Source organism: Ferrovibrio sp. GW821-FHT12D07, from assembly GCF_058807275.1.
In genome coordinates this window covers 111,943-308,420 of the sequence record NZ_JBXAQN010000003.1, presented here as the reverse complement: position 1 = coordinate 308,420, position 196,478 = coordinate 111,943, and the positions used below count along the sequence as shown (strand labels likewise).

Genomic DNA, 196,478 nt, shown 5'->3' with positions numbered 1-196,478 from the left:
ATGAAGGTCTGCGCTTCGCCATCCGCGAAGGCGGCCGCACCGTCGGTGCAGGCGTCGTCGCCAAGGTCATCGCGTAAGTACGCCGAGCGAACCAGGATAGAGAGACATGGATAGCCAGAATATCCGCATTCGCCTCAAGGCGTTTGATCATCGCGTGCTCGACCAGAGCACCAGCGAGATCGTCAGCACGGCCAAGCGCACTGGTGCGCGCGTGCGTGGTCCGATCCCGCTGCCGACCCATATCGAGCGGTTCACGGTGAACCGTTCGCCGCACGTCGACAAGAAGTCGCGCGAGCAGTTCGAGATTCGCACTCACAAGCGTCTTCTCGACATCGTCGACCCGACCCCGCAGACGGTGGACGCGCTCATGAAGCTCGACCTCGCCGCCGGCGTGGATGTCGAGATCAAGCTGTAAGGGAACGGAACCCATGCGGACCGGATTGGTTGCACGCAAGCTGGGCATGACCCGGCTGTTCACGGACGACGGCACGCACGTGCCGGTGACCGTGCTGAAGGTGGACAACTGCCAGGTTGTGGCGCAGCGCACTGAGGAGAAGGACGGTTACACCGCTCTTCAGCTCGGTATCGAAGCCGCCAAGCCGAAGAATGTGTCCAAGGCCCTGCGCGGTCACTTCGCCAAGGCGAATGTCGAACCGAAGCGCAAGGTTGTTGAATTCCGCGTCCCGGCCGAAGGCCTGGTCGAGGTTGGCGCCGAGCTGTCGGTTGAGCATTTCCTCGTTGGTCAGTTCGTCGACGTGACGGGCACGACCATCGGTAAGGGCTTTGCCGGTGTCATGAAGCGGCACAACTTCCGCGGCCTGGAAGCCAGCCACGGCGTGTCGGTCAGCCATCGTAGTCATGGTTCGACTGGTCAGCGCCAGGATCCGGGCAAGGTCTTCAAGGGTAAGAAGATGGCCGGCCATATGGGCGATCGTCAGCGCACGCAGCAGAACCTGCAGATCGTGCGTACCGACGCGACCCGCGGCCTGATCATGGTCAAGGGCAGCATCCCGGGCTCTGAGGGACAGTATGTGATGATCCGTGACGCGGTGAAGAAGCCGGCCGCCAAGGATCTGCCCATGCCGGCCGCTCTGAAGTCCGCCGAGAAGTAAGGTAGATAACCATGGCCGATAAAATCGAAATCGCCGTGACGACGCTGGAGAACAAGGACTCGGGCAAGCTTACGCTGTCCGCGGACGTGTTCGGCCTGCCGCCGCGCGCCGACCTTCTGCAGCGCTATGTGATCTGGCAGCTTGCCAAGCGTCAGCAGGGCACGCACAAGACCAAGACCTATGGTGAAGTTGCCGGTTCGACCCGCAAGATCATCAAGCAGAAGGGCACCGGTGGCGCCCGTCACGGTGGCATCCGCGCTCCGCAGTTCCGCGGCGGCGGTAAGGCTTTCGGCCCCGTGCCGCGCAGCCATGCCATCGATCTGCCGAAGAAGGTCCGCAAGCTTGCGCTGAAGACCGCTCTGTCGACCAAGCTGGCCGAAGGCAAGCTGAAGATCGTCGACAGCGCCGTTCTGAAGGCTGGCAAGACCAAGGAACTGGCCGGCAAGTTCAAGGGCCTGGGCCTGGACAATGCGCTGGTCATCGACGGCAACACGCTGGATGTGAACTTCGCCCGCGCCGTGCGCATGCTGCGTCATGTCGACGTGCTGCCGGAGCAGGGCGCCAATGTGTACGACATCCTGCGCCGCGACACCCTGGTCCTGACCAAGGCTGCGGTTGAGGCTCTGGAGGCTCGTCTGAAATGAGCAACGTGAACCACTACGATGTGATCCTTTCGCCGGTGATCACCGAAAAGGCGACCCGTACTTCCGAGTACAACCAGGTCACCTTCAAGGTGCCGCTGTCGGCCACCAAGCCTGAGATCAAGGCCGCCATCGAGGCGCTGTTCAAGGTCAAGGTGAAGGCCGTCAACACCCTGCGCGTTAAGGGCAAGGTCAAGATGTTTCGTGGCGAGCTGGGCCAGCGCTCAGATTGGAAGAAGGCGATGGTCACCCTCGCCGACGGCCACAAGATCGACGTGACGACGGGGATCTAAACCATGGCGTTGAAGAATTATAAGCCGGTTACGCCGTCCACCCGCCAGCTGGTCCTGATCGACCGCTCGCAGCTCTTCAAGGGTCGTCCGGTCAAGGAACTGACCGAAGGCCTGAAGAAGACCGGTGGCCGCAATCATTTCGGTCGTATCACGACCCGTCATATCGGTGGTGGCCACAAGCGCCGTTACCGCATGATCGACTTCAAGCGCCGCAAGTTCGATATCGGCGGCACGGTCGAGCGGATCGAGTATGACCCGAACCGCACCGCGTTCATCGCGCTGATCAAGTACGATGACAGCGAGCTGAACTACATCATCGCCCCGCAGCGCCTGAAGGTTGGCGACCGCGTGGTGTCGGGCGAGAAGGCCGACATCAAGCCGGGCAATGCGATGCCGCTGAAGTCGATCCCGGTCGGCACCATCATCCACAATGTGGAGATGAAGCCGGGCAAGGGCGGCCAGATGGCTCGTTCGGCGGGCAGCTTTGTCCAGCTGGTCGGCAAGGATCAGGGCATGGCCCTGGTTCGCCTGACCTCGGGCGAGCAGCGCCTGGTGCAGGCCGAGTGCATGGCCACGATCGGTGCGGTGTCCAACCCGGACAACCAGAACACCAATCTGGGCAAGGCCGGCCGCAAGCGCTGGATGGGCATTCGCCCGACCGTGCGCGGCGTTGCCATGAACCCGATCGACCATCCGCATGGCGGTGGTGAAGGTCGTACCTCGGGCGGTCGCCATCCGGTGACCCCGTGGGGCAAGAACACCAAGGGTAAGCGTACCCGTAACAACAAGCGGACGCAGAAAATGATCCTGCGCCGCCGCCCGTCGGGCAAGCATAGCTGATCGGGCTAGGAGGTAGATCGTGACACGTTCTGTCTGGAAAGGCCCGTTCGTCGACGGGTATCTGCTGAAGAAGGCCGACAAGGTTCAGTCTTCGGGCCGCAAGGAGGTCATCAAGACCTGGTCGCGCCGCTCGACGATCATGCCGCAGTTCGTCGGCCTGACCTTTGGCGTCCACAACGGCAACAAGTTCATCCCGGTGAACGTGACCGAGGAAATGGTGGGTCATAAGTTCGGCGAGTTCTCGCCGACCCGCACCTTCCCCGGCCACACCGCGGGCGACAAGAAGGCGAAGAAGTAACCATGAGCAAGCAGGCACGCGAATCCCGCCTCGGCGAGACCGAGGCCATGGCAATCGGGCGCAACATCCGTGTTAGCCCGCGCAAGCTTGGTGTGGTTGCCGGCCTGATCCGCGGCAAGCGGGTCGAGGCGGCTCTGTCCGAGCTGAGCTTCTCCAAGCGTCGTATCGCTCAGGACGTCAAGAAGGTCCTGCAGTCGGCGATCGCCAATGCCGAGAACAACCACCAGCTCGACGTCGACCGTCTGGTCGTGTCGGAAGCCAGCGTGGGCAAGGGCCTGGTCATGCGTCGCTTCCATGCTCGTGCGCGCGGTCGCGGCGCCGGCATCCAGAAGCCGTTCAGCCACCTGACCATCGTGGTGCGTGAGCGCGAAGAAGAGAAGAAGGCGCCGGCCAAGAAGGCCAAGGCGACTTCCGAAAAGGCTGATGCAGCCCCCGCCAAGAAGGCCAAGTCGGCCCCGAAGGCGAAGAAGGCTGAAGCGCAGGAGCAGGCGTAATGGGTCAGAAAGTCAATCCGATCGGGCTTCGCCTCGGCATCAACCGCACGTGGGATTCCCGCTGGTATTCCAGCGACAAGGAATATGCCGGTCTGCTGCATGAGGATCTGAAGATCCGCAAGTATCTCGAGCAGCGCCTGGCTCAGGCCGGTGTTGCCCGTATCGTCATTGAGCGTCCGGCGAAGAAGGCCCGCATCACCATTCACTCGGCTCGTCCGGGCGTGGTGATCGGCAAGAAGGGCGCCGATATCGAGAAGCTGCGTTCCGACCTGGCCAAGATGACCAAGTCTGAAGTGCATCTGAACATCGTCGAGATCCGCAAGCCGGAGCTGGACGCCAAGCTGGTTGCCGAGAATATCGGCCAGCAGCTGGAACGTCGCGTGGCGTTCCGCCGTGCCATGAAGCGCGCCGTGCAGTCGGCGATGCGTCTGGGCGCCGGCGGCATCCGCATCACCTGCAGCGGCCGTCTCGGCGGCGCCGAAATCGCGCGCGTCGAGTGGTATCGCGAAGGTCGCGTGCCGTTGCACACGCTGCGCGCCGACGTCGATTTCGCCCGCGCCACTGCCAAGACTGCCTATGGCAGCTGCGGTGTGAAGGTGTGGGTGTTCAAGGGTGAAATCATGGCCCATGACCCGATGGCGCAGGACAAGCGTATGGCTGAGCAGACCCAGGGTCACCAGGGTCATCAGGGCCGCCAGGGTTGAGCCGGGAGTAACGAGACATGTTGCAACCCAAGCGTACTAAGTTCCGCAAGGCCTTTAAGGGCCGTATCAAGGGCGTCGCCAAAGGCGGCACCGATCTGAATTTCGGTGCCTTCGGTCTGAAGGCTCTGGAGCCGGCGCGCGTTACCGCCCGCCAGATCGAGGCCTGCCGTCGTGCGATCACCCGTCACATCAAGCGTCAGGGCCGCATGTGGATCCGCGTGTTCCCCGACCTGCCGGTTTCGAAGAAGCCTGCCGAAGTCCGCATGGGCAAAGGCAAGGGCGCGCCGGAATTGTGGGTGTGCCGCGTCAAGCCCGGCCGCATCATGTTCGAACTGGACGGCATCCCGGCGGTTCTCGCCAAGGAAGCTTTCCTGCTTGGCGCCGCCAAGCTGCCGATCAAGACCAAGGTCGTCACTCGTATTGGTGAGGGAGCGTAAGCCATGAAGGGTAACGAACTGGTCGGCAAGACCAAGGATGAGCTGGCCACCAAGCTCGTCGATCTGAAGAAGGAGCAGTTCAATCTGCGCTTCCAGAAGGCGACCGGCCAGCTTGAGAACACCGCGCGCGTCACCCAGGTGCGTCGCGACATCGCCCGTGTGCGGACGGCCCTGACGGCCACCGCCAAGAAGGCGTAAGGAGAGAAGAGATGCCGAAGCGCGTACTGCAGGGCGTCGTGGTGAGCAACAAGGGCAACAAGACTGTCGTCGTGAAGGTTGAACGACGCATCATGGATCCCGTTTACAAGAAGTTCATCCGTCGTTCGAAGAATTACCATGCCCATGACGAGAACAATTCTCGGAAAGAGGGCGAGGTTGTGTGGATTCAGGAATCGAAGCCGATCTCCAAGCTTAAGCGCTGGGTTATCGTCGAAAACGCTTCCTGATCCGCATCAAGATATTTAGCGAGGTACAGGTCCAATGATCCAGGTGGAAACCAATCTCGACGTCGCCGATAATTCGGGCGCGCGCCGAGTCCAGTGCATCAAGGTGCTGGGCGGTTCGAAGCGCAAGACGGCGCAGGTCGGCGACGTTATCGTCGTCTCCGTGAAAGACGCCATTCCGCGCGGCAAGGTGAAGAAGGGTGACGTGCATCGCGCCGTCATCGTCCGCACCGCCAAGGAAATCCGTCGTCCCGATGGCAGCGCCATTCGTTTCGACCGGAACGCCGCAGTGCTGATCAACAAGCAGGAAGAGCCGATCGGCACCCGCATCTTCGGCCCGGTGACGCGCGAGCTGCGCTCCAAGGGCCACATGAAAATCATTTCGCTGGCGCCGGAGGTTCTGTAAGCCATGGCCGAAGCTATGAAGATCAAGAAGGGCGACAAGGTCGTCGTGATCACCGGTCGCTCCAAGGGCGTGACCGGTGAGGTGCTGAACGTCAGCCGCGAAAGCAATCGCGTGACTGTCGCCGGCGCCAATAAGGTGACCAAGCATGTCAAGCCGAGCCGTACTGCGGCCGGCGGCATCGAGCAGCGTGAAGCCCCGCTGCATGTTTCCAACGTGATGCTCGCCGACCCTAAGGACGGCAAGCCGACTCGCGTTGGTGTGAAAATCCTCGAAGATGGCCGCAAGGTGCGCGTTGCAAAGCGCTCCGGCGAAGTCATCGATCGCTGATGGAGGCTGACATGGCCAATCCGCGTATGAAAGACATCTACGAAACCCAGGTGCGCAAGCAGCTGATGGAAAAGTTCGGCTACAAGAACGCCATGGAAGTGCCGAAGATCGACAAGATCGTCGTCAACATGGGCGTGGGCGAAGCCGCGCAGGACTCCAAGAAGCTGACGGCCGCTGCCGCTGAAATGGCCGCCATCACCGGCCAGAAGCCGGTGCTGACCAAATCGCGCAAGGCAATCGCGAACTTCAAGCTCCGCGAAAACCAGGGCGTCGGCTGCAAGGTCACGCTGCGTCGCGAACACATGTACGAGTTCCTGGACCGTCTGATCAACATCGCGCTGCCGCGCGTCCGCGACTTCCGCGGCGTGAATGGCAAGAGCTTTGACGGTCGCGGCAACTATGCGCTCGGCCTCAAGGAACAGATCATTTTCCCTGAGATCGATTACGACAAGGTCGCTGATGTCCGCGGTATGGACATCATCATCTGCACCACGGCGAAGACGGATGAGGAAGCCAAGGCTCTGCTGGCCGCTTTCCGCATGCCGTTCCAGAACTGAGCCGAGAAGGGACGCCCGATATGGCAAAGACGAGTTCTGTTGAGAAAAACGAGCGCCGCCGCAGGCTGTCGGTCCAGTTCGCCGCCAAGCGCGCGAAGCTGAAGGCGACGATCAAGAACAAGAGCATCACTCCGGAAGAGCGTTTCGAGGCGGCCCTGAAGCTGGCCGAACTGCCGCGCAACTCCGCGAAGATCCGTGTGCGCAACCGTTGCGAACTGACCGGCCGTCCGCGCGCCGTTTATCGCAAGCTGAAGTTGTCGCGCAACATGCTGCGTGAGCTGGCCTCGAATGGCCAGATCCCCGGCATGGTCAAGTCGAGCTGGTAAGGAGAGCAAGAGATGGCTCTGACCGATCCCCTGGGCGATATGCTGGCCCGTATCCGTAACGGCCAGCAGGCGGGTAAGGCGACAATCGCTTCCCCGGCTTCGAAGCTGCGTATGAACGTGCTCGAAGTGCTGAAGAAGGAAGGCTACATCCGCGGCTATGAGCTGCAGGAAGAAGCCAACAAGCGCAATCTCCGTATCGAACTCAAGTATTATGAGGGCGAGCCGGTGATCAAGACCATCGACCGTGTGTCGAAGCCTGGTCGTCGCGTTTATTCCGGTATCAAGGACCTCACCAAGGTTCGCGGCGGTCTCGGGATTTCGATCCTGTCGACCCCGCGTGGCGTGATGTCCGACGCTGAGGCTCGCGCTGCCAATGTTGGCGGCGAAGTCCTCTGCCGCGTGTTCTAAGGAGTCGATCATGTCGCGTATCGGCAAGCATCCGGTTCCGGTGCCTCAGGGCGTCCAGGTCCAGTTGGCCGGGCAGACCCTGACCGCCAAGGGCCCGAAGGGTGAGCTCAAGCTCACCATCGTCGAGGATCTCGACGTCACGCTCGTTGACGGCAAGATCACCGTCAAGCCGCGCCAGGTGAACCGCCGCTCGCGCTCCATGTGGGGCATGCAGCGGACCCTGGTCAGCAATCTGGTCAAAGGCGTCAAGGACGGCTTCAACCAGGAACTCGAAATCAACGGCGTCGGTCTGCGTGCGGCTTTGCAGGGTAAGAACCTGCAGCTGAACATGGGCTTCAGCCACGAGGTTATCTATCCCATTCCGGCCGGCATCGAGATCAAGGTGGAAAAGCCCACTTCGATCAAGATTTCGGGCGCGGACCGACAGCTCGTTGGCAAGGTCGCGGCGGACATCCGCTCGGTCAAGCCGCCGGAGCCCTATAAGGGCAAGGGCATCAAGTATGCCAACGAGACTATCCTCCGCAAGGAAGGCAAGAAGAAGTAAGGATCGCGACGATGAGCAACAAGACTCGCATGAACGATCTGGCTGCCCGCCGCAAGGCGCGCAACCGGACTCGTATCGTCAAGGCGGCCCATGGCCGTCCGCGCCTGAGCGTGCATCGCTCGTCGCGTTACATCTACGCCCAGGTCATCGACGACGTGAAGGGCGTGACCGTTGTGTCGGCCTCTTCGCTGGAGTCCGGTCTGCGTGGCTCGCTGAAGACCGGTGCCGATACGGCTGCCGCTTCGCAGGTGGGCAAGCTGATCGCCGAGCGCGCCAAGGCCGCCGGCGTCACCGAGGTGACCTTCGACCGCGGTGCGTACCTCTATCATGGGCGCATCAAGGCGCTCGCCGAGGCTGCGCGCGAAGCCGGTCTGAGTTTCTAAGAAAGGTTCGGGTATCATGGCTGCTACTCAACGGGGTGAACGAGGCGACCGCGACCGCGGCGACCGCGGTGGTGATCGCGATCGCGGCGAAGGCGATATCGTCGACAAGCTGGTCAGCATTAACCGCGTCGCCAAGGTGGTGAAGGGCGGCCGTCGCTTCGGTTTCGCCGCTCTCGTCGTCGTCGGCGACCAGAAGGGCCGCGTCGGTTATGGTTCGGGCAAGGCCCGTGAAGTGCCGGAAGCGATCCGCAAGGCCACCGAGCATGCGAAGCGCAATATGATCCGCGTCACGCTGCGCGAAGGCCGCACGCTGCATCACGACATCGAAGGCCGTCATGGCGCCGGTAAGGTCGTGCTGCGTTCGGCTCCTCCGGGTACCGGCATCATCGCCGGCGGTCCGATGCGCGCCGTGTTCGAGACCCTGGGTGTCGCTGACGTGGTGACCAAGTCGCTCGGCAGTTCCAACCCGCATAACATGGTCAAGGCGACTTTCGAGGCGCTGAAGCAGCTCAACGCGCCGCGTCACATTGCGTCGAAGCGCGGCAAGAAGGTGGCCGACATCCTCGGCCGCAAGTCTGAGACCGAGGAGTAAGTCATATGGCTCCGGCAAAGAAGAAGGCCGCCAAGGCGGCCGGCAAGACGGTCAAGGTTACTTGGATCCGTTCGGCCAACAAGCGCACTGCCGATCAGCAGGGCACTCTGGTTGGTCTCGGTCTGCGCAAGCTGCATCAGACCCGCGAGCTCGAGGATACGCCCTCGGTGCGCGGCATGATTGCCAAGGTGCAGCACCTGCTCCAGGTCGAAGGCTAAAGGATTAAGCGGTCGGTTCCATCAGGGCCGACCCGAGCGGAAGGGTTAGAAACATGCGTCTCAATCAGATTGCCGACAACGAGGGCGCCCGCAAGAATCGCATGCGCGTCGGTCGCGGCATCGGTTCCGGCAAGGGCAAGACCTCGGGCCGCGGCGTCAAGGGTCAGAAGGCCCGTACCGGCGTCAGCATCAAGGGCTTCGAAGGCGGTCAGACCCCGATCTATCGTCGTCTGCCGAAGCGCGGCTTCAATCCGCTGAACCCGGTTCACTTCGAGACCGTGAACATCGGCCGCCTGCAGTCGGCCATCGAGAAGAAGAAGCTCGATGCCACGCAGCCGATCGACGAAGCGGTGCTGAAGAAGGCTGGCCTGTGCTCGCGCAAGTCGGGCGGCGTGCGCCTGCTGGGCACCGGCGAGTTGAAGGCCAAGATCACTATCACCGTCAGCGGCGCTTCGGCGACGGCCAAGGCGGCGGTGGAGAAGGCCGGCGGCAGCATCACGGTGCTGATCGCTCCGAAGGCGGAAGCCGAGCCGAAGGCCGAGAAGAAGGCCAAGGGCAAGAAGAAGTAAGTCAGACCTTTTCAGGTCCGGAGGCGGGGCTCAAAAGCCCCGCCGTCCGTCTCAGGTTCACGCGGTCGGATTTTTAGGGTTCTCGCACATGGCATCGGCAGCGGAACGCATGGCTGGCAGCCTCAATCTTGGGGCCTTCAGCAAAGCGACCGAACTGAAGAAGCGCATCTGGTTCACGATCGGCGCGCTGATCGTCTACCGGCTTGGCACCTATATTCCGCTGCCGGGCATCGACCCGCAGATCATGTCCGACATTTTCCGTCAGCAGGCCGGGGGCATCCTCGGGATGTTCAACGTCTTCGCCGGCGGCGCGCTTGAGCGCATGACCATCTTCGCGCTCAACATCATGCCGTACATTTCGGCTTCCATCATCGTGCAGTTGCTGACGGCGATCATGCCGCAGCTCGAAGCGCTGAAGAAGGAAGGCGAGGCGGGGCGCAAGAAGCTCAACCAGTATACCCGCTATGGCACTGTTGCTCTGGCGATCGTCCAGGCCTATGGCATCGCGGTCGGCCTTGAAGGCATGACCGGCAGCCGCGGTGGCGCAGTGCTCGATCCGGGCATGTTCTTCCGCCTGGTCACGGTCGTGACGCTCACTGGCGGCACGCTGTTCCTGATGTGGCTGGGCGAGCAGATCACCCAGCGCGGCATCGGACAGGGCACGTCGCTAATCATCTTCGCCGGCATTGTCGCCGAGCTGCCGCGCGCCATGGCCGCGACGCTCGAGCTGGGCCGCACCGGCGCGCTCAGCACCTTCTTCATCCTGTTCCTGATGATCCTGATCGTCGGCGTGATCACCTTTATCGTGTTCATGGAGCGCGCGCAGCGCCGCATCCTGGTGCAGTACCCCAAGCGTCAGCAGGGCGCCCGCATGTTTGGCGGTGAGAGCTCGCATCTGCCGCTGAAGCTCAATACCTCGGGCGTCATTCCGCCGATCTTCGCGTCTTCGCTGCTGCTGATGCCGGCGACCGTCGCGCAGTTCAGCGCCGGTGCCGGCGCGCCTGGCTGGATCACCACCGTGACCACGCTGCTTGGCCATGGTCAGCCGCTCTATATGGCGACCTACGTCGCCCTGATCGTGTTCTTCTGCTTCTTCTATACTTCTGTCGTATTCAATCCGACGGAAACTGCAGATAACCTGAAGAAGTACGGCGGCTTCGTGCCCGGCATCCGTCCGGGCCAGCGTACCGCCGAGTATTTCGACTACGTGCTGACTCGTTTGACGGTGGTTGGCGCCGCCTATATCTCCGCGGTCTGTCTGCTTCCGGAATTCCTGATCTCGCAGTATTCGGTGCCGTTCTATTTCGGCGGTACCTCGCTGCTGATCGTGGTCAGCGTGACCATGGATACCGTCGCGCAGATCCAGTCGCATCTGCTCGCACACCAGTATGAGGGCCTCATCAAGAAGGCCAAGCTGAGGGGGGCGCGGAAATGAGGTTGATCCTGCTCGGACCGCCGGGCGCCGGTAAAGGCACCCAGGCCCAGCGTCTGATGGCCAAGCATGGCCTGGTCCAGCTTTCGACCGGCGACATGCTGCGCGCTGCGGTGAAGTCCGGCTCGGCCATCGGCCTCAAGGCCAAGGCGATCATGGACAGCGGTGCCCTGGTCTCGGACGAGATCGTGGTGGGCATCATCGCCGACCGGATCGACCAGCCGGATTGCCGCAAGGGCTTTATCCTGGATGGCTTCCCGCGCACCACCAAGCAGGCGGAAGCGCTGGACAAGATGCTGGCCGAGCGCAAGCTCCGCCTGGATGCCGTCATTGAAATGAAGGTCAATGACTCCATTCTGGTTGAGCGAATCACTGGCCGATTCACCTGTGCCAAGTGCGGCGCCGGCTATCATGACAAATTCCAGCCGACCAAGCAGCCCGGTGTATGCGACCGCTGTGGCTCGACCGAGTTCACCCGCCGGGCGGACGACAAGGCCGAGACCGTGGTCCCCCGGCTGAAGGCCTACCACGAACAGACCGCTCCCTTGCTCCCGTATTACGACGGGCGGGGTATTCTGAAGCGGGTCGATGGAATGGCCGAAATTGACGATGTTACCCGTCAGATTGAGGCGGTTTTAGCATCGCTCTGACCGCACTTAAGTAGTTGACTGAGTAGGAAGAGTTTCTATAATCGCGCCCCTTGGGCAAGGGGCGCGAGCAGGATAAGAGGCAGCGGATCCCGACGTAAGTCATTGACTTCGTTGGGTTTGTCTCGTGTCTGAATGTCGCCCAAGTGATCGTTCCGGTAAGGCCGGAATGAGTGATTCGAGGAGAAAAAGCGTGGCGCGTATTGCTGGCGTGAACATTCCGACCAACAAGCGGGTCGAGATCGCATTGACCTACATCTACGGCATCGGCCGGGTGAAGGCGAAAGAAATCTGCGAGAAGGTGGGGCTCCCGACGGAGCGCCGCGTCAATCAGCTGACTGATGCTGAGGTGCTGCAGATTCGCGAGACGATCGACCGTGATTACAAGGTTGAAGGTGACCTCCGTCGTGAGATCGCGATGGACATCAAGCGTCTGATGGACCTCGGCTGCTATCGCGGCCTGCGTCACCGCAAGGGCCTTCCGGTCCGCGGTCAGCGTACCCATACCAACGCCCGTACCCGCAAGGGCAAGGCTGTCGCTATCGCCGGCAAGAAGAAAGCCGCGCGATAAATCGTTAGCCCCCGTTTTCGAAGGACTACAGGATCCCCATGGTCAAGGACAAGGCCGCGCGCCCCCGGCGCAAGGAAAAGAAGAATATCACCTCTGCCGTTGCGCATGTGAATGCTTCGTTCAACAACACGATGATCACCATCACCGACGCGCAGGGCAACACTATTGCCTGGTCGTCGGCTGGCAGTCAGGGCTTCAAGGGCTCGCGCAAGTCGACCCCGTATGCCGCGCAGGTCGCGGCCGACGTGGCCGGCCGTCGCGCTGCCGAGCATGGCGTGCGCACCCTCGAGGTCGAGGTGAAGGGCCCGGGTTCGGGTCGCGAATCTGCGCTGCGCGCTCTGCAGGCCGTCGGTTTCGTCATCACCAGCATCCGCGACGTGACGCCGATCCCGCACAACGGCTGCCGTCCGCCGAAGCGCCGCCGCATTTAAACGGTCCGCGCCGGATTTAGGTCCGGCGCAGAAAAGAACAACGCGGCCGGCCGCCTCTTTCAGGGCGGCTGTAGTCGCAACCGAGGTGGTCTAGGCGGAGTTCCGCTCCCGCCGCAACCGAACGAGGTTAAGGTGATCCAGAAGAATTGGACCGATCTGATTAAGCCGAACAAGCTGGTTATCGAGCCGGGCGCCGTGCCGGGCCGGACCGCGACCATTGTTGCCGAACCGCTGGAGCGCGGCTTCGGTCTGACCCTGGGCAACGCGCTGCGTCGCGTGCTGCTGTCGTCGCTGCAGGGTGCTGCCGTCACGTCCATCAAGATCGACGGCGTGCTGCATGAATTCTCGTCGATCCCCGGCGTGCGTGAAGACGTCACCGACATCGTGCTGAACATCAAGTCGATGGCGCTGAAGATGCACGGCGAAGGCCCGAAGCGCATGCACCTGAACGCCCAGGGTCCGTGCGAAGTGACCGCCAAGATGATCGAGACCGGTCATGACATCGAAGTGATGGACCCGAGCCACGTGCTGTGCACGCTGGATGCCGGCGCCACCATCCGCATGGAACTGACCGTCGAGACCGGCAAGGGCTACGTGCCCGCGTCGGCCAACCGTCCGGAAGATGCGCCGATCGGCCTGATCCCGGTCGACGCGCTCTACAGCCCGGTTCGCAAGGTCTCCTACAAGGTCGAGAACACCCGTGAGGGCCAGATTCTCGACTATGACAAGCTGACCATGCAGATGGAAACCAACGGCGCGATCAAGCCGGAAGATGCCGTGGCCTATGCCGCCCGCATCCTGCAGGACCAGCTGCAGCTCTTCATCAACTTCGAAGAGCCGAAGGCTGAGAGCCGCGAGAAGGTCGCCAGCGAGCCGGAATTCAATCCGAACCTGCTGCGCCGCGTCGACGAGCTCGAGCTCTCGGTGCGTTCGGCCAACTGCCTCAAGAACGACAACATCGTCTACATCGGTGATCTGATCCAGAAGACCGAAGCAGAGATGCTGCGTACGCCGAACTTCGGCCGCAAGTCGCTGAACGAGATCAAGGAAGTTCTGGCTCAGATGGGTCTGCATCTCGGTATGCATGTCCCCAACTGGCCGCCGGAGAATATCGAGGAACTGGCGAAGAAGCTTCAGGATCAATACTGATCCTGTCCGCCTGACGAAGATCGAGGAGAGTCCCTATGCGTCACCGCAATGCCGGCCGCAAACTGAACAAGTCCAGCGCCCATCGCCGTGCGATGTTTGGCAACATGGCTGCGTCGCTGATCAAGCATGAGCAGATCACTACCACGCTGCCCAAGGCCAAAGAGCTGAAGCCGCTGATCGACAAGCTGATCACGCTCGGCAAGCGCGGCGATCTGCATGCCCGTCGCCAGGCCCTGTCCTTCCTGCCGGAGAAGGCAGCGGTGGACAAGCTGTTCTCGACCCTGAACGAGCGTTATGCCTCGCGCAGTGGCGGTTACAGCCGCGTGCTGAAGGCCGGCTTCCGCTATGGCGATGCCGCGCCGCTCGCCGTTGTTGAACTGGTTGATCGCGATGTTTCCGCCAAGGGTCAGGATTCAGGCCCGGTGCAGGAAGCCGCCGAGGCTGAAGCCGCCGCCTGAGGCGCTTCGATCACCTGATATGAAAATGGCGGGCCCTAGTGCCCGCCATTTTTTTTGCCCGCGCTTCGGGACGATGGGTCAGGAGCGCAGTTCCTGCGAGATTTCTTCTTCCGAGATGGCGGCGAAGATCACGCCGATCAGCAACATCTCGACGCGGTTCTGGCCCAACGGCAGGACCAGTGAATGATGGTCGACATACTGTTCGTCGACCACACCCTTGCGACGGATGAGGGCGGGCTTGCGGGTTTGCAGCACCTGCACATAGGTTTCGCGCGCGAGCGCGGCGAGTTCCTGCCAGGGGTGATCTTCGAGATATTTCCCGGTCATGTCGAAGCCCTGACGATGGGCGACATCGCTGCCGAACAGGCGATAGCGGAAACGGATCGGATCCATTTCCACATCGATCAGGATCAGACTTCCGAGGATAAAACGCAGCTCCAGGGGATCGATGGCGTCGCGGCCAGGATGTGTGCCCCCGGCGCGCTTGCTGTCCCAGTAGGTATAAAGCTGCTGCAGAAGCGGCTGTTCCAGGTTCATGCCGCCAGCATCCAGCGAGGGAATGAAGACGGGGTTAATTCTTGCTGGGCCTGACCCATTGAAAACCTTTCGGAAACATCCTTATTTAAACACGGTCATGACGCGCGCAGCCATCCTTCGAATTCTGACCATTTCTCTCATGGCACTGCTGGCCCTGCTGCCGGCGGCCCGTTCCGGTGCGCAACCGGCCGGTACGCAACCGCAGCCGCGTGTCCCGGCCAGCCGGGCCGAAATCCAGTTCAGTTTCGCCCCCCTGGTGCAGCGCGCCGCGCCGGCCGTGGTGAATGTCTACACCCGTCGGGTGGAGCGGGTGCGGCGCTCTCCTCTGATGGACGACCCGTTCTTCCGCCGTTTTTTCGGCGACCAGATGCAGGGCAACCAGCCGCGCGAAAGGGTCGCGCAATCCCTGGGCTCGGGTGTGATCGTCGAGGCCGAAGGGATCATTGTGACCAACAACCACGTGATCGACGGCGCGACCGAAATCGTGGTGGCGCTCAGCGACCGCCGTGAATTCGAGGCACGCGTGATCGCCGCCGATCCGCGCTCCGATCTGGCCGTGCTGCGCATCGATGTGCAGGGGGAGACGCTGCCGTATCTGGAGTTCAGCGATTCCGATGAGTTGCTGGTGGGCGATCTGGTCGTCGCCATCGGCAATCCTTTCGGTGTCGGCCAGACCGTGACGCAGGGCATCGTCTCGGCTGTTGGCCGGGCCATCTCGGACGACCTCACGGCACAGTCCTTTATCCAGACCGATGCCGCGATCAATCCGGGCAATTCCGGCGGCGCGCTGCTTACGCTCGACGGCAGGATTGCCGGCATCAATACCGCGATCTTTTCCCAATCGGGCGGTTCGGTTGGCATCGGCTTTGCCATTCCGGCGAACCTCGTGTCTTCCACGGTCGCCAGCGCCATGGCGGGGAAGGGCATTCGTCGTCCCTGGTTCGGGGCCAGCGGTGAAACGGTCACGTCCGAGATTGCACAAGGGCTTGGTCTGTCCCGTCCCAATGGCGTGTTGATCGGCGAGGTCTATCGCGGCGGCCCATCAGATCGTGCCGGCCTGCGCGCCGGCGACGTCGTGCTGGCGATCGATGGCCGCGAAGTCAACGATCCGCAAGCGCTGCGCTTCCGCATTGCCACTCGCAAGCTGGGTGATACGGCGCGCGTCGATATTTCCCGTCGCGGGCAGCGCCAAAGCCTGCAGATAGCCCTGGCCGAGGCGCCGGAAAATCCACCGCGCGACAGGACGCAGCTGACCGGCAATCAGCCACTGGCGGGCGCCACCGTGGCCAATCTTTCACCGGCCTTCGCCGAGGAGATCGGCATCGATACCCTGGAACGCGGCGTGATTGTGGCTGACGTCGCGCCGGGTTCACCGGCTAACCGTCTGCGGGTGCGCGTGGGCGATGTCGTCGTCAAGATCAACAATCAGGATGTGGCCGATGTGCGCGGCCTGCAGGGGCTTCTGCGCGGCGGCAGCCAATGGACTGTTGTTCTCCGGCGTGGCAAGCAATTACTGTCGGTCACGGTGCGGGCATGACCAAGAAAACCGGTGGTACTGCAGAGACGCTGTTCAGTGCGGCAGGTATGGAAAAGCCGCCAGCCGGTCCGTTGGCTGATCGCCTGCGCCCGCGGACGCTGGACGATATTATCGGTCAGAATCATCTGCTGAAGGGCGAAGGACCGCTCGCCCGCATGGTGCAGGCGAAGAAGCTGGCCAGCCTTATCCTCTGGGGCCCGCCGGGCACTGGCAAGACCTCGATCGCGCGCCTGTTGGCGGATGCCACCGAGTTAGAATTTGCACCACTCTCGGCCGTCTTCTCCGGTGTCGCCGACCTGCGCAAGATCTTTGAGGCCGCGCGGGAGCGTCGGGCACAGGGCAAGCGTACGCTGCTGTTCGTCGATGAAATCCATCGCTTCAATCGCGCCCAGCAGGACGGCTTCCTGCCTTATGTGGAAGACGGAACTGTGGTGCTGGTTGGTGCGACAACCGAGAATCCCAGCTTCGCCCTGAACTCGGCACTGCTGTCGCGCGCTTCGGTCGTGGTGCTGCATCGTCTGGATGATGCGGCGCTGGAGGCTTTGCTCGCCCGTGCTGAAGTCATTGAGGAGCGTCCGCTGCCGCTGACGACCGAGGCTCGCGCCGCATTACGCGCCATGGCTGATGGAGATGGCCGCTATCTGCTGAACATGGCCGAGCAGATTTACACTCTGCCGGCCGATGTTGAACCGCTTGATCCGGCGCGATTGGCCGAGACATTGCAGAAGCGTGCGCCGATCTATGACAAGACCCAGGACGAGCATTACAATCTGATCTCGGCGCTGCATAAGTCGCTGCGCGGATCCGATGTCGATGCGGCGCTCTACTGGATGGCACGCATGCTGGCCGGCGGGGAGGACCCGCTCTATATCACGCGACGCCTGGTGCGGTTCGCGGCCGAGGATATCGGTCTTGCCGATCCCAATGCGCTGCTGCAGGCTTTGGCGGCCAAGGACATGTACGACTTCCTCGGATCACCGGAAGGTGAACTCGGCCTGGTGCAGGCTGTGATCTATCTGGCCACCGCGCCAAAGTCGAATGCCGCCTACAAGGCGGAGAAGGCGGCCAAGCGTGCCGCGCGCGAGCATGGCTCGCTGATGCCGCCGATGCATATCCTGAACGCGCCGAACAAGATGATGAAAGAGCTGGGCTACAGCGCCGGCTACAACTACGACCACGATGCCGAGGACGGCTTTTCGGGCCAGAACTACTTCCCCTCGGATATGGACCGCCAGAACTTCTATCGACCGGTGGAGCGGGGATTTGAGCGGGAAATCCAGAAAAGGCTGGACTACTGGCAGAAGCTGCGGGCCCGCCGGCAGGGGGAAGACGGTCAATCCTGAGGGCGTTAACCAAGACGCAACCGCTGACCGCTAGGCTGAACTGGTGTATTTTGGGACTATGGCGTCCGCAATCGGCAAATTCCTGGACAGGTTCTCCGTGCTTCAGAAGCTCGGCATATACGGTGGTGCGGCTCTCGGCCTGCTGATCCTCAGCGGGGTGGTGAACTATGCCGTCAATGCGCCGAAGGAAAAGGCTTTCTATGTACCCGGCCAGGTTCCCAGCCGTGACGACTGCTTCTACGGCAAGCTGGCGCAATTCAAGAATGTAACCCGCCAGATCATCTTCCAGGCCGCGCAGGAATGCGAGATCGAGGTTCAATCGGTCGAAGGCCATGAACAGCGCCGTCAGGAATGGGTCGCCCGTCAGGCTGCCCGGGCGCAGCAGAAGCCTGCCGACCCTGTTGTCCAGCCGCAGCCGGAAGAGCCACAGGAAAAGGATCGCCTGCGCCGTGTCTGGCGCTGAGCGTTTTTCGTCTTTCAGTCAGAGTCATCAATCCATGTCCCAGGTCATCACCCGCACCGTCAGCGACGGCGAAGCCGACTTACGGCTCGATCGCTGGTTCAAGCGTCACTATCCCTGGCTTGGCCACGCCAAGCTGGAGAAGCTGCTGCGTACCGGTCAGGTGCGTGTTGATGGTGGTCGCGCCAAGGCGGCGACCCGCCTGGAGATCGGGCAGACCATCCGTATTCCGCCACTGGGTGAACCGCCGCAAGTTGACGAGCGTCCGCGTGAGCCGCGGCCGGCCCGGGCGACACCGGCACGCATTGCCGAACTCGAAGCTGCAGTCCTGCACAAGGATGATGCCGTCATTGTCATCAACAAGCCGCCGGGACTGGCGACCCAGGGCGGCACCGGACAGACCGAACATCTCGATGGCCTGCTGGGCTTCCTGAAATTCGGCAATGCCGAGCGTCCGCGTCTGGTGCATCGCCTGGACAAGGACACATCCGGCGTCATCCTGCTGGCGCGCACGGCTTCGGCTGCCGCCAAGCTTGCCGGTGCGTTGAAGGCGCGCGAAGCGCACAAGCTTTACTGGGCGCTGGTCATGGGGGTGCCCGAAATCCGCCAGGGCAAGATCAGCATGCCGTTGTCCAAGCTGCCGGGCGCTGCTGGCGAGAAGATGGCGGCCGACGAAGAGGATGGCAAGAATGCCGTCACGCTTTATCGCACCATCGATACCGCTGGCCGTCGTGCCTCGTGGCTCGCCATGGCGCCGCTCACCGGCCGCACGCATCAGCTGCGCGTGCATGCTGCGCTGATGGGCCGGCCAATTGTCGGCGACGGCAAATATGGCGGTGCCGAGGCGCATCTCACCGGTGGTGTCAGCCGTAAGCTGCATCTGCATGCTCGCGGCATCCGGCTGGCGCATCCCGATGGCGGTATCCTTGAAGTGCGGGCACCGTTGTCGGAGCATATGCGGGCGACCTGGGACTTTCTCGGTCTGGAGATCGAGAAAAGCGCCGACGCATGGCTGGAATAGACCAGCCGCTGCTGCCAGACCATCTGCGACAGCGGGCGCACCCGCTGCGTCCCGACCTTGCTGCCGAAGTTCATGCCCGCCCGCCACTGCCCTTGGCAGCGCCCGGTCGTGTCCTGCATCTGGGCATGATGCTCAAGGGGCAAGATGAAGCTGCGGCCGAGCATGCACATCTTGTTGCGCTCTGCCGGGCTGTGAAGGCGGCTGAACCCGAAGCTGGCGTGCGCCATGTTGCTGTCCCGTTGCCCGAAGACGGGCACCTGATATGGGAAAAGCGCACCGAATTCTCGACCTATACACTGTACCTGCACCGCGCTGCGGGAGCTGCCATGGCAGCCAGCCGCTTACCGCTGCCGGCGGACTGGCTGGCGCAACTGCCTGGCCGGCTGATGATCGCAGCCGATGTGACAGTGCTGGCCGGCAGTGAACAGGCACCCGATGCCACCATGCTGGAAACGCTGTTTGACGGACCGACGTTGGCTGCCAGCGGCCTGGCCGGCGGGCAGGCGACGGTATGGACGGATTTTCATCTGGGCGTCGACGATGCCGTGCGCTTTTTGCTGCATGATCGAGGCCTGACGCCGGCACAATGCGGGCGCATCGTGATGCGGCTGCTGGATATCGAAACCTATCGCATGATGGCGCTGCTGGCCTTGCCGCTGGCGCAGCAGGTGGCGCCGCGCATCACCATGCTGGAGCAGGAGCTGGCCAAGTTATCGGGTCGCATGGTCGATGTTGCGCATGAAAGCGAGCAGACGCTGTTGCGCGAAATTGCCGGTCTGGCTGCCGAGGTCGAGACTCTGGCGGTGGAGACGCCGTACCGGTTCGGCGCAGCTCGGGCCTATCATGCTCTGGTCGAACGCCGCGTCGCCGAACTACGCGAGATCCGCATCGAGGGGCAGCCGACCATCAGTGAGTTCATGGAACGTCGGCTTTCACCGGCCATGCGTACCTGCATCACCATGGCCGAACGCATTGAGGGCCTGTCGCGGCGGGCGACCCGCATCGCCAACCTGCTGCGCACCCGCGTCGATGTGGCGCTGGAGCGGCAGAATGTCGAGCTGCTCGATGCGATGAACCGCCGTTCGCGTCTGCAGCTGCGCCTGCAGGAAACAGTCGAGGGCTTGTCGGTTGCCGCGATCACCTATTACACGGTTGGGCTGGTCGGTTATGCCGCGCAGGCCCTGCATGCGGTAGGATTGCCGGTCGACAAGGAGATCGCCATCGGTATCTCCATCCCGGTCGTTGCCTTGGTCGTCTGGTGGGGATTGCGACGCTTTCGCCGTTCGCTCCAGAAAGCCGGGCTGCACTAGGCGCGTTTTTTTCAGCGCAGCGCGGTCTTGATCGTCTCGGCCAGATAATCCGCCACGGCACGCACACGCGGCGCCTTGCGCAAGTCGCGATGAATCACCAACCACAGCTCGCGCGTCACCGGCGGCTTGCCGCTTTCGGCAACCAGCTCTGGATATTGCCGGGCGATATAATCAGGCAGCAGCACGGCGCAGGCGCCGGCGCGCGCCGCCGCCACCATCGGGATCATGCTGTTGCTGCGCAGAACCGGGCGCAGGCCCGGCTGTTTGGCCAGCCACTGCATTTCCGGCAGGTCGGGCAGGCTTTCGTCGAAGGCGGCCACGGCCGTGCTGTCCGCAATATTGGCGTGGCGATACAGGCGATAGGGCACCGCACCAAGCCGGCTGGCGTAGAGCTCGCCGGTCTTCGGCCGCGCCCAGCGGATGGCGATGTCGGCTTCGCGCCGTGCCAGGCTGAGCGAACGATGATCGACCAGTATTTCCAGTTCCAGCCGCGGCCAACGCCGACGCATCTCCGCCAGGTAGGGCGCAATGGTGTGGCTGGCAACGCCTTCGGTCGTGGTGATCCGCACCAGCCCTTCGACCTGCTCGCCGCGCTGCGCCTCGGCCAGGCGACCCAGCCGGAGCAGTGGCGCCTCGATCTGTTCGGCGGCCTGCAGCACCGGGGCGGCAAGGGGAGTCGGGCGGTAGCCGCGTGCCCGTCGTTCGAACAGCTGGAAGCCCAATGTCTCTTCCAGGATCGCGATCCGCCGCGCCACCGTGGCGTGGTTCACCTTCAGCACCCGGGCCGTGGCCGAGAGACTGCCATGACGCGCCAGTTCCAGGGCGTAGCGCAGGTCGTTCCAGTCCGGCTGGATGCCCATCTGGGCATCTGTGCGTTTTTGCATAGGCATCGCGCGATCTTATGGAATTTGCACAAGGCCCGCCATGGCCTAAATCAGGGCATATAGTCCTCAATCGGAGTGTGCGTGATGACCCGTCCCAAAACCCTGCTCGAAATGGCCGGCGCTGCCGGCGTGCCGTTCCAGTGGGACAAGGCTGCCCTGGTGGTGGTGGATGCCCAGAATGAATATCTGGCCGATGGCGGCCTGCCGCTCACTGGCGTCGAGGCCGCCGTGGCCGAGATCGGCCGTCTGCTGGCCGCCGCCCGCGCCAGCGGTGCGCCGGTGATTCATGTGCGTCATCATGGCCGGCCGGGCGGAGCGTTGTTCAATCCCGAAGGTCCGAAGGCAGAGTTCATCGCGACCGTGCGACCGCTGGATGGCGAGACCATCGTCACCAAGGGTCTGCCCAACAGCTTTGCCAAGACCAATCTGGACGAAGTGCTGAAGGGGCTGGGCCGTCCGGATGTGATCATCGCCGGTTTCCAGAGCCATATGTGCATCAGTGCCACGGCGCGCAGCGCGCTGGATCATGGCTACCGGGCTGCCGTCGTCGCCTCGGCCTGCGCCGATCGCGATCTGCCCGATCCGACCGGCAGCGGTGCGATCTTGGCCACCGAGATGCATCGCATCACCATGGCGGCGCTCAACGATCGCTTTGCGGTGGTGCTGAAAGACGCCAGCGCTATTTCGGCGCAGGCAGCGGCGTAGCATTCACGCCGCTGCGCGGCACGGGGTTCATTGTGGGCACCGGCGCCTGCACGGCGTTCGGTGTTTCCGACGGCCGCGTCCGCGTGCGGCGGTCCGTCGGCAGGGTGTCCCAGATCTGGTTGGCCTCAGCCACGCTCAGCTTCTGATCGCCCGGCCGGCAGGCCCGGCTGCGATAGAGCACGCGGCGATCGGTATAGAAGCACCAGATGGCTTCGGTCAGCTGTGCACGCTGCAGCAGCTGGGCTTCTTCCGTATTGATCCAGCGACTGCCGGTCGGACAGGCCTGCGCTTCGAAGACCTGGCCGGTGCTGTCGCTATAGCACAGCGCATAGACACCTTCTCCCACGCGCGCCGGGTTACTGTCATAAGGCGTGATGGTACCGATGGCTGCACCGCCGCCAGGCGGAACATTGGCTTGCGGCGCGTTGCCGATGCCGCCACGCGTGGCGGGCTGATAGGTGCGGGGCTGTACTGGGGTGATCTCCGGCGCACCGCGACCCGCCACCGGTGTGCGTGAATTGGAGGCCTGGAACTGGCGCTCGGCGACGTCGCTGCCGACAGGACTGTAGCCCGGTGCACAGCGGCCGGTCTGGCTGATGTAGAGCAGGCCGGCCTCGGCATTGAAGCAAGGCGTGACAGGGCGATCGCTGGGAGTGCTGGCACTGTCTGATGCGCGCGGACGGTCGCTGCCGCCGCCCATGCCGCGATACAGGCTGCGATTCAGGTCGCGCACGCTGTTCTCCATGCCGCTACAGCCGATCAGGCCGAGGGCGAGAAGCAACAGCGCGAGACCGCGACCGCCGCGCATGATGGGATCAGCCGCGGCCGCGATAGGCGGCGACGCCCTGGTCGGGCAGCCACAGGCCGGCCGGCGGCTTGCCGGTCTGGTAGAAGACATCGATCGGCATGCCGCCGCGCGGATACCAGTAGCCGCCGATGCGTAGCCAGCGCGGCTGCATCGCTGCGACCAGGCGTTTGGCGATGCCGACGGTGCAATCCTCATGGAAGGCACCGTGATTGCGGAAGCTGTTGAGGAACAGCTTCAGCGATTTCGATTCAACAATCTGCCGGTTCGGCACGTAATCGATCACCAGATGCGCGAAGTCGGGCTGGCCGGTCATCGGGCAGAGGCTGGTGAACTCCGGCTGCGTGAAGCGGATCAGATAGGTCACACCCGGCTGCGGATTGGGCACGGTCTCCAGGACCGCATCTTCCGGGCGCGCCGGCTGGGCGGCCATCTTGCCAAGCTGGGTCAGGCCGGCGACCGAAGAGGCGCGGCGGGTGGCGGAGCGGGATTTCGTCGGCTTTGTCATGCTATCTATCTGCCACAACAACGCCTTGATTGCATCCCCGTGCCGCCATGATCGGCCAACAGTGTGACACCCGTACCGACCGAGGCATCCGGGTGGATGTACCGTCGGTGTCTACGCCCCCGAAGGAGGCACCCATGACCCGCTTTAAAACCCTCGCCACCGCCCTGACCGTTGCCGGCGCCCTGTCGTTCGGTGCTGCCGGCGCCTATGCCCAGGCCACCCCGGCGCAGCCCGCGACTCCGGCCCAGCCCAGCGTGAGCGGCCCGGCCGCACCGACGGCGCCGTCGGTCAAGAAGGCCGAGGATCACAAGGCCGACCAGCACAAGGATGCGAAGAAGGCCGAGCTCAAGTCTGACCTGAAGAAGGAAGACCAGCGCAAGGCCGACCTGAAAAAGGACCAGCTGAAGCAGGATCAGGCCCGTACCGACCAGAAATCCCGTGATGCCAGGAAAGCCGTCAACTGAGGCGCAGTGACGGTTTATTGGGGCTCCCGTCTTCGGACGGGGGCCTTTTTTTGTTGGTTTTCAGCCCCAGAAGCCGTCCCGAGTTGAGCCCGGCAGCCGGGCATGCGAGTCTGGGGCATGGATTCCTCCAAAGACATTTCAGGCCCCGATTTCGTGCCGCCCAGGCTGGTGCTGTTCGACTGCGACGGCACCATGGTCGACAGCCAGCATCACATCGTATCCGCGATGCATTCCGCCTTCGCCGCCAACGGTCTGATCGTGCCTGAAGCCGATACCGTGCGCCGCACCGTCGGTCTGCCGCTGGATGCCGCGATTGAAAGCCTGCTGCCCTATGGCGCCGGTTCGTTGACGGCCGTCGTCGATGCCTACAAGCAGGCTGCCATTGCCCAGCGCCTGGTGCCCGACCATCACGAACCGCTGTTTCCCGGTCTGGTCGATGCCATGGACCGGCTGGAGGCGGCCGGCTACCTGCTTGGCATCGCCACCGGCAAGGCGCGCCGTGGCCTCGACTTCACACTCAAGACCCACGGCCTGACCGGCCGCTTCGTCACGCTGCAGACCAATGACGTCGTGGCGGCCGGCAAGCCGGCACCCGACATGGTGCTGCAAGCCATGGCCGAGACCGGCGCGGATCGCGGCTCGACCATTGTGGTGGGCGACACTACGTATGACATGGAGATGGCCCGCAATGCCGGGGTGAGGGCGATCGGCGTCGCCTGGGGCTATCACGATGAAGATGTGCTCTGGAATGCCGGGGCGCAGAAAGTCATAAGAAACTTCGAGGAACTTCCTGATCTGGTGATCGAACTGATGGCCTGATCGTTACTGTCTTTGACGGGAGGTGCCGCATGCGCGTGCTGAAATGGATTGGCGTCGTTCTGGTGCTGCTGGTGGTCGCTGCCGTGGTCGCGGCGCTGACCGTGGATGTGAACCGCTTCAAGCCGCAGATCGTGGCAGCCGTCGAAGAAGCCACCGGTCGCAAACTCGATATTGCCGAAGACATGAAACTCAGTCTCTGGCCGCTGGGCATTGGTGTGAAGCGCGTCAGTTTCGCCAATGCAAGCTGGGGCAGCCGGCCGCAGATGGCCACCATCGGCGAGTTCACCGCACAGGTCGATCTGATTGCCCTGATCCGCAGCCAGGTGAAGGTCGACAGCCTTGTGCTGAATGACGTTGATCTGCTGCTTGAGAAGGACCGCCAGGGCCGGGCCAACTGGGATTTCGCCGGCCAGAAGCCGGCCCCCGCGCAGCAGCCGCAGGCACCTGCCGGGCAGAAGTCTGGCGGGGGCAGCATTCCCGCCATCGAGAATGTCTCGCTCAAGAATGTGAAGCTGGCCTATCACGATGCGCAGAGCGGCTCGAAGACCGATGTCAATCTCAGCGAGTTTTCGATCAAGCAGGCCAGCGGCAACATGCTGGCGACCAAGCTGGTCGCCGTGATCAACGGCAACGAGATCAAGGCCGATGGCACGCTGGGCAGCCTGGATGACCTGATAGCGCCCAGCCGGCCCTGGCCGGTGAAGCTCAATGTCACCGTGCCCAACGCAAAGCTCGCCGTCGATGGCAGTATTGCCCAGCCGATGCAGGGCAAGGGCATCGCATTAAAGGTTTCGGCCGAGGCCCCTGATCTTGCCAAGTTGGCGGCGGCTTTCGGTGCCAGCGCGCCGGCGGTGCCGCTGACCTTCCAGTCCGAAGTGAAGGATCTCGGTCCGCAGCGCTATGCGCTCAACAACATCAACGCCAGGATCGCGGACAGCGATCTCACCGGTACGGCCGAGCTCAACCTGGCCGGCGCAAAGCCGGCGGTGAAGGCCGATCTCGCTTCCAAGAGCATGGATGTGAACCAGTTGCTGCCCAAGGATGCCGCCAAACCTGCCGGCAGTGCCGGCGGGAGTGGCGGCGCGAAAGCGCCTGCCGGCGACGGCCGCCTGTTCAACAACGATCCGCTGCCGCTTGATGGTCTGAACGCCGCCGATGCGCAGATAACCTACAAGGCCGAGCATCTGAAGGCGCCGGCCTTCGACGCGCAGGGCGTGGCGCTGGCGCTCACGCTGAAAGATGGCGTGTTGAACGTGAGGCCGGCTGTCGCATCACTCGCGCAGGGCAACCTCAACGGCGACATCACATTCAATGGCAAGTCCAAGGCCTTGAATGCAAAGCTCGATGGCAAAGGCATCGTGTTGAGCGAATACCTGCAGAAGGCCGGTATCACCGATATCGTGCGGCGTGGTGCGCCGACCGATCTGGCGCTGGATGTCACCAGCCAAGGCGCCAGCATGCGGCAGCTCATGGCCGGCCTGAACGGCAAACTGGTCCTGAAAGTGGGTGAGGGCGAGCTGAAGGAGGAATACATCCGTGACTTCCTGCCCGGGATGGCGCGCGCCGTCGCGGCGCTGGATCGAGCCTCCGCCAAGACCAAGTTGCATTGCGTGGTCACCGGTCTCGACATCAAGGCCGGCGTGCTGACGCCCAAGGCGATGCTGGCCGAAACTGGCAGCATGACCATGACCGGCGACGGCACCGTCAACCTGGGTGCCGAGCAGTTGAACCTGCGTCTGGTGCCGTCCTCGCGCGACAGCGGGCTGGCCGCCGCGCTGCCGCCGGTGATGGTGCGCGGCAAGCTGACCGATCCCAGCTTCACGCCCGATCCTGCTGCCCTGGCCAAGAACGTGCTGGGCGCGGCCGCCGGCATGGCCGCCCTGGGTCCGCTGGCGCTGCTGTCGCCGGCGCTGGGTTCAGGAGGCGATGATGCCGCGACGGCTTGCGCCAAGGCTGTGGCGTTGGCCGAGGGGCGTCCGGTGCCGGCCTCGGCGGCAAAGTCTGGTACGCAGCCGGCCGAGCAGCCGAAATCGGATAATCCCGTCGATAATCTGAAGCGGGGCCTGGGCAATCTGTTCAGCCGTTGATGAGCTGTGGTGTCGTCGCTATAAGCCGCAGGCATGAAGCGGTTCTATAAAGAGGCGACGGCGCAGGCCGAAGCGGATGGCACGGCCACCGTGCGGCTGGACGGCCGCATGCTGAAAACGCCGGCCAAGGTCGAGATGCGTCTGCCGACACTGGCGCTGGCCGAGGCGATCGCCGCCGAATGGCAGGCTCAGGAGGGCGAGATCAAACCCTCGACCATGCCGCTGATGCAGCTGGCCGCCACCGCCATCGACCGCGTGGCCGTCGACCGCAGCTTCGCCACCGATGACATCCTGCGCTACAGCGGCACCGACCTGCTGGCCTATCGCGCGGATCAGCCTGCCGCACTTGCCGAAAAGCAGGCCGCTGTCTGGCAGCCGCTGCTGGACTGGTTCCGCGAACGCTTTGATGTGCAGATCGCGGTCACCAGCGGCATCATGGCGGTTGACCAGCCGCCGGAGCTAAGGCCTCGCCTGCAACGGGTCTGTGAAGGCTGCGATCAATACCAGCTGACCGCGCTGCATGCGGCCACCACCAATACCGGCTCGGTGGTGCTGGGCCTGGCCCTGCTGGAAGGACGAGTCGACGCTGCCGCAGCCACCGAAGCCGGTCTTCTGGACGAACTGCACCAGGTCGAACGCTGGGGCGAAGATGCGGAAGCTGCCAAACGTCGCGCCGGACTGGCTGCCGACCTCGAGGCGACCACCCGATTTCTCGCTTTACTGCAGGTCGCCTCTTAGTGCTATTCCCTCCGGTTGTGCCTAATCCACAGGCACAACCTTTTCTGGGCGGGGCTGCGAATCGCTTGTTATAGTCACTCGCGATCACGGGGACTTGATGTCGGCCTTCAGGGGGGCCCGACATATGGCAGGAACAGATACGCCGAAGCGGCAGCGGCCCAAAATGGGCTATGGCGAGCTTCTGGCCATCATTGCGGATCACGAAAAGTACCGCCAGCGCCTGCCCGGGGGGCGGCGGGCGATCCTGCATTATCGCGACCTGTCCCATCTCTCGATGGCCGGCGTTGATCTCGCCGGGGCTGATTTCACGGGCTGCAATCTGCAGGCGGTCAACATGGCCGACACGAACCTGAGCAGTGCCGTGCTGTTCGGCGCCGATCTGCGGGGCGCCAGCCTTCAGAATGCGCGTCTGGATCATGCCGACTTGCGCGGTGCATCGCTGCGTGGTGCCGATCTCACTGGTGCGAAGCTGCAGGAAGCCGATCTCTGCGACGGCATGGTCGCCCAGCGCGATCCCGTCGGCGGCACGCATCTGGTCAAGCCCGATCATGACGCGGTTGATCTTGGCGGCGCGAAGCTGGTGGCGGCCGATCTCACCGGCGCGAACATGACCGGCGTGACGGCAGGGCGAACCGACTTCAGCGATGCGGTTCTGATCAACTGTGTGCTGTCGCGCGCCAATCTCTCGGCGGCCAAACTTTCCGGCGCCAATCTCTCAGGCGCTGATCTGACTGGCGCCAATCTGAAAGACGCTGAACTGCGCGGCGCGGTTCTGGTCGGCGTGCGGCTGGAAAAGACGCAGCTTGCCGGTGCCGATCTGCGCGGGATTCTGGACGACACGCCGCACGGCCGTTCGATTGCCGAACTCGATGTCAGTATCGACGAAGCATTTCGCCTGTATCGCCTGTGGGTCGAGACCGACGGTCTCAAGGGACGGCTGTTCGATTTCAGCGGCTACGATCTGCGCAGCATCGGCCCGCGCCCCGGTCTGGTGCTCACCGGCGCGATGCTGGAAGGGGCGGTGCTGCAGGGCCTCAACCTGGAGCGCGCCTCGCTGCAGGGCGCGCGCCTGGTCGATGCCGACCTGCGCGACTGCAATCTCGCCAGTGCCGATCTGCGTGGTGCGAACCTGAGCGGCGCCATGCTGGTGCGCGCCGACCTGCGTGATGCAGACCTCAGCCCTCTGATGGTTGGCCTGGTGAAATCCTTTCCCGCCAATCTGACGCGCAGCCTGTTGCGCAGCGCCGATCTGCGGGGGGCTCGGTTGCGGCAGGCCTGGCTGGATGATGCCGATATGTCGCGCGCCCTGCTGGACGGCGCTGATCTGGCCGAGGCCCGACTGCCCCAACGTTAAGCCTGATCTGCGGTAATTCCGGTTCAGTCTGATATATCAGCAGCGATAAATTCCTTTTATCGCAAGGGTTTCCATTCTTCTATTGCACTGCAGCGCCGACTATTTTGCCGCTCCCCGCGATGTGCTATTGCCGTGTCACGGCCATGTCATAAGGCGCCCCATTCGAGACAGCGCCAAATCGGGGAGTTGCATGCAGGACATCATCCGGCAGTTGGAAGAGAAACGCGCACAGGCGCGGCAGGGCGGCGGGGCGAAACGCATCGAAGCCCAGCATGCCAAGGGCAAGCTGACCGCCCGTGAGCGCATCGAACTCCTGCTCGATCCCGGCTCCTTCGAGGAGTGGGACATGTTCGTCGAGCATGACTGCACCGATTTCGGCATGGATGGCCAGAAGGTGGCCGGCGACGGCGTCGTCACCGGCTATGGCACCATCAACGGTCGCGCGACCTTCGTCTTCAGCCAGGACTTCACCGTCTTCGGCGGTTCGCTCTCGGCCAGCCATGCCGGCAAGATCTGCAAGATCATGGACACCGCCATGAAGGTGGGCCTGCCGGTGATCGGGTTGAATGATTCCGGCGGCGCACGCATCCAGGAAGGCGTCGACAGCCTTGCCGGTTATGCCGAGGTGTTCCAGCGCAACGCGCTGGCCTCCGGCGTCGTGCCGCAGATTTCCGTCATCATGGGGCCCTGCGCCGGCGGCGCGGTCTATTCGCCTGCGATGACCGACTTCATCTTTATGGTGAAGGATAGCAGCTACATGTTCGTCACCGGTCCCGATGTGGTGAAGACCGTGACGCAGGAGGTGGTGACCCAGGAGCAGCTTGGCGGTGCGGTGACGCATACCACCAAGTCCTCGGTGGCCGACAATGCCTATGAGAATGACGTCGAGGCGCTGGCGCAGACGCGCCGCATGTTCGACTTCCTGCCGCTGAACAATCGTGAGAAGGCCCCGGTTCGCGAGACCTGGGATCCGATCAACCGCCAGGAGGCCTCGCTCGATACGCTGGTCCCGCCCAATCCGAACAAGCCCTACGATATGAAGGAGCTGATCGAGAAGGTGGTGGACGAGGGCGACTTCTTCGAGGTGCAGCCCAATTACGCCAAGAACATCATCATCGGTTTCGCCCGCATCGGCGGCCAGACCGTCGGCATCGTCGCCAACCAGCCGATGGTGCTGGCCGGCTGCCTGGATATCGACAGTTCGCGCAAGGGCGCGCGGTTTGTGCGCTTTTGCGACTGCTACGACATCCCGATCGTCACCTTCGTCGACGTGCCCGGCTTCCTGCCCGGCACCAGCCAGGAATATGGCGGCATCATCAAGCATGGCGCCAAGCTGCTGTTCGCCTATGCCGAGGCGACCACGCCGAAGGTCACGGTGATCACACGCAAGGCCTATGGCGGCGCGTATGACGTGATGGCCTCCAAGCATCTGCGCGGCGACGTCAACTATGCCTGGCCCTCGGCCGAGATCGCCGTGATGGGCCCCAAGGGCGCCGTCGAGATCATCTTCCGTGCCGAAATGAATGACCCGGCCAAGATCGCCGAACGTACGGAAGAATATCGCCAGAAATTCGCCAATCCCTTCGTCGCCGGCCATCGCGGCTTCATCGACGATGTGATCATGCCGCATAACACGCGCTACAGGATCGCCCGCTCGCTCGCCATGCTGCGCGAGAAGAAGCTGGAGAACCCCTGGAAAAAGCACGACAACATTCCGTTGTAAGGGTAGCGCGTATCATGGCCGAGAAACTGTTCAAGAAAATCCTGATCGCCAATCGCGGTGAAATCGCCTGCCGCGTGATCAAGACCTGCCGCAGGCTGGGAATCAAGACCGTGGCGGTCTATTCCGATGCCGACGACGGCGCGCTGCATATGCGCATGGCCGACGAGGCTGTGCATATCGGCCCGGCGGCTGCCGCCGAGAGCTATCTGGTGATCGAGAAGATCGTGGCCGCCTGCAAGCAGACCGGCGCGCAGGCCGTGCATCCGGGCTATGGTTTCCTGTCGGAGAACCGCAAGTTCGCCGCGGCCCTGAAAGAGGCCGGCATCGCCTTCATCGGCCCCAATCCGGATGCGATCTACGCCATGGGCGACAAGATCGAGTCCAAGAAGCTGGCCCAGAAGGCCGGCGTCTCGACGGTTCCCGGTTATCTCGGCGCGATTGCATCGACAGAGGAAGCCATGAAGATCGCCACCGAGATCGGCTTCCCGGTGATGATCAAGGCCTCGGCTGGCGGCGGCGGCAAGGGCATGCGCATCGCGCGCTCTGCCGACGAAGTGGCGCAGGGGTTCTCGTCTGCCACCAATGAGGCCAAGAACTCGTTCGGCGATGACCGCGTCTTTATCGAGAAATACATCGAGCAGCCGCGCCATATCGAAATCCAGGTGCTGGGCGACAAGCATGGCAACGTGATCTATCTGGGCGAGCGTGAATGCTCGATCCAGCGCCGCCACCAAAAGGTGGTCGAAGAGGCCCCGAGCCCGTTCCTCGACGAGAAGACCCGCAAGGCGATGGGCGAGCAGGCCGTCGCGCTCTCTAAGACCGTGAACTACGACAGCGCCGGCACGGTCGAATTCATCGTCGGTCCGGACCGCAGCTTCTACTTCCTGGAAATGAACACCCGCCTGCAGGTGGAGCATCCGGTCACCGAACTGATCACCGGGATCGACCTGGTCGAACAGATGATCCGTGTTGCAGCCAACGAGACGCTCAGCATCAAGCAGAGCGATGTGAAGCTGAACGGCTGGGCCGTGGAAGTGCGCATCTATGCTGAAGACCCGGTGCGCGGCTTCCTGCCCAGTACCGGTCGCCTGGCGCGTTGGCGCACCGCACCGGAATCCGATGTCATCCGCAACGACACCGGTGTGGTCGAGGGCAGCGAGATCAGCATGTTCTACGATCCGATGATCTCCAAGCTCTGCAGCTTCGGCAAAGATCGCGCGGAAGCCATCTCGACCTTGTCGGCCGCGCTCGACGAGACCTGGATTGCCGGCATTGGCCATAACGTCAACTTCCTCTCGGCCGTGCTGGATCATCCGCGCTTCCGTGAAGGCCGGCTGTCGACCAACTTCATTGCCGAGGAATGGCCTAACGGCTTCAGCGGCACCGAGCTGCCGGATGATCGCCGGAACACGGCGCTGGCCGTGGCTACGCTTTTGCATATCCGCAACGAACTGCGCGCCCGTCATCTTGGCGGCAAGCTGGGCTTGCCCGAATGGGTGCCGGATGCCCAGTGGATCGCGGTGCTGAACAAGACTGAATACAAGATCGACGTCACGGATGCCGAGGGCGGCTGCGATGTGAAGATCGGCCAGGGAAGCAAAGCTGGGGGTAAAGCCTTGAAGGTCCGCAGCGACTGGAAGCCGGGCCAGGCCTTCTTCCGCGGCACCGTGAATGGCCAGACCGTGGTGGCGCGCGTCTCGGCACGGCCCGATGGCGTGCGGGTCGTGCATGGCGGCGCCGAGCTGGATGTGGCGGTGCGTACACCGCGTGCGGCCGAGCTGGCGCGTCTGATGCCGGAAAAGCTGCCGCCCGACATGTCGAAGTATCTGCTCTGCCCGATGCCGGGTTTGGTGGTCTCGATTGCTGTGGCCGAAGGCGAAGCGGTCAAGGCCGGGCAAGCGCTGGCCGTGGTCGAGGCTATGAAGATGGAAAACGTGCTGCGCGCTGAGCGCGATGGCACCGTGAAGAAGGTCAACGCCAAGAAGGGCGACAGCCTGGCGGTTGACCAGGTCATTCTCGAATTCGCGTAAAACAGGAGCCGATGATGTCTGCTGCCACGATCAACACCACGCTGCTCAATCATGTAATGCCGGGCTTCTATAATTCTGGCATGCGCGCCTGGCGTATTGCGCTCGCCATGGTCGCCGGTTCGGCGCTGCTGGCGCTGTCGGCCAAGGTGCAGGTGCCGTTCTGGCCGGTGCCGATGACCCTGCAGACTCTGGCCATCCTGGTGATCGGCATGAGCTTCGGCAGCCGTCTGGGCACCGCCACCGTGCTGCTCTATCTGGCTGAAGGCTTCGTCGGCCTCCCGGTTTTTGCCAGCGCCGCTGCCGGCCCGGCCTATTTCATGGGGCCGACCGCTGGCTATCTCGTCGGCTTCGTGGTGTCGGTCTGGCTGATCGGCTGGCTGGCCGAGCGCGGCTGGGACCGCTCGTTGCTGCGCGGCGCGGTCGCGATGACGGTGGGCCATGCTGTGATCCTGGCCTTCGGCGTCGCCTGGCTGTCGACGCTGGTTGGCGTGGAGCGTGCACTGGCCGTTGGTTTGTATCCCTTCTGGGCTGCGACAGCGGTGAAGACTGCTTTGGGCGTCGCCATCATGCAGGCCGCCTGGAAGCTGGCGCTGAAGCGTCGCAGCCAGGACTGATCGTCCCGTGAAGCTCTACCGCTATCTCACCGGCAAGGATGATGCTGCCTTCTGCCATCGCATCACGGCCGCGTTGAACAACGGCTGGGAACTGTATGGCGGGCCGACGCTGACCTATGATCCAGAACGCAAGATCGTGGTTGCCGGTCAGGCCATCATCAAGACCAAGCCCGGCGAGTACACGCCAGAGCTCAAACTGTCCGAGCAATAGATCACATTTGAATTGGAAAAGCCCGCCATGTGCGGGCTTTTTCATGTCTGGCCATCAATAGGCAGGTGCAGGCATGGACTGCGTTTTTGCCGGGGATGGCATTGACCGCAAGGTGGGGGATATTTCCTTGTCGAGGACCGCCTGGATGCTGCGATAGATCAGTGCGCCGATATCGTTCTGGTACAGCCAGAGACTGTTCGCCTGACCGCGGAAATTCGGTTCACCGCCCATCGCGCCGTCGGGCCGGTAGCCTGAGCCCAGGCCAAGCCCGAAAATCTGCGGCAGCGGCTTGCCGTCGGCCCGCAGCACGCGGCCCTCGGCATCCACCGCCGCCAGCCCGCGTTCGGCCTGCAACGGCAGCCGCCGTCCGCGATGATCAAAGACCGGCAGCGCTCCCGCACTGTAGCCGAAAGCGGGGATCACCACGGCCGCATCTTCCAGAATGCGCTGCAGGTCTTCCGCCGGCACTGTCTCCAGTTGCTGCATGGCCACGCGGCTTTCCGGGATTGCGCCCGGCTTACCGGCGATCTGCCGCCACAGGTCGCGTCCGTTGCCGCGCAGGCCGCCCAGACGATGCACACGGTTGGTGCGCGGGCAGATATCCCCCGCTGTCACCGGATAGTCGTCTGCCTCGGCGGCTGCCTGGTCGGGATAGAAGACCGGCGAGCGACGGCGCGCCAGGATCAGGATCTGCTGATCATTCAGCTGACCGGCATCGAGCAGATGCGTCAGGGCCCATGCCGCCGAATAGGCGCTGTGCGAACCGCCGAGAATGACGATCCGGCCGCTTTCCGCCGTATCCAGTACGCGGGCGATCTCGGCCAGCCCCTCGGCGGTCAGCAGGCGGTCGGACGGGATCATGTGATGCAGGCGGCAGTCGGCCAGCCGCAGGCCCGGCCGCAGCTCTTCCCAGAGCTGCCGGCTCCATTGCTGGCGACCACCCAGCGCCATCACGGCGGTGCGTGCCGCCACATGGCTTTCACGGCCCAGATCGTCCTGCAGTGTCACCTCCATCGTGCCATCGCGTTGCAGGTGCAGCGCCAGAGCCCGGGTGCGGTGGCGGATGTCGCAGCCCGGATGCTCGGCAAAGGCCTGCTTCATCGCCAGGCCGATACGGCGCATGAACCGGTCGACCAAGGCGAGCGGCGGAAAGCTGTGGCGATAGGCTTCCATCTCGCGCGCCACCGGATCGGTGCGCATGCGCCGGAGTGCCGCGATCGCCAGCGGCGCTTCCAGGCATTCCAGATAGGCCGCGCCGAGAGAGTCTGAATTGATGGCATAGCGGCCCAGCGTGCCGCCGAGATGATCCTGCCGGTCGATCAGGCTGACGCCTTGCGACAGCCAGGCCCGCAGGTTACCGGTCTGTGCCGCCCAGACCAGCGGTCCCATGCCGCCGGGGCCGCCGCCAATGATGATGGATGCCTGCATGTGGTTTGTCATGGCGTCACCCCAGAACCTGGTGGAACAGGTCGACAATGCGCCGGATTACCGTGTCGTCCACCGAGCGCGAGGTCGGCAGGTTGAGGCCGGTCTTCGACAGCGCCAGGCTGGTCGGGCAGGGACGGGCATATTTCTCATACGGCGGCAATACCGACAGGGGATGGAAGAAAGGCCGCATCTCGATCTCGGCGGCCTGCGCCGCGGCCAGCAGCTCGGCGCGCCGGTCTTGGGGCACCTGCAGGCAGGTCAGCCACACCACCGGCTGGCAATGGGACGAGAGCTGGGGCGGGAAGCTGACGCCGGGGATGCCGTCCAGCGCCTCGCGATAGCGCTCGGCCAGTTTGCGGTTGCGCGCCAGAATATGGTCGATGCGCCAGAGCTGCGACTGGCCGATGGCCGCCTGCAGGTTGGTCATGCGGTAGTTGTAGCCGACGCGTTCATGCCAGTAGGACGCGCCCGGTGTCATGCCGTGGTCACGTAGCTCGCGCAGCGTTTTGGCCAGCGTATCGGAGGCTGTAACGCAGATGCCGCCTTCGCCGGTGGTGACAATCTTGTTGGCATAGAAGGAGAAGCAGGAGATATCGCCGAACTGGCCGACGCTGCAGTTGTCGTAGGCCGCGCCATGGGCTTCAGCGCAATCTTCGATCACATAGATGCCGCGGCTGCGGGCAAAGGCCGCGATCGGCCCGATCTCCGCGGGGCGGCCATAGAGGTGGACGGGGATGACGGCCTTGGTCCGCGGGGTGCAGGCCAGCGCGAATTCGGCAACGCCCATGCTCCAGCTCTGCGGATCGATATCGACAATCACTGGCGTGGCGCCGCAGTAGAGCACGGCATTGATGGTGGCGGCGAAGGTCAGGTCGGGGACGATCACCTCGTCACCCGGCCCGACGCCAAGAGCAACCAGCGCCAGATGCAGCGCAACGGTGCCGTTGGAGACAGCCACGCCATGCTGCAGGCCGACGAAACCCGAAAACTCTTCTTCCAGCTTGCCGATGTACGGCCCCTTGCTCGAAATCCAGGACGAGATGAAAGCGTCGAGGATGGAGCGGAATTCGTGATGTGTCAGATCGGGTTTGGCCACCTGGATATACTGCCGGCTGCGGTCGATATTGATGCCGGTCAACTGGCCGTTCACGCCGAGGATGGGTTGAAGGATATCCTCATCCACGGTGACGTCATTGCGCATTCGGTTGCCGTCGATGGGCACGGCGCTGCTCATGGCAAGGTGGCGTTCCAGAGTCGGATCGCTGATTGCGCTGCCATCCAGGATGGCCCGGCGGATGTCATCGAGTGAAACGCGACCGACCGGTCTTTCGTCATCCTCCACGATCAGACAGGTGCCCAACCCATTGTCCAGGCACTTCTCGACCGCGGTGAAGATGCTCTCCGACCGATGGCAGACGAACGCACGATGACTCTGCTCTTCTTCCGTCTCCAACAAGGGCATGTCACCCTCCTCAGATGAAGAAAAACCAACATCGCCAGCCGTTTTTTACTGAAGGTTTGACCGGAACCGGTCGGGCCGCACGTGACGGCAGATGGCGTCTTGTTTTTTTAATGTCGCAAGGATCGATGCGATGGTTGCGACACTCGCTTTCCTAGCAGCGAGAGCGTCTATCCGATGGGTTGTGGCGTCATGTGAATCCTCAAGGGTTCGTGCAGCAGATAACGGCGCTGCGTGAACAAGATCAGCGTCATGGGGGCGGTTTGGCCAGTGATTAGGCGGTGGCACGACTGTAGAGAAATCCCGTTTCGTCTGTCTCCGATAGAAACCCATGGTTTGATCGCGATTCTTTGTCCCACGCCGGGATGTGGCGACACTTTTTGATCACTGGTGTGATGGTGCCATTGTCGGCATCTTTTTACGGTTCTCACTCATTGATCAGGTCTGCGATGACATGTCTGTGGCTGACACTGGCCGATCCGGAGCCCGCGACCAACGGGCAGTACCTCTATTCAGGCGGCCTGATTCGCGCGCTGGCGAAAACCGGCGCCACCTTGTCGGTGATCGGACTGTCCCGCCCGGAATCTGCACCGCGCGTTGACAGTCGCCATCTGGCCTGGCATCTGGCCAGTGATGCGCCGGCGTCGAAATGGGCCGGACTGCTGTCCATGCAGCCCCAGATCACCACCCGCTGCCATACCGCCGGCCTGCGCTGCCATCTGGCTACAGCCCTTTCAGGCCGGCAGTGGGACACCATCGTCTTCGACAGCATTTCCATGGGCTGGGCGCTGGATGCCGTGTTGCGCTACCGCAAACGGCAGATGCGACCGGCCACCTTGGTTTATCTGTCGCACAATCACGAGCGGACAGCGGCTCGACATATCGTCGGCATCGATCCCGGCGCGTTGACAGCGCTGCTGAAGCGGTTGGACGCCGCCAAGGTCGAGGCTCTGGAACGCCGGCTGGTACAGGAAGCCGATCTGGTATCGGCCAACACACCCGAAGACGCAGCACTGTTTGCGGCTGAACGGCCGGGCCGTCCGGTGATCGTGCTGCCGCCCGGCTATGGCGGTACCCCCTGTGCGCAGCGCCGGATCGACGGCACGGTGCCGCGCCGGGCTGTGGTGGTCGGCAGTTTCGACTGGCTGCCCAAGCGCGCCAGCCTGGAGGCTTTCCTCACTGTGGCCGCGTCTGCGTTTGACAAGGCCGGCGTGGAGCTACAGGTCGTGGGGCAGGGTGAGGTGTCTTATCTGGCTACCCTGCGTCAGCGTTTCCCAACGGTTGTTTTCACCGGTGCGGTGCCCGATGTGGTGCCCTATATGCGGCAGGCGCGCATGGCGCTGGTCCCCGACCAGCTCGGCGGCTTCAAGCTCAAGGCACTGGATTATGTCTTCAACCGCCTCCCGGTCTTTGCCATGCAGGGTGCAGTGCCCGGTGTGCCGCTGCAGCAGGGCAGCGGTATCCGGAATTTCGAAACCCATGCGTCGCTGGCGCAGGGCGTGATCGACATGATGGATGATCTGGATGCGCTGAATGCCCAGCAGGAGGCCGCCTATGCGGCCTGCGAGGCCGCCTTTGCCTGGCCACAGATCGGCCGCCATCTGGCGCTCGGCATCGCGGCAGCCGGCTGGCGCGGTCGCCGGCCCGGAGACCGGCGACCGCTGGTTGCAACACCTGGCCAGGTTGCTAATTAATCGGGCGGCTGGCTAGAGCGCGCTCAGCCGGTCGGCGATCTTGGGCAGGGTGGCCGGCGATTCATCCGGCGGCAGGAAGATGAAGTTGTAGATGTAGCGCCCGAAGCGCTCGCGCTGTTGCAATGGTGCGGTCAGGTCGGGCAGGTTGTCGGGCCGCTGCATTTCGGCCGGCGAAAAGGTCTTGATCGGGCGCAGGTCGCCCTGATGGATGTAATAGCCCTTGTAATCGAGCCGGTCGAAATACTGCCGTGCTGTGGTCAGACCGCCGGGCGACAGCCGTTCATCCACTTCCACCAGCATGCGCGGGCGGCAACGCCGGATGGTCTCGACGGCGCCATCGAGCACCGCCTGTTCATGGCCTTCCACATCGATCTTGATGAAGCCGACCTTGCCGTCATAGACGTTGTCGAGCCGGTCCATCGGCACGCTGATCGCCTGATGACCGGGATAGGTGGCCGATGCCTGGTCCGAGATGGTCGAGCAGCCGGTGACAACCACGCCATCCACCACCGGCATGTAAAGTTCGGCCGTCCCAGTGCTGCGCGACAGCGCCATGGTCCGTACATCCACCTTGCTGGTGAATTTCTCGCGCAGCGTCTCTGCCAGCGCCGGCATCGGCTCGAAGGCGATCACCTGCTTTGAATATTTCCGCATGAAATGCACATAGCTGCCGTCATTGGCGCCGACATCGATGGAATCGCGGTCGGGCCGGCAGAGGAATTCCAGCAGGTGCAGTTCTACCTCGCCATAGCGGCCGTAGAACTGTTCTTCACGCCAGTTCAGTACGGCCTGCGGGCAGAGTGCACGCAACGCCCGCTTGCTGTCCTGTAACCAGGTCTGCCCTGCTGTCTCGGCCTGCATGACGGTCTCCATTCGCTGATCGGTCGGAAAAGCTTATGGGCAATCGGTCCGGAGCGGCGTGATCAAGCGGTGTCGCGTCTTCGCCGGTGGTGGTCGCCCGGACCTCCGGGCGACCATTGGTTATCGGATCAAAGATCGCTGTCGCGGCGACGCTGCTGGTGATCCTGCTGGCGACGGACGTCCTGCTGCCGTTGGACCTCCTGCTGCTGTACCTGCTGCCGCTGGGCGTCCTGCCTCTGGGTTTCCTGGTGCTGGCGCTGCTGCATTTGCCGCTGCTGGTCCTGTTGCTGTACCTGCTGGCGCTGCGTCTCCTGACGCTGACGATCCTGCTGTTGCTGTTGCACCTGCTGTCGCTGCTGCTCCTGACGCTGCATGTGCTGGCGCTGCGCATCCCGCTGCTGTTGTGCGGCCTGCTGACGCTGCTGGCGGGCCGCATCCTGTGCACCGGACTGCTGCTGGATGCGTTGCTGCTGCGTCTGCTGGTCCGGGCGCTGGCGTTCTTCGCGTTGCGGGCGCTGTTCCTGTCGCTGCGGCTGCACCTGCTGCCCCGGATTCTGCAGGGGCTGCGGGTCCTGTCGGCGACCATTCTCCGGCCGGGCATTTTCCGGACGCTGCGCTTGGTCGCGCGATATCGCACGCGGCGTGGCCGCGGTCGTGTTCGCTGGATTGTCGCGCCCGGCCTCGCGGTTGCGCTGCTGGCCGTCCGGACGGCTCACCTGCTGACGGTTGACGGCAGGTTGCTGCTGCGGGCGGTCATCGCGCCGCAGTTCAGCCGGGTTGATGCGCGGCCCCGGCGCGGCTTGGCGCTGTGGGGCATTGCCCTCGTTGCGGATACCCATGCGTTGCGCCGTCTGCGGCGACATGCCGGCGGTGGCCATGGTCGGCTCGATGCGGGCACGGCGGTCCACGCGCGCGGTGTCGATCTGGCGGTGGTCAACCTTCTGCAGGTCGCGCTGCACCGGTTGTGAGTTGCGCATGGTGTTCGACGACACCACCGTGGCGCTGTTGCGGTTTGCAAAGCGGTTCACCGTAGTGTTGTTCACGTTCGTCACATTGGTCACCCTGGTGATATTGGTGACATGGGTGACGTTGACGTTGCGAATGTAGGTCCGGCTGACGCGATAGGGCGGATAATACGGTTCACGCCAGCCCAGCGGCACCCAGCCGACATTGCGGCCGATCGACACGCTCAGCGAGACGCCGCTGCCGCTGCCGAAGAAGGCCACCAGCGCCGGAGCATAGACCGGCCGGTAGTGATGGTGGTGGTGACGATGCGGGTGACCCGGGCTCCAGGCCCAGCGATCATGCACCATCACCCATCGGCCGTAATGGAAGGGCGCGAAGCCCCAGGGCTCGTCAGCAACCCAGGTCCAGCCCCAGGGCGGTACATAGGCCCAGTGACCATGACGATAGGGCACCCAGCCGGCTTCCACCGGCGGATACCAGACGCTGCCGTATTCGGGCACGCTCGACCAACTGCCATAGGTCGCCAGGTCCTGCGCGCCGGTCATGCCCTGTACCTGTGTGGGGACGGCAGCAGGCGCGGCGACGGGCACAGCAGCCTGCTGCTGCGGTCGCGCGACTGGCTGTTTGGCCTGCGTCGGCATCTTGTCTTCGGCCAGCACCGACTGCACGAAACGGTCGGCCTGCAATGGTGCAAGCGCAGTCTTCACCGGTTCGTCGCCATCGATGGGACCGCTGAGCTGTGCGGTCTGGCCGGCGGGCACGGTCTGGTTCAGGCCGCGACCGCTCAGCCGGGCGCTGCCGGTGATGGCGGTGACGCTGCCGGGCCTGTCGTCATCGCCGGCCGTGATGGCATAGCGGCCCGGCTGGGTGATCTGCACAGAGCCGCGCGGCGTCTGGACGGAATAGACATCGTCCGGCGCCAGGTCGGTAACCTCCAGATAGGCATTGCCCTGCGGCAGGCTGGCCTCGAAGCGGGTGTCATCCAATGCGGTGACGTTCAGTTCGCTGCCGCTGTCCATCACCAGACGGTTGGCGCTGCCCAGATACAGTTCGGCGCGCGCGCCCGGTTCGGTCCATAGCGCGTTGCCTGCGGTGAGGGGATAGTTCAGCGTTGCCGGGCCCCACTGGTCTTCGTCGGCGGTGTGGAAGGACACGGTGCCTGTCATCTTTGCGATACGGCCGACACGGGCCGGCGGGTCGCCGGCATCGCTCTGCGCGGTGATCGGCGGGCCGGGCCATGCCTTGGTGTCGCCTGATTGCTGGGGTGCCGGTTGCTGAGCCGATTGGGCGAAGGCGGTGGCCAGCGGCGTGAGGGCGGTGCTGGCGACGAGGCTGGTGATGGCACAGACGGTCAGCGTGCGTCGCGCGATCTGGCCGGCGACAGTGAACCCTCGGTGGACGGGCATGCCTTGCTCCTGGGAAGCGGCCGGCGACTCCTCGTCGACCTGCACCCCAAGTTCACGAACCGCTCATGGCGGCTTTGTGTCAAAACCCGCGCGGATTGGCGGCGGAGGCTGTGATTATTCGAGGGCTTGTTTTGATGAGTGCCGCCCATACATCAACGGAAAGAGTTCCACCGCGGCGCAATACTGTGGGCTGACGCTGGCTTAAATTGGTCAGCGTTGGTCGAAATTGGCCAAAGTTGGCTCGAATTGGCTGAAATTGGCTTCGGATTGGATGCGATTGGCACCGGGTTGGCGCCGTTTGGCCGCTTTAACCCGACTGCAGATACTGGATGGCAGCGTCGCGCTCGAACAGATAAAGCAGCGTCAGCAAGGCTTTACCACGCTCACTGGCCAGTTTCGGGTCGCGTTCCAGGATCAGTTTCGCATCGTCGCGTGCCGCCGCCAGCAAATCCCCGTGGGCGGCGAGATCGGCGACGCGGAATTCCGGCAGGCCGCTTTGCCGCGTGCCCAGCACTTCGCCGGCGCCGCGCAAGCGCAGATCTTCCTCAGCGATGCGGAAGCCGTCGTCGGTCTCGCGGATGATCTTGAGCCGCGCCTTGGCGGTTTCGCCCAGTGGGCCGGAGTAGACGAGCAGGCAGGCGCCCGGCTTGCCACCGCGCCCGACGCGGCCACGCAACTGATGCAACTGCGCCAGGCCGAAGCGTTCGGCATGCTCGATGATGATCAGCGTGGCATCCGGCACATCGACGCCGACCTCGATCACCGTGGTGGCGACCAGCAGTTTGGAGCGACCGGCGGCAAAGGCCTCCATCGCCGCGTCTTTCTCGGTGGGTGTCATCTTGCCATGAACGAGCCCGATGCTGCCCTCGCCAAGCTCTGGCTCCAGCGCTATTTTAAGCGCCGAATGGCGCTCGGCGGCGGCGGCGAGATCGAGTTGTTCGTTTTCCTCCACCAGCGGGCAGACCCAGTAGACGCGTTCGCCGGCGGCGATCTTGCGCTTGGCGGCGGCGACCACATCCTGATAGCGGTCGGCGGCAATCGTACGCGTGTCGACCGGCGTACGGCCCGGCGGCTTTTCGGTCAGCAGCGAAATGTCCATGTCGCCATAGGCGGTCAGCGACAGCGTGCGCGGGATCGGCGTCGCCGTCATCACCAGCACATCGACGCCCCCCTTGTCGCGCTGTCCCTTGGCCGCAAGTCCCAGGCGCTGGCTGACGCCGAAACGATGCTGCTCGTCGATCACGGCAAGTGCCAGATCATTGAACACCACGTCGTCCTGGAACAGTGCATGCGTGCCGACCAGGATATCGATTTCGCCGCTGGCCAGGCGCTCCAGCAGAGCCGCGCGCGGCTTGCCCTTGTCGCGCCCGGTGAGCAGCGCCAGGGTCAGGCCAAGTTGCTCGGCATAGGGCCGCAGCGTTTCGGCATGCTGGCGCGCCAGGATTTCGGTCGGCGCCATCAGCGCGGCCTGTGCCTTCGCTTCCACCGCCAGCAGCATGGCGTTCAGCGCCACCATCGTCTTGCCGCTGCCGACATCGCCCTGAAGAAGCCGCAGCATGCGCTTCTCCGATGCCATGTCGCCAGCGATCTCGGCATTGGCAAGCTTCTGTGCATTGGTCAGCGGCCAGGGCAGCAGCTTTTCCAGCTTATCCCGCAGGCTGCCATCACCGATCAGCGGCCGGCCCGACAGCCGCTTCAGCCGTCGCCGGATCAGCAGCAGGGCAAGCTGATTGGACAGCAGCTCGTCGAAGGCCAGACGCTGTCGCGCCTGCGTGAAGGGCGCCAGGTCGTCGGCGCCTTCAGGACGGTGTGCCGTCAGCAGCGCCTCGCGCCAGCCCGGCCAGCCTTCACGTTTCTGATACGCCGGATCGAGCCATTCCGGCAGATCCATCACACGGCTGAGCGCACCATCGATGATCTTGCCCAGTGTACGCGGCATCACACCGGCGGTGAGCGGATAGACCGGCTCAACGGCGGCCATCTGTTCGAGTTCTTCCTCGGTACCGAAGCGGTCGGGATGCGTCATCTGCACCTGGCTGTCGAACAGCTCGACCATACCGCTGACCACACGCGTCTCGCCCTCGGGCAGACTGCGCTTGAGGAAGTCTTCGCGGCCGTTGAAGAAGACCAGCGTCAGCCGGCCGCTGCCGTCATGGCCGACCACCTTGTAGGGCAGCCGCGGCGTGCGCGGTGGTAGGTGCTTGTCGATGGTGAGGCGGATGGTCGCGATGCGGCCCGGCTCGGCCTCAGCGATGGCGGGGCGGTAGCGCCGGTCGATCAGGCCGCTGGGGAGGTGCCACCACAGATCCACCACGCGGCCGCCGCCGACCAGCTTTTCCACCAGTGGGGCAAGCTTGGGGCCGCAGCCTTTCAGGCTGGTGATCGGCGCGAAGGCGGGAAACAGCGATTCCGGACGCATGGGGTGGGAATTTTCTCGGGAAACCTTGAGAATCTACAGCTTCGCGTACTATATCCTGCCCACGTTCCGGAAACACCCCCACAGGGCAGGTCATGGCCGAGGATATCGAAATTCGCCGCAAGCGCCTGCTGCACCGCAGCCTCTATACCGGCATGAAGGAAGTCGACATCCTGCTGGGCAGCTTCGCGCGCCGGCATCTGCCGACCTTTACCGATGTCGAACTCGACCAGTACGAGGCCCTGCTGGAGAATTACGACGATCCCCAGATCTATGCCTGGGCCATTGGCCGCGATCCAGTGCCCAAGCATCTGGATACCGGCGTGATGAAGCTGCTGAAAGCTTACAAGCTGCCGCTTTGATATGAGTTTTGTGCTTCCAGATATCCTGAGCCGGAAAGGCCGCTGGGCCTTGGCCGGCGCGCCGGAGGGGCAGGATGCGCGCCTGCTGGTTGCCCTTGCCGCGCGGCAGAAGGGGCAGGGCGTGCTGCATGTCTGCCGCGATGACGCGCGCATGGCGACCCTGGAAGCGGCCCTGAAATTCTTTGCGCCCGATCTGCCGGTGCTGGTGCTGCCGGCCTGGGACTGCCAGCCCTATGATCGTGTCTCGCCCAATGCCGAGATCGCCGCCCGGCGCATGGACACGCTCAACCGGCTGGCGGGTGAGCGTCCGGATCTGCCCTGGCTGGTGCTGACCACGGTGAACGCGGCGCTGCAGCGCCTGCCGCAGCCAGGCTGGTTTGCTGGCACCGGTTTCCATGCGGCCAAGGGCAGTCGCATCAAGCCGGAAAGCCTGATCGAGTATCTCAGTCGCAACGGCTACAGTCGCGTCTCGACGGTAAACGAGCCTGGCGAATATGCCGTGCGCGGCGGCCTGGTCGACCTGTTCCCGCCGGGCAGCGAGGCGCCATATCGCCTCGACTTCTTCGGCGACGAGGTCGAGAACATCCGTCGTTTCGATCCGGCCAACCAGCGCACCATCGACACGGTGACCGACCTGTCGCTGACTGCCATGAGCGAAGTGCCGCTCGACCCGGACTCCATCGCGCGCTTCCGCGGCGGCTATCGCGAGTTGTTCGGGACGATCACCAAGGAAGACCCGTTATACGAAGCGGTGTCGGCCGGCCGCCGCCAGATCGGCATGGAGCACTGGCTGCCGCTGTTCTTCGAGCAGCTTGCCACCGTATTCGACTATATCCCGCAGGCGACGGTGACGCTGGATCATCTGACCGGTGATGCGGTTGACGAACGCTTCAAGGCGATTGCCGATCACTATGACGCCCGTCGCGCCGCGATGAAGCGTGGACTGGAAGAGGGCGGCGCGCCCTACAAGCCGCTGCCGCCGGACAGGCTGTACCTGACCGCAGGTGAATGGACCGCACGGCTAGAGCGGCGTGCCGTTGGTACGCTGTATCCCTTCGATGCCGTTGGCGGCCCGGATGTGGCCGTGGTCGATCTGGGCGGCCGGCCGGGCCGTGACTTCGCACCGGAACGCACGCAGGCGGCGCAGGCTGCCGAAAAGAAGGCGGCGGTCGTCAGCGTCTACGATGCACTGGGCGGCCATCTGGCCAAGCAGGTGACGCAGGGCAAGCGCGTGCTGTTCGCCACATTCTCCATCGGCGCGCGCGACCGTCTGGCGCTGGTGCTGAAGGATCATGGCCTGCCGACACCGCAGCCGATCGAACAGGCCAGCGAGATTGAAGGTTTGGCCAGAAGCGTTCCGGCCATCGCTGTGTTGCCGCTGGAGCATGGTTTCGAGGCGAAGGACATCTGCGTCGTCGCCGAGCAGGACATTCTGGGCGACCGACTGGTGCGGCCGCGCCAGAAAAAGCGCCGGGCCGAGAATTTCATCGCCGAAGCCAGTGCGCTGCAGCCGGGTGATTATGTCGTACATATCGATCACGGCATCGGCCAGTACAAGGATCTGGTGACGCTGGATGTGGCCGGTGCGCCGCATGACTGCCTGCTGCTGCATTACGACGGCGGCGACCGGCTGTATCTGCCGGTCGAGAATATCGAGATGCTGTCGCGCTACGGGTCACCTGACGCGGAGGTGACGCTCGACAAGCTGGGTGGCGTCGGTTGGCAGAACCGCAAGGCGCGCATGAAGCAGCGTCTGAAGGACATGGCCGGCGAACTGATGAAGGTGGCGGCCGAGCGCGAGCTGCGGCAGGGCGAGCGGGTGCTGCCGCCAGACGGACTGTACGAGGAATTCTGCGCGCGCTTTCCTTATGAGGAAACCGAGGACCAGGATCGTGCCATCGGCGAGGTACTGGACGATCTGGCCAGTGGCAAGCCGATGGACCGTCTGATCTGCGGCGATGTCGGTTTTGGCAAGACGGAAGTGGCGATTCGCGCCGCCTTTGCCGCCGCCATGTCGGGCCAGCAGGTGGCACTGGTCTGTCCGACCACGCTGCTATGCCGCCAGCATTACCGCACCTTCTTCCAGCGCTTCCGTGGCCTGCCGCTGCGGATCGAACAGCTATCGCGCATGGTTTCAGCCAAGTCAGCTGCTGATACTAAAAAGGGCCTGACTGACGGGACGGTCGATATCGTCATTGGTACGCATGCCCTGTTATCCAAGAGCATCGACTTCAAGCGGCTGGGCCTGCTGATCATCGACGAAGAGCAGCATTTCGGCGTCAAGCACAAGGAGCGCCTGAAGCAGCTCAAGGCCGAAGTTCATGTGCTGACCATGTCAGCGACGCCGATCCCGCGTACGCTGCAGCTTGCCCTGTCTGGCGTGCGCGAGCTCAGCCTGATCGCCACGCCACCTGTCGATCGCCTGGCTGTGCGCACCTTCGTGACGCCTTTCGATCCGGTGGTGATCCGCGAGGCGCTGTTGCGTGAGCATTTCCGTGGCGGCCAGAGTTTCTTCGTCTGCCCGCGTATCGAATTCCTCGATACCGCGATGGCCTTCATCCGTGACCATGTGCCGGAACTGAAGGCCGTGGTCGCGCATGGACAACTACCGCCGACCGAGCTGGACGATGTGATGAACGCCTTCTACGACCGGCGCTACGATGTGCTGGTGGCGACCAATATCGTGGAAAGCGGCCTCGACATTCCATCCGCGAATACATTGGTCGTTTATCGTGCCGACCTGTTCGGGCTGGCGCAGATGTACCAGTTGCGCGGCCGTGTCGGCCGTTCGAAACTACGCGCCTATTCCTATTTCACCTATCAGGGCGGCCGGCTGCTCAGCACCTCGGCCGAGCAGCGCCTGCGTGTGTTGCAAAGCCTGGATACGCTGGGTGCCGGCTTCACACTGGCCTCGCACGACCTGGACCTACGCGGCGCCGGCAACCTGCTGGGCGAGGAGCAGTCGGGTCATATCCGCGAAGTTGGCTTCGAGCTGTATCAGGAAATGCTGCAGGAGGCGATTGTGGCCGCCCGGGCGACGGCGCGTGGCGAGAAGGGCGGCTCAGGCGAGAAATGGTCGCCGCAGATCCAGATCGGTACAGCTGTACTGATCCCGGAAAGCTATATCGCCGATCTGAACCTGCGCATGCAGCTCTATCGCCGCGTGGCCGATCTGGAGAACCGTGCAGATATCGATAGCTTTGCCGCCGAGCTGATTGACCGTTTCGGGCCGCTGCCCGAGGAAGTCCATCACCTGCTCGATATCGTGGCGATCAAGAAGAACTGCCACGATGCCAATATCCTGAAGATCGAGGCGGGCCCGAAGGGCGCGACGCTGACTTTCCGCGACAACCTGTTTGTCGATCCAGCCGGCCTGGTGCTGTTCATCCAGTCCGAACGTGGCAAGGCCAAGCTGCGGCCCGACCACAAGGTGGTGCTGATGCATGACTGGCCGGAGCCGGAAGATCGCCTGAAGGGGGTGTTGCATATCGCGTCCCGGCTAGCCGAGATCGCAGGCAAGGCGAAGAAGAAAGTCGCCTAAGAAATCGCCTAAGAAATCGCCTAAGAAATCGGTTGTCCGAGCGGACGTTCCGACTTATAGGGCGGAAAGCTCTGGCCGGCACCGATATAGGCAACGCTGCCATCGGGACCGAACAGCGGCACAGCCACCACTTCCAGCAGCCAGTCGTATCCCAGTGTGCGCGCTTTCACATGAGCATAGATTGGCATGGCGGCATGATGGACCATGGTCGCCCCCTTGAGCAGGAAGGGCCGCCAGGCGGGATCGGGATGCTCGTCCAGCCATTTGCCGGTCAACTCATGGCCCAGGCGCTCGACGATATCGGTGCCGACCAGGCGATAGCGGAAGCGCAGCGGATCGGCATGCACTTCCAGCAGTGACAACGAGCCGAGCAGGAAGCGCAGGCGCAGCGGATCGAGGAATTCCTTGCCAAGTGACTGGCCAGATTCACGGGCGTCGAACCACAGTTGCAGGAACTGCCGCACATTGGAGTCCTGTACACTGTCGGCATCGGCGACGAAACCGAGGCTCGGCGTGCCTTGCGGTGTTGTGGTGGAACTCTCGACGTTCATGCTCAGCCTTCGGCGGCCTGTGCCGGCTCTTGCGGCTCGGCGGCAACCTTGTCGATGACCTGCAACAGGGCCTCGGCCGGCTGGGCGCCGGACACACCGTATTTGCGTTCGAAGATGAAGAAGGGCACACCGGTGATGCCCATTTCGCGCGCCATCAGGTCTTCGGACTGGATCACATCGGCATCGCGGCCTTCATCCAGAAGCTGCTTCACCAGCGCGCTATCCATGCCCTCGGCGGCGGCGGCATCGGCCAGCACCTGATGGTCGCCGATATCACGGCCATCGAGGAAATAGAGGCGGAAGAGACGCTCTTTCAGTTCGTTCTGGACGCCCGACGCCAGCGACCAGCGCAGCACGCTATGGGCGGCCAGCGTGTTGGGCGTACGCTTGATGCCGTCGAAATTGAAGGCAATGCCTTCCTTGGCGCCTTCGCCGGACACGCGGGCATAGATTTCCTTGGCCCGGGCCGGGCCGCCGAATTTGGTCTCGACGTATGTCTTACGGTCGATGCCTTCGCGCGGCATGTCCGGGTTGAGCTGGAAGGGCCGCCAGCCGATCTCGAATTCCATGTCCGGCCGCTTGGCCAGGGCCTGTTCGAGGCGGCGCTTGCCGATGAAGCACCAGGGGCAGATGACGTCGGATACGATTTCGATGCGCATGGCCCAACGGTAGCGCAGGCCTGCCGGCCAGACCAGTCCCCGGAGCCCGGGAGCCTTGACCGGGTGGCGGGGACAACCCAGCATCCAAGTCTAGGAAAAGAACGGAGGATTTGATGAGCCAGGGAACCAGCCTGACGGGCAAGGTGGCGGTTGTGACAGGGGCCAGCAGCGGGCTGGGCGAGCGGTTTGCCGAACTTCTGAGCGGGGCCGGGGCGACCGTGGTGCTGGCAGCGCGGCGGACCGAGCGGCTTTCGACCCTGGCAGAGCGGCTGGGGAAAGCAGGCGGCAAGGCCGTCACGGTGAAGCTGGATGTGAATGACCATGCGAATATCCAGGCGGCCTTTGCCGAGGTCGCCGACAAATTTGGCGGCGTCGACATCCTGATCAACAACTCCGGTGTCAGCAGCCAGGGCAAGATTGTCGATGTCACACCCGAAGATTTCGACTTCGCCATGAATACCAATGCCAAAGGCGCCTTCTTTGTGGCGCAGGCGGCGGCCAGGGACATGATCGCCAAGAAGAAGGCTGGCCGGATCATCAACATCGCTTCGGTTGCCGGCCTGAAGGTGCTGAGCCAGCTTTCGGTCTACTGTATGTCGAAGGCGGCCGTGGTTCATATGACCAAGGCGATGGCGCTGGAATGGGGCCGCTACGGGATCAACGTGAACGCGATCTGCCCTGGTTATATTGAGACCGAGATCAACCGCGAACACTGGCAGACGCCGGGCGGGCAGAAGCTGATCGAGATGCTGCCCCGCCGTCGGGTCGGCGACGTCAAGGACCTGGACGGTCTGATCATGCTGCTGGCCTCCGACGAAGCGCGCTTTATCAATGGCGCGATCATTGCCGCCGATGACGGTCTGACTGTAACCTGAGGCCAGACGACATGAGGGCCGCGTGAGCATATCGCCGGAGACGGAAAAGCCGAAAATCCTGGTGCTGTTCGCGCATCCGTACCCGCATCTGTCGCGCGCCAACCGCGCCATGGCCGATGCGGCCCGGGAGCTGCCGCATGTCACGCTTCACGACCTCTACGAGACCTATCCCGATTTCCATATCGACGTGAAACGGGAGCAGGCGCTGCTGACCGACCATGATGTGGTGGTGATGCAGCATCCGTTCTACTGGTATTCCTGTCCGTCGCTGCTGAAGGAATGGATGGACTCCGTGCTTGAATACGGCTGGGCCTATGGCACCGGCGGCGATGCGTTGCGCGGCAAGGAACTGGTGCAGGCGGTATCCACCGGCGGCCCGGATGAGGCCTACCAGGCTGGCGGCTATAACGGCGTCACCATGGCCGAGTTGCTGCGACCCTTCGAGCGCTCGGCCACGCTCTGTGGCATGACCTATCGCGAGCCATTTCTGCTGCAGGGCGTGCGTCTGAAGAAGCAGATCGAGGTCGAGGCCCATGCCGTGGCCTATCGCGACTGGCTCAACGCCTATCCGCATCCCAAGGCCGCCGCAGTCTGCCAGCAGCCGGCCGTGCCGGCCATCGACCGTTAGGCCCCGCCATGGATGGCTTGCTGTTCAATGCGGTGATCTACCTGGCGGCAGCGGTGATCACCGTGCCGATCGCCAAGCGTTTCGGGCTCGGTTCCGTGTTGGGTTACCTGATCGCGGGCATGATCGTCGGTCCCTGGGGTTTGAAGCTGATCACCGATGTCGAAGCGATCCTGCATTTTTCCGAGTTCGGTGTGGTGCTGCTGCTGTTCGTGATCGGTCTGGAACTCAATCCGCGCCGGCTGTGGCAGATGCGCTGGCCCATTCTCGGTCTTGGCGGCGGGCAGGTGGTTGGCAGCACGCTGGCGCTCAGCGGACTGTTCATCCTGCTCGGTTGGTCCTGGCAGGTGGCGCTGGCGGCTGGCCTCGGCCTGTCGTTGTCTTCCACAGCCATCGCATTGCAGCCGCTGACCGAGCGCAACCTGCTCGGCACGCCGGGTGGGCGTTCGGCTTTCTCGATCCTGCTGTTCCAGGATATCGCCGTGATCCCGATGCTGGCGCTGCTGCCATTGCTGGCTGTTGCGCCGGCGGTGAGCGGCCAGAGCGAAGGCTGGGTCGGCGCCCTGAAGGCCATCGCCGCCATCGGCATTATCGTCTTCGGTGGCCGCTATCTGACCCGGCCGCTGTTCCGCATCATCGCCGAGACGGGACTGCGTGAGATCTTTACGGCAACGGCGCTGCTGATCGTGGTCGGTATCGCGCTGATGATGCAGCTGGCCGGTCTGTCCATGGCGCTGGGTGCCTTCCTGGCCGGCGTGCTGCTGGCGGAGTCCGAATATCGGCACGAACTGGAAAGCGACATCGAGCCATTCAAGGGATTGCTGCTCGGTTTGTTTTTCACAGCCGTCGGCATGTCGGTCGATTTCGGACTTTTGGTGTCGAAGCCCGGCACCGTGCTGGGCATGGTGCTGGCGCTGCTGCTGATGAAGGGCGTGGTGCTGTTCGTGATCGGGCGGGCCAACCGGCTGCCCTGGAGCCAGACGGCGCTGTTCACCTTCCTGCTGGCGCAAGGCGGCGAATTCGCCTTCGTGATGTTCGGGGCGGCCTCCGGTTTCGGGATCATGGACGCCGAGACGGTGGCGTTGCTGACCGTTGTGGTGGCGCTGTCGATGGCCAGCGCGCCGCTGCTGGTGGTGTTCAATGACAGGATGATCGAGCCGCGCTTTGTGACCTTCGACGACCGGCCGCATGACGTGCCCGAAGACGAGGGCAATCCGGTGATCATCGCCGGTTTCGGCCGTTTCGGCCAGATCGTGGTGCGTCTGCTTTATGCCAACCGCATCGGTGTCACGGTTCTGGATCACGATCCGGAAATCATCGATACGCTGCGGCGTTTCGACTTCAAGGTCTTTTACGGCGATGCCACGCGGCTTGACCTGCTGGAGGCGGCGGGTGCGGCCAAGGCCAAGGTGCTGGTGGTGGCGGTCGACAGTCAGGAGGCTTCCCTGCAACTGGTCGATCTGGCCAAGCAGCATTTCCCCAACCTGAAGATCGTGGCGCGTGCCCGTGACCTGCCGCATGCCATGGAACTGATGAACCGTGAAGTTCCGGTGATCGAACGCGAGACCTTCCGGTCGGCGCTGCATATCGGCGAAGAGACGCTGAAGGCGCTGGGTCAGTCGGCTTATGCAGCGCGACAGAAGACACTGACCTTCAAGACCCATAACGAACAGCTGCTGCTGCAGCTGCACGCCTATTGGGAAGACGACATGGAGAAGCGGATTTCGCTGCAGCGGCAGGCGCGGGCCCGGCTGCAGCAGAATCTGGAAGCCGACGAAAAGGCCCAGGAGGCCGCGCGCGGCCTCGGCTGGGACCAGGACTGATCTTTAAGCGATATCCATCCGGCGCAGCATCTGCTGGCTTTCGGTGATCACCGTACTGGGACCGAAGGTCATGCGGCCGCTGAACATGCTGGAGAGCTTGTCCATCAGAGTGCTGTAGCGGTTCCAGCTGGCCTGACGCTCGCCGTCATTTTTGCCGGCGTCCCATTCCTTGATATAGGCGCCGCCGATCTGCTGCATGGCCAGATGATCATTCTGTGCCGCGATGTCGCGATAGGTCTGGGCAAAGGCCGGCGATTCCTCTAACAGCTTGGTGATCTCGGCAGCCTTGGGGTGATTACCATCGATCAGGATGCGGCCGCCGGCGCCCACGTTCAGTTCGAGAGGGATGTTCGGATCAATGCCGGCATTGGCCAGACGCTGGTGCAGCTGGTCGGCAAATTCTGCCGTGCGCTTCTGCATCGTGGCGGCAAGTTTATCCAGTCGCACGCTCTTGGCCTTGTCGTCATAGGCGCTGCCGAACAGGGACTTGGCCAGCTGGTCCGGGGTTGGCGCGACACCGTTGGGGGGCGAGGTTTCCTGGGGTTTACCCTGCTTTTCCTTGAGGAAATCCGAGAATTTGGCCGCAATCATCGTGGCCGGCGTATTGCTGGCAACGGTCTGGTGGGCGCTCATGGCGTCGCCGAACGGGCTCTTGGCGGCGGTGGCTGCGATACTCATGGTGATCCCCATCGGTTCAACTCTGATGGGGTAACTGCAAGCCAGGTGCCAGCTTTCAGCCGGTCGCGAGCCTCTTGCGCTGGACCTTGCCATTGGCGGTGCGGGGCAGGCTGGCAATGACGCGCCATTCGCGCGGGCATTTATAGGCAGCGAGCCGGGCCTCGGCATATCGGGCGAGTTCGGCCGGGTCAGGGGTCTGGCCTTCGCGAGGTACGATGAAGGCGGCGATCACCGAGACATCGGCGCGGACCTTCAGTTCAGTGACGGCGATTTCGGCTACGGCCGGATGATCGGCCAGTGCCAGCTCCACTTCCACCGGTGAAACGCGGTAGCCCATGGCATTCATCACGTCGTCGTTGCGGCCGTGATGCCAGAGATAGCCGTCGGCATCCAGGCTGGCGAGGTCACCACCACAGAACCAGTCGCCGCGATAGACCAGCGCTTCTTCCTCCGGCCGGTGCCAGTAGCCGAGCATCAGCGACGGCTCGGAGCGATGTACAGCCAGAAGCCCGGTTTCGCCCATGGGCAATGGCGTCGGATCATCGCTGTCGGCCGACAGGATGGCGACGCGGCGCCCGGCCTGCGGCTTGCCGGGACTGCCGGGCTTGATGGTCATACCCGGACCGGTGGAGATATAGGTTGAGATTTCCGACATCCCGAGCGCCTCGTAGAGCGGCTTGCCGGTGCGGGTCTGCCATTCCTCCAGCAGTGGCGGCGGCAGGGCTTCGCCGGCAGTGGCGCCATGCCGCAAGGCCGATAGGTCATGCGCAGCGAGGTCACAGTATTTCAGAATCTGGCGATACAGCGACGGCACAGCCGCGAAGATGGTGGCGCGATGACGTTCCAGCAGCCTTGGCCAGACCTGGATGTCGCGGGGGCCATTGTAGAGCACGGTGGTGGCGCCGACGGCCCAGGGATCGACCAGGCCGACGCCCAGCGTGTAGGTCCAGTTGAAGGCGCCGGCATGCAGCATCACGTCGCTGTCCTGCAGGCCGAGCCAGCCATGATGCATGGGGCGGCGACCCCAGGCGGCGCGATGGGCATGCAGCACGCCTTTGGGCTTGCCCGTCGTGCCCGAGGTGTAGATCAGATAGGCCGGATCGTCGGCTGCGGTCTCGGCATAGTCGCTCAACGGCGCAAAAGCTTTCAGCGAAGCGAGTCTGGCCGGATCGAGCAGGATGACGTCGGATGGCAGCCTCAGGCCATCGGCGAGATCGGCACTGGCCGCGACGACAGCAGCGCCGGAATTCTCCAGTAGATAGTCGGCTTCGGCTGCTGTGAGTTGCGCGCTGGACGGCAGCGCCACATACCCGGCCGCCATGGTGGCGAAATAGGTCAGCGCGTAATCGGCATCGTTGGCCATGCGGATCATGATGCGGCTGCCGGCGGGCAGGCCCAGCGATTGCAGCCCGGCCGCCAGCCGGCGCACAGCCAGATCGGCCTCGGCGAAGGTGAGGCGGGTCTCGCCGGACTCTCCCACGAGGATCATCGCCGTCTTGTCGCCGCGCCGTCGGGCATTCTCGGCCAGGCAGTAGTGCGCGATGTTGAACCGTGTCGGGACAGGCTCCCTGGTCATGCGGTCTGCCCCGGTTTGGCATCGGGGGTGCGCAGGTAGAAGAGCAGGGCGGAGAGGAGGATCGCGCCCTGGATTCCGAAGATGATCCGATAATCAGTTTCGGTCGGCACCTGGCCCTTCGGGGCCAGTCGTCCCATCAGGAAGCCGGTCAGAATCTGCTGGAAGGCGCCACCGCCCATGGTGCCGATATTCAGTGTGGTGATGGCGCGGCCAGCCAGCGCGGCGGGAAACACCGAACTGGCATGGGCAAAGATCATGACGATGCAGCCGTTCATCACGCCCATGAAGGTGAACAGGGCCGTGATGACAAAGACGCTGAGACCGGGCACGGCCACGATGACGGCGAGGCAGACAAGCTGCGCGCCAAGCCCGACAGCCAGCAGCCATTTGCGGGTATTGAACACGCGATCCAGCGGACCCCAGATGAAATAGCCGCCGGCTGCGCCCAGTGCCATGAAGACCAGCACATTGCCACGCGCCTTGGCGTCCATGCCATGCACGTCATGCAAATAGGGACCACCCCACAGGCCGAGGATGGTGATGAAGGTGGCGTAGGCGCAAAAAATGATGGCGAAGAGATACGGGAAAGCCGGATGGCGGATGATCGCGCTGATGCCGCGCAAGGCCTGTCCCAGCGTTTCACCGGACGGTTTCACCTTTTCCGGTGCGGGATGATCCTTGATCGCCCAGAGTGACAACAGGATCAGTGCCACGGTGATCGCGGCAGTGAGATAGAAGGCCGAGCGCCAGCCGTAAGCGGCCGTGAACCAGGCCAGTGGTGCGGTGGAGGCCACGACGCCGAGATTGCCCACAGCGATCAGGATGCCGGACATGGTGGCGAAGCGATCGGCCGGGAACCATCGGGAGAACAGCACCATCGGTCCAGTGAGTAGGGCTGCACAGCCGAACCCCAGCACCACGCGCGCCAGGCTAAGTTCGGTCAGATTGCGGCCATGGGCAAAAGCAATCGCGCCGATGAAGGCGATGCACAGCGTCGCAATGATGGTGCGGCGCGGGCCCCAGCGGTCCAGCGCGATGCCGACCGGTAGCTGACTGACCGAGAAGGTCAGGAAGAAGGCGCCGGTCAGGATGCCCAGGTCCTCCGGCGTCAGCAGTAGCTCGGTCATCAGATCGGGTCCGATGACGGCATTGGCCGAACGGTAGAACTGGCTGATGGTGTAACTCAGGCAGGCGCACAGCAGGATGCGCCAGGCGACGGGCATTGGGGCCTCTTGATCCGAATCTCGGGCGGCGGTTGATCCGAGTTTAAATCATTTCGGGCTGCAGGGTAGCTGCAGAGTCAGCCGGTTGGCAGACCGATAGCGGCACCGGCATGGCTGATCATGCGGGTGGCGGCCTCGAACTGCATGAGGTCCTCGCCGATCAGGACCGGTCCGGCGTAATCGGCGCGGACCTCGGCCAGCAGGCTGGCCCGGTCGAACTCGACCGGGACGAAGTGGTTGAGGATCAGGCAATGCGCCCGGGCCTGCGCCGCGACCTTGCCCACCTCGGTCGACAGCGTGTGGTAGCTGGCGACATTGGCGACGGTTTCCGGTGTACGGACGCCGGGCAGCAGCAGCATCTCCCGGTGTATGAAGCATTCATGCACGATGGCATCGGCATCCCGGGCGGCCTCGATCAGTTCCGGACAGAAAGCCGTGTCACCGCTGAAGGCCACCTTGTGCTTGCCGTTCATGAAGACATAGCCGAAGGCGGCTTTGACCGGCTGGTGCCGGACAGCCACGGCTGTCACGGTCAGATCGCCATCCCGGATGATTGCGCCGGGTTCGACTTCAGTGATGTCGAGTTCCAGCGCCGTGGTGGAAGGGCGTTTCTCATGGGCGATGCGCTGGTCGAGCTCGGGCTTCCACAGGGCCATCAGGCCGTTCAGGTATTGCCGGGTGCCGGCCGGGCCATAGATGCGCTGGGGCCGGTCGCGGCCCTGATGCCAGCTGGAGATGATCAGCTGGAACAGGTCGATGATATGGTCGGAGTGCAGGTGGGTCAGCAGCACGGCGTCGATCTGCTTGCCGGATGTACCGGCGGCGATCAGTCGCTGGGTGACGCCTGACCCGCAGTCGATCAGGAAGCGGCGCTCGCCCCAGGTCAGCAGGCTGGAGGGCCCATAACGGCTGGTCGAAACCTGCGGACAGCCAGTGCCGAGCAGGGTGACGCGCATGGATCAGCGCAGGCGCAGGATCGGCACTGGCGCACCGGCCTTCAGGGCCGGGGCCAGCGGTGGCCGCACGATCAGGCAGTCGGCCTGGCTCAGCAGGCGCAGCATCGAGCTGTCCTGCCGGGTGAAGCTGCTGGCGACCAGGCGGCCGTCCTCCTGCTTCAGCGTTGCGCGCAGGTAGTCCTCGCGCTTGTCATTTTCGTTTAAATCTGTCCCGTTAACAGCTGTTTCAAAACGGATTTCCCAATTCAGGCCCAACATGCCCCGCAGGGCTGGCAGCAGGAAATTATAGCCACAGACGATGGCGGAAACCGGGTTGCCCGGGAGGCCGAGCAAGGGCACCGTACCGCGGCCGCCCAGGTCAGCCCGACCGAACATCAGCGGTTTGCCGGGCCGCATGGCGATCTTCCAGAAGTCGATGCCGGTGCCGTCGCCACCCAGGATTTTATGGATCAGGTCGTGCTCACCGACACTGGCGCCGCCGAGCGTCAGCAGCAGGTCGCAGCCGGCAGCAGCAGCAGCCTTGGCGCGCAGGTCGGCTTCGGTGTCTCGGGCGATACCCAGATCAATGGCGCTGCCGCCATGCATGTCGATCAGGGCGCAGAGTGCGATGTTGTTGGAACTGACGATCTGGTTCGGGCCGATCGGCTCGCCGGGGCGGGCCAGTTCGTCGCCGGTCGCCAGCACGGCGATGCGCGGTTTGCGGCGGACGGCGAGCCAGGGCACGTTCATGGCGGCGGCGACGCCGATATCGGCCGGGCTGAGCTGTGTGCCGGCTTTGAGCAGGATTTGCCCTTCGGCGAAATCCAGACCGGCCTTGCGGATCCACTGGCCGGGCTTGGGCGCTTCACGGACGGTGAGGCGGCCGTCGCTGCCCAGATCGGCGTCTTCCTGGATCACGATGGCATCGGCACCATCGGGGATCGGCGCACCTGTGAAGATGCGGACGCATTCGCCAGGACCGACGCGGCCCTCATGGCGACCGCCGGCAGCGGCGGCGCCGACGGGCTTCAGGATCGCAGGAATGGTGGCGAGGTCAGCCTGACGACAGGCCCAACCATCCATGGCGCTGACATCGAAGGGTGGCTGGGTGCGGCGGGCGGCGACGTCTTCGGCCAGCACGCGGCCGGCAGCGGCGGTGAGGGCGACGGTTTCCGGCGGCATGACCGGCAGGGCGGCAACGATACGGGCGCGGGCTTCGGTGACCGCCAGCATGACTCAGGCCGCGTTGAAGTCGCCGGACTTACCGCCGGATTTGTGCAGGAGCTTCACATCGGTGATCTGCATGCCGCGATCCACCGCCTTGGCCATGTCATAGACGGTGAGCGCTGCGACGCTGGCAGCAGTGAGGGCTTCCATCTCGACGCCGGTGCGGCCTTTCAGCTTGCAGGTGGCGACGATATCGATGGCATTCCCTTTGGTGTCGGGCGTCAGCTCCACCGTCACCTGGCTGAGCGCCAGCGGGTGGCAGAGCGGGATCAGGTCAGACGTTTTTTTGGCGGCCATGATGCCGGCGATGCGCGCCGTGGCCAGCACGTCGCCTTTGGCGGCCTGGCCCGACAGGATAAGGTCCAGCGTCGCTTTCTGCATCAGCACGCGCGCACTGGCCTTGGCCACGCGCTCAGTCTCGGCCTTGGTCGACACATCGACCATATGGGCCTCACCGGCAGCATTCAGATGGGTCAGCTTGTCGCTCACGCCGCTAGCTCCTTGCCAGTCAGCAGCAGTCGCGTGGCGGATTCCACATCAGGTTGCCGCATCAGGCTTTCACCGACCAGGAAGCAGCGCGCGCCGCATTGTGCCATGCGGTCAAGATCGGTTTTGGTGTAGAGGCCCGATTCCGCCACCAGCATCTTGCCGGCCGGCACGCGGGCAGCCAGCGCTTCGGTGTTAGCGATGTCGATTTCGAGCGTCTTCAGGTTGCGGTTGTTCACGCCGAGCAGCGGGCTCTTCAGCTTCAGTGCGCGCTCCATTTCTTCGGCGTCGTGCACTTCCACGAGAACGTCGAGGCCGTAATCGCCAGCAACCGCTTCGAGTTCCGTAGCCTGCGCATCACTCAGTGCCGCCATGATGATCAGGATGCAATCCGCGCCCATCGCGCGCGCCTCGACCACCTGATAGGGATCGAGCATGAAATCCTTGCGCAGGATTGGCAGGTCGACGGCGGCGCGCACCTGACGCAGGTAATCGTCGCTGCCCTGGAAATACGGCACGTCAGTGAGTACCGACAGGCAGGTCGCGCCGCCAGCGGCATAGGCGCGGGCCAGCGCCGGCGGGTCGAAATCGGCACGGATCAGGCCCTTGGAGGGCGAAGCTTTCTTGATCTCGGCGATCAGGGCGTAGCGACCGGCATCGGCCGTGGCTTGCAGCGCGCGGGCAAAGCCGCGCGGAGCCTTGGTCGCTCGCGCTTGCTGTTCCAGCTGCGGCAGCGGCACGGCTTTCTTGCTGGTGGCGATATGCACCAGCTTATCGGCATTGATCTTGGTCAGCACATCGCTCATGACGACTTCTTCTCATCCGCGTCCGGATCGGCCGGCGGAGGTTCATGGGTGATTTCAATCAGGCGGGCCAATGCTGCGCGGGCCTTGCCGCTGTCGATAGCCTGGGCCGCCTGGGCGACGCCCTCGCGCAGGTCTTTCGCCTTGTCGGCGATCATCAGTGCGGCAGCAGCGTTCATCAGCACAATATCGCGGAATGCACCGGGCGTCCCATTCAGAACGCCACGCAACGCCACGGCATTGGCGGTTGGCTCGTCGCCCTTCAGGTCGTCCATACGCGCGCGCGGCAGGCCGGCATCTTCCGGCGTGATCTCGAAATGGCGCAGCTTGCCGCCAGCCATTTCCGACACATAGGTCGGGCCGGTGGTGGTGATCTCGTCGAGGCCATCGGAGCCATGCACGACCCAGACTTTTTCCGCGCCGACCTTGCCCATCACCTCAGCCAGCGGCTGCACCCACTGGCGATCGAACACGCCGATCAACTGGCGCTTCACCAGGGCCGGGTTGCTCAAGGGGCCGAGGAGGTTGAAAATGGTGCGCGTGCCGAGTTCAACGCGGGTCGGGCCGACATGGCGCATCGCACCGTGATGGCGCGGGGCCATCAGGAAGCCGACACCGGCCTCGGCAATGGCTTTCTCGATCAGGCGGAAGTCGCAGTCGATATTGACGCCCAGGGCGGTCAGCACATCGGCCGCACCAGTCTTGGACGACACGGCGCGGTTGCCATGCTTGGCCACCGGCACACCACAGCCAGCCAGCACGAAGGCCGAGCAGGTCGAGACATTCCAGGTGCCCTTGACGTCGCCGCCGGTGCCGACAATGTCGATGGCGTCGGCTGGCGCCTTCACGCCATGGACCTTGGCGCGCATGGTCAGTGCACCACCGGTGATCTCTTCCACGGTTTCGCCGCGCACGCGCAGCGCCATCAGGAAAGCGCCCATCTGCGACGGTGTGGCGTTGCCCGACATCATGACATCAAAGGCCAGGCGCGCATCGTCGACGCTGAGCCGTGCGCCGCCGGCCACCAGACCCAGCAGCCGTTTGAAATCCGTAATATCCCCGCTCATGCCGCCTGTCCGCGCTCCGCAATCGTCTTCACCGGCAGGCCGCAATAGCGCACAAAATTACCCAGCATCGCAAGGCCGTGCTCGGACGCGATGCTCTCGGGATGGAACTGCACGCCATGGATCGGCAGGTCATGGTGGCTAAGCCCCATGATCACGCCGTCTTCCGCGCGGGCTGTCACCTTCAGACTGTTCGGCAGGCTCGCCGGGTCGACCGTCAGGGAGTGATAGCGCGTGGCCAGGAAATCCTGGGGCAGGCCAGTAAAGATACTTTCGCCAGTATGGTTGATGCGGCTCATCTTGCCGTGCAGGGGCTTGGGCGCCCGCACCACCTTGCCGCCGAAGGCCTGACCGATGGCCTGATGGCCGAGGCAGACCCCGAAGAGCGGCAGGCGGGTCTCGGCTGCCTTGTCGATCATGGCCAGACAAATACCGGCCCGGTCGGGGTCGCAGGGACCGGGGGACAGCACCACGCCGGCGGGCTTGAGCGCCAGGATCGCCTCGGGCGTGGTTTCATCGTTACGGAAGACCTTCACATCGGCGCCGATCTGGCCGAAGTAATGCACAAGGTTCCAGGTGAAGCTGTCGTAGTTGTCGATCAGGACGAGCATGGGCCGATTTCCTCTGGACCGGCAGCCTAACATGACGATGCTGCATCGCGCCACGGCCTGACACCCGTAATGCTAGTACACTAAAGAAGGTTTTCATTGGGAATCATGGGCTTGCGGGGACGGTAAAAACCCAGAACAATCGGGCCCTCTGAAGAATCGGAAGGAAAGTGCCATGGCTGATATGCAGCCGCTCAAGCAGCAGAGGGGCGGAATTCGCCAGCGCCTCTATATGGCCGTCGGTGCCATCGCCTCTTTCGCCCTGATTTCGGCGGCCGCGGGCTGGTTTGCCCTGTCCCGTCTGGACAGCGCCATCACCACAGTGACGGATGAAGGCGTGACCTCGGTTGTGGCAGCGTTGGCGCTGGCCGAGCGTGTCGCGGACCTGGCCGGTGCAGCTCCCGATCTGGTTTCGGCCAGCACGGAGGCCGAGATCACAGCCACGGCCGCTGACATTAAGACCCGTGAATCCGAGATTCGATCGGTGCTCGATCTGGTGTCATTCCGGGTCACCGGTGCGCGGCTGGAAGAAATCAAGAAGGAGACGGATGGCCTGCTGGCCAATATCGGTCGTCTGCAGCAGCTGGTCAGCGCCCGCATCCGGATCACGGTTCAGCGCGAGGCCGAAACACAGGAACTGGCGAAGGCCCATGCCAATTTCCTGCAATTCGCAAATCCCCTGATCGATGATGCCGTGACCGACCTGGCCGGCAGCATGTCGACCGTGACACGAAGTGGTGATCTCAGCCGCATCGAACGGTCGCTGACCCGCATGGCCAACAACGATGTGATGCTGGTGCAGGCCACAGCCACGCTGATCGGTGAAGTCAACAATGCCGTTGGTCAACTGGCAGTCGGTGCACAGGCCGGTACGCGTGCCGAGCTGGAAGCGTCGGCGAAGCGCTTCGTCACGACATCGGAGCGTGTCGCCAAAGCGCTGGTGGTGGTCGAGAAGATCAACCCGCATCCTGAACTCAGCAAGGCGACCAAGACAGTCCTTGGTTACGGCGATGATGGCTCGGGCCTGTTCAGTTTCCGGGAGCAGGAGCTGGACTCTCTCGAGTATGCCCGCTCGACCCTGAAAACCAGTCGTGATGCGGCCAAACGCCTGGGTGATGTGACGCAAAAGGTTGTCGATGATGCCAATCTGGAAGTTGCTGAAGCAACCAATAGTGCCAAGAACAGCAGCCGCACCGGCAAGATGATCCTCATCGCCGTGGCGCTCGCCAGTCTGGGCGCAGCCTTCTTGGTTGGCTGGCTCTACATCAGCCGCCAGGTTGCCGATCCACTGACGGCATTGACCGGTGTGATGGATCGCCTGTCCAACCGCGAATGGGCCACTGAAGTGCCGGCCCGTACGCGCGGCGATGAAATCGGCGCCATGGCGCGTGCCGTGCAGGTGTTCAAGGAAAACGGCCTGCAGAACGAAGAGCTGCAGCAGGAAGTCGAGCGTAACCGCCAGAGCGCCGAAGAACAGCGTCAAGCGCAGGAACAGTTGCTGGACCGCGCGGTTGGCGAGGTCGTCGGTGCGGCTGCCGGCGGCGACCTCACAGCCCGCATCGACACCAGTCAGTTGGATGGCATGATGGCCCGGCTGGGCGAGCGCATGAACGGCATGCTGGAGACGGTGGAAAATGTGTTCGGCAATCTGGGCGATGCACTGGGCGCCATGGCAGACGGCGACTTCACGCATCGTATTGCCGCGAACTATCAGGGAGTCTACGACCGTCTGAAACAGGACGCCAATCGTACCGCGCAGCAGCTGGCTGAAACGGTCGGCCGCGTCACCGGCGCCGCCTCGACGGTGCGCGATGCAGCCACCGAAATTTCCAGCGGCAGTAACGACCTGGCGCAACGCACCGAACAACAGGCTGCCAGTCTTGAAGAAACGGCGGCATCGATGCACCAGATCACCGCCACGGTGAAGCAGAATGCCGATAATGCCGAGGCCGCCAACGGTCTGGCCGCCACCGCACGCAACACGGCTGAAAAGGGCGGCAGCGTCGTGCAGCAGGCAGTCGAGGCGGTCAGCCGGATCGAGGGCAGTGCCCAGAAGATCAGTGACATTGTCGGCCTGATCGACGAGATCGCCTTCCAGACCAACCTTCTGGCCCTGAACGCCAGCGTCGAGGCGGCCCGCGCCGGCGAGGCCGGCAAGGGCTTTGCGGTGGTGGCGCAGGAGGTGCGGGCCCTGGCGCAGCGATCGGCCGATGCTTCCCATGAGATCAAGAGCCTGATTCAGGCCAGCACCGGTGAGGTGCGGGAAGGGGCCCGGCTGGTCAAGCAGACCGGCGAAACCCTTGCCGACATTGTCACGGCAGTGAAAAAAGTCGCCGATATTGTGGGGGAAATATCCTCGGCCAGTCGTGAGCAGGCCGTCGGCCTGGAAGAGGTGAACACGGCGGTCTCGAATATGGACGAGATGACCCAGCGCAATGGTGCCCTGGTGGAGCAGACCACGGCCTCGGCCACGGCCATGGCCCGGCAGGCCCAGGAATTGGCTGATTTAGTGGGTCAATTCCGGGTTTAGGGGGACAATTTAACTATTGAACCCGCCGGCTGGCGCGTTATACCCATCACCATCTTTCACTGATGGAGGTCGACATGGCCACGGATGCCATTCGGGTCGCGATTTTGGGTGCCAGCGGGTATACGGGTGCGGAGCTGCTTCGCATCATCCTGCGTCATCCGCGCATCCGTGTGGTGGCCCTGACCGCAGACCGCAAGGCCGGCGAGGGGATCGATACGGTCTTCCCGCAATTCACCGGCCTCAATCTGCCGAAGCTGATCACCATCAAGGAGGTCGACTGGAGCGGCGTGGATGCCGTCTTCTGCGCCTTGCCGCACGGCACCACGCAGGAGGTGATCGCCGGCCTGCCGACGCACCTGAAGATCATCGATCTGTCGGCTGACTTCCGGCTTCGGAATCTGGACGAATACGCCAAGTGGTACGGCCACGAACATCTGGCGCCGAAGCTGCAGAATGAGGCCGTCTATGGCCTGACCGAGATGTATCGCGACAAGGTTGCCAAGGCACGGCTGGTGGCCAATCCGGGTTGCTATCCGACCTCGGCACAGTTGCCGCTGATGCCGCTGCTGGAAGCCGGTCAGATTGATGCCGATGATATTGTGATCGACGCCAAGTCGGGTGTTTCTGGCGCCGGCCGCGCACTCAAGGAAGGCTCGCTGTATTGCGAAGCTGCCGAGGGTACGCATGCCTATGGCATTGGCTCTCACCGGCATGGCCCTGAGATCGAGCAGATTCTGGCGGACGCCTCCGGTCAGCCGATGGTGGTGAACTTCACGCCGCATCTGATGCCGATGAATCGCGGCATGCTGGCCAGCATCTATGTGAAGACCAAGCCGGGTGTCAGCGTCGACGACCTGCGCACCACGCTGCTGAAGCGGTATGCCGAGGAACCCTTCGTGCAGATTCTGCCGCAGGGTGTCTCGCCGCAGACCCGCCATGTACGCGGCACCAATGCCTGCCACATCGGCATCTTTGCCGATCGCATCAAGGGGCGGGCGATGATCTTCTCGGCCATCGACAACCTGATGAAGGGTGCCAGTGGCCAGGCGGTGCAGAACTTCAACGTGATGTATGGCCTGCCGGAGACCACCGGCCTGGATCAGATCGCCCTGTTCCCCTGAGAAACTGATTGTGAGTCTGGTTCTGCCGTTCGGCGACAAGCATCCGGTCATTGCACCGGATGCTTTTGTTGCGCCGAACGCAGCGGTTATCGGTGATACCCAGGTCGGCGCGCGCAGTTCGATCTGGTTTGGCGTCACCCTGCGTGGTGACGTGAACAGCATCCGCATTGGCAGCGATACGAACATCCAGGACGGCAGCGTGGTGCATGTGACTCGGGCGAAGTTCGCCACGGTGATCGGTTCCAGCGTTACCATCGGTCACATGGCGCTGATCCATGGCTGCACCCTGGAAGACCGCTGTTTTGTCGGCATGCAGGCCACGGTGATGGATGCCTGTGTAATCGAAACCGATGGCATGCTGGCCGCTGGCGCCCTGCTGACACCCGGCAAGCGGGTTGCTGCCGGTGAACTCTGGGCCGGGAGACCGGCCAAACTGATGCGCCGTCTGGACGCGGACGAACTGCGAAATATCGCGGAAACGGCGGCACATTATGCCCGGCTGGGTAGTGCGTATCGCGAGCAGCTGGCGGCCAGCCGTTAAGATATTGTTGAAATCCGGCCTGTAAGGTTCCACGTATACAGAAACAATAATCCGGCCTGCGCCGGTTCTGTGGATGGAAACATGACCATCGGCGTTAAGACCCAGGCTCCGTGGCCCGATGATCTTTACGATCAGATCAAGTCGCATGGCGAGTTCCTGTCCGGCCGCCTGGGCAAGCTGACCCGCGGCAAGCAGCTGACATTGGTTGGGGCCGATCTGACGGGGATCAAGCTCGTCGGCATGAACCTGCAACGCACAATCTTCCGCAGTTGCCGTTTCTACTGCGCCGACCTGCGCAATTCCGACTTCAGCCAGGCCGTTCTGACCGGCTGCGACTTCTCTGGCGCCGATCTGACCAATGCGCGCTTCATCTGGGCGAATTTGCGTGGCGCTGACCTCTCGCGAGCCATTCTGAAGGGGACGCGCTTCGAGAATGCCGATATGCGGCCGATGACCGATCCGCCCGTTCCGCCTCATGGCAAGGGCGGCGCAGTATCATTAAGCGACACCACGCTGCATAACACCAATCTCAGTCAGGCCAAGCTGCTGGGGGCATCTTTCGTGGGTGCGATCCTGGATGGCTGCATTCTGGATAATGCCGACCTCGAAGGGGCTGACTTTTCCTATTCAACGCTCAGCAACGTGCAGTTCAAGAATGCCAAGCTGCATGATGCGAATTTCAAGCTGGCGGATTTCCCGCCCGAAATCCTGAACCAGCTGCAGGGCAGCGGCGCCAGGATTCCGAAGGAAATTCCGGTCGATGTGATCGAACAGGTGTTACGGGATCATCAGGCCTGGATCGATACCGATGGCCAGGTTGGCCGTCGCGCCATTCTGTCGGGCTGGTATTTGTCACGCGCCCATCTGGTGCATGCCAACCTGAACGGTGCGGACCTGCGGCAGGCCAATCTGTCGAATGCCAATCTGCATGGTGCCCGCCTGATCTGTTCGGATTTGCGTGAAGCCAATATGATGTATGCGAACCTGACGGATGCCGATCTGCGTGGCGCGCTGACGGAAGGGTCGCGCGGGTTGCCAGTCGTATTGAACGAGAAGAAGACCTGACCGTCAGCGACGGGCAGTGGAAGAGCGGCCGAGAGGTGATTTCTTCGGCTCGTTGGCCGTAAGGCCTTTCACGGCGCGCAGGATGCGGCGCCAGACCAGCATGCCGGCAAAATTGTTGTTCAGCGTCATTTCGGTCAGTTGCCGGTTGGCATGCGATTCCGCACGGCGCGGGCCATGGTCGGCGATCAGGTCGCGCGCAGCGCGCCAGATTTCAGCATCGGAACTCATGGGTGCAGACTGACGGCAAATCGTTAGCAGGGTCTTAAAGTATATCGCGGACTTTGTGGACGGCGACCCCGAGATTGTCGAGCAGGTCCCTTTGCAGCTTTTCCGTGGTTCCACGCACACCCTGGGCGAGAACCACATACATCGCGTCGATGTGAATGCTGATCACTTCCAGCTGCGCTTCGTTGGGCAATGCCAAGCCGGTAATGAAGTCCTTGAGCGATTTCGCCAGATGGCCGAGCAGGGGGTATCCGAAGATACCGCCCATGCCTTTGATATCGAAAGCCAGCTCGGAAATCGTGGACAAGATGAAAATCCGGGATAGCGGATCACTCTCGGCGGCTTTCACCTGAATCCGCATCTCGCGCAGCTTTTCCAGCACATCATTAGAGAAGGAATCTGCAGAAGCGCTGATGGCGCTCTCGATCCGGCTGCGCACATCGTCGGTCAGCACAATATCGACACCGGTTGTATGGTTAACCGCGCGCTGACGCAGTTCCTGCGGCGCCTTGATAATCTGCGCTTTGTTGGCCTTGCTCATAGCGGCAGTGAGTCCCCCGTCATACTGGCTTGAATAGCATAGCCAATATACCCGTCGGACGGGCAGGGTGGTTATATCGCCCTGCCCATACCCTTGTACACTGCCCGGAGGGTTAAGAGCCGATAACCCCACCATCCTGTTTGGTGATGACCACGATGGATGGACGTGGCGGCATGTCGGGCCGGAAGTCGGGCCAGCGTGTTGCTGGATCTTCAAAAGTCGAGCCCTTGCCGCTGATGGTGAATTTCTCAGCACCATCAGTCGCCGGATGCTGCACGGCGACAAAGAAAGTGCGGCCATCTGGCGTGAAGCAGGGACCGCACATCTCGGCACCCACCGGGACGCGGAAGAACATCTTTGACAGACCGCGGTTGGGGCCTTCGGTTTCGACGGCCCAGATGCCATCGGCCGTGCCGCTGGCCTTCTCCCAAGCTTCGCCCTGGTCGGTCGAAATCCAGAGCCGGCCCTGATTGTCGAAAGCGCAGTTGTCGGGGCAGGAGAACCAACCGTCCTTCGATGTTGCCGGATGAAATTTGCCGGCGACCTTTTCATCTGCCGGATTACCGCCCTGCAGCAGCAGCGACCAACTCGCCTTCGGAGCGGCATGATCGCCGTTGATGGCGGTCATTTCCAGGACCTGTCCCCATTCGTTGACGGCGCGCGGATTGGAGGCGTCGCGCTGTTCCGCCGTACGGCGATTGTTATTGGTCAGCATGACATAGACCTTGCCGGTCGCCGGATTGGCATCGATATCCTCCGGACGATCCATCTTAGTGGCCCCCAGCAGATCGCTGGCACGGCGTGCCTCAATCAGCACATCGGCCTGGCTGTTGAAGCCGTTGGTCGCCGTCAGCGGACCCTGACCATGGACCAGCGGCAGCCAGTCGATCGAACCATCTGCATTGTAGCGGGCCACATGCAGGACGCCCTCATCGAGGATGCCAAGATTGGCCTGCCGGTCGGCGGCGTTGTAGCGCCGGCTGGATACGAATTTGTAGACATATTCGAAACGTTCGTCGTCGCCCGAATAGACCACCACACGGCCGTCACCGTTGATCACCACAGCAGCCCCTTCATGCTTGAAGCGGCCAAGCGCCGTCCGCTTCTTGGGCACGAATTGCGGATTGTGGGGATCGATCTCAACCAGCCAACCGAAGCGGTTGGCCTCATTCGGTTCCTTGTTGACGTCGAAGCGCTCGTGATACTGGCCCCAGTTATACCAGTTGTCCGGCACACCATAGCGCTTGTGGTTGCGCTCTTCCGGATGATTGGGATCGAGCTTGCCCCAGAAATAGCCGTGGATATTTTCTTCCGCGGTCAGCACGGTGCCCCAGGGAGTCATGCCACCGGCGCAATTGTTGAACATGCCGAGTACGCGACGACCGGTCGCATCGGCCTTGGTGCGCATGCGGACATGGCCCGCGGCCGGGCCGGTCATTTCCATCGGGGTCGAGACATCAATACGACGCGCATAGCGGCTGCCAGCCGTAACGCCCCATTTGCCGTCGGTATTCTTCTCGATCTCGATGATGCTGGCGCCATGGGCGGCCATCTCGACGGCCACTAGGTCCGGTGTCATGTCCCTGAACAGCTTGTCCTTGGCTTCCTGCCGGCCGACGCCGGGGAACATGACTTCTTCGTTGGTGTATTCGTGGTTCACGAACAGCAGGCCACGCGTGGAGCTGTCGCTGCCCAGCGGCAGCGGAAGAAAACCGATGAAGTCGTTGTTGTAACCGAACTGCTTCGACTGGGCGGCTGCAGTCTGCTGGCGTACATTGAATGCCGGTGCATCCGGCGTCACAGCATCACCCCAACGGATCAGGATGTCAGCGTCATAGCCCGGCGCGACATGATGTGTGCGATCCACGCCATGGCTGATCTCGGTGAAGGTGAAGCGGCTGGCCACGGTGGGCGCGGTCTGGGCCAGCGCGGTCAGTGGCGACAGGCTCTGGCCGACCGTCAGTCCGGCTGCACTGGCCAATAGACCTTTCAGGATATCGCGACGGCCGTAACGGTGGAGGACAATCTCCCCCAGGGTTGGATTGGGGCTTTCGTTGATGCCAATATCCTGAGACGCTTCATAGGCTTCGCTCCGGCTGAGGCCGGCGGGGCGGTCGTGGGGCATGGTCTTCTCCTGGAATCGGGCTGTACATCCCGTCTGGAACACCTAGCTTGCCTCTGTGACGGGTTGATGAACCTTGCTGCGGCGCAACCGTGACGACAATTGAATCGGGGTAATTCGACTAAAGTCAGGGGGGCGGTTTACGGACGTCAGACACGGACAGCTTGCATGTACATGCAGAGGTAACGCTAAGATAAAACCAACATAAAAAAAGCGAACAAACGATCAGGCCGGAAAGGCAACCGGAGTCAAAATGGCTCTGTGGCGGGAGGAAGTATGCTGGGATTAGCCAATCTACCGACCGGATTACGCGTCGGTCTGGCCATTGTTCTGCTCGCCGTAACGACTCTGGGTTGGATTTGGGTCGGCAGCCAATCAATAACCATTATCGTTTCCGCCGTGGTTGTATTCATCCTGGGCAGTCTGCTGATCCTGTCTCTGGCTGGCGGCAGCGCAAAGGCTGCCGACATTCTCGGAAACTGGCCGGCTTCGGCCTCCCGGATATCGGAAGCCCCGGGTAGCCTGCGCCAGCCGCTACAGCAGCTGGCCCGCAGCTGGACCGACGAAACCGGCCGTCGTGAAGCCCTTGAGCGTCAGATGGCGATACTGCAGACGGAGCTTGAGCAGCTCCGCCGCAACGACAGCGCTGTGCTGGGTGAGATGGCCGAACTCTGCGCCGCCATCGGCAACGGTGTGCTCAGCCGGCGGGTTTCCTCGCATGACGACGAGGAATCCGCTCATGTGCTAGCCGAGAAGTTCAATCATATGGCGACCACCCTGGATGCGGTGGTGGGTGACCTCAAGCGCCTGTTCGGCCGCATGGCCGAAGGTGATTTATCTGTCGGCATGGACAGCGACTATGCCGGCGATTTCGGCGTCATCAGCCAGGGTTCGACACAGGTAGCCGAACGGCTGGGTGGCGTGATCGGCACCATCGTGCAGGCGGCCAATTCGATTTCCAGCGCCTCCGTGCAGCTCAACCGTGAAGCCAAGGGGCTGGCGGACAGCGCAGAATCGCAATCTGAAAGCCTGGATCGCACGGCGGCCGAGGCAGCCTCCATGAGCGAGGCAGCGAAAGCCAACGAGGCGGCGGCGAAACGTGCCAGCCAACGTGCCGAGCAGGCGCGGGCAGCCGCGCAGAATGGCGTGACGGTCGTCCGACGCTCGGTCGATGCGATGAACGAGATGGCGGAGATGTCGCAGCGCATTTCCGAGATCACCTCGCTGATCAACGAGATTGCTTTCCAGACCAACCTGCTGGCGCTGAATGCCTCGGTGGAAGCCGCGCGTGCGGGTGAGGCGGGCAAGGGCTTTGCTGTGGTGGCACAGGAAGTGCGCGCCCTGGCGCAGCGCTCGGCCAATGCCTCGAAGGATATTGGTGCAATCATCAAGCAGTCCGACGACAAGGTGAAAACCGGCGTCAACCTGGTGACCGAGACCGGCAAGGTGCTGAACGGCATCGTCGAGGCCATCGATTCAATGGGCGAACAGCTCGATGAGATCGAGCAGGCCAGTACGGACCAGTCGAGTCGCGTGAATGGCGTGACTGGGGCCATTAGCGAGATCAATGCCGCAACGCGCGGATATCTGGCCGTCGTACAGCGTACCGGCAAGGCCATCCAGGATATCGACCTGCAGGTCGCCAATCTGGCCACCCAGATCGCTTTCGTCACCACGACGGTTGACCGGCCGCTGCTGGTTACGGCGCAGGATGGTGCGGCCCGGATCAGCGATGTCTTTGAAGACGCGATCCGTCGCGGTGAGATCGGCATGGAAGATCTGTTCGATGAAACCTATGCGCCGATCAAGGGCACCAATCCGCAGCAGTTCATGACCCGCTTCGTCAAATTCACGGACTCGATCCTGCCCAAAATCCAGGAGTCCCTGCTGGATTCAAATCCGGCAATCACCTTCTGCGTCAGTATCGACCGCAACGGTTTCATTCCGACGCATAACCTGAAGTATTCGCAGCCGCAGGGTGCCGATCCGGTCTGGAACACGGCCAACTCGCGCAATCGTCGCCTGTTCAACGATCCAGTCGGGCTGGCCTGTGGCCGCAACACCAAGTCTTACCTGCTGCAATGCTATCGCCGCGACATGGGTGGCGGTGTGTTCGTGCTGATGAAGGATATGTCGGCACCGATTACGGTACAGGGGCGCCACTGGGGTGGCTTCCGCATCGGGTACAAGACCAACTAGGCACAAAAAAGGCCGCCTGATGGCGGCCTTTTCTATTGAATGGTACAACCGTCAGATACGCTCGATCACCATGGCAATGCCCTGGCCGACACCGATGCACATTGTACACAAGCCATAGCGGCCGCCGGTACGCTCCAGCTGATTGATCGCCGTTGTGATCAGGCGGGCGCCGCTCATGCCCAGCGGGTGACCGATGGCGATGGCGCCGCCGTTCGGGTTCACATAGGTGGCATCGTCCGGCACCTGCAATTGGCGCAGCACGGCCAGCGCCTGGGCAGCGAAGGCTTCGTTCAGCTCGATCACATCCATATCGCGGATGGTCAGGCCGGCTTTGGCCAGCACTTTCTCGGTCGCGGGCACCGGGCCGATGCCCATGATGCGCGGCGGCACGCCAGCCGCGGCGGTCGCAATGATGCGGCCGCGCGGCGTGAGGCCGTGCTTCTTGGCGCCGGCTTCGGACGCAATGATCAGCGCCGCAGCGCCATCATTGACGCCCGAGGCGTTGCCGGCTGTCACCGTACCGCCCTGGCGGAAGGGCGTCGGCAGCTTGCCCAGCGCTTCCAGCGAAGTATCGCGCGGATGCTCGTCACGGTCGACGACCACCGGATCGCCCTTGCGGCTGGGGATAGTCACTGAGGTGATCTCGGCTTCGAACAGACCCATTTTGATCGCATTCAGCGCGCGTTGCTGACTGCGCAGTGCGAAAGCGTCCTGATCGGTGCGGCTGATCTGATACTGCTCGGCGACGTTCTCGGCCGTCTCCGGCATGGAGTCGACGCCGTATTTCTGCTTCATCAATTTATTGACGAAGCGCCAGCCGATCGTGGTGTCGTGGATGTCAGCGGTGCGCGAGAAGGCGCTTTCGGCCTTGCCCATCACGAAGGGAGCGCGGCTCATGCTTTCCACGCCGCCGGTGATGATCAGGTCGGCTTCGCCGGTCTTGATCGCGCGGGCACCGGCACTGGCAGCTTCCAGACCCGAACCGCACAACCGGTTCACGGTCGCGCCGGGTACCTTCTCCGGCAGGCCGGCGAGCAGCAACGCCATGCGGGCGACGTTGCGGTTGTCTTCACCCGCCTGGTTGGCGCAGCCATAGATCACGTCGTCGATGGCTTCCCAGTCGACGGCGGGATTGCGCTGCATCAATGCCTTGATGGGGACTGCACCCAGATCGTCTGCACGCACGGCAGACAGCGCGCCGCTATAACGGCCCACGGGTGTACGGATGGCATCACAAATAAAAGCCTCGGTCATATGTCTCTCCCTAAGGTCTCTCGGCCGAGTTGAATTCACGCCCCCGGATCAGACCTGAATCAGATCAGACTGGCGGCGTGCGGGAGATGATGGCGGAGTAAAGTGCGGAGTCAACATTTCCCCCCGAACAGACCGCGATCACCGTGCGGTTAGCGCACGGGACTTTGCCGTTCAGAATACTGGCCAGTGCTGCGGCACCGCCGGGTTCCACTACCAACTTGAAGTAATGGAAGGCTGTTGCCATCGCGGTTTCGACTTCGGCATCCGTGGCGGAAACGGCGCCGGCCAGTGTGGTCTTCATCACGCCGAAGGTGATATCGCCAGGATGGGGTGCCATCAGGGCGTCGCAGAACGTGTTGCCCTTGCCAGCATGGCTGACGATCTTGCCAGCCTTGAGCGAGAGGTCGATATCGTCGAACTGGTCAGGTTCGGCACAGAAGACATCCGTCCCCGGCAGGCGGTCCTTGATCGCCAGTGCAATGCCCGAAATCAGGCCGCCACCGGACGCCGGCGCAATCACCGCATCAGGTTTGATGTCGCGTTCGGCACACTGGGTAGCGATCTCCAGTCCGATCGTGCCCTGACCGCACATGATGTAAGGATCGTTGAAGGGCGGTACCAGCGTCATGCCGCGTTCGTCGCGATAACGCATGCCGATGGCTTCGCGGTCTTCCTTGTAGCGGTCATACAGCACGACCTCGGCGCCATAAGCGCGGGTGTTGTCGATCTTGATCTTCGGTGCATCGCTCGGCATCACGATCACGGCCGGCGTGTTACAGATCTTAGCGGCCCAGGCACAGGCCTGGGCATGATTCCCGGACGAGAAAGCGACGATGCCACGCTTGCGTTCGTCGGCATTGAGGCGGCTGATGCGGTTATAGGCGCCGCGGAATTTAAACGAGCCGCTGACCTGCAGGGGCTCGGCCTTGATCAGCAGGCGGCCACCCAGCTTCTCGTTCAGGAACTGGCTTTCGAGTAGTGGCGTGCGCACGGTGATGCCGCGCAACTGGCGGGCCGCATCCTCGACATCGGCAACGGTGGGCAGGACAGGCAGCTTGGCAGGCGCGTTCATCAGGTTTCTCCGGCAGGCAGATATGCAGCCGGCTTCCGAAAACCCGACTGCGGAATGACGGGCAGTATAGAACCTGACCGCGCCCGGTTACAGGCCTGCCAGGAAGCTGTCGAGGGCGGCTTCCGCCTCCGGCTCATCCAGCATGGGGATATGGCCGACGCCGGGGACAGTTACCGCGATCATACCGGCATGCTCGCGTTTCATGCGGATAAAGGTATCGGCGGTCAAAACATCGGATAGAGCGCCACGCAGGGCCAGTACCGGCAGATGCCGCAGGCCGCGGAACAGCGGCCACAGGTCGGGCAGGGGCCGTTTGGCCTGCTCCTTCAGGGCGACCGAGATATTGAGATCGTAATCCAGCCGCAGGCCGCCGCGCTGTTCGTCCTCGGTGAAGCTGGTGCGGGCGATCCGCAGCCAGCCTTCATCGTTGAGGTTGGGATAGGCCGTGGCATAGGCCTGACGCCAGGATGTGGCGCCGGTTTCGTAATCCGGTACGAAGACGCCGCGGCCGACATATTCGGCAATGCGCTGCCGACCGGCTTCGCTGACCTCAGGGCCGATGTCGTTGATGATGGCGCCGGCCAGAACGGAGGGCATGACCGCTGTCATCGCCATGGCCAGAATACCGCCCAGCGACGTACCCAGTACGATTACCTTCGGGATACGGGCAGCTGCCAGCAGATGCTGGATGTCGCTTATATAGATGGCGGCTTCGTAGTTGCGCGGATTGGGGTCAAAGGCTGAGCGGCCGCGGCCGCGATAATCCAGACAGACAATCCGCCGCACACCGGCATGACGCAGGGCGAAGTCATGAAAGTCTTTCGAGTTACGGGTCAGGCCGGTCAGGCAGAGCAGTGGGGTACGTCGACTGGTGTGATCGCCATACTCGCGGTAACTCAGCCGCAGGTCGTCCTGGGCATGAAAGCCATGCTCGACGTAATCCCGGATCGTCATCCGGTCAGTCCCAGCACGGCAGGAACATCGCTCAGGTTGCGAAGCGTGACGTCTGGTGGATTGGGCAGGCGTTCGGCAGGCTGACCGCTGCGATTGATCCAGATGGTGAAGAAGCCGGCGCGCTTGCTGGCATGGATATCCCAGCCATTGCTGCTGTGGAAGGCAATCGCGGATGCCGGCAAATCCAGGCGATCTATGGCCAACTTGTAAATACGAGGATCAGGCTTGTAAATGCCGATCTCTTCGACAGATAGCTGATGATCAATCAGACTGGCAATTCCGGATGACCTGCAGGCAGAATCCAGCATAGCCGGCGCACCATTCGACAGGATGCCGGTGACGAGGCCCGCGTCTTTCAGTTTGCGCAGCATAGCCGGCGCTTCAGGATAGCAGGCCAGATTGTAGTAAAGATCAAGCAGACGTTTGCGCAGGTCGGCATTGTGTGACAGTCCGGCCTCGTCCAGCGCGTAATCGAGCGCATCGGATGTCACCTGCCAGAAATCGGCATGGGCGCCCCCCATCAGGCTGCGCAGCCAACTGTAGTTGAGTTGCTTGGCGCGCCAGGTATCGGCCAGCACCTGCCATTGCGGGCCGATCTCGGCTGAGAGGGTACGGGCAGCCGCGCTGACGTCGAACAGAGTGCCATAGGCATCAAAAAGACAGGCTCTGACGGCTGGCGTGCCCACCATGGATCAGCAGTTCGCAGCGTTGCAGGCTTGGCGCAGCGTGCCGCGCATATCGGTCTGGATACGATCAACCGGCATGGCGATGCCACCCATCAGGGCGCGGTAAACCTGCACGCTTTCGAGAACGCGCTGCACGTAGTTGCGCGTCTCGGTGAAGGGGATCAGTTCGATCCAGTCAATCACATCGACATGCGGCTGACGCGGATCGCCCCAGTCCTGAATCCACTTCCGCGCACGGCCTTCGCCGGCATTGTAGCTGGCCAGGGCGAGCACATAGTTGTTGTCCCATTTCTGCAGCAGGCCCTTCAGATAGGTGGAGCCAAGCTGCACGTTGTAGCCGGCATCGTTGGTCAGGCGGCCCTGATCGAAGCCGAGCTTCAGATCCTTGGCGACATCCTTGGCGGTTGCAGGCATGAGCTGCATCAGGCCACGCGCACCCACCGGCGAGACGGCGAACTGGTTGAACTCGCTTTCTTGTCGCGAAAGGCCCAGTACCAGTGCGGTTTCCGGATCATTGATCCGCAACATCGGTTCGACCAGCGGGAAAGCCTCGCGTACCAGAATGACCCCCTGCCGCGCCGAGCGCTTGCTGGAGGCGACGGCCAGATCGACCCGACGCAGGTTGCGCGCCAGCTGGGCCACCAGCTTGTGCTCTTCCGGGCTGTCGGCTGTATTGACCAGACGAATGATGAAGGGGCGCAGGCGTTCTTCCTGATCCAGCTCGACCAGAATCTGCGCGGCCCGTACCACTTCACGGCGCTGGAACAGGCGCGTTGCTTCCGGCGTCGGGCGGATCGGGTCTTGCAGGTCGAGCGGTGCCTTCGGGTCCAGTTCCTGAGCGGCCAGCTGGCCATAGAAGGTGGTGCTGTTGCGCGCAGCCTGCGCATACCAGCTGCGCGCCTGTTCAGCATTGCCCAGGGCAGCATGAGTGCGGGCAAGCCAGTAGGCCGCCCGCGACTGGCTGACCGGAAAGCGCACGCTGTCCTGCAGGGCGGTGAAATGCTTCAGGGCCGCTTGTGGCTCCTGCAGCAGGCGGAGTGCGATCCAGCCTGCCATCCATTCGGCATCCGCCATCGCGCTGCCGGCCTTCAGCCCGTGGCCGGCGGCCAGACGATAGGCTTCGGAGATGCGGCCTTCCGCGATTGCCTTGCGGGCGCGGAAGTGGCGTTCGACCCACCATTTCTCGGCACGGCCAAGATCGTCAGGGGCGTTGTAGAGAAGAGCCTCGACGCCGTCGTTCATGCCGCGCTTGCGCTGCCAGCGCAGGCGGTCGTAGTTCAGGCCGCCGTCATCGCGCAGATGTGATGGCAGACCGGCCACCAGCGTTTCGGCGCCAGCGACATTGTTGGCCAGTGCGATGCGGGTTTCGGCCAGACGACGGCCGTCCTGGTCCAGGCGCGGGATCATGCGGCGGGCGGCCTCAATGTTGCCATCCCAGAGCAGGCGGTCGGTGCGGGCGGCGTTGTCGGCCGGCGTGAAACGGTCGCCGAATTCGGCCCACAGCACCTTCTCGTCGCGCTGCGACAGATTCCCGTCGACCCAGGCGCGCCGCATGATCGGGAAGGCATCCTTGTCACGGCCCAGCCGCAGCAGGGTCTCGCCGAGGCGCAGCAGGCCAAGGCCGGTCTCCGGCGGATGCGCATCGAACCAGGCCAGGATGCGGCCATCGCCGATCGAGCCGTCGATGGCTTCTTCGGCGCGGCGCAGCAGCGCCTCACGGGCCGGCCAGTCGGGCTTGGTGTCAATGAAGGTGGTGATCTCATCGAAGCTGGCGCCGCTGTTGGCGGTCTGTAGCCAGAGCCAGCGGACCAACTGGGCGATCAGGGGATTCTTGGCGGTGGCTGCGATCCGGCGGGCCGAATCAAACCGCCCGGCGCCGGCTTCCTGGATCGCCTTCTGGCCGAGCTGGCGGTCTTCGGCCGAGAGGATGATGTTGTCGGCGGGCAGCTTGGTCTGCTCGGGCCGGGCTGGCGGGGTGCCTTTGCGCGGCTTTTCGCCCGGGACGGGGACGCTGGATGTGGAAGCCAGATCGGGCGCATGTTTGGCCGGCTGCTTGGCGACGGCAGGAAACAGGCTCAGACAGGCCAGCAGGACAGCGCCGCCGGCTAGCCGGCGCCCCCAGAGACCAAGACAATCGATACAATGCAGTGGCACGGCGAATCTTTCGCAAATCCAAAGGGATGATAGCAGGCGGCGCGCCCTGGCAAAAGCACGGCTTGCCCTTGATGGGGCCTGCCGGCGCGGGTAAGGTCGCGGCTACTCCGTTTCGTAACGTGCAAAGGTAAAGGAACCATCATGTTCAAGGGCTCGTTCGTCGCACTGATTACCCCGTTCCGTAAGGGGAAAGTCGACGAGAAAGCGTTCGGCGATTTCGTCGAATGGCAGATCGCCCAGGGCACCCATGGCCTGGTTCCGGTCGGCACTACCGGTGAATCGCCGACACTGAGCCATGACGAACACAAGCGCGTGGTGGAAATCTGCATCGAAGCGGCTCATGGCCGTGTGCCGGTGATGGCTGGCGCCGGTTCGAACTCGACCGATGAAGCGATCGAGCTGACCAGGCATGCCGAAGAGGCCGGTGCCGATGCCGCGCTGATCGTGACGCCGTACTACAACAAGCCGACCCAGGCTGGGCTGTACGCGCATTACAAGGCGATCCACGACGCCACCGACATTCCGATCTTCATCTACAACATCCCACCGCGCTGCATCATCGACATGTCGGTCGAAACGATGGCCGCGCTGTCCAAGTTGAAGCGTATCGTCGGCGTGAAGGATGCCACCGGCGATCTGGTGCGGCCGCTCAAGCAGCGCATCGCGTCGGGCGCCAAGTTCTGCCAGCTCGATGGCGACGACGCGACTGCGCCGGGTTTCAACACCCATGGCGGCAGCGGCTGCATCTCGGTGACTGGCAACATCGCGCCCAAGCTGGTGGCGCAGATGCAGGAAGCGAGCCTTGCCGGTGACCATGCCAAGGCGCTGGCGATCCAGGAAAAGCTGATGCCGCTGCATTCGGTGCTGTTCACCGAGGCCAGCCCCGGCCCGGTGAAGTATGCCGCCGAGCTGCTGGGCATCTGCACGGCTGAAGTGCGTCTGCCGCTGGTGCAGCCGACCAAGGAGACCCAGGCCAAGGTGAAGGCCGTGGTCAAGGCGCTTGGTCTCGTCGGTCCGAAGGCCAAGGGAAGCAAGTCCGTGTCCAAGGCCAAGACCGGCAAGAAAAAGAAGAAGTAAGTATTCATGGTCCAGCAATCGCGCACGGTCGCTGAAAACCGTCGTGCGCGCTACGATTTTCATCTGGACGAAACCTATGATGCCGGCGTGGTTCTGGTCGGCTCTGAGGTGAAAAGCCTGCGCGACGGTCGTGCCAGCATCCAGGATGCTTACGCGACCGAGCAGGGCGGAGAGATATGGCTGATCAACTCGCATATCCCCGAGTATCACGGCGCCAACCGGTTCAACCATGAGCCTCGGCGGCAGCGCAAACTTCTGCTGAACCGCAAGGAAATCGGTAAACTGATCGGGAGCCTGAAGCGCGGGGGCGTGACACTCGTGCCGCTCACCATATTTTTCAACGAGCGCGGTCGGGCCAAGGTGAAGATCGCGCTGGCGCGCGGCAAGAAGTTGCACGACAAGCGCGAGACGGAAAAGAAGCGCGACTGGGATCGTGAGAAGCATCGGCTGCTGCGCAGCCGATAGCTAGATACGGAGGCGGCGATGAGCGATGAGTACAAGCCCGGATTGCTCGGCCAGATCAAAGACAAGCTGATAGCCTCCAAACAGCAATGGGCCAAGGACGGCCGGCTGCTGACCGGCGAGACCAGCAGTCCGGACAAGCGCCGCCTGCCACCGGGCCAGCGTCTGGTGCGCGACTGGCCAGTGCTGGACCTGGGTGTACAGCCGAATATCCAGCTGGATCGCTGGCAGCTTTCGGTCGGCGGCTTGGTCGCCAAGCCGCTCAAATTGAACTGGAACGATTTTCTCGACCTGCCGCAGACGGATACCGTATCCGATATCCATTGCGTCACGGCCTGGTCGCGCTACGACAACCGCTGGAGCGGCGTGCTCGCGCGGGATTTCCTCAAGGCCGTGCAGCCGCGCAAGGACGCCAGGCACATCGTGTTTCAGTCCTATGACGGCTATGCCACCAATGTGACCCTGGAAATGTTCTCGGCCCCGGATGTGCTGCTGGCGCATTCCTGGGAGGGGCAGCCGCTGACGCGCGAGCATGGCGGGCCGGTGCGCATCATTATGCCGCAATATTATTTCTGGAAATCGGCGAAGTGGGTTAAGCATATCGCGTTCCTGGATCAGGACGCGCCGGGCTACTGGGAAGTGCGCGGCTATCACAATACCGGCGATCCGTGGAAAGAAGATCGCTACGGCTGAGAGGCTGCAGTTCGGGGGGCGTAGATGGATCAGCAACGTGGACTGATATACGGCGAACAGCCCGGCATGCGCTTTGCGCTCATTCTCGACGGCGCTGGCGGTGCCCGCGAAGTCGGCTGGGATGAAGTGCGGCGCTGGCGGCCGGCGCAGGGCATTCTCTGGGTGCATCTGGAACGCGATCATGACGTGGCGGCACGCTGGTTGCGCAACGAAAGTGGCCTCGACGCGGTGGTCTGCGATGCGCTGCTGGCCGATGAATCGCGGCCGCGCATCCAGGAAACCGCCAACGGCCTGATCGCCGTGCTGCGCGGCGTCAATCGCGATCCGAACGAGAATACACTCGACCTGGTGCCGATGCATCTCTGGGCCGATGAAACCCGGATGATCTCGTTGCGCGACAGGGACCACTATCTGCATGCGCTGCGTGATATCCGTGAATCCTTCAGCGACGGGCAGGGGCCTCTGCATATCGGTCATCTGCTGACCAAGATTACCCGCCGCATCATGAAGTACATCGAGCCAGTGCTGGAGCAGCTGGAGGATGAGGTCGACGAGTTCGACCACCAGATCGAGGAATGCGATGTTCGCGTGGCGCGCGGCGACCTCAGCAATATGCGCCGCCGGGTGATTTCACTGCGTCGCTATATGGCGCCGCAGCGCGAGGCGATGTTCCGCCTGCAGGGTGCCAGCGTAAGCTGGATCATGCCACGTGACCGTCAGCGCTTACGCGAACTGACCGATAAGGTGCTGCGCAGCGTGGAAACGCTGGATGCGCTGCGTGACCGCCTGACCATCCTGCATGAAGACCTGACCACGGTGATGAGCGAGCAGATCGCCCAGACCACCAACCGCCTGACGGCGCTGACCGCCATCCTGCTGCCACCGAGCCTGCTGGCCGGCCTGCTGGGCGTGAATGTCGCCGGCATACCCTTTGCGGATCAGCCCTGGGCCTTCGGCGCGCTTTGCGCTGCCACGGTTACACTGATCGGCCTGGAAGTCTGGCTGCTGCGCAAGATGCGCTGGTTCTAGGCGTCACGGCGACCAGATTATCTCCGGATCGAGTGGATAGATAGGCCGCGGCACCTGTCGCCAGGGCACATTCTTCAGCACCGGCGTGGTCAGGCCTGGCACGTCCACCTCGATGATGCGGTCATCGGGATAGAACTGGTCGAAGCCGGCGCGGAAATGGCCGCGTGATTTCACCACCAGACTGCGCAGGCTGGCGATGTCGATCCCGAAGGTCTCGAAAAACATCGGGTCCAGCGCCTGGTGCCGGTTGGTCATCACCACGACCTGAATGCCGTCGACAGCGACGACAGCTGCAGGCCCCATGTTTAGGGTGCGACCGGCGGCCATGCCGCGCCGGCCTACGAATATCCCCTTGCTGAGTGCGACTACACGGCCTTTGGCCGTGAAGGGTTCGGAGAAGGTGGTGGTTTCGTCGCGGTTGAAGCGCACTTCGAATTCGGCACCGACACCCAGCCTGTGCGCTTCGGCCGCCAGCGGCGGGTCGTAGACGGGACCGATGGCGCAGCCGGTGACGCCGGCCTTGTGGAAAGCGGCGAGAATATAGGTCGTGTTGCCACGGCCGCCGCCGCCGGGATTGTCGGCCACATCGGCAAACAGCAGGGACGGTTTCGCGGCGTCACGGCTGCAGGCCAGCGCCATCTCGGTGCAGCGCTCGAGGCTGATGAGGTTAGTGGTGAACCGGTGCCGCTGGCTCCAGGCATAGGCCGCGACATCACGGGCAACAGTTTCGGCCACCTTGATATCGGTAGCGGTCGCGATCACCGACATGCCGTTCTTCGGTGTATCGCCTAGCGAGAAGCCCGAGGATACCGATACATCGATCACACCGTTGCCCAGTTTGGACTGGCCATAGGCGATCACATCGGCATAGGGACCGGATTTGGTGTTCTGGCTAGTCGATGGCGGAATGAAGGGCAGCTTGACGAAAGCGGCCTTGGGTTTCAGGCCCTGCAGCATGGCATGCAGGTGCCGGGCGCAGTCGGCGCCGCGATCCGGCATGTCGGTATGCGGGTTCTCGCGATAGGCGACCAGGATATCGGCCTGTTCGACCATGATGGTGTTGACGTTGGCATGCAGGTCGAGCGTGGCCACGATCGGCACATCGGGACCGACGATTTCACGTATGGCGCGAAACACGGTGCCGTCAGGATCGATATCGACGGTTGCGATGGCCGCGCCATGCTGGGACAGGAACACGCCGTCCACCGGGCCGGCATCCCGCAACAATTGGCACATGCGGGCAACCGTTTCCTCGAAGAAAGCCTGGTCAACCGGGCCAGAAGCGCCAACGGCAGCCATCACCAGCGGCACACGCTCCCAGTCGCCCAGCCGGTCCATCTCGCCGGTAAAGCCGGTCAGCGTGGTGGGGCTGCGGGGATTGGCGCTGGTCAGGTCGGCCAGCAGGGCATCGCTCTCCAGCAACACGGCGGCCTCGAACTCGGCACGTGTTGCCACCGGGGCATGGCCATTGCTCTCGAGCATGAAACCACCAATAGCAATACGATGTTTGCGCGACATGGGGCTATGTCATCCTGTTAATTGACACTGTCGTGAATTGCAGTCTGTTATAGATTCAACGCGACGCCAAGAACCAGAAGGATATCGAAATGCTTCCAATATCCCGCCGTCACTTTCTCGGAGGCACCTTCGCCATGCTGGCGGTTGCCAGCGTTCCGTTCCGTGTCACGGCGCAAGGCGCGCCTGCACTGGTGATTGGCACCAAGCTGGAACTCAACACACTCGATCCGCATTTCTTCAACGGCTTCCCGCAGGCTTCTTCCCATTCGCTGATCTTTGATGCCCTGCTGGGGATCGACAGCGAGCTCAGACTGATTCCGGGCCTGGCGACCGCCTGGCGCAATATCGATAACCTGACCTGGGAATTCGATTTGCGGCCGAATGTGAAATTCCATGATGGTTCGGATTTCACGGCCGATGACGTGATCGCCACGCTGGAGCGCGTGCCGAAGGTGCCGAACAGCCCGAATCCTTTCACGCAGTTCACCCGCCAGATCGTGAAAAGCGAAAAGCTGGGCGATCACAAGATTCGCTTCCGTACCGACACGCCGGCGCCGACGCTGCCCTCTGATCTGGCGCGCGTCTTTATCATTTCAAAGAAGCATGTTGCGGCCAGCACCGGTGATTTCAATGCGGGAGCCAGCGGGGCTGCCATCGGCACCGGTCCGTACAAGGTGGTGGAGTGGACCAACAGCCAGCTACTGGTACTGAACCGCAACGATGGTTACTGGGGCGAGAAACAGCCCTGGGCGCGGGTGACCGAAAAAACCATCAAGGGTGATGCCGGGCGGATCGCCGCCCTGCTGTCGGGCGATGTGGATGCCATCGACGAGGTGCCGACACTCGATATTCCGCGCATCAAGCAGGACAAGCGCTTCACCATCAGCAGTGGAGCCTCGGCCACGGTGCAGTATATCGCCATGGATGCCGTGCGCGATGTCAGCCCCTTCATTTCGGCCAAAGACGGCCAGCCGGCATTGCTGGGTAATCCACTGAAAGACAAACGCGTGCGCAAGGCGCTGTCGCTAGCGATCAATCGCCAGCTGATTGTGGACCGTATCCTGGATGGTTCGGCCACGCCGGCCTCACAATTCCTGCCGTCGCGTTTCGATGGCACCAGCACCAGGCTGAAGGTCGATTCCTTCAATCTCGACAGGGCCAAAGCCCTGCTGAAGGAAGCGGGTTATGCCAACGGCTTCAAGATTACCCTGCATGCCACGGGCGACCGTTATCCCAAAGACAAGGATATCGCCCAAGCCGTCGGGCAGGCGTGGACGCGGCTTGGTCTGCAGGTCAGCGTCGAGGCGTTGCCCGGCACGGTCTTCTTCAGCCAGGCCACCAAGCAGGAATACTCGGTCTTCATGGCCCAGTATGGCACGGATGAAGCGTCGATCGGCCCGCGCGCCCTGGTGCACACACCAGGCGGCATCTACGGCACGGCGAACCGGACCAAGTTTTCCCATACCGACATTGATGCTGCCATCGAGAAGGCGCAGGCGGAAATGGATCCGGTCAAGCGCAAGCCGCTGGTGCAGGCTGCCATCGACATCACGATGGAAGAGCAGGCAATCATCCCGGTCTTCCATCCGAATGCGGAGATGGCCAGCAAGGCCAATATCGGCATCACGCCACGACCCGAACGGCGCTTCAATGCGCTGATGATGAAGCCGAAGGCTTAATCAGCCGGTAACCGCGACGATCTTGTCGAAGACGTCGTGAAACATCCGCTCGGTCAGACGACCGGTATTGGTGTTGTAGCGGGAGCAGTGATAGCTGGAGAACAGTGTCACGCCGTTGGCCAGCTTGTGCTGCGCGTTGTGGCCGAAGGGTGCTGCAGCGCGCTTCACCTTTAGCGTATCCAGCGTGGCGACATGGGCAATCTGGCCCAGCGCCAGGATGGCCTTGAGGTTGGTCAGTGCCGCAATCTCGCCGGTCAGGAAATTGGCGCGGCAGATCTTGGTTTCGGCGGGTGTCGGCTTGTTCTCGGGCGGCACGCATTTCACTGCATTGGTGATATGGCTGCGCACCAGCTGCAGGCCGTCCTTCGGATCGGCTTTGAATACGCCCTTCGCGAAACCGTACTTGATCAGCGTGCTGTACAGCAGGTCGCCGGCATAATCGCCGGTGAACGGCCGGCCGGTACGATTGGCGCCTTTCAGGCCGGGCGCCAGGCCGACGATCAGCAGGGCCGGCTGCGGATCGCCCCAGGGCGGCACCGGACCGTTGAAGAAATCCGGATAGGCGACGCGATTGGCGTTGCGAAAATCGGCCAGGCGAGGGCAGAGCGGGCAGTCATGGCCCGGCAGGGCGGGGGCAGTGGTCATAATCGCGGTGTATAGCGATTGGGCGTTCAGATCAACGGAGATGCCAGTCTAGCGCAGATGCTTGCGCGGATCGGCTGTGTCGATTTCGTCGAAATCATCCATCGCCTGCGCCGGGCTGGACGGGGCAGTATTCCCGCCCGCATTGCCCTGGCCGCTGCGCAGCGTGGCATGCACGCCGGCGGTGCGGGAATGGTCGCGGGTGGCCTGATCGCGCATGATCTTGGGCATAAGGTCCTGCAGCTCGATGAAGGTATCGGCCTGTCGGCGTAGTTCGTCGGCCACCATGGGGGGCTGGGTCTTGGTCGAACTGACGACGCTGACGCGAACGCCCTTGCGCTGCACGGCTTCCACCAGCCGACGGAAATCGCCATCGCCGGAGAACAGCACCACATGGTCGATATGCGGGGCCATTTCCATCACGTCGATGGCCAGTTCGATATCCATGTTGCCCTTCACCTTCCGGCGGCCCATGGCATCGGTGTATTCCTTGGCCGGCTTGGTCACCATGGTGAAGCCGTTGTAGTCGAGCCAGTCGATCAGCGGCCGCAACGGGGAATATTCCTGATCTTCCACCAGTGCCGTATAGTAAAAGGCACGGACGAGATGTGACTCCTTGCGGAAGCTGTCCAGCAGGCGGCGGTAATCGATTTCGAAACCCAGGCTGCGTGCTGCGGAATACAGGTTCGCACCATCGATGAAGAGCGCGACGCGCTCCTGCGTATAGAACTTCATGGCTATCCCTTTGCTCAATGACTTTGAAAGCAATGACACTTAAAATTCTTATGCCATCTTTCTTAGTCGTTACGGCATTCATGGCAAGGGAATTCGCATCGTGAATGGCGGGATTTACATTGCGCTGGGCGCCAACCTGCCGGGTCCCTGTGGCGAGCCTCGCGCAACGCTGGAAACAGCGCTGCGGATGCTCGCGGCCGAGAATGTCGTCGTGCTGAATCGCTCCTCCTGGTGGCGGTCGGCTCCGCTACCGGCATCGGATCAGCCCGATTTCATCAATGGCGTGGCCGAAATCGGCACCACGCTGTCGGCGCATGACCTGCTGCAGCAGCTTCACCGGATCGAAACGATCTGCGGACGGGTCCGTCAGCAACGGTGGGAGGCCCGGACACTCGATCTTGACCTGATCGATTACCGGGGGGAAATCGCCCCCGGTGAGGTCCCGCCCGGAACTCCGGTTTTGCCCCATCCGCGGCTGCAGAACCGGCTGTTCGTGCTGCTGCCGCTGCAGGAAATCGCGCCGGACTGGCATCATCCGGTCAGCGGGCAGGGTCTGTCAGGGCTCATTCAGACGGCGGAACCGTTGAATATCAATAAGTTATAAGGAATTTCTTGGGGATCGAGCAGGTTTTCTGCTTGAATAGGGGCCTTGCATCCTCGCGGGATCGCCCTTAATAAGCGCCTTCCGCCGTAATTCACTGTTTTGCCCAAGGGTAGACCATGGCTCGCGTCACCGTCGAAGATTGCGTCATCAAGATCCCGAACCGCTTCGAGCTGGTTCTGCTGGCCGCCCAGCGCGCCCGCGCCATCGGCACCGGCGCCTCGCTGACCGTGGATCGCGACAACGACAAGAACCCGGTCGTCGCGCTGCGTGAAATCGCCGACGAGACCGTGGATATCGAGGGTCTGCGCCAGCGTATGATCGGCGATATGCAGGACAGCCCGGAAGTCGACGAGCCGGAAGAAGACAATATGGCCAACCTGATGCAGTCCGGTGAATGGGCCGGCGTGCAGCAGGACAACGAGGACCTCGGCGAAGGCATGGGGATCGATGAGGTCGACGGCGACGATGCTGACGAGGCCGAGGAAGCTGAGCCAGCCGCTGCTCCTGAGGCTGACGAAACCTGAGCCTCTGACCGGCCTGCAGGGCTGGTCTGATCATAAAACCTACAGTTTGTGATGCGGCGGGCTTGTTCCCGCCGCATTTTCGTTCAGAATTAGTCTTTAGGTTCAACCGTTTGCCAGAGGTGAAACGGACTAAAGACCATGCGCCCGCGAGTCATGCGCCAAGTTGAGCTGGTAGAAAAGGTTCTTGCCTACGATCCCGATGCGGACGAGGACCTGCTGAATCGCGCCTATGTATTCTCGATGAAGGCCCATGGCGCCCAGAAGCGGGCCTCTGGCGATCCCTATTTCTCCCATCCGGTCGAGGTGGCCGGCATCCTGGCCGGCATGAAGCTGGACAGTACGGCCATCGCTACCGGCCTGCTGCACGACACCCTCGAAGACACTGTCGCCACGCCCGAGGAAATCGAGAAGAATTTCGGCGGCGACGTGCTGCGTCTGGTCGATGGCGTGACCAAGCTGTCGCGCATCGAGCTGCAATCCGATCGCGCACGCCAGGCCGAGAATTTCCGCAAGTTGCTGCTGGCGATGTCGAACGACATCCGCGTGCTATTGGTCAAGCTGGCCGACCGACTGCACAACATGCGCACGCTGCATTTCATCAAGACGCCCGAGAAGCGTCGACGCATCGCCAAGGAGACCATGGAAATCTTCGTTCCGCTCGCCGATCGCATCGGCATGATGGAGCTGAAGGAAGAACTGGAAGACCTGGCTTTCGCTGAATTGAATGGCGATGCCCGCGCCTCGATTATTGCACGCCTGGACCAGTTGCGCAGCGAGGGCGGCAGTCTCGTCGACCGTATCGCCGACAAGCTGAAGCGGACACTGGCTGAGAACGGTGTCGATGCCTGGGTCTCGGGTCGTGAAAAGCGCTCCTTCTCGATTTGGGAGAAGATGCAGCGCAAGAACATCGCCTTTGAGCAGCTCTCTGACATCATGGCTTTCCGCATCGTCGTGCGTGACGAGGCGGCCTGCTATCACGCGCTCGGGGTGGTGCATCAGACCTGGCCGTCGGTACCCGGCCGCTTCAAGGACTACCTGTCGACGCCGAAGCAGAATGGCTATCGCAGTCTGCACACCACGGTGATCGGACCCGAGAACAAGCGCATCGAAGTGCAGATCCGCACCCAGGAAATGCATGACATCGCCGATCTGGGCGTGGCCGCGCACTGGACCTACAAGCAGAACGGCCATGGCAATGCCGCCGCACCGGAAGCCGAGGCGCGCCAGTATCGCTGGTTGCGCGAACTGCTGGAAATCCTGGAGCAGACTGCCGATCCGGAGGAGTTCCTGGAGCATACCAAGCTCAACATGTTCCAGGATCAGGTCTTCTGCTTCACGCCGAAGGGCGATCTGATAGCCTTGCCGCGCGACGCCACCGTGGTCGATTTTGCCTATGCCGTGCATTCCGACGTGGGCGATACAGCTGTCGGCGCCAAGGTCAACGGCCGCGTCGTGCCGCTGCGGACGGTGCTGCGCAACGGTGACCAGGTCGACATCTTGCGTTCCAAGGTGCCGGCGCCCAATCCGACCTGGCTGAACTTCGTCAAGTCCGGCCGCGCCAAGTCCTGCATCAACCGCTTCATCCGCCAGCAGCAGCGCGGCCAGTACCAGGAGCTGGGCAAGGCTATCCTGGTCAAGAAGTTCAAGGAACAGGATGCCTCGGTCAGCGACAAGGTGCTCGATCCGGTTGTGAAGGTGCTGAAGCTGCGCAATGCCGACGACGTTTATGCCGGCGTGGGCGAGGGCAACATCACCGCCCGTCAGGTGCTGAACATTGTCTTCCCCGGCCAGAAGGAAGACGAGGCCGATAAGGCTGCGCCGCAGTTGCGTGCGCACAAGCCGGCAGACAAGGCCGGTGTAGGCGGCATCTCGATCCGCGGCCTGATCCCCGGCATGGCCATGCATTTCGCCGGCTGCTGTCATCCGCTGCCGGGCGATCGCATCGTCGGCATCGTCACCACTGGCAAAGGCGTTACCATCCATACCATCGACTGCGATGCGCTGGAGCAGTTCGCCGAACAGCCCGAACGCTGGCTTGATCTGGCCTGGGATGCGGCTGATGGCACACAGGGCCATGTCGGCCGCGTCAGCCTGGTGATCAACAACGAGCCGGGCGCGCTCAGCGCGGTGACCACCATCATCGCCAAGCACAAGGGCAATATCACCAACCTGAAGATCACCAACCGTAGTCAGGATTTCTTCGAGATGTTCGTGGATATCGAGGTCCGCGACGTGAAGCACCTGACCAATATCATTGCCGCCCTGCGCGCCACGCCGGTCATCAGTTCGGTCGAACGCGCCAAAGGCTGAGAATAGCAGGAACAGAGAAGAGAACGATGAACCGCGACGACGTTTTGCAGCATTACCGTGACTCCGGCGCCTTGCTGGAAGGCCATTTCCTCCTGACCTCCGGCCTGCACAGCCCGGTCTACATGCAGTCCGCCCGCGTGATGATGTATCCCGAACGCGCCGCAGCGTTGTGCAAGGCGCTGGCCGACAACATCCGCGCCAAACTCGGCCCCAAGCCGGTCGATCTGGTCTGCTCACCCGCCATGGGCGGCGTGGTGGTCGGCTACGAACTCGCGCGCCAGCTTGGCGTGCCGGCGATCTTCACCGAACGCGTGGATGGCAAGTTTTCCCTGCGCCGCGGCTTCGATATTCCCAAGGGCGCCCGCGTGCTGATGGCCGAGGATGTGGTTACCACCGGCAAATCGAGCCGCGAATGCATCGACTGCATTGCCGATCATGGCGGTGTCACTGTTGGCGCATCCTGCATTGTCGATCGCTCGGATGGCGAGGTCGATCTCGGCGTGCCGTTGTTTGCGCTCTGCGGCTACAAGGTCATGGCCTATCGTGAGGATGAACTGCCGCCGGAGCTGCAGAAGATTCCAGCGATCAAGCCTGGCTCGCGCGGCCTGAAGTAGGAGAGACCGATGGCGGTGCGCCCCCTGCGTCTTGGCGTGAACATCGACCACGTTGCCACTATCCGCAATGCGCGTGGCGGCAAGCATCCCGATCCGGTGCGCGCTGCCAAGATGGCTGCCGGCGCCGGCGCCGACGGCATTACCGCGCATCTGCGCGAGGATCGCCGTCATATCTCGGATGGCGATATCGACCGGCTGATGGCGGAAATCAGCCTGCCGCTCAATCTGGAGATGGCGGCGACTGAAGAAATGCTGACCATCGCGCTGCGTCATCGGCCGCATGCCGTCTGCATCGTGCCGGAGCGTCGCGAGGAGCGGACCACCGAGGGCGGCCTTGATGCCGTGGGCCAGCATAATCATCTCGCGCCGATGATCCGCCAGCTGTCGACGGCGGGCAGCCGCGTGTCGCTGTTCATCGAGCCGTCGGTTCAGCAGCTCGACGCCGCCAAGGCGCTCGGCGCGCCGGTGGTGGAGTTGCATACCGGCCGCTATTGCGAAGTCACCGCTGCCGAGCAGCAGGCCGAGCTGGAGCGCATCCGCAAGGCCGCAGCCCATGCCGAGACCATCGGCCTTGAATGCCACGCCGGCCATGGCTTGACCTTCGAGAATGTTGCGCCGGTTGCTGCTATCCCCACCATTGTAGAACTCAATATCGGCCATTTCCTGATCGGCGAGGCGATCTTCGGCGGTCTGGATGGCGCGATCCGTCGCATGCGCACGCTGATGAATGACGCGCGCGGCCTGAACGCGAAATCGGCATGATCATCGGCCTGGGCTCGGACCTGATCGATATCCGTCGCATCGAGCAGACGATCGCGCGCTTCGGCGACCGTTTTCTGGAGCGCATTTTCACTCCCGTGGAACGTGCGCGCTCGGATCGCCGGGCGATGACCCGGATCGACTCCTACGCCAAGCGGTTCGCTGCCAAGGAGGCCTGCGCCAAGGCGCTGGGCACCGGTCTGCGCAAGGGCGTGTTCTGGCGCGACATGGGTGTGATCAATATGCCGGGCGGCAAGCCGACCATGGCGCTCACGGGCGGCGCGCTGGCCCGTCTGCAGAGCATGCTGCCCGAGGGCCATGAGGCCGTGATCGAGGTCTCGCTGACCGATGAGCCGCCGCTCGCCCAGGCTATTGTCATTATCTCCGCGCGCCCCAAATTACCTGATTTTCCGGGATCGCCGGCGGGAACTTGACTTTGACTGGGCCTTGGCCGCTTGATGCAGCGCCGATGGGTCTAAAATCGGCCATAAGGGATTGATTTATATGGATCAGGAGCAGGCAGTGGCGAAGATGAAGTCGCGGGCTGGCGATATCTGGGAAAGCCTCCGCACGCTGGTCTTTGCCGTGCTGATCGCGGTCGGCATCCGCACCGTCGCCTATGAGCCGTTCCATATCCCGTCTGAGTCCATGCTGCCGACCCTGCTGGTCGGCGACTATGTCTTTGTCTCCAAATATGCCTATGGCTACAGCAAGTATTCCCTGCTGTTCAGCCCGCCCCTTTTCGAGGGTCGAATCCTGGGCTCGGAGCCAAAGCGGGGCGATGTCGTGGTCTTCCGCTGGCCGCGCGATCCTTCGATCGACTACATCAAGCGTCTGGTCGGACTGCCGGGTGACCGGCTGCAGATGCGTGATGGCGCGCTCTACATCAACGGCGAGGCGATCAAGCGCCGCCGGGTCGAGGATTTTGAACGCCACGACCGGTTTGGCAATGTGATCGACCGCGAACGCCAGTGGGAAGAGACCCTGCCCAACGGCGTCGTTTACCGTACGCTCGATATCAACATGTACAGCAGCAGCGACAATACCGGCATTTATACCGTGCCGCCGGGTCACTACTTCATGATGGGCGATAACCGCGACAATTCGCTCGACAGCCGTATCGGGTTGGAATCCGGCGGCGTCGGTTATGTGCCGGCGGATCACCTGATCGGGCGTGCCGATGTGCGCTGGATTTCCATCGACCAGAACGCGTCGCTGCTCAAGCCCTGGACCTGGTTCAGCGCGTTGCGCTGGAACCGCATGTTCACTGGTATCGAGTGAGCCCATCGCGCGTGAACGCCGAGACCCGCAAACCCGCCCTCGAACAGCTGCAGAAGCTTCTCGGCCACAAGTTCGCCGATACGAAGCTGCTGGAAGAGGCGCTGGTGCATCCCTCGGCCAATCCGCGTCGCAGCCGCGCCAAATCCGCCCGCCAGAAAGAGAAGACCGGCGCTGCGGCTGAACCGGCGCCATCCACCCAGCGTGACTACAACCGCCTGGAATTCATCGGCGACCGTGTCCTGGGCCTGATCGTGGCGACGCTGCTGGCTGAACGCTTTCCGCAGGCCGAAGCTGGCGAGCTGGCACTGCGCTACAATTCCCTGGTCAAGCAGGAAAGCTTGGCTCGCTTCGCCCAGTCACTGGCGCTGGGCGACTATATCCAGCTCTCGCGGTCAGAGCGTGATTCCGGCGGCGCCGGCAAACCGGCCATTCTGGCCGATGCCTGCGAGGCCGTGGTTGCCGCGCTCTATCTCGATGGCGGTCTGCCGGCCGCCGAGCGCTTCGTGCGCCGCTACATGGAGCCGATGGTCACCGAGGTGACCGGCGGCGACAAGGATCCGAAAACGGCGCTGCAGGAATGGGCCGCGGCCCGTGGCATGGCGGCGCCGCGTTATGAAATCGTCAGCCAGGAAGGTCCGCCGCATGAGCCGCGCTTCACCGTGTCGGTGAAGCTGGGCAGCGGCAACCTGGCCAAGGGACAGGGCGGCTCGAAACGGGCCGCCGAACAGGAAGCGGCCGGGCATCTGCTCGGGCAGCTGTCAGCCGGGAAAGCATGACTGAAGAAACTGGAGTTGAAGCGGCGAATACCCAATGCGGGTATGTCGCCATCGTCGGCGCGCCGAATGCAGGCAAGTCCACCTTGTTGAACCAGATGGTCGGGGCCAAGGTCTCGATCGTCTCGAAGAAGGTGCAGACGACACGTGCGCGTATCACCGCCATTGGCATGGAAGGGCGGGCGCAGGTCATCTATCTCGACACGCCTGGTATTTTTGTCCCCAAGCGGCGGCTCGACCGCGCCATGGTCAGTGCCGCCTGGAGCGGTATTGACGAGGCCAATGCCGTGCTGCTGTTGATCGATGCCGAACGCGGTTTCGACGATGAGAGCCGCGCCATCATCGAGGCATTGAAAGATCGCAACCGCAGGGGTGTGCTGCTGGCGCTGAACAAGGTCGATGCCATTCCGCGCGAAAAGCTGCTGGGCCTGGCCCAGACCCTGAGCGAGGCCTATCCCTTTGAGCAGGTCTTCATGATCTCGGCGCTGAAGGGTAGCGGCGTCGAAGACGTGCGCCGTGCCCTGGCCAAGCTCATGCCGGTGGGGCCGTGGCTCTATCCCGAAGACCAGCTGGCCGATGTGCCGATGCGTTTCTTGGCCGCCGAGATCACGCGCGAGCAGGTCTATCGTTCGCTGCATGACGAACTGCCCTATGCGATCACGGTCGAGACCGAGAACTGGAAAGACCAGAAAGACGGCTCCGCGCGGATCGATCAGGTGATTTTCGTCGAACGCGACAGCCAGAAGAAAATTGTACTGGGCGATGGCGGCCAGATGGTCAAGCGCATCGGATCCTATGCCCGCAAGGAGATGGAGGAGCAATTCGAGCGCCGCATCCATCTCTTCCTGTTCGTCAAGGTCCGCGAGGACTGGGGCGATGACCCCGAGCGCTACGAAGCCATGGGGCTGGATTTCCCCAAGGGCAAAAGTTAAGAGCGGCTGCTCCGGCTCAGATGCCGATCAGCAGCATGATGACTGGCATGGTGATGAAAGCCAGAACCGTGCCGATGGTGACGATGGCGGCCGCGAGCGGCGCATCGCCTCCCATCTGTCTTGCAAGAATGTAGCTTGCGCTGGCTGTTGGCATGGTGCCCCAGAGCACCAGAATTTTGGTCTCCAGTACGCCAAGGCTCCAGAGACGGCTCAGCCCGAACAGCACTGCCGGATAGACCAGCAGCTTGAGCGCGCAGGACAGCGCCACGGCGCGACCGCCCATGCGGATCGCCTGCCATTGCAGGCCGGCGCCCACGGTCAGCAGGCCCATCGGTGCCGCCATGCTGCCCAGCATCTTGAACACCGGCGCGATACCCGCCGGGAAAGTGATGTCGAGCGCATTCATGGCGATGCCGAGCAGGCAAGCGATGATCAGCGGGTTCTTGGCCAGGAACAGCAACTGCGACCGTAAGCTGGTGCCCTGGCCATGTGCGCCATAGCGCGCCAGCGTCAGCACGCAGAGAAAGTTCAGCAGCGGAATGGCCAGCGCGATGGCGACGCCAAATAGCGTGACGCCGGCGCCGCCTTCCAGCGCAGCGACCGCGCCCAGGCCGACAAAGGTATTGAAGCGCATGGCCCCCTGGAAGACGGAGGTGAAGCCGGGGCCGTCGACACGGGCGAGAGGGCGCAGCAGATAGACCAGCACGGCCTGCAGCAGGATGCCGGCCAACAGTGCGCCCAGCATGCTGGTTGGGTCGAGACCGCCCAGCCGGGCGCTGCTCAGGTTGTCGACCAGCAGCGCGGGGAAGAAGACGTAATAGGTGACCTTGTCGGCCAGCGGCCAGAAGGCATCGCCGGGAAAGCCGACGCGCTTCATCCCGCCGCCGATCGCGATGAGCAGGAAGATCGGAACGATGGCGAGGATGACGGTCAGCATGAGAGACTCGGGCGAGGAACTGCTTGTCCGGAGTCTAGCGGATGATCTCTGCCGGCACTAATGCTGGGCGAGGATGATCAGCAGTTCCATGGCGCGGTTGGCAAAACCGAAACCCAGATAGAGGGCAAGGCCGCGCAGGGCAGCATCCTGCAGGGTGACAGCCTGCGCCTGCCATGTGCCAGCGGATGGGGCGTAGTGTCGCTGCGGCATCGAGAACCGGTTGCGGACCGGTTCGGCGGATACGGTGATGGTGGGCATGTCGATCACGGCCGGCAGATTGCGGCGCATGGGCTCGGCTGCCAGATACTCGGCGACGCGTGTGCGGCCGGGGCCATAGATGCGACGCCAGCGGAAAGCTTCGGCTTCGGCATTGTCGGCGCTGTCCAACGACGCGCGCGGAATCCAGCTGTCCGCCAGCTTTGTCAGCACGACGTATCGCGGGATGACGATCTCAGTCTGCACGCCCATGACGGGAACTTCTCAAACCATTCTTAATAAACGTTAAACTGCGTTAAACTTTTACGTGACCGGTGAACGATTTCTCTGGAACTGGAAGGAGATAGGGCGGTTTTCCTTGATGGAGCACCATCATGGTTAAAACACAAATTGGCAGAAAATGGTGGCATTGGGCCTTGGGACTCGTCGGCGTCCTGACGCTCGCCGTGGTGGTAGCGATGCTGCTGTTCGACTGGGACTGGCTGCGCAATCCGGCGCAGGGCTTCATCACGGCAGCTACCGGACGCAGCACCAAGATCAACGGGCGTCTGGTCGGCGAATGGTCGCTGACGCCGCGCTTCGTGATCGAGGACTTCCACATGGCCAATGCCGATTGGGCGAGAGAGCCTGAACTGGTCAGCTTCGAACGCGCCGAGGTGGTGATCGATCTACGCGAACTGCTGCGCGGCCGGACCGTGTTGAAGGAAATCCGGCTGGTGAAGCCGCAGCTGGCGCTGGAGCGCCGCGAGGACGGCGAGGGCAACTGGACCTTCGGCATCAAGGCGGCCAAGGATGTCGCTGCCCCTGAGGAACGCGCGGAGATGCCGCTGATCGGCCGCCTGCGCATTGAAGATGGCCGGTTCAAGTATCATGACGAGAAAGCCGGCGTGGATATCGACGCCGAGATCACCACTGTGGTCGGTGCCAACAACGACAACCGGGACCGGGTGCGTCTGGGTGGCCGCGGCAGCATGCATGGCGAACCGTTCCGGCTGCGCATGATCGGCGGGTCGCTGCTGTCGTTGCGCGAGAATGAAGAGCCCTATCCGCTGACGATTGAGATGGAGGTTGGCCAGACCAAGGGGCGTGTGTCCGGGACGCTGGCCGATCCGATCAAGTTCGAAGGCCTAAATCTGGAAATCGCACTCAGCGGTCCTGATCTGGGCAAGCTGCAGATCATTACTGGTGTGCCGCTGCCGATGACACCGCCTTATGACCTGAAGGGACGCTTGCATCGCGATGGTTCGATCTGGCGCATCGAGAACATGGCCGGCCGGGTCGGCAACAGCGATCTGGGCGGCATGGTGAAAGTCGATACCGGCCGAGAGCGGCTGTATCTGGAAGCCGACTTGCGGTCGAAGGTTCTGGATTACCGCGACATCGGGCCGCTGATCGGCCTGCGACCCGAAGAAGAACGCGCGCCCAATGTGGCGGCTGCCACCATGAGCGAAAAGCAGGCTGCCGCAGCCAAGGCGAAGCAGCCGGCCAAGCCGGTCGCCAAAGGACCGCCGCCAAAAGTACTGCCCGATGCACCGCTAGCGGTTGAGCAGATCCGCGAGGTCGACGCCAAGGTGAAATTCCGCGGCGACAAGGTGAATGCTCCTAACATGCCATTGAGTGGCGTGGAGCTTGACCTGGTGCTGGAGAATAGCGTGCTGCATCTGCGGCCACTGAAACTGGGGGTGGCCGGTGGCTTGGTCGATGCCGATATTCGCATTGATGCGCGCAACAATACCGTGCTGACGCAGTATGACATCAAGCTGAACAAGTTCCGGCTCGAGGATTTCTTGAACAATGCCGGTCTAAAGAATGCCGGCAGCGGCCAGATCGACGGTCGTATCCGTCTCACCGGCTATGGCGATACCGTGCAGAAGTCGCTCGGCAGCGCCAATGGCGATTTGCGCATCACCATGAATGGCGGCTCGCTGTCCAATCTGGCCATGGAGCTGATCGGCCTGGATGTGGCCGAGGCCGCTGCGTTCTGGGCCGGTGGCGACAAGCAGATTCCGCTGCGCTGCTTCGCTGCTGATTTCAATGTGCAGGAAGGCATCATGGCGCCGCGCACCTTTGTGCTGGACACCACCGACACCACGGTGACCAGCGAAGGCAGCATCAGCCTGCGCGAAGAGTTGCTCGGCCTGACCTTGAAGGCGCATCCCAAGGATCCCAGTCTGCTGTCGGCGCGCACGCCGATCACCGTGCGGGGCGCTTTCAGCCGCCCCAGCATCGGTATCGAGGCGGGACCGCTTGCCGCACGCACGGCCGGCGCCATTGCGCTCGGCGTGCTGCTGACGCCGCTAGCCTCAATCCTGGCTTTCATCGAGCCGGGTCTCGAACGCGACAGCGACTGTGCCGCGCTGCTGCTGCAGGTGCAGACGGGCAAGCCGGGATGAATACCCGTCTGCTCAGTATCGGCCGCCTGTTCTTCGGCGCGGGCAGGGCTATGATCAACAGCCTGTCCTTCGAACTGGCCGGCCACATCGCCTATACCGGCCTGCTGGCGATCTTTCCCTTCCTGATCTTCCTGGCGTCGCTCGCCGGTTTCCTCGGCAACGTTGCCGGCAGTATGGCTTCTGTCCAGACTATGCTGCATCTGTTGCCATCGGATGTGGCCAAGACACTGGAGCCGGTGATCCACGAGGTGCTGGACACCCGCGACGGCGGCCTGCTCACACTCGGTCTGCTCGGCGCGCTCTGGGTCGCATCCAGCGGGATAGATGCGCTGCGTATCGCGCTCAACACCGCCTACGACATCAATGAGGAGCGGCCCTGGTGGCTGATCAAGCTGGGCAGCATCGGCGCCATCATCGTGGGCGGATTCGCCTTCCTGATGCTATCGGTGCTGGTCGTGCTGGGTCCGGTGATCTGGAAGGCGCTGCTCTGGGCCTTCCCGCTGGGCGAGGCCGACAAATGGGCCTTCAGCCTGTTCCGCTACACCCTGGCCGGGCTGGTGCTGCTGGCCGGCCTGCTGGCGCTGCATCGCTGGTTGCCGGGCAAAAGCATCCCGATACGCTGCCTGCTGCCGGGCGTGGCGGCGACTGCGGTGCTGTGGATGGCGTCGGCCAGCCTGTTCTCGGTCTATGTGGCCAAACTCGGCAGCTACAGCGCCACCTATGGCAGCCTGGGCGGGGTGATCGTCACCCTGGTCTTCTTCTACGTCTCGGCGGTCCTGTTCATTTTTGGCGGCGAACTGAACGCGGCCCTGCTGCGCCGCAGCCAGAAAAAAGCCGCATCCCCGCCAGCCGAGGCTCTGGCCGAGCGCTGAGCCGCTGGTTATGCTCCGTTCCCTGTATTTATGCCTCGAGGGACGGACCAGCATATGGCAACCAAAAAGAAGAAGGCCGCGCCGGCGGCCAAGCGCAAGGGCGGGAAAGCCGACAAATCCAATCTGCCGAGCCGGCATGTCACCGTCGGTCCCGATCGGGCGCCGCATCGCAGCTATTATTACGCGATGGGCCTGACCGAGAAGGAAATCAAGCAGCCCTTCGTCGGCGTCGTCACCACCTGGAACGAGGCCGCGCCCTGCAATATCACGCTGGCGCGCCAGGCCCAGTGGGTGAAGAAGGGTGTGAAGGCCAACGGCGGCACGCCGCGCGAATTCACCACCATCACCGTCACCGACGGCATCGCCATGGGCCACCAGGGCATGAAGTCGTCGCTGGCCAGCCGCGAAGCCATCGCGGATTCCACCGAACTCACCGTGCGCGGCCATTGCTATGACGCGCTGGTCGGCCTCGCCGGCTGCGACAAGTCGCTGCCCGGCCTGATGATGGCCATGGTGCGCCTGAACGTGCCGTCGATCTTCATGTATGGCGGCTCGATCCTGCCCGGCAAGTTCCGCGGCAGGGACGTCACCGTGGTCGACGTGTTCGAAGCTGTCGGCCAGCATTCGGCCGGCAAGATGAACGCCCGCGACCTGCATGAGCTGGAATGCGTGGCCTGTCCCTCGGCTGGCAGCTGTGGCGGCCAGTTCACCGCCAACACCATGGCCTGCGTGTCTGAAGCCATCGGCCTGGCCATTCCGGGCTCGGCCGGCGCGCCGGCGCCGTATGAGACCCGCGATCAATATGCCGAAGCCTCGGGCAAGCAGGTGATGGAGCTGATCAAGCTGGGTATCCGCCCGCGCGACATCGTCACCCGCAAGTCGCTGGAGAATGCTGCCCGCGTCGTCGCTGCCACCGGTGGCTCGACCAATGGCGCACTGCATCTGCCGGCGATTGCGCATGAGGCCGGCATCCGCTTCGACCTCGACGATGTGGCCAAGATCTTCAAGTCGACGCCCTATATCGCCGACCTCAAGCCGGGTGGGCGCTACGTCGCCAAGGACATGTACGAGATCGGCGGCGTCAGCGTCGTGCTGAAGGAACTGATGAAGGGCGGCTACCTGCATGGCGACTGCCTGACCGTCACCGGCAAGACGCTGGAGCAGAACCTGAAGGGCGTGACCTTCCCGAAGAACCAGGATGTGGTGCGTCCGATCACCAACCCGATCACGCCGACCGGTGGCGTCGTCGGCCTGAAGGGCAACCTCGCGCCGCGCGGCGCCATCGTGAAGGTGGCAGGCATGGCGCGGCTGAAGCATGTTGGTCCGGCGCGCGTCTTTGACTCTGAGGAAGACGCATTCGAAGCCGTGCAGAAGAAAAAGTACAAGGAAGGCGACGTCATCGTCATCCGCTACGAAGGCCCCAAGGGCGGCCCGGGCATGCGCGAGATGCTGTCCACCACCTCGGCCATCTATGGCCAGGGCATGGGCGAGAAGGTGGCGCTGATCACCGACGGTCGCTTCTCGGGCGGCACGCGCGGCTTCTGCGTCGGCCATGTCGGCCCGGAAGCGGCCGTGGCCGGCCCGATCGGTCTGATCAAGAATGGCGACATCATCACCATCGACGCGGTGAAGGGTGTGCTGAGCGTCAACGTCACCGCGGCCGAGTTCGCCCGGCGCAAGAAGAAGTGGAAGCCGCGCAAGACCGACTACCAGTCGGGCGCGCTGTGGAAATACGCACAGACCGTGGGCGACGCGCATGACGGCGCGGTCACCCAGCCGGGCGGCAAGGCGGAAACCCACGAATACGCCGACATCTAAATCGACCACCTACAGAAGGGCGCCCATCCGGCGCCCTTCTTCGTTTCAGTGCGAAAAACAAACAGGCCCCATGACCTATCGCATCGCCATTGCCGGCTTCCAGCACGAGACCAACACCTTTGCGCCCGAGAAGGCCGAATTGCACAAGTTCATCGAGGGCGAGGGCTGGCCGCCGCTGACCGAGGGCAAGGCGATCTTCGAGGTCTTCGAGCCGATGAATATTCCTATCGGCGGCTTCATCCATGCGGCCAAGCCAAAGAAATGGGTGCTGCACCCGATCGTCTGGGCCTCCGCGCAGCCGTCGTCTTATGTCACCACCGAAGCCTTCGAGTATGTGGCGAAGAAAATCCTCGATGGCGTGGCTGCCCTGAAAGGCAAGATCGATGCGGTCTATCTCGACCTGCATGGCGCCATGGTCACTGAAGCCCATGAGGACGGCGAGGGCGAGTTGTTGCGCCGCCTGCGTGCGCTGGTTGGCCCGGATATGCCGATCGGCGTCAGCCTTGACCTGCATGTCAACATCACGCCCGAGATGGTGGCTTTGGCCGACGTGCTGATCGCCTACCGCACATACCCCCATCTCGACATGGCGGTGACCGGCGCGCGCGTCGCCCGCCACCTGGAAAAACTCTTAAGCGGCGAACGGAAAAAGCAGGCGAAGGCCTTCCGCCAGTTGCCGTTCCTGATTCCGCTGACCGCGCAATGCACCTTCATCGAACCGTGTAAAAGCCTGTACGACACGCTGTCCGAGATGGAACGCGGCGCGGTCTCGTCGCTCAGCTTCGCGCCCGGTTTCCATCCGGCCGACATCCATCACTGCGGACCCACGGTCATCGCCTATGCCGACAGCCAGGCCGAAGCCGACAAGGCCGCCGATACGCTGACGCGCCTGATCACCGAACGCGAGGCCGAGTTCAAACTGAATCTGCTCACGCCCGACGCGGCCATTGAGGAGGCACGGCGGCAGATCCAGGCCGGCGCACGCAAATCCATCGTGCTGGCCGACGTGCAGGACAACGCCGGCACCGGCGCGACCTCGGATACCACCGGACTTCTCGAAGCCCTGATCCGCCAGCATGTGCCGGACGCGACACTCGGCCTGCTGTTTGACCCCGAGACCGCCAAGATCGCGCATCAGGCGGGCGAGGGCAGCGAGATCGAGATCGCGGTCGGCGGCAAGCGCTTCGACGGCTCGAAGCCTTATCGCAACCGCTTCAAGGTCGCCGGCCTGGGCAACGGCAAGTTCCTCTGCACCGGGCCGTTCTACAAGGGCACGAAGATGGCGCTCGGCCCGATGGCGCGGCTGCAATGCAATGGCGTCGACCTCATCATCAATTCGGTGCGCGTCCAGGCCGCCGACAAGGAGATGTACCGGCACCTGAATATCGAGCCGGGCCAGCGCCAGATCGTGGGCGTGAAAAGCACCGTGCATTTCCGCGGCGACTTCACCGACATCGCTCACGATATCCTGAACGTGGAGAGTCCCGGCGCCTTCGTCGAACGGGCAGAGACCCTGCCATACAAGCGTTTACGTAAGGGTATCCGGCTGAGTCCCAAAGGTCGGGCCCACTCCGGGTAATCAAAATACGGTCCTTTTAGGACTTGCTCCTTCCGCGTGTCGTTCCATACTCTGCGGCGGGAAAATACCCGGCATGGCTGGTGGGACGGCCATGCACGGGTGGCATCAGGGGGAAGACCATCGTGCAACATCCGGCGCGCCTTATGGGCGCATGCATTCTCGTGCTGGCCATGCTTGGCGCCTGCGCCAACCGGCAGGCGCGGGTAATCGAAGTCAAGCAGGCGCATGACGAGCAGATGAACTGCCAGCAGCTGCGCAGCGAGATTTCGGCGACCAATCGCCTGATCGGCAGCTACGGCACCGACACCACGCAGCAATCGGATCGCAACCGCCAGGCGGCGCTGGGCGCTGTTCTCATGCCGGTGGCGCTGATGAACCTGGATACCGGCAGCGCGTCGCAGAACGAGGTCGCCGCCTATAACAACCGCATCATCCACCTGCAGGGCATCGCCAAGATAAAGGGCTGCACCAATGAATAGCCGTCTCACCAAAATCCTCCGTCGCACACGCCCCGTCGTCGCACTGGGCGCGCTGCTGCTGCTGGCCGGCTGCGCGCAGCCGGCCCGCGTCTCGCAGATGGCCGCGCCCAACATGCTGACCCCGGTGGTCGCGGCCAATCCGGAACTGGCCGAAGGCGTGACCATTGCGGCCGTCACCGGCGGCAAGGGCACGAACCCGATGTGGACCTCACAGGTCGACAATCCCGAATTCCAGGAAGCGCTGGAGCGCTCGCTGGAATTCAACGGCATCCTGGCGCCCAGCGCGGCGAAGGCGCGCTATGCCGTGTCGGCCGAACTGATCGACCTGAAGCAGCCGCTCATGGGCTTTGCCATGACGGTGACGCCGCGCGTGCGCTACCGCCTGGTCGACACCGCGAGCGCGAAGGAGCTGCTCAACGAGGAACTCACCACGCCCTACACGGCCGACTTCAGCAGCTCGCTGGTGGGCGTCGAGCGCCTGCGGCTGGCCAACGAGGGCGCGATCCGCGAAAGCATCAAGCGCTTCCTCTATCGCCTGGGCGAAACCTGGATCGCCATGACCGGCAAGCCGGCCAGCATGCCGGCGGCACCTCCGGCCAGTGCGCCGGCCGGCGGCGCTCCGGCGGCTGCCGGGAAGCCGATGTCCTGACCGGAAGGGCCTGATCTGACCTTTGACCGGATGGCGCCTGCATACGCAGGGATGCCGTCCGGTCGCGCTTAAATCTGCTTATCCGTCCTTATTCGACGCTTATCCGGCGTTATCGGACCCTTATCCGACGTTAGCGGAGGCTTATCCAGCCTTGTCCGCGCTTATTCCTTCCTGTTCGTTTTGCTTCGTTTGCGTTCGTTTTGGTTCGTTTGCCTTCGTTTCGCTTCCCGCGCGTTCGTTTGGCTTCGTTCTGGTTCATTCCGGTTCGTTTCGGTTCACTGGGGTTCGTTACGGTCGGCTGCGGTCCATTGGAGTCCGTTAGCGCCCGGTAGAGCCCACTGGAGCCCGTTACGGCCCGTTGCGGTTCGCCGCATGCCTTCGTATTCAGGCCTGCCCGCATGAGAACATTTAGGAAACTAAAGCCGGATTTCAAGCGGGGCGGCAGGTGGACCTTCGCAATAAATCCGAGGGTGACGATCCCTGACGGCCGGCTATCATTGGACTCATAAGAAAAGCGTCTGAGGAAGCGTCATGACCAGTGCCCCCGGTGACACCGCCAGCGATAGCCCGCGTGCGGCCCCCTATGTGAAGGCAGCCGAACTATTCACCGCCGATGAACTGCGCTCGCTCAGCCAGCGCTCCGACCTGATCGGTGCGGCTTTGGTGCTGCACGCCTGGGCGCTGATCCTGGCGTCCATGGCCGTCTTCGCGGCCTTTCCCAATCCGCTCACCTTCGCCCTGGCCGTGGTGGTGATCGGCGGGCGGCAGCTCGGCCTGGCCATCCTGATGCACGATGCTGCCCATGGCCTGCTGTTCAAGACGCGGCGGTGGAACGAGTTCGCCGGGCAGTGGCTCTGCGCCTGGCCAGTGGTGACCGACCTCAATCTCTACCGGCCCTATCACCTCAAGCATCATCGCTTCACGCAACAGGCCGAGGACCCGGATCTGGTGCTCTCGGCGCCGTTCCCGATCAGCCGTGAGAGTCTCAAGCGCAAGGTGTGGCGCGACATCACCGGGCGCACCGCCTACACGCGGCGCAAGGAGCAGGTGATGCTCACCTGGGGCAACGAAAAGGGGTTGTCGTGGCGCGAGCGCTGGGGGCGACTGAGCCAAGGCGGGCTGGTAGGCGGCGTGGCCGCGAACCTCGTGCTGTTCGCGCTGCTGAGTGCCGCCGGTTACTGGTGGCTCTATCCGGTGCTATGGCTGCTGCCGCTCGCGACCTGGTATCAGCTGATCAGCCGCATCCGCAATATCGCCGAACATGCCGTGGTCCCCGACAATGACGATCCGCTGCGCAACACGCGCACGACCCACGCCGGCTGGCTGCTGCGCACAGTGCTCGCGCCATACTGGGTGAACTATCATCTGGAGCATCATCTGGCGCTGAGCGTGCCCTGCTGGAAATTGCCGGCAGCGCACCGCATGCTGGTGGCGAAAGGCCTGCGCGACCGGATGGAAGTGCGCAACAGTTACGCCGAGGTGCTGAAGATGGCGGCGTCAGCGACGGTGGATGGACCGAAGAACGGGGCAGGCGGGCCGAAGGCGGCGCATATTTAAATGAGAAACGGCAAAATTGAAGGCTCTATTTTCGAGCCTTGTTTGATGTTCGGAACGACGGTTTAAGTAGAAAAATCTTATGCTTTTATGAAGTGGGGGCAAAAATTCTCTGCAAATTTTCTCATACATTTCCGTCATTCGTCGCACAGTTTATTCAAACTGGTAGGGTTCTGCGGCGGCGTTTCCGCGAAGAGACTATAACAGATATGATGATGGCCAGCCTTCTCACCATCGGGGGAAGAAGGATATTGGTTGATTTTCCAGACGAACCGTTCACTGGCGCGGATATGCAGTGGAATTTTGTCAACTCGGATGGAACATTCTTTCGTATTTATATTCAAGCGAAACAACTTTACGGTTTGGGCAATATTTGGAAGCGGCATAGTTATAAAGGGCTGTTTCATAAGATTGGCGCGACGTATCAAATCAATACACTTTGCGCCAATGCGCGTAATGAAGGCAGCGGCACCTACCCATTATACGCTTTTTATAATCCGATCCGATCATGTGACTTAGCTTCCACCGCAGGTGCGCCGGGGGTGAGTGGAGTAAACTTAATTGATGGGTATTTTATGGAAGCACTGGCGACGTATGGCGGGTTCAAGCCACGATATAAAAGTTTGGGTATTTTAAATTATTTCTTTTTTCATTTATCTGATTTGTTTTGCCCGCCTACAATCAAAAAAATCGGCCCCATGGCTTGGTCGCCAAGCTCGTCCATTTCCTATCTTGTCCCGACTCAAGGTGGGTTAGGTATTGAGATGCTACCGACTCCTGTGGAGATTCGGGAGCGCCTTTCCCGACAAAGAGAGCGCTTAATTCTTTTGGTTAATGACCTTCCGCTTAGCATAAAGAGTAAATTTGACTTGCCTAAAGTGCCTAGTGTTTCTGACAAAATACCGAATGATATTCGGTATGCTATCGCGAAAATGCGTGACGAGAGATATCTAGCGGACAGAGAGCCCTTGCCATATTGGCGGCTGATATTTCTTTCTGGCGAATAAGATCTGCGGGGACGATATAAACAATCACCGTTTCTCCGGCGGAATCCCCTTCACCTTCTCTGACAGCGCCCTGATCTCCGGCAGCTCCTGCGACAGCAGCACGCGCTTGTCCGACGGCGGGCGCTTCGCCACCGACAGCCCTGGCCGCCATTCCGTCGCGGGCCGGATCGGGCGCGGGGCGAAGCCGCCGCCGCAATTGGGGCAGACATTCTGCAGTTCCTTCTCCACGCAGCCGGCGCAGAAGGTGCACTCGTAGGTGCAGATGCAGGCATCCGTCGCGTTGGGCGGTAGGTCCTTGTCACAGAATTCGCAGTTCGGTCGCAGCTGAAGCGCCATGATGCTCTCCTTACCGGTGTGTATCCGCAGGCGGCCGCTCCGGCAGCCAGGTGCCGCTCCAGTCGCCCAGCGCGGCAATCACGGGCAGCAGCGCCTTGCCCTTGTCGGTGAGACTATACGCGCCATAGGCCTTGTCACCGGGAATGCGCGTGGCGGTCATGATGCCCTGCTGGGTCAGGATGCGCAGGCGATCCGAGAGCAGGGCGCTGGATACGCCCAGGCTGGCCTTGAATTCGTTGAAGCGGCACCGGCCGGCAAGGGCGTCGCGGATGATCAGCAGCGACCATTTCGGGCCGATGAGATCGAGCGCGCGCTGCACCGGGCAGTCCGCTGCGTCGTCAGGGGTGATTGGTGTTGGCGTCATGGCTTCGAACCGCAGTCTTGCCGGATGCTCGCGCAGGCCGGCGATAGAGTGGCCCGGAATACAGAGGGACTGCATTCCGGGCCGGACGCATCCTGCCGGCCCCCCGCAACGGAAGTCGGCAGGCGGCGACAGTTTATTCAGGCACGGCGATGCCCGAGCCGCCGAGTTCGGCCGGGAAGTCCTTGAGCTTGGGCAGCCCGTCCTTCATCGGCAGCACGGTCTCTGAATAGTTCACATGCACGCCGGCCTGGAACTTCACGCTGGGCAGCGTGGCGGCATAGACATCGGTGAGGCCGAAGGTCGGGTGGCCGGTCATTACATGACCGCCGCAGACCTTGCAGAACTGGCGCTCGCTGGTCGGGTTCTTGGCGAAGGTGGCGAGGAATTCCTTGCCCTTGGTCACCTTGACGGAGTCAGGCTTCCACAGCGTGAAGGCATTCACCGGGCCGGCAGACCAGGAACGGCAGGATTCGCAATGGCAATAGCCCATGGCTTCCGGTGCGCCGGTGGCTTCAATATGCACGGCTCCGCAAAAACACTGACCGGTATGTGTGTTGGTCATTGACAGTCTCACTCGGTAACGGGGTGGTGTTGCGGGGGGAATTCATGGTTCGGTGCTCAGCTCTCGATGCCGGCGAGCACGGTCTCGAAGGCGCCCAGCACCACGGCCTTGCGCTCGAGCGCCCAGCCCACGAAGCTGCCGCCTTCCAGCGTGCTGAGCAGCACCAGCGCCACCTGCGGCGGCGTGATATCGGCCTTGAGCGAGCCGCCGGTGCGGCCGTCTTCCAGTACGCCGCGCAGCCAGGCGAGGTGCACCTCGAAGAAATCATGGATATGCGGATGCATGGTGTCGGGCAGCGCCGAGCGTTCGGCCGCCAGCGCGCCGCAATAGGGCAGCATGCCCTTTTCGAAACCGGCGAGAAAAAGCTGGGCATAGGCGCGCAGGCGGTCGCCGGCCCGGCCATGCCGGTCGCGGATGCCGGCCAGCTCGGCCTTGAAGCGCACCATGTATTCCTCGGTCAAGGTGACGACCAGGGCTTCCTTGCTGGGGAAGTAATAATGGATGCTGGCCTTGGTGATGCTCAGGCGCTCGGCCAGGTCGGCATAGCTGAAGGCGGCATAGCCCCGGGTGCGGATCAGGGTTTCCGCTTCACGAAGAATCATATGGCGCGTATGCGAGGTCATAAATCTGTACTTACCAACTGGTAGGTAAGTTTGTCGATCCATACCCCGGTCACATGGCTGTGAGACCGGATTATCCTTTATTTACAAGATGTTTATGCCAGAACGGCAGCGGACTGCCCGGCTGCCCGGGCCGTTTTCTCCCGTATTCTGCCGCTCCGTACCCTGCGGCTGCCCGGCGCGAGGACGGACGACTCAAGGGGTCTGCGGCCGGGGCAGACGTCTTCACCCGGGTGGCAGGCCCACCTGCACGGCCTGCGCCGGCACCGGCATCGGGACGACCATCAGGACGGTCATCGGGACAGATGTTGCTCACTGAACAGCGCGTCGGGGATCGGAAACGCGCGCATCGTTTTCGCCGCGACAGCACCATCGATGCCGTTGCCATCCATCTTTGCAACGAACCCATGCCGCGTTGCGGTGTTGAACCTGCAGCAGGCTGTTCTATGTGAGACAGACGCAGAACCGTTCAGGGGAAGGTGTTTCCTATGGCTACGCTTGACCACGGCACGCTTGACCACGGCACGCTTGACCAAGGCATTGTCGCGCGCAGGTCTGACCTCCGTCATCCCGGTATGAAGCTGCCGGGTCCCGATCACCCGATGGTGATCGCGCCGTTCAAGGGCCGCGTGCGCGTCATATTCAACAGCAAGGTGGTGGCCGACAGCAAAGCCGCGATGCGCCTGCAGGAAGCCAGCTATGCGCCGGTCTATTATGTGCCGCGCGATGACGCCGACTGGAGCGTCTATCATCCGAGCGAGACGCAGACGCATTGTCCCTACAAGGGCCAGGCTGCGTATTTCACGCTGGATGTCGACGGCAAGCGCGCGCCTGATGCGGCCTGGTCCTATGAGAATGCCTATCCGGCCGCGGCGACGATCGCCGGCTACCTGGCCTTCTATCCCGATCGCGTCGACCGCATCGAAGTGATTGCAGACTGATCGTCTGCGACTTCACCCCTGACTCTCTCCCATGCAAGGAGTCCGTCACCGATGAAGCTATACATCGCCCCAACATCTCCCTTCGCCCGCAAGACCCGTGTGGCCATCCACCAGCTTGGTCTGGAGCGGCATGTGCAGGAGAGCATCGTCGATCCATGGACCAGCACGGCGCTGCGCCAGATCAATCCCTTGTCGAAAGTGCCGACCCTGGAATGCGACGACGGCACGGTGCTGATCGAGTCCGATGTGATCTGCGAGTATCTGGATCACACGGCGCAGACGCTGGGTCGCGACGGTGCCCCGTTGTTTCCGCCGGCAGGCGAGGCGCGCTGGACCGCCCTGCGCCGGCAGGCGGTGGCCGATGGCCTCTGCGTTGCCGCGGCGCGGCTCTATGCCGACGAACAGCGGCCGGCTGGTGAACGCTCGCCTGCCGTGATGCAGCGCCAGCGCCAGGCGATTGCCGCAGCGCTCACGCATCTGCAGCGCGATGCCTCCTGGCTCGATCCCAAACTGCAGGATATCGGCGCCATAGCGGTGGCCTGTGCACTGGCCTATTTCGGTTTCCGCTGGCCCGACAGCACCGGCTGGCGCTCGGCGCATGCCTCGCTCGCCGCCTGGTTCGATGCTGTCGACACTCTGCCGGCGATGCGCAAGACCGGCTATCACCAGCCGGAGGCCGACATCCATCTGTTTCGCCGCGCAGGCTACTAAAGCGTCTTGATCTGGAAGATCGCGGCGATCTTGGTCTTGAGCTGGTCGACCGAGAAGGGCTTGACGATATAGCCATCGACGCGATGCGTGCGCGCGGCCTTCACCAGTTCGATGCCGGCATGACCGGTCAGCATCAGGAAGGGAATGGCGGGCCGGACGTTGCGCGACAGACGCAGCAGGTCGATGCCGGTCATCTGCGGCATGTCCCAGTCTGAAATGATCAGGTCGAGTGACTGGCTGCTGTCGACGATCTTCATCGCCTCCAGGCCATTGGTTGCCGGGATGATGGTCTTCACGCCGATGCGGTTGAGGCAGGAGATGGCAAGCTGGCGCGTGAAGGATTCATCTTCGGCCAGCAGCACCACGAGGTCCGCGAAACCCAGGATCGGAGGCTTGTCGTCCGGCATGACCGGCTCAGGCGGCGATCTGGCAGGTGACCGGCGTATGGTCCGAAGCCTTTTCCCGACCGCGCGGCTCAGAGTCGATCTCGCAGGATTCCAGCCGGTCGGCCAGTTGCGGCGACAGCAGGAAGTGGTCGATGCGCAGGCCGTTATTCTTCGGCCAGGCGCCGGCCTGATAGTCCCAGAAGCTGTACTCGACCGTGCCGGGATGCAGCGCGCGCCAGGCTTCGGTGAGGCCGAGATTGGTGAGACGGCGCCAGGCGCGACGGCTGTCGATGTAGCACAGCGCATCCTCGGCCCAGCCGGCCGGATCGTACACATCGGCATCGGCGGGACAGATGTTGTAGTCGCCCGCCATCAGGAATGGCATGTCGCCGTTGAGCAGGTCGGCGGCACGGCGGGCGAGGCGGTCCATCCAGCGCAGCTTGTACTCGTATTTCTCGCCCGGGCGCGGATTGCCGTTGGGCAGATACAGGCCGCAGATCGTCACGCCCTGAATGTCGGCTTCGATGTAGCGCGCCTGTTCATCGGCATCGTCGCCCATCAGGCGCGTGCGCACGGCGTCAGGTTTGGCCAGGCTGAGCAGGGCCACGCCGTTGTAGCTTTTCTGGCCATGGGTATGGACGTGATAGCCCAGCGCCTCGAATTCCATGCGCGGGAAATCCGGGTCCTGGCATTTGATTTCCTGGAACAGCAGCACATCGGGCTTGTTGGCCGTCGTCCATGCCACGACGTTGGGCAGACGGGCCTTGATCGAATTGACATTCCAGGTGGTGATTCTCATGGCCGCAGTATCGGTCAGGGCGGCGGTCCGGGCCAGTGCCCCGCAGGGTTAGCCGGATCAGACCGAGAAGGAATTGCCGCAGCCGCAGCTGCTGGCGGCCAGCGGATTGCGGATCTGGAAGCCGGCCCCGTTCAGGTCCTCGACGAAATCGATTTCCGAACCCTTGAGGTAATCCAGCGACACGGTGTCGATCAGCAGCTTCGCGCCATCGCGGCTGATGACGACATCATCGGCGGTGGGGGTTTCGTCCAGGCTGAAGCTGTACTGGAAGCCGGAGCAGCCGCCGCCCGATACGCTGATGCGGAGCCCCAGACCGGCATTGCCCTCGGCTTCCGCCACCTTGAGGATGCGGCGCGCCGCCGAGGCCGACAGCGTGACGCCGGGCTGTTCCGCGCCGATGGGGGCGGAAACAGTGGAAGAGGCGGTCTGGGTTGCGGTGTCGGTCATGTTCGCTTAACGCTTGATTTACCAATAATTTGCCACATTCGGAAGGCAATTTAGGGACTTAGGCGCGGAAGTCAATTTCGGCTCCGATTCGCCCGCTATCGCATTGGCCTGCGTACATTGCGACAGGGCAGTCATATGGTTAGTTTCCGCTCCGATTCAGCGTTTTTGAGAAAAGCCTTGCCGAAATGAACGTTTTTGCCGAATTCCGCCAGTCGGTGATCGAGGCCGTCCAGAGCCTCGGACTGCCAGGAATCGCTTCTGGCGACCTGCCGTTGAAAGCCGTGACCGTCGAGCCGCCGCGCGATCCGGCCCATGGCGACCTGGCGACCAATGTGGCGATGGTGGTGGCCAAGCCCGCCGGCATGACGCCGCGCGCGCTGGCCGACAAGCTGAAGCCGCTGCTGGAAGCACTGCCGGCCGTGGATGCGGTCGAGATCGCCGGCCCGGGCTTTATCAACCTGCGCCTCAAGCCGTCGCACTGGCAGGCCCAGGTCGGCGTCATCCTCAAGGCCGGCCTCGATTACGGCGACTCTAAGCTGGGCAACGAAGCCAAGGTGAATGTCGAGTATGTCTCGGCCAATCCGACCGGCCCGATGCATGTCGGCCATTGCCGCGGCGCGGTGTTCGGCGATGCGCTGGCCGCACTGCTGGACAAGGCGGGCTACGACGTCACCCGCGAATACTACATCAACGATGCCGGCGCGCAGGTGGATGTGCTGGCGCGGTCGGCACATCTGCGCTACCGCGAGGCGCTGGGCGAAACCATCGCCATTCCCGAAGGCCTGTATCCGGGCGACTACCTGAAGCCGCTGGGCGCCAACCTTGCCAGCAAATATGGCGACACCTTCCAGACCGCCGATGAAGCCGACTGGCTGTCGCTGTTCCGGAAAGAGGCGACCGACGCGATGATGGACATGATCCGCGAGGACCTCGCGGCACTGAATATCCATCACGCGACATTCACGTCGGAAAAGGCGCTGCACGAGAGCGGCGCAGTGCAGCAGGCCTTTGATCGCCTGAAGCAGCGCGACCTGATTTATACCGGCGTGCTGGAGCCGCCGAAGGGCAAGTTGCCCGAAGATTACGAGACGCGGCCGCAGGAACTGTTCAAGTCGTCGGAATACGGCGACGACACCGATCGTCCGCTGAAGAAATCGGATGGCAGCTGGACCTATTTCGGCGCCGACATCGCTTATCATGACGACAAGTTCCGCCGTGGCTTCAACCAGATGATCGACGTCTGGGGCGCCGATCATGGCGGCTACGTCAAAAGAATGAAGGCTGCCGTCAAGGCCATGTCGAATGACGAGGCCGATCTGGACGTCAAGCTGGTGCAGATGGTCAACCTGCTGGATGGCGGCGAACCGGTGAAGATGTCCAAGCGTGCTGGCACGTTTGTGACCTTGCGCGACGTGGTGGACGAGGTCGGCAAGGATGTCGTGCGCTTCATCATGCTGACGCGCAAGAACGACGCCCCGCTGGAATTCGATTTCAAGAAGGTGACCGAACAGTCGAAGGACAACCCGGTCTTCTATGTGCAATACGCCCATGCGCGCATCTGCTCGGTGCTGCGCAACGCGAAGAACGAAGTGTCGGCCGTCGATACCGCCGATGCTGCGCTGGCCAAGGCTGATTTCACCAGGCTGTCGCATCCGGCCGAACTGGCGCTGGTCAAGCAGCTGGCTGCCTGGCCGCGTCTGGTGGAATCCGCCGCCGAGGCGCATGAGCCGCATCGCGTCGCCTTCTTCCTGCAGGAGGTCGCAGCCGGTTTCCATGGCCTGTGGAATGTCGGCCGCGATGATACCTCCGTCCGTTTCCTGTTGCCTGATGATGTCGATCTGACCCGGGCGCGGCTTGCGCTGCTGCGCGCCGTGGCCCTGGTGATCGCGTCGGGTCTGTCCGTGATGGGCGTGACGCCTGTCGAAGAGATGAGGTGAGACCATGAGCGACTTTCGTGGAGACCGCAGCGCCCGTCCGGTGCCTGGCGAAGACGCCCCGATGCGCAGCCCCAAGCGCCTGATCACCGCCGGCATTGCATTGGGCGCTGTTGTCGCCTTCGGTATCGGCATCTGGTTCGCCTACGATCAGGGCGTGAAGCGCGGTGCGTCCGGCGCGCCGCCTCTGATCCGTGCTGACCAGGGCCCGACCAAGGTTGCACCCGAAAATCCGGGCGGCATGCAGGTGCCGAACCAGGACAAGCAGATTTACGAGCGCCTGCCGGGCTCGCAGACGGCGACCGGCAACCAGACCGAAAAGCTGCTGCCGCCGCCCGAGCGTCCGTCTGCAACACCGACGCAGCCCAATACCAGCGTGACCGTGCCGACGCGTCCTGCGCCGAGTTCCGTGCCCAACCAGTCATCCGGGCTGCCGAACCGCACCGATGCGCCGAGCCCCACGCCGGTGCCGCAGGCCCAGCCGGGCCAGCCGCAGCCGGTGACACCGCAGACACAGGCTCCGGCCCAAACGCAGACGCAGCCCGCACCGCGCACGACTGCCGCACCGACGCCGGCGCCCGCTGCGCCTGCTGCAACCACGCCGACCGTAACGGCGACGCCGGGTGGCGCGGCCCGCATCCAGCTCGCCTCGCTGAAGGATCAGGCGGCGGCGACTGCGACGTGGAATGCGCTGCAGAAGAAATTCCCCGCCGAACTGGGCGGCCTGCAGCCGTCCTATGAAAAGGTGGAAATCGCCGACAAGGGCACGTTCATCCGCCTGCAGGCAGGTCCGCTGAAGGATCGCGCCACCGCACAGGCTGCCTGCACCGCGCTGTCGGCTAAGAACCAGGGCTGCATCGTTGTCGGACGTTAATCAGGTTGAGTGGGGCGCCTATGCCCCGGTGGTGGTCGGCTGCGCCGGCCATCAACTGACGGCGGAAGAGCGCGTACTGTTTGGCGTGCGCAAGCCGCTGGGCCTGATCCTGTTCGCGCGCAACATCGACAATCCGGCACAGGTGAAGGCGCTGATCAGCGATTTCCGTGGCGTGGTCGGCAATGCCTATGCACCGGTGCTGATCGACCAGGAAGGCGGCCGCGTGGCACGCCTGAAGCCGCCGCACTGGCCGGTATTCCCGCGCGGTAGCGTCTTCGGGCAGCTTTATGCGCAGGATCCGCAGCTTGCCGAAGAGGCGGCCTATCTGAATTACCGCTGGATCGGCAGCATCCTGGCCGAGCTCGGCATCGACGTGGATTGCGCGCCGGTCGCCGACGTGCCGGTAGAGGGCGCACATGACGTGATCGGCGATCGCGCCTATGGCCGCGACGCCAAGGTGGTGACGGCGATTTCCGAAGCGGTCATGCGCGGCCTGGCCGATGCCGGCGTGCTGCCCATCATCAAGCATATTCCCGGTCATGGCCGCTCGCATACCGACAGCCATCTCGATCTGCCAGTCGTGGAGACGGCGAAGACTATATTGGAAATGAGCGACTTCCTGCCCTTCGTCGGGTTGAAACATGCGCCCTGGGCGATGACCGCGCATATCGTCTACAGCGCACTGGATGCTGACCAGCCGGCGACGCTCTCATCCAAGGTGATCGCCGAGATCATCCGTGGCCATATCGGCTTCGACGGCGTGCTGATCTCCGACGACCTGACCATGAAGGCGCTCAAGGGTACGCCGGCCGAAACCGGCGTCGCCTCGCTGAAGGCTGGCTGCGACCTGGTGCTCCACTGCTCGGGTAACCTGCCGGAGATGCAGGCGCTGTTCGCGGCGCTGCCGGCGATGACCCCGCGTGCCGCCGCCCGTGTGAAGGCAGCCCGTATTGCGCTGCCGGCGCCGAAGGCCTTCACGGCCGAGGAGAAGGCGCGGTACGAAAGCCTGATGGAGCAGGTGCCGGCGTAATGAGCGACGGCATTCTCCAGACGCTCTATATCGCTTCGACCTGGATACTGCCGGCGCTGCTGGCCATCACCCTGCACGAGGCCGCCCATGGCTTTGCCGCCTGGCGGCTGGGCGACGACACGGCGCAACGGGCAGGGCGGCTCAGCCTCAATCCGCTGCGGCATGTCGACCCGGTGGGGACCATCGTCGTCCCGGCGGTGATGTTGCTGTTCCGGGCACCCTTCCTGTTCGGCTGGGCCAAGCCGGTGCCGGTGAACTTCATGGCTCTGCCGTCGCCGCGCCGCGACATGGCCCTGGTGGCCGCCGCCGGACCCGGCATCAATCTGGCTCAGGCCTATCTCGCCATGCTGCTGTTCCACCTGTTACCCGAGCGTGGCGGCGAGAACGTGATATGGGTGGCCGAAAATCTGAATAATGCTATTAGTATCAATCTCATATTGTGCATATTTAACATGATACCTTTACCCCCGCTGGATGGGGGCCGGGTGGCGGTTGGATTGCTGCCCCTGGCACTGGCGCGTCCCTTGGCCCGGATGGAGCGCTATGGCATGGTTCTGCTGCTGATTCTGTTGATGATCGTCCCTCTGGCGGCGCAGCAATTCGGCAGCGACTGGAACCCGCTTTTTGAGCTGATCACGCCGATTGTCATCGGCCTGCGGGACATCCTGCTTGCGTTGTCCGGGCACGGCGGCTAACACCGCCGCCCAGTTTGATTTTTTGTCCTCCGGGACCCAAGGATTCGTGCCTGTGACAGAAGCTGCCGACACTCCTGCGCCCGTACAGGCTCCCGAAACCGGGGCACCTGCCGGCGATGCCTTCGATGCCGGCCAGCGCGATGGCCTGGTGGACGGCCTGCGCATCGGCGAACAGCTCGTCCTGACCCTGGACGCCTTTGAAGGCCCACTCGATGTCCTGCTGGCGTTGGCCCGCGAGCAGAAGGTCGACCTGCGCAAGATTTCGATCCTGGCGCTGGCCGAGCAGTATCTGAAATTCATCGCCGAGCTGCGCAAAGTGCGCATCGAGGTCGCCGCCGACTATCTGGTCATGGCCGCCTGGCTGGCCTACCTGAAGTCGCGCCTGCTGCTGCCTGAACCTGAGAAGGAAGGCGAGCCGTCCGGCGCCGACATGGCCGCCCGCCTGGCTTTCCAGCTGCAGAAGCTGGAAGCGATGCGCAAGGCCGTCGAGGACCTGACCCGACGCGACCAGGTCGGCCTGGCGATGTTCCTGCGCGGCAAGCCCGAGGGCGTGCGCGTGATCCGCAAGTCGATCTACAACGCCACGCTTTATGAACTGCTGAAGGCCTATGCCGAGTTCCGCGCCTCCAAGGGCTCGAGCGAAGTGCTGACCATGAAGATGGCGCGCCGCCGCATCGTGTCGGTGGAAGAGGCGCTGGCGCGCCTGCGCAACATGATCGGCCAGATCCCGGACTGGGCCACGCTGCAGTCCTTCCTGCCGGTCGATTCAGAAGACCCGTTCACCGTGAAGTCGGCGCTGGCCTCCACCTTCAACGCCAGTCTCGAAATGGCCAAACAGGGCCTGATCGAGCTGAGGCAGGTGCAGACCTTCGGCCCCATCTATATCCGTCGCGGCCAGGGCAACATGCCCGCGGTCGAGACCGCCAATCCGGAAGAGTAAGACGTATGCAGTCCGAGACCGCTTTGCCGACCGATGACCGGCTGGAAGAAGAAACCACGCTGATGGCTGCCGCCTTCAACGATGAAGACGATATCGTATTGCAGGCTGCCGGTGCCGCGCCCAAGCGCGATGACGAAGACGAAGACGAGGATGACGACGACTTCGACGACGATGACGATGATTCGGACGACGAAGACGGCGACGACGATGATGACGATTCCGATGATGACGAAGAGTCGGATGACGACGAAGATGAAGACGAGGATGATGAGGACGACGAGGATGAATCCGATGAGGATGAGTCCGGTGAAACCGCGTCCTCCGATGCGGCCGAAGCCGTAGCGCCGAAGAAGCCGCGCGCGCCGCGCAAGAAGGCCGTGAAGGAAGAGGGTGAGGACGAAGACGAAGACGAAGACGCCGGTCCGGAAATGACGGATGAGGAGCGCGAAGCGGCCTTCGCCAGTGCCATTCGCATCGCCGAAGCCCTGCTGTTTGCCGCCGCCGAGCCGCTGGACGAAGCGACGCTGCGCAAGCGTCTGCCCAAGGGCACCCGTGTGCCGGCCGTGCTGGCCGCCCTGCAGGACGTTTACCGCCCGCGCGGCGTGGTGCTGAACAAGGTCGCCGACCGCTGGGCCTTCATGACCTCGCCCGACCTGCAGCACATGCTGGAAGAACATCGCCAGGTGCAGCGCAAGCTGTCGCGCGCCGCGATGGAGACCCTGGCCATCATCGCCTATCACCAGCCCTGCACGCGCGCCGAGATCGAAGACATTCGTGGCGTCGGCCTCAGCAAGGGTACGCTGGACCTGCTGATGGAAATCGAGTGGGTGAAGGTGCGCGGCCGCCGTCGTGTGCCCGGCCGTCCGGTCACCTATGGCATCACCGATGAGTTCCTGCTGCATTTCGGCCTGGAAAACGCCGATGCGCTGCCGGGCATCGAGGAACTGCGTGCATCCGGCCTGCTGGAAGCCCTGCCGGCATCCGGCGGCATTCCGATGCCGGGCGAGAGCCTGGATGAAGCTGGCGAGGACCCGCTGGACGACGGCGACGATGGCCGCGAATACCTCGAGCCGCTGGTGGACGAGGAAGCCGACGACGCGAAGAACAAGGCTGCCAAGTCCGACGATGCGTGATCGCCCGCAAGGCGGAGATCGCGCAGATGGCCTCGACCTGATCGGGGTCAGTCACGATTACGGCAAACGCCGCGCGGTCAGCGACATCAGTTTCAACGTGGCGCCGGGTGAAATCCTCGGCCTGCTCGGACCCTCGGGCTGCGGCAAGTCGACCACGCTGCGCCTGGCCGCAGGCCTGGAGGATTTGCAGATCGGCGAAATCCGCATCGGCGGCCGCACGGTCGCCGGCCGCAGCATCAACATCCCGACCGAACACCGCCATGTCGGCATGGTCTTCCAGGATCATGCGCTGTTCCCGCATCTGAGTGTGGCGCAGAATATCGCCTTCGGCCTTGGTCATCTGGATGCCGCCGAGCGTGCCGCGCGGGTCACGCTCTGGGCCGGGCGACTGGGACTGTCCCAGCATCTGGATACCTATCCGCATCGCCTGTCGGGCGGCGAGCAGCAGCGGGTGGCGCTGGCCCGCGCCATGGCACCCGAACCGAGCGTGATGCTGCTGGACGAACCATTCTCCAGCCTCGACAGCCGCCTGCGCGACCAGATCCGCGACGAGACCGTCATGGTTCTGAAACAGGCCGGCACGGCGACGTTGCTGGTGACGCATGATCCGGAAGAGGCCATGCGCATGGGCGATCGCATCGCCATCATGCATGCCGGCCACATCGAGCAGCTGGATACGCCAGCCAAGGTCTATGCGACGCCGGCCACGCCATTTACGGCGCGTTTTCTGAGCGAGACCAACGAAGTCCCGGTGAAAGTGGCCGGCGGCAGCGTCGAGACGCCGTTCGGCCGTCTGCCGGCGCCGGCAAAGCTGGGAGACGGCAGTGCCGCCATGCTGATGTTCCGGCCCGAGGCGCTGCAAGAGCGCGACAGTGGCGGTATCGCCTTCACGGTCGAGCGCGCCACGGCCCTGGGTGCCTATCGCCGGCTGGAAATCAGCGGCAGCGGCGGGCTGCGTCTGGCCGCCCGTTTGCCGGCCGGGCCATTGCCGTCGGCCGGCACCGTCCTACATTTCGGCCTGAACCCGGATTTCTGCTTTGTTTTTCCGGCCGCTTAGGGCGGCTTCCGGACACGAAGTTCGGGGGCGGAAGATTGCCTTGGACGCGCCAACTCTGCCATAGTGCAGCGCTGCGGTGCCTACCCTGGAAGACTGCCTGGGCCGGCCCGCGTTGGAGGAGATAAGGGTATGGGTAGCTTCAGTTTCTGGCACTGGCTGATTGTCCTGCTGGTGATCCTGATCATCTTTGGCGCCGGCAAGCTGCCGCGGGTCGCCGGCGATCTGGCTTCGGGCATCAAGAATTTCCGCAAGGGCATGAAGGAAGAGGGCGCCGACGACAAGGCCGACGCCCAGGCGCCTGTCATCAACCAGCAGACCCCGCCGAACGGCAACACGCCCAGTGGCGTGTCTGGCGGTACGCCGGCCGACAAGACCGCGCAGCGCTGAGCAATGGCGGTCGGCACAAGTCCGGCTGCAACAACGGTACGGATGGCGTAGGCGGCGATGTTCGACATTGCCTGGTCGGAACTGGGTGTGATCGCGGTGGTGGCGCTTGTCGTCATCGGCCCGAAAGACTTGCCCAAAGTGCTGCGCACGGTGGGTCAGTGGACCTCGAAGGCGCGCTCGATGGCGCGCGAGTTCCAGAGCGGCATCGACGACATGGTGCGCGAGGCCGAACTCGACGAACTGCGCAAGGCCGCCAAGTCGGTCAGTGATTTCTCGATCGAGAACGAGGTCAAGAAAACCTTCGATCCGGATGGCTCCCTGGAAAAGCAGTTCCAGGAGCATAACCAGGCCATCATGGATGCCACCGCTGATTTGAAGGGCGATGCGACCTCGGCCGACAGCGTGACCAAGATTGATGATCCGGGTCCGGACGCCAAGCCGGTCGAGCCGGCTCCGGCCGCGCCTGTCACCGACAAGACCGAGACCAAAGCGTGAGCGAGACTGCGAAACCCGAAGATGAGGTTGAAGCCTCCCGCATGCCGCTGCTCGATCACCTGATCGAGCTGCGCAACCGCCTGATGTGGGCGATCGGCGCGATCTTCATTGCTTTCGGCGTCTGCTATTTCTTCGCGCCGCAAATCTATTCCCTGCTGATGCATCCGCTGATCGAGGCGGCGGGCACCGAAGGCCGGCGCATGATCTTCACCGCGCCGCAGGAAGCCTTCTTCACCTATATCCGGCTCGCCTTCTGGGCCGCGATGCTGGTCAGCTTCCCGGTGATCGCGGTTCAGGTCTGGATTTTCGTTGCGCCGGGTCTCTACAAGCACGAGAAAAGCGCCTTCATGCCGTTTCTCGTGGCTACGCCGGTGCTGTTCGCCATCGGCGGCAGCTTTGTCTACTACTTCATCATGCCGCTGGCGCTGAAGTTCTTCATCGGCTTCGAAAGTCCGGGCGGCGACGGCAGCATTCCAATCCAGCTTGAAACCAAGGTCAGCGAGTATCTTTCGCTGGTGATGACGCTGATCTTCGCCTTCGGCATGGCCTTCGAGCTGCCGGTGCTGCTGACCCTGCTGGGCAAGGTCGGGATCGCTACCTCGGCGGGCCTGGCCGCCAAGCGACGGTATGCGATCGTCGGCATGTTTGTCTTCGCGGCGATCGTGACGCCGCCGGATGTGATTAGCCAGGTCGGCCTCGCCATTCCGCTGATCCTGCTCTACGAAATCTCCATCATCTCGGTGCGCATGATCGAAAAGGATCGCGCCAAGCGCGAAGCCGCAGAGAAGGCAGCCGCCGAACAGGCCGAACAGGAAGAGAAGAAGGACGAGCCGGCGAAGACCGAATATACGCCGCCGGCCCCCTGAAGGTAACGCGTCATGCATGACATCAAACTGATCCGGGACAATCCGGAATCTTTCGACCGCGCTATCGCACGCCGCGGCGTCGCGCCGCAGGCGACTGCTCTGATTGAGATGGACCGCAAGCGCCGGGCAGCCCAGACCGAGTTCGATGAGCTGCAGGGCAAGCGCAACACGCTGTCCAAGGAAATCGGCGTTGCCAAGGGCAAGAAGGATGAGGCCCGCGCCAATGAGCTGATGGCTGAGGTGGCTGCGCTCAAGGAACGTCTGAGCCTGCTGGAAGTCGAGCAGAAGGCCCATGAGGAAGCGCTGACCGATGCGCTGTCGCGCATTCCCAATCTGCCGGCCGATGACGTGCCGGACGGGCTGGACGAGAAGGGCAATGTCGAGCTGCGCCGCACCGGTGCGCCGAAGACCTACAGCTTCAAGCCGCAGGAGCATTTCGACCTTGGCGAGGGGCTTGGCTACATGGATTTCGCCGCTGGCGTGAAGCTGGCGGGCGCGCGTTTCACGGTGCTGCGCTCGCAACTCGCCAGGCTGGAGCGGGCGCTCGGGCAGTTCATGCTCGACCTGCACACCACTGAATTCGGTTATACCGAAATGCAGCCGCCATTGATGGTGAATGACGCCTCGGCTTTTGGCACCGGCCAATTGCCCAAGTTCGGCGATGACCTGTTCCGCACCACGACCGGCTACTGGTTGATCCCGACAGCGGAAGTGCCGCTGACCAATCTGGCCCGCGACCTGATCATCGACGAGAACGAGCTGCCCTGGCGCTTCACCGCGCTGACCGCCTGCTTCCGGTCTGAGGCCGGCGCGGCTGGCCGCGACACGCGCGGCATGATCCGCCAGCACCAGTTCAACAAGGTGGAGCTGGTCAGCATCGTCACGGCCGACAAGTCGGTCGAGGAACACGAGCGCATGACCCAGGCCGCCGAGGCGGTGCTGAAGAAACTCGATCTTTCGTTCCGCACCATGCTGCTCTGCGCCGGCGACATGGGCGGCGGCGCCCGCAAGACCTACGATCTGGAGGTCTGGCTGCCGGGGCAGAACCAGTATCGCGAGATTTCCTCCTGCTCGAATTGCGGAGACTGGCAGGCGCGCCGCATGAACGCGCGCAGCCGCGCGCCGGGTGAAAAGCAGACCCGTTTCGTGCATACGCTGAACGGCTCGGGCCTTGCCGTCGGCCGGGCCATGATCGCGGTGATGGAAAACTATCAGCAGGAAGATGGCAGCATTGCCGTTCCAGATGTACTGAAGCCTTACATGGGCGGTCTGACCAAAATCGAAAAGGCTGCCAAGTAATGCGTATTCTGGTGTCCAATGATGACGGCATTCATGCGCCGGGCCTGAAAATCCTGGAGAAGATCGCCAAGACGCTGTCGAAAGATGTCTGGGTTGTCGCCCCTGAATACGAACAGTCGGGCGCGTCGCATTCGCTGACGCTGACCCAGCCGCTGCGTCTGCGCAAGATCAACGCGCGCAAGTACGCCGTGCGCGGCACGCCGACCGACTGCGTCATGATGGCGATGCACCAGATTTTCAAGGACAAGAAGCCCGACCTGCTGCTCTCCGGCGTCAATCGCGGCGCCAATCTGGGCGAGGACGTGACCTATTCGGGTACTGTCGCCGTCGCCATGGAAGGGTCGCTGCTGGGTGTGCCGTCGATCGCCATGAGTCAGTGCTTCCAGCATGGTCATCCGGTGAAGTGGGGCACGGCCGAGGCGCATGCCCCCAAGCTGATCAAGAAGCTGGTCAAGGCCGGCTGGCCCAAGGACACGCTGATCAACATCAACTTCCCCGACGTGGTGGCGGATTCCGTGACTGGTGTTGAGGTCGTGACGCAGGGCAAGCGCGAGCTGACCGATCTGCTGCTGGATGCCCGCGTCGATGCGCGCGGCGTGCCGTATTACTGGGTTGGGTTCCGTCGCCAGAAAAACAAGTCCAAGCGTCATACCGATCTGGGCGCGACCGAAAACGGCGCGATCTCAGTGACGCCGCTGCAGCTTGACCTCACTCATGCTGCCAGCATGAAAGCGCTGAAGGCGGCTTTGAAGTAATCGTGGACACCCGCGTCATCCAGTTGCTGATGGAACTGCGTAAGCAGGGCATTGCTGATACGCGCGTGCTGGCCGCCATGGAGCGCGTGCCGCGCGAGCAGTTCGTGGCCGAACAGTTTCTCAAGCACGCCTATGACAACATCGCCCTGCCGATCACCCAGGGGCAGACCATCAGCCAGCCCTATGTGGTCGCCTATATGACCGAGGCGCTGCAGCTGACCGATCGCATGAAGGTGTTGGAGATCGGCACCGGCTCGGGCTATCAGACCGCAGTGCTGACCCGGCTGTGCCGGCGCGTCTACACCATCGAACGCTACCGCTCATTGTTGACCGTAGCCGAGCAGCGCCTGAATACTCTGAACATCACCAATGTCACGACCAGGCTGGGCGATGGCAACAAGGGTTGGCCTGAGCAGGCACCGTTCGACCGCATTCTGGTGACCGCTGCCGCCGACCAGCGACCGGAAGCTCTGATTGCCCAACTTTCGCCGCAGGGCGGCATCATGGTCGCGCCGGTGGCCGTGAACGCCACCGAACAGGACGTGATCCGCTATACCCGCGAGGGTGAAACGGTGCGCGAGGAGCGGCTGCTGCCAGTGCGTTTTGTGCCGCTGCTGCCCGGGATCGCGCGGGAAGCCGCGACTCAGGGCTAACCAGCCTATGAAAACCGGCGAATTGCCTGAGATTGTGGCAGGCCGGGAAGGGCCTTAGACTCACGCCCGATGGTACGGATTCGCATATTTGCCCTGATTGGCCTGTTCGGTCTGGCTGCCTGCGCCACGCAGGAGCCGGCCCCGGTCAGCTATGGCCATCGCGGTGGCGCCCAGTCGGGCATCGTCAGCCGTAATCCGCCCATGCCGACGACAGGCCGTGGTGTGCCCCAGGCGGCACCGCAGGGTGCGGTGACCATGACGCCACTGGATGGCAGTGCGCCATCGCCATCACAACAGGCTCAACCTCAATCCCAGATGCAGGGCGGCGGCGAAGTCGTCACAGTGCAGCCCGGCGAGACGCTCTATGCCCTGTCGCGCCGCACCAACCGTCCGGTGCGCGCCATCATCGACGACAACGGCCTGCAGCCGCCGTACACGCTCAATCCGGGCCAGCGCATCCGTCTGCCCGGCGGCCAGTTCCATACCGTGCAGCGCGGCGAAACGCTTTACAGCATCTCGCGCAGTTTCGGCGCCGATCTTTCGGTGATGGCGCAGGCGAATGACATACCGGCACCCTATACGATCAGTGTCGGCCAGAGCCTGCGCATTCCACCGCGCACCGGTTATGCCGTGACATCGGCTGCTGCGCCGGCACCCGAAAGCCCGACGGCACCGCAGATGCCGGCACCGCGCGGCTTCCAGGCTGAAAGCCTGCCGCCACCATCAGCGACCAGCACACTGCCGCCGGTCGAGCAGCAACCCTCCACCGAACCGCAACCGTCGGCGCCGCTGCCGGAAGCTACGGTGCCGGGCCGCAGCGCGCCCGTACCGCCGGCTGAAACCGCGCAGCCGCAGGTCGCTGCCGCCCCGACACCGCCGCCCACCGCTGATCCACAGCAGGATACCGTGCTGCCGCCGCGCTCGGGCCGCACTTTCTCATGGCCGGTGCGCGGCCGGGTGCTGGCCGGCTTCGGCCCGACACCAGACGGCCTGCATAATGACGGCATCAACATCGCCGCGCGTGCGGGTGCGCCGGTGATCGCGGCCGAGAATGGTGTTGTGGTTTATGCGGGATCGGAGCTGAAAGGTTTCGGTAACCTGCTGCTGGTGCGACATGCCGATGGCTGGATGACGGCGTATGCCCATCTCGACAAGGCGCTGGTCAAGAAGGGCCAAAAAGTCACCAAGGGCCAGGCGATCGGCACCGTGGGCAACACCGGTGGCGTAATGCAGCCGCAGCTGCATTTCGAAATCCGCCGCGGCACCCAGGCCGTCGACCCGGCGAAATTCCTCTCGGTCGCTTAAACTTTACTTCGGCGCTGTCAGCGTCTTGCCCAGACGGCCGGCCAGATCCTGGATGAACTGCCAGGCAACACGGCCCGAGCGCGCACCGCGCGTCATCGACCATTCCACGGCCTCGGCGCGCAACTGCTTCTGGTCGATCTTCAGATCATAGGCCTTGCAGTAGCCATCCAGCATCGCGAAGAAATCTTCCTGGCTGCACGAATGGAAACCGAGCCAGAGGCCAAAGCGGTCCGACAGCGAGACTTTCTCTTCCACGGCTTCATGCGGATTGATCGCAGTCGACTTCTCGTTCTCCATCATGTCGCGCGGCAGCAGATGCCGGCGGTTCGAGGTGGCATAGAGGATCACGTTGTCCGGGCGGCCTTCGATGCCGCCATCCAGCACGGCCTTCAGCGACTTGTAATGCTGGTCTTCCGCATCGAAGGACAGGTCGTCGCAGAACAGCACATAGCGGCGCTTCGAGCCGCGCAGCAGGGTCAATAATGCGGGCAGGGTGGGGATGTCTTCGCGATGAATCTCCACCAGCGCCAGAGCATGGGCCTTCTTGCCGTTGATCGCGCCGAGCACCGCCTTGACCAGCGATGACTTACCCATGCCGCGCGCACCCCAGAGCAGCGCGTTGTTGGCAGGCAGGCCCTTGGCAAAGCGCTGGGTGTTGTCGAGCAGGATGTCGCGCACCCGTTCCACGCCCTGCAGCAGCTGGATCGGCACCGCGTTGACTCGCTCGACCGGGGCAAGCCAACCCGGGGCGGGATCGGCATGCCAGATGAAGGCGTCGGCCGCCATCTCGTCGAACGCCGGGGCCGATGCTGGGGCCAGACGCTCCAGTGCCGAAGCGATGCGCACCAGTGCGCCAGCCACGTCGGGCGGGGCGGTATCCTTGCGGAAAGCGGTGGCCTTGGTCCCGGGTTTCGGGGTCGATTTTTTGGGCATGCTTATTACATCGCAATACAAGTGGTGTGATCCGCCATTCTGCGGATGCATAGGCTTCCGCGCAACCGGTAGGCATGGGCCAACCGGTAGCGGGACCGGCCGGTTTCCGCCATAATCCTGGCCCTGAAAAAACACCAGTCCACAGGCTTTCCAAGGAGGACCGTATGTATCCCGAAGTGCAGCTTTATATCGATGGCGCCTGGGGCAAGGGCGCGAGCGGCAAGTCGCAGCCCGTGCTGAATCCGGCCACCGGCGAAGAGATCGGCAAGGTCGCCCATGCCGATAAGTCCGACCTCGACCGCGCGCTGGCCGCCGCCGACAAGGGCTTCCGGGAATGGAAGAAGGTTTCGCCTTACGACCGTTACAAGGTTCTGCGCAAGGCTGCCGACATCATCCGCAGTCGCGCCGACGATATCGGCAAGATCATGTCGATGGAGCAGGGCAAGCCCTTCATCGAAGCCAAGGGTGAGACGCTGCTGGCCGGCGACATCATGGACTGGTTCGCCGAAGAAGCGCGCCGCACCTATGGCCGCATCGTGCCGGCACGCGCCGAGGGCGTGTACCAGCTGGTGGTGAAGGAACCGGTGGGCCCCGTTGCCGCCTTCACACCGTGGAATTTCCCGATCAACCAGGCTGTGCGCAAATGCTCGGCGGCGCTCGCTGCCGGCTGCTCGATCATCCTGAAGGGCCCGGAAGAGACCCCGGCCGCCTGCGCCGCGCTGGTGCAGGCCTATGTCGATGCCGGCGTGCCGAAGGGCGCGATTCAGCTCGTCTACGGCGTGCCGTCGGAAATTTCGGAATATCTGATCCCGCATCCGGTGATCCGCAAGATCACCTTCACCGGCTCGACCCCGGTGGGCAAGCATCTCGCCATGCTGGCGGGCCAGCATATGAAGCGCATCACCATGGAGCTCGGCGGTCATGCCCCGGCCATCGTGTTCGATGACGCCGATGTCGATACGGCCGTGAAGGTGCTGTCAGCCAACAAGTTCCGCAATGCTGGCCAGGTCTGCGTGTCGCCGACCCGCTTCCTGGTGCATGAGTCGGTCTACGGCAAGTTTGTCGAAGGCTTCACCAGCTTCGCCAAATCGCTGAAGGTTGGCGACGGCATGGACAAGGATACCCGCATGGGTCCGCTGGCCAATGACCGTCGTGTGCAGGCCATGGAAATGTTTGTTGCCGACGCGGTGTCGAAAGGCGCCAAGATCGAGACCGGCGGCAAGCGTATCGGCAACAAGGGCAACTTCTTCGAGCCCACCGTGCTGACCAACGTCAACAACGACATGCGCATCATGAACGAAGAACCCTTCGGCCCGCTGGCACCGATCGTGCCCTTCTCGAGTTTCGATGCAGTGGTGGAAGAGGCGAACCGTCTGCCTTTCGGTCTGGCGGCCTATGCCTATACCAAGTCGGCCAAGACGGCTGCGGCCATCGGTGCGGCCTTCGAAGCAGGCATGGTGTCGATCAACCATCACGGCCTGGCGCTGCCGGAAGTGCCGTTCGGTGGCATCAAGGATTCAGGCTACGGTTCGGAAGGCGGCTCGGAAGCCATCGAGTCCTACCTGAATACCAAGTTCATCACGCAGGTCGGCCTGTAAGCGCCGCTCGGATATAACCGGACGGTTGATTCAACCATTCTCCAGACTGTGAAATGGAGGGCTTATATGCCCTCCATTTTTTCTTTCGCCCGACTCATGCAGTTCTGTATCCTGATCGCGACGGGTTCCGTCCTGAGGAGCAATGAAGAAAGCAGCATTTGTCGGATTATTGGCCTGGGGCATGGCGTCATGGGCGCATGCCGGCGAGCCACTCACGCTGACCACCACGGAATTTCCGCCTTATATGTCGGCTGCCATTCCCGAAGACGGCGTGCTGGTGGCGCTGACCCGCGCGGCGTTGCGGCGGTCAGGTAGCGATGTGAAGGTGCAGTTCATGCCCTGGGCCCGCGCGCTCAGCGAGGCACGTTCGGGCAATGTCGACGGTCTGATCGGCGCCTGGCACAGCCGCGAGCGCGAGAACTATCTGGCCTTTCCCGATCCGCTGCTGAACACCGAAATCGGTTTCTTCGCCCGCCGCGATAAGACGCCGAAGTATTCTGCCCTGACCGATCTCAAGGGCCTGAAGATCGGAACGGTTCGCGGCTATGCCAATCCGCCTGCCTTTCTGGCCGCCAATCTGGACAGCGAGGAGGAGGGCGACGATTTCGCCAATCTCCGGAAGCTGGAAGGAGGGCGTATCGATCTGGTGCTGATTGACCGCTCGGTGGCCGAATACCTAATCGCGGAACGGCTGCCGGCGGCGCGGCCGCGGCTGCAGTGGCTGGAACCGGCGGTCACCAAAACCCCGATCTACACGACGTTCAGCAAGACGAAACCGGGCCATGAACAGGCAGCCCGCATGCTGAATCAAGGATTGCAGAAGATGCGGCAATCTGGTGAATTTTCCGCGATCCTGCTACGGTTCAGGATTTCGTCCTGATCAGTTTCCGGGACGATTTTTGGCCTTTTTATTTTACTAATCATTTACAGATGGGCTCCATCCTCTTCCTGCTTGGAAAGAGAACCTCCGATGAGCAGCGCGCCGGTCATTACCTATAATGGATCTGTCGACGACAATATCATTGTCCTCGATCGTCATGACACGATTGCCGGTTACGCCGAGACCTATGGCAACCAGCTTGCCGACTGGTACGAGCAAGACAAGATCATCGTACTGCCATACTGGCCTCTGGCCGTCGATCTGGATTATCTGCAGCAGGTTCAGTTGCCCGCGGAAGTGGCGAAGATCGGCTCCATCAACAGGATTGACGGTCCGTTGTTCAAGCGCCGCCCCGACGGCACTTTCATTGGCGCCAACCCGCTGCTCTTGCTGAAGATGGATATGATTGAACGCATCTACCTGCGTGATCAGATCAGTCAGATGTTCTCGATCATCCGGCACGATATCATGTCGCTGTTTCCGCATTATCGTATGAACGAACTCAACATCACGTCCCGCATGAGCGCGACCCGTGATCGCGACATGCATATCGACACCTTCGACCGGTCCATAGGTGGGCACCGGCTGAAATTCTTCATCAACATCGACCATGAACCGCGCCTCTGGCACACGTCATACACGATGCTCCGCACGCTGGAGCTTTATCATAACCGCCTGGGCGACATGCCGATTGGCATAGATCGCAACGACCTGGGCATCGTTCTGAATGACCGGCTGCGCGAAGAAATTCCGTTCCACAAGATTGCGTATCCGACCCTGTCCTGCGTCATCGCCAACGGCGAAACGGTGTTTCATCAGGTTGTCTATGGCAACCGCATGGTCGCCGGCGAGTATGAGGTGGATATCAATACCATGATCCGGCCGGAGAATTTCATTGCCGCACGCCTGCCCAAAGCGATGGCTGAATACGGATACGGCGCTAAAGCTGGCTGATCGCCATGCCGGCGAATGCGGCACCGCCGAGTAGCCAGCCCAGACCGACGTGAAAGCGGAAGACCGCAACCAGCGCCAGCGCTGACAATACCGCCATCCAGGGCTCAAGACTGGACAGTACCGGCAACCGCCAGTCCATAGACCCAAGAGACACAGTCTGCATGTCGCGGAACAGCACATGCATAGCGAACCAGACAGCCAGATTCAGGATCACACCGACGACAGCCGCCGTAATGGCGGCCAGCCCATGGGCAAAGGCCTGTACATGGCGCGCGCGTTCCACATAGGGGGCGCCCAGGAATATCCAGAGGAAGCAGGGCACGAAGGTGACCCATGTCGCCAGCAGACCGCCGAACAACCCGCCCAGGAGTGGATCAAGGCCGCTTTCACGGAATCCGGCAACGTAGCCGACGAAGGTCAGCACCAGAATCAACGGCCCGGGTGTCGTCTCGGCCAGTCCCAGACCGTGCAGCATTTCCTCCGGGCCAAGCCAACGATAGACCTCGACTGCCTGCTGTCCCACATAGGCCAACACCGCATAGGCACCGCCGAAGGTGACGACTGCCATCTCGCTGAAGAAGATACCGATGCGACTGAAGACGTGATCGGGACCGAATGCGGCATGCAGCCATAACAGCGGCCCGGCCCAGAGCAGGCCAAAAATCAGCAGGATGGTCAGGCTGCGACGCCAGCTCGGCGGCACGCTGGGCAGCACGTCGCCATCGTGGATCACCGATGCGGCGATCCATGACGGCTTATGACGGCCGACCAGCCAGCCGATCAGCCCCGCACCCAGAACAATCAGGGGGAAGGGAATCTGAAGTACAAAAATGCCAATAAAGGCTGCGGCACTCAGGCCCAGCAGGAAGCGTGTCTTGATGGCGCGTTTCGCAATGCGCTGCACGGCCTCGAAGACAATGCCCAGCACGGCAGCCTGCAGCCCGAAGAACAGACCACTAATCACCGGGATTTCACGCCACAGCACATAGATGGTGCTGAGAGCCAGCATGACGGCGAGGCCAGGTAGGATGAACAGCAGGCCGGCGACCAGACCGCCTTTCCAGCGATGCAGCAGCCAGCCGATATAGGTGGCGGTTTGCTGTGCCTCCGGTCCCGGCAGCAGCATGCAGAAATTCAGCGCATGCAGGAATTGTGGTTCACTGACCCATTTTTTTTCGTCCACCACGATGCGATGCATCATGGCAATCTGCCCGGCCGGACCGCCAAAACTCAGCAGGCCGATCTTGGCCCAGATTCGAGAGGCTTCGGCAAAGGTGGGAGTGGAATTCTGTGGTGTCGTGTCCATGGTTTTTTCTAGCCTGTTACACGGACGGAGGCCAGTTATGGCTTTCGCTGCGGGCACTGGCGCACCATGCATACAGCGCATCGTACAGTAGCATGCCGCGCTCCAGCATGACGTCATCGTTCAGTAACATGACGGAAAGACCCAAGGATATTGCAAGCAGCCCGGAAGCTTGCGGGGCAAGATCCGGCCGGCCGGTATCGGCGGCCCGCACGATGGTCGCCAGATGCATCAACGCCGGGTCATCAACCAGATCATGGCGCGCGATAAAGGTATCGAAACTGCACAGGTCCCCGTCATGACTGTAAGTGGCGCCTGGAATGTCGTAGGGCGTGGCCTGCCATTCCTTGGCGCGGGCAAAGACCTGATCGGCCGGCACATAGAGAAAGCGCGCATCGGCATCAATGAAGCGGCGGACCAGCCAGGGACAGGCGATGCGGTCGATTTTGGGACGTTCGCGGGTGATCCAGCGGCCAGGCTCAGTCGGTGGCTTGGACTGTAATGGCCCACCGGCTTCGCGCCAGCCTTCGATGCCATCAACGAGATAGCGGGCCTGGAAACCGCGTCGCAGCAACTCGGTCGTGGCATTCTGGCTGACTTCATGGCCATGCACGCAGGCAACGACGATGCCTGTATCGCGTGGCAGATCATACGCCCATTGCGACAACGCCTCCGGCCGCCGCCGGCGGGCGCCGCGAATGGTGCTGCCCGCCTCGACATAGCGCTCTTCACGCCGGACATCGAGCAGATGGGGGAAGCGCCCCGCCGCATGCTCATGCGCCAGTTCAGCAATCGAAATGGAGGGAGGGGGATTTGTATCCATGATGCTACTCCTGCCACACAGATTCTGCGTGGCGACAAGTAGCGGCACTTGGATACCGAGTATCTGGGATACCGGAGTATCTGAACCGGGGAGACCGCGTTATCCCCGTGACCGGAGACTTATCGCTGTCTAGTCGGAAAGGCAAGATCAATTCTCAGGCCAATGAAACCTTGCCGCCGGGATGGCGCTGCAGGGCGCCGGCCAGTTCCTTTTCGGTCAGCACCATCTGCACAGCGGCCGTACCCAGGCCGCTCAGCCGCACCAGATCGTCGATCAGCACCGGCGTGGGCGAAAGCAGACGGTCAAGTTCGGCATGCGCATGATTGAGATCGCTGTCGCTGACAGGTGCTGGCCTGGTGACAGGTAAGGGCGCCACGGACATGCGTTGCTGCGGTGCCAGTATGGCAAGGATATCGTCGATGCGTTCAACCAGCGCGGCACCATTGCGGATCAGATCGTTGCTGCCGTGGCAGCGTGGATCGAGCGGCGAGCCGGGCACCGCCATCACCTCGCGGCCTTGCTCGGCTGCCATGCGGGCCGTGATCAGCGAACCGGACTTCAACGCCGCCTCGATTACCAGCACGCCCTGCGATGCGCCGCTGATCAGCCGGTTGCGGCGGGGAAAGTTCTGCGCCAGCGGCGGCGTGCCGGGCGGCATCTCGGCGAAGATCACGCCGCGTTCGGCAATCTGTGCATGCAACTTGGCATTCTCGGATGGAAAGGCGATGTCGATGCCGGTGCCGATGAAGGCAGCCGTGATACCATCGACGGCCAATGCGCCTTCATGGGCGGCCCTGTCGATACCGCGTGCCAGACCGGAGAGAATGGCGAAGCCTTCACGGCAAAGCTGGGACGCCATATCGCGGGTGAAGCGTTGGCCAATGGCGGAGGCGTTACGGGCTCCTACGATCGCAAGGCCGGGCTGGGTCAGGCGAAGTGGGTCGCCTTTGACCGCCAGCAGCGGCGGTGCGTCTTCCAGTTGCATCAGGCCGACAGGATAGCCGGGTTCACCCCAGGCCAGCAGGGATGCATTGCAGGCCTTCAGGGCTTTCAGTTCGTCGGCGACAATTTTCTCATCCGCAAGCTTGATGGCGCGTTTGCTGCCGCCAAGCGTCGTGGCACGCTGCGCCATATCGGGCAGCTTTTCGATGGCTTTGGCAGCGCTGCCGTAATAGCGGAGTATGTTGTGGAAGGTAATCGGCCCCAGATGCGCACTGCGGATCAGCCGCAGCCAGTCGCGCTTCTCAGATTCACTGAGCGGGCGGGCCGCCATCATCGGGTTTCTTCTTGCCGATCTTCGGTTCTTCGCCCTTGAGCAGGCGGGCGATATTCTGGTGATGGCGGATGAAGACAAAGATCGCCATGGCGAAGCCCATCACGCCGGCCTCGGGGCTGACATAGAACCAAGCGACCACTGGCGTAATCACAGCTGTGAGCAATGCCGACAGTGAGGAAAGCTTGGTGATGCCGGCAATTACGAGCCAGGAGAGGCAGGCGAAGACACCCACGGGCCAGGCCACGCCCAGCATCACACCCAGATAGGTGGCGACGCCCTTGCCGCCGTTGAAACGCAGCCAGACCGGAAACAGATGACCGATGAAGGAGGCGAAGGCCGTCACTAGCATCACGTCGGGACCGTAGTAAGCACCAAACAGTGCGGCAGCGGTGCCCTTGCCGCCATCGAGTAGCAGGGTAGCGGCCGCGAGGTCCTTGCGGCCGGTGCGCAGCACATTGGTCGCGCCGATATTGCCCGAACCGATGCTGCGGATGTCGCCCAGCCCGCTGATCCTGGTCAGCACCAGACCGAAGGGAATTGATCCAAGCATGTAACCGAACACCGCAGCGGCGATGTAGTAGGGCAGACCAAAGGTCCAGAAAGCCTCGTCCATGGGATCAGCTCTCGCGCTTGCGCTGGAAGACAGTCTCGCCGGCGACGACGGTGCGGAGCGCATGGCCCTGCACGCGACGGCCGTCATAGGGCGAGTTCTTGGCCTTGGAGCGGAATTTCTTTTCGTCCACGCGCCAGGGCGTGTCGGGATCGAAGAGCAGCAGATCGGCCGGTGCGCCGGGCGACAGGCGACCGCTGTCCAGCTTCAGCAGTTTGGCCGGATTGCAGGTGAGGCAGGCCAGCAGCTTGAGCAGCGGCACCGAACCGTTGTGGAACAGCCCCAGGCTGAGGGCCAACAACGTCTCCAGCCCGATCATGCCGAATTCGGCCTGGGCGAAGGGCAGCCGCTTGCTTTCCGGATCCTGCGGTGCATGCGCAGACGAGATCACGTCGATGGTGCCGTCGGCGATAGCGTCGACCACGGCCTTGCGGTCGGTCTCGACGCGCAGCGGCGGCTTCACCTTGGCGAAGGTGCGATAGTCGCCGACATCGAATTCGTTCAGCGAGAAGTTATGCGGCGCGGCGCCAGCGGTGATCTTCACGCCGCGCGCTTTGGCGCGACGTACTGCATCCAGGGATTCCTGCGTCGACAGATGCGATGCATGCAGGCGGCCGTTGGTCATTTCCAGCAGGCGGATATCGCGTTCCAGCATGATGGTCTCGGCCATGGCCGGCATGCCTGCAAGCCCAAGTCGCGCCGCCACTTCACCTTCGTTCATGACGCCGCCCTTGGCCAGTGACGGATCTTCGCAATGCTGCATCAACAGCAGATCGAAGGTGGTGGCGTAGGACAGGGCGCGACGCATCAGTCGGGCCGAGGAGATCGATTTCTCGCCATCGGTGAAGGCGACAGCGCCGGCCTGCGACAGCAGGCCGAGTTCGGTCAATTCCTCGCCCTTGGTGCCCTTGGTGATGGCCGCGGCCGGCAGGATACGCACCACGGCAGTATCCGCGCCGCGACGGGCGATGAATTCCACCAACGCCACTTCGTCGATCACCGGGTCAGTATTGGGCATCGCCACCATGGTGGTGACGCCGCCAGCTGCCGCTGCGCGTGCACCTGTCGCAATCGTTTCCTGGTGCTCGGCACCAGGCTCGCGCAGCCAGACATGCATGTCGATCAGGCCGGGTGCGAGGCAATGGCCCTGACAGTCGATCTGCTCGGTGTCGCCGGCAAAATTACCGCTGGCGAGCTTGGGGCCGAGATCGACGATCCTGTCGCCTTCGGTTAGCAGGGCGCCCTTGACGTCGAGGCCCGTGGCCGGGTCGAGCAGGCGCGCGTTGGTGTAGAGTTTGCGGCGACGTGACATGAGGTTTCTTTACGAGCCGGCAGGCGTGCTGTGACGCCAGTTCGGCAGATGCTGGGCCAGCAGCTCCAGGCAGGCCATGCGGACGGCGACGCCCATCTCGACCTGTTCATGGATCACGCTGCGATGAATATCGTCAGCAACTTCAGTGTCGATCTCGATGCCGCGGTTCATCGGACCTGGATGCATGATCAAGGCATCCGGCTTGGCAAACGCCAGCTTCTCGTGATCGAGACCGTAGAAGTGGAAGTATTCCCGCGTGGAGGGCACAAAGGAGCCGTGGAAACGCTCCATCTGCAGACGCAGCATCATCACGATGTCGACGTCGGTCAGGCCCTTGCGCATGTCGTGGAATATCTCGACACCCAAGCGGTCGGCATAGGCCGGCAGCAGGGTGGGCGGCGCGATCAGGCGCACGCGGGCACCCATCGTGTTCAGCAGATGGATATTCGAGCGCGCCACGCGGCTGTGCAGGATGTCGCCGCAGATGGCGACCGACAGGCCCTCCAGCCGGCCCTTGCGGCGGCGGATGGTCAGTGCGTCCAGCAAAGCCTGGGTCGGGTGTTCATGGCTGCCGTCGCCGCCGTTGATGACGCTGCAGCCGACTTTTTGGGCCAGCAGGGCTACCGCACCGGAATCCTGGTGCCGCACGACCAGCAGGTCCGGGTGCATGGCATTCAGGGTGATGGCCGTGTCGATCAGGGTTTCGCCCTTTTTGACCGAGGAGGTGGCCACCGACATGTTGATGACGTCGCCGCCGAGTCGCTTGCCCGCCAGCTCGAAGGAGGTCCGGGTCCGGGTCGAGTTTTCGAAGAACAGATTGATGATGGTCCGCCCCCGAAGGGAGGACTGCTTCTTCTCGACTGCCCGGTTCAGGTCGACATAATGGTCGGAATGATCCAGCAGAATCTGGATGTCCTGGGCGGAAAGCCCTTCAATTCCAAGGAGATGGCGATGAGGAAAGGTGGCCGACGGCCGGGGGCCGGATTGATCGGCGGGAGAGGCGGCGCGACTGGCTGACATTGACGAATCACCATACAGAAATCGCCCTCGAAGGGCAATGAAACCATTAACCAATTTATGCTCTGCTGGCGACCATGATGCAGGATTATCGTCAGAATCAGATCGAGCAGGTCTCCGGGGATTCAACCGCCAGCCAGGCGGTCCGGCTCCTGCAGGTGCTGAACGGTCGCGCCACCGAGGTGCAGGTCGTGACGACCCGCATGTACGAGATGGCGACCCTGCTGTCCTTCGCCGATTACGCCGACGGCTTCCGTCGTGTGCAGGAATTCCTGTCCTTCTGCGATGTGATCGAGAGCAAGCTGGACGATATGCCGCCGGCGACGCGCGAGCCGATCCTGTATGAAGTGACCGCCGTGAAGGTGCGCGCCTTCCATGCACTGCTGAAGGCCATGGGCGCCTATCTGCTGGCGCTGGAAAAGCGCGGCGCGATCAATTTCTTTGCCCAGGCCGTCTTCCTGATGCAGCAGGACGTGCTGATGGAATTCAGCCAGCATGGCCTGACCGACGTGCCGGAGCAGCTGGTGCCGGATGCGATGCCTGAACTCTGCAAGGAAATCCTGGACCGGCTGAAGCGGCTGCTGGAACGCTGCATCGACGTTCCCGACTTCCGTTTCGAAACGTGAGCGCCGGAGCGGCGCGCGTCATGGATGCCGCTATCCTGCAACAGTTGCAGACCGGACTTGAAGCGCACAAGCGCAGCGATCTGCCGGCGGCCGAACGCCTGTATCGTGCCGTGTTGGCCGCCGCGCCCGATACGCTCGATGCCTATAATCTTCTGGGCCGTCTGCTGGTGCAAAGTGGTCGCGCCGCCGAGGCACCGCCACTGCTGCGCCATGCGATCGACCGTGCGCCAGGACAGCTTGGCCTGTGGCTCAGCTACACCGAAACGCTGCTGGCAGCGGGCGATATTGCCGCGGCACGCGACTCTGCCGATACCGCGCGACGCCTGGCACCCAAGGATGCCGACGCCCTGTTCGCGTGGTCAGAGGTCCAGCGCCTGACATCCGCCTGGCGCGATGCCGCAAGCGGCTACAGGGAACTGCTCGCCATCCAGCCGGCCCATGCCGGTGCATGGCTCAATCTTGCGACCTGCCTGCAGGCGATGAAGGATATGCCGGGCGCGCGACAGGCTGCCGAACGCGCGGTGCAGCTGGCCCCACAAGCACCGGAATGTCACAACAATCTTGGCAATCTGGTCGCCATGGCGGGCGAGCATGAGGCCGCGATCCACAGTTTCGACCGTGCACTGGCGCTGCGGCCGAACTATCCGCCGGCCATGATCAACAAAGGTGCATCGCTGCGCGAACTGGAGCGCATCCCGGAAGCCCTGCCGTTGCTGGAACAAGCGGTGACCGCCAGCCATGGTCATCCTGAATCTTATGCGGCGCTCGCGCTCGCCCACCACACCGCCAGCAACCTTGATGCAGCATTGCATTTCTATCGTGAGGCGTTGTCACGTCGCGCGGAAGACCCCGAGACACAATGGAACTTTGCACTGGCCGCACTGGCGACCGGCAATTTCCCCACGGGTTGGCCGGCCTATCGCTGGCGCTGGCGCAAGGCCGAACCACCGCTGCCGCGGCGTGCCTGGCCATGGCCGGTCTGGCCCGGCGGCACGTTGGCTGGAAAGTCGCTGCTGGTCTGGGGCGAGCAGGGGCTGGGCGACCGCCTGCTGTTCCTGCAATACCTGCCAGCCCTGCTAAAGACCGGTGCACAAGTCACCATCGAGACCGATCCGCGCCTGATCCCGCTATTGCAGCGTCGCTTCCCGCGTGTGGAATTCGTGGCTGAAAGCGAGGACGCATCGCCCGACCTTCTGCAGCGTCGCTTCGATGCGCATCTGCCGCTGGGCAATCTGGCTGATGGTCCGCCGCCGGGCATTCCGGTGCTGCAGGCCGATGCCGCGCGCGTAGCCGAACGGGCGGAACAGTATCGCGGTGACAGCGGGGATCGCCTGATCGGGCTGTCCTGGCGCAGTGCAAACCCGGCGCTGGGGGCGGCCAAGTCACTCGGGCCGGCCGACCTGGCGCCACTGGCGGCCATGAAGGATTGCCGCTTCGTTTGCCTGCAATATGGCGTCACCGACGATGAGCATGCCGCACTGCGTGGCCTGTTCGGCACGCGCTACATCCATGATCCGGCCGTGGATGCCCGCAACGACCTGACGGCGCTGGCTGACCAGATCGCAGCACTGGATGCGGTCTTCACGGTTTCCAATGTCACGGCGCATATCGCCGGATCACTTGGACGCCCGGTGCAGGTGTTGGCGCCGCGCGGGAAAAGCCTGTTTTTCTACCTGATGGCCGGCGTCGATCATACGCCGTGGTATCCCTCCATGCGGATTTCACGCCTGAAGAACGGGGAAGGGCCCGAAACCGCGCTGCAGAATGCCATCAGAGGGCTGGAATCGCTGGCAAAATAGCGCCTGCGGTGTTAGCAAAAGGCCCGCCGCTGGCATGTGCCGCGCCCAGACCCTACCTTTAAGCCCATGACGCGCAAAAGCTATTACATCACCACACCGATCTACTATGTGAACGACAAGCCGCATATCGGGCATGCCTATACGTCGTTGGCCTGCGACGTGCTGGCGCGCTTTAAGCGGCTGGACGGTTTCGATGTCATGTTCCTGACCGGCACCGACGAGCATGGGCAGAAGGTGGAGAAGTCGGCCGAGGTCGCCGGCACCGATCCGCAGAGTTTCTGCGACAAGGTGAGCCAGAGCTTCCGCGATCTCGCCAAGACGATGAATTTCTCCAATGACGACTTCATCCGCACGACTGAGCCGCGACATGTGACCGCCGTGCAGGCGCTGTGGCAGAAACTGGTCGCCACCGGAAATATCTATCTCGGCAAATATGCCGGCTGGTATGCCGTGCGTGACGAAGCCTTCTACCAGGAAGATGAACTGACGGATGGTCCGAACGGCCAGAAGCTCGCGCCGTCTGGCGCGCCGGTCGAATGGGTGGAAGAGCCGTCGTATTTCTTCAAGCTGTCGGCTTGGACCGACCGCCTGCTGAAATTCTACGAAGACAATCCCGGCTTCATCCTGCCGACCAGCCGCCGCAATGAAGTGATCAGCTTCGTGAAGGGTGGCCTGAAGGACCTATCGGTATCGCGCACCACCTTCAAATGGGGCATTCCGGTACCCGGCGACGAAGCCCATATCATGTATGTGTGGCTGGATGCGCTGACCAACTACATCACGGCGGCCGGCTACCCGAATATCGAAGGCGAGAAGTATACGCGTTACTGGCCGGCCGATGTGCATATGGTCGGCAAGGACATCCTGCGTTTCCATGCCGTCTACTGGCCAGCCTTCCTGATGGCTGCCGACCTGGCCGTGCAGAAGCGCGTCTTCGCCCATGGCTGGTGGACCAACGAAGGCCAGAAGATTTCCAAGTCGCTTGGCAACGTAATCGACCCGCTGCAGCTGATCGAGGAATATGGCCTCGACCAGACCCGTTATTTCCTGATGCGTGAAGTGCCGTTTGGCAATGATGGTGATTTCCGCCGCGCCGCCATCATGAACCGCATCAATTCGGAACTGGCCAATGGCTTTGGCAATCTGGCGCAGCGTACGCTGTCTTTCTGCGCCAAGAATACCAATGCCTCGGTGCCGACGCCGGGTCCGCTGAATGAAGCCGACGAGGCCCTGCTTGCCCAGGCCGATAGTCTGATCGAGCAGCTGCGCACATCGCTGGACGAGCAGGCTATCCATATCGGCATGCAGCAGTGGTTCGACCTGGTCGACGCCGCCAACAAATATATCGACGTGGAAGCGCCATGGACGCTGCGCAAGACCGATCCGGCCCGCATGCAGACGGTTCTGTGGACTCTGCTAGAGGCAATCCGTCAGCTCGCCATCCTGGCCCAGCCCTTCATGCCGCAGTCTTCGGCCAGGATGCTGGATCAGCTTGGCGTATCGGAAGCCGCACGCAGCTTCGCGCATCTGGGCGAGGCCGGCCGTCTGCGTGCCGGTACCCCGCTGCCCACGCCGCAGGGTGTGTTCCCGCGTCATGTGGAAGCCGCCAAAGAAGGAGCCTGAGATGGCGCTTCTGATCGACAGTCATTGCCATCTGGACTTTCCGGATTTCGCCGAAGAGCGGGATGCCATCATCACTCGGGCACGTCAGGCCGGCGTCGGCCTGATGCTGACGATCTCGACACGGCTTGATCAGTTCGATCGCGTGCTGGCCGTAGCGGAAGCTTATCCGGATGTTTATTGCACGGTCGGCATCCATCCGCATGAAGCCGACGATCATGTGGATGTGGCCGCCGCGAAGCTGATCGAATTGGCCCGGCATCCCAAGGTGGTCGGCATCGGCGAGACCGGCCTGGATTACTTCTACGAGCACAGTGATCGTGAAGCCCAAAAAACCTGCTTTCTGGCCCATATCGTGGCCGCGCGGGAAACCGGCCTGCCGGTGGTGATCCATACCCGCGATGCGGATGAGGATACCGCCGCGATCCTGGATGCCGAAATGGCCAAGGGCAAATTCAAGGGCCTGCTGCATTGCTTCTCGTCCGGCCATGCACTCGCCGAACAGGCCGTGAAGCATGACATGATGGTGTCCTTTTCGGGAATCCTGACATTCAACAAGGCGCGAGGCGTTCAGGACTCCGCCCAGGCGCTGCCGATGCAGAACCTGCTGGTGGAAACCGATGCACCATATCTGGCGCCGGTTCCTCTGCGCGGTAAACGGAACGAGCCTTCCTTCGTGGCGCATACGGCTGCCTTCCTTGCCAAGCTGAAGGGCGTCAGCGTGTCTGAAATCACCGATACGACCACAGCGAATTTCCTGCGCATGTTCGACAAGGTGCCGCGCGACGCCGTCAGCGATCGCCGCGCCGCCTGAGATCAGCATGCGCGCTATCATCCTCGGTTGCGGGACTTCCACCGGCGTGCCGCGTATTGACGGCGCCTGGGGCGACTGCGATCCGGCCGAGCCGAAGAACCGGCGCAGCCGCGGCTCCATTGTGGTAGAGCAGGGCAGTACCCGGCTTCTGATCGATACCAGTCCTGATCTGCGCAGCCAGTTCCTCGCCAACAACCTGACCTCGGTAACGGCGGTGGCCTGGACCCACGACCACGCCGACCAGACTCATGGCATGGATGATCTGCGGATCATGGCCTATACGTCGGGCCAACGCGTGATCGGCTACGCTGACGACTTCACGATGAAACGGCTAAAATCAAAGTTCGGTTACTGCTTCGAGGCTGTCAGCGACGGCTACCCACCGATTGTCGAGCCGCGCCTGATCGATGGACCATTCACAATCGGCGCCATTGATGTGCAGCCCTTCATCCAGAACCACGGGAAGATTCACTCTCTGGGTTTCCGCTTCGGCGATCTGGCCTATTCGAACGATGTCGTTGGCCTGGACGACAAAGCCTTTGAGATTCTGGCCGGCGTAAAGGTCTGGATTGTAGATGCACTACGTTACAAACCGCATCCCACGCATAGCCATCTGGCCCAGACGTTGGAATGGATCGCTCGCCTCCAGCCGCAGCGGGCGATCCTGACCAACCTGAATTTCGAGCTCGATTACAATCGTCTCTGTTCGGAAATTCCACCTGGTGTCGAACCGGCCTATGACGGCATGGTGATCGAATGCTGAGCGTGGTGACGCCCTCGCTGAAATCCATCTGGGCTGTTTCGCAGCGTGGCGCCGTCGGCATGGCCAATCAGGCACTCGGCCTTGCTGAGGCGCTGTTCAATGGCGGCGGGTTCGCTTTACCGCAAAGTTTCGAGCTGGATTATCGCTGGCCCCATACCTGGTCGCCGATGCATCCGCTTTTCGCCAGCCTGAAGGCTGCGACACCGGAGACTGCCGCTGCTTTCGCAGATCAGCCCTGGCCGGACGTGCTGATTACCTGTGGCCGCAAGTCGGCGCTCTGGGCATTGGCGGTCAAGAAGGCCAGCCATGGCCGAACCGTGCTGATTCATGTGCAGGATCCCAAGACTGACCCGCGGCACTGGGATTTGCTGATTGTTCCCGAGCATGATCGCGTGCGAGGTCCCAACGTCATGCTGTCAAAAGGTGCGCTGCATCGCGTGACCCGCATGAAGCTGGACAGCGGCGCCGAAGCCATCCGTCGCGAATACCAGTATCTGCCGCGACCACTGGTCGCCGTGCTGGTTGGCGGCAATAACCGCTACTACACGCTCGATGATGAATGGATGCAGGAGTTCGTCGCGCAATTGCGCAACATGGCCGAGCGATCCGGCTGCGGACTGCTAACCAGCGTGTCGCGTCGCACAGGTGAGAGCGAGACCAATATCCTGCGTGGTGGTCTGGCCAGCCTGCCGGCAGCGCTGTGGGACGGGAAGGGACCGAACCCGTATTTCGGCTTCCTTGGCCTGGCCGATACCATCGTGGTGACCTGTGACAGCGTCTCGATGATTTCGGAGGCCTGCTCGACCGGCAAGCCGGTGCTGGTGGCCCGTCTGCCGGGGCGTTCCAAGCGGTTTGACGCCTTTTTCGAGAGCCTGCTCAGCCAAGGCCTGATCCAGTGGTTCGACGGGCGGCTGATGCAGTGGGAAAACCGCAGGTTGGATGACATGGACCATATCGCCAGTGACGTGCGGACCCGCTTGGGCTGGCGCTAAATTCCTGCATCAATTTGGCGATATAATATAACATTCCCTCCGCTAAACCCTTTATCTTGCGAGCGGTTCTCATTATTAATAGGCCGCCTCACAGATGCAGACCGCGCGAAGACGCGGTGAACCCGGAGTAATTCTGATGAACCATGATCTTTCCTTCATGGCGCTGGTCCTTAATGCTGACCCGATCGTGCAGATCGTGATGGCGATCCTGGTGCTGAGCTCGATCACCTGCTGGGCTATCGTGGTTGAGAAGCTGGTCAGTTTTTCCAAGGCCCGCCGTGCGGCCCGGTCGTTTGAAGCCGCTGTGAAGGCCGATGTCCTGCTGGCCAAGCCAGGCGAGGGCATCCAGGGATCGATCCTGGCCGCTGCGGCGCGCGAGAAGCGCGACGGCATCGATCCGGGCGAAAGCCGTTACGAATACCGGGTGCGTCTGGAAATGGTCATGCGTCAGGCCATGGCCCATCAGCTGCGCAAGCTTGAGCCCGGCCTGCCGTTTCTCGCCACCGTCGGTTCCGCCGCGCCCTTCGTCGGCCTGTTCGGCACCGTCTGGGGCATCATGAACAGCTTCACGGCTATTGCAGGCTCCAATGACACCAGCCTGGCCGTGGTTGCGCCGGGCATCGCGGAAGCGCTGTTCGCCACCGCGCTGGGCCTTGTCGCCGCCATTCCGGCCGTCGTGCTGTACAACAAGTTCAGCACCGACCTCGGTCGCCTCGCAGCACGCTTCAACACTGCCATCAATGAGGCCGCACGCCAGTTCTCGCGCGCCTCCGGTTCGTCGCATGTGGTGCGTCCGCATGCCGAGGCCGGTCAGTAAGGACGAACGCCATGGCCATTTCACCCATCGGCAGCGGCGGCAGCGACTACAGCAACGACGGCTTCGACGGCTACAAGCCGATGTCGGATATCAACGTGACGCCGTTCGTCGACGTCATGCTGGTGCTGTTGATCATCTTCATGGTTGCCGCGCCCCTCATGATGGTCGGCGTGCCGCTGCAACTGCCCAAAACCACCGCCGCCAAGGTAACGCCGCCGCGCGAGCCACTGGTCGTCAGTATCGACAGGGACGGCAAACTGTTCATCCGCAAGGATCCGGTGGATGAGGCCGACTTGATTCCGCGCCTGCAAGCCCTGCGCGGCAGTGAACCGGAGACGGTCATCTACGTGCGCGGCGACAAGACGCTGGAATACGGCAAGATCATGGATTTGATGAGCCTGGTCGGCAAAGCCGGCTTCGGCAAGATCTCGCTGGTTGCCGAAGGTGCCACGCAGGCGGCTGCACCAGCGAAATGAGCGTGATGCGCACCAAGGTCTCATCCTGGACGATTTCGGTTGCGGCGCATCTGATCGCCGTCGCGCTGCTGTTCTTCGGCCTGCCTTATTTCCAGAAGCCGATCATGGCCGAAGAGAAGTTCCAGGGCATTGAGGTGTTGCTGCTGGCCAGCGCGCCACCGGTGCAAGCGACGCCGCAGCCGATGGTGCAGCCACCACCGCCTCCGCCTCCACCGCCGGAAAAAGAACCCGATATCATCACGTCGAACAGCACCGAGCCTGATCTCGAACCTGTACCGCCGCCCAAACCCAAGCCGGTGGTGACCCGTCCGCCCAAACCGCAGCCGCCCAAGCAGGAACCACCGAAGCCGGTGGTGGAGACCCCACCGGCTGCAGCCCCTGCCGAGCAGGCTGCGCCGCAGGTGGCCGCGGCACCCGTCGCGCCGCCGGCGCCAGCCATCTCTGCGCCGCGCCTGCCGTCCAATCCGGATGCGGAAGCCAACTACTATGCGATCCTGCTGGCGACACTGGAGAAGCATAAGGAATATCCGCGCCGCGCCCAGTTGCGCCGCATGGAAGGGGTGGCTCATCTGCGCTTCACCATCGATGACCAGGGGCGTGTGACACGCCACAAGATCGAGCGCAGTTCAGGCTATGATGCACTGGACGAGGCTGTCGAACGGATGATCGCCAAGGCATCACCGCTGCCGCCGATACCCGCTAACCTGAATAAAAGTACTCTGGATGTGGTTGTGCCCATCCAGTTCTTCTTGAAATGAACTGACTTTCAGTCTGGGGAAGACCAATGACGCGACTGATCGCGACCTTTGCCATCCTGCTGGCCCTTTTCAGCGTGCCTGCCGGTGCGGCGGAAGCCGACAAGGCCAAAACCGCCGCCATCAAGACCTATGGCGACATCGCGCAGGCGATGTATGAAGACTCGCTGATCGCCGCCCGCAACTTGCAAAAGGCTGTGGCGGCGCTGGCCACCAAGCCGTCGGATGAAGCAATGAAGGCGGCACGCCAGGCCTGGATTGCCTCCCGCGTGCCTTACCAGCAGTCGGAAGTTCTCCGCTTCGGCAATCCGGTGGTGGATGAATGGGAAGGCAAGGTGAATGCCTGGCCACTGGACGAAGGCCTGATCGACTATGTAGATGCTGGCAAGTATGGCGAAGAGTCGGATGAGAACCCGGCCTATACCGCCAATGTTATTGCCAACAAGCGCATCAAGTTCGGTGGAAAAACGCTGGACGCGCGCGTGATCGACTGGAAGCTGCTGCGAAAACTGCATGAAGTCGGCGGTGTTGAGGCAAATGTCGCTACCGGTTATCACGCCATAGAATTCCTGCTCTGGGGCCAGGACCTCAACGGCACCGGTCCCGGCACCGGCAACCGGCCCTGGACCGACTATGCCAAGCAGGGCTGCACCAACGGCAATTGCGACCGGCGCGGTCAGTATCTGACCGTCGTCACCCAGATGCTGGTCGACGATCTGGCCTTCATGGTGAAGCAGTGGGCACCCGGCGCGGCTGCACGCAAGGTGTTGACCGCCAAGGGCGTCGATACCGGGATCAGTGCCATGCTGACCGGTTTGGGCAGCCTGTCTTACGGCGAACTGGCCGGTGAGCGCATGAAACTCGGGTTGCTGTTGCATGATCCCGAGGAAGAACATGATTGCTTCTCGGATAACACGCATAATTCGCATTACTATAACGTCGTCGGCATGCTGGCGATCTATGGCGGCGAATACACCCGTACCAACGGCACGCAGATCAAAGGCCCGGCGCTGACCCAACTGGTGCGCGTCGCTGCACCCGACATCGATGCCGAGATGCGCGCCAAGCTGAAAGCGACGCTGGATGCCGTTGCCGCGATCAAGCAGCGCGCCGAAACCAAGGAATCCTATGACCAGATGCTTGCCGACGGGAATGCCGAGGGCAACGCTGTGATCCAGGCCGCCATTGATCGCCTGACTGACCAGACCAAGACGCTGGAGCGTGCGGTTGCGGCACTCAAGCTGAAGGTGACCTTTGAAGGTTCCGACAGCCTTGATGCGCCCGACAAGGTCGGCAAGAAATAATCACTCCGGCAGCGCCGGGGTGCATGACCATGTTGTGTGACGATGCCTGCACCCCGTTACCTGATCCTTGCGCTTTGCCTGTTGGTCGCGACCGGCGCACGGGCGGCTGACGATCGCTTGCCGGGCGGTGCGTCGACCAGCCGCAAGCGGGCCGATGCCGCAGCCTTTTCGCATCCTGTCGCAACCATGCCGGTCGAACGGCAGCTCGATTTCCGTGTCGGCGACGGCATCTTCCGCAAGCTCTGGGCCTCGTCACCCAGTTCCACCACCTCATCCGACGGTCTGGGGCCGCTGTTCAATGCCCGTAGCTGCCAGTCCTGCCACCTGAATGACGGCCGTGGCCGTCCGCCGGCCAAAGGCGAACAGCCCGTCTCGCTGATTCTGCGTCTCAGCATTCCGGCACAGAGTGATATCGATCATGCGCTGCTGGCTCAGCTGAAGCGTGGCGTGACGCCGGAGCCAACCTACGGCACGCAGCTCCAGACTTTTTCAGTTCAGGGCCTGCTGGCCGAGGGACGCATCGCTATCAGCTATGCGGATATGCCGGTGCGTTTCACCGATGGCACCGTGGTCACCCTGCGCAAACCGCAATATCGCATCATGGACACCAATTACGGTCCGCTGCATCCGCAGACCATGGTTTCACCACGCGTGTCGGTTCCGCTGATCGGCCTAGGCCTGCTGGAGCTGATCCCGGAAGCGGACATCCTTAAACGTGCCGATCCCGAAGATCTCGATGGTGACGGCATCGCCGGCACTCCCAATCAGGTCTGGAGTCAGGCCGAGGGCAGGGTGATGCTGGGGCGCTTCGGCTGGAAGGCCGGCATGGCGACCATCGCTGACCAGGTGGCCGAAGCCTTTGCCAACGATCTCGGCCTGTCGGCACCGCTGCGTCGCGGGGCCTCGCATGGAGAATGCACGGCGGCGCAACGCGACTGCCTGCGCCTGCCAACCGGCGACGATCCGCGCGAGGGCGTCGAGGTGCCGGCAAAGATGTTTGATCTCACGGTCTTCTATGCACAGCATCTGGCTGTCCCTGCGCGTCGGCAGGCTGGCCAGCCGGCGGTGCGGCGTGGGCAGGGGCTGTTTGCAGCTGCGGGCTGCGAGAGCTGCCACGCCGAACGCTTCACGACCGGGGAGAATGCTGCGCGGCCAGAACTCTCCGGCCAGATCATTTTTCCGTATAGCGACCAGTTGCTGCATGACATGGGCGAGGGGCTGGCTGACAATCGTCCGGAAGGACTGGCTAGCGGCCGTCACTGGCGCACGCCGCCGCTCTGGGGCATCGGTCTGACCAGAACAGTCAGCGGCCATGACAACCTGTTGCATGACGGTCGTGCCCGCGGTGTGCTGGAGGCGATCCTCTGGCATGACGGCGAAGCAGCGGCGGCAAAACGTCGCGTCCTGCAGATGAACCGTAGCGAACGTGACGATCTGCTGGCTTTTATCAGTTCCCTGTAATCCTTGGAGTCTGCCATGCGTCTCTCTGGCCTGATCCTGTGCCTCATCGTTGGTCTCCTCAGCCTACCCGGCCATGCCGTGGAGCCGGAGGCCTACAAGGCCCTGAATCGCGCCGCGGTCGAGACGCATATCCAGCCACGCTATGATGCGCTGGTGACGGCGACCGCCGATCTGGATACAGCCGCGAAGGCCTTCTGCACTGTTCCTTCGACGGTAAAACTGCCTGACCTGCAGTCTGCTTTCGGCCGCACCATGGATGCCTGGCAGGATATCCAGCATGTGCGCTTCGGGCCAATCGACTGGTTCTTCCGCAGCCAGCGGTTCGCCTTCTGGCCTGACCAGCGCAACACCATCACCAAGCAGATGTCCGAGATGCTGGCCAAGCATGCTGCTGGCGCCGTCGATGTCGACACCATGGCCAAGGGCAGTGTGGCGACGCAGGGCCTGCCGGCGCTGGAACGCCTGATCTTCGGTGAAGACGCCAACAAATTGACTGCGGGGAATGAATCCGCCTATCGCTGCCGTTATGTGCAGGCGATCGCCACCAACCTGTCGCATATCGCACAGGAGACGCGCAGTGCCTGGCGCGAGGGCGGCGACAAGGCCTTTGCGAAATCGGTGACTGACACCGGCAAGCCGGATGCGCCCTATCGTGACGAGCAGGAAGCGGCGCTCGAACTGTTCAAGAGCCTCTATACCGCCGTCGAACTCTCGGCCGATCACAAGCTGGCGCGCCCGCTCGGCGCCTCGGTCAACGACGCCCGGCCGCGCGTGGCAGAGTCCTGGCGCAGCCAGCGTTCACTGCGCAATGTGCAACGCAATCTGGAAGCGGCGCAGAACCTCTATCAGTCTGCTTTCTCGCCGGCCGTGACCGACAAGCCGCTGGATGCCGCCATCCGTGACGCCTTCTCTAAATCCCTGAATGCCGCGTCGGCCCTGAAAGTGCCGCTGGAAACTGCCGTGCAGGATAAGGCGGCCCGGCCACAGGCCGAAAAGCTGGCGGCCGAAGTGCTGGCGCTGAAGAAGCTGCTGCTGGAGAAATTGCCACCGGCACTGGATATCCCCGTCGGCTTTAACGCGCTGGATGGCGACTGAGATGATTATTACCCGTCGCACGGCGCTCCCCCTGTTGGGGACCGTGGCCCTGCTGCCGGCCGGTCTGCGGGCGGCTGCGCCGGATCGTCTGTATCTCAATGCTTATGGCGAAAAAGGCGGATTCGGCTTCGCAGCTTTCGATTCCAATGGCACGATCCGATATCAACGGCCGTTGCCGCAGCGCGGCCACAGCTTTGCCCGCAGTCCCGATGGCCGCATCGCCGTGGCGTTTTCGCGCCGTCCCGGCGACTTCGCCTTTGCCTTCGATCCGCAGAGCGGCAATGAAGGGCGCATGATCCCGGCGGCCCGCGACCGCAGCTTCTGCGGCCATGGCGCCATCACGTCTGACGGCCGGTTGCTGTTCGCCACCGAGGTGATTGCTTCGACAGGCGAGGGCGTGCTGGGTATCTATGCGGCGCGCGAAAACTGGAACCGCGTCGGCGAGTATCGTACCCACGGCCTCGATCCCCATGAAATACGACTGATGCCCGATGGCCAGACCCTGGTCGTGGCCAATGGCGGCATCCTGATGCGCGCCGATCTGCCGCGCCTGAAACTGAACATCGCCGACATGGACCCGTCGCTGGTCTATCTCGATGGTCGCGATGGCCGCGTGATCAGCCAGATCAGGCCTGAGAAAGAACTGCATCAGCTCAGCATCCGGCATATCGCCATCGACCGGCAGGGCCGTGTAGCCATCGCCATGCAGTATGAGGGCCCGGAAGAGGACGATGTACCGCTGGTAGCCCTGCATGATGCATCAGCCGGTGCAAAAACCCTGCGCTATCTCGCCATGCCCGAGGAACAGCGCGCCGCGCTGCAGCAGTATTGTGGCTCGGCCGCCATGGATGACAGCGGCCGCTATCTTGCGGTCAGCAGTCCACGCGGCAACCGTGTGCTGGTCTGGGATATGCACCGGGAAGAACTGGTGCAGGTGGGCGAGGCACGCGACGTTTGCGGCATCGCGCCGCAGGCCGGGTCCGGCTTCTTCGCCTCAAACGGCCTGGGACGCCTGTTCAAACTGCGAACGGGCGGCCAAATCGAGGATCTGGCCGCCCGCAGCGGGATTCAGTGGGACAACCACATGGTGGTTGTCGCCTGACGTCTTAGTTCAGGCCGATCGTCGTCAGGTCCTGGAACCAGTGCTGGGCCTGAATGAAGCTTTTCACCTTGGGATGCATGGCATGCGGATTGGTGTCATGCACAACCCAGAGGTAATGCACCTCGTCGACATAAATCTCATGCAGCTTGGCCATGATGGCATCCTGCTTTGAGATGTCAGCCGTGGCGCGCGCCTCGTCGACGAGCGCGTCCACCTTGGGGTTATCATAGAAGCCCCAGTTCACGCCGTTCGGCGAGGTGTACTTGCTGTAGAGGAAGCGGACGAAGGCGTAGAAGGGGTCCGAGGTTACATAAGCCAGGTTGATCGCCGTGATACCCTGGTTGATGTCGGACTTCGCGCCGCTGCGCCAATGGGTGTACAGGGTTTCCAGTTCGACAACCTTGAATTCGAGCTGGATGCCGACTTCGCCCAGCGCCTGCTGCACGTATTCATTCATCGGCAGCGACAGCATCTGGCCGGTGCCGCCGGTCGCGATCACCACCGTGGCCTTCAGTGGCTTTTCCTTGGAGTAACCAGCTTCAGCCATCAGCTTCTTGGCGGTCGTCGGGTCATACTTGATGTCGAAGCTGGGCTTGCCGAACCACGGGCTGGTCGGATCGACCTGGCCCTTGGCCGGCATGGCCAGACCATTCAGCAGCGCGACGACCTCATCGCGATTGATCGCCAGGTTGGCGGCCTTGCGTACGCGGATATCGGTCCAGGGCGAACCGGGCAGTAAGCTGAAGTGATAAGGCCAGACATGCGGCGTGACATTCTGCACGATCTTCATGTTGGCTTTCTTGAGCTGCGGTACCGCATCCGGCGCCGGAGTCTCGATGATATCGACCTGGCCCGACAGCAGCGCGGCAGTGCGCGCCGAGGCTTCCGGGATCGGCACCAGGACGATCTTGTCGGCCTTGGCGATGCGGGTCTTGTCCCAGTAGTTCGGATTCTTGGTCAGTTCGGCCTGCTCGCGCGGCACCAGCTTGCTGAGCATGAATGGACCGGTACCCGACGGGGTGGAGGCGAACTTGTCCCAGTCCTTGCCGACCTTTTCATACTGGGCTGGGCTGGAAATCAGGAACCACGAGAGCTGCCAGAGGAACAGGGCGTCTTGCGCCTTGGTGGTGATCTCTACGGTGTAGTCGTCGATCTTGCGCCAGCTCGCGACCGAAGGAATACGCGGGCGCACCTGCGAGGCCTGCTTGACATCATAATGTGGCGACTTGTCGTTCAGCACCTTTTCCAGGTTCCAGACCACGGCGTCGGCCGTGAACTCCGAGCCGTCGTGGAACTTCACGCCCTTGCGTAGAGTGAACACCCACTTCTTCGGATCGGCCGGATCGACCTTCCAGCTTTCGGCCAGCCCCGGGACCAGCTTGCCCGGCCGGTCGGCGATGTTCAGTTCAACCGCGACCAAGGGGTCGTAGATGGTATGGCCGGTGAACTGGTAGCCGCCCGCGCCATTGTTCGGCTGGCCGGCGGTAAGCGGAATATCGGCCATCGAGATGCCATAGCGGATGACGCTCTGCGCATGGGCGGCCACCGTTGTCAGGGCAGTACCGGCCAGCAGGGTCAGAGCCAGGGCGGCGGCGGTCACAGTGCGGCGCCAGGACGCCTGCGGAGGGATTTGGGGGAGGCTCATAGAGCGGCTCATGTCGGTATCTCCAGAAATGGTCGCCGCAGTGGATGCCGGGCAACGGCGGAGAAATTGCAAAGAGCGCGCCATACGGAGAAAGCGGCATATACACGGGGTTATGCGAGGACGCCTTGTGAGCCTGCCCAACCGACGTGCAGCAGGCGGCATCGAAAGCAGCGGTTCTGGTTGAACCTATAGCGGTACCATTCCGGCGATGATCGTTCTGACGATAACTGATGTCCTGATCTGGAAGCGAGCGATCCGTAACCGGCCGGACCAAAGGGCTGTATAGAAATATATTTGATTATAATGGCTTAGCTCGCATCTTTTATTTTCCATAATATACATTATCCGATAAACAGATAAAGATTAGGAAGTCAGTTTCGCTGCCCCGTCCGAGGCAAACCGGTAGCACTACGAGGCTAGAGAATTGCCTATCCTACCCGTTTATCAGCGTCGCCACTTCCGACGTTATGGATGTGAGGCAACATGCGAGACGATCAGGTCGAACGGGTGCAACAATCCTTCCGCATCATCCAGCAGCACCGCACGGATTTTGCCGGATTGTTTTACCAGAATCTGTTTGCTGCCGATCCCTCATCCGAGGTGCTGTTTCGCTCGGTGGACATGCCGGCCCAGCAGACCAAGCTGATGGCCACCCTGGAGGTCATTGTCGCCAATCTGTATGACCTGCCTAAAATCACGCAGGCCATTCTGGAACTGGGCGCCCGCCACACGACCTATGGCGTTACCAAGCTCCACTATGATCGCGCCGGCGATGCTTTGCTGCAGACCATCGAAGAGACCTTGGGGCCGGATTTTGACGATGAAATCCGGCAGAGCTGGCAAAATGCCTATGACCTTGTGTCTTTCATGATGCGCTCAAGCAGCCGGATTTAACGTGTATATAAGACTCTTGGAAGCTAAACCCGATCTTATATATAATAATATCTCTATAATATATTGATATTATTGAATATACTACATAATTCCCACATCCAAAGGACGTGATCGCTGGCGCTTGTCGATCCGGACAGGTGCGCCCTCTTGCTGATCAGTTCCACGTGATTGTCATCCGGCTCTGGTAGCGAGGGGCATGATCGAGTAAAGCCCATCCCAAAATCCATCGCCTCTCCAGGAGTCTCCAAGAATGAAGCACGTGGCGTATTCCGGCCGACTGGTCATCCTCGGTTTCGGCAGCATCGGCCAGGGCGTCCTGCCCCTGATCCTGCGTCATATCGACATGCCGACCGACAAGATCACCATCGTGACCGCGGAAGAGCGCGGCCATGATGTCGCCAACGAATACAAGATCAAGTTCGAGAAGATCGCCCTCACCCGCGACAATTACCGCACGGTACTGCAGCCCCTGCTGACCAAGGGCGACTACCTGCTGAACCTGTCGGTTGATGTTTCGTCCGTCGCGCTGATCGAACTGGCCCAGGAACTGGGCGCCATGTATCTCGACACCTGCATCGAGCCTTGGGCAGGCGGTTACACCGATCCGTCCAAGTCACCCTCGCAGCGGTCGAACTATGCCCTGCGTGACTCTGCTCGCGCGCTGATCTCCAAATACAAGAACGGCCCAACCGCTGTACTGACCCATGGCGCCAATCCTGGCTTGGTCTCCCACTTCGTCAAGGAAGCGCTGCTGCATATCGCGCGCGACACCGGCGTCAGCACGACTGTACCCAAGGATCGTGCTGGTTGGAGTGCCCTCGCCCAGACGCTGAACGTCAAGGTCATCCATATCGCCGAGCGCGATACCCAGGTGGCTGAGCACCAGCCCAAGGAACGCGACGAATTCGTCAATACCTGGTCGATCGACGGCTTCGTCGGCGAAGGCTGCCAGCCGGCCGAACTCGGCTGGGGCAGCCATGAGAAGCAGATGCCGGCCGACGGCCGCCGTCACGACTTCGGTTGTGATTCCGCCATCTACCTGCTGCGTCCCGGCGCCGGCACGCGCGTGCGCACCTGGACCCCGCTGGAAGGTCCCTTCCACGGCTTCCTGGTCACGCATAACGAGTCCATCTCGATCTCTGATTATTACACCGTGAAGCAAGGCGACAAAGTCGCCTATCGTCCGACGGTGCATTATGCCTATCACCCCTGCGACGACGCCGTGCTCTCTGTACATGAAGTTGCCGGCAAGAACTGGGAGATGCAGTCGCGTAAGCGCCTGATGATGGACGAGATCACCAGCGGCATGGACGAGCTGGGCGTACTGCTGATGGGACACAAGAAGGGCGCTTACTGGTATGGCTCTCGCCTCACCATCGAGGATGCCCGCAAGTTGGTGCCACATAACAACGCCACTAGCCTGCAGGTGACCGTTGCTGTGCTCGCCGGCCTGATCTGGGCCATCGAAAATCCGACCGCCGGCCTGGTCGAGGCCGATGAACTGGATCACGCCCGCATCATGGAAATCTGCCTGCCCTATCTGGGCGAGATGGCCGGTGCGTACAGCGACTGGACCCCGCTGCAGGATCGCGAAAAGCTGTTCCCCGAAGAGGTGGACCGCGATGATCCGTGGCAGTTCAAGAATTTCCGCGTCATCTGAAACGCGATACTTTCAAACGGGTCCGTCAGCAATGACGGGCCCGTTTCGATTCAAGGTTCTTCAGATCTATCCTTGATCGAGCACACTCCGCAGCTTCTGCGCCAGTTCCTGCAAACGGTACGGCTTCCCCAGAAAAGCATCGCCTGGTTCCAGTTGCGTGGCGTTAGGCATGCTCGAACCCAGGAATCCTGACGTGAACAGGACCTTTAAATCCGGACGCAGTGCGAGCGCCGTCTGCGCCAGCTCCTGACCCGTCATGCCGCCCGGCATGACGATATCAGTGAACAGCAGATTGATGGCCTCGCCATTCTTGAGATGCGCCAGTGCCGTGGCAGGCGTATCGGCCTCCAGGACCTTATAGCCGAGATTGGTCAGCTGTCGGACCGCGATCTGGCGCACGTTGGTGTTATCATCGACCACCAGAATGGTCTCACCGCCGGGCGGGATTTGCGTCCCGGCGTCCTGCTGCGCCGGCGCCTGATCCTTCACATTCTTTGCCGGTGGCAAATAAATGCGGACAACCGTCCCTCGCCCGACTTCGCTGTATATTTTGATGTGACCACCCGATTGCTTCACAAACCCGAACACCATGCTGAGGCCCAGGCCGGTCCCTTGCCCGACGGGCTTGGTGGTGAAGAAGGGATCGAAGACCCGCGCCAAGCTTTCAGGCGGAATGCCGCTGCCTGTGTCGGACACAGCCAGGACAACATAATCGCCGGGAATCACTTCCGGGTGGAGTGCCGTATAGCCTTCATCCAGCGCGCTTTTCTGCGTCGTGAATGTCAGTCGGCCGCCCTCCGGCATTGCATCCCGGGCATTCGTGGCAAGATTGGCGATGGCCGAGCCGAACAATGCCGGGTCGATCATCACTTCCGGAAGGTTGGACTTGGGATCGAACGTGATTTCGATATGCTCGCCTAAAGTCCGGCGCAGCAGCTTTATCATGTCGACGACGAGTTCATTCATGTCGCAACGACGCGGCTGCAATGGCTGCTTGCGGGAAAACGCCAACAGCTGCTTTGTCAGTTCTGCGCCTTGCAGAGCGGCATCCAGAGCTGTCTGCGCGTATTCCCCGGCTTCACCGTCATTTTTCAAATGGTCTTCCAGCAAATCCAGGTTTCCGACCACGACAGCCAGCAGGTTGTTGAAATCATGCGCCAGACCACCGGTCAGCTGTCCGATTGCCTCCATTTTCTGGGATTGCCGTAGCTGCTGCTCCAGTTTGCTGCGCTCTGTAATGTCGCGGGCAATCACCAGGATGCGGGTGTGATCACCGATCTGTATCCGGGACGATGCGATTTCGATAAGCGTTTCCTGATCTCCCGCCGCAAGATGCAAATCAGAGACGCGGTGAAACGCTGCAGTCAGCAATTGATCGATATTGGCCTGAACTTCGGGTGAATCCTCCCTGGCGAGGAAGCTTGTGAACTGGTTTCCCAGGATGTCGGAGCGCGGATGCCCCAGCAGGATTTCTGTCTCGCGGTTGGCTTCCAGAATTACACCAGCTGTATCAAGCACAAGAATTCCATCCTGCGCCTGCTCCATGAACAGGCGGTATTTTTCTTCCGACGCCTGCACCTGCCCTTCCAGGCCGCGGGCGTAGTCATCCAACCGGTCATTGGCAATCGCAAGGCTTGTATGAGACTGCGCCAGCTGAGCGTAAAGCCTGGTGTTTTCCAGCAGGAGTATGATCAGGACGAAACTGGCTGCCAGCAATCCGTAAATCCGGCCGGCATAGAAGCCCAGATCGAACCGCGCGGCATTTAACAGGGCACTGAGCGTGACATCGCAGAACCAGGCGAACATCACCACCATCAGCCATGTATCAAGGATCGAATGCGGGCGTGAACGCCACAAGAGAAGCAAGGCAATCAGGCTGAGGCCGATATCGACCGAAACGACACCGACCAGAGCCGGCGCCATGACATTGCCTCGCATGATGGCTGGCAGGGCAGCATGCCCCATCGTTGTCAGCAGAAGCAGGGCCGTGACGATCACTGCAACCACGGCAATGCTTGCCAGAATGGCATTGCGACTTGATGGCGCAGATATGAAATCCGCGTCGCGCTTTCTCAACAAGGCATAGGCGATAACAGCCAGCGGAAAGCCGCCATGCCAGAACATGTACAGCCAGGCCGTCGTCTGCCCGCCACCGAGCAGCCCGCCCGGTGCGAAAAGGCCGGGGAAGCTCAGGGTATGCAGGACGACCATGAGAGAGGTGAAAAGATACCCGCTGGCCAGAACCAGCAGCGCCCGTGACCGGATGATGCTGAATTGTCCGAACAGCAGCACGGCCGTGATCAGATCATTGACCAGCAGGGCGGACTGGTAGATCGGGATGAAGGCATCCAACCGGGCCAGCGGCATCTTTGCGAAAGGTGCCGCGGCGACAAAGACCAGAATGGAAACGGCAACGACGGCCAGCGCAAGGCGCTGTTCTGCCCGTCCGGCGGACGCCATGGAAAGAAAGACTTTATCCGCAGCCATTTCGCTCTCACTTGGCGAAAATGTGAACTTATGCGCGTCCTAACATTGAGCATTTCAGGTAAAGGTTCAACCGGAAATGCCTGTGTATTGCCTATGCCTGCCGGTTCAACGCATCCTGTCGGCCCCCCAAGGATATAGCCATGACGACATCCCAAGACCTTTCCAGCCTGGCCGAGTTGCTGCGCATCATGGCGCAACTGCGCAACCCCGATGGCGGCTGTCCCTGGGACCTGGAGCAGACTTTCGCGACCATCGCGCCTTATACAATCGAGGAAGCCTACGAGGTCGAGGATGCCATCGCGCGCAACGACCTGCCCGGCCTGAAAGATGAACTGGGCGACCTGCTGCTGCAGGTGGTGTTTCATGCCCGCATGGCTGAAGAGGCCGGCCACTTCGCCTTCCCCGATGTCGCCGCCGGCATCGCCGACAAGATGATTCGCCGCCATCCCCATGTCTTCGGCAATGTCGAAGCCGATCACGCGGATGCGGTGAGCAGCAACTGGGAAAACATCAAGGCAGCCGAACGGGCGGCCAAGACCCAGAGCGCCATCGAGGACGGTCTTTCGCCAGTTCTGGCCGGCGTGACCCCAGGATTGCCCGCGCTGCTGCGTGCCGTGAAGCTGCAGAACCGTGCAGCGCGCGTCGGCTTCGACTGGCCCGACAAACGTCCGGTACTCGACAAGATCAGGGAAGAGCTCCAGGAGCTTCAAGACGAGATCGAAGGCGGCACGCCAGAGGCCATGGCCGAGGAATTCGGTGACTTTCTCTTCGTCGTCGCCAATCTCGCCCGGCACCTGAAACTCGATCCCGAAGCATGCCTGCGTGCAGCGAACCGGAAATTCGAACGCCGCTTCAGTCAGATGGAATCCATTCTCAAGACAGAACATAAGGATTTGGACAGCAGCGATCTTGCCACCATGGATGCTGCCTGGAACGAAGCTAAACAGCGCGAAAAGCGCTAGCACGTATCCAGCCACGATATGGCCCCGGAATAGCCTTCCGAGCGTCCCGCGAGCGCCACACTTCGCTCCGATATCCTGCAATGCACTATTAGCCGAATCAAAAGCTTGTAGCTGCCGCAGGAGACTTTTCTGCATCTGCGGCGGGAACTAGCAGACCTGCGTTCCGGTTTTAATCAGGTCATTCACCAGCGTCAGGAGGATATCGCCATGCGCAAGATCGCCGTCGCCGCCATTTCCGCCCTCGCCCTGCTTGCCGCCGCGCCGCCGGCAGCCGTCTACGCCGCTTCAAGCGGCACCTGGGATCAGATCGAAGGTAACTGGAACCAGTTCGCTGGCAAAGCCAAGCAGCGCTGGGGCAAGCTGACCGAAGATGACGTCACAGTGATCAACGGCAAACGTCAGGAACTGGTCGGCAAGATTCAGGAGCGTTACGGCATCGCCAAGAAGGAAGCCGAAAAGCAGGTCGACGAATGGGAGAAGACCCAGTCCGTCCGCAACTGACCTGCACGCCACCAGGCAAGAAAGGATTTCACCATGGGTGACAGCACCAAACGCGAAGCCAACCTGAAGGCTGCCCTGCCTTCTTGGGATCGTGTCGAAGGCAACTGGAAACAGTTCGCCGGCAGGGCCCGTGAGCGCTGGGGCGAGCTGACCGATGACGACCTCGATGTCATTGCCGGCCGCCAGCAGCAGCTCGTCGGCAAGATCCAGGAACGCTATGGCATCCTGACAGATCAGGCCGAGCGTCAGATCGCAGACTGGCTCAACGAAGTTTCCAAGCCCCAGACCAAAAGCAAGCATTGAGGAGTATTGATCATGGCAACCCGTACACGCCGGCGTAGCGCCGCAACAGCCGATGGTGACATTGACGTCCTCCGCGATCAGGTCGCGGATGTCGGAAGTCAGCTCGGTGCCCTCCTTGAACGCGCCAAGAAGGACGGCACAGCTCTCGCCGAGGCCGAGATCGTTGCCCTGCAGGCAAAGCTGCAGGAAGTGACCGGTGACCTCAAGGATCGTGGTCGCGAAGCCTTGGACAAGCTTGAAGAGACCGTGCAGGAACATCCGGGCGGCAGTCTTCTGGCAGCTTTCGCGGCCGGTGCCCTGCTGGCCATCCTGCTGCGTAAATAATGGCTTCGCCACTTGCAGCCATACTGCCGGGCCTGTTGATGAGCGGCATTCAGGCGGCAGCCTCGAAACGGCAGCGACAGCGCATGGCTGTCGTGGCCGTATTGGGGATCATTGCCTGTGCGGCTCTGTTCGCAGCCTTCGTGCTGTTCGGTTGGGCACTGTTCCTGAACTACGGCCTGAGCATGACGCCACATGGCGCTGCTGCGGCCGCCGGCGGCACACTGATTGGCGTGATCGTGGTAATCGGGATTCTGGCCGCGCTGGCCTGGACCTATTGGCCCCGTCACAGCTTCCAGGGTGATATCGACAAGATTCGCGCCGAGATCGAGCCGTTCGCCCGTAAACACCCTCTAGCTTCAGTGGGTGTGGCTGCCGGCCTGGGCGTGGTGCTGAGTTCCCTGCTGCGAAAGTAGCGAAACGAGTCGTCAGCATGAAAAAAAGAAAAAGGCGCAGATTTCAGTCTGCGCCTTTTTGCTGTTCGGAGTTCTGAAAGATCAGAACGGAATCTCGTCATCCATGTCGTCACGACGGGCCGGCGCGCCACCGCCGCTGGAACGGCCACCGCCGCCACCCGAGCCGCCGCCACTCCCGTAATCGTCACCACCGCCGCTGCTGAAGCCTCCGCCTGCGCCACCACCGCCTTCACGGCCGTCCAGCATGGTCAATTCGCCGCGGAAGCGCTGCAGCACCACCTCGGTGGAATATTTCTCGGCGCCATCCTTGTCGGTCCACTTGCGGGTCTGCAGCGAGCCCTCGATATAGAGCTTCGAGCCCTTCTTTAGGTACTGCTTGGCGACCTTGACCAGATTCTCGTTGAAAATGACCACCCGGTGCCATTCGGTGCGCTCCTTGCGCTCGCCCGAGGCCTTGTCCCGCCAAGTTTCGGAGGTCGCAACCGACAGCTGGGCGATCTCCTCACCCGACTGCATGCTGCGGATTTCGGGGTCGCGCCCTAGGTTACCAACCAGGATTACTTTGTTGACGCTGCCAGCCATTGTTTAACCCCTATCCGTTCTTGAACTAGTCCTATAATATACAAGGCGGGTATAGTGAACAACTGTCCCGTAAAGCGCAATAATCGGCACCCCCAGATACCGGCGTTTATCCATGCAGAAGTTCATATCCGTACGCGGCGCCCGCGAGCATAATCTCCGTAATGTCGACGTCGACATCCCCCGCGACAAGCTGGTTGTCCTGACCGGCCTGTCCGGCTCGGGCAAGTCCTCGCTGGCTTTCGACACCATTTATGCCGAGGGCCAGCGCCGCTACGTCGAATCGCTCTCGGCTTATGCTCGCCAGTTCCTGGAGCTGATGCAGAAGCCCGATGTGGACCATATCGACGGTCTCAGCCCCGCAATCTCCATCGAGCAGAAAACTACCTCGAAGAACCCGCGTTCGACGGTCGGTACTGTCACCGAAATCTACGATTACCTGCGTCTGCTCTATGCCCGCGTCGGCGTGCCCTACTCACCCGCCACTGGCCTGCCCATCGAAAGCCAGACGGTCAGTCAGATGGTCGACCGTGTGCTCGGGATGCCCGAAGGTACCCGCCTACTGCTGCTGGCCCCGATCGTGCGCGGCCGCAAGGGCGAGTACCGCAAAGAGCTGCAGGACCTGCAGAAGCGCGGCTTTCAGCGTGTGAAGGTCGACGGCAAGCTGTACGAGATCGGCGAAGTCCCGGCGCTTAACAAGAAGCTGAAGCACGATATCGAGGTCGTGGTCGATCGCGTGGTGGTGCGCAGCGACATCCAGAGTCGCCTGGCTGATTCCATCGAGACCGCGCTGAACCTGGCCGACGGCATCGCCTTTGCCGAAAATGCCGACAAGGACGAACGCACGATCTTCTCGGCCAAGTTCGCCTGCCCGGTTTCGGGCTTCACCATCGAGGAAATCGAACCGCGGCTGTTCTCCTTCAACAGCCCGCATGGCGCCTGTCCGGTCTGCGACGGTCTCGGATCGAAGATGTATTTCGATGCTGCCATGGTGGTGCCGGAAGAAGGCATCTCCTTACGTGAAGGCGCCATCGTGCCGTGGTCACGCGCCGCGACGCCCTCGCCCTATTATCTGCAGACGCTGGAAGGTCTGGCCAAGTTCTACAAGTTCTCGCTGGCGACCAAGTGGAAGGACCTGCCGATCAAGACCCGTAAGGCCATCCTGCAAGGCTCAGGCGAGGATGTCGTGCCGATCACCTATGACGACGGCATGCGGACTTATACAGTGAAGCGGCCGTTCGAAGGCGTGCTGCCCAATCTGGAGCGTCGCTGGCGCGAGACCGAATCCGACACCATCCGCGAGGAACTGTCGCGTTATCAATCCGCCACCTCCTGCGAAGCCTGTAACGGCTATCGTCTCAAGCCTGAAGCGCTGGCCGTGAAAGTCGGCGCCAAGAACATCGGCGAGGTCTGCGAGTTTTCGATCCTGGAAGCGCGCCAATGGTTCCTCGATCTGACCAAGAAACTGAAGCCCAAGGAAAAGGACATCGCGTCCCGAATCCTGAAGGAGATCAACGATCGCCTCGGATTCCTGGTCAATGTTGGCCTCGACTACCTCTCGATGTCGCGGTCGTCCGGCACGCTGTCGGGCGGTGAAAGCCAGCGCATCCGCCTGGCGTCCCAGATCGGCTCAGGCCTGACCGGTGTGCTGTATGTGCTGGATGAACCTTCCATCGGCCTGCATCAGCGCGACAACGCCAAGCTGCTGGAGACGCTGGTTCATCTGCGCGACATCGGCAACACCGTATTGGTGGTCGAGCATGATGAAGAAGCCATCCGTCAGGCCGATTACGTAATCGACATGGGGCCGGCGGCCGGCGTGCATGGCGGTGAAATCATCGCCCAGGGCACACCTGAAGACATCATGACGTCCAAGAAATCAGTCACCGGCCAGTATCTAACCGGCGCCAAATCGGTCGCCGTGCCGAAGGTGCGTCGCAAGCGTGTTCTGAACAAGCAGATCAAGGTGATCGGCGCCAAGGCCAACAACCTGCAGAACATCAACGTCGATTTCCCGCTGGGCATCTTCACCTGCGTCACCGGCGTATCGGGCGGCGGCAAGTCGACCCTGACCATCGAGACGCTGTTCAAGGCGATCTCACGCAAGCTGAACAACAGCCGCGAGCTGCCGGGTGCCCATGAACGCATCGAGGGTCTGGAATGGCTCGACAAGATCGTCGACATCGACCAGTCGCCGATCGGCCGCACGCCGCGCTCGAATCCAGCCACCTATACTGGTGCCTTCGGTCCGATCCGCGACTGGTTCGCCGGCCTGCCGGAAGCCAAGACGCGTGGGTATGCCCCGGGCCGCTTCTCGTTCAACGTCAAGGGCGGTCGATGCGAGGCCTGTCAGGGCGATGGTTTGATTAAGATCGAGATGCACTTCCTGCCTGACGTCTACGTGCAGTGCGATGTCTGCAAGGGCAAGCGCTACAACCGCGAGACGCTCGAAATCCATTATCGCGACAAGTCGATTGCCGATGTGCTCGACATGACGGTGGAAGACGGGGCCCAGTTCTTCAAGGCCGTTCCCACCATCCGCGAGAAGCTGGAAACGCTGGAAAAGGTCGGCTTGGGCTATATCAAGATCGGGCAATCAGCAACGACGCTCTCTGGCGGCGAGGCACAGCGCGTCAAGCTGGCCAAGGAACTGTCCAAGCGCGCCACCGGCCGCACGCTCTACATTCTGGATGAACCGACCACGGGCCTGCATTTCGAGGATGTACGCAAACTGCTTGAAGTGCTGCATACCCTGGTCGATTCCGGCAACACCATGATCGTCATCGAGCACAATCTCGAAGTCATCAAGACGGCCGACTGGATCGTCGATATGGGCCCCGAAGGCGGCAGCGGCGGCGGTCGCGTCGTGGCCCAGGGAACGCCCGAAGATGTAGCCAAGGTCAAGGAAAGCTATACAGGCCAGTATCTGAAAGAGTATCTCAAACCGGCGGCGCAGCGCGCCACACCGAACCAGAAGAAATCAAGCCGCGCCGCGGCGGAATAACGAAGCCAAGGGGAAGTCGAATCCATGATTACGCGTAAGGCCCTCACCCTGTCCGACGTTCAGGCGATTGCCGCCGGTGCCGAAGCCGAGGCAAACCAGAACAACTGGAAAGTCAGCATCGCCATCGTCGATGATGGCGGCCATCTGCTGCATTTCCAGCGCCTCGATGGCGCGCCGACCCAGTCGACCTATATCAGTCAGGGTAAGGCCAAGGCTGCCGCCTTCTCGCGCAAGCCGACCAAGAACCTGGAAGACGTGATTGCCAACGGCCGCACGGCCTTCCTGACGGCCGCTGCAGTGAGCGACATGGTGCTGCTCGAAGGCGGCGAGCCGATCATCGTGGACGGCGTCTGCATTGGCGCCGTCGGCGTCTCGGGCGTGAAATCCAGCGAGGATTCCCAGATCGCCCTGGCCGGCATCGCCAAGCTGGTCTGATCCATCTCCCATGACAGGCGGCCGCCAGAAGAAGGTCCCGAAGAAGATCACACCGGACTATCTGGAAAAGGCCGCCCTGTTCTATCTGGAACGGTACAGCAGTTCGGTGGAAAATCTCCGCCGAACGCTGGATCGCAAAATACGGCGCTCCATCGCCGAACATGGTGCACCGACAGAAACCGAAGCCGTGGGCTGGGTTACCGCCCTGATCACCAAGCTGCAGCGCAATCACCTGCTGGATGATCGCAAATATGCCGAAAGCCGGGTCCGACGCCTGTATGCTGAAGGCAAGTCACTCGGCCGGATCAAGCAGACGCTGGCCGTGAAGGGTGTGGGAAAAGAGGATGTTGCAGCCGCGCTCGAGCGCTTGCAGGACGAAACCGATACGCCAGTTTCCGATCTGCCTGCAGCCGCGGCCTTTGCCCGCAAGCGCAAGCTGGGACCCTATCGTGCCGACCCCGAGGAACGCCGAGCGATGAAGCAGAAAGATCTCGGCGCTCTGGCGCGCCGCGGCTTCAGCCAAGCGATCGCCATGAAGATTTTAAGCGCTGCCGACGTGCCGGCGCTGGAGGACCTTTTGCATGACGCAGATTAAGCCCGTTCATATCATTGGCGGCGGTCTCGCCGGTTCGGAAGCAGCCTGGCAGGTATCCCGTATGGGTGTGCCGGTGGTGCTGCACGAGATGCGGCCGCACCGTAAGACCGATGCGCACCAGACCGACAATCTGGCCGAGTTGGTCTGTTCGAATTCTTTCCGCTCCGACGATGTCGAAGGCAATGCCGTCGGCCTGCTGCATGAAGAGCTGCGGCGCTGCAATTCGCTGATCATGCGCGCGGCCGAAGTGGCCAAGGTGCCGGCTGGCGGTGCGCTGGCTGTCGACCGTGATGTCTTCTCGGGCGAAGTGCAAACAGCCATCGCCGCCGAACCGCTGATCAAGCTGGAACGCGGCGAGGTTGCCGGCCTGCCGCCAGAGGACTGGGACAACGTGATTGTGGCGACTGGCCCCCTCACCTCGCCGGCGCTGGCTGAAGCAGTCGGTCAGCTCAGCGGCCTGCAGAGCCTCGCCTTTTTCGATGCCATTGCACCGATCATCCATAAAGACAGTATCGACATGGACAAGGCCTGGTTCCAGTCACGCTATGACAAGGTCGGTCCGGCCGGTGATGGTGCCGATTACATCAACTGTCCTTTCGAGAAGCCAAACTATCTCGAATTCCATGCCGCATTGCTGGCGGCTGAGAAAACGGAGTTCAAGGACTGGGAAAAGAGCACGCCCTATTTCGAGGGTTGCCTGCCGATTGAGGTGATGGCCGAGCGCGGTCCGCGCACACTGACCTTCGGACCGATGAAACCAGTCGGCCTGACTGATCCGAGAACCGGTCGCAAACCCTATGCCGTCGTGCAATTGCGCCAGGATAACAAGCTGGGCACGCTCTACAACATGGTAGGCTTCCAGACCAAGATGAAGCATGGTGAGCAGACACGCATTTTCCGTTTGATCCCCGGTCTGGAGAATGCGCAATTTGCCCGGCTGGGCGGCATTCATCGCAACACTTTCCTGAATTCACCCAAACTGCTGGATACCCAGTTGCGCATGAAGGCGATGCCGCGCCTGCGTTTCGCCGGTCAGGTGACGGGCGTTGAAGGCTATGTTGAAAGCACAGCTATCGGACTGATTGCCGGCCGCATGGCTGCCGCGCAGCGTCTGGGCAGCGAACAGACGCCGCCGCCAGCGACCACAGCACTTGGCGCCCTGCACAACCACATTACCGGCGGCGCTGATGCCAAGCATTTCCAGCCGATGAACGTGAACTTTGGCCTGTTCCCGCCGCCGGGAGAAGAAGTGCACAAGAGCGAGCGAAAGCGCGCCCTGAGCCGCCGGGCGCTCAACGATCTGGGCCTCTGGCTCAAGGACCATGCAGCCGCGGCAGCCTAAATCCGCCCGCGCAAGGATGCCCAGAGCAGTGCCAGCTGCTTCTTCAACGGTGTAACACGCGGTTCGGCAATCACCGGGTCGTAACCACTTCCTTGCAACGCCTTCAGATGCAGACTAGCCAGTGTTGCAGGCAGCAATGCCGGCAAGGCTGCGCGTGGTGCCTTTGCATTTTTTGCTGACTGCAGCCGCTGCCTGGCCTCGACGGCCAACTCGGCCAGCACGGCCGGCAGTTTGGCGCTGCAATCGGTCTGATGCAGCTCGTCCGGCGACAGGCCATGCGCACCCAGCAAGCTGGCGGGAAGCAGGACGCGTTGTTGTGCGATCAAGTATGGCGCCGCGCGCAACAGACCGATGAGCGCATAGGCGGTGCCGGCATCTCGTATCAGCGCATCATCGGCCCTGCTCTCCAGCAGCTGCAGCGCCAGCCGCATCAGAGGCGCGGATGTCAGTTCGGCATAAGACAACAGCGCTGCCATATCGGCCGGCGGCTGCTCTTCCATGTCCTGCTCGCGTGCATCAATGAGGGCATTCACCTGTTCGATGTCCAGGTCACGGCAATGGGCATGCAAGGCCAGGACAACCGGATGCTGACGCGGCGTGCCGGCACGAATACCGTCCCAGGCCTCGCGCCACCATTGCAGACGAATCTGGCCGATCATCGGCTGGCTCACGGCTTCCCGTGCCCGCGCGATCTCGGCATTGAACGCGTAGAGCGCGAACAGGCCGGCGCGCCGATCATCCGGTGCGAACAGGGCCGTCAGCCAGCGATCGGGATCGTATCGCTTCAGCTCGCGGGCGCAGTGGTCGTCTGGCGATTCGATCATGTGGAAATGGTGGTTTTATGGTACGGTTCGGCCAGCGAATCAGGGGAATGTTGCACGCAGATCAGCGTCATCGATTCGCCCCTTCCCAGCCCCGTCTCCGGGGCGCCCATCCGCGGACCGCATCAAGCAACGCCTGAACAAGAACAACAAGGACCAGCATCATGGCAAAGATTTTGGAAAACCTCTACAAGGCGCTCGGCGCCGGCGTCGTCCTGGCGCTGGTCGTCTTCCTCCTTGTCCATCGCAACAGCGTTGACGCGGCCTTCGCCAGCTTCTTCGTCCGTTGGCTGCATGTGCTCTCAGGCATCCTGTGGATCGGCCTGCTCTGGTACTTCAACTTCGTCCAGATTCCGACCATGCCGAAGATCCCGGCCGAACTGAAGCCCGCCGTGGGCAAGTTCATCGCGCCGGAAGCCCTGTTCTGGTTCCGCTGGGCCGCTGTGGCCACGGTGGTCACCGGTCTGGTCCTGTCGATCCTGAACGGCTATGGCCACCAGGCCTTCGCCATGCAGGAAGGCAGCCGCACCATTGGCATCGGCATGTATCTCGGTCTGTTCATGGCGGCCAATGTCTGGTTCATCATCTGGCCGAACCAGAAGAAGGCGCTGGGCATTGTCCCGACCGACGATGCCTCTAAGGCCAAGGCAGCCCGCATGGCCATGCTGGGCTCGCGCACCAACTTCGTGCTGTCGATCCCCATGCTGTATTGCATGGTCGCCCAGCAGAATGGCGGCGCCTGGTAAGCCGACGCTCCAGCCAAACGAACGAGGGCGGCCAGTGATGGCCGCCCTTTTTCTTTGTCCTGATGTCTGAGGCCTAGACCGGGATCAGGGCAGCCGCCACGCGACGGCTCTCGCCCATCAGTAGGTTGTATGTGCGACAGGCGGCACCGGTATCCAGCGTCTCTATCACCGGGCCACGGGCACGGACTTGGGCGCGCAGCCCCTTGTCGATGAAGACCATACTGGGTCCGCAGCCAAGCAGCAGGATTTCCACCTCGGCCCCGGCCGCAAAGACCGGCTCCAGCGAGGCGAGTGTCATATTCCTGATATCGGTAATACCCCAGGGCAGGGTCTGCCCCGGAAAGACCAGCACGGATTCCGTCCAGTGCTTACCCGAGATGCGAAAGCCGCCATCGCCATAGGCGTTGATCACCTGGCGATCGACCGGGATACGCGGCAGCAGATCCATGGCTGCCCCCGCCGCTTACGGCCGCTGCGCGGCCGTCTTGGCCTCGGGCTGCTCCGCCGGCTGACCGCGACGCAGGCGGTTCTCGCCCAGGAACAGCAAGATTGGCGCGGCGATGAAGATCGAGGACGAGGTCGCCAACACGATGCCGAACAGCAGCACCAAGGCGAATTCGCGTACCGCCTCACCGCCGAACAGTGCCAGCGGAATGGTCGAGAGGAACACCGTCAGCGAGGTATTGACCGTGCGGTTTAGCGTCTCGTTGATGCTCTTGTCGATCAGGGCACGCAGCGGCAGCGTCTTATACTTGCGCAGGTTCTCACGGACGCGGTCATAGACCACCACCTTGTCGTTCACCGAGAAACCCATCACGGTCAGCACGGCAGCGATGGCAACCAGATTGAACTGGATGTCGGTGACAACATAGAATCCAATGGTCTTGGTGACGTCGAGCACCAGTGTGGCAATGGCACCAATGCCGAATTGCCACTCAAAGCGGAACCAAATGTAGATCAGCATAGCGACCAGGGCCAGGCCCATGGCGAGCATGCCATCCCGGAACAGACCTTCGGACACAGAGGCGCCAACGGCTTCGACACGGCGGATTTCAGTACCAGGATAAGCCTGGGTCAGGGCGCCGCGCACTTTGTCGGCCGCGACCTGCGCCGCAGCATCCTCATTGCCCTGCCGCTCCAGACGGATCAGCACATCATTCGGGCCACCGAACTGCTGCAAGGCAGAATGGCCGAGGTTCAGGTTACTGATCAGGCCGCGCAGTGCCGGGAAATCGGCTGGCTGCTGCAGGCGGGCTTCAATGACGATGCCGCCTTTGAAATCGATGCCATAGTTTAGGCCGGGATAGAAAAACAGCACGACCGAGATCACGGATAGGAAAGCTGACACCGCCAGACCGATGACGCGGCCCTTCATGAAGGGGTAGTTGGTGTTGTCCGGAATAAGACGAAGCTTGTACATGGGGCGCCTCCTTACACCGGCAGCAGCGTCGGGCGACGCTGACGCAGCCAGGTCACCATCATCAGGCGGACCAAAACGGTGGCTGTAAACATCGATGTGAGAATGCCGATCGAGATGGTAACGGCAAAACCCTTTACCGTGCCGGATCCCAACGAGTACAGCAGCGCCATCTTGATCAGTGTCGTGACGTTTGCATCAAAAATGGTACTGAAGGCACGGCTGAAACCGGCCGACATCGCCGCCATCGGCGACTTGCCCAGCTTGGTCTCCTCCCGGATGCGCTCATTGATCAGCACGTTGGCGTCGACCGACATGCCCAGCGTCAGCAGCAAGCCGGCGATACCCGGCAAGGTCAGCGTCGCCTGCAGCAGCGACATCGCTGCGAGAGTCATGATCAAGTTAACCAGTAGGGCCACGTCGGCAAACAGGCCGAACAGGCCGTAAGCCAGCACCATGTAAATCACGACCAGGGCCGCGGCGACGGCAATTGAGATCAGGCCGGCGCGGATGGAATCTTCACCCAGGTCCGGACCGACGGTGCGTTCTTCGACGACCTTCAGCGGCGCAGGCAGTGCACCGGCGCGTAGCAGCACGGCCAGGTCATTGGCTTCGGTCACGGTGAAGTTGCCGCTGATCTGACCCGAGCCGCCCAGAATGGGCTCGCGGATCACTGGCGCACTCAACACCTTGTTGTCCAGCACGATGGCGAAGGGCTGGCCCACGGACTGCTGGGTGACTTCAGCAAAACGTTTGCCACCCGTAGTATCAAAACGGAAGGACACGATGGGCTGGCCACCGCGCTGGTCATAACCCGGCTGCGCATCCACCAGGTTGTCACCGGACACTTCTACCTTGCGACGGACGACGTAGCGTTCGCCACGGCCCTTGTCGCTTTCCAGCACTTCCGAGCCCGGTGGCGGCGCATTGGGATCAGCGCCGGTATCGACCATGCGGAACGTCATCTTGGCGGTCTTACCAACCAGTTCCTTCAGACGCTGCGGATCACTTACGCCCGGCAGCTGCAGGAGGATACGGCTGTCGCCCTGACGCTGGATAGTCGGCTCGGAAACGCCGGTCTGATCGATGCGGCGGCGCACGATCTCGATGGATTGAGAAACGGCATTACGGGCGCGCTCCTGCAGTGCGACCTCGGAAAGAGTCATGCGGATCTGGCCATCTGGCGTGGTCGCGATCTGCAGATCGGTCTGGGTCGCACCGAAGCCGAGACCTGCGGTGCTCTGGACAGCGTTGCCCAGCTTGGTCAGCAGCTGGCGGGCCTGTTCGGTCTGCGATGGGTCGCGCAGACGAACCAGAACGCCATTACTGCCAGAAACACCGAGATTGGTATAACCGATGCGGGCCTGACGTAGCTCGTTGCGTGCGCCTTCAACAACGGCTTCCAAACGTTCACGCAGAACGGCGCTGGTATCCACTTCCAGCAGCAGATGGGCGCCACCACGCAGATCGAGACCGAGACTGATCTGCCGCTTGGGCAGCCAGTTCGGCCAGGTCGCCACAGTGGCAGCCGGGAAGAAGCTTGGGATGCTGAAAATCACACTGGCCAGACAGGCCAGAGCGATCAGCACAATCTTCCAGGGCGCGAAGTACATCATTGCCGTTACACCAGATCGTATCGTTCAAAGAACAAACGGCGCCGGATCATGCGGCGCCGTTCGCAACAGTCAGGAGATCAGCCAGCCTTGGCTTCGCTCTTGTCCTCGGCATCGCTGTCGCTGCCCTTCGAACGGACTTCGCCGATCGTGCCCTTGAGGACCTTCACCTTGACGCCCTCGGCGATCTCGACCTGGACCAGGCCGTCTTCCTGCACCTTCAGCACCTTGCCGATGATACCGCCGGCGGTGGTCACCACGTCGCCGCGGCGAACGGCTTCGATCATGGCCTTGTGCTCTTTCATCTTCTTCTGCTGCGGACGGATCAGCAGGAAGTAGAAGACGACGAAGATAAGGACCAGCGGCAGCAGCGAGGTCAGCATGTCGGTGGTGCCACCGGCCGCCTGCGCATAGGCCTCAGAAATCAGCATGAAACGCTCCCTGTCGTATATGTGCAGCCTGGCGGCAGACATGCCGCCGGCGAGAGACGCGGACTATAGCCGGGGACGCTCCAAAAGCAAGTATCGCGCCCCCTTTCCCAAACCTTTCAGATAGACAAAAGTCCAGATATATCAACTGCCTGCGGTGTCAGGTCGCAGTGGTCGGGATAGCCGAAAGGCACGCGCCATCCTATAATTCATGCAGCACAGTTGGGAGCGGTTGGACCATGCATATCCTGCGGATCGAGGGCATGACCTGCGATGCCTGCAAACGGGCAATAAGCAATGCCATCGGCCTGGCGGCCCCGGGTGTGGCCTTCGAGGTGGACTTGCGGCGCCATCAGGTGAGGTTCAAGGATTTGCCGGCCGATCGGCAGGCTGTGGTGCGCAATGCGATCCGTGATGCGGGTTATGGCATTGTTGAAAGCGACAAGATTTGATGCAGTTTTCGCGGTTCAGTGATGGAGACTGCGCAGCCACCCCAGTGCAGCCGTGCGATCCGAAAACAGACAATGCGTCGACTGTGGAAAGATCGCATTGATTGCCTTGATCACAAAAACAAAGAACGGATCGGTACTTACATAGGCCACGCGTTGCGGGGTGTGATCGCGGCTGCTCCAGTTGGCCATTTTCGCAATGGCCTTCACCGCGCTCCAATCGATCGTGCCATGGAATGCCGTCACATCGATCAAAGTCTGCATCCTGGTCTTGATCCAGCCCCGCTCATATCCCTTCTGCAGGCCGATATAGAGCTGGTCACCATTCGGGGCCCCGACCAGATCGATGGTCAAAATGCCATCCTTGGCACAGATATCGACAAAATCTGCCTTCTCGCCCAGACGGACAGCCGTCTCGCGTTCGGTCGAATGCTGATGCACCACCTGCCCCCACGCCTGTTTAGCCACCCATGACCAGTGGAAGCCCAGAAGGTTAATTTTTGCCTTAGACGGATAGGTAGTAGCGGGAACGTGACAGAAACCTGAGGTGTTACCTCGTGAACGCGGTGTGACCCATGTGGCATCGCCGGGACATCCCGCACTGCAGCGGAACGGTTCTGGCCGGTCCCGGTTAGGCTTGCATCTTCTCCCCGCCCGATCAGCGAGGTCACCATGATCAAGCAGACTGACCGTAGTAACCCGCCCCAGGACCGTGAGGGTCCTTCCAACGCCCGCCGAGCGGCCGACGCGCGCTGGTGGCGCGATGAGGTGGGCATCATGGTTGAGCACGAAGTCTGGCATCTGCCCCAACTCGCCGAGGAGCAGCTGGAAGCCTGACTAGTGGCCAGATGAAAAGAGAAATGGTCGGACTGGCGGGATTTGAACCCACGACCCCTTGTCCCCCAGACAAGTGCGCTACCAGACTGCGCTACAGTCCGACCGGGCTTTGCAGGGCGGCCGGGTAAGCAGGCGGCGCTGCGAAGCGGCGCGCACTATAGCCACCGCCTCCGTCACGCGCAACCGCGCGAAACCCTTGGAAAAAGCGCAAATTCAGCGGTTTTGCCGCGCCACGATATCGGCGTGGATAGACTCCAGGTCCTTCAGGCAGGTCTTCAACGCCTGTTTCATGTTGCCCATGTCGCTCAGAAGATCAAAGGGCATCCCGATCTGGCGGGTATCTCCGGCTTTCCTTGCCGGCACGGCTTCAGCCTCTGGAGCTTTCTTTTCACTCTGAGCCCGCGCGCGCACGGCCTTGGCCAGCCCGCCTTCTCGCAGCAGCTTTTGCACACCCTTGATGGTGTAGCCCTGTTCATGCAGCAGGGCCCGGATTTCGCTTAGAAGCGCGATGTCCTCAACGCGGTAATAGCGACGGCCGCCATTGCGCTTCACCGGACGAATCTGATGAAATTTCTTTTCCCAGAAGCGCAGCACATGCTGCGGCAAATCCAGCTTGTCAGCCACTTCGCCGATAGTGCGAAAGGCAGCGCCAGTCTTGCTTTTTATGGTCTTGTCCTGCAGCTCAGGCTGATCGGCCATGCCTCGGATTCACCAAGAATAATATAGAGTTATGAGCCAGTCTTAGTCTGCTGCGTTACCGCATGCATGCCGGCATTGATCTTTTCCTTCAGCACATGGCTGGCGCGGAATACCAACACTTTGCGCGGATCGATCGGTACTTCCTGGCCGGTCTTGGGATTACGCCCCATGCGGCCGCCCTTGGAGCGAACCTGGAAGGTGCCAAAGGACGAGATTTTGACCATATGGTCGGCGATCAAGCTGTCGATGATCTCGTTCAGAACGGTTTCGACCAGCTGTGCAGACTCACTGCGGGAGAGACCCACCTCCTGGTAGATCGCTTCGCTCAGTTGCGCCCGGGTCAGGGTATTCTCGCTCATCGCCAACGCCCCTTATTATTAAATTTTATAGCAGGCACGCTAACTTAAGGAAAAGCAGGCGTCAACAAGACCTTAGCCGGAGGAAGCGGCGAATCGGGGGCTGTAGGGCCATTCCACCCCTGCGGGGGCTAATTACCAGCGAACCAGAGCGCTGCCCCAGGTGAAACCACCGCCCATGGCCTCCAGAAGCAGGACATCGCCCTTCTTGATGCGACCGTCCTTGACTGCCTCGGCCAGCGCCAGCGGCACTGAAGCCGCCGAGGTATTGCCATGCCGGTCGACCGTCAGGACGACCTTGTCGGTGCTCAGTCCCAGCTTGCGGGCCGTACCGTCAATGATGCGCTTGTTGGCCTGATGCGGCACCAGCCAGTCGATCTGTTCGGCCTTCATGTCGACTGCGGTGAGTGTTTCCTTCACGACATCGGCGAGATTGACGACGGCATGACGGAAAACTTCCTTGCCCAGCATGCGCAGATGACCTGTGGTCTGTGTGCTGGACGGACCGCCATCGACATACAGCAGGTCATGATGCCGACCATCGGAATGCAGGTGCGTGGTCAGCACGCCACGGTCAGTGTTCTGACCGGCACCTTCTTCGGCCTTCAGCACGATGGCACCGGCGCCATCGGCAAACAGCACGCAGGTTGTGCGGTCAGTCCAGTCAATGATCCGCGAAAACGTTTCGGCGCCGATCACCACGGCGGTCTTGGCCTGACCGGCCTTGATGAAATTATCCGCCGTCGCCAATGCGTAGATGAAGCCTGAACAAACCGCCTGCACATCAAAAGCAAAGCCGCGTGTCATGCCGAGCTCAGCCTGCACACGACACGCTGTCGCCGGGAAAGTTTCATCCGGCGTCGCCGTCGCCAGCACGATGAGATCGATATCCTGCGCCGTGATGCCGGCGTTCTGAAGTGCGTCCTGTGTCGCCTTCAGGGCCAGATCGGATGTCTTCTGGCCCTCAGCGGCGATATGGCGCTGCCGGATGCCGGTGCGCTCGATAATCCATTCATCGGTGGTGTCGACCATCTTGGAGAGGTCGGCATTGGTCAAAATCCGCTCAGGCAGGTAACTGCCCACACCCGCCACAACTGAGCGAATCATAATGCCCTCGCACTCGACACTTGTTGTTCGTTCACAGCGGTCTGCGCCGCCAAAGATTCAGCGAAGGCACCCGAGAAATCCGCCTTGATGCGCTCGATCAGGCGATCCTGCGCCATGTCGATGGCAACTTCCAGTGCTGCGGCAAAGCCAACATCGTCGGTGCCGCCATGGCTTTTCACTGCAATGCCGTTCAGGCCCAGCAACACGCCACCGTTGTAAAAGCGAGGATCCATGCGATCCCGCAGCATAGATAGGCCCGATCGGGCCAGCAGGTAACCCAGCTTGGTCAGCCAAGAGCGCTGGAAAGCCGACTTCAACAGGCCCGACATCAGCTTCGCCGTGCCCTCAGCGGTTTTCAGCGCGATGTTGCCCGTAAAACCGTCGGTGACAATGACATCGGTTTCGCCCTTCGTGATGTCATCACCTTCGACAAAGCCGACGAATTCGAATGGCGGGTTGGCCACGTTGCGCAACAGTTCGGCGGCGCCGCGCACTTCCTCATGACCCTTCAGTTCTTCAACACCCACATTCAGCAGGCCGACGCGCGGGCGATGCCGTCCCAGCGCCGAATGCGCCAGATTGGCGCCCATGACAGCGAACTGCACCAGATTGCGCGCATCGCATTCAACATTGGCGCCGAGGTCGAGAACAACAGTCTCGCCCTTCATGGTCGGTAGAAAAGAAGCAATCGCCGGCCGCTCGATCCCCGGCAATGTGCGCAGCACGAATTTCGCCATCGCCATCAGCGCGCCAGTATTACCGGCAGAAACGATGGCCTGGGCTTCGCCACTGGCGACTGTATCAATCGCAAGACGCATGCTGGTGTTGCGGCCACGGCGAAGTGCCTGGCTCGGCTTGTCTTCACTCCCCACCTTCTCGGCGGTGTGGCGAAGCTCGCAGCGATCCTTCAGGGCAGGATATTGACGCAATAGCGGTTCGATCCGTGCGGCATCGCCGAACAGAATGAACTTCACCAGCGGAAAACGCGGCAGGATTGCTGCGGTGCCCTTGATGACCATATCGGGGGCGTGATCCCCCCCCATGGCATCAAGCGCGATGGTAAAGGCCGCGGTCACACCGTTGCCCTTAACCGTTCAAGCATCAGCTCAGGCAGCAGCCGTCTTGGCCACCACTTCACGGCCATCGTAATGGCCGCAGGCGCCGCAGACATGATGCGGGCGCTTCAGTTCGCCGCAATTCGAGCATTCCAGATGGGCGCTCGGCGCCAAGGCGTGATGGGAACGACCCATATCGCGCTTCGACTTGGACTTCTTCTTCTTCGGAACAGCCATGACACAGTCTCTCTCAATAATTCGCGCGAGGCGGTCGCCATCCGCGTTAACTGACCGCCCCAGAATCCCCGCCTATATACTCTCGGCGCGCCCGGGGACCAAGCCCTTTCGCCTCAATCCTTTTTCAACTTCGCCAGGATCGCAAAGGGGCTGACTTTCGCCTCTTCCTCCGCATCCGGCTGATACCCCGACGGCAGGCCGGCTTCGGCCTTGCGCGGATAAGGATCCAAGCCCAATGCCAGCTCCTCCGCCACCACGGCACCGACGTCTATCGCGTCGCCCTCAATGGCATCGGCCGGGTCCTCGGCGTCCGGATCCAGCCATTCGGCCTCGTCCTCCCCCAGGTCTTCAGCCGGTTTCAGGCTGCTTGCCGGGGCAAACAGCCGCTCAAACCCTTCTTCGACACGCTGCAGCACCGTTTCGAGCGATGCAATGCAGGTCTGCTCGACCCGGGCGTCGAGCCGGCCCTTGACCCGAAAATGGCCGTTCAGCGCCGGATCGTGTAAAACCTGCACCTCGGCACTCAATTCCAGCACCGCCGGAATTTGCAGTCGGCGCGCCAGAGCCACCCGCTCGGTTTCACTGGCCTGCAACCGTACCGTCAGTCCCTGCGGACCAACCCGGTCGAGTTCGACGATATGGCTGAATTCATTGCCAATTCCGTCTTTCGCCACGGTACACCCTCTTCCGGCCCGAGCGACTCAGGCCTGGCAGTCAAGGCGGCGGAACATAAGTGCAAGTCGACGGTCGGTCAACTATCCTGCAAGATACTGAAATTATTAACTAAATGTCTGGAAATGCCAATTCCCCGGCCAGGATGCTGGTATCCGTCATGCCGAGTAGCGCCTGATCCGCCCGGCGCAGGTAATCCGCCATGGCATCCGCCGCTCCGTCAGGGGCCTGGACGGTGCCATAGAGATTGCGCCGCAGCGCCTCTGCCAAGGCATGGGGTACCGTTGCGACCAGACCGGCCTCATAGGCTTCAACCCGGCCATAGAAGGCCTGACCCATCTTCTTGATCCGCTTGCCCACCCCGAGGTCACCTACACCGATTTCCCGGAGGTTGCTGTCCATGTCGGCGAACAGCAGATCGAACAGCCGCTGGCTCAACCCCTGGGCCCCGGGGCCATCAATACGCTTCAGCCGGCGCATGGTCAGAAAGGCATGCAGCACAATCATATCGAAACGGCCATCCAGAGTGTCCGGTACGGCATGCTCCAGGTAGAAAGCCGGCTGCCGGGCCTGGGCCACGATCTGGCGATATAGCGCCACGGCGGCATCGTCGGCGGGGCTTCCCTTGAAAAGTGAAATAAGACGATTAAGCATCTGCACTCGTTTTATAAAATGCGCCTTGCAATGGCGGTCGTTTGCGTTTCAGGGCGGCTGAAGATAATATGCGACCCGCGTTATAGCGAGTCTTCAGCGATGTCGATGCATCTCTTCAGAACGGCCCAGATCAACGCTTTTCTGGCTGTCTTGTTGCTCTTGGCTACCGCGGCCTGTACGCCGCGACAGGATTACCGCGGCAGTTTGCTGGATGAAGACAAGCTGAAGCTGGTCCAGGTCGGACAGAGCACAGAGCCTCAGGTAGGTGCTCTGCTCGGTTCGCCGTCGACGATCTCGACATTCCCCGACTGGGGCATGACCTATTACTACATCTCCAGCGAGACCGAGACTGTGGCCTTTCTTGCACCCGAACTGATCGATCAGCAAGTTGTGGCTATCTCTTTCGACAAGGACAACAAGGTCAAAGAGATCAAGCGTTATGGTCTGAAGGATGGCAAGCAGATTGCCTTCGTTGACCGCGAGACGCCAACACGTGGCAAGGAACTCACCTTCCTTGAACAAATCTTCGGTAACCTCGGCCGCTTCAATTCCAGCGGCGCCGCTCCCAGCCTTCCGTCGGGCCGCTAATCGCGCTTGCTGACGCTGGCTTCCGCAAAGGTTGCCATGCCTGTGTGACAGGCGACTGCGGCTTTCAGCACACCGAGCGCCACAGCAGCGCCTGACCCCTCACCGAGACGCATCCCCAGATCCAGCAGCGGCGCCATGCGCAATCTGTCCAGCAGACGACGATGGCCTGGCTCTGCCGATACATGACCAGCAAGGCAATTGGCTAATGCGTCTTCACTGAGGCACGCCAGTACACCGGCAGCAGCACCGACAACGAAACCATCCAGCAACACCGGAACACCACGCAGGCGTGCTGCCAGCAATGCACCAAAGAGCGCTGCGATTTCACGGCCGCCCAGTCGTCGCAAAGCTTCAAGCGGGTCTTGCGATTCTTTCCCGTGCTGCCTCAGTGCTGCATCGACAATTGATATTTTCGCGGTCAGCACCGCACCCGCAACGCCGGTGCCTGGCCCCACCCATGATGATGCATCTCCACCATACAAGGCTGCGGTCAGGGCTGCGGCTGCCGTGGTGTTCCCAATACCCATTTCGCCCAGAATCAGCAGATCGGAATCGGCTGCAACAGCTGCGACGCCACGATTGATGGCATCCAGGCATTCCGGCGCGTCCATGGCTGCAGCCATCGTGAAATCAGCCGTCGGCCGGTCGAGATCGAGGGCAATCACTGAAAGCTCGGCGCCATGTAACCGCGCAAGCTGATTGATGGCGGCACCGCCGCGTTCAAAATTAGCAACCATCTGCATTGTGACCTCTGCCGGATAGGCCGAGACGCCACGCGTCACCACGCCATGGTTGCCGGCGAAGACGACAATGCGAACATGGTCCAGCTGCGGCAGTGAGCGGCGCTGCCAGCCAGCCAGGTGGAACACGCAATCCTCCAGCCGCGCTAGGGCTGCAGCCGGCTTGGTCAGGACCTCATCCCGACCGCGCGCGGCAGCAATGGCGGAGGCATCAGGCTTGGGCAAGGTCTGAAGCGCGGCACGGATAGCGTCAAAATCCCGGTATGCGTCAGTCATCGTTTTATCAGACCTGCCCAGCTTCGCGTCCTCGCATCTGCGTGCTATAAGCCACCCCAGACCTCATCGCAATGCATCATGTCTGATCAAGAACCCGCCACTCAGCAACCCCGCAGCCGTCAGCGCTGGTTCGGCGATCTCCGTCTTGCCCTGATGCTGCTGACCCGCCTGCCCCTGCCCCACACAGCAGAGCCTGTCCTTGGCAACGTGGCCCGCGCGGCCTGGGTATTTCCGGTTGTCGGCATTCTGGTCGGGCTGGGCGGTGGCGTGATCTTCCTGCTCGCCAACAGGATCGGTCTGGGGATATCGAGTTCGGCTGTGCTGGCCCTGGCCTGGCAGGTCATCATGACCGGTGCCCTGCACGAAGACGGCCTGGCCGATACGGCAGATGGTTTCGGCGGCGGCCGGGACCGCGAGCACAAGCTGGCCATCATGCGCGACAGCCGCATTGGCACCTACGGCGTCGTCGCCCTGCTGCTGGCCTTCGGCCTGCGCTTTACCGCCTTGCAGGAACTTGCCAGCAACCTGCTGTCGGTGACCGATGAAATGGACGAGACAGTCAGCCATACCGGCGCGATCATCATTGCGCTGGTAATTTCCGGTGCCGTATCGCGCGCGGCCATGGGGCTGGTCTGGTATCTGCTGCCGCCGGCACGCAGCGACGGTCTTGCAGCCGGCAGTGGGATGGTGCCGCTGGCATCCGCCATCATCAGCATCCTGTTCTCAGCTGTCCTGGCCATCATCCTGCTGCCGGGCTTCACCTTCGCCTATGTGCTGGGCGCGGCCGCCCTGCTGGCACTGGGCATGGCCCTGTTGGCCTGGCGCCAGATCGGTGGGCATACCGGCGATGTCCTGGGTGCCACGCAACAGGTGACCGAGATTGCCGTGCTGCTGACCATTGGCGCCGTTATGGTCGCTGTCTGACGCAAAAGAAAAGGGCCGGGTTGCCCCGGCCCTTTCCGCATCAATCAGTCGCAGGTCTTAGCTGTGCGCCAGAATGGCGAGCAGCAGAAGCGCTACGATGTTGGTGATCTTGATCAGCGGGTTCACAGCCGGACCGGCCGTGTCCTTGTAGGGGTCGCCGACGGTGTCGCCGGTCACGGCTGCCTTATGGGCATCCGAACCCTTACCACCATGATGGCCCTCTTCGATGTATTTCTTGGCGTTGTCCCAGGCACCGCCGCCCGCCGTCATCGAGATGGCGACGAAGATACCCGTGACGATCACACCCAGCAGCATGGCGCCGACAGCGGCAAAAGCCGCAGCCTGACCGGCAATCGCGTTGATGATGAAATACAGCACGATCGGGCTGAGCACCGGCAGCAGGCTGGGAATGATCATTTCCTTGATCGCCGCCTTGGTCAGCAAGTCGACAGCCTTGGAGTAATCAGGCTTCGCCGTACCTTCCATGATGCCCGGGATTTCCTTGAACTGACGCCGCACTTCCACGACGACCGAACCGGCCGCACGGCCGACCGCCGTCATGCCCATGGCGCCGAACAGATACGGCAGCAGACCGCCGATCAGCAGGCCAACCACGACATACGGGTTGCTCAGGGAGAAATCGATCGTCACACCCTTGAAGAAGTGCTTCAAATCCTCGGTGTAGCAAGCGAACAGCACCAGCGAGCCGAAGCCGGCCGAACCGATGGCATAGCCCTTGGTCACGGCCTTGGTGGTGTTGCCGACCGCATCGAGCGCGTCAGTGGTCTTGCGCACGTCCTTGGGCAGGTCCGACATTTCGGCAATACCGCCGGCATTGTCGGTGACCGGACCATAGGCATCGAGCGCCACCACGATACCGGCAAGCGCCAGCATGGTGGTCACAGCGATGGCGATGCCGAACAGGCCTGCCAGCATGTGCGTGGAGATGATGCCGATGACGATGAAAATCGCCGGCAGCGCCGTGGCCTCCATCGAGACCGCCAAGCCCTGGATCACGTTGGTGCCGTGACCCGTGGTCGAAGCCTGCGCCACGCTCTTCACCGGACGATAGTTCGTGCCGGTGTAGTATTCGGTGGCCCAGACGATGGCAGCCGTCACCAGAAGACCGATGATGCCGCACCAGAACAGGCTCATGCCTGTGAAGGTGGCGGTACCGGCCGTCATCTTGGTGTTCATGCCCAGCATGTAGTCGGTGATCGGCCACAGCGCGATCGCCGACAGGATGCCCGTCACGATCAGGCCCTTATACAGCGCGCCCATGATGTTCTGGCTGCTGCCCAGGCGGACAAAGTAGGTGCCAATCACCGAGGTGATGATGCAGGCACCAGCGATCACCAGCGGATAAGCCATCACCTTCGCCATCATGGCTGCATCGGCGGCGAAGTAGATCGACGCCAGCACCATGGTCGCAACGATGGTCACCGCATAGGTTTCGAAGAGGTCGGCCGCCATGCCGGCGCAGTCGCCGACGTTGTCGCCCACGTTGTCGGCGATCACCGCCGGGTTGCGCGGATCATCTTCCGGGATGCCAGCTTCCACCTTGCCGACGAGGTCGGCGCCCACATCCGCACCCTTGGTGAAGATGCCGCCGCCGAGGCGGGCGAAAATCGAGATCAGCGACGAACCGAAGCCCAGGGCTACCAGCGCATCGACCATTTCACGGATCGGCGCGCCCATCTTCAGCAGCACAACGTAGTAGATCGCGACGCCGAGCAGCGCGAGACCGACCACCAGCATGCCGGTGACAGCGCCCGACTTGAAGGCGATGCTCAGCGCATGCTCCATGCCCTTGCGTGCACCTTCCGCGGTACGGACGTTGGCGCGAACAGACACGTTCATGCCGATATAGCCGGCAGCACCCGACAGCACCGCACCGATGATGAAGCCGATGGCGACTTTCAGGCCGAGCGTGAAAGCGAGAATGACCGCAACCACGATGCCAACGATGCCGATAGTGCGATACTGGCGATTCAGATAGGCAGAAGCGCCTTCCTGGATCGCCGCAGCAATTTCCTGCATGCGAGCATTGCCCGCAGATTCAGCCAGCACCGAACGAGACGTCCAGATACCGTACAACAGCGCCAAACCGCCACAGGCGATGGCGAACCACAACTCCGTCATGAGCGTTTCCCTTCGTTCCTCAGATTATTTAATCGAGACGAACCCGACCGGGCATCGCTGCCCGTACGGGTTACACGACTGCTACCATTATTGGCCCCAGACTCGGACGCGGGGCGGAACCGGAATCGTTATGCCAGAGATGCGCTTATGGCGCAATAAGACTTATTTTTCCGAAACTTATGCGGGTGATGCGGCCCGTCGACGACGCAGCAGCAGCCAAGTGGCCGCCATCCCTGCCATCAGGATGAAGGGCAGGCCCGAGAGGGGCACGAAGTCCCAACCCCAGTGATAGAGCATCTTGCCTGATCCCAGCGAGGCCAAGGCCACGGTGCCAAAGACCAGGAAGTCATTTACCGCCTGGGTCTTGTTCCGCTCCGCCGGCCGGTAAACTTCAGTCAGCAGCGCTGTGCCGCCGATATACATGAAGTTCCAGCCGATCCCGACCAGCAGTAAGGCCAACTGGAAATTCAGGACCTCGACCCCGGCCAGCGCCACACCAATGCAGACCACGTTCAGCAACGCACCTGTCAGGATGATGCGCAGCGCCCCGAACCGGGCGATCAGGCTGCCGGTGACAAAGCTGGGTGCGTACATGCCAACGATATGCCACTGGATCACGGTCGCGGCGGCTGCAAAGGGGTGCGCACAGATCTGCATGGCCAGCGGCGTCGCCGTCATCATCAAGTTCATGACGCCATAGCTGAACATGCCAGAAATGGCCGCCACTATGAATGTCGGCTGACGTACGATCTCGCTTAAAGGCCGCCCCTTCTCCTGCACTTCAGCCGTCGTTGGTGCAGGAATATTGATCGTGGTGAGGATCGCCAGCACGGCCACCGGCATCGCTGCGGCCACCAGATACGAAGCCAGGAACAGGTACGGCGAAAGCAGTTCCCGCGTGTATTTCGCCAGCTCAGGCCCCAAGAAGGCAGAAACCAAGCCGCCAATCATGACCCAGGAGATGGCACGACTTTTCATTTCTTGGGGCGCAATATCCGCCGCTGCGAAACGATACAACTGCACGAAAGCCGTAGAACCGCCAAAAATGAATGCACCCAGGCAGAACAGCCAAAAATGCACTAGGTAAATGCCCGAAGCAGCGACCAGTGAGCCCATGATGGCAAACAGGCATCCTGCCATGAAGCCCAGTTTGCGGCCGAAACGGCGCATCAGCATGGAAGCCGGAATGGTTGCCAGTGCCGTCCCGCCCACGACAAAAGTGACCGGCAGCGTGGCTAGCGCCTTATCCTCAACCAGCAGGTAGCCCACCAGCCCGCCCAGCGTGACCTGCAAGGTCACCGCCGAATTCGCCAGGGCCATGCAAGCGGCAAGAATGAACACATTCCGCTTTGCAGCGGCCGGCGACAATACTGTCATAGGGAGTGGACCAGTTCGATTCTACTTATTTCAACTGGCCAATAATATTCAGAAGCAGGACCTGCGTCACCACGTCTCTGCCCAAAACTTCATCCGTGGGACCACGAAGCCGGTCACGCACTGGATATAGGTCGCGGGTACTGAAACGTGACGGCACCTCGAACGGATCCCCCTTCAACAGTTCACGCACGTAGCGATCTCGCAACAGGTGCATCTTTTCATTCACCGCCGGCACGTTATCCGGCGGGACCTCGAGATGCAGAATGATCATGATCTCTCGAGGCTTCTGACCCTCGGGATGCACATAAAGGCTGAACGGTTCGAGTGGAATAAAGGCCGGCCGCTTAATCACGGGCGGTGGCGGCGGATCATTCCGATCAATGGCGGCTTCTTCCTTCTTCTGGGGCGCGACCACCAGGAAATAGATGGCAGCACCGCCCCCCGCCAGAGTGAGCAGCACGATCAGGCCAATAATGATCAGTGCAATCTTGCGCAATGCCGCGCTCCCGAATCAGGCCCTAGTCTATCGTACTGTCAAAATGCTGAAAGCCGCCGCGATCGAAGGGAATCGTCCGACCTTCACCATCCTGGACCAAAACCCCTGTTCCTGATCGCAGACTGCCGATCCGGGTAACCGCCAGATCAACCGCCTGTGACAGGCCGGCGACCCGTTCCGCAAATTGCGGTGGCGCGGTGAACAGCAGTTCATAATCATCGCCACCGGTCAGTATGATTGGCAAAAGATCGGAATCTTCAGTCAGGGCCTGTCGCGCGGCCATCGATAGCGGCACGGCATCGGCACGGATCACAGCCTGCAGACCGGCAGCAGAAGCGATATGGCCCGCATCCTGAAGCAGGCCGTCAGAAACATCCATGGCCGCATGCGCAATGCCGCGCATGCTCTGGCCGAAAGCAACGCGCGGCGTGGGAAGATGCAGACGCGAATCAAACATCAGCATAGCAGCAGACGAGAACAGCCGGCTGTTCAGTTTCACTTCCAGACCGAGTGCTGCATCACCGATGCTACCTGTAACATAGAGGTCATCGCCGACCTGCGCACCGCCGCGCCTGATCATCTGGCCGGCCGGGACATACCCAAAAGCCGTCACGCTCAGCATGATGCCGCTGGGACTGCGAACCGTGTCTCCGCCATGCAGCGTAATGTCGAAAGCTTTTTGTTCCCGCGCCAGTCCGGCACAGAACTGTGCCAGCCACGCCTCATCAACGGTCGGCAGGCCCAGCACAAGCTGATATCCCAGCGGTGCGGCCCCCTTGGCGGCAAGATCAGAAAGATTGACGCGCAGCAGCTTGCGCGCGATGCGCTCAGCACCATCTTTGGCGAGAAAATGAATGCCTTCGATCATCGCATCAGTGGTTACGACCAGCTCGGCGCCTTCAGGCACTGCGATGGTGGCTGCATCGTCGGTTAGATTGAAGCTTCCGGCAGCTTTCCGGCTCAAGGGCGCCAGATAGCGGGCGATCAGATCGAATTCGCCGAGGCCCGGCCCGGCCATGATCGCCTCAGGCCGTGAACTCGCCGGGGCGCAGCTTGCGCGCCACGGCATCGATTACGCCATTGGCCAGCTTGATTTCCCGTGGCCCGAAAAAGGCCCGCACGATTCCGATATATTCGTCGATCACCGTGGCTGCCGGCACGTCGATACGAGCGATGATTTCATAGGTGGCGCAACGCAGCGCATCGCGCAGGATGATCTCCATGCGATCCAGTGCATCGGAGCGCGGCATGGCATCCTTGATGACTTTGTCGATTTCGTCTCCACGCCGCACGACGCCACGCACGATCTCGGAAAACCAGTCGGCATCCGCCTCACGCATCTGCACGCCTTCGATTTCCTCGGACTGCCGATGAGTACGAAAATCGACGATCACGGCTTCGGGGTTGCCACCGCCGAATTCAACTTCATAGAGAGCCTGCACCGCAAACAGCCGCGCGACCGACCTGCGTCCTGCTGGTCGATCGTTGCGTGTCCCCCGGCGCTGCCCTCCTTCACTCATATCGAAAACAGCTGTTTCAAACCGATCATGGCAACAGCAGCCAAAGCCGCCTGCCCGCCCTTGTCCTGACGGTCCTTGCGGGCACGCTCCCAAGCCTGATCTTCGTTCTCGACGGTGATAATGCCGTTGCCGATACAAAGCTGATGCTCGATGGCCAAATGCTGCAGGCCACGCGCGCTTTCATTCACCACGACATCGAAATGCGCGGTCTCGCCGCGGATCACACAACCCAGCGCAACAAAGCCGTCATAGGCCCGCTCGCCCTTGCGGTTCATGGCAAAGCGGATTGCTGCAGGCAGTTCAAGAGCGCCCGGGACATCGATCCGGTCATAATCGAAATCGGACGCTTCGATCACCGCCTTGGCACCCTCGAACAGGGCGTCGGCGATATCCTCATAGAAACGGGCTTCGATGATCAGTACCCGCGGCTTGCGAATCTCGAGCGTCAGATCGCCCATCATCTGGGTTTTGCTCTTGGAAAATGTCTGCGTCTTGGCAGACTTCTTCTTCGCGGCCTTTTTGCCAGCCGGCTTACGCGCCACCATGTTCAGATCTCCCTGCCTGTCTTGATGCGGCGGGTTTCGACAACCGAAAGACCGTAGCCCTCCAGCCCGACAATGGTGCGTTCAATATTTGATAGAACGATCATGTCTTTCACCCCCAGATCGATCAGGATCTGTGCCCCGATGCCATAATCCCGGAGTTGTGCTGACTTTTCAACTGTTTCGCCCATTTTCTGGCGGACCTTGTCAGACAGGGCAGTCGGCCGGGGCTCGCGGATTAGCACCACGATGCCACGTTCGGCCTCGCCGATCATCTGCATGGCGCCGTGCAGCATGCCAGACCGAGCGCCATGGTCGCCCAGAACGTCTTCCAGCACATTCATGGCGTGCATGCGCACCATAACCGGTTTGCCGTCGCTGACATTACCTTTGACCAGGGCAATGTGTTCGGCATATTCGACCCGGTTGCGATAGACCAGCATGCGGAACTTACCGCCCCAGACACTGTCGATCTCACCCTCGACCACCTTCTGGATCAGGTTGTCGTGCCGACGGCGATAGGCGATCAGGTCGGCAATGGTGCCGATTTTCAGATTGTGATGCTGGGCGAATGACACCAGATCCGGCAGGCGCGCCATGGTGCCGTCGTCGTTCATGATCTCGCAGATCACGCCTGATGGATTAAGGCCCGCCAGACGGGCTATATCGACACCGGCCTCGGTATGGCCCGCGCGCACCAGGGTGCCGCCATCACGGGCCATCAGCGGGAAGATATGACCCGGTACGGCGATATCCTGCGGACCTTTGGTGGGATCGATGGCGACCTTGACGGTCTGGGCGCGATCGGCGGCCGAGATGCCGGTGGTCACACCTTCGCGCGCTTCGATGGAAACCGTGAAAGCAGTCTGGTGCCGCGAGGCATTGTTCTGCGCCATCAGCGGCAGACCGAGCTGCTCGATCCGCTGACGCGTCAACGTCAAACAGATCAGCCCACGCCCGTATTTAGCCATGAAGTTGATCGCAGCCGCATCGCACATCTCGGCGGGTATATAGAGGTCGCCCTCGTTCTCGCGATCTTCCTCATCAACCAGGATCACCATGCGCCCCTGGCGCGCTTCCTCGATAATCTCTTCCGAAGAAGCGATATAACGCTTGATGTCATCCATGCTGTTCACGACAGCTTGCTCCACTGCTGCAGGCGCGCCACATAACGCGCCAGCACATCAATTTCCAGGTTGACCTTGTCACCGGCCTTAAGCTTGCCGAGTGTGGTCACCTGCTGGGTGTGCGGGATCAGGTTTACGCCGAAGACCGCACCCTCGACATTATTCACGGTCAACGAAACGCCATCGATAGTCGCCGAGCCTTTTTCGGCAATGAAAGCCGCAAGGCTGTTCGGTGCCTTGAAGTCAATGCGCAGGGATTCACCTTCCGGCTTCACCGCAACCACCTCGCCCACGCCATCAACATGGCCCGAGACAATATGGCCACCGAGCTCATCACCAACTTTCAGACTGCGCTCCAGGTTAATCACGCTGCCGTCTTTCCATTGTCCCAGGATACTGCGCGACAGGGTTTCGGCCGAGACGTCGACTGAAAACCAGTCCGGCCCCTTCTGGACAACGGTGAGGCAGACGCCCGAACAGGCAATCGACGCGCCGATGGCGATCGTGCCGGTGTCGTAGCTGGTGCGGATACGGAAATGAGTGTCGCCGCGGGTTTCGCGGGAGACGACCGTTCCGATGTCGGTAACAATGCCGGTAAACATGACTGTAGTTTTAGAGGGGGCGGACGAAGGTTTCCAGCAGGTCGTCACCCAGAATATCAGCCCGGACCCGCTGCCACCGTGGTGCTTCCGCTACGGTATCAATGCCGAAACCGGCAATAGCCGGTAACCCATCCCCGCCAATGACGCTGGGAGCACGGAACCAGATCATGCGGTCAACCAGATCGGCCCGGATCAGGCTGGCGGCCAGCTTGCCCCCGCCTTCCACCAGAATCCGGGTAATCCCGCGCTCACCCAGCTCTGTCAGGGCCGGGGTCAGATCGGGAAAACCTGCCTTATCAGAGGGCACGGCGATAATCTCCACGCCGCAATCCTCAAAAGCCGCACGCCGGGCCGGATCAACATCCTCGCGTGTCACGATCCATGTCGGCGCCTGTTTGGCCGTCGTCACCACCTTGGCCGTAAGGCTGAGGCGCAGGCGGCCATCCAGGATGACGCGAATAGCCGGACGTTTGGGCAGACCGGACAGCCGGCAGGTCAGATCGGGATCGTCCTGCAGTGCCGTATTGCTGCCCACCATGATCGCATCATGCTGGGCGCGCAGCAGATGAGCGCGCATGCGCGCAATTGGGCTGGTGATCCATTTGCTGTCGCCGGAGTGCGTGCCAATACGGCCGTCCAGGCTGACGGCCAGCTTCAAGGTCACTGCCGGCCGGCCACGTTCACGATGAATCAGGAAACCTGCATTCAGATCGGCAGCAGCATCGGCCAGACACCCCACACTTACATCGACGCCCGCGTCTCGCAGCATCGTGAATCCACCACCGGCAACCCGATGGTCCGGATCCTCCAGCGCAGCCACACATCGTGCGATACCAGCCGCGATGACGGCCTCAGCACAGGGCGGTGTGCGTCCATGATGGCTGCAGGGTTCGAGAGTGACATACAGCGTGGCACCGCGTGCGGCCGCACCGGCTTGCTGCAACGCCATGGTCTCGGCATGCGGCCGCCCGCCCACTTGCGTCCAACCGCGACCAATGATGCGCTTGTCCTTGACGATGATGCAGCCGACCGAAGGATTGGGCCAAGTATTGCCCAGCCCACGCGCCGCCAGCCCCAGCGCGATACGCATATAGCGTTCGTCGCGGGCGGCGGCGGCCTTGTCAGTCATCTTCACTGCCCGGACCGGCCAGCGATCCGATGAACTCCTCGAAATCCTTGGCTTCGCGGAAATTGCGATACACCGAGGCGAAGCGCACATAGGCGACCTTGTCGAGCGCAGCCAGGCCGTCCATCACCAGCTCGCCGATGGTGTCCGACTTGATTTCGCTTTCGCCCGAGCTTTCCAGACGCCGCACGATGCCGTTGATCAGGCGTTCGATGCGATCGGCATCGATCGGCCGCTTGCGCGTGGCGATCATGATAGAGCGTGCAAGCTTGTCCCGATCGAACGGCGCCTTGATGCCGTTCTTCTTGATGACAGTCAGCTCGCGCAGCTGGATACGTTCGAATGTCGTAAAACGCGCACCGCAATTCGGGCAGAAGCGACGACGGCGGATCGCCGAGTTATCCTCGGTGGGCCGTGAATCCTTCACCTGGGTGTCGTCATTGCCGCAGAACGGACAACGCATAGTTCAGTTTCCCCCGCCCTAAATAATCTGAAATCAATAAATCGGAAAACGTCCGCAGAGCGCTTTGACCTTGTCGGCGACAGCATGCTCCACATCGGAATTATCATTGGTCTGCTTGGACAAACCATCCAGCACATCAGCGATCAGGTTGCCGATCTGACGGAACTCGGCCACGCCGAAACCGCGCGTGGTGCCAGCCGGGCTGCCGACGCGGATGCCCGAGGTTATGGTCGGCTTTTCGGTGTCGAACGGCACGCCGTTCTTATTAGTGGTGATGTGGGCGCGTTCCAGGCTTTCGACACAGACATTGCCCTTCAGGCCTTTCGACCGCAGATCGATGAGCATCAGGTGGTTGTCGGTGCCGCCGGAGACCAAATCATAACCGCGCTCCTGCAGCGCTGCCGCCATGGCCTTGGCATTCTCGACCACAGCCTGGGCATAGGACTTGAATTCAGGCGTCAGCGCTTCGCCGAAGGCGACCGCCTTGGCGGCGATCACATGCATCAGCGGACCACCCTGCAGACCAGGGAACACCGCCGAGTTGATCTTCTTGGCCAGCGCCTCGTCATTGGTCAGCACCATGCCGCCGCGCGGACCGCGCAGGGTCTTGTGCGTGGTGGTGGTGGCGAAATGCGCATGCGGGAACGGGCTCGGATGCTGGCCACCGGCGACCAGACCGGCGAAATGCGCCATGTCGACCATGAATAGGGCGCCGATGCTGTCGGCAATCTCGCGGAACCTGGCGAAGTCCCAGAAGCGCGGATAGGCCGAGCCGCCAGCGATGATCAGCTTCGGCTTGTGCTCCTGCGCCAGCTTAGCCACCTGATCCATGTCGATGCGCTGATCTTCCTTGCGCACCGTGTAGCTGACGACGTTGAACCACTTGCCCGACTGATTAGCGGGCGCGCCATGAGTGAGATGGCCACCAGCAGCAAGATCGAGACCCATGAAGGTATCGCCCGGCTTCAGCGCCGCCATGAACACGGCCTGGTTAGCCTGCGCGCCGGAATGCGGCTGCACGTTGGCGAAGTTGCACCCGAATATCTTCTTGGCGCGCTCGATAGCCAGCGTCTCAGCCACGTCGACGAACTCGCAACCATTGTAGTAGCGCTTACCAGGATAACCTTCAGCGTACTTGTTGGTCATCACCGAGCCCTGCGCTTCCAGCACGGCGCGGCTGACGATGTTTTCAGAAGCAATCAGCTCGATCTGGTTTTGCTGGCGCTCCAGTTCATCGGTCACCGACTTGTAGATTTCGGGATCGGCCTGCTGCAGCGTGCGCTGGAAGAAACCGGCATGGGTCACGGTGGGCTTGGCGGCGGTGCTGGACATCGGCGTACTCCGGATCTTGATCGTTTGAATTGGTCAGGCGGCGCTGAGCTTGTCGACGCGGCGCTGGTGCCGGCCTCCTTCGAAGCCGGTATCGAGGAAAGCTTTCAGGCAGTCGCGCGCCGTGTCGGTACCGATCAGGCGGGCGCCGAGCGCCAGGACATTCGCGTCGTTATGCTGGCGTGACAGGCGCGCCATCAGGCTATCGCCGCACAAGGCGGCCCGACAGCCGGGAATCCGGTTGGCGGCAATCGAGATGCCGATACCGCTGCCGCAGACGGCCACACCGAACTGGGCCTGCCCATTGGCGATGGTCTCGCCCAGCTTGCGGCCGAAATCGGGGTAGTCGACGCTATCGGAAGAATTGGTGCCCAGATCGATGACCGCATAACCCTGGGCCTTAAGCTCGTCTCGCAGCAGGTTTTTCAGTTCAAAACCGGCATGATCGGCGGCAAAGGCAACCGTGGGCTTGGACATGGGCGGCACACCTCGGGGGAAGACGGCCGGACCCTACAATATCCGGTGGCTGGTGCCAACCCTACCACCAAGGAAATGGCTATTCCGATTGCCGGACTGGCTTAATGTCTCTGAGAACAAAAAGGGAATTTCAAACTCAAAAAGAAAGCCCGGCGGTCATCCCGCCGGGCCCCTTCCTCACCCTGACTGGCAGGGATCAGTTCACGTAGTCGTAGGAACCATTCTTCCAGACATAGACCTTGTAGGCCGGCGAAGTGGTATCGCCCTTGGCGTCGAACGAAATCTCGTTCAGCGCCGTCTGGAACTTGCTGGTGCGCATGACCTTCTCGACATCCGCAGTCTTGATCGACTTGGCGGTGGTCGCGGCCTGGGCCCAGACCTGCACGGCGGCGTAGCTGTACAGGGTGTAGCCCTCGGGGTCGTAACCCTGAGCCTTGAACTTGTCGACCAGCGGCTTGGCGGCCGGGTTCTTGCGCGGATCGGCGTCGAAAGTCATCAGCGTGTTTTCACCAGCCGGGCCCGAGATCGCCCAGAACTGCTTGTCGACCAGCGCGTCGCCACCCATCAGCGGAGCATTCAGACCTTGCTCCTTGGCCTGACGCACGATCAGGCCGCCTTCGGGATGGTAGCCGCCCAGATAGATCAGCTCCACGCCGGCAGCTTTCATCTTGGAGACGAGTGCCGAGTAGTCCTTCTCACCAGGGGTGATGGCTTCGTACATGGCCTCGGTCACGCCCTTGCCGTTGAGACGCTTCTTGGTCTCGTCGGCCAGGCCTTTGCCGTAAGCAGTCTTGTCATGCAGGATCGCGACTTTCTTGCCCTTGAACTTGTCGAGGATGTAGTCGCCGGCAACGATGCCCTGCTGGTCATCGCGACCGCAGACGCGGAACACATTCTTGTAGCCGCGCTCGGTATAGGTCGGGTTGGTCGAGGACGGCGTGATCTGCAGGATGTTTTCTTCCTTGTACACGTCCGATGCCGGGATCGAGGAGCCCGAGCAGAAGTGGCCGAACACGATGGCCACCTTTTCCTGAGCCGCGCGATTGGCAACAGCCACTGCCTGCTTCGGATCGCAGGCGTCATCGCCGATGATGATCTGCAGCTTCTGGCCGTTGACGCCGCCAGCAGCATTGAGATCGGCAACGGCCATCTCGACGCCACGCTTCATCTGTTCGCCGAAGCTTGCCAGCTGGCCGGTCATCGGACCGTTCAGCGCCACCTTGATCTGGGCCGAGGCCGCACCGGCAAATAGGCCGATCGACGCCACAACCGCCAATCCAGTCATAAGTTTACGCATGATATCCTCTCCCTGTTATGAAACTGAATGAAAGTCTAGATCAGTCTGGGCAGGCTGGGCAACAACCTAGGGTGCCCCCTGCTTTTCGCGCCATCCGAGCAGTCCGGAGCGCTCATAGAGCCACGGATACTGGTGAACCATCAGGTCGACGAGGGTAAGGCGATACCCGAGTGTAGCCAGTGCCCAGACCACAATCACCCCAATGAGGTAGGGAATGATGACCAGGAGCTGCTCCTTGAACAGCGAAAAGGCCAGAAAGCGGTTGGCCGCAGCCAGAACAAAGCTGTAGGGCAGAATCTGCCAGTACGGTCGCCATGTGGCAGCAATGGCCTGCCCCATCAGGAAAGAGCAACCACCGACCAGAACGACGGTCAGGCCCAGGAAGACCCAGATACTTTCACCGAGGATGGCGTTGAGCATCAATGCCCTCCCTCAAGATAGGCCGCACGGATTTGCTCGTTGGCCAGCAGCTCGGCGCCGCTGCCACTCATGGTGATGCGGCCATTGACCAACACATAGCCCCGATGCGCCAGCTTGAGTGCGTGATAGGCATTCTGTTCGACTAGTAGCACCGTCATACCTTCACGATTGACTTCTTCGATGATGCTGAAGATCTGCTTTACCACTAGCGGCGCAAGACCGAGCGAGGGCTCATCGAGCAGAAGCAACTGCGGTCGGCTCATCAAGGCACGACCGATCGCCAGCATTTGTTGCTCACCACCCGACAAGGTGCCGCCCCGCTGCTCGCGACGCTCCTTCAGACGCGGGAACAGTGTGAAGACGCGCTCGATATCGCTGTCGAAATGCGCCGGATCACCGGCTACCGCACCCATACGGAGATTTTCCAGCACGGTCATACGCGGGAAGATGCGCCGGCCTTCCGGTGCATGCGCCATGCCGCGGCGTACCAGTGTATGCGTCGCAACGCCAGTGATGTCCTCACCAGCCAGATGGACCGAACCATGGCGCGGCTTCGGATTGCCGCAAAGGCTCATCAGTAGCGTGGATTTTCCGGCACCGTTGGCACCGATCAGGGCAACGATCTCACCCTTCCCGACTTCAAGATCAACGCCTTTGAGCGCATGCACGGCGCCGTAGTAAGTATGCAGGCCCGCAACCTTCAGCATCAGACGGCTCCCTTTGCGGAAGCCGCACCATCTTCCGGTTCGCCCAGATAGGCGCGGATGACAGCGGGATCGTTGCGCACGGCTTCTGGTGTGCCGTCGGCGATCTTCTTGCCGTAATCCAACACAACGATATGGTCTGAAATTTCCATCACGACACTCATGTCATGCTCGATCAGCAGGACGCCACATTTGTGCTCATCCCGAATGAAACGCAGCAAGGCATTCAGTTCGGCCGACTCTCGCGGATTCAGACCGGCGGCCGGTTCATCAAGACAAAGCAGCACGGGCTCGGTGCACATAGCGCGCGCGATCTCGAGCCGGCGCTGGCCACCATAGGGCAGACTACCCGCTTCTTCATCGGCGGCTGCCGTCAGATGGGTACGTTCCAGCCAGTAGCGTGCGCGTTCCACCGCTTCGGCCTCAGCCTTGGCATAGCCCGGCCATCCGACCAGACCGAGCAGCGTGAAGCCTGAAGCGCGCATCAGCCGGTTATGCTGAGCGACAATCAGATTCTCGAGCACCGTCATTTTCGGGAATAGCCGTATATTCTGGAACGTGCGCGCCACCCGTGCCTTGCCGGCGATATCATTGCCGGCCATGCGCTCGAGATGAAAATACTTACCGTTGTTGTCGAGCAGCAACCGGCCGACCGTGGGTCTGTAAAAGCCGGCAATGCAGTTGAACACCGTCGTCTTGCCGGCACCGTTTGGGCCGATGATCGCCGTGATCTGGTTCGGCATCGCATCGAAGGACACGTCGTTGACAGCAATCAGGCCGCCGAACCGCATGGTGAGATGCTCGACCTTCAGCAGGACAGGCGCGCTCATGATTTGGCCTCCCCTGCTGCCGTTCGGGGTGAGAGGCGTATTGTCGGCTCGCGATACGACAGCAGGCCCTGCGGACGCCAGACCATGATCAGCACCATGGATGCACCGAAAGCCAGCATGCGGAACAGCGAGAATTCACGGGCGATTTCGGGCAGCAGTGTCAGGAAGGCGGCGGCCAGTACGATGCCGGCCTGACTACCCATGCCACCCAGCACCACGATTGCCAGAATCACGGCCGATTCAATGAAGCTGAAGCTTTCCGGGCTGATGAAGCCCTGACGCGTGGCGAAGAAGCTGCCCGCGAAGCCGCCGAACATCGCCCCGATAGCAAAGGCGGTCAGTTTTGTATTGGTCGGGTTGATGCCCAGAGCCTTGCACGCGATCTCATCTTCGCGCAGTGCTTCCCAGGCGCGACCGACGGGCAGCTTGCGAATGCGCATCGTGAACAGATTGGTGATCAGCGCCAATACCAGGATCACGTAATACAGGAAAATGATGCGGTGGACTGAGCTGAACTCTAAACCGAATATCTCGTGGAAGGCTTTCACACCATCCGGCGGCGTACTGGTAAAAGGTATGCCGAAAAATGACGGACGTTGGATGCCGCTGATGCCATTCGGGCCACCGGTCACGGGTGACCAGTTGAGCAGAATCACCCTGATGATCTCGCCGAAACCCAGCGTCACGATGGCGAGATAGTCGCCACGCAGACGCAGGACCGGGAAACCGAGAATGACGCCGAAGGTGGCGGCAAACAGTCCGGCGAGCGGTAGGCTGGCCCAGAAGCCAAAACCGAAATGCTGCGAGAGCAAGGCATAGGTATAAGCGCCGACCGCATAGAAGGCGACATACCCCAGATCGAGCAGGCCAGCCAGACCGACCACAATATTGAGGCCCCAGCCCAGCATGACGTAAATCAACACGACTGTGGCCAGATCAACCACCGTACGACTGGCAAATGGCATGAACGGCAGAATGATCGCAAAGCCGATCAGTGCCGGCATCAGCCATTTGTCTGCCTTGCGGCCGAGATCGCTGAGAAGCGACTTGCGGGTCACCGCCTCGGCTGGCGCAACTTCCTGTGCGATCTTTTCACGATAGGCCCGGCGCCAGTCGAGAGCATAGCGCATGCTGAAACGGCCGATGAAGACCGCAATGGCGGCATAGGCGACCCAGTCGAAGCGAATCTTGATCCCGAGCGGACCGCCGGTATCGACGGTTTCGAAACCCATCAGCGGCAGGGCAAGAATGGCGGCGACAACCGCGCCCATGAAGGCATCGCGCAAACGTTCGACGATGCTCATGTCACACCTTCTCGACTTCCGGACGGCCGAGCAATCCGGTGGGACGGAAGATCAGCACCACCACCAGAATGCCGAAGACCGCGACATCCTTATATTCGATGCTGAAATAAGCCGACCAGAAAGCCTCGATTAGGCCAATCAGCAATCCGCCCAACATGGCGCCGGGCAGGCTGCCGATACCGCCAAGAACAGCCGCCGTGAACGCCTTCAACCCGGCGAGGAAGCCGATATAGAAATCAACCACGCCGTAATAAAGCGACACCATCACGCCGGCAACGGCAGCCAACACCGCGCCCAAGACAAACGTCAGCGAGATCGTCCGATCCGTATTGACGCCCAGTAGCGAAGCCATGGTGCGGTCCTGTTCGCAGGCACGCTGGGCGCGGCCAAGCGGCGTTGCCGCAATCAGCCAGGAGAACCCGATCATCAGTGCAAGCGTCAGCACGACGATCATGACCTGCAGATAGCTGAGCGTGACCGAGAAGGTCTCACCCTTCATCAGTTCGATGCCGCCACGCACCATCGGCTGCAACGGCTTGATACGAGCGCCCTGCACAATCTGTACGTAGTTCTGCAGAAAAATCGACATGCCGATGGCCGAGATTAGCGGCGCCAAACGGGACGATCCGCGCAATGGCCGATAGGCGATGCGCTCAACGGTCCAGCCATACAGGCCGGTGACGACCATGGAAACAATCAACACGATCACCAGCGCGAACGGGACCCAGGTCACACCAACCAGTCCCAGGATCGAAAAGCCGATGACGGCGATGAAGGCGCCGATCATGTAAATTTCGCCATGAGCAAAATTGATCATGCCGATGATGCCGTAAACCATCGTGTATCCGATGGCGATCAGCGCATAAACCGCGCCCAGCGTGATACCGTTGATCAGCTGCTGAATAAAATACTCCATTATCCCCCGTTGTCGCTTTGCTGCTTGGCCAGCCTGTAACGGAGTTTCTGGACTGCCAGCCGTGCAAGTTCCTGCTCCGACACCCGTGGGTCGCCGATTACAGATACTTCCATGCCGGTTGCCGGATCGACTGCAATCACCTTCAACGCCGCCCCGACGCGACGAAATTCAATGATTGCACCTCCGCCACCGCTCCCTGTCGCGTGTGACATAACTTCTCTGTTACCATCGCTTTGCAACCGGGCTCAAGCTTTATGCAACTTTCATCTGTTGAACCGACTTACGCCTGTAGGTGGTTCCCTGAGGGAAACATAATCGTGGAATCGGCTTGTTCGGCCAATATATTTTATATATAAAATACTTTGGATCACGCGAAGGCGCAGCATGAAGATTCTCAATCCGGCGGAATGGGCCAAGCCCAAGGGTTATGCCAACGGCATCGCTGCCGAGGGGCGAATGATCTTTATCGCCGGCCAGATCGGCTGGACTGCGGAATCCGAATTCGAAAGTGATGATCTGGTCGATCAGACACGACAGGCCCTTCGCAACATTGTTCGTGTACTGGCGGAAGCCGGGGCGCGTCCAGAACATATTGTCCGTCTGACCTGGTATGTGGTCGACAAGCGCGACTACATGGAGCGCAACGCAGATCTTGGGAAAGTCTACCGTGAGATTCTGGGACGCCATTATCCTGCGATGACGCTGGTACAAGTCACCGCGCTACTGGAAGACCGCGCCAAGGTCGAAATCGAAGCCACAGCCGTCCTTCCGGCCTGACACAGCTTTTCTCACGGTTTTGTCCCAGCTCCCCGCTGGAACCGCTCTGGCGCATTAACGTTTGGTTCATGAATGGCCGCCTGACGGACGGCCTGCCTCCCAAAGGGAGAATAGAACCATGCGCGAAGCCATCCTCATCCTGTTTGCCGCCTGCATCGCTGCCCTGCCTTTCGTAGCTTTCAACGAATGGTTCCAGACCGCTCCCCGCCACCACGAAGCTGCCAGCCTCTGGGGTGACGATCTCCGCCAGTCGGGCCAGCCCTACAGCATGCCGAAGGTCATGGCCGTGAATGCAACGGTGGAGCGCCGGTAATGCGCACCGCCCTCGTCATCGCCGCTATCATCCTGGCGCAGCCTGCTCTGGTTTTCGCCCAGGCGCCCGCCCCGCAGCAGGAATCGCCAGCGCCCCGCCAGCCGCGTGCGGCAGTGCCCGGCCCGAATGCCGAACCCGGCGTGCCGCAGGGCGAAAAGACCAAGGCGCCGGATTTCTCGGTTGAAGAAAACATGCCCAAGCTCAGCACCGAGCAGGTCGTGGTCATCGGTACGAAGCTGCGCCATGAAAATGGCGACACGCTGGGAACGGTGGATAACCTGATCATGGATCGCGAGGGGCATGTGATCTCGCTGATCGTCGGCATCGACAAGCTGCTTGGCCTGGCCGAAGACAAGGTAGAGATCGAATGGAAGCAGGTCCGCTTCGAGCGCAAGGATGCGGACGCATTCTTCGTTACGGCGCTCAGCAAGGATGAACTCCGCGGTCTTGCGAAATTCACCCCGCCGAAACGTCAGGGCAGCTAAGCCCGTTTCAGCCTAGATCGCGGATCATCCGGATGATGCCCGAGTAGTCGCTCGAGCCATTCCCCGTATCCACGTATTCGGCATAGAGCGCCGTGGCTTCAGAGCCCAGCGGCGTCTGCACCTTGGCGCTGCGCGCAGCCTCCTGCGACAGCTTCAAGTCCTTCAGCATCAGCTCCGCGGCAAAGCCGGGCTTATAATCGCGGTTGGCAGCCGAAGCCGGTACAGGACCCGGGACAGGACAATGGTTCGCCAGCGCCCAGCAGCCGCCAGATGAACTGGACACGATGTCGAACATGGCCTGCGCCGACAGGCCGAGCTTTTCCGCCATGACGAAGGCTTCCGAAATGCCGACCATGGTGATGCCCAGCACCATGTTGTTGCAGATCTTGGCAACCTGACCGTTCCCCGCACCGCCGGCATGAACGATCTTCTTACCCATGGCTTCCAGGATCGGCTTGGCCTTGGCAAAGGCTGCATCCGTGCCGCCCACCATGAAGGTCAATGCCGCGTTCTCGGCCCCCGCGATCCCACCCGAAACCGGGGCGTCCAGCATCAGCATACCTTTGGCCTCGGCGGCAGAGATCGCCTCCCGCGCAGACCGCACGTCGATGGTCGAACTGTCGATGAAAACCGTGCCGGGACGCGCTACGGCTAGGATGCCCTTCTCGCCGGTATAGACACCCAGCACATGCTTGCCGGCCGGCAGCATGGTCACCACGGCATCCACATCCTTTGCAGCATCCTGTGCACTGGCAGCCGCAACACCGCCGGCTTCTACGACCTTCTGCACCAGGTCGGCAGCCAAATCGAAGGCCTTCACTGTATAGCCGGCCTTCAGCAGATTGCGCGCCATCGGGCCGCCCATGTTGCCGACGCCGATAAAGCCGATACTCGCCATGATATCCTCCGCCTGATCTTTTTCTTGTTCAGTCAAACTTGAGATCGCCGCCCGGAACCGGGGCGAAATAGGCCTCGATGTCGGCATCGCTGACATCTTCCAGACGGGCAGGCTGCCATTTCGGTCGGTGATCCTTGTCGATAATCACGGCGCGCACGCCTTCATAGAAATCATGGCCCAGTGCCACATGGTTGCAGATGCGCCATTCGAGCTTCATGCAATCGCGCAGATCGAGCGAACGGCCGCGCCGCAGTTGCGCGAAGGTCAGCTTCACCGATGTCGGCGACTTGCCCCGGATGATCGAGGCCTGCTCCACCGAGAAGGGCGAGGCTTCGGCCTCAAGAGCGGAAATGATCTCTGCCACGCTCTGGCCGGCAAACAGCTTATCAATCTGCGACTTCAGATTGGTCAATGGCGACGGGCCGGGATCGCTGGCGAATTTCACCACCACGGCATCCACAGCGGCCTTGTCGGTCGGCGACGCCGTGATCAGCGCCTGCTCCAGCGCCGGCATCTGCTCACGCAGCACGTGATGAGTGGCAATGCCGGTCGTCGTGATGTCTGCACCCTTAAGACGCGCACCGGTCAGGCCAAGATAAAGCCCCAGCTCACCCGGACAACGGGGCAGAAAATATGTGCCGCCCACATCGGGAAAGAGACCGATGCTGGTTTCCGGCATGGCGAAATGTGCATGCTCGCTAATCACGCGATGGCTGCCATGAACCGACAGCCCCACACCACCGCCCATGAAGATGCCGTCGATCAGCGCAATGAACGGCTTTGGATATTCACCGATAAGGGTGTTGCAGCGATATTCGTCATGCCAGAACTGCTTGCGATAGGTAGCGCCTTCCGGGCTGCGGTCGGCCAGCTTGCGGATATCGCCGCCGGCGCAGAAGGCCCGCTCACCTTCGCCCTTGATGATCACCGCCTTCACAGCAGCATCCTTCGCCCAGGCCCGCAGATTCTGCTCCAGCGGAATGCACATGTCATGCGTCAGCGCGTTCAGCGCCTTGGGCCGGTTCAGCGTGATGATGCCGACGCCGTTCTGAACTGAAAACAGAATGTCCTGAGTCATGGGAACCTTGAGCTGGAAATAATCAATCGTGGAATGATCCGGAGAGCAGCGCGCGCGAGATGATCACGCGCATGATCTCGTTAGTGCCCTCCAGAATTTGATGGACACGCGCGTCGCGCAAATACCGCTCGATCGGATAATCCTTCAGATAGCCATACCCGCCATGGAGCTGCAGTGCCTCGTTGCAGATGGCGAAGCCGGCATCGGTGGCGAAGCGCTTGGCCATCGCGCAGTGCATGGTGGCATCCGGACTTTTTGCGTCCAGCATGGCCGCAGC

At 62.1% G+C, this 196,478-nt stretch carries 212 protein-coding genes, 1 tRNA gene and 1 pseudogene (1 of these 214 running past the window's edge); 127 read left to right on the top strand and 87 right to left on the bottom strand.

What is annotated here, in order from left to right; all coding sequences use genetic code 11:
- From AC1RRE_RS19465 to rplQ, 28 genes and pseudogenes are all read left to right on the top strand, one after another.
- Positions 1-77, top strand: a 77-nt coding sequence (locus AC1RRE_RS19465) for an EF-Tu C-terminal domain-related protein (RefSeq protein WP_445808136.1), incomplete at its 5' end; no start/stop codon positions are given.
- A 29-nt stretch (positions 78-106) separates the two neighbouring features.
- Positions 107-415, top strand: coding sequence for a 30S ribosomal protein S10 (gene rpsJ / locus AC1RRE_RS19460; RefSeq protein WP_144257943.1), 309 nt, complete (start codon positions 107-109; stop codon positions 413-415).
- Between the two features lie 13 nt (positions 416-428).
- Positions 429-1,112 carry a 50S ribosomal protein L3 gene (gene rplC, locus AC1RRE_RS19455; protein ID WP_492983585.1) on the top strand — a complete coding sequence of 228 codons (684 nt, stop codon included), beginning with the start codon at positions 429-431 and terminating at the stop codon, positions 1,110-1,112.
- Between the two features lie 23 nt (positions 1,113-1,135).
- Positions 1,136-1,756 (top strand): 50S ribosomal protein L4, encoded by a 621-nt coding sequence (gene rplD / locus AC1RRE_RS19450; RefSeq protein ID WP_492983603.1) that lies wholly within the window; start codon positions 1,136-1,138, stop codon positions 1,754-1,756.
- Positions 1,753-2,046 (top strand): 50S ribosomal protein L23, encoded by a 294-nt coding sequence (locus tag AC1RRE_RS19445; RefSeq protein ID WP_492972835.1) that lies wholly within the window; start codon positions 1,753-1,755, stop codon positions 2,044-2,046. Before rplD ends, AC1RRE_RS19445 begins: the two co-directional genes overlap by 4 nt.
- Positions 2,047-2,049: 3 nt before the next feature.
- Positions 2,050-2,886: a 50S ribosomal protein L2 gene (rplB, locus tag AC1RRE_RS19440; protein ID WP_492983584.1), complete on the top strand. Its 837-nt coding sequence runs from the start codon at positions 2,050-2,052 to the stop codon at positions 2,884-2,886.
- A 19-nt stretch (positions 2,887-2,905) separates the two neighbouring features.
- A complete protein-coding gene (gene rpsS, locus AC1RRE_RS19435; RefSeq protein ID WP_492983582.1) occupies positions 2,906-3,184 on the top strand; it encodes a 30S ribosomal protein S19 in 279 nt (92 codons plus the stop codon).
- A 2-nt stretch (positions 3,185-3,186) separates the two neighbouring features.
- Positions 3,187-3,558: pseudogene (rplV, locus tag AC1RRE_RS19430) on the top strand (50S ribosomal protein L22); the annotation flags it as partial.
- Between the two features lie 119 nt (positions 3,559-3,677).
- Positions 3,678-4,382: a 30S ribosomal protein S3 gene (rpsC, locus tag AC1RRE_RS19425; RefSeq protein WP_492983580.1), complete on the top strand. Its 705-nt coding sequence runs from the start codon at positions 3,678-3,680 to the stop codon at positions 4,380-4,382.
- 17 nt (positions 4,383-4,399) lie between these two features.
- Positions 4,400-4,819 (top strand): 50S ribosomal protein L16, encoded by a 420-nt coding sequence (gene rplP / locus AC1RRE_RS19420; protein ID WP_492983578.1) that lies wholly within the window; start codon positions 4,400-4,402, stop codon positions 4,817-4,819.
- A 3-nt stretch (positions 4,820-4,822) separates the two neighbouring features.
- Complete coding sequence (gene rpmC, locus AC1RRE_RS19415; protein ID WP_492983576.1) at positions 4,823-5,017, top strand: 50S ribosomal protein L29; 195 nt, start codon at positions 4,823-4,825, stop codon at positions 5,015-5,017.
- An 11-nt stretch (positions 5,018-5,028) separates the two neighbouring features.
- The gene (gene rpsQ / locus AC1RRE_RS19410; RefSeq protein ID WP_492983574.1) at positions 5,029-5,265 is read left to right on the top strand and encodes a 30S ribosomal protein S17; all 237 of its coding nucleotides are present in this window, start codon (positions 5,029-5,031) and stop codon (positions 5,263-5,265) included.
- Between the two features lie 34 nt (positions 5,266-5,299).
- Positions 5,300-5,668 carry a 50S ribosomal protein L14 gene (gene rplN / locus AC1RRE_RS19405; protein ID WP_492983572.1) on the top strand — a complete coding sequence of 123 codons (369 nt, stop codon included), beginning with the start codon at positions 5,300-5,302 and terminating at the stop codon, positions 5,666-5,668.
- Between the two features lie 3 nt (positions 5,669-5,671).
- A complete protein-coding gene (rplX, locus tag AC1RRE_RS19400; protein WP_492983570.1) occupies positions 5,672-5,995 on the top strand; it encodes a 50S ribosomal protein L24 in 324 nt (107 codons plus the stop codon).
- 26 nt (positions 5,996-6,021) lie between these two features.
- Complete coding sequence (gene rplE, locus AC1RRE_RS19395; RefSeq protein WP_492983601.1) at positions 6,022-6,552, top strand: 50S ribosomal protein L5; 531 nt, start codon at positions 6,022-6,024, stop codon at positions 6,550-6,552.
- Positions 6,553-6,572: 20 nt separating this feature from the next.
- On the top strand, positions 6,573-6,878 hold the full coding sequence (gene rpsN, locus AC1RRE_RS19390; protein WP_492983568.1) for a 30S ribosomal protein S14: 306 nt from the start codon (positions 6,573-6,575) through the stop codon (positions 6,876-6,878).
- A 12-nt stretch (positions 6,879-6,890) separates the two neighbouring features.
- On the top strand, positions 6,891-7,286 hold the full coding sequence (gene rpsH, locus AC1RRE_RS19385; RefSeq protein WP_492983566.1) for a 30S ribosomal protein S8: 396 nt from the start codon (positions 6,891-6,893) through the stop codon (positions 7,284-7,286).
- A gap of 10 nt (positions 7,287-7,296) precedes the next feature.
- On the top strand, positions 7,297-7,830 hold the full coding sequence (gene rplF / locus AC1RRE_RS19380) for a 50S ribosomal protein L6 (RefSeq protein ID WP_492983564.1): 534 nt from the start codon (positions 7,297-7,299) through the stop codon (positions 7,828-7,830).
- Positions 7,831-7,841: 11 nt separating this feature from the next.
- Positions 7,842-8,213 (top strand): 50S ribosomal protein L18, encoded by a 372-nt coding sequence (gene rplR / locus AC1RRE_RS19375; protein WP_492983562.1) that lies wholly within the window; start codon positions 7,842-7,844, stop codon positions 8,211-8,213.
- Between the two features lie 16 nt (positions 8,214-8,229).
- Positions 8,230-8,805: a 30S ribosomal protein S5 gene (gene rpsE, locus AC1RRE_RS19370; RefSeq protein WP_492983560.1), complete on the top strand. Its 576-nt coding sequence runs from the start codon at positions 8,230-8,232 to the stop codon at positions 8,803-8,805.
- 5 nt (positions 8,806-8,810) lie between these two features.
- Positions 8,811-9,023 carry a 50S ribosomal protein L30 gene (rpmD, locus tag AC1RRE_RS19365; protein WP_492983558.1) on the top strand — a complete coding sequence of 71 codons (213 nt, stop codon included), beginning with the start codon at positions 8,811-8,813 and terminating at the stop codon, positions 9,021-9,023.
- A gap of 53 nt (positions 9,024-9,076) precedes the next feature.
- The gene (gene rplO, locus AC1RRE_RS19360) at positions 9,077-9,592 is read left to right on the top strand and encodes a 50S ribosomal protein L15 (protein WP_492983556.1); all 516 of its coding nucleotides are present in this window, start codon (positions 9,077-9,079) and stop codon (positions 9,590-9,592) included.
- Positions 9,593-9,680: 88 nt separating this feature from the next.
- Positions 9,681-11,027, top strand: a complete 1,347-nt coding sequence (gene secY, locus AC1RRE_RS19355; protein ID WP_492983554.1) for a preprotein translocase subunit SecY — start codon at positions 9,681-9,683, stop codon at positions 11,025-11,027.
- A complete protein-coding gene (locus AC1RRE_RS19350) occupies positions 11,024-11,674 on the top strand; it encodes an adenylate kinase (RefSeq protein WP_492983552.1) in 651 nt (216 codons plus the stop codon). The genes secY and AC1RRE_RS19350 overlap by 4 nt, the downstream gene beginning before the upstream one ends.
- A gap of 190 nt (positions 11,675-11,864) precedes the next feature.
- The gene (gene rpsM / locus AC1RRE_RS19345) at positions 11,865-12,242 is read left to right on the top strand and encodes a 30S ribosomal protein S13 (protein WP_492983550.1); all 378 of its coding nucleotides are present in this window, start codon (positions 11,865-11,867) and stop codon (positions 12,240-12,242) included.
- Positions 12,243-12,280: 38 nt separating this feature from the next.
- Entirely contained in the window at positions 12,281-12,673 is a 393-nt protein-coding gene (gene rpsK, locus AC1RRE_RS19340; RefSeq protein ID WP_298727782.1) for a 30S ribosomal protein S11, read from the top strand.
- 132 nt (positions 12,674-12,805) lie between these two features.
- A complete protein-coding gene (locus AC1RRE_RS19335; protein WP_492983548.1) occupies positions 12,806-13,822 on the top strand; it encodes a DNA-directed RNA polymerase subunit alpha in 1,017 nt (338 codons plus the stop codon).
- A 35-nt stretch (positions 13,823-13,857) separates the two neighbouring features.
- A complete protein-coding gene (rplQ, locus tag AC1RRE_RS19330; RefSeq protein ID WP_492983546.1) occupies positions 13,858-14,280 on the top strand; it encodes a 50S ribosomal protein L17 in 423 nt (140 codons plus the stop codon).
- Between the two features lie 78 nt (positions 14,281-14,358).
- Here the strand turns inward: rplQ and AC1RRE_RS19325 are convergent, their stop codons facing one another.
- Positions 14,359-14,817: a PAS domain-containing protein gene (locus tag AC1RRE_RS19325; protein ID WP_492983544.1), complete on the bottom strand. Its 459-nt coding sequence runs from the start codon at positions 14,815-14,817 to the stop codon at positions 14,359-14,361.
- On the opposite strand from AC1RRE_RS19325, the gene AC1RRE_RS19320 reads away from it, so the two are divergent.
- The 5 genes from AC1RRE_RS19320 (at position 14,816) to AC1RRE_RS19300 (ending at position 20,488) form a co-directional block, all read left to right on the top strand.
- Positions 14,816-16,354 (top strand): DegQ family serine endoprotease, encoded by a 1,539-nt coding sequence (locus tag AC1RRE_RS19320; protein WP_492983542.1) that lies wholly within the window; start codon positions 14,816-14,818, stop codon positions 16,352-16,354. The genes AC1RRE_RS19325 and AC1RRE_RS19320 overlap by 2 nt on opposite strands.
- Before the next feature lie 47 nt (positions 16,355-16,401).
- Positions 16,402-17,697 (top strand): replication-associated recombination protein A, encoded by a 1,296-nt coding sequence (locus tag AC1RRE_RS19315; RefSeq protein ID WP_492983599.1) that lies wholly within the window; start codon positions 16,402-16,404, stop codon positions 17,695-17,697.
- Between the two features lie 97 nt (positions 17,698-17,794).
- On the top strand, positions 17,795-18,160 hold the full coding sequence (locus AC1RRE_RS19310; RefSeq protein WP_492983540.1) for a hypothetical protein: 366 nt from the start codon (positions 17,795-17,797) through the stop codon (positions 18,158-18,160).
- 34 nt (positions 18,161-18,194) lie between these two features.
- The gene (locus tag AC1RRE_RS19305) at positions 18,195-19,178 is read left to right on the top strand and encodes an RluA family pseudouridine synthase (protein ID WP_492983538.1); all 984 of its coding nucleotides are present in this window, start codon (positions 18,195-18,197) and stop codon (positions 19,176-19,178) included.
- Complete coding sequence (locus AC1RRE_RS19300; RefSeq protein WP_492983536.1) at positions 19,166-20,488, top strand: DUF3422 family protein; 1,323 nt, start codon at positions 19,166-19,168, stop codon at positions 20,486-20,488. The genes AC1RRE_RS19305 and AC1RRE_RS19300 overlap by 13 nt, the downstream gene beginning before the upstream one ends.
- Positions 20,489-20,499: 11 nt before the next feature.
- Here the strand turns inward: AC1RRE_RS19300 and AC1RRE_RS19295 are convergent, their stop codons facing one another.
- Positions 20,500-21,372, bottom strand: coding sequence for a LysR family transcriptional regulator (locus AC1RRE_RS19295; protein WP_492983534.1), 873 nt, complete (start codon positions 21,370-21,372; stop codon positions 20,500-20,502).
- A gap of 84 nt (positions 21,373-21,456) precedes the next feature.
- On the opposite strand from AC1RRE_RS19295, the gene AC1RRE_RS19290 reads away from it, so the two are divergent.
- Entirely contained in the window at positions 21,457-22,077 is a 621-nt protein-coding gene (locus AC1RRE_RS19290) for a cysteine hydrolase family protein (protein ID WP_492983532.1), read from the top strand.
- On the opposite strand, the gene AC1RRE_RS19285 is transcribed toward AC1RRE_RS19290, so the two are convergent.
- Positions 22,052-22,885 carry a hypothetical protein gene (locus AC1RRE_RS19285; protein ID WP_492983530.1) on the bottom strand — a complete coding sequence of 278 codons (834 nt, stop codon included), beginning with the start codon at positions 22,883-22,885 and terminating at the stop codon, positions 22,052-22,054. The genes AC1RRE_RS19290 and AC1RRE_RS19285 overlap by 26 nt on opposite strands.
- A 7-nt stretch (positions 22,886-22,892) precedes the next feature.
- Positions 22,893-23,390 (bottom strand): preQ(1) synthase, encoded by a 498-nt coding sequence (gene queF, locus AC1RRE_RS19280; protein WP_492983528.1) that lies wholly within the window; start codon positions 23,388-23,390, stop codon positions 22,893-22,895.
- 134 nt (positions 23,391-23,524) lie between these two features.
- Between queF and AC1RRE_RS19275 the strand changes: the two genes are divergently transcribed.
- The 9 genes from AC1RRE_RS19275 (at position 23,525) to AC1RRE_RS19235 (ending at position 33,430) form a co-directional block, all read left to right on the top strand.
- Entirely contained in the window at positions 23,525-23,854 is a 330-nt protein-coding gene (locus AC1RRE_RS19275; protein ID WP_492983526.1) for a hypothetical protein, read from the top strand.
- A gap of 117 nt (positions 23,855-23,971) precedes the next feature.
- A complete protein-coding gene (locus AC1RRE_RS19270; RefSeq protein ID WP_492983524.1) occupies positions 23,972-24,673 on the top strand; it encodes an HAD-IA family hydrolase in 702 nt (233 codons plus the stop codon).
- Positions 24,674-24,702: 29 nt separating this feature from the next.
- Complete coding sequence (locus AC1RRE_RS19265; RefSeq protein WP_492983522.1) at positions 24,703-26,760, top strand: AsmA family protein; 2,058 nt, start codon at positions 24,703-24,705, stop codon at positions 26,758-26,760.
- Positions 26,761-26,793: 33 nt separating this feature from the next.
- The gene (locus tag AC1RRE_RS19260) at positions 26,794-27,498 is read left to right on the top strand and encodes an ATP12 family chaperone protein (protein WP_492983520.1); all 705 of its coding nucleotides are present in this window, start codon (positions 26,794-26,796) and stop codon (positions 27,496-27,498) included.
- 124 nt (positions 27,499-27,622) lie between these two features.
- On the top strand, positions 27,623-28,852 hold the full coding sequence (locus AC1RRE_RS19255; RefSeq protein ID WP_492983518.1) for a pentapeptide repeat-containing protein: 1,230 nt from the start codon (positions 27,623-27,625) through the stop codon (positions 28,850-28,852).
- A 190-nt stretch (positions 28,853-29,042) separates the two neighbouring features.
- On the top strand, positions 29,043-30,575 hold the full coding sequence (locus AC1RRE_RS19250; RefSeq protein WP_492983516.1) for an acyl-CoA carboxylase subunit beta: 1,533 nt from the start codon (positions 29,043-29,045) through the stop codon (positions 30,573-30,575).
- Positions 30,576-30,589: 14 nt separating this feature from the next.
- Entirely contained in the window at positions 30,590-32,605 is a 2,016-nt protein-coding gene (locus AC1RRE_RS19245; RefSeq protein WP_492983515.1) for an acetyl-CoA carboxylase biotin carboxylase subunit, read from the top strand.
- A 14-nt stretch (positions 32,606-32,619) separates the two neighbouring features.
- A complete protein-coding gene (locus AC1RRE_RS19240; protein WP_492983513.1) occupies positions 32,620-33,219 on the top strand; it encodes a biotin transporter BioY in 600 nt (199 codons plus the stop codon).
- A gap of 7 nt (positions 33,220-33,226) precedes the next feature.
- The gene (locus tag AC1RRE_RS19235; protein ID WP_492983511.1) at positions 33,227-33,430 is read left to right on the top strand and encodes a DUF1737 domain-containing protein; all 204 of its coding nucleotides are present in this window, start codon (positions 33,227-33,229) and stop codon (positions 33,428-33,430) included.
- A 54-nt stretch (positions 33,431-33,484) separates the two neighbouring features.
- Here AC1RRE_RS19235 and AC1RRE_RS19230 read toward each other — a convergent pair whose 3' ends face one another.
- Entirely contained in the window at positions 33,485-34,870 is a 1,386-nt protein-coding gene (locus AC1RRE_RS19230) for a hypothetical protein (RefSeq protein ID WP_492983509.1), read from the bottom strand.
- Positions 34,871-34,874: 4 nt separating this feature from the next.
- The gene (locus AC1RRE_RS19225) at positions 34,875-36,320 is read right to left on the bottom strand and encodes an aminotransferase class I/II-fold pyridoxal phosphate-dependent enzyme (protein WP_492983506.1); all 1,446 of its coding nucleotides are present in this window, start codon (positions 36,318-36,320) and stop codon (positions 34,875-34,877) included.
- Positions 36,321-36,766: 446 nt separating this feature from the next.
- Between AC1RRE_RS19225 and AC1RRE_RS19220 the strand changes: the two genes are divergently transcribed.
- The gene (locus tag AC1RRE_RS19220) at positions 36,767-38,011 is read left to right on the top strand and encodes a glycosyltransferase (protein ID WP_492983504.1); all 1,245 of its coding nucleotides are present in this window, start codon (positions 36,767-36,769) and stop codon (positions 38,009-38,011) included.
- Between the two features lie 12 nt (positions 38,012-38,023).
- On the opposite strand, the gene AC1RRE_RS19215 is transcribed toward AC1RRE_RS19220, so the two are convergent.
- From AC1RRE_RS19215 to recG, 3 genes are all read right to left on the bottom strand, one after another.
- Positions 38,024-38,872 carry an FkbM family methyltransferase gene (locus AC1RRE_RS19215; RefSeq protein WP_492983502.1) on the bottom strand — a complete coding sequence of 283 codons (849 nt, stop codon included), beginning with the start codon at positions 38,870-38,872 and terminating at the stop codon, positions 38,024-38,026.
- Positions 38,873-39,000: 128 nt separating this feature from the next.
- Positions 39,001-41,244, bottom strand: coding sequence for a DUF6600 domain-containing protein (locus AC1RRE_RS19210; protein ID WP_492983500.1), 2,244 nt, complete (start codon positions 41,242-41,244; stop codon positions 39,001-39,003).
- 307 nt (positions 41,245-41,551) lie between these two features.
- Positions 41,552-43,663, bottom strand: a complete 2,112-nt coding sequence (gene recG / locus AC1RRE_RS19205; protein WP_492983498.1) for an ATP-dependent DNA helicase RecG — start codon at positions 43,661-43,663, stop codon at positions 41,552-41,554.
- Between the two features lie 92 nt (positions 43,664-43,755).
- Here recG and AC1RRE_RS19200 point away from each other — a divergent pair, with 92 nt between their 5' ends.
- Together AC1RRE_RS19200 and mfd are read left to right on the top strand one after the other, a co-directional pair.
- Positions 43,756-44,022 (top strand): FAD assembly factor SdhE, encoded by a 267-nt coding sequence (locus AC1RRE_RS19200; RefSeq protein ID WP_492983496.1) that lies wholly within the window; start codon positions 43,756-43,758, stop codon positions 44,020-44,022.
- Position 44,023: 1 nt separating this feature from the next.
- Positions 44,024-47,563, top strand: coding sequence for a transcription-repair coupling factor (mfd, locus tag AC1RRE_RS19195; RefSeq protein WP_492983494.1), 3,540 nt, complete (start codon positions 44,024-44,026; stop codon positions 47,561-47,563).
- 20 nt (positions 47,564-47,583) lie between these two features.
- Here the strand turns inward: mfd and AC1RRE_RS19190 are convergent, their stop codons facing one another.
- Positions 47,584-48,114, bottom strand: coding sequence for a PAS domain-containing protein (locus AC1RRE_RS19190; protein WP_492983492.1), 531 nt, complete (start codon positions 48,112-48,114; stop codon positions 47,584-47,586).
- Positions 48,115-48,116: 2 nt separating this feature from the next.
- On the bottom strand, positions 48,117-48,773 hold the full coding sequence (locus AC1RRE_RS19185; protein ID WP_492983490.1) for a DsbA family oxidoreductase: 657 nt from the start codon (positions 48,771-48,773) through the stop codon (positions 48,117-48,119).
- Positions 48,774-48,886: 113 nt separating this feature from the next.
- Between AC1RRE_RS19185 and AC1RRE_RS19180 the strand changes: the two genes are divergently transcribed.
- From AC1RRE_RS19180 to kefC, 3 genes are read left to right on the top strand one after another with little or no spacing between them, the layout of a single operon-like run.
- Entirely contained in the window at positions 48,887-49,648 is a 762-nt protein-coding gene (locus AC1RRE_RS19180) for an SDR family oxidoreductase (protein ID WP_492983488.1), read from the top strand.
- A 22-nt stretch (positions 49,649-49,670) separates the two neighbouring features.
- Positions 49,671-50,276, top strand: coding sequence for a glutathione-regulated potassium-efflux system oxidoreductase KefF (gene kefF, locus AC1RRE_RS19175; RefSeq protein ID WP_492983486.1), 606 nt, complete (start codon positions 49,671-49,673; stop codon positions 50,274-50,276).
- A gap of 8 nt (positions 50,277-50,284) precedes the next feature.
- Complete coding sequence (gene kefC, locus AC1RRE_RS19170; RefSeq protein WP_492983484.1) at positions 50,285-52,096, top strand: glutathione-regulated potassium-efflux system protein KefC; 1,812 nt, start codon at positions 50,285-50,287, stop codon at positions 52,094-52,096.
- Positions 52,097-52,099: 3 nt separating this feature from the next.
- Here the strand turns inward: kefC and AC1RRE_RS19165 are convergent, their stop codons facing one another.
- The 9 genes from AC1RRE_RS19165 to AC1RRE_RS19125 form a co-directional block, all read right to left on the bottom strand.
- Complete coding sequence (locus AC1RRE_RS19165; protein ID WP_492983482.1) at positions 52,100-52,774, bottom strand: hypothetical protein; 675 nt, start codon at positions 52,772-52,774, stop codon at positions 52,100-52,102.
- Positions 52,775-52,829: 55 nt separating this feature from the next.
- The gene (locus tag AC1RRE_RS19160) at positions 52,830-54,350 is read right to left on the bottom strand and encodes an acetate--CoA ligase (RefSeq protein ID WP_492983480.1); all 1,521 of its coding nucleotides are present in this window, start codon (positions 54,348-54,350) and stop codon (positions 52,830-52,832) included.
- Positions 54,347-55,573, bottom strand: coding sequence for an MFS transporter (locus tag AC1RRE_RS19155; RefSeq protein WP_492983478.1), 1,227 nt, complete (start codon positions 55,571-55,573; stop codon positions 54,347-54,349). Before AC1RRE_RS19155 ends, AC1RRE_RS19160 begins: the two co-directional genes overlap by 4 nt.
- Before the next feature lie 77 nt (positions 55,574-55,650).
- On the bottom strand, positions 55,651-56,529 hold the full coding sequence (locus AC1RRE_RS19150) for an MBL fold metallo-hydrolase (RefSeq protein ID WP_492983476.1): 879 nt from the start codon (positions 56,527-56,529) through the stop codon (positions 55,651-55,653).
- 3 nt (positions 56,530-56,532) lie between these two features.
- Positions 56,533-57,741 (bottom strand): molybdopterin molybdotransferase MoeA, encoded by a 1,209-nt coding sequence (locus AC1RRE_RS19145; protein ID WP_492983475.1) that lies wholly within the window; start codon positions 57,739-57,741, stop codon positions 56,533-56,535.
- A 3-nt stretch (positions 57,742-57,744) separates the two neighbouring features.
- Entirely contained in the window at positions 57,745-58,266 is a 522-nt protein-coding gene (gene moaC / locus AC1RRE_RS19140) for a cyclic pyranopterin monophosphate synthase MoaC (protein WP_492983597.1), read from the bottom strand.
- Entirely contained in the window at positions 58,221-59,027 is an 807-nt protein-coding gene (gene trpC, locus AC1RRE_RS19135; protein WP_492983473.1) for an indole-3-glycerol phosphate synthase TrpC, read from the bottom strand. The genes moaC and trpC overlap by 46 nt, the downstream gene beginning before the upstream one ends.
- Positions 59,024-60,091, bottom strand: a complete 1,068-nt coding sequence (gene trpD, locus AC1RRE_RS19130) for an anthranilate phosphoribosyltransferase (RefSeq protein WP_492983471.1) — start codon at positions 60,089-60,091, stop codon at positions 59,024-59,026. The genes trpC and trpD overlap by 4 nt, the downstream gene beginning before the upstream one ends.
- The gene (locus tag AC1RRE_RS19125; protein ID WP_492983469.1) at positions 60,088-60,699 is read right to left on the bottom strand and encodes an anthranilate synthase component II; all 612 of its coding nucleotides are present in this window, start codon (positions 60,697-60,699) and stop codon (positions 60,088-60,090) included. Before AC1RRE_RS19125 ends, trpD begins: the two co-directional genes overlap by 4 nt.
- Positions 60,700-60,871: 172 nt before the next feature.
- Between AC1RRE_RS19125 and AC1RRE_RS19120 the strand changes: the two genes are divergently transcribed.
- The 4 genes from AC1RRE_RS19120 (at position 60,872) to AC1RRE_RS19105 (ending at position 65,953) form a co-directional block, all read left to right on the top strand.
- Positions 60,872-63,226, top strand: coding sequence for a methyl-accepting chemotaxis protein (locus tag AC1RRE_RS19120; protein ID WP_492983467.1), 2,355 nt, complete (start codon positions 60,872-60,874; stop codon positions 63,224-63,226).
- Between the two features lie 74 nt (positions 63,227-63,300).
- Entirely contained in the window at positions 63,301-64,347 is a 1,047-nt protein-coding gene (argC, locus tag AC1RRE_RS19115) for an N-acetyl-gamma-glutamyl-phosphate reductase (protein ID WP_492983465.1), read from the top strand.
- A gap of 10 nt (positions 64,348-64,357) precedes the next feature.
- On the top strand, positions 64,358-64,888 hold the full coding sequence (locus AC1RRE_RS19110) for a gamma carbonic anhydrase family protein (RefSeq protein ID WP_492983463.1): 531 nt from the start codon (positions 64,358-64,360) through the stop codon (positions 64,886-64,888).
- Positions 64,889-64,969: 81 nt separating this feature from the next.
- Entirely contained in the window at positions 64,970-65,953 is a 984-nt protein-coding gene (locus AC1RRE_RS19105; protein WP_492983461.1) for a pentapeptide repeat-containing protein, read from the top strand.
- Between the two features lie 3 nt (positions 65,954-65,956).
- Here AC1RRE_RS19105 and AC1RRE_RS19100 read toward each other — a convergent pair whose 3' ends face one another.
- The 3 genes from AC1RRE_RS19100 to AC1RRE_RS19090 all read right to left on the bottom strand — a co-directional run bounded on the left by AC1RRE_RS19100 (position 65,957) and on the right by AC1RRE_RS19090 (position 68,844).
- On the bottom strand, positions 65,957-66,181 hold the full coding sequence (locus tag AC1RRE_RS19100) for a hypothetical protein (RefSeq protein ID WP_492983459.1): 225 nt from the start codon (positions 66,179-66,181) through the stop codon (positions 65,957-65,959).
- Between the two features lie 34 nt (positions 66,182-66,215).
- Entirely contained in the window at positions 66,216-66,719 is a 504-nt protein-coding gene (locus AC1RRE_RS19095) for a hypothetical protein (protein ID WP_492983457.1), read from the bottom strand.
- A gap of 112 nt (positions 66,720-66,831) precedes the next feature.
- Entirely contained in the window at positions 66,832-68,844 is a 2,013-nt protein-coding gene (locus AC1RRE_RS19090) for a PhoX family protein (protein ID WP_492983455.1), read from the bottom strand.
- Between the two features lie 273 nt (positions 68,845-69,117).
- Here AC1RRE_RS19090 and AC1RRE_RS19085 point away from each other — a divergent pair, with 273 nt between their 5' ends.
- Positions 69,118-71,040, top strand: a complete 1,923-nt coding sequence (locus tag AC1RRE_RS19085; protein WP_492983453.1) for a methyl-accepting chemotaxis protein — start codon at positions 69,118-69,120, stop codon at positions 71,038-71,040.
- A 51-nt stretch (positions 71,041-71,091) separates the two neighbouring features.
- On the opposite strand, the gene pcaF is transcribed toward AC1RRE_RS19085, so the two are convergent.
- The 5 genes from pcaF to AC1RRE_RS19060 all read right to left on the bottom strand — a co-directional run bounded on the left by pcaF (position 71,092) and on the right by AC1RRE_RS19060 (position 77,160).
- A complete protein-coding gene (gene pcaF, locus AC1RRE_RS19080) occupies positions 71,092-72,294 on the bottom strand; it encodes a 3-oxoadipyl-CoA thiolase (RefSeq protein WP_492983451.1) in 1,203 nt (400 codons plus the stop codon).
- Between the two features lie 64 nt (positions 72,295-72,358).
- Positions 72,359-73,366 (bottom strand): threonine ammonia-lyase, encoded by a 1,008-nt coding sequence (locus tag AC1RRE_RS19075; protein WP_492983449.1) that lies wholly within the window; start codon positions 73,364-73,366, stop codon positions 72,359-72,361.
- Between the two features lie 87 nt (positions 73,367-73,453).
- Positions 73,454-74,320, bottom strand: a complete 867-nt coding sequence (locus tag AC1RRE_RS19070; RefSeq protein ID WP_492983447.1) for an alpha/beta fold hydrolase — start codon at positions 74,318-74,320, stop codon at positions 73,454-73,456.
- Entirely contained in the window at positions 74,317-75,009 is a 693-nt protein-coding gene (locus AC1RRE_RS19065; RefSeq protein ID WP_492983445.1) for a haloacid dehalogenase type II, read from the bottom strand. Before AC1RRE_RS19065 ends, AC1RRE_RS19070 begins: the two co-directional genes overlap by 4 nt.
- A gap of 3 nt (positions 75,010-75,012) precedes the next feature.
- A complete protein-coding gene (locus AC1RRE_RS19060; protein ID WP_492983443.1) occupies positions 75,013-77,160 on the bottom strand; it encodes a lytic transglycosylase domain-containing protein in 2,148 nt (715 codons plus the stop codon).
- 141 nt (positions 77,161-77,301) lie between these two features.
- Between AC1RRE_RS19060 and dapA the strand changes: the two genes are divergently transcribed.
- From dapA to AC1RRE_RS19040, 4 genes are read left to right on the top strand one after another with little or no spacing between them, the layout of a single operon-like run.
- Positions 77,302-78,237, top strand: coding sequence for a 4-hydroxy-tetrahydrodipicolinate synthase (gene dapA, locus AC1RRE_RS19055; protein WP_492983441.1), 936 nt, complete (start codon positions 77,302-77,304; stop codon positions 78,235-78,237).
- 6 nt (positions 78,238-78,243) lie between these two features.
- On the top strand, positions 78,244-78,702 hold the full coding sequence (gene smpB, locus AC1RRE_RS19050; protein ID WP_492983439.1) for an SsrA-binding protein SmpB: 459 nt from the start codon (positions 78,244-78,246) through the stop codon (positions 78,700-78,702).
- Between the two features lie 18 nt (positions 78,703-78,720).
- Positions 78,721-79,392 (top strand): sulfite oxidase-like oxidoreductase, encoded by a 672-nt coding sequence (locus tag AC1RRE_RS19045; protein WP_492983437.1) that lies wholly within the window; start codon positions 78,721-78,723, stop codon positions 79,390-79,392.
- A 24-nt stretch (positions 79,393-79,416) separates the two neighbouring features.
- Positions 79,417-80,421, top strand: coding sequence for a zinc transporter ZntB (locus AC1RRE_RS19040; RefSeq protein ID WP_492983435.1), 1,005 nt, complete (start codon positions 79,417-79,419; stop codon positions 80,419-80,421).
- A gap of 3 nt (positions 80,422-80,424) precedes the next feature.
- On the opposite strand, the gene AC1RRE_RS19035 is transcribed toward AC1RRE_RS19040, so the two are convergent.
- A complete protein-coding gene (locus tag AC1RRE_RS19035; protein ID WP_492983433.1) occupies positions 80,425-81,939 on the bottom strand; it encodes a M81 family metallopeptidase in 1,515 nt (504 codons plus the stop codon).
- Positions 81,940-82,028: 89 nt separating this feature from the next.
- Here AC1RRE_RS19035 and AC1RRE_RS19030 point away from each other — a divergent pair, with 89 nt between their 5' ends.
- Positions 82,029-83,618, top strand: a complete 1,590-nt coding sequence (locus AC1RRE_RS19030) for an ABC transporter substrate-binding protein (protein ID WP_492983431.1) — start codon at positions 82,029-82,031, stop codon at positions 83,616-83,618.
- Here AC1RRE_RS19030 and AC1RRE_RS19025 read toward each other — a convergent pair whose 3' ends face one another.
- Together AC1RRE_RS19025 and AC1RRE_RS19020 are read right to left on the bottom strand one after the other, a co-directional pair.
- Entirely contained in the window at positions 83,619-84,263 is a 645-nt protein-coding gene (locus AC1RRE_RS19025) for a uracil-DNA glycosylase (protein WP_492983429.1), read from the bottom strand.
- A gap of 48 nt (positions 84,264-84,311) precedes the next feature.
- Positions 84,312-84,995, bottom strand: a complete 684-nt coding sequence (locus AC1RRE_RS19020; RefSeq protein WP_492983427.1) for a LabA-like NYN domain-containing protein — start codon at positions 84,993-84,995, stop codon at positions 84,312-84,314.
- A gap of 100 nt (positions 84,996-85,095) precedes the next feature.
- Here AC1RRE_RS19020 and folK point away from each other — a divergent pair, with 100 nt between their 5' ends.
- The 9 genes from folK (at position 85,096) to era (ending at position 92,792) form a co-directional block, all read left to right on the top strand.
- Positions 85,096-85,599 (top strand): 2-amino-4-hydroxy-6-hydroxymethyldihydropteridine diphosphokinase, encoded by a 504-nt coding sequence (gene folK / locus AC1RRE_RS19015; RefSeq protein ID WP_492983425.1) that lies wholly within the window; start codon positions 85,096-85,098, stop codon positions 85,597-85,599.
- A gap of 116 nt (positions 85,600-85,715) precedes the next feature.
- Complete coding sequence (rpoZ, locus tag AC1RRE_RS19010) at positions 85,716-86,123, top strand: DNA-directed RNA polymerase subunit omega (RefSeq protein ID WP_492983423.1); 408 nt, start codon at positions 85,716-85,718, stop codon at positions 86,121-86,123.
- A 153-nt stretch (positions 86,124-86,276) separates the two neighbouring features.
- Complete coding sequence (locus tag AC1RRE_RS19005) at positions 86,277-88,433, top strand: RelA/SpoT family protein (protein WP_492983421.1); 2,157 nt, start codon at positions 86,277-86,279, stop codon at positions 88,431-88,433.
- A gap of 26 nt (positions 88,434-88,459) precedes the next feature.
- Entirely contained in the window at positions 88,460-89,047 is a 588-nt protein-coding gene (pyrE, locus tag AC1RRE_RS19000) for an orotate phosphoribosyltransferase (RefSeq protein WP_492983419.1), read from the top strand.
- Positions 89,048-89,056: 9 nt separating this feature from the next.
- On the top strand, positions 89,057-89,809 hold the full coding sequence (locus AC1RRE_RS18995; RefSeq protein ID WP_492983417.1) for a pyridoxine 5'-phosphate synthase: 753 nt from the start codon (positions 89,057-89,059) through the stop codon (positions 89,807-89,809).
- Positions 89,806-90,240, top strand: a complete 435-nt coding sequence (gene acpS / locus AC1RRE_RS18990) for a holo-ACP synthase (RefSeq protein ID WP_492983415.1) — start codon at positions 89,806-89,808, stop codon at positions 90,238-90,240. Before AC1RRE_RS18995 ends, acpS begins: the two co-directional genes overlap by 4 nt.
- Positions 90,241-90,310: 70 nt before the next feature.
- Positions 90,311-91,087 carry a signal peptidase I gene (lepB, locus tag AC1RRE_RS18985; RefSeq protein ID WP_492983413.1) on the top strand — a complete coding sequence of 259 codons (777 nt, stop codon included), beginning with the start codon at positions 90,311-90,313 and terminating at the stop codon, positions 91,085-91,087.
- A gap of 11 nt (positions 91,088-91,098) precedes the next feature.
- Positions 91,099-91,863 carry a ribonuclease III gene (gene rnc, locus AC1RRE_RS18980; protein WP_492983411.1) on the top strand — a complete coding sequence of 255 codons (765 nt, stop codon included), beginning with the start codon at positions 91,099-91,101 and terminating at the stop codon, positions 91,861-91,863.
- Positions 91,860-92,792: a GTPase Era gene (gene era / locus AC1RRE_RS18975; protein WP_492983409.1), complete on the top strand. Its 933-nt coding sequence runs from the start codon at positions 91,860-91,862 to the stop codon at positions 92,790-92,792. The genes rnc and era overlap by 4 nt, the downstream gene beginning before the upstream one ends.
- Positions 92,793-92,808: 16 nt before the next feature.
- Here era and AC1RRE_RS18970 read toward each other — a convergent pair whose 3' ends face one another.
- Complete coding sequence (locus tag AC1RRE_RS18970; protein WP_492983407.1) at positions 92,809-93,729, bottom strand: AEC family transporter; 921 nt, start codon at positions 93,727-93,729, stop codon at positions 92,809-92,811.
- Positions 93,730-93,786: 57 nt separating this feature from the next.
- Positions 93,787-94,197 carry a hypothetical protein gene (locus AC1RRE_RS18965; protein ID WP_492983405.1) on the bottom strand — a complete coding sequence of 137 codons (411 nt, stop codon included), beginning with the start codon at positions 94,195-94,197 and terminating at the stop codon, positions 93,787-93,789.
- A gap of 122 nt (positions 94,198-94,319) precedes the next feature.
- Here AC1RRE_RS18965 and AC1RRE_RS18960 point away from each other — a divergent pair, with 122 nt between their 5' ends.
- From AC1RRE_RS18960 to AC1RRE_RS18925, 8 genes are all read left to right on the top strand, one after another.
- Positions 94,320-96,338, top strand: a complete 2,019-nt coding sequence (locus tag AC1RRE_RS18960) for an AsmA family protein (RefSeq protein WP_492983403.1) — start codon at positions 94,320-94,322, stop codon at positions 96,336-96,338.
- Positions 96,335-97,210 carry a YihY/virulence factor BrkB family protein gene (locus AC1RRE_RS18955; protein WP_492983401.1) on the top strand — a complete coding sequence of 292 codons (876 nt, stop codon included), beginning with the start codon at positions 96,335-96,337 and terminating at the stop codon, positions 97,208-97,210. Before AC1RRE_RS18960 ends, AC1RRE_RS18955 begins: the two co-directional genes overlap by 4 nt.
- Before the next feature lie 54 nt (positions 97,211-97,264).
- Entirely contained in the window at positions 97,265-99,028 is a 1,764-nt protein-coding gene (gene ilvD / locus AC1RRE_RS18950; protein ID WP_492983399.1) for a dihydroxy-acid dehydratase, read from the top strand.
- A gap of 70 nt (positions 99,029-99,098) precedes the next feature.
- Complete coding sequence (locus AC1RRE_RS18945; protein WP_492983397.1) at positions 99,099-100,607, top strand: M81 family metallopeptidase; 1,509 nt, start codon at positions 99,099-99,101, stop codon at positions 100,605-100,607.
- Positions 100,608-100,750: 143 nt separating this feature from the next.
- The gene (locus AC1RRE_RS18940) at positions 100,751-101,086 is read left to right on the top strand and encodes a hypothetical protein (protein ID WP_492983395.1); all 336 of its coding nucleotides are present in this window, start codon (positions 100,751-100,753) and stop codon (positions 101,084-101,086) included.
- Positions 101,079-101,735, top strand: coding sequence for a hypothetical protein (locus AC1RRE_RS18935; RefSeq protein WP_492983394.1), 657 nt, complete (start codon positions 101,079-101,081; stop codon positions 101,733-101,735). Before AC1RRE_RS18940 ends, AC1RRE_RS18935 begins: the two co-directional genes overlap by 8 nt.
- Positions 101,736-102,266: 531 nt before the next feature.
- Complete coding sequence (locus AC1RRE_RS18930) at positions 102,267-103,292, top strand: fatty acid desaturase family protein (protein WP_492983392.1); 1,026 nt, start codon at positions 102,267-102,269, stop codon at positions 103,290-103,292.
- A 92-nt stretch (positions 103,293-103,384) separates the two neighbouring features.
- Positions 103,385-104,296: a DUF6615 family protein gene (locus tag AC1RRE_RS18925; protein WP_492983595.1), complete on the top strand. Its 912-nt coding sequence runs from the start codon at positions 103,385-103,387 to the stop codon at positions 104,294-104,296.
- Between the two features lie 24 nt (positions 104,297-104,320).
- Here AC1RRE_RS18925 and AC1RRE_RS18920 read toward each other — a convergent pair whose 3' ends face one another.
- From AC1RRE_RS18920 to AC1RRE_RS18905, 4 genes are read right to left on the bottom strand one after another with little or no spacing between them, the layout of a single operon-like run.
- A complete protein-coding gene (locus AC1RRE_RS18920; protein WP_492983390.1) occupies positions 104,321-104,632 on the bottom strand; it encodes a DUF1272 domain-containing protein in 312 nt (103 codons plus the stop codon).
- A 10-nt stretch (positions 104,633-104,642) separates the two neighbouring features.
- The gene (locus AC1RRE_RS18915; protein ID WP_492983388.1) at positions 104,643-105,071 is read right to left on the bottom strand and encodes a winged helix-turn-helix transcriptional regulator; all 429 of its coding nucleotides are present in this window, start codon (positions 105,069-105,071) and stop codon (positions 104,643-104,645) included.
- 58 nt (positions 105,072-105,129) lie between these two features.
- Entirely contained in the window at positions 105,130-105,558 is a 429-nt protein-coding gene (locus AC1RRE_RS18910) for a GFA family protein (protein ID WP_492983386.1), read from the bottom strand.
- 56 nt (positions 105,559-105,614) lie between these two features.
- Positions 105,615-106,160: a TetR/AcrR family transcriptional regulator gene (locus AC1RRE_RS18905; RefSeq protein WP_492983384.1), complete on the bottom strand. Its 546-nt coding sequence runs from the start codon at positions 106,158-106,160 to the stop codon at positions 105,615-105,617.
- 506 nt (positions 106,161-106,666) lie between these two features.
- Between AC1RRE_RS18905 and AC1RRE_RS18900 the strand changes: the two genes are divergently transcribed.
- Complete coding sequence (locus AC1RRE_RS18900; RefSeq protein WP_492983382.1) at positions 106,667-107,119, top strand: DUF427 domain-containing protein; 453 nt, start codon at positions 106,667-106,669, stop codon at positions 107,117-107,119.
- 51 nt (positions 107,120-107,170) lie between these two features.
- Positions 107,171-107,830 (top strand): glutathione S-transferase family protein, encoded by a 660-nt coding sequence (locus tag AC1RRE_RS18895; protein ID WP_492983380.1) that lies wholly within the window; start codon positions 107,171-107,173, stop codon positions 107,828-107,830.
- On the opposite strand, the gene AC1RRE_RS18890 is transcribed toward AC1RRE_RS18895, so the two are convergent.
- Genes AC1RRE_RS18890 through erpA form a run of 3 tightly spaced genes read right to left on the bottom strand, consistent with a single transcriptional unit; the run spans position 107,827 to position 109,462 of the window.
- Positions 107,827-108,237, bottom strand: a complete 411-nt coding sequence (locus AC1RRE_RS18890) for a response regulator (protein WP_492983378.1) — start codon at positions 108,235-108,237, stop codon at positions 107,827-107,829. The two genes, AC1RRE_RS18895 and AC1RRE_RS18890, sit on opposite strands and share 4 nt — an antisense overlap.
- A gap of 7 nt (positions 108,238-108,244) precedes the next feature.
- Complete coding sequence (xth, locus tag AC1RRE_RS18885) at positions 108,245-109,015, bottom strand: exodeoxyribonuclease III (RefSeq protein WP_492983376.1); 771 nt, start codon at positions 109,013-109,015, stop codon at positions 108,245-108,247.
- A 57-nt stretch (positions 109,016-109,072) separates the two neighbouring features.
- Entirely contained in the window at positions 109,073-109,462 is a 390-nt protein-coding gene (erpA, locus tag AC1RRE_RS18880) for an iron-sulfur cluster insertion protein ErpA (protein WP_492983374.1), read from the bottom strand.
- A 185-nt stretch (positions 109,463-109,647) separates the two neighbouring features.
- Between erpA and argS the strand changes: the two genes are divergently transcribed.
- From argS to AC1RRE_RS18810, 14 genes are all read left to right on the top strand, one after another.
- Entirely contained in the window at positions 109,648-111,399 is a 1,752-nt protein-coding gene (gene argS / locus AC1RRE_RS18875; protein WP_492983372.1) for an arginine--tRNA ligase, read from the top strand.
- A gap of 4 nt (positions 111,400-111,403) precedes the next feature.
- Entirely contained in the window at positions 111,404-112,270 is an 867-nt protein-coding gene (locus AC1RRE_RS18870; RefSeq protein ID WP_492983370.1) for an SPOR domain-containing protein, read from the top strand.
- A complete protein-coding gene (gene nagZ, locus AC1RRE_RS18865; protein WP_492983368.1) occupies positions 112,257-113,300 on the top strand; it encodes a beta-N-acetylhexosaminidase in 1,044 nt (347 codons plus the stop codon). Before AC1RRE_RS18870 ends, nagZ begins: the two co-directional genes overlap by 14 nt.
- Positions 113,300-113,995 (top strand): site-2 protease family protein, encoded by a 696-nt coding sequence (locus AC1RRE_RS18860; protein ID WP_492983366.1) that lies wholly within the window; start codon positions 113,300-113,302, stop codon positions 113,993-113,995. The genes nagZ and AC1RRE_RS18860 overlap by 1 nt, the downstream gene beginning before the upstream one ends.
- A 52-nt stretch (positions 113,996-114,047) precedes the next feature.
- Positions 114,048-114,935, top strand: a complete 888-nt coding sequence (locus AC1RRE_RS18855; RefSeq protein WP_492983364.1) for a segregation and condensation protein A — start codon at positions 114,048-114,050, stop codon at positions 114,933-114,935.
- Between the two features lie 5 nt (positions 114,936-114,940).
- A complete protein-coding gene (scpB, locus tag AC1RRE_RS18850; RefSeq protein WP_492983362.1) occupies positions 114,941-116,068 on the top strand; it encodes an SMC-Scp complex subunit ScpB in 1,128 nt (375 codons plus the stop codon).
- A complete protein-coding gene (locus tag AC1RRE_RS18845; protein ID WP_492983360.1) occupies positions 116,061-117,125 on the top strand; it encodes an ABC transporter ATP-binding protein in 1,065 nt (354 codons plus the stop codon). The genes scpB and AC1RRE_RS18845 overlap by 8 nt, the downstream gene beginning before the upstream one ends.
- 129 nt (positions 117,126-117,254) lie before the next feature.
- Complete coding sequence (locus AC1RRE_RS18840; RefSeq protein ID WP_492983358.1) at positions 117,255-117,512, top strand: twin-arginine translocase TatA/TatE family subunit; 258 nt, start codon at positions 117,255-117,257, stop codon at positions 117,510-117,512.
- 57 nt (positions 117,513-117,569) lie between these two features.
- Positions 117,570-118,007: a Sec-independent protein translocase protein TatB gene (gene tatB / locus AC1RRE_RS18835; protein ID WP_492983356.1), complete on the top strand. Its 438-nt coding sequence runs from the start codon at positions 117,570-117,572 to the stop codon at positions 118,005-118,007.
- On the top strand, positions 118,004-118,873 hold the full coding sequence (gene tatC, locus AC1RRE_RS18830; protein WP_492983354.1) for a twin-arginine translocase subunit TatC: 870 nt from the start codon (positions 118,004-118,006) through the stop codon (positions 118,871-118,873). The genes tatB and tatC overlap by 4 nt, the downstream gene beginning before the upstream one ends.
- Positions 118,874-118,885: 12 nt before the next feature.
- Entirely contained in the window at positions 118,886-120,172 is a 1,287-nt protein-coding gene (gene serS / locus AC1RRE_RS18825; RefSeq protein ID WP_492983352.1) for a serine--tRNA ligase, read from the top strand.
- The gene (gene surE, locus AC1RRE_RS18820) at positions 120,172-120,927 is read left to right on the top strand and encodes a 5'/3'-nucleotidase SurE (RefSeq protein WP_492983350.1); all 756 of its coding nucleotides are present in this window, start codon (positions 120,172-120,174) and stop codon (positions 120,925-120,927) included. Before serS ends, surE begins: the two co-directional genes overlap by 1 nt.
- 29 nt (positions 120,928-120,956) lie before the next feature.
- The gene (locus AC1RRE_RS18815; protein WP_492983593.1) at positions 120,957-121,580 is read left to right on the top strand and encodes a protein-L-isoaspartate(D-aspartate) O-methyltransferase; all 624 of its coding nucleotides are present in this window, start codon (positions 120,957-120,959) and stop codon (positions 121,578-121,580) included.
- 69 nt (positions 121,581-121,649) lie between these two features.
- Positions 121,650-122,885 carry a peptidoglycan DD-metalloendopeptidase family protein gene (locus tag AC1RRE_RS18810; protein WP_492983348.1) on the top strand — a complete coding sequence of 412 codons (1,236 nt, stop codon included), beginning with the start codon at positions 121,650-121,652 and terminating at the stop codon, positions 122,883-122,885.
- Positions 122,886-122,888: 3 nt separating this feature from the next.
- Here AC1RRE_RS18810 and AC1RRE_RS18805 read toward each other — a convergent pair whose 3' ends face one another.
- Positions 122,889-123,818: an ATP-binding protein gene (locus AC1RRE_RS18805; protein WP_492983346.1), complete on the bottom strand. Its 930-nt coding sequence runs from the start codon at positions 123,816-123,818 to the stop codon at positions 122,889-122,891.
- A gap of 164 nt (positions 123,819-123,982) precedes the next feature.
- Here AC1RRE_RS18805 and AC1RRE_RS18800 point away from each other — a divergent pair, with 164 nt between their 5' ends.
- The 3 genes from AC1RRE_RS18800 (at position 123,983) to AC1RRE_RS18790 (ending at position 127,250) form a co-directional block, all read left to right on the top strand.
- Positions 123,983-125,416: an NAD-dependent succinate-semialdehyde dehydrogenase gene (locus AC1RRE_RS18800; protein ID WP_492983344.1), complete on the top strand. Its 1,434-nt coding sequence runs from the start codon at positions 123,983-123,985 to the stop codon at positions 125,414-125,416.
- A gap of 142 nt (positions 125,417-125,558) precedes the next feature.
- A complete protein-coding gene (locus tag AC1RRE_RS18795; protein ID WP_492983342.1) occupies positions 125,559-126,296 on the top strand; it encodes a substrate-binding periplasmic protein in 738 nt (245 codons plus the stop codon).
- 90 nt (positions 126,297-126,386) lie between these two features.
- On the top strand, positions 126,387-127,250 hold the full coding sequence (locus AC1RRE_RS18790) for a hypothetical protein (protein ID WP_492983340.1): 864 nt from the start codon (positions 126,387-126,389) through the stop codon (positions 127,248-127,250).
- On the opposite strand, the gene chrA is transcribed toward AC1RRE_RS18790, so the two are convergent.
- From chrA to AC1RRE_RS18760, 6 genes are all read right to left on the bottom strand, one after another.
- Positions 127,237-128,556, bottom strand: coding sequence for a chromate efflux transporter (gene chrA, locus AC1RRE_RS18785; protein WP_492983338.1), 1,320 nt, complete (start codon positions 128,554-128,556; stop codon positions 127,237-127,239). The two genes, AC1RRE_RS18790 and chrA, sit on opposite strands and share 14 nt — an antisense overlap.
- 16 nt (positions 128,557-128,572) lie before the next feature.
- Positions 128,573-129,376 (bottom strand): chromate resistance protein ChrB domain-containing protein, encoded by an 804-nt coding sequence (locus tag AC1RRE_RS18780; protein WP_492983336.1) that lies wholly within the window; start codon positions 129,374-129,376, stop codon positions 128,573-128,575.
- Between the two features lie 154 nt (positions 129,377-129,530).
- A complete protein-coding gene (dprA, locus tag AC1RRE_RS18775) occupies positions 129,531-130,652 on the bottom strand; it encodes a DNA-processing protein DprA (protein WP_492983334.1) in 1,122 nt (373 codons plus the stop codon).
- Positions 130,627-131,265 carry a glycerol-3-phosphate 1-O-acyltransferase PlsY gene (plsY, locus tag AC1RRE_RS18770; protein ID WP_492983332.1) on the bottom strand — a complete coding sequence of 213 codons (639 nt, stop codon included), beginning with the start codon at positions 131,263-131,265 and terminating at the stop codon, positions 130,627-130,629. Before plsY ends, dprA begins: the two co-directional genes overlap by 26 nt.
- A gap of 4 nt (positions 131,266-131,269) precedes the next feature.
- On the bottom strand, positions 131,270-132,574 hold the full coding sequence (pyrC, locus tag AC1RRE_RS18765) for a dihydroorotase (RefSeq protein WP_492983330.1): 1,305 nt from the start codon (positions 132,572-132,574) through the stop codon (positions 131,270-131,272).
- A gap of 9 nt (positions 132,575-132,583) precedes the next feature.
- Complete coding sequence (locus AC1RRE_RS18760) at positions 132,584-133,594, bottom strand: aspartate carbamoyltransferase catalytic subunit (RefSeq protein WP_492983328.1); 1,011 nt, start codon at positions 133,592-133,594, stop codon at positions 132,584-132,586.
- Between the two features lie 74 nt (positions 133,595-133,668).
- Between AC1RRE_RS18760 and AC1RRE_RS18755 the strand changes: the two genes are divergently transcribed.
- From AC1RRE_RS18755 to AC1RRE_RS18695, 13 genes are all read left to right on the top strand, one after another.
- The gene (locus AC1RRE_RS18755) at positions 133,669-134,217 is read left to right on the top strand and encodes a hypothetical protein (protein ID WP_492983326.1); all 549 of its coding nucleotides are present in this window, start codon (positions 133,669-133,671) and stop codon (positions 134,215-134,217) included.
- A 20-nt stretch (positions 134,218-134,237) separates the two neighbouring features.
- Complete coding sequence (locus AC1RRE_RS18750; RefSeq protein WP_492983324.1) at positions 134,238-136,016, top strand: tetratricopeptide repeat protein; 1,779 nt, start codon at positions 134,238-134,240, stop codon at positions 136,014-136,016.
- A gap of 66 nt (positions 136,017-136,082) precedes the next feature.
- On the top strand, positions 136,083-137,639 hold the full coding sequence (gene metG / locus AC1RRE_RS18745) for a methionine--tRNA ligase (RefSeq protein WP_492983322.1): 1,557 nt from the start codon (positions 136,083-136,085) through the stop codon (positions 137,637-137,639).
- A gap of 1 nt (position 137,640) precedes the next feature.
- A complete protein-coding gene (locus tag AC1RRE_RS18740; RefSeq protein WP_492983320.1) occupies positions 137,641-138,450 on the top strand; it encodes a TatD family hydrolase in 810 nt (269 codons plus the stop codon).
- Between the two features lie 7 nt (positions 138,451-138,457).
- Complete coding sequence (locus AC1RRE_RS18735) at positions 138,458-139,213, top strand: MBL fold metallo-hydrolase (RefSeq protein ID WP_492983318.1); 756 nt, start codon at positions 138,458-138,460, stop codon at positions 139,211-139,213.
- The gene (locus tag AC1RRE_RS18730; RefSeq protein WP_492983316.1) at positions 139,207-140,205 is read left to right on the top strand and encodes a mitochondrial fission ELM1 family protein; all 999 of its coding nucleotides are present in this window, start codon (positions 139,207-139,209) and stop codon (positions 140,203-140,205) included. Before AC1RRE_RS18735 ends, AC1RRE_RS18730 begins: the two co-directional genes overlap by 7 nt.
- A 136-nt stretch (positions 140,206-140,341) precedes the next feature.
- Positions 140,342-141,022 (top strand): MotA/TolQ/ExbB proton channel family protein, encoded by a 681-nt coding sequence (locus AC1RRE_RS18725; RefSeq protein ID WP_492983314.1) that lies wholly within the window; start codon positions 140,342-140,344, stop codon positions 141,020-141,022.
- Positions 141,023-141,033: 11 nt separating this feature from the next.
- Positions 141,034-141,498 carry an ExbD/TolR family protein gene (locus AC1RRE_RS18720; protein ID WP_492983312.1) on the top strand — a complete coding sequence of 155 codons (465 nt, stop codon included), beginning with the start codon at positions 141,034-141,036 and terminating at the stop codon, positions 141,496-141,498.
- A complete protein-coding gene (locus AC1RRE_RS18715) occupies positions 141,495-142,256 on the top strand; it encodes an energy transducer TonB family protein (RefSeq protein WP_492983310.1) in 762 nt (253 codons plus the stop codon). Before AC1RRE_RS18720 ends, AC1RRE_RS18715 begins: the two co-directional genes overlap by 4 nt.
- A 26-nt stretch (positions 142,257-142,282) precedes the next feature.
- Complete coding sequence (locus tag AC1RRE_RS18710; RefSeq protein WP_492983308.1) at positions 142,283-143,557, top strand: imelysin family protein; 1,275 nt, start codon at positions 142,283-142,285, stop codon at positions 143,555-143,557.
- A gap of 42 nt (positions 143,558-143,599) precedes the next feature.
- Positions 143,600-145,018 carry a di-heme oxidoreductase family protein gene (locus AC1RRE_RS18705; protein ID WP_492983306.1) on the top strand — a complete coding sequence of 473 codons (1,419 nt, stop codon included), beginning with the start codon at positions 143,600-143,602 and terminating at the stop codon, positions 145,016-145,018.
- A gap of 15 nt (positions 145,019-145,033) precedes the next feature.
- The gene (locus AC1RRE_RS18700) at positions 145,034-146,113 is read left to right on the top strand and encodes an imelysin family protein (protein ID WP_492983304.1); all 1,080 of its coding nucleotides are present in this window, start codon (positions 145,034-145,036) and stop codon (positions 146,111-146,113) included.
- Position 146,114: 1 nt separating this feature from the next.
- A complete protein-coding gene (locus AC1RRE_RS18695; protein ID WP_492983302.1) occupies positions 146,115-147,215 on the top strand; it encodes a DUF1513 domain-containing protein in 1,101 nt (366 codons plus the stop codon).
- Between the two features lie 4 nt (positions 147,216-147,219).
- On the opposite strand, the gene AC1RRE_RS18690 is transcribed toward AC1RRE_RS18695, so the two are convergent.
- Positions 147,220-148,860 carry an ABC transporter substrate-binding protein gene (locus AC1RRE_RS18690; protein WP_492983300.1) on the bottom strand — a complete coding sequence of 547 codons (1,641 nt, stop codon included), beginning with the start codon at positions 148,858-148,860 and terminating at the stop codon, positions 147,220-147,222.
- A 483-nt stretch (positions 148,861-149,343) separates the two neighbouring features.
- Here AC1RRE_RS18690 and AC1RRE_RS18685 point away from each other — a divergent pair, with 483 nt between their 5' ends.
- Together AC1RRE_RS18685 and AC1RRE_RS18680 are read left to right on the top strand one after the other, a co-directional pair.
- A complete protein-coding gene (locus AC1RRE_RS18685) occupies positions 149,344-149,754 on the top strand; it encodes a globin domain-containing protein (protein WP_492983298.1) in 411 nt (136 codons plus the stop codon).
- 250 nt (positions 149,755-150,004) lie between these two features.
- Entirely contained in the window at positions 150,005-151,414 is a 1,410-nt protein-coding gene (locus AC1RRE_RS18680; RefSeq protein ID WP_492983296.1) for a homospermidine synthase, read from the top strand.
- Positions 151,415-151,480: 66 nt separating this feature from the next.
- On the opposite strand, the gene AC1RRE_RS18675 is transcribed toward AC1RRE_RS18680, so the two are convergent.
- Positions 151,481-153,901: an MASE4 domain-containing protein gene (locus AC1RRE_RS18675; RefSeq protein ID WP_492983294.1), complete on the bottom strand. Its 2,421-nt coding sequence runs from the start codon at positions 153,899-153,901 to the stop codon at positions 151,481-151,483.
- 140 nt (positions 153,902-154,041) lie between these two features.
- Here AC1RRE_RS18675 and mazG point away from each other — a divergent pair, with 140 nt between their 5' ends.
- The 5 genes from mazG to AC1RRE_RS18650 all read left to right on the top strand — a co-directional run bounded on the left by mazG (position 154,042) and on the right by AC1RRE_RS18650 (position 156,404).
- Positions 154,042-154,863, top strand: coding sequence for a nucleoside triphosphate pyrophosphohydrolase (gene mazG / locus AC1RRE_RS18670; RefSeq protein WP_492983292.1), 822 nt, complete (start codon positions 154,042-154,044; stop codon positions 154,861-154,863).
- A 207-nt stretch (positions 154,864-155,070) separates the two neighbouring features.
- On the top strand, positions 155,071-155,364 hold the full coding sequence (locus tag AC1RRE_RS18665) for a CsbD family protein (protein ID WP_492983290.1): 294 nt from the start codon (positions 155,071-155,073) through the stop codon (positions 155,362-155,364).
- 33 nt (positions 155,365-155,397) lie between these two features.
- The gene (locus tag AC1RRE_RS18660) at positions 155,398-155,667 is read left to right on the top strand and encodes a CsbD family protein (RefSeq protein WP_492983288.1); all 270 of its coding nucleotides are present in this window, start codon (positions 155,398-155,400) and stop codon (positions 155,665-155,667) included.
- A 12-nt stretch (positions 155,668-155,679) separates the two neighbouring features.
- Positions 155,680-155,991 carry a hypothetical protein gene (locus AC1RRE_RS18655; RefSeq protein WP_492983286.1) on the top strand — a complete coding sequence of 104 codons (312 nt, stop codon included), beginning with the start codon at positions 155,680-155,682 and terminating at the stop codon, positions 155,989-155,991.
- Between the two features lie 38 nt (positions 155,992-156,029).
- Positions 156,030-156,404: a hypothetical protein gene (locus AC1RRE_RS18650; protein WP_492983284.1), complete on the top strand. Its 375-nt coding sequence runs from the start codon at positions 156,030-156,032 to the stop codon at positions 156,402-156,404.
- Positions 156,405-156,485: 81 nt separating this feature from the next.
- On the opposite strand, the gene AC1RRE_RS18645 is transcribed toward AC1RRE_RS18650, so the two are convergent.
- Entirely contained in the window at positions 156,486-156,986 is a 501-nt protein-coding gene (locus tag AC1RRE_RS18645) for a single-stranded DNA-binding protein (RefSeq protein WP_492983282.1), read from the bottom strand.
- Between the two features lie 112 nt (positions 156,987-157,098).
- On the opposite strand from AC1RRE_RS18645, the gene uvrA reads away from it, so the two are divergent.
- From uvrA to trmFO, 4 genes are read left to right on the top strand one after another with little or no spacing between them, the layout of a single operon-like run.
- The gene (uvrA, locus tag AC1RRE_RS18640) at positions 157,099-159,987 is read left to right on the top strand and encodes an excinuclease ABC subunit UvrA (protein ID WP_492983280.1); all 2,889 of its coding nucleotides are present in this window, start codon (positions 157,099-157,101) and stop codon (positions 159,985-159,987) included.
- A gap of 24 nt (positions 159,988-160,011) precedes the next feature.
- Positions 160,012-160,422, top strand: coding sequence for a GlcG/HbpS family heme-binding protein (locus AC1RRE_RS18635; RefSeq protein ID WP_492983278.1), 411 nt, complete (start codon positions 160,012-160,014; stop codon positions 160,420-160,422).
- A gap of 10 nt (positions 160,423-160,432) precedes the next feature.
- Positions 160,433-161,017: a regulatory protein RecX gene (locus AC1RRE_RS18630; RefSeq protein WP_492983276.1), complete on the top strand. Its 585-nt coding sequence runs from the start codon at positions 160,433-160,435 to the stop codon at positions 161,015-161,017.
- Complete coding sequence (gene trmFO, locus AC1RRE_RS18625; RefSeq protein ID WP_492983274.1) at positions 161,004-162,359, top strand: methylenetetrahydrofolate--tRNA-(uracil(54)-C(5))-methyltransferase (FADH(2)-oxidizing) TrmFO; 1,356 nt, start codon at positions 161,004-161,006, stop codon at positions 162,357-162,359. The genes AC1RRE_RS18630 and trmFO overlap by 14 nt, the downstream gene beginning before the upstream one ends.
- Here trmFO and AC1RRE_RS18620 read toward each other — a convergent pair.
- Positions 162,356-163,183, bottom strand: a complete 828-nt coding sequence (locus tag AC1RRE_RS18620) for a phytoene/squalene synthase family protein (protein WP_492983272.1) — start codon at positions 163,181-163,183, stop codon at positions 162,356-162,358. The genes trmFO and AC1RRE_RS18620 overlap by 4 nt on opposite strands.
- A gap of 161 nt (positions 163,184-163,344) precedes the next feature.
- Between AC1RRE_RS18620 and AC1RRE_RS18615 the strand changes: the two genes are divergently transcribed.
- Entirely contained in the window at positions 163,345-163,926 is a 582-nt protein-coding gene (locus AC1RRE_RS18615; RefSeq protein ID WP_492983270.1) for a urate hydroxylase PuuD, read from the top strand.
- 73 nt (positions 163,927-163,999) lie between these two features.
- Here the strand turns inward: AC1RRE_RS18615 and AC1RRE_RS18610 are convergent, their stop codons facing one another.
- The 4 genes from AC1RRE_RS18610 to yajC all read right to left on the bottom strand — a co-directional run bounded on the left by AC1RRE_RS18610 (position 164,000) and on the right by yajC (position 167,387).
- Positions 164,000-164,374 carry an Mth938-like domain-containing protein gene (locus AC1RRE_RS18610; protein ID WP_492983268.1) on the bottom strand — a complete coding sequence of 125 codons (375 nt, stop codon included), beginning with the start codon at positions 164,372-164,374 and terminating at the stop codon, positions 164,000-164,002.
- A 15-nt stretch (positions 164,375-164,389) separates the two neighbouring features.
- Positions 164,390-165,346, bottom strand: coding sequence for a protein translocase subunit SecF (gene secF, locus AC1RRE_RS18605; protein ID WP_492983266.1), 957 nt, complete (start codon positions 165,344-165,346; stop codon positions 164,390-164,392).
- Between the two features lie 11 nt (positions 165,347-165,357).
- Entirely contained in the window at positions 165,358-166,959 is a 1,602-nt protein-coding gene (gene secD / locus AC1RRE_RS18600) for a protein translocase subunit SecD (RefSeq protein WP_492983264.1), read from the bottom strand.
- Positions 166,960-167,036: 77 nt separating this feature from the next.
- The gene (yajC, locus tag AC1RRE_RS18595; RefSeq protein WP_492983262.1) at positions 167,037-167,387 is read right to left on the bottom strand and encodes a preprotein translocase subunit YajC; all 351 of its coding nucleotides are present in this window, start codon (positions 167,385-167,387) and stop codon (positions 167,037-167,039) included.
- Between the two features lie 236 nt (positions 167,388-167,623).
- Here yajC and AC1RRE_RS18590 point away from each other — a divergent pair, with 236 nt between their 5' ends.
- A complete protein-coding gene (locus tag AC1RRE_RS18590; RefSeq protein ID WP_492983260.1) occupies positions 167,624-167,836 on the top strand; it encodes a heavy-metal-associated domain-containing protein in 213 nt (70 codons plus the stop codon).
- A 15-nt stretch (positions 167,837-167,851) separates the two neighbouring features.
- On the opposite strand, the gene AC1RRE_RS18585 is transcribed toward AC1RRE_RS18590, so the two are convergent.
- Complete coding sequence (locus AC1RRE_RS18585; protein ID WP_492983258.1) at positions 167,852-168,277, bottom strand: hypothetical protein; 426 nt, start codon at positions 168,275-168,277, stop codon at positions 167,852-167,854.
- Between the two features lie 228 nt (positions 168,278-168,505).
- On the opposite strand from AC1RRE_RS18585, the gene AC1RRE_RS18580 reads away from it, so the two are divergent.
- Positions 168,506-168,670, top strand: a complete 165-nt coding sequence (locus AC1RRE_RS18580) for a hypothetical protein (RefSeq protein ID WP_492983256.1) — start codon at positions 168,506-168,508, stop codon at positions 168,668-168,670.
- 24 nt (positions 168,671-168,694) lie between these two features.
- Here AC1RRE_RS18580 and AC1RRE_RS18575 read toward each other — a convergent pair.
- The 8 genes from AC1RRE_RS18575 to AC1RRE_RS18540 form a co-directional block, all read right to left on the bottom strand.
- Positions 168,695-168,771 (bottom strand) — tRNA-Pro (locus AC1RRE_RS18575).
- 112 nt (positions 168,772-168,883) lie between these two features.
- A complete protein-coding gene (locus AC1RRE_RS18570) occupies positions 168,884-169,369 on the bottom strand; it encodes a MerR family transcriptional regulator (protein ID WP_492983254.1) in 486 nt (161 codons plus the stop codon).
- A gap of 29 nt (positions 169,370-169,398) precedes the next feature.
- Positions 169,399-169,728, bottom strand: a complete 330-nt coding sequence (locus tag AC1RRE_RS18565) for an integration host factor subunit alpha (protein ID WP_492983252.1) — start codon at positions 169,726-169,728, stop codon at positions 169,399-169,401.
- 132 nt (positions 169,729-169,860) lie between these two features.
- Positions 169,861-170,835: a beta-ketoacyl-ACP synthase III gene (locus AC1RRE_RS18560; protein ID WP_492983591.1), complete on the bottom strand. Its 975-nt coding sequence runs from the start codon at positions 170,833-170,835 to the stop codon at positions 169,861-169,863.
- Positions 170,829-171,908 carry a phosphate acyltransferase PlsX gene (gene plsX, locus AC1RRE_RS18555; protein WP_492983250.1) on the bottom strand — a complete coding sequence of 360 codons (1,080 nt, stop codon included), beginning with the start codon at positions 171,906-171,908 and terminating at the stop codon, positions 170,829-170,831. Before plsX ends, AC1RRE_RS18560 begins: the two co-directional genes overlap by 7 nt.
- A 30-nt stretch (positions 171,909-171,938) precedes the next feature.
- On the bottom strand, positions 171,939-172,124 hold the full coding sequence (gene rpmF, locus AC1RRE_RS18550; RefSeq protein WP_492983248.1) for a 50S ribosomal protein L32: 186 nt from the start codon (positions 172,122-172,124) through the stop codon (positions 171,939-171,941).
- A 113-nt stretch (positions 172,125-172,237) separates the two neighbouring features.
- Complete coding sequence (locus tag AC1RRE_RS18545) at positions 172,238-172,798, bottom strand: YceD family protein (protein ID WP_492983246.1); 561 nt, start codon at positions 172,796-172,798, stop codon at positions 172,238-172,240.
- Positions 172,799-172,907: 109 nt separating this feature from the next.
- Positions 172,908-173,450, bottom strand: a complete 543-nt coding sequence (locus AC1RRE_RS18540) for a ubiquinol-cytochrome C chaperone family protein (RefSeq protein ID WP_492983244.1) — start codon at positions 173,448-173,450, stop codon at positions 172,908-172,910.
- A 99-nt stretch (positions 173,451-173,549) separates the two neighbouring features.
- Here AC1RRE_RS18540 and AC1RRE_RS18535 point away from each other — a divergent pair, with 99 nt between their 5' ends.
- Complete coding sequence (locus AC1RRE_RS18535; RefSeq protein ID WP_492983242.1) at positions 173,550-174,038, top strand: outer membrane protein assembly factor BamE; 489 nt, start codon at positions 173,550-173,552, stop codon at positions 174,036-174,038.
- On the opposite strand, the gene cobT is transcribed toward AC1RRE_RS18535, so the two are convergent.
- Positions 174,035-175,054, bottom strand: coding sequence for a nicotinate-nucleotide--dimethylbenzimidazole phosphoribosyltransferase (gene cobT, locus AC1RRE_RS18530; RefSeq protein ID WP_492983240.1), 1,020 nt, complete (start codon positions 175,052-175,054; stop codon positions 174,035-174,037). The two genes, AC1RRE_RS18535 and cobT, sit on opposite strands and share 4 nt — an antisense overlap.
- A 78-nt stretch (positions 175,055-175,132) precedes the next feature.
- Here cobT and cobS point away from each other — a divergent pair, with 78 nt between their 5' ends.
- Positions 175,133-175,978: an adenosylcobinamide-GDP ribazoletransferase gene (cobS, locus tag AC1RRE_RS18525; RefSeq protein ID WP_492983238.1), complete on the top strand. Its 846-nt coding sequence runs from the start codon at positions 175,133-175,135 to the stop codon at positions 175,976-175,978.
- Between the two features lie 57 nt (positions 175,979-176,035).
- Here the strand turns inward: cobS and AC1RRE_RS18520 are convergent, their stop codons facing one another.
- From AC1RRE_RS18520 to AC1RRE_RS18430, 19 genes are all read right to left on the bottom strand, one after another.
- Complete coding sequence (locus AC1RRE_RS18520) at positions 176,036-178,120, bottom strand: sodium-translocating pyrophosphatase (protein ID WP_492983236.1); 2,085 nt, start codon at positions 178,118-178,120, stop codon at positions 176,036-176,038.
- Positions 178,121-178,297: 177 nt separating this feature from the next.
- Positions 178,298-179,461 (bottom strand): MFS transporter, encoded by a 1,164-nt coding sequence (locus AC1RRE_RS18515; RefSeq protein ID WP_492983234.1) that lies wholly within the window; start codon positions 179,459-179,461, stop codon positions 178,298-178,300.
- 61 nt (positions 179,462-179,522) lie between these two features.
- Positions 179,523-179,993: a hypothetical protein gene (locus tag AC1RRE_RS18510; protein WP_492983232.1), complete on the bottom strand. Its 471-nt coding sequence runs from the start codon at positions 179,991-179,993 to the stop codon at positions 179,523-179,525.
- Positions 179,994-180,015: 22 nt separating this feature from the next.
- The gene (gene thiL, locus AC1RRE_RS18505) at positions 180,016-181,011 is read right to left on the bottom strand and encodes a thiamine-phosphate kinase (RefSeq protein ID WP_492983230.1); all 996 of its coding nucleotides are present in this window, start codon (positions 181,009-181,011) and stop codon (positions 180,016-180,018) included.
- A 7-nt stretch (positions 181,012-181,018) separates the two neighbouring features.
- Positions 181,019-181,513 carry a transcription antitermination factor NusB gene (gene nusB / locus AC1RRE_RS18500; RefSeq protein ID WP_492983228.1) on the bottom strand — a complete coding sequence of 165 codons (495 nt, stop codon included), beginning with the start codon at positions 181,511-181,513 and terminating at the stop codon, positions 181,019-181,021.
- Positions 181,510-182,058, bottom strand: coding sequence for a 6,7-dimethyl-8-ribityllumazine synthase (locus AC1RRE_RS18495; RefSeq protein WP_492983226.1), 549 nt, complete (start codon positions 182,056-182,058; stop codon positions 181,510-181,512). The genes nusB and AC1RRE_RS18495 overlap by 4 nt, the downstream gene beginning before the upstream one ends.
- Before the next feature lie 2 nt (positions 182,059-182,060).
- Positions 182,061-183,182, bottom strand: coding sequence for a 3,4-dihydroxy-2-butanone-4-phosphate synthase (gene ribB / locus AC1RRE_RS18490; protein ID WP_492983589.1), 1,122 nt, complete (start codon positions 183,180-183,182; stop codon positions 182,061-182,063).
- Positions 183,183-183,187: 5 nt separating this feature from the next.
- Complete coding sequence (locus AC1RRE_RS18485; RefSeq protein WP_492983224.1) at positions 183,188-183,784, bottom strand: riboflavin synthase; 597 nt, start codon at positions 183,782-183,784, stop codon at positions 183,188-183,190.
- 10 nt (positions 183,785-183,794) lie between these two features.
- The gene (gene ribD, locus AC1RRE_RS18480; RefSeq protein ID WP_492983222.1) at positions 183,795-184,913 is read right to left on the bottom strand and encodes a bifunctional diaminohydroxyphosphoribosylaminopyrimidine deaminase/5-amino-6-(5-phosphoribosylamino)uracil reductase RibD; all 1,119 of its coding nucleotides are present in this window, start codon (positions 184,911-184,913) and stop codon (positions 183,795-183,797) included.
- Positions 184,906-185,373 (bottom strand): transcriptional regulator NrdR, encoded by a 468-nt coding sequence (gene nrdR / locus AC1RRE_RS18475; protein ID WP_492983220.1) that lies wholly within the window; start codon positions 185,371-185,373, stop codon positions 184,906-184,908. The genes ribD and nrdR overlap by 8 nt, the downstream gene beginning before the upstream one ends.
- A 33-nt stretch (positions 185,374-185,406) precedes the next feature.
- The gene (gene glyA, locus AC1RRE_RS18470; protein ID WP_492983218.1) at positions 185,407-186,705 is read right to left on the bottom strand and encodes a serine hydroxymethyltransferase; all 1,299 of its coding nucleotides are present in this window, start codon (positions 186,703-186,705) and stop codon (positions 185,407-185,409) included.
- Positions 186,706-186,738: 33 nt separating this feature from the next.
- Positions 186,739-187,179 (bottom strand): ribose 5-phosphate isomerase B, encoded by a 441-nt coding sequence (gene rpiB, locus AC1RRE_RS18465; protein WP_492983216.1) that lies wholly within the window; start codon positions 187,177-187,179, stop codon positions 186,739-186,741.
- 196 nt (positions 187,180-187,375) lie between these two features.
- The gene (locus AC1RRE_RS18460; RefSeq protein ID WP_492983214.1) at positions 187,376-188,476 is read right to left on the bottom strand and encodes a branched-chain amino acid ABC transporter substrate-binding protein; all 1,101 of its coding nucleotides are present in this window, start codon (positions 188,474-188,476) and stop codon (positions 187,376-187,378) included.
- 66 nt (positions 188,477-188,542) lie between these two features.
- On the bottom strand, positions 188,543-188,896 hold the full coding sequence (locus tag AC1RRE_RS18455; RefSeq protein WP_492983212.1) for a DUF6867 family protein: 354 nt from the start codon (positions 188,894-188,896) through the stop codon (positions 188,543-188,545).
- Positions 188,896-189,603, bottom strand: coding sequence for an ABC transporter ATP-binding protein (locus AC1RRE_RS18450; RefSeq protein ID WP_492983210.1), 708 nt, complete (start codon positions 189,601-189,603; stop codon positions 188,896-188,898). The genes AC1RRE_RS18455 and AC1RRE_RS18450 overlap by 1 nt, the downstream gene beginning before the upstream one ends.
- Positions 189,603-190,430: an ABC transporter ATP-binding protein gene (locus AC1RRE_RS18445; protein ID WP_492983208.1), complete on the bottom strand. Its 828-nt coding sequence runs from the start codon at positions 190,428-190,430 to the stop codon at positions 189,603-189,605. The genes AC1RRE_RS18450 and AC1RRE_RS18445 overlap by 1 nt, the downstream gene beginning before the upstream one ends.
- Positions 190,427-191,734, bottom strand: a complete 1,308-nt coding sequence (gene livM, locus AC1RRE_RS18440) for a high-affinity branched-chain amino acid ABC transporter permease LivM (RefSeq protein WP_492983206.1) — start codon at positions 191,732-191,734, stop codon at positions 190,427-190,429. Before livM ends, AC1RRE_RS18445 begins: the two co-directional genes overlap by 4 nt.
- 1 nt (position 191,735) lies before the next feature.
- Complete coding sequence (locus AC1RRE_RS18435; RefSeq protein WP_492983204.1) at positions 191,736-192,650, bottom strand: ABC transporter permease subunit; 915 nt, start codon at positions 192,648-192,650, stop codon at positions 191,736-191,738.
- Positions 192,650-192,862, bottom strand: coding sequence for a DUF6898 family protein (locus tag AC1RRE_RS18430; protein WP_492983202.1), 213 nt, complete (start codon positions 192,860-192,862; stop codon positions 192,650-192,652). Before AC1RRE_RS18430 ends, AC1RRE_RS18435 begins: the two co-directional genes overlap by 1 nt.
- Before the next feature lie 172 nt (positions 192,863-193,034).
- Between AC1RRE_RS18430 and AC1RRE_RS18425 the strand changes: the two genes are divergently transcribed.
- From AC1RRE_RS18425 to AC1RRE_RS18415, 3 genes are all read left to right on the top strand, one after another.
- A complete protein-coding gene (locus AC1RRE_RS18425) occupies positions 193,035-193,427 on the top strand; it encodes a RidA family protein (protein ID WP_492983200.1) in 393 nt (130 codons plus the stop codon).
- 118 nt (positions 193,428-193,545) lie between these two features.
- Positions 193,546-193,740: a hypothetical protein gene (locus AC1RRE_RS18420; RefSeq protein ID WP_492983198.1), complete on the top strand. Its 195-nt coding sequence runs from the start codon at positions 193,546-193,548 to the stop codon at positions 193,738-193,740.
- Positions 193,740-194,225: a PRC-barrel domain-containing protein gene (locus AC1RRE_RS18415; protein ID WP_492983196.1), complete on the top strand. Its 486-nt coding sequence runs from the start codon at positions 193,740-193,742 to the stop codon at positions 194,223-194,225. Before AC1RRE_RS18420 ends, AC1RRE_RS18415 begins: the two co-directional genes overlap by 1 nt.
- Positions 194,226-194,232: 7 nt before the next feature.
- Here the strand turns inward: AC1RRE_RS18415 and mmsB are convergent, their stop codons facing one another.
- The 3 genes in view from mmsB to AC1RRE_RS18400 are tightly spaced (at most 28 nt apart) and all read right to left on the bottom strand, a layout consistent with a single transcriptional unit that may run on beyond the window.
- On the bottom strand, positions 194,233-195,123 hold the full coding sequence (gene mmsB / locus AC1RRE_RS18410) for a 3-hydroxyisobutyrate dehydrogenase (RefSeq protein WP_492983194.1): 891 nt from the start codon (positions 195,121-195,123) through the stop codon (positions 194,233-194,235).
- Between the two features lie 28 nt (positions 195,124-195,151).
- Positions 195,152-196,201 carry an enoyl-CoA hydratase/isomerase family protein gene (locus tag AC1RRE_RS18405; RefSeq protein WP_492983192.1) on the bottom strand — a complete coding sequence of 350 codons (1,050 nt, stop codon included), beginning with the start codon at positions 196,199-196,201 and terminating at the stop codon, positions 195,152-195,154.
- Positions 196,202-196,223: 22 nt separating this feature from the next.
- Positions 196,224-196,478, bottom strand: partial view of an isobutyryl-CoA dehydrogenase gene (locus AC1RRE_RS18400; RefSeq protein ID WP_492983191.1) — the 3' end only. Its footprint extends 897 nt past the window's final position; only the last 255 of its 1,152 coding nucleotides appear in the window; the start codon falls outside the window, past its right edge; it ends in the stop codon at positions 196,224-196,226.

What these genes read in the sequence shown, in the direction of transcription:
- rpsJ (WP_144257943.1), top strand. Translation starts at nt 107, where the DNA reads ATGGATAGCCAGAATATCCGCATTCGCCTCAAGGCGTTTGATCATCGC.
- rplC (WP_492983585.1), top strand. Translation starts at nt 429, where the DNA reads ATGCGGACCGGATTGGTTGCACGCAAGCTGGGCATGACCCGGCTGTTC.
- AC1RRE_RS19445 (WP_492972835.1), top strand. Translation starts at nt 1,753, where the DNA reads ATGAGCAACGTGAACCACTACGATGTGATCCTTTCGCCGGTGATCACC.
- rplB (WP_492983584.1), top strand. Translation starts at nt 2,050, where the DNA reads ATGGCGTTGAAGAATTATAAGCCGGTTACGCCGTCCACCCGCCAGCTG.
- rpsC (WP_492983580.1), top strand. Translation starts at nt 3,678, where the DNA reads ATGGGTCAGAAAGTCAATCCGATCGGGCTTCGCCTCGGCATCAACCGC.
- rplP (WP_492983578.1), top strand. Translation starts at nt 4,400, where the DNA reads ATGTTGCAACCCAAGCGTACTAAGTTCCGCAAGGCCTTTAAGGGCCGT.
- rpmC (WP_492983576.1), top strand. Translation starts at nt 4,823, where the DNA reads ATGAAGGGTAACGAACTGGTCGGCAAGACCAAGGATGAGCTGGCCACC.
- rpsQ (WP_492983574.1), top strand. Translation starts at nt 5,029, where the DNA reads ATGCCGAAGCGCGTACTGCAGGGCGTCGTGGTGAGCAACAAGGGCAAC.
- rplN (WP_492983572.1), top strand. Translation starts at nt 5,300, where the DNA reads ATGATCCAGGTGGAAACCAATCTCGACGTCGCCGATAATTCGGGCGCG.
- rplX (WP_492983570.1), top strand. Translation starts at nt 5,672, where the DNA reads ATGGCCGAAGCTATGAAGATCAAGAAGGGCGACAAGGTCGTCGTGATC.
- rplE (WP_492983601.1), top strand. Translation starts at nt 6,022, where the DNA reads ATGAAAGACATCTACGAAACCCAGGTGCGCAAGCAGCTGATGGAAAAG.
- rpsN (WP_492983568.1), top strand. Translation starts at nt 6,573, where the DNA reads ATGGCAAAGACGAGTTCTGTTGAGAAAAACGAGCGCCGCCGCAGGCTG.
- rpsH (WP_492983566.1), top strand. Translation starts at nt 6,891, where the DNA reads ATGGCTCTGACCGATCCCCTGGGCGATATGCTGGCCCGTATCCGTAAC.
- rplF (WP_492983564.1), top strand. Translation starts at nt 7,297, where the DNA reads ATGTCGCGTATCGGCAAGCATCCGGTTCCGGTGCCTCAGGGCGTCCAG.
- rplR (WP_492983562.1), top strand. Translation starts at nt 7,842, where the DNA reads ATGAGCAACAAGACTCGCATGAACGATCTGGCTGCCCGCCGCAAGGCG.
- rpsE (WP_492983560.1), top strand. Translation starts at nt 8,230, where the DNA reads ATGGCTGCTACTCAACGGGGTGAACGAGGCGACCGCGACCGCGGCGAC.
- rpmD (WP_492983558.1), top strand. Translation starts at nt 8,811, where the DNA reads ATGGCTCCGGCAAAGAAGAAGGCCGCCAAGGCGGCCGGCAAGACGGTC.
- rplO (WP_492983556.1), top strand. Translation starts at nt 9,077, where the DNA reads ATGCGTCTCAATCAGATTGCCGACAACGAGGGCGCCCGCAAGAATCGC.
- secY (WP_492983554.1), top strand. Translation starts at nt 9,681, where the DNA reads ATGGCATCGGCAGCGGAACGCATGGCTGGCAGCCTCAATCTTGGGGCC.
- AC1RRE_RS19350 (WP_492983552.1), top strand. Translation starts at nt 11,024, where the DNA reads ATGAGGTTGATCCTGCTCGGACCGCCGGGCGCCGGTAAAGGCACCCAG.
- rpsK (WP_298727782.1), top strand. Translation starts at nt 12,281, where the DNA reads ATGGTCAAGGACAAGGCCGCGCGCCCCCGGCGCAAGGAAAAGAAGAAT.
- rplQ (WP_492983546.1), top strand. Translation starts at nt 13,858, where the DNA reads ATGCGTCACCGCAATGCCGGCCGCAAACTGAACAAGTCCAGCGCCCAT.
- AC1RRE_RS19320 (WP_492983542.1), top strand. Translation starts at nt 14,816, where the DNA reads ATGCCGCCAGCATCCAGCGAGGGAATGAAGACGGGGTTAATTCTTGCT.
- AC1RRE_RS19325 (WP_492983544.1), bottom strand. Translation starts at nt 14,817, where the DNA reads ATGAACCTGGAACAGCCGCTTCTGCAGCAGCTTTATACCTACTGGGAC.
- AC1RRE_RS19315 (WP_492983599.1), top strand. Translation starts at nt 16,402, where the DNA reads ATGGAAAAGCCGCCAGCCGGTCCGTTGGCTGATCGCCTGCGCCCGCGG.
- AC1RRE_RS19305 (WP_492983538.1), top strand. Translation starts at nt 18,195, where the DNA reads ATGTCCCAGGTCATCACCCGCACCGTCAGCGACGGCGAAGCCGACTTA.
- AC1RRE_RS19300 (WP_492983536.1), top strand. Translation starts at nt 19,166, where the DNA reads ATGGCTGGAATAGACCAGCCGCTGCTGCCAGACCATCTGCGACAGCGG.
- AC1RRE_RS19295 (WP_492983534.1), bottom strand. Translation starts at nt 21,372, where the DNA reads ATGCAAAAACGCACAGATGCCCAGATGGGCATCCAGCCGGACTGGAAC.
- AC1RRE_RS19290 (WP_492983532.1), top strand. Translation starts at nt 21,457, where the DNA reads ATGACCCGTCCCAAAACCCTGCTCGAAATGGCCGGCGCTGCCGGCGTG.
- AC1RRE_RS19285 (WP_492983530.1), bottom strand. Translation starts at nt 22,885, where the DNA reads ATGCGCGGCGGTCGCGGTCTCGCGCTGTTGCTTCTCGCCCTCGGCCTG.
- queF (WP_492983528.1), bottom strand. Translation starts at nt 23,390, where the DNA reads ATGACAAAGCCGACGAAATCCCGCTCCGCCACCCGCCGCGCCTCTTCG.
- AC1RRE_RS19275 (WP_492983526.1), top strand. Translation starts at nt 23,525, where the DNA reads ATGACCCGCTTTAAAACCCTCGCCACCGCCCTGACCGTTGCCGGCGCC.
- AC1RRE_RS19270 (WP_492983524.1), top strand. Translation starts at nt 23,972, where the DNA reads ATGGATTCCTCCAAAGACATTTCAGGCCCCGATTTCGTGCCGCCCAGG.
- AC1RRE_RS19265 (WP_492983522.1), top strand. Translation starts at nt 24,703, where the DNA reads ATGCGCGTGCTGAAATGGATTGGCGTCGTTCTGGTGCTGCTGGTGGTC.
- AC1RRE_RS19260 (WP_492983520.1), top strand. Translation starts at nt 26,794, where the DNA reads ATGAAGCGGTTCTATAAAGAGGCGACGGCGCAGGCCGAAGCGGATGGC.
- AC1RRE_RS19255 (WP_492983518.1), top strand. Translation starts at nt 27,623, where the DNA reads ATGGCAGGAACAGATACGCCGAAGCGGCAGCGGCCCAAAATGGGCTAT.
- AC1RRE_RS19250 (WP_492983516.1), top strand. Translation starts at nt 29,043, where the DNA reads ATGCAGGACATCATCCGGCAGTTGGAAGAGAAACGCGCACAGGCGCGG.
- AC1RRE_RS19245 (WP_492983515.1), top strand. Translation starts at nt 30,590, where the DNA reads ATGGCCGAGAAACTGTTCAAGAAAATCCTGATCGCCAATCGCGGTGAA.
- AC1RRE_RS19240 (WP_492983513.1), top strand. Translation starts at nt 32,620, where the DNA reads ATGTCTGCTGCCACGATCAACACCACGCTGCTCAATCATGTAATGCCG.
- AC1RRE_RS19230 (WP_492983509.1), bottom strand. Translation starts at nt 34,870, where the DNA reads ATGACAAACCACATGCAGGCATCCATCATCATTGGCGGCGGCCCCGGC.
- AC1RRE_RS19225 (WP_492983506.1), bottom strand. Translation starts at nt 36,320, where the DNA reads ATGCCCTTGTTGGAGACGGAAGAAGAGCAGAGTCATCGTGCGTTCGTC.
- AC1RRE_RS19220 (WP_492983504.1), top strand. Translation starts at nt 36,767, where the DNA reads ATGACATGTCTGTGGCTGACACTGGCCGATCCGGAGCCCGCGACCAAC.
- AC1RRE_RS19215 (WP_492983502.1), bottom strand. Translation starts at nt 38,872, where the DNA reads ATGCAGGCCGAGACAGCAGGGCAGACCTGGTTACAGGACAGCAAGCGG.
- AC1RRE_RS19210 (WP_492983500.1), bottom strand. Translation starts at nt 41,244, where the DNA reads ATGCCCGTCCACCGAGGGTTCACTGTCGCCGGCCAGATCGCGCGACGC.
- recG (WP_492983498.1), bottom strand. Translation starts at nt 43,663, where the DNA reads ATGCGTCCGGAATCGCTGTTTCCCGCCTTCGCGCCGATCACCAGCCTG.
- AC1RRE_RS19200 (WP_492983496.1), top strand. Translation starts at nt 43,756, where the DNA reads ATGGCCGAGGATATCGAAATTCGCCGCAAGCGCCTGCTGCACCGCAGC.
- mfd (WP_492983494.1), top strand. Translation starts at nt 44,024, where the DNA reads ATGAGTTTTGTGCTTCCAGATATCCTGAGCCGGAAAGGCCGCTGGGCC.
- AC1RRE_RS19190 (WP_492983492.1), bottom strand. Translation starts at nt 48,114, where the DNA reads ATGAACGTCGAGAGTTCCACCACAACACCGCAAGGCACGCCGAGCCTC.
- AC1RRE_RS19185 (WP_492983490.1), bottom strand. Translation starts at nt 48,773, where the DNA reads ATGCGCATCGAAATCGTATCCGACGTCATCTGCCCCTGGTGCTTCATC.
- AC1RRE_RS19180 (WP_492983488.1), top strand. Translation starts at nt 48,887, where the DNA reads ATGAGCCAGGGAACCAGCCTGACGGGCAAGGTGGCGGTTGTGACAGGG.
- kefC (WP_492983484.1), top strand. Translation starts at nt 50,285, where the DNA reads ATGGATGGCTTGCTGTTCAATGCGGTGATCTACCTGGCGGCAGCGGTG.
- AC1RRE_RS19165 (WP_492983482.1), bottom strand. Translation starts at nt 52,774, where the DNA reads ATGAGTATCGCAGCCACCGCCGCCAAGAGCCCGTTCGGCGACGCCATG.
- AC1RRE_RS19160 (WP_492983480.1), bottom strand. Translation starts at nt 54,350, where the DNA reads ATGACCAGGGAGCCTGTCCCGACACGGTTCAACATCGCGCACTACTGC.
- AC1RRE_RS19155 (WP_492983478.1), bottom strand. Translation starts at nt 55,573, where the DNA reads ATGCCCGTCGCCTGGCGCATCCTGCTGTGCGCCTGCCTGAGTTACACC.
- AC1RRE_RS19150 (WP_492983476.1), bottom strand. Translation starts at nt 56,529, where the DNA reads ATGCGCGTCACCCTGCTCGGCACTGGCTGTCCGCAGGTTTCGACCAGC.
- AC1RRE_RS19145 (WP_492983475.1), bottom strand. Translation starts at nt 57,741, where the DNA reads ATGCTGGCGGTCACCGAAGCCCGCGCCCGTATCGTTGCCGCCCTGCCG.
- trpC (WP_492983473.1), bottom strand. Translation starts at nt 59,027, where the DNA reads ATGAGCGATGTGCTGACCAAGATCAATGCCGATAAGCTGGTGCATATC.
- trpD (WP_492983471.1), bottom strand. Translation starts at nt 60,091, where the DNA reads ATGAGCGGGGATATTACGGATTTCAAACGGCTGCTGGGTCTGGTGGCC.
- AC1RRE_RS19125 (WP_492983469.1), bottom strand. Translation starts at nt 60,699, where the DNA reads ATGCTCGTCCTGATCGACAACTACGACAGCTTCACCTGGAACCTTGTG.
- AC1RRE_RS19120 (WP_492983467.1), top strand. Translation starts at nt 60,872, where the DNA reads ATGGCTGATATGCAGCCGCTCAAGCAGCAGAGGGGCGGAATTCGCCAG.
- argC (WP_492983465.1), top strand. Translation starts at nt 63,301, where the DNA reads ATGGCCACGGATGCCATTCGGGTCGCGATTTTGGGTGCCAGCGGGTAT.
- AC1RRE_RS19105 (WP_492983461.1), top strand. Translation starts at nt 64,970, where the DNA reads ATGACCATCGGCGTTAAGACCCAGGCTCCGTGGCCCGATGATCTTTAC.
- AC1RRE_RS19100 (WP_492983459.1), bottom strand. Translation starts at nt 66,181, where the DNA reads ATGAGTTCCGATGCTGAAATCTGGCGCGCTGCGCGCGACCTGATCGCC.
- AC1RRE_RS19095 (WP_492983457.1), bottom strand. Translation starts at nt 66,719, where the DNA reads ATGAGCAAGGCCAACAAAGCGCAGATTATCAAGGCGCCGCAGGAACTG.
- AC1RRE_RS19090 (WP_492983455.1), bottom strand. Translation starts at nt 68,844, where the DNA reads ATGCCCCACGACCGCCCCGCCGGCCTCAGCCGGAGCGAAGCCTATGAA.
- AC1RRE_RS19085 (WP_492983453.1), top strand. Translation starts at nt 69,118, where the DNA reads ATGCTGGGATTAGCCAATCTACCGACCGGATTACGCGTCGGTCTGGCC.
- pcaF (WP_492983451.1), bottom strand. Translation starts at nt 72,294, where the DNA reads ATGACCGAGGCTTTTATTTGTGATGCCATCCGTACACCCGTGGGCCGT.
- AC1RRE_RS19075 (WP_492983449.1), bottom strand. Translation starts at nt 73,366, where the DNA reads ATGAACGCGCCTGCCAAGCTGCCTGTCCTGCCCACCGTTGCCGATGTC.
- AC1RRE_RS19070 (WP_492983447.1), bottom strand. Translation starts at nt 74,320, where the DNA reads ATGACGATCCGGGATTACGTCGAGCATGGCTTTCATGCCCAGGACGAC.
- AC1RRE_RS19065 (WP_492983445.1), bottom strand. Translation starts at nt 75,009, where the DNA reads ATGGTGGGCACGCCAGCCGTCAGAGCCTGTCTTTTTGATGCCTATGGC.
- dapA (WP_492983441.1), top strand. Translation starts at nt 77,302, where the DNA reads ATGTTCAAGGGCTCGTTCGTCGCACTGATTACCCCGTTCCGTAAGGGG.
- smpB (WP_492983439.1), top strand. Translation starts at nt 78,244, where the DNA reads ATGGTCCAGCAATCGCGCACGGTCGCTGAAAACCGTCGTGCGCGCTAC.
- AC1RRE_RS19045 (WP_492983437.1), top strand. Translation starts at nt 78,721, where the DNA reads ATGAGCGATGAGTACAAGCCCGGATTGCTCGGCCAGATCAAAGACAAG.
- AC1RRE_RS19040 (WP_492983435.1), top strand. Translation starts at nt 79,417, where the DNA reads ATGGATCAGCAACGTGGACTGATATACGGCGAACAGCCCGGCATGCGC.
- AC1RRE_RS19035 (WP_492983433.1), bottom strand. Translation starts at nt 81,939, where the DNA reads ATGTCGCGCAAACATCGTATTGCTATTGGTGGTTTCATGCTCGAGAGC.
- AC1RRE_RS19030 (WP_492983431.1), top strand. Translation starts at nt 82,029, where the DNA reads ATGCTTCCAATATCCCGCCGTCACTTTCTCGGAGGCACCTTCGCCATG.
- AC1RRE_RS19025 (WP_492983429.1), bottom strand. Translation starts at nt 84,263, where the DNA reads ATGACCACTGCCCCCGCCCTGCCGGGCCATGACTGCCCGCTCTGCCCT.
- AC1RRE_RS19020 (WP_492983427.1), bottom strand. Translation starts at nt 84,995, where the DNA reads ATGAAGTTCTATACGCAGGAGCGCGTCGCGCTCTTCATCGATGGTGCG.
- rpoZ (WP_492983423.1), top strand. Translation starts at nt 85,716, where the DNA reads ATGGCTCGCGTCACCGTCGAAGATTGCGTCATCAAGATCCCGAACCGC.
- AC1RRE_RS19005 (WP_492983421.1), top strand. Translation starts at nt 86,277, where the DNA reads ATGCGCCAAGTTGAGCTGGTAGAAAAGGTTCTTGCCTACGATCCCGAT.
- pyrE (WP_492983419.1), top strand. Translation starts at nt 88,460, where the DNA reads ATGAACCGCGACGACGTTTTGCAGCATTACCGTGACTCCGGCGCCTTG.
- AC1RRE_RS18995 (WP_492983417.1), top strand. Translation starts at nt 89,057, where the DNA reads ATGGCGGTGCGCCCCCTGCGTCTTGGCGTGAACATCGACCACGTTGCC.
- acpS (WP_492983415.1), top strand. Translation starts at nt 89,806, where the DNA reads ATGATCATCGGCCTGGGCTCGGACCTGATCGATATCCGTCGCATCGAG.
- lepB (WP_492983413.1), top strand. Translation starts at nt 90,311, where the DNA reads ATGGATCAGGAGCAGGCAGTGGCGAAGATGAAGTCGCGGGCTGGCGAT.
- era (WP_492983409.1), top strand. Translation starts at nt 91,860, where the DNA reads ATGACTGAAGAAACTGGAGTTGAAGCGGCGAATACCCAATGCGGGTAT.
- AC1RRE_RS18970 (WP_492983407.1), bottom strand. Translation starts at nt 93,729, where the DNA reads ATGCTGACCGTCATCCTCGCCATCGTTCCGATCTTCCTGCTCATCGCG.
- AC1RRE_RS18965 (WP_492983405.1), bottom strand. Translation starts at nt 94,197, where the DNA reads ATGGGCGTGCAGACTGAGATCGTCATCCCGCGATACGTCGTGCTGACA.
- AC1RRE_RS18960 (WP_492983403.1), top strand. Translation starts at nt 94,320, where the DNA reads ATGGTTAAAACACAAATTGGCAGAAAATGGTGGCATTGGGCCTTGGGA.
- AC1RRE_RS18955 (WP_492983401.1), top strand. Translation starts at nt 96,335, where the DNA reads ATGAATACCCGTCTGCTCAGTATCGGCCGCCTGTTCTTCGGCGCGGGC.
- ilvD (WP_492983399.1), top strand. Translation starts at nt 97,265, where the DNA reads ATGGCAACCAAAAAGAAGAAGGCCGCGCCGGCGGCCAAGCGCAAGGGC.
- AC1RRE_RS18945 (WP_492983397.1), top strand. Translation starts at nt 99,099, where the DNA reads ATGACCTATCGCATCGCCATTGCCGGCTTCCAGCACGAGACCAACACC.
- AC1RRE_RS18940 (WP_492983395.1), top strand. Translation starts at nt 100,751, where the DNA reads ATGGGCGCATGCATTCTCGTGCTGGCCATGCTTGGCGCCTGCGCCAAC.
- AC1RRE_RS18935 (WP_492983394.1), top strand. Translation starts at nt 101,079, where the DNA reads ATGAATAGCCGTCTCACCAAAATCCTCCGTCGCACACGCCCCGTCGTC.
- AC1RRE_RS18930 (WP_492983392.1), top strand. Translation starts at nt 102,267, where the DNA reads ATGACCAGTGCCCCCGGTGACACCGCCAGCGATAGCCCGCGTGCGGCC.
- AC1RRE_RS18920 (WP_492983390.1), bottom strand. Translation starts at nt 104,632, where the DNA reads ATGGCGCTTCAGCTGCGACCGAACTGCGAATTCTGTGACAAGGACCTA.
- AC1RRE_RS18915 (WP_492983388.1), bottom strand. Translation starts at nt 105,071, where the DNA reads ATGCAGTCCCTCTGTATTCCGGGCCACTCTATCGCCGGCCTGCGCGAG.
- AC1RRE_RS18910 (WP_492983386.1), bottom strand. Translation starts at nt 105,558, where the DNA reads ATGACCAACACACATACCGGTCAGTGTTTTTGCGGAGCCGTGCATATT.
- AC1RRE_RS18905 (WP_492983384.1), bottom strand. Translation starts at nt 106,160, where the DNA reads ATGATTCTTCGTGAAGCGGAAACCCTGATCCGCACCCGGGGCTATGCC.
- AC1RRE_RS18900 (WP_492983382.1), top strand. Translation starts at nt 106,667, where the DNA reads ATGGCTACGCTTGACCACGGCACGCTTGACCACGGCACGCTTGACCAA.
- AC1RRE_RS18895 (WP_492983380.1), top strand. Translation starts at nt 107,171, where the DNA reads ATGAAGCTATACATCGCCCCAACATCTCCCTTCGCCCGCAAGACCCGT.
- AC1RRE_RS18890 (WP_492983378.1), bottom strand. Translation starts at nt 108,237, where the DNA reads ATGCCGGACGACAAGCCTCCGATCCTGGGTTTCGCGGACCTCGTGGTG.
- xth (WP_492983376.1), bottom strand. Translation starts at nt 109,015, where the DNA reads ATGAGAATCACCACCTGGAATGTCAATTCGATCAAGGCCCGTCTGCCC.
- erpA (WP_492983374.1), bottom strand. Translation starts at nt 109,462, where the DNA reads ATGACCGACACCGCAACCCAGACCGCCTCTTCCACTGTTTCCGCCCCC.
- argS (WP_492983372.1), top strand. Translation starts at nt 109,648, where the DNA reads ATGAACGTTTTTGCCGAATTCCGCCAGTCGGTGATCGAGGCCGTCCAG.
- AC1RRE_RS18870 (WP_492983370.1), top strand. Translation starts at nt 111,404, where the DNA reads ATGAGCGACTTTCGTGGAGACCGCAGCGCCCGTCCGGTGCCTGGCGAA.
- AC1RRE_RS18860 (WP_492983366.1), top strand. Translation starts at nt 113,300, where the DNA reads ATGAGCGACGGCATTCTCCAGACGCTCTATATCGCTTCGACCTGGATA.
- scpB (WP_492983362.1), top strand. Translation starts at nt 114,941, where the DNA reads ATGCAGTCCGAGACCGCTTTGCCGACCGATGACCGGCTGGAAGAAGAA.
- AC1RRE_RS18845 (WP_492983360.1), top strand. Translation starts at nt 116,061, where the DNA reads ATGCGTGATCGCCCGCAAGGCGGAGATCGCGCAGATGGCCTCGACCTG.
- AC1RRE_RS18840 (WP_492983358.1), top strand. Translation starts at nt 117,255, where the DNA reads ATGGGTAGCTTCAGTTTCTGGCACTGGCTGATTGTCCTGCTGGTGATC.
- tatB (WP_492983356.1), top strand. Translation starts at nt 117,570, where the DNA reads ATGTTCGACATTGCCTGGTCGGAACTGGGTGTGATCGCGGTGGTGGCG.
- serS (WP_492983352.1), top strand. Translation starts at nt 118,886, where the DNA reads ATGCATGACATCAAACTGATCCGGGACAATCCGGAATCTTTCGACCGC.
- surE (WP_492983350.1), top strand. Translation starts at nt 120,172, where the DNA reads ATGCGTATTCTGGTGTCCAATGATGACGGCATTCATGCGCCGGGCCTG.
- AC1RRE_RS18815 (WP_492983593.1), top strand. Translation starts at nt 120,957, where the DNA reads ATGGAACTGCGTAAGCAGGGCATTGCTGATACGCGCGTGCTGGCCGCC.
- AC1RRE_RS18810 (WP_492983348.1), top strand. Translation starts at nt 121,650, where the DNA reads ATGGTACGGATTCGCATATTTGCCCTGATTGGCCTGTTCGGTCTGGCT.
- AC1RRE_RS18805 (WP_492983346.1), bottom strand. Translation starts at nt 123,818, where the DNA reads ATGCCCAAAAAATCGACCCCGAAACCCGGGACCAAGGCCACCGCTTTC.
- AC1RRE_RS18800 (WP_492983344.1), top strand. Translation starts at nt 123,983, where the DNA reads ATGTATCCCGAAGTGCAGCTTTATATCGATGGCGCCTGGGGCAAGGGC.
- AC1RRE_RS18795 (WP_492983342.1), top strand. Translation starts at nt 125,559, where the DNA reads ATGAAGAAAGCAGCATTTGTCGGATTATTGGCCTGGGGCATGGCGTCA.
- AC1RRE_RS18790 (WP_492983340.1), top strand. Translation starts at nt 126,387, where the DNA reads ATGAGCAGCGCGCCGGTCATTACCTATAATGGATCTGTCGACGACAAT.
- chrA (WP_492983338.1), bottom strand. Translation starts at nt 128,556, where the DNA reads ATGGACACGACACCACAGAATTCCACTCCCACCTTTGCCGAAGCCTCT.
- AC1RRE_RS18780 (WP_492983336.1), bottom strand. Translation starts at nt 129,376, where the DNA reads ATGGATACAAATCCCCCTCCCTCCATTTCGATTGCTGAACTGGCGCAT.
- dprA (WP_492983334.1), bottom strand. Translation starts at nt 130,652, where the DNA reads ATGATGGCGGCCCGCCCGCTCAGTGAATCTGAGAAGCGCGACTGGCTG.
- plsY (WP_492983332.1), bottom strand. Translation starts at nt 131,265, where the DNA reads ATGGACGAGGCTTTCTGGACCTTTGGTCTGCCCTACTACATCGCCGCT.
- pyrC (WP_492983330.1), bottom strand. Translation starts at nt 132,574, where the DNA reads ATGTCACGTCGCCGCAAACTCTACACCAACGCGCGCCTGCTCGACCCG.
- AC1RRE_RS18760 (WP_492983328.1), bottom strand. Translation starts at nt 133,594, where the DNA reads ATGTCAGCCAGTCGCGCCGCCTCTCCCGCCGATCAATCCGGCCCCCGG.
- AC1RRE_RS18755 (WP_492983326.1), top strand. Translation starts at nt 133,669, where the DNA reads ATGATGCAGGATTATCGTCAGAATCAGATCGAGCAGGTCTCCGGGGAT.
- AC1RRE_RS18750 (WP_492983324.1), top strand. Translation starts at nt 134,238, where the DNA reads ATGGATGCCGCTATCCTGCAACAGTTGCAGACCGGACTTGAAGCGCAC.
- metG (WP_492983322.1), top strand. Translation starts at nt 136,083, where the DNA reads ATGACGCGCAAAAGCTATTACATCACCACACCGATCTACTATGTGAAC.
- AC1RRE_RS18740 (WP_492983320.1), top strand. Translation starts at nt 137,641, where the DNA reads ATGGCGCTTCTGATCGACAGTCATTGCCATCTGGACTTTCCGGATTTC.
- AC1RRE_RS18735 (WP_492983318.1), top strand. Translation starts at nt 138,458, where the DNA reads ATGCGCGCTATCATCCTCGGTTGCGGGACTTCCACCGGCGTGCCGCGT.
- AC1RRE_RS18730 (WP_492983316.1), top strand. Translation starts at nt 139,207, where the DNA reads ATGCTGAGCGTGGTGACGCCCTCGCTGAAATCCATCTGGGCTGTTTCG.
- AC1RRE_RS18725 (WP_492983314.1), top strand. Translation starts at nt 140,342, where the DNA reads ATGAACCATGATCTTTCCTTCATGGCGCTGGTCCTTAATGCTGACCCG.
- AC1RRE_RS18720 (WP_492983312.1), top strand. Translation starts at nt 141,034, where the DNA reads ATGGCCATTTCACCCATCGGCAGCGGCGGCAGCGACTACAGCAACGAC.
- AC1RRE_RS18715 (WP_492983310.1), top strand. Translation starts at nt 141,495, where the DNA reads ATGAGCGTGATGCGCACCAAGGTCTCATCCTGGACGATTTCGGTTGCG.
- AC1RRE_RS18710 (WP_492983308.1), top strand. Translation starts at nt 142,283, where the DNA reads ATGACGCGACTGATCGCGACCTTTGCCATCCTGCTGGCCCTTTTCAGC.
- AC1RRE_RS18705 (WP_492983306.1), top strand. Translation starts at nt 143,600, where the DNA reads ATGCCTGCACCCCGTTACCTGATCCTTGCGCTTTGCCTGTTGGTCGCG.
- AC1RRE_RS18700 (WP_492983304.1), top strand. Translation starts at nt 145,034, where the DNA reads ATGCGTCTCTCTGGCCTGATCCTGTGCCTCATCGTTGGTCTCCTCAGC.
- AC1RRE_RS18695 (WP_492983302.1), top strand. Translation starts at nt 146,115, where the DNA reads ATGATTATTACCCGTCGCACGGCGCTCCCCCTGTTGGGGACCGTGGCC.
- AC1RRE_RS18690 (WP_492983300.1), bottom strand. Translation starts at nt 148,860, where the DNA reads ATGAGCCTCCCCCAAATCCCTCCGCAGGCGTCCTGGCGCCGCACTGTG.
- AC1RRE_RS18685 (WP_492983298.1), top strand. Translation starts at nt 149,344, where the DNA reads ATGCGAGACGATCAGGTCGAACGGGTGCAACAATCCTTCCGCATCATC.
- AC1RRE_RS18680 (WP_492983296.1), top strand. Translation starts at nt 150,005, where the DNA reads ATGAAGCACGTGGCGTATTCCGGCCGACTGGTCATCCTCGGTTTCGGC.
- AC1RRE_RS18675 (WP_492983294.1), bottom strand. Translation starts at nt 153,901, where the DNA reads ATGGCTGCGGATAAAGTCTTTCTTTCCATGGCGTCCGCCGGACGGGCA.
- mazG (WP_492983292.1), top strand. Translation starts at nt 154,042, where the DNA reads ATGACGACATCCCAAGACCTTTCCAGCCTGGCCGAGTTGCTGCGCATC.
- AC1RRE_RS18665 (WP_492983290.1), top strand. Translation starts at nt 155,071, where the DNA reads ATGCGCAAGATCGCCGTCGCCGCCATTTCCGCCCTCGCCCTGCTTGCC.
- AC1RRE_RS18660 (WP_492983288.1), top strand. Translation starts at nt 155,398, where the DNA reads ATGGGTGACAGCACCAAACGCGAAGCCAACCTGAAGGCTGCCCTGCCT.
- AC1RRE_RS18655 (WP_492983286.1), top strand. Translation starts at nt 155,680, where the DNA reads ATGGCAACCCGTACACGCCGGCGTAGCGCCGCAACAGCCGATGGTGAC.
- AC1RRE_RS18650 (WP_492983284.1), top strand. Translation starts at nt 156,030, where the DNA reads ATGAGCGGCATTCAGGCGGCAGCCTCGAAACGGCAGCGACAGCGCATG.
- AC1RRE_RS18645 (WP_492983282.1), bottom strand. Translation starts at nt 156,986, where the DNA reads ATGGCTGGCAGCGTCAACAAAGTAATCCTGGTTGGTAACCTAGGGCGC.
- uvrA (WP_492983280.1), top strand. Translation starts at nt 157,099, where the DNA reads ATGCAGAAGTTCATATCCGTACGCGGCGCCCGCGAGCATAATCTCCGT.
- AC1RRE_RS18635 (WP_492983278.1), top strand. Translation starts at nt 160,012, where the DNA reads ATGATTACGCGTAAGGCCCTCACCCTGTCCGACGTTCAGGCGATTGCC.
- AC1RRE_RS18630 (WP_492983276.1), top strand. Translation starts at nt 160,433, where the DNA reads ATGACAGGCGGCCGCCAGAAGAAGGTCCCGAAGAAGATCACACCGGAC.
- trmFO (WP_492983274.1), top strand. Translation starts at nt 161,004, where the DNA reads ATGACGCAGATTAAGCCCGTTCATATCATTGGCGGCGGTCTCGCCGGT.
- AC1RRE_RS18620 (WP_492983272.1), bottom strand. Translation starts at nt 163,183, where the DNA reads ATGATCGAATCGCCAGACGACCACTGCGCCCGCGAGCTGAAGCGATAC.
- AC1RRE_RS18615 (WP_492983270.1), top strand. Translation starts at nt 163,345, where the DNA reads ATGGCAAAGATTTTGGAAAACCTCTACAAGGCGCTCGGCGCCGGCGTC.
- AC1RRE_RS18610 (WP_492983268.1), bottom strand. Translation starts at nt 164,374, where the DNA reads ATGGATCTGCTGCCGCGTATCCCGGTCGATCGCCAGGTGATCAACGCC.
- secF (WP_492983266.1), bottom strand. Translation starts at nt 165,346, where the DNA reads ATGTACAAGCTTCGTCTTATTCCGGACAACACCAACTACCCCTTCATG.
- secD (WP_492983264.1), bottom strand. Translation starts at nt 166,959, where the DNA reads ATGATGTACTTCGCGCCCTGGAAGATTGTGCTGATCGCTCTGGCCTGT.
- yajC (WP_492983262.1), bottom strand. Translation starts at nt 167,387, where the DNA reads ATGCTGATTTCTGAGGCCTATGCGCAGGCGGCCGGTGGCACCACCGAC.
- AC1RRE_RS18590 (WP_492983260.1), top strand. Translation starts at nt 167,624, where the DNA reads ATGCATATCCTGCGGATCGAGGGCATGACCTGCGATGCCTGCAAACGG.
- AC1RRE_RS18580 (WP_492983256.1), top strand. Translation starts at nt 168,506, where the DNA reads ATGATCAAGCAGACTGACCGTAGTAACCCGCCCCAGGACCGTGAGGGT.
- AC1RRE_RS18570 (WP_492983254.1), bottom strand. Translation starts at nt 169,369, where the DNA reads ATGGCCGATCAGCCTGAGCTGCAGGACAAGACCATAAAAAGCAAGACT.
- AC1RRE_RS18565 (WP_492983252.1), bottom strand. Translation starts at nt 169,728, where the DNA reads ATGAGCGAGAATACCCTGACCCGGGCGCAACTGAGCGAAGCGATCTAC.
- rpmF (WP_492983248.1), bottom strand. Translation starts at nt 172,124, where the DNA reads ATGGCTGTTCCGAAGAAGAAGAAGTCCAAGTCGAAGCGCGATATGGGT.
- AC1RRE_RS18540 (WP_492983244.1), bottom strand. Translation starts at nt 173,450, where the DNA reads ATGCTTAATCGTCTTATTTCACTTTTCAAGGGAAGCCCCGCCGACGAT.
- AC1RRE_RS18535 (WP_492983242.1), top strand. Translation starts at nt 173,550, where the DNA reads ATGTCGATGCATCTCTTCAGAACGGCCCAGATCAACGCTTTTCTGGCT.
- cobT (WP_492983240.1), bottom strand. Translation starts at nt 175,054, where the DNA reads ATGACTGACGCATACCGGGATTTTGACGCTATCCGTGCCGCGCTTCAG.
- cobS (WP_492983238.1), top strand. Translation starts at nt 175,133, where the DNA reads ATGTCTGATCAAGAACCCGCCACTCAGCAACCCCGCAGCCGTCAGCGC.
- AC1RRE_RS18520 (WP_492983236.1), bottom strand. Translation starts at nt 178,120, where the DNA reads ATGACGGAGTTGTGGTTCGCCATCGCCTGTGGCGGTTTGGCGCTGTTG.
- thiL (WP_492983230.1), bottom strand. Translation starts at nt 181,011, where the DNA reads ATGGCCGGGCCGGGCCTCGGCGAATTCGATCTGATCGCCCGCTATCTG.
- nusB (WP_492983228.1), bottom strand. Translation starts at nt 181,513, where the DNA reads ATGAGTGAAGGAGGGCAGCGCCGGGGGACACGCAACGATCGACCAGCA.
- AC1RRE_RS18495 (WP_492983226.1), bottom strand. Translation starts at nt 182,058, where the DNA reads ATGGTGGCGCGTAAGCCGGCTGGCAAAAAGGCCGCGAAGAAGAAGTCT.
- ribB (WP_492983589.1), bottom strand. Translation starts at nt 183,182, where the DNA reads ATGGATGACATCAAGCGTTATATCGCTTCTTCGGAAGAGATTATCGAG.
- AC1RRE_RS18485 (WP_492983224.1), bottom strand. Translation starts at nt 183,784, where the DNA reads ATGTTTACCGGCATTGTTACCGACATCGGAACGGTCGTCTCCCGCGAA.
- ribD (WP_492983222.1), bottom strand. Translation starts at nt 184,913, where the DNA reads ATGACTGACAAGGCCGCCGCCGCCCGCGACGAACGCTATATGCGTATC.
- nrdR (WP_492983220.1), bottom strand. Translation starts at nt 185,373, where the DNA reads ATGCGTTGTCCGTTCTGCGGCAATGACGACACCCAGGTGAAGGATTCA.
- glyA (WP_492983218.1), bottom strand. Translation starts at nt 186,705, where the DNA reads ATGTCCAGCACCGCCGCCAAGCCCACCGTGACCCATGCCGGTTTCTTC.
- rpiB (WP_492983216.1), bottom strand. Translation starts at nt 187,179, where the DNA reads ATGTCCAAGCCCACGGTTGCCTTTGCCGCCGATCATGCCGGTTTTGAA.
- AC1RRE_RS18460 (WP_492983214.1), bottom strand. Translation starts at nt 188,476, where the DNA reads ATGCGTAAACTTATGACTGGATTGGCGGTTGTGGCGTCGATCGGCCTA.
- AC1RRE_RS18455 (WP_492983212.1), bottom strand. Translation starts at nt 188,896, where the DNA reads ATGCTCAACGCCATCCTCGGTGAAAGTATCTGGGTCTTCCTGGGCCTG.
- AC1RRE_RS18450 (WP_492983210.1), bottom strand. Translation starts at nt 189,603, where the DNA reads ATGCTGAAGGTTGCGGGCCTGCATACTTACTACGGCGCCGTGCATGCG.
- AC1RRE_RS18445 (WP_492983208.1), bottom strand. Translation starts at nt 190,430, where the DNA reads ATGAGCGCGCCTGTCCTGCTGAAGGTCGAGCATCTCACCATGCGGTTC.
- livM (WP_492983206.1), bottom strand. Translation starts at nt 191,734, where the DNA reads ATGAGCATCGTCGAACGTTTGCGCGATGCCTTCATGGGCGCGGTTGTC.
- AC1RRE_RS18435 (WP_492983204.1), bottom strand. Translation starts at nt 192,650, where the DNA reads ATGGAGTATTTTATTCAGCAGCTGATCAACGGTATCACGCTGGGCGCG.
- AC1RRE_RS18430 (WP_492983202.1), bottom strand. Translation starts at nt 192,862, where the DNA reads ATGTCACACGCGACAGGGAGCGGTGGCGGAGGTGCAATCATTGAATTT.
- AC1RRE_RS18425 (WP_492983200.1), top strand. Translation starts at nt 193,035, where the DNA reads ATGAAGATTCTCAATCCGGCGGAATGGGCCAAGCCCAAGGGTTATGCC.
- AC1RRE_RS18420 (WP_492983198.1), top strand. Translation starts at nt 193,546, where the DNA reads ATGCGCGAAGCCATCCTCATCCTGTTTGCCGCCTGCATCGCTGCCCTG.
- AC1RRE_RS18415 (WP_492983196.1), top strand. Translation starts at nt 193,740, where the DNA reads ATGCGCACCGCCCTCGTCATCGCCGCTATCATCCTGGCGCAGCCTGCT.
- mmsB (WP_492983194.1), bottom strand. Translation starts at nt 195,123, where the DNA reads ATGGCGAGTATCGGCTTTATCGGCGTCGGCAACATGGGCGGCCCGATG.
- AC1RRE_RS18405 (WP_492983192.1), bottom strand. Translation starts at nt 196,201, where the DNA reads ATGACTCAGGACATTCTGTTTTCAGTTCAGAACGGCGTCGGCATCATC.